At 63.3% G+C, this 227,282-nt stretch carries 218 protein-coding genes, 3 tRNA genes and 2 pseudogenes (2 of these 223 cut by a window edge); 134 read left to right on the top strand and 89 right to left on the bottom strand.

Translation table 11 applies throughout. The features are described from left to right. Positions 1-1,175, bottom strand: partial view of a YgiQ family radical SAM protein gene (locus AB7245_RS42740; protein ID WP_085400008.1) — the 5' portion only. 847 nt of this gene lie to the left of the window's left edge; the window shows 1,175 of its 2,022 coding nt (coding positions 1-1,175); the start codon lies at positions 1,173-1,175; the stop codon falls past the left edge of the window. A gap of 96 nt (positions 1,176-1,271) precedes the next feature. Then, positions 1,272-1,427 (bottom strand): 3-keto-5-aminohexanoate cleavage protein, encoded by a 156-nt coding sequence (locus tag AB7245_RS42735; protein WP_161495788.1) that lies wholly within the window; start codon positions 1,425-1,427, stop codon positions 1,272-1,274. 98 nt (positions 1,428-1,525) lie between these two features. On the opposite strand from AB7245_RS42735, the gene AB7245_RS42730 reads away from it, so the two are divergent. Both AB7245_RS42730 and AB7245_RS42725 read left to right on the top strand, forming a co-directional pair. Continuing rightward, positions 1,526-2,464, top strand: coding sequence for a DMT family transporter (locus tag AB7245_RS42730; protein ID WP_085400012.1), 939 nt, complete (start codon positions 1,526-1,528; stop codon positions 2,462-2,464). Positions 2,465-2,654: 190 nt separating this feature from the next. Then, entirely contained in the window at positions 2,655-2,795 is a 141-nt protein-coding gene (locus tag AB7245_RS42725) for a hypothetical protein (RefSeq protein ID WP_162131457.1), read from the top strand. Between the two features lie 6 nt (positions 2,796-2,801). On the opposite strand, the gene AB7245_RS42720 is transcribed toward AB7245_RS42725, so the two are convergent. Together AB7245_RS42720 and AB7245_RS42715 are read right to left on the bottom strand one after the other, a co-directional pair. After that, on the bottom strand, positions 2,802-3,497 hold the full coding sequence (locus AB7245_RS42720) for a GntR family transcriptional regulator (protein WP_085400014.1): 696 nt from the start codon (positions 3,495-3,497) through the stop codon (positions 2,802-2,804). A gap of 8 nt (positions 3,498-3,505) precedes the next feature. Beyond that, a complete protein-coding gene (locus AB7245_RS42715; protein WP_085400016.1) occupies positions 3,506-4,918 on the bottom strand; it encodes an FAD-binding oxidoreductase in 1,413 nt (470 codons plus the stop codon). 179 nt (positions 4,919-5,097) lie between these two features. Between AB7245_RS42715 and AB7245_RS42710 the strand changes: the two genes are divergently transcribed. The 9 genes from AB7245_RS42710 (at position 5,098) to AB7245_RS42670 (ending at position 17,741) form a co-directional block, all read left to right on the top strand. Further along, on the top strand, positions 5,098-5,982 hold the full coding sequence (locus tag AB7245_RS42710; protein ID WP_085400057.1) for a dihydrodipicolinate synthase family protein: 885 nt from the start codon (positions 5,098-5,100) through the stop codon (positions 5,980-5,982). A 202-nt stretch (positions 5,983-6,184) separates the two neighbouring features. Then, positions 6,185-8,521 carry a TonB-dependent siderophore receptor gene (locus tag AB7245_RS42705; RefSeq protein WP_439035664.1) on the top strand — a complete coding sequence of 779 codons (2,337 nt, stop codon included), beginning with the start codon at positions 6,185-6,187 and terminating at the stop codon, positions 8,519-8,521. 2 nt (positions 8,522-8,523) lie between these two features. After that, the gene (locus AB7245_RS42700; protein WP_085400019.1) at positions 8,524-9,549 is read left to right on the top strand and encodes an extracellular solute-binding protein; all 1,026 of its coding nucleotides are present in this window, start codon (positions 8,524-8,526) and stop codon (positions 9,547-9,549) included. Next, positions 9,542-10,723: a PepSY-associated TM helix domain-containing protein gene (locus tag AB7245_RS42695; protein ID WP_085400021.1), complete on the top strand. Its 1,182-nt coding sequence runs from the start codon at positions 9,542-9,544 to the stop codon at positions 10,721-10,723. Before AB7245_RS42700 ends, AB7245_RS42695 begins: the two co-directional genes overlap by 8 nt. A gap of 73 nt (positions 10,724-10,796) precedes the next feature. Next, on the top strand, positions 10,797-12,029 hold the full coding sequence (locus AB7245_RS42690; protein WP_085400023.1) for a rhodanese-like domain-containing protein: 1,233 nt from the start codon (positions 10,797-10,799) through the stop codon (positions 12,027-12,029). Positions 12,030-12,149: 120 nt separating this feature from the next. Then, positions 12,150-13,394, top strand: a complete 1,245-nt coding sequence (serA, locus tag AB7245_RS42685) for a phosphoglycerate dehydrogenase (protein WP_085400059.1) — start codon at positions 12,150-12,152, stop codon at positions 13,392-13,394. A 111-nt stretch (positions 13,395-13,505) separates the two neighbouring features. Further along, entirely contained in the window at positions 13,506-14,525 is a 1,020-nt protein-coding gene (locus tag AB7245_RS42680) for a patatin-like phospholipase family protein (protein ID WP_085400024.1), read from the top strand. Positions 14,526-14,528: 3 nt separating this feature from the next. Further along, a complete protein-coding gene (locus AB7245_RS42675; protein ID WP_085400026.1) occupies positions 14,529-15,983 on the top strand; it encodes a GntP family permease in 1,455 nt (484 codons plus the stop codon). Positions 15,984-16,079: 96 nt separating this feature from the next. Then, positions 16,080-17,741 (top strand): tannase/feruloyl esterase family alpha/beta hydrolase, encoded by a 1,662-nt coding sequence (locus AB7245_RS42670; RefSeq protein WP_085400028.1) that lies wholly within the window; start codon positions 16,080-16,082, stop codon positions 17,739-17,741. Positions 17,742-17,895: 154 nt separating this feature from the next. Here AB7245_RS42670 and AB7245_RS42665 read toward each other — a convergent pair whose 3' ends face one another. Next, the gene (locus AB7245_RS42665; protein WP_085400030.1) at positions 17,896-19,509 is read right to left on the bottom strand and encodes an MDR family MFS transporter; all 1,614 of its coding nucleotides are present in this window, start codon (positions 19,507-19,509) and stop codon (positions 17,896-17,898) included. Beyond that, on the bottom strand, positions 19,457-20,716 hold the full coding sequence (locus AB7245_RS42660) for an HlyD family secretion protein (protein ID WP_085400031.1): 1,260 nt from the start codon (positions 20,714-20,716) through the stop codon (positions 19,457-19,459). Before AB7245_RS42660 ends, AB7245_RS42665 begins: the two co-directional genes overlap by 53 nt. 91 nt (positions 20,717-20,807) lie before the next feature. Between AB7245_RS42660 and AB7245_RS42655 the strand changes: the two genes are divergently transcribed. The 7 genes from AB7245_RS42655 (at position 20,808) to AB7245_RS42625 (ending at position 28,383) form a co-directional block, all read left to right on the top strand. Next, positions 20,808-21,476 (top strand): TetR/AcrR family transcriptional regulator, encoded by a 669-nt coding sequence (locus tag AB7245_RS42655; protein ID WP_085400033.1) that lies wholly within the window; start codon positions 20,808-20,810, stop codon positions 21,474-21,476. A gap of 31 nt (positions 21,477-21,507) precedes the next feature. After that, a complete protein-coding gene (locus AB7245_RS42650; RefSeq protein WP_085400034.1) occupies positions 21,508-21,957 on the top strand; it encodes a MarR family winged helix-turn-helix transcriptional regulator in 450 nt (149 codons plus the stop codon). 11 nt (positions 21,958-21,968) lie between these two features. Continuing rightward, positions 21,969-22,739, top strand: a complete 771-nt coding sequence (locus AB7245_RS42645; protein ID WP_085400036.1) for an enoyl-CoA hydratase — start codon at positions 21,969-21,971, stop codon at positions 22,737-22,739. Positions 22,740-22,860: 121 nt separating this feature from the next. Beyond that, a complete protein-coding gene (locus tag AB7245_RS42640) occupies positions 22,861-24,942 on the top strand; it encodes a methyl-accepting chemotaxis protein (protein WP_085400038.1) in 2,082 nt (693 codons plus the stop codon). A gap of 117 nt (positions 24,943-25,059) precedes the next feature. Continuing rightward, positions 25,060-25,998 carry a dihydrodipicolinate synthase family protein gene (locus tag AB7245_RS42635; RefSeq protein WP_439035663.1) on the top strand — a complete coding sequence of 313 codons (939 nt, stop codon included), beginning with the start codon at positions 25,060-25,062 and terminating at the stop codon, positions 25,996-25,998. Positions 25,999-26,290: 292 nt separating this feature from the next. After that, positions 26,291-27,691, top strand: coding sequence for a selenium-binding protein SBP56-related protein (locus AB7245_RS42630; RefSeq protein ID WP_071909224.1), 1,401 nt, complete (start codon positions 26,291-26,293; stop codon positions 27,689-27,691). Between the two features lie 83 nt (positions 27,692-27,774). Further along, positions 27,775-28,383, top strand: a complete 609-nt coding sequence (locus AB7245_RS42625) for a hypothetical protein (RefSeq protein ID WP_085965313.1) — start codon at positions 27,775-27,777, stop codon at positions 28,381-28,383. A gap of 3 nt (positions 28,384-28,386) precedes the next feature. On the opposite strand, the gene AB7245_RS42620 is transcribed toward AB7245_RS42625, so the two are convergent. From AB7245_RS42620 to AB7245_RS42610, 3 genes are read right to left on the bottom strand one after another with little or no spacing between them, the layout of a single operon-like run. Next, positions 28,387-29,085: a DUF1045 domain-containing protein gene (locus AB7245_RS42620; RefSeq protein ID WP_085400041.1), complete on the bottom strand. Its 699-nt coding sequence runs from the start codon at positions 29,083-29,085 to the stop codon at positions 28,387-28,389. An 18-nt stretch (positions 29,086-29,103) separates the two neighbouring features. Further along, complete coding sequence (locus tag AB7245_RS42615; protein WP_085400043.1) at positions 29,104-30,297, bottom strand: alpha-D-ribose 1-methylphosphonate 5-triphosphate diphosphatase; 1,194 nt, start codon at positions 30,295-30,297, stop codon at positions 29,104-29,106. Beyond that, positions 30,294-30,965 (bottom strand): chloramphenicol acetyltransferase, encoded by a 672-nt coding sequence (locus AB7245_RS42610; protein ID WP_085400045.1) that lies wholly within the window; start codon positions 30,963-30,965, stop codon positions 30,294-30,296. Before AB7245_RS42610 ends, AB7245_RS42615 begins: the two co-directional genes overlap by 4 nt. Positions 30,966-31,139: 174 nt before the next feature. On the opposite strand from AB7245_RS42610, the gene phnC reads away from it, so the two are divergent. From phnC to AB7245_RS42585, 5 genes are all read left to right on the top strand, one after another. After that, complete coding sequence (phnC, locus tag AB7245_RS42605) at positions 31,140-31,949, top strand: phosphonate ABC transporter ATP-binding protein (protein ID WP_085400046.1); 810 nt, start codon at positions 31,140-31,142, stop codon at positions 31,947-31,949. A 59-nt stretch (positions 31,950-32,008) separates the two neighbouring features. Further along, the gene (phnD, locus tag AB7245_RS42600) at positions 32,009-32,944 is read left to right on the top strand and encodes a phosphonate ABC transporter substrate-binding protein (RefSeq protein ID WP_063979768.1); all 936 of its coding nucleotides are present in this window, start codon (positions 32,009-32,011) and stop codon (positions 32,942-32,944) included. A 76-nt stretch (positions 32,945-33,020) separates the two neighbouring features. Next, on the top strand, positions 33,021-33,905 hold the full coding sequence (gene phnE, locus AB7245_RS42595; RefSeq protein ID WP_085400048.1) for a phosphonate ABC transporter, permease protein PhnE: 885 nt from the start codon (positions 33,021-33,023) through the stop codon (positions 33,903-33,905). Then, positions 33,902-34,750, top strand: a complete 849-nt coding sequence (phnE, locus tag AB7245_RS42590; protein ID WP_439035662.1) for a phosphonate ABC transporter, permease protein PhnE — start codon at positions 33,902-33,904, stop codon at positions 34,748-34,750. Before phnE (AB7245_RS42595) ends, phnE (AB7245_RS42590) begins: the two co-directional genes overlap by 4 nt. A 201-nt stretch (positions 34,751-34,951) precedes the next feature. Further along, positions 34,952-35,911 carry an IS5 family transposase gene (locus AB7245_RS42585; protein ID WP_085398127.1) on the top strand — a complete coding sequence of 320 codons (960 nt, stop codon included), beginning with the start codon at positions 34,952-34,954 and terminating at the stop codon, positions 35,909-35,911. A 134-nt stretch (positions 35,912-36,045) separates the two neighbouring features. On the opposite strand, the gene phnF is transcribed toward AB7245_RS42585, so the two are convergent. Then, positions 36,046-36,777, bottom strand: coding sequence for a phosphonate metabolism transcriptional regulator PhnF (gene phnF, locus AB7245_RS42580; RefSeq protein WP_071909231.1), 732 nt, complete (start codon positions 36,775-36,777; stop codon positions 36,046-36,048). 120 nt (positions 36,778-36,897) lie between these two features. Here phnF and phnG point away from each other — a divergent pair, with 120 nt between their 5' ends. The 9 genes from phnG to AB7245_RS42535 are packed head-to-tail and all read left to right on the top strand — an operon-like array spanning position 36,898 to position 43,892. Next, on the top strand, positions 36,898-37,362 hold the full coding sequence (gene phnG, locus AB7245_RS42575; protein WP_085400868.1) for a phosphonate C-P lyase system protein PhnG: 465 nt from the start codon (positions 36,898-36,900) through the stop codon (positions 37,360-37,362). A 4-nt stretch (positions 37,363-37,366) separates the two neighbouring features. Next, positions 37,367-37,975 carry a phosphonate C-P lyase system protein PhnH gene (gene phnH, locus AB7245_RS42570; RefSeq protein WP_085400870.1) on the top strand — a complete coding sequence of 203 codons (609 nt, stop codon included), beginning with the start codon at positions 37,367-37,369 and terminating at the stop codon, positions 37,973-37,975. A 4-nt stretch (positions 37,976-37,979) separates the two neighbouring features. Next, on the top strand, positions 37,980-39,083 hold the full coding sequence (locus tag AB7245_RS42565) for a carbon-phosphorus lyase complex subunit PhnI (RefSeq protein ID WP_085400872.1): 1,104 nt from the start codon (positions 37,980-37,982) through the stop codon (positions 39,081-39,083). Then, positions 39,080-39,970, top strand: a complete 891-nt coding sequence (locus AB7245_RS42560; protein WP_085400873.1) for an alpha-D-ribose 1-methylphosphonate 5-phosphate C-P-lyase PhnJ — start codon at positions 39,080-39,082, stop codon at positions 39,968-39,970. Before AB7245_RS42565 ends, AB7245_RS42560 begins: the two co-directional genes overlap by 4 nt. Before the next feature lie 7 nt (positions 39,971-39,977). Beyond that, complete coding sequence (gene phnK, locus AB7245_RS42555; protein ID WP_085400875.1) at positions 39,978-40,775, top strand: phosphonate C-P lyase system protein PhnK; 798 nt, start codon at positions 39,978-39,980, stop codon at positions 40,773-40,775. Between the two features lie 22 nt (positions 40,776-40,797). Continuing rightward, positions 40,798-41,496 carry a phosphonate C-P lyase system protein PhnL gene (phnL, locus tag AB7245_RS42550; protein ID WP_085400877.1) on the top strand — a complete coding sequence of 233 codons (699 nt, stop codon included), beginning with the start codon at positions 40,798-40,800 and terminating at the stop codon, positions 41,494-41,496. Positions 41,497-41,507: 11 nt separating this feature from the next. Continuing rightward, complete coding sequence (locus AB7245_RS42545) at positions 41,508-42,665, top strand: alpha-D-ribose 1-methylphosphonate 5-triphosphate diphosphatase (RefSeq protein ID WP_085400972.1); 1,158 nt, start codon at positions 41,508-41,510, stop codon at positions 42,663-42,665. Continuing rightward, the gene (gene phnN, locus AB7245_RS42540) at positions 42,662-43,258 is read left to right on the top strand and encodes a phosphonate metabolism protein/1,5-bisphosphokinase (PRPP-forming) PhnN (protein ID WP_135216932.1); all 597 of its coding nucleotides are present in this window, start codon (positions 42,662-42,664) and stop codon (positions 43,256-43,258) included. The genes AB7245_RS42545 and phnN overlap by 4 nt, the downstream gene beginning before the upstream one ends. 22 nt (positions 43,259-43,280) lie before the next feature. Next, the gene (locus tag AB7245_RS42535; RefSeq protein ID WP_071909237.1) at positions 43,281-43,892 is read left to right on the top strand and encodes a pyridoxamine 5'-phosphate oxidase family protein; all 612 of its coding nucleotides are present in this window, start codon (positions 43,281-43,283) and stop codon (positions 43,890-43,892) included. Between the two features lie 285 nt (positions 43,893-44,177). Here AB7245_RS42535 and AB7245_RS42530 read toward each other — a convergent pair whose 3' ends face one another. Further along, positions 44,178-44,909 (bottom strand): SDR family NAD(P)-dependent oxidoreductase, encoded by a 732-nt coding sequence (locus tag AB7245_RS42530; protein ID WP_135216931.1) that lies wholly within the window; start codon positions 44,907-44,909, stop codon positions 44,178-44,180. A 392-nt stretch (positions 44,910-45,301) separates the two neighbouring features. Here AB7245_RS42530 and AB7245_RS42525 point away from each other — a divergent pair, with 392 nt between their 5' ends. Beyond that, positions 45,302-45,523 carry a hypothetical protein gene (locus AB7245_RS42525; RefSeq protein WP_085400880.1) on the top strand — a complete coding sequence of 74 codons (222 nt, stop codon included), beginning with the start codon at positions 45,302-45,304 and terminating at the stop codon, positions 45,521-45,523. Between the two features lie 22 nt (positions 45,524-45,545). After that, a complete protein-coding gene (locus AB7245_RS42520; protein WP_085400882.1) occupies positions 45,546-46,499 on the top strand; it encodes an aliphatic sulfonate ABC transporter substrate-binding protein in 954 nt (317 codons plus the stop codon). A gap of 134 nt (positions 46,500-46,633) precedes the next feature. On the opposite strand, the gene AB7245_RS42515 is transcribed toward AB7245_RS42520, so the two are convergent. From AB7245_RS42515 to AB7245_RS42505, 3 genes are all read right to left on the bottom strand, one after another. After that, positions 46,634-47,416 (bottom strand): alpha/beta fold hydrolase, encoded by a 783-nt coding sequence (locus AB7245_RS42515; RefSeq protein WP_085400883.1) that lies wholly within the window; start codon positions 47,414-47,416, stop codon positions 46,634-46,636. A 4-nt stretch (positions 47,417-47,420) separates the two neighbouring features. Continuing rightward, complete coding sequence (locus AB7245_RS42510) at positions 47,421-48,716, bottom strand: O-acetylhomoserine aminocarboxypropyltransferase (RefSeq protein ID WP_085400885.1); 1,296 nt, start codon at positions 48,714-48,716, stop codon at positions 47,421-47,423. Between the two features lie 81 nt (positions 48,717-48,797). Continuing rightward, complete coding sequence (locus AB7245_RS42505) at positions 48,798-49,598, bottom strand: IclR family transcriptional regulator (protein ID WP_085400886.1); 801 nt, start codon at positions 49,596-49,598, stop codon at positions 48,798-48,800. Positions 49,599-49,727: 129 nt separating this feature from the next. Between AB7245_RS42505 and AB7245_RS42500 the strand changes: the two genes are divergently transcribed. From AB7245_RS42500 to AB7245_RS42475, 6 genes are read left to right on the top strand one after another with little or no spacing between them, the layout of a single operon-like run. Further along, a complete protein-coding gene (locus AB7245_RS42500) occupies positions 49,728-50,693 on the top strand; it encodes a Bug family tripartite tricarboxylate transporter substrate binding protein (RefSeq protein ID WP_085400888.1) in 966 nt (321 codons plus the stop codon). A 3-nt stretch (positions 50,694-50,696) separates the two neighbouring features. Further along, complete coding sequence (locus AB7245_RS42495) at positions 50,697-51,314, top strand: flavin reductase family protein (RefSeq protein WP_135216929.1); 618 nt, start codon at positions 50,697-50,699, stop codon at positions 51,312-51,314. A gap of 55 nt (positions 51,315-51,369) precedes the next feature. Beyond that, positions 51,370-52,230, top strand: coding sequence for a fumarylacetoacetate hydrolase family protein (locus tag AB7245_RS42490; protein ID WP_354079055.1), 861 nt, complete (start codon positions 51,370-51,372; stop codon positions 52,228-52,230). A gap of 3 nt (positions 52,231-52,233) precedes the next feature. Further along, positions 52,234-53,037, top strand: coding sequence for a 2-oxo-hept-4-ene-1,7-dioate hydratase (gene hpaH / locus AB7245_RS42485; protein ID WP_085400894.1), 804 nt, complete (start codon positions 52,234-52,236; stop codon positions 53,035-53,037). Between the two features lie 25 nt (positions 53,038-53,062). Next, the gene (locus AB7245_RS42480) at positions 53,063-53,455 is read left to right on the top strand and encodes a RidA family protein (protein WP_028159133.1); all 393 of its coding nucleotides are present in this window, start codon (positions 53,063-53,065) and stop codon (positions 53,453-53,455) included. 12 nt (positions 53,456-53,467) lie between these two features. Then, a complete protein-coding gene (locus AB7245_RS42475) occupies positions 53,468-54,343 on the top strand; it encodes an amidohydrolase family protein (RefSeq protein ID WP_085400896.1) in 876 nt (291 codons plus the stop codon). A gap of 12 nt (positions 54,344-54,355) precedes the next feature. On the opposite strand, the gene AB7245_RS42470 is transcribed toward AB7245_RS42475, so the two are convergent. From AB7245_RS42470 to AB7245_RS42460, 3 genes are all read right to left on the bottom strand, one after another. Continuing rightward, positions 54,356-55,363, bottom strand: a complete 1,008-nt coding sequence (locus tag AB7245_RS42470; protein WP_085400898.1) for an LLM class flavin-dependent oxidoreductase — start codon at positions 55,361-55,363, stop codon at positions 54,356-54,358. A 308-nt stretch (positions 55,364-55,671) separates the two neighbouring features. Next, on the bottom strand, positions 55,672-55,890 hold the full coding sequence (locus tag AB7245_RS42465) for a hypothetical protein (RefSeq protein WP_028151408.1): 219 nt from the start codon (positions 55,888-55,890) through the stop codon (positions 55,672-55,674). A 58-nt stretch (positions 55,891-55,948) separates the two neighbouring features. Beyond that, positions 55,949-56,116: a hypothetical protein gene (locus AB7245_RS42460; protein ID WP_161495807.1), complete on the bottom strand. Its 168-nt coding sequence runs from the start codon at positions 56,114-56,116 to the stop codon at positions 55,949-55,951. A gap of 170 nt (positions 56,117-56,286) precedes the next feature. On the opposite strand from AB7245_RS42460, the gene AB7245_RS42455 reads away from it, so the two are divergent. Together AB7245_RS42455 and AB7245_RS42450 are read left to right on the top strand one after the other, a co-directional pair. After that, complete coding sequence (locus AB7245_RS42455; RefSeq protein ID WP_085400900.1) at positions 56,287-56,526, top strand: hypothetical protein; 240 nt, start codon at positions 56,287-56,289, stop codon at positions 56,524-56,526. Next, positions 56,523-56,972, top strand: a complete 450-nt coding sequence (locus AB7245_RS42450; RefSeq protein ID WP_071909249.1) for a DUF3085 domain-containing protein — start codon at positions 56,523-56,525, stop codon at positions 56,970-56,972. Before AB7245_RS42455 ends, AB7245_RS42450 begins: the two co-directional genes overlap by 4 nt. 13 nt (positions 56,973-56,985) lie before the next feature. Here AB7245_RS42450 and AB7245_RS42445 read toward each other — a convergent pair whose 3' ends face one another. Beyond that, a complete protein-coding gene (locus AB7245_RS42445; protein WP_085400902.1) occupies positions 56,986-58,740 on the bottom strand; it encodes a SulP family inorganic anion transporter in 1,755 nt (584 codons plus the stop codon). Positions 58,741-59,111: 371 nt separating this feature from the next. Between AB7245_RS42445 and AB7245_RS42440 the strand changes: the two genes are divergently transcribed. The 3 genes from AB7245_RS42440 to AB7245_RS42430 all read left to right on the top strand — a co-directional run bounded on the left by AB7245_RS42440 (position 59,112) and on the right by AB7245_RS42430 (position 60,935). Next, complete coding sequence (locus AB7245_RS42440; protein ID WP_085400903.1) at positions 59,112-59,600, top strand: Twin-arginine translocation pathway signal; 489 nt, start codon at positions 59,112-59,114, stop codon at positions 59,598-59,600. A gap of 11 nt (positions 59,601-59,611) precedes the next feature. After that, positions 59,612-60,250, top strand: coding sequence for a ferric reductase-like transmembrane domain-containing protein (locus AB7245_RS42435; protein ID WP_085400905.1), 639 nt, complete (start codon positions 59,612-59,614; stop codon positions 60,248-60,250). Positions 60,251-60,446: 196 nt separating this feature from the next. Beyond that, the gene (locus tag AB7245_RS42430) at positions 60,447-60,935 is read left to right on the top strand and encodes a cyclic nucleotide-binding domain-containing protein (RefSeq protein ID WP_071909253.1); all 489 of its coding nucleotides are present in this window, start codon (positions 60,447-60,449) and stop codon (positions 60,933-60,935) included. A gap of 96 nt (positions 60,936-61,031) precedes the next feature. Here the strand turns inward: AB7245_RS42430 and AB7245_RS42425 are convergent, their stop codons facing one another. Then, positions 61,032-61,523 carry a septal ring lytic transglycosylase RlpA family protein gene (locus AB7245_RS42425; protein WP_094184040.1) on the bottom strand — a complete coding sequence of 164 codons (492 nt, stop codon included), beginning with the start codon at positions 61,521-61,523 and terminating at the stop codon, positions 61,032-61,034. A gap of 1,101 nt (positions 61,524-62,624) precedes the next feature. On the opposite strand from AB7245_RS42425, the gene AB7245_RS42420 reads away from it, so the two are divergent. After that, complete coding sequence (locus AB7245_RS42420; RefSeq protein WP_245344060.1) at positions 62,625-63,644, top strand: outer membrane protein; 1,020 nt, start codon at positions 62,625-62,627, stop codon at positions 63,642-63,644. Positions 63,645-63,744: 100 nt separating this feature from the next. Here the strand turns inward: AB7245_RS42420 and AB7245_RS42415 are convergent. Continuing rightward, a tRNA-Thr gene (locus AB7245_RS42415) sits at positions 63,745-63,819 on the bottom strand. A 316-nt stretch (positions 63,820-64,135) separates the two neighbouring features. Here AB7245_RS42415 and AB7245_RS42410 point away from each other — a divergent pair. The 5 genes from AB7245_RS42410 (at position 64,136) to AB7245_RS42390 (ending at position 68,206) form a co-directional block, all read left to right on the top strand. After that, a complete protein-coding gene (locus tag AB7245_RS42410; protein WP_028159142.1) occupies positions 64,136-64,324 on the top strand; it encodes a hypothetical protein in 189 nt (62 codons plus the stop codon). A 40-nt stretch (positions 64,325-64,364) separates the two neighbouring features. Then, entirely contained in the window at positions 64,365-66,071 is a 1,707-nt protein-coding gene (locus tag AB7245_RS42405; RefSeq protein ID WP_085400907.1) for an FAD-dependent oxidoreductase, read from the top strand. Positions 66,072-66,197: 126 nt separating this feature from the next. Beyond that, positions 66,198-66,506 carry an EthD family reductase gene (locus AB7245_RS42400; RefSeq protein ID WP_063985878.1) on the top strand — a complete coding sequence of 103 codons (309 nt, stop codon included), beginning with the start codon at positions 66,198-66,200 and terminating at the stop codon, positions 66,504-66,506. A 251-nt stretch (positions 66,507-66,757) separates the two neighbouring features. After that, the gene (locus tag AB7245_RS42395) at positions 66,758-67,267 is read left to right on the top strand and encodes a hypothetical protein (RefSeq protein ID WP_085400910.1); all 510 of its coding nucleotides are present in this window, start codon (positions 66,758-66,760) and stop codon (positions 67,265-67,267) included. A 114-nt stretch (positions 67,268-67,381) separates the two neighbouring features. Further along, on the top strand, positions 67,382-68,206 hold the full coding sequence (locus tag AB7245_RS42390) for an alpha/beta fold hydrolase (protein WP_085400911.1): 825 nt from the start codon (positions 67,382-67,384) through the stop codon (positions 68,204-68,206). Between the two features lie 129 nt (positions 68,207-68,335). On the opposite strand, the gene AB7245_RS42385 is transcribed toward AB7245_RS42390, so the two are convergent. Further along, positions 68,336-69,295, bottom strand: coding sequence for an IS5 family transposase (locus AB7245_RS42385; protein ID WP_085398127.1), 960 nt, complete (start codon positions 69,293-69,295; stop codon positions 68,336-68,338). 263 nt (positions 69,296-69,558) lie between these two features. Then, positions 69,559-70,212: a TetR/AcrR family transcriptional regulator gene (locus tag AB7245_RS42380; RefSeq protein WP_085400912.1), complete on the bottom strand. Its 654-nt coding sequence runs from the start codon at positions 70,210-70,212 to the stop codon at positions 69,559-69,561. 84 nt (positions 70,213-70,296) lie between these two features. On the opposite strand from AB7245_RS42380, the gene AB7245_RS42375 reads away from it, so the two are divergent. The 11 genes from AB7245_RS42375 (at position 70,297) to AB7245_RS42325 (ending at position 77,218) form a co-directional block, all read left to right on the top strand. Next, entirely contained in the window at positions 70,297-71,235 is a 939-nt protein-coding gene (locus tag AB7245_RS42375; RefSeq protein ID WP_085400913.1) for an SDR family oxidoreductase, read from the top strand. A 26-nt stretch (positions 71,236-71,261) separates the two neighbouring features. After that, on the top strand, positions 71,262-71,921 hold the full coding sequence (locus AB7245_RS42370; protein WP_085400977.1) for an NAD(P)H-binding protein: 660 nt from the start codon (positions 71,262-71,264) through the stop codon (positions 71,919-71,921). A gap of 81 nt (positions 71,922-72,002) precedes the next feature. Continuing rightward, complete coding sequence (locus AB7245_RS42365) at positions 72,003-72,452, top strand: DUF2948 family protein (RefSeq protein WP_063986739.1); 450 nt, start codon at positions 72,003-72,005, stop codon at positions 72,450-72,452. 145 nt (positions 72,453-72,597) lie between these two features. Then, entirely contained in the window at positions 72,598-73,893 is a 1,296-nt protein-coding gene (gene hisD, locus AB7245_RS42360) for a histidinol dehydrogenase (protein ID WP_085400914.1), read from the top strand. Then, positions 73,890-74,387 (top strand): UPF0262 family protein, encoded by a 498-nt coding sequence (locus AB7245_RS42355; protein ID WP_071909262.1) that lies wholly within the window; start codon positions 73,890-73,892, stop codon positions 74,385-74,387. The genes hisD and AB7245_RS42355 overlap by 4 nt, the downstream gene beginning before the upstream one ends. Before the next feature lie 132 nt (positions 74,388-74,519). Next, positions 74,520-74,987 (top strand): arsenate-mycothiol transferase ArsC, encoded by a 468-nt coding sequence (locus AB7245_RS42350; RefSeq protein WP_085400915.1) that lies wholly within the window; start codon positions 74,520-74,522, stop codon positions 74,985-74,987. Between the two features lie 146 nt (positions 74,988-75,133). Next, a complete protein-coding gene (locus AB7245_RS42345; protein WP_085400916.1) occupies positions 75,134-75,763 on the top strand; it encodes a Maf-like protein in 630 nt (209 codons plus the stop codon). A gap of 145 nt (positions 75,764-75,908) precedes the next feature. Then, complete coding sequence (gene yacG / locus AB7245_RS42340; RefSeq protein ID WP_028151429.1) at positions 75,909-76,091, top strand: DNA gyrase inhibitor YacG; 183 nt, start codon at positions 75,909-75,911, stop codon at positions 76,089-76,091. A gap of 184 nt (positions 76,092-76,275) precedes the next feature. Continuing rightward, positions 76,276-76,351, top strand: a tRNA-Phe gene (locus tag AB7245_RS42335). 105 nt (positions 76,352-76,456) lie between these two features. Further along, positions 76,457-76,612, top strand: a complete 156-nt coding sequence (locus AB7245_RS42330) for a hypothetical protein (RefSeq protein WP_155794856.1) — start codon at positions 76,457-76,459, stop codon at positions 76,610-76,612. A gap of 114 nt (positions 76,613-76,726) precedes the next feature. Then, entirely contained in the window at positions 76,727-77,218 is a 492-nt protein-coding gene (locus AB7245_RS42325) for a hypothetical protein (RefSeq protein ID WP_085400979.1), read from the top strand. Positions 77,219-77,779: 561 nt separating this feature from the next. On the opposite strand, the gene AB7245_RS42320 is transcribed toward AB7245_RS42325, so the two are convergent. The 3 genes from AB7245_RS42320 to AB7245_RS42310 form a co-directional block, all read right to left on the bottom strand. Then, a complete protein-coding gene (locus AB7245_RS42320) occupies positions 77,780-78,163 on the bottom strand; it encodes a PLDc N-terminal domain-containing protein (RefSeq protein WP_028147401.1) in 384 nt (127 codons plus the stop codon). Positions 78,164-78,572: 409 nt separating this feature from the next. After that, positions 78,573-78,800: a DUF3551 domain-containing protein gene (locus AB7245_RS42315; protein WP_084795314.1), complete on the bottom strand. Its 228-nt coding sequence runs from the start codon at positions 78,798-78,800 to the stop codon at positions 78,573-78,575. Positions 78,801-79,700: 900 nt separating this feature from the next. Continuing rightward, positions 79,701-81,821, bottom strand: a complete 2,121-nt coding sequence (locus tag AB7245_RS42310; protein WP_085400919.1) for an ATP-binding protein — start codon at positions 81,819-81,821, stop codon at positions 79,701-79,703. A gap of 143 nt (positions 81,822-81,964) precedes the next feature. Between AB7245_RS42310 and AB7245_RS42305 the strand changes: the two genes are divergently transcribed. Genes AB7245_RS42305 through AB7245_RS42295 form a run of 3 tightly spaced genes read left to right on the top strand, consistent with a single transcriptional unit; the run spans position 81,965 to position 84,635 of the window. Beyond that, complete coding sequence (locus AB7245_RS42305; RefSeq protein ID WP_063985871.1) at positions 81,965-82,627, top strand: FABP family protein; 663 nt, start codon at positions 81,965-81,967, stop codon at positions 82,625-82,627. A 19-nt stretch (positions 82,628-82,646) separates the two neighbouring features. Further along, complete coding sequence (locus AB7245_RS42300) at positions 82,647-83,357, top strand: RibD family protein (protein WP_085400920.1); 711 nt, start codon at positions 82,647-82,649, stop codon at positions 83,355-83,357. Between the two features lie 9 nt (positions 83,358-83,366). After that, on the top strand, positions 83,367-84,635 hold the full coding sequence (locus AB7245_RS42295) for a flavin monoamine oxidase family protein (protein ID WP_135215754.1): 1,269 nt from the start codon (positions 83,367-83,369) through the stop codon (positions 84,633-84,635). 31 nt (positions 84,636-84,666) lie between these two features. Here AB7245_RS42295 and AB7245_RS42290 read toward each other — a convergent pair whose 3' ends face one another. The 7 genes from AB7245_RS42290 to AB7245_RS42260 form a co-directional block, all read right to left on the bottom strand. Next, positions 84,667-84,987 carry a hypothetical protein gene (locus AB7245_RS42290; RefSeq protein WP_085400922.1) on the bottom strand — a complete coding sequence of 107 codons (321 nt, stop codon included), beginning with the start codon at positions 84,985-84,987 and terminating at the stop codon, positions 84,667-84,669. Positions 84,988-85,108: 121 nt separating this feature from the next. Next, positions 85,109-85,684 carry a cysteine hydrolase family protein gene (locus AB7245_RS42285; protein WP_085400923.1) on the bottom strand — a complete coding sequence of 192 codons (576 nt, stop codon included), beginning with the start codon at positions 85,682-85,684 and terminating at the stop codon, positions 85,109-85,111. Positions 85,685-85,855: 171 nt separating this feature from the next. Then, the gene (locus AB7245_RS42280) at positions 85,856-86,203 is read right to left on the bottom strand and encodes a DUF3088 domain-containing protein (protein WP_085400925.1); all 348 of its coding nucleotides are present in this window, start codon (positions 86,201-86,203) and stop codon (positions 85,856-85,858) included. A 55-nt stretch (positions 86,204-86,258) separates the two neighbouring features. Then, on the bottom strand, positions 86,259-86,834 hold the full coding sequence (locus AB7245_RS42275; protein WP_071917092.1) for a hypothetical protein: 576 nt from the start codon (positions 86,832-86,834) through the stop codon (positions 86,259-86,261). A gap of 202 nt (positions 86,835-87,036) precedes the next feature. Then, complete coding sequence (locus tag AB7245_RS42270; RefSeq protein ID WP_085400926.1) at positions 87,037-88,353, bottom strand: tetratricopeptide repeat protein; 1,317 nt, start codon at positions 88,351-88,353, stop codon at positions 87,037-87,039. 12 nt (positions 88,354-88,365) lie between these two features. Next, on the bottom strand, positions 88,366-89,376 hold the full coding sequence (locus AB7245_RS42265; RefSeq protein ID WP_085400928.1) for an aldo/keto reductase: 1,011 nt from the start codon (positions 89,374-89,376) through the stop codon (positions 88,366-88,368). Between the two features lie 305 nt (positions 89,377-89,681). Further along, complete coding sequence (locus AB7245_RS42260) at positions 89,682-90,107, bottom strand: PaaI family thioesterase (protein WP_063986737.1); 426 nt, start codon at positions 90,105-90,107, stop codon at positions 89,682-89,684. A 71-nt stretch (positions 90,108-90,178) separates the two neighbouring features. Between AB7245_RS42260 and AB7245_RS42255 the strand changes: the two genes are divergently transcribed. Continuing rightward, complete coding sequence (locus tag AB7245_RS42255) at positions 90,179-90,805, top strand: NUDIX hydrolase (protein WP_085400930.1); 627 nt, start codon at positions 90,179-90,181, stop codon at positions 90,803-90,805. Between the two features lie 56 nt (positions 90,806-90,861). Next, positions 90,862-92,076, top strand: coding sequence for a hypothetical protein (locus tag AB7245_RS42250; RefSeq protein WP_085400931.1), 1,215 nt, complete (start codon positions 90,862-90,864; stop codon positions 92,074-92,076). A 172-nt stretch (positions 92,077-92,248) separates the two neighbouring features. Here AB7245_RS42250 and AB7245_RS42245 read toward each other — a convergent pair whose 3' ends face one another. Beyond that, positions 92,249-92,557, bottom strand: a complete 309-nt coding sequence (locus AB7245_RS42245; protein WP_085400981.1) for a hypothetical protein — start codon at positions 92,555-92,557, stop codon at positions 92,249-92,251. Positions 92,558-92,754: 197 nt separating this feature from the next. Between AB7245_RS42245 and AB7245_RS42240 the strand changes: the two genes are divergently transcribed. The 5 genes from AB7245_RS42240 (at position 92,755) to AB7245_RS42220 (ending at position 97,915) form a co-directional block, all read left to right on the top strand. Next, positions 92,755-93,234 (top strand): hypothetical protein, encoded by a 480-nt coding sequence (locus AB7245_RS42240; RefSeq protein ID WP_085400933.1) that lies wholly within the window; start codon positions 92,755-92,757, stop codon positions 93,232-93,234. A 210-nt stretch (positions 93,235-93,444) separates the two neighbouring features. Continuing rightward, positions 93,445-94,392: a TAXI family TRAP transporter solute-binding subunit gene (locus tag AB7245_RS42235; RefSeq protein WP_063985861.1), complete on the top strand. Its 948-nt coding sequence runs from the start codon at positions 93,445-93,447 to the stop codon at positions 94,390-94,392. A gap of 187 nt (positions 94,393-94,579) precedes the next feature. Then, a complete protein-coding gene (locus AB7245_RS42230) occupies positions 94,580-96,688 on the top strand; it encodes a TRAP transporter permease (RefSeq protein ID WP_085400935.1) in 2,109 nt (702 codons plus the stop codon). After that, entirely contained in the window at positions 96,685-97,062 is a 378-nt protein-coding gene (locus AB7245_RS42225; RefSeq protein ID WP_167768178.1) for a DUF1850 domain-containing protein, read from the top strand. Before AB7245_RS42230 ends, AB7245_RS42225 begins: the two co-directional genes overlap by 4 nt. A gap of 46 nt (positions 97,063-97,108) precedes the next feature. After that, positions 97,109-97,915, top strand: coding sequence for an SDR family NAD(P)-dependent oxidoreductase (locus AB7245_RS42220; protein ID WP_439035661.1), 807 nt, complete (start codon positions 97,109-97,111; stop codon positions 97,913-97,915). 166 nt (positions 97,916-98,081) lie between these two features. Here AB7245_RS42220 and AB7245_RS42215 read toward each other — a convergent pair whose 3' ends face one another. Beyond that, the gene (locus AB7245_RS42215; protein ID WP_085400939.1) at positions 98,082-98,852 is read right to left on the bottom strand and encodes a hypothetical protein; all 771 of its coding nucleotides are present in this window, start codon (positions 98,850-98,852) and stop codon (positions 98,082-98,084) included. Positions 98,853-98,938: 86 nt separating this feature from the next. Then, complete coding sequence (locus AB7245_RS42210) at positions 98,939-100,516, bottom strand: cation:proton antiporter (RefSeq protein WP_085400941.1); 1,578 nt, start codon at positions 100,514-100,516, stop codon at positions 98,939-98,941. Positions 100,517-100,634: 118 nt separating this feature from the next. Between AB7245_RS42210 and AB7245_RS42205 the strand changes: the two genes are divergently transcribed. The 5 genes from AB7245_RS42205 (at position 100,635) to AB7245_RS42185 (ending at position 106,616) form a co-directional block, all read left to right on the top strand. After that, entirely contained in the window at positions 100,635-101,399 is a 765-nt protein-coding gene (locus AB7245_RS42205) for a tetratricopeptide repeat protein (RefSeq protein WP_085400943.1), read from the top strand. A 133-nt stretch (positions 101,400-101,532) separates the two neighbouring features. Beyond that, the gene (locus tag AB7245_RS42200; protein WP_135215752.1) at positions 101,533-102,918 is read left to right on the top strand and encodes a tetratricopeptide repeat protein; all 1,386 of its coding nucleotides are present in this window, start codon (positions 101,533-101,535) and stop codon (positions 102,916-102,918) included. 329 nt (positions 102,919-103,247) lie between these two features. Next, positions 103,248-105,158, top strand: a complete 1,911-nt coding sequence (locus AB7245_RS42195; protein WP_085400945.1) for a propionyl-CoA synthetase — start codon at positions 103,248-103,250, stop codon at positions 105,156-105,158. Positions 105,159-105,418: 260 nt separating this feature from the next. After that, positions 105,419-105,688, top strand: coding sequence for a hypothetical protein (locus tag AB7245_RS42190; RefSeq protein ID WP_085400946.1), 270 nt, complete (start codon positions 105,419-105,421; stop codon positions 105,686-105,688). A gap of 181 nt (positions 105,689-105,869) precedes the next feature. Continuing rightward, the gene (locus AB7245_RS42185) at positions 105,870-106,616 is read left to right on the top strand and encodes an OmpW/AlkL family protein (protein ID WP_135215751.1); all 747 of its coding nucleotides are present in this window, start codon (positions 105,870-105,872) and stop codon (positions 106,614-106,616) included. A gap of 305 nt (positions 106,617-106,921) precedes the next feature. On the opposite strand, the gene AB7245_RS42180 is transcribed toward AB7245_RS42185, so the two are convergent. After that, complete coding sequence (locus AB7245_RS42180; RefSeq protein ID WP_085400950.1) at positions 106,922-107,617, bottom strand: DUF1013 domain-containing protein; 696 nt, start codon at positions 107,615-107,617, stop codon at positions 106,922-106,924. 265 nt (positions 107,618-107,882) lie between these two features. Here AB7245_RS42180 and ispH point away from each other — a divergent pair, with 265 nt between their 5' ends. The 3 genes from ispH to rnhA are packed head-to-tail and all read left to right on the top strand — an operon-like array spanning position 107,883 to position 110,302. Further along, positions 107,883-108,851 (top strand): 4-hydroxy-3-methylbut-2-enyl diphosphate reductase, encoded by a 969-nt coding sequence (ispH, locus tag AB7245_RS42175; protein ID WP_063985850.1) that lies wholly within the window; start codon positions 107,883-107,885, stop codon positions 108,849-108,851. A gap of 6 nt (positions 108,852-108,857) precedes the next feature. Further along, positions 108,858-109,841 (top strand): homoserine kinase, encoded by a 984-nt coding sequence (locus AB7245_RS42170; RefSeq protein WP_085400952.1) that lies wholly within the window; start codon positions 108,858-108,860, stop codon positions 109,839-109,841. Beyond that, positions 109,838-110,302, top strand: coding sequence for a ribonuclease HI (rnhA, locus tag AB7245_RS42165; protein WP_135215750.1), 465 nt, complete (start codon positions 109,838-109,840; stop codon positions 110,300-110,302). Before AB7245_RS42170 ends, rnhA begins: the two co-directional genes overlap by 4 nt. 159 nt (positions 110,303-110,461) lie before the next feature. Here rnhA and AB7245_RS42160 read toward each other — a convergent pair whose 3' ends face one another. The 6 genes from AB7245_RS42160 to AB7245_RS42135 form a co-directional block, all read right to left on the bottom strand. Next, positions 110,462-110,947, bottom strand: coding sequence for a peroxiredoxin (locus AB7245_RS42160; protein WP_007597501.1), 486 nt, complete (start codon positions 110,945-110,947; stop codon positions 110,462-110,464). Between the two features lie 96 nt (positions 110,948-111,043). After that, on the bottom strand, positions 111,044-111,598 hold the full coding sequence (locus AB7245_RS42155; RefSeq protein WP_085400955.1) for a DUF924 family protein: 555 nt from the start codon (positions 111,596-111,598) through the stop codon (positions 111,044-111,046). 16 nt (positions 111,599-111,614) lie between these two features. After that, complete coding sequence (locus AB7245_RS42150) at positions 111,615-113,300, bottom strand: long-chain fatty acid--CoA ligase (RefSeq protein WP_085400957.1); 1,686 nt, start codon at positions 113,298-113,300, stop codon at positions 111,615-111,617. 191 nt (positions 113,301-113,491) lie between these two features. Next, entirely contained in the window at positions 113,492-114,961 is a 1,470-nt protein-coding gene (locus AB7245_RS42145) for a D-alanyl-D-alanine carboxypeptidase family protein (protein ID WP_135215749.1), read from the bottom strand. Between the two features lie 176 nt (positions 114,962-115,137). Next, positions 115,138-116,934 carry a glucan ABC transporter ATP-binding protein/ permease gene (locus AB7245_RS42140; RefSeq protein WP_085400960.1) on the bottom strand — a complete coding sequence of 599 codons (1,797 nt, stop codon included), beginning with the start codon at positions 116,932-116,934 and terminating at the stop codon, positions 115,138-115,140. A 91-nt stretch (positions 116,935-117,025) separates the two neighbouring features. Beyond that, the gene (locus AB7245_RS42135; protein WP_085400962.1) at positions 117,026-118,075 is read right to left on the bottom strand and encodes an ABC transporter substrate-binding protein; all 1,050 of its coding nucleotides are present in this window, start codon (positions 118,073-118,075) and stop codon (positions 117,026-117,028) included. 227 nt (positions 118,076-118,302) lie between these two features. Between AB7245_RS42135 and AB7245_RS42130 the strand changes: the two genes are divergently transcribed. From AB7245_RS42130 to AB7245_RS42100, 7 genes are all read left to right on the top strand, one after another. After that, complete coding sequence (locus tag AB7245_RS42130) at positions 118,303-118,680, top strand: hypothetical protein (protein ID WP_071909294.1); 378 nt, start codon at positions 118,303-118,305, stop codon at positions 118,678-118,680. Between the two features lie 133 nt (positions 118,681-118,813). Next, positions 118,814-119,218 (top strand): phosphoribosyl-ATP diphosphatase, encoded by a 405-nt coding sequence (gene hisE, locus AB7245_RS42125; protein WP_439035660.1) that lies wholly within the window; start codon positions 118,814-118,816, stop codon positions 119,216-119,218. Positions 119,219-119,351: 133 nt separating this feature from the next. Continuing rightward, entirely contained in the window at positions 119,352-119,954 is a 603-nt protein-coding gene (locus AB7245_RS42120; protein ID WP_081369120.1) for a YqaA family protein, read from the top strand. 122 nt (positions 119,955-120,076) lie between these two features. Continuing rightward, positions 120,077-120,616 carry a hypothetical protein gene (locus tag AB7245_RS42115; RefSeq protein ID WP_085400964.1) on the top strand — a complete coding sequence of 180 codons (540 nt, stop codon included), beginning with the start codon at positions 120,077-120,079 and terminating at the stop codon, positions 120,614-120,616. Positions 120,617-120,643: 27 nt separating this feature from the next. Then, on the top strand, positions 120,644-122,044 hold the full coding sequence (locus AB7245_RS42110) for an aspartate ammonia-lyase (protein ID WP_014491544.1): 1,401 nt from the start codon (positions 120,644-120,646) through the stop codon (positions 122,042-122,044). Positions 122,045-122,199: 155 nt separating this feature from the next. Beyond that, a complete protein-coding gene (locus AB7245_RS42105) occupies positions 122,200-123,168 on the top strand; it encodes an NAD(P)H-dependent flavin oxidoreductase (protein WP_085400966.1) in 969 nt (322 codons plus the stop codon). 127 nt (positions 123,169-123,295) lie between these two features. Continuing rightward, the gene (locus tag AB7245_RS42100) at positions 123,296-124,069 is read left to right on the top strand and encodes a thioesterase family protein (RefSeq protein WP_439035659.1); all 774 of its coding nucleotides are present in this window, start codon (positions 123,296-123,298) and stop codon (positions 124,067-124,069) included. A 422-nt stretch (positions 124,070-124,491) separates the two neighbouring features. Here the strand turns inward: AB7245_RS42100 and AB7245_RS42095 are convergent, their stop codons facing one another. Further along, on the bottom strand, positions 124,492-126,054 hold the full coding sequence (locus tag AB7245_RS42095) for an AMP-binding protein (protein ID WP_085400969.1): 1,563 nt from the start codon (positions 126,052-126,054) through the stop codon (positions 124,492-124,494). 108 nt (positions 126,055-126,162) lie between these two features. Between AB7245_RS42095 and AB7245_RS42090 the strand changes: the two genes are divergently transcribed. The 7 genes from AB7245_RS42090 (at position 126,163) to AB7245_RS42060 (ending at position 131,879) form a co-directional block, all read left to right on the top strand. Next, positions 126,163-127,128, top strand: a complete 966-nt coding sequence (locus tag AB7245_RS42090) for an NAD(P)H-dependent flavin oxidoreductase (protein ID WP_085400971.1) — start codon at positions 126,163-126,165, stop codon at positions 127,126-127,128. A gap of 169 nt (positions 127,129-127,297) precedes the next feature. Next, positions 127,298-127,546 carry a hypothetical protein gene (locus AB7245_RS42085; protein WP_028147356.1) on the top strand — a complete coding sequence of 83 codons (249 nt, stop codon included), beginning with the start codon at positions 127,298-127,300 and terminating at the stop codon, positions 127,544-127,546. Between the two features lie 131 nt (positions 127,547-127,677). Next, positions 127,678-128,385 carry a hypothetical protein gene (locus AB7245_RS42080; protein WP_085399489.1) on the top strand — a complete coding sequence of 236 codons (708 nt, stop codon included), beginning with the start codon at positions 127,678-127,680 and terminating at the stop codon, positions 128,383-128,385. An 87-nt stretch (positions 128,386-128,472) separates the two neighbouring features. Beyond that, complete coding sequence (locus AB7245_RS42075; protein WP_085399483.1) at positions 128,473-129,156, top strand: hypothetical protein; 684 nt, start codon at positions 128,473-128,475, stop codon at positions 129,154-129,156. 130 nt (positions 129,157-129,286) lie between these two features. Beyond that, positions 129,287-129,508 carry a hypothetical protein gene (locus tag AB7245_RS42070; RefSeq protein ID WP_144030652.1) on the top strand — a complete coding sequence of 74 codons (222 nt, stop codon included), beginning with the start codon at positions 129,287-129,289 and terminating at the stop codon, positions 129,506-129,508. Between the two features lie 50 nt (positions 129,509-129,558). Then, complete coding sequence (locus AB7245_RS42065; protein WP_144030651.1) at positions 129,559-129,984, top strand: hypothetical protein; 426 nt, start codon at positions 129,559-129,561, stop codon at positions 129,982-129,984. Between the two features lie 2 nt (positions 129,985-129,986). Next, complete coding sequence (locus AB7245_RS42060) at positions 129,987-131,879, top strand: PQQ-binding-like beta-propeller repeat protein (protein ID WP_085399480.1); 1,893 nt, start codon at positions 129,987-129,989, stop codon at positions 131,877-131,879. 131 nt (positions 131,880-132,010) lie between these two features. Here the strand turns inward: AB7245_RS42060 and AB7245_RS42055 are convergent, their stop codons facing one another. Then, entirely contained in the window at positions 132,011-132,235 is a 225-nt protein-coding gene (locus AB7245_RS42055; protein ID WP_014491555.1) for a hypothetical protein, read from the bottom strand. A gap of 226 nt (positions 132,236-132,461) precedes the next feature. Here AB7245_RS42055 and AB7245_RS42050 point away from each other — a divergent pair, with 226 nt between their 5' ends. After that, a complete protein-coding gene (locus AB7245_RS42050; protein ID WP_439035658.1) occupies positions 132,462-132,743 on the top strand; it encodes a hypothetical protein in 282 nt (93 codons plus the stop codon). Between the two features lie 137 nt (positions 132,744-132,880). Here AB7245_RS42050 and AB7245_RS42045 read toward each other — a convergent pair whose 3' ends face one another. The 5 genes from AB7245_RS42045 to AB7245_RS42025 all read right to left on the bottom strand — a co-directional run bounded on the left by AB7245_RS42045 (position 132,881) and on the right by AB7245_RS42025 (position 139,159). After that, a complete protein-coding gene (locus AB7245_RS42045) occupies positions 132,881-134,818 on the bottom strand; it encodes a sensor histidine kinase (protein WP_085399479.1) in 1,938 nt (645 codons plus the stop codon). After that, positions 134,815-135,498 carry a response regulator gene (locus AB7245_RS42040; RefSeq protein WP_038933185.1) on the bottom strand — a complete coding sequence of 228 codons (684 nt, stop codon included), beginning with the start codon at positions 135,496-135,498 and terminating at the stop codon, positions 134,815-134,817. The genes AB7245_RS42045 and AB7245_RS42040 overlap by 4 nt, the downstream gene beginning before the upstream one ends. A 121-nt stretch (positions 135,499-135,619) precedes the next feature. Beyond that, positions 135,620-138,367, bottom strand: coding sequence for a DUF2235 domain-containing protein (locus AB7245_RS42035; RefSeq protein ID WP_135215747.1), 2,748 nt, complete (start codon positions 138,365-138,367; stop codon positions 135,620-135,622). A gap of 273 nt (positions 138,368-138,640) precedes the next feature. Continuing rightward, complete coding sequence (locus AB7245_RS42030; RefSeq protein WP_085399477.1) at positions 138,641-138,892, bottom strand: GCG_CRPN prefix-to-repeats domain-containing protein; 252 nt, start codon at positions 138,890-138,892, stop codon at positions 138,641-138,643. Positions 138,893-138,916: 24 nt separating this feature from the next. Further along, positions 138,917-139,159, bottom strand: a complete 243-nt coding sequence (locus AB7245_RS42025) for a hypothetical protein (RefSeq protein ID WP_063985829.1) — start codon at positions 139,157-139,159, stop codon at positions 138,917-138,919. 297 nt (positions 139,160-139,456) lie between these two features. Between AB7245_RS42025 and AB7245_RS42020 the strand changes: the two genes are divergently transcribed. Beyond that, complete coding sequence (locus tag AB7245_RS42020; protein WP_135215746.1) at positions 139,457-140,416, top strand: AraC family transcriptional regulator; 960 nt, start codon at positions 139,457-139,459, stop codon at positions 140,414-140,416. A 7-nt stretch (positions 140,417-140,423) separates the two neighbouring features. On the opposite strand, the gene AB7245_RS42015 is transcribed toward AB7245_RS42020, so the two are convergent. Next, complete coding sequence (locus tag AB7245_RS42015) at positions 140,424-140,654, bottom strand: hypothetical protein (protein ID WP_439035657.1); 231 nt, start codon at positions 140,652-140,654, stop codon at positions 140,424-140,426. Between the two features lie 125 nt (positions 140,655-140,779). Between AB7245_RS42015 and AB7245_RS42010 the strand changes: the two genes are divergently transcribed. Continuing rightward, positions 140,780-141,241, top strand: coding sequence for a DUF6314 family protein (locus AB7245_RS42010; protein WP_085399475.1), 462 nt, complete (start codon positions 140,780-140,782; stop codon positions 141,239-141,241). Positions 141,242-141,276: 35 nt separating this feature from the next. On the opposite strand, the gene AB7245_RS42005 is transcribed toward AB7245_RS42010, so the two are convergent. Beyond that, positions 141,277-141,579 (bottom strand): hypothetical protein, encoded by a 303-nt coding sequence (locus tag AB7245_RS42005; protein WP_085399474.1) that lies wholly within the window; start codon positions 141,577-141,579, stop codon positions 141,277-141,279. A gap of 192 nt (positions 141,580-141,771) precedes the next feature. Then, positions 141,772-141,856 (bottom strand) — tRNA-Leu (locus AB7245_RS42000). Between the two features lie 158 nt (positions 141,857-142,014). Here AB7245_RS42000 and AB7245_RS41995 point away from each other — a divergent pair. Further along, on the top strand, positions 142,015-142,554 hold the full coding sequence (locus tag AB7245_RS41995) for a disulfide bond formation protein B (protein WP_085401904.1): 540 nt from the start codon (positions 142,015-142,017) through the stop codon (positions 142,552-142,554). Between the two features lie 169 nt (positions 142,555-142,723). Here AB7245_RS41995 and AB7245_RS41990 read toward each other — a convergent pair whose 3' ends face one another. Together AB7245_RS41990 and AB7245_RS41985 are read right to left on the bottom strand one after the other, a co-directional pair. After that, complete coding sequence (locus AB7245_RS41990) at positions 142,724-143,809, bottom strand: AbrB family transcriptional regulator (protein WP_085401905.1); 1,086 nt, start codon at positions 143,807-143,809, stop codon at positions 142,724-142,726. Between the two features lie 101 nt (positions 143,810-143,910). Continuing rightward, the gene (locus AB7245_RS41985; RefSeq protein ID WP_085401906.1) at positions 143,911-144,198 is read right to left on the bottom strand and encodes a PsiF family protein; all 288 of its coding nucleotides are present in this window, start codon (positions 144,196-144,198) and stop codon (positions 143,911-143,913) included. Positions 144,199-144,397: 199 nt separating this feature from the next. On the opposite strand from AB7245_RS41985, the gene AB7245_RS41980 reads away from it, so the two are divergent. Next, positions 144,398-144,889 carry a hypothetical protein gene (locus AB7245_RS41980; protein ID WP_063985822.1) on the top strand — a complete coding sequence of 164 codons (492 nt, stop codon included), beginning with the start codon at positions 144,398-144,400 and terminating at the stop codon, positions 144,887-144,889. A gap of 40 nt (positions 144,890-144,929) precedes the next feature. Here the strand turns inward: AB7245_RS41980 and AB7245_RS41975 are convergent, their stop codons facing one another. Beyond that, positions 144,930-145,478 carry a TetR/AcrR family transcriptional regulator gene (locus tag AB7245_RS41975; protein WP_085401907.1) on the bottom strand — a complete coding sequence of 183 codons (549 nt, stop codon included), beginning with the start codon at positions 145,476-145,478 and terminating at the stop codon, positions 144,930-144,932. A gap of 111 nt (positions 145,479-145,589) precedes the next feature. Here AB7245_RS41975 and AB7245_RS41970 point away from each other — a divergent pair, with 111 nt between their 5' ends. The 3 genes from AB7245_RS41970 (at position 145,590) to AB7245_RS41960 (ending at position 147,253) form a co-directional block, all read left to right on the top strand. Continuing rightward, the gene (locus tag AB7245_RS41970) at positions 145,590-146,015 is read left to right on the top strand and encodes an acyl-CoA thioesterase (protein ID WP_014491606.1); all 426 of its coding nucleotides are present in this window, start codon (positions 145,590-145,592) and stop codon (positions 146,013-146,015) included. A gap of 3 nt (positions 146,016-146,018) precedes the next feature. Next, positions 146,019-146,495: a PaaI family thioesterase gene (locus AB7245_RS41965; protein WP_085401908.1), complete on the top strand. Its 477-nt coding sequence runs from the start codon at positions 146,019-146,021 to the stop codon at positions 146,493-146,495. A 98-nt stretch (positions 146,496-146,593) separates the two neighbouring features. Continuing rightward, positions 146,594-147,253 (top strand): DsbA family protein, encoded by a 660-nt coding sequence (locus AB7245_RS41960; protein WP_028147336.1) that lies wholly within the window; start codon positions 146,594-146,596, stop codon positions 147,251-147,253. 78 nt (positions 147,254-147,331) lie between these two features. Here AB7245_RS41960 and AB7245_RS41955 read toward each other — a convergent pair whose 3' ends face one another. The 3 genes from AB7245_RS41955 to AB7245_RS41945 all read right to left on the bottom strand — a co-directional run bounded on the left by AB7245_RS41955 (position 147,332) and on the right by AB7245_RS41945 (position 149,698). Continuing rightward, positions 147,332-147,538: a hypothetical protein gene (locus tag AB7245_RS41955; RefSeq protein WP_085401909.1), complete on the bottom strand. Its 207-nt coding sequence runs from the start codon at positions 147,536-147,538 to the stop codon at positions 147,332-147,334. Positions 147,539-147,620: 82 nt separating this feature from the next. After that, positions 147,621-148,691, bottom strand: a complete 1,071-nt coding sequence (locus tag AB7245_RS41950; protein ID WP_085401910.1) for a phospholipase — start codon at positions 148,689-148,691, stop codon at positions 147,621-147,623. 35 nt (positions 148,692-148,726) lie between these two features. Further along, complete coding sequence (locus AB7245_RS41945; RefSeq protein WP_085401911.1) at positions 148,727-149,698, bottom strand: S1C family serine protease; 972 nt, start codon at positions 149,696-149,698, stop codon at positions 148,727-148,729. Positions 149,699-149,982: 284 nt separating this feature from the next. Here AB7245_RS41945 and AB7245_RS41940 point away from each other — a divergent pair, with 284 nt between their 5' ends. The 6 genes from AB7245_RS41940 (at position 149,983) to AB7245_RS41915 (ending at position 157,285) form a co-directional block, all read left to right on the top strand. Then, positions 149,983-151,401 carry a M20 family metallopeptidase gene (locus AB7245_RS41940; protein WP_085401958.1) on the top strand — a complete coding sequence of 473 codons (1,419 nt, stop codon included), beginning with the start codon at positions 149,983-149,985 and terminating at the stop codon, positions 151,399-151,401. Between the two features lie 261 nt (positions 151,402-151,662). Continuing rightward, positions 151,663-153,453 carry a peptide ABC transporter substrate-binding protein gene (locus AB7245_RS41935; RefSeq protein WP_085401912.1) on the top strand — a complete coding sequence of 597 codons (1,791 nt, stop codon included), beginning with the start codon at positions 151,663-151,665 and terminating at the stop codon, positions 153,451-153,453. A 29-nt stretch (positions 153,454-153,482) separates the two neighbouring features. Next, a complete protein-coding gene (locus AB7245_RS41930; protein WP_063985816.1) occupies positions 153,483-154,442 on the top strand; it encodes an ABC transporter permease in 960 nt (319 codons plus the stop codon). Further along, positions 154,408-155,325: an ABC transporter permease gene (locus AB7245_RS41925; protein WP_014491615.1), complete on the top strand. Its 918-nt coding sequence runs from the start codon at positions 154,408-154,410 to the stop codon at positions 155,323-155,325. The genes AB7245_RS41930 and AB7245_RS41925 overlap by 35 nt, the downstream gene beginning before the upstream one ends. Continuing rightward, entirely contained in the window at positions 155,325-156,320 is a 996-nt protein-coding gene (locus tag AB7245_RS41920) for an ABC transporter ATP-binding protein (protein WP_014491616.1), read from the top strand. Before AB7245_RS41925 ends, AB7245_RS41920 begins: the two co-directional genes overlap by 1 nt. Then, entirely contained in the window at positions 156,317-157,285 is a 969-nt protein-coding gene (locus tag AB7245_RS41915) for an ABC transporter ATP-binding protein (RefSeq protein ID WP_071909320.1), read from the top strand. The genes AB7245_RS41920 and AB7245_RS41915 overlap by 4 nt, the downstream gene beginning before the upstream one ends. Before the next feature lie 24 nt (positions 157,286-157,309). Here AB7245_RS41915 and AB7245_RS41910 read toward each other — a convergent pair whose 3' ends face one another. From AB7245_RS41910 to AB7245_RS41895, 4 genes are all read right to left on the bottom strand, one after another. After that, positions 157,310-157,933 (bottom strand): HAD family hydrolase, encoded by a 624-nt coding sequence (locus AB7245_RS41910; RefSeq protein ID WP_244623344.1) that lies wholly within the window; start codon positions 157,931-157,933, stop codon positions 157,310-157,312. A 129-nt stretch (positions 157,934-158,062) separates the two neighbouring features. Further along, positions 158,063-159,088, bottom strand: coding sequence for a helix-turn-helix domain-containing protein (locus tag AB7245_RS41905; RefSeq protein ID WP_085401914.1), 1,026 nt, complete (start codon positions 159,086-159,088; stop codon positions 158,063-158,065). Between the two features lie 229 nt (positions 159,089-159,317). After that, positions 159,318-161,222: a sensor domain-containing diguanylate cyclase gene (locus tag AB7245_RS41900; RefSeq protein WP_085401915.1), complete on the bottom strand. Its 1,905-nt coding sequence runs from the start codon at positions 161,220-161,222 to the stop codon at positions 159,318-159,320. Between the two features lie 179 nt (positions 161,223-161,401). Next, on the bottom strand, positions 161,402-161,623 hold the full coding sequence (locus AB7245_RS41895; protein WP_085401916.1) for a dodecin: 222 nt from the start codon (positions 161,621-161,623) through the stop codon (positions 161,402-161,404). Between the two features lie 146 nt (positions 161,624-161,769). On the opposite strand from AB7245_RS41895, the gene AB7245_RS41890 reads away from it, so the two are divergent. Then, positions 161,770-162,651: a DMT family transporter gene (locus AB7245_RS41890; protein WP_085401917.1), complete on the top strand. Its 882-nt coding sequence runs from the start codon at positions 161,770-161,772 to the stop codon at positions 162,649-162,651. A 5-nt stretch (positions 162,652-162,656) separates the two neighbouring features. On the opposite strand, the gene AB7245_RS41885 is transcribed toward AB7245_RS41890, so the two are convergent. Then, positions 162,657-163,904: a glycosyltransferase family 87 protein gene (locus tag AB7245_RS41885; RefSeq protein ID WP_439035656.1), complete on the bottom strand. Its 1,248-nt coding sequence runs from the start codon at positions 163,902-163,904 to the stop codon at positions 162,657-162,659. 331 nt (positions 163,905-164,235) lie between these two features. Between AB7245_RS41885 and AB7245_RS41880 the strand changes: the two genes are divergently transcribed. Next, entirely contained in the window at positions 164,236-165,237 is a 1,002-nt protein-coding gene (locus AB7245_RS41880) for a glycoside hydrolase family 16 protein (RefSeq protein WP_085401919.1), read from the top strand. Between the two features lie 2 nt (positions 165,238-165,239). Continuing rightward, a complete protein-coding gene (locus AB7245_RS41875; RefSeq protein WP_085401920.1) occupies positions 165,240-166,733 on the top strand; it encodes a GH1 family beta-glucosidase in 1,494 nt (497 codons plus the stop codon). 42 nt (positions 166,734-166,775) lie between these two features. On the opposite strand, the gene AB7245_RS41870 is transcribed toward AB7245_RS41875, so the two are convergent. Next, positions 166,776-168,917 (bottom strand): WG repeat-containing protein, encoded by a 2,142-nt coding sequence (locus AB7245_RS41870; RefSeq protein WP_135216228.1) that lies wholly within the window; start codon positions 168,915-168,917, stop codon positions 166,776-166,778. Between the two features lie 56 nt (positions 168,918-168,973). Between AB7245_RS41870 and AB7245_RS41865 the strand changes: the two genes are divergently transcribed. After that, positions 168,974-170,365, top strand: coding sequence for an FAD-dependent oxidoreductase (locus AB7245_RS41865; RefSeq protein WP_439035655.1), 1,392 nt, complete (start codon positions 168,974-168,976; stop codon positions 170,363-170,365). 647 nt (positions 170,366-171,012) lie between these two features. Here AB7245_RS41865 and AB7245_RS41860 read toward each other — a convergent pair. The 5 genes from AB7245_RS41860 to AB7245_RS41840 form a co-directional block, all read right to left on the bottom strand. After that, a complete protein-coding gene (locus AB7245_RS41860) occupies positions 171,013-172,140 on the bottom strand; it encodes a hypothetical protein (RefSeq protein WP_439035654.1) in 1,128 nt (375 codons plus the stop codon). A gap of 850 nt (positions 172,141-172,990) precedes the next feature. Continuing rightward, positions 172,991-173,623, bottom strand: a complete 633-nt coding sequence (locus AB7245_RS41855; RefSeq protein ID WP_439035653.1) for a hypothetical protein — start codon at positions 173,621-173,623, stop codon at positions 172,991-172,993. An 82-nt stretch (positions 173,624-173,705) separates the two neighbouring features. Next, entirely contained in the window at positions 173,706-175,139 is a 1,434-nt protein-coding gene (locus tag AB7245_RS41850; protein WP_439035652.1) for an amidohydrolase family protein, read from the bottom strand. Positions 175,140-175,193: 54 nt separating this feature from the next. Further along, positions 175,194-177,950, bottom strand: a complete 2,757-nt coding sequence (locus AB7245_RS41845; RefSeq protein ID WP_439035651.1) for an ATP-binding domain-containing protein — start codon at positions 177,948-177,950, stop codon at positions 175,194-175,196. A gap of 178 nt (positions 177,951-178,128) precedes the next feature. Further along, positions 178,129-178,377: a hypothetical protein gene (locus tag AB7245_RS41840; RefSeq protein ID WP_439035650.1), complete on the bottom strand. Its 249-nt coding sequence runs from the start codon at positions 178,375-178,377 to the stop codon at positions 178,129-178,131. Positions 178,378-178,910: 533 nt separating this feature from the next. On the opposite strand from AB7245_RS41840, the pseudogene AB7245_RS41835 reads away from it, so the two are divergent. From AB7245_RS41835 to AB7245_RS41825, 3 genes and pseudogenes are all read left to right on the top strand, one after another. After that, positions 178,911-179,069 (top strand): annotated as a pseudogene (locus tag AB7245_RS41835) (Ku protein); the annotation flags it as partial. 138 nt (positions 179,070-179,207) lie between these two features. Next, positions 179,208-180,494 carry a M20 metallopeptidase family protein gene (locus tag AB7245_RS41830; RefSeq protein ID WP_439035649.1) on the top strand — a complete coding sequence of 429 codons (1,287 nt, stop codon included), beginning with the start codon at positions 179,208-179,210 and terminating at the stop codon, positions 180,492-180,494. 272 nt (positions 180,495-180,766) lie between these two features. Next, positions 180,767-181,306: a dihydrofolate reductase gene (locus AB7245_RS41825; protein WP_439035648.1), complete on the top strand. Its 540-nt coding sequence runs from the start codon at positions 180,767-180,769 to the stop codon at positions 181,304-181,306. Here the strand turns inward: AB7245_RS41825 and AB7245_RS41820 are convergent. Together AB7245_RS41820 and AB7245_RS41815 are read right to left on the bottom strand one after the other, a co-directional pair. Beyond that, entirely contained in the window at positions 181,274-182,041 is a 768-nt protein-coding gene (locus AB7245_RS41820; protein ID WP_439035647.1) for a hypothetical protein, read from the bottom strand. The genes AB7245_RS41825 and AB7245_RS41820 overlap by 33 nt on opposite strands. 20 nt (positions 182,042-182,061) lie before the next feature. Continuing rightward, on the bottom strand, positions 182,062-182,970 hold the full coding sequence (locus AB7245_RS41815) for a class I SAM-dependent methyltransferase (RefSeq protein WP_439035646.1): 909 nt from the start codon (positions 182,968-182,970) through the stop codon (positions 182,062-182,064). On the opposite strand from AB7245_RS41815, the gene AB7245_RS41810 reads away from it, so the two are divergent. The 10 genes from AB7245_RS41810 (at position 182,957) to AB7245_RS41765 (ending at position 198,460) form a co-directional block, all read left to right on the top strand. Further along, a complete protein-coding gene (locus AB7245_RS41810) occupies positions 182,957-183,601 on the top strand; it encodes a hypothetical protein (RefSeq protein WP_439035645.1) in 645 nt (214 codons plus the stop codon). The genes AB7245_RS41815 and AB7245_RS41810 overlap by 14 nt on opposite strands. 21 nt (positions 183,602-183,622) lie before the next feature. Next, positions 183,623-185,554, top strand: a complete 1,932-nt coding sequence (locus AB7245_RS41805) for a RiPP maturation radical SAM C-methyltransferase (RefSeq protein ID WP_439035644.1) — start codon at positions 183,623-183,625, stop codon at positions 185,552-185,554. Between the two features lie 2 nt (positions 185,555-185,556). Beyond that, positions 185,557-186,153, top strand: coding sequence for a formyltransferase family protein (locus tag AB7245_RS41800; RefSeq protein WP_439035643.1), 597 nt, complete (start codon positions 185,557-185,559; stop codon positions 186,151-186,153). A 780-nt stretch (positions 186,154-186,933) separates the two neighbouring features. Continuing rightward, on the top strand, positions 186,934-187,197 hold the full coding sequence (locus tag AB7245_RS41795; protein WP_439035642.1) for a hypothetical protein: 264 nt from the start codon (positions 186,934-186,936) through the stop codon (positions 187,195-187,197). 50 nt (positions 187,198-187,247) lie between these two features. Further along, positions 187,248-187,511, top strand: coding sequence for a hypothetical protein (locus tag AB7245_RS41790; RefSeq protein WP_439035641.1), 264 nt, complete (start codon positions 187,248-187,250; stop codon positions 187,509-187,511). Continuing rightward, the gene (locus AB7245_RS41785; RefSeq protein ID WP_439035640.1) at positions 187,495-188,664 is read left to right on the top strand and encodes an ATP-grasp domain-containing protein; all 1,170 of its coding nucleotides are present in this window, start codon (positions 187,495-187,497) and stop codon (positions 188,662-188,664) included. Before AB7245_RS41790 ends, AB7245_RS41785 begins: the two co-directional genes overlap by 17 nt. Before the next feature lie 382 nt (positions 188,665-189,046). Further along, positions 189,047-192,325 (top strand): hypothetical protein, encoded by a 3,279-nt coding sequence (locus AB7245_RS41780; RefSeq protein ID WP_439035639.1) that lies wholly within the window; start codon positions 189,047-189,049, stop codon positions 192,323-192,325. Positions 192,326-192,431: 106 nt separating this feature from the next. Next, complete coding sequence (locus AB7245_RS41775) at positions 192,432-195,938, top strand: hypothetical protein (RefSeq protein ID WP_439035638.1); 3,507 nt, start codon at positions 192,432-192,434, stop codon at positions 195,936-195,938. A gap of 20 nt (positions 195,939-195,958) precedes the next feature. After that, a complete protein-coding gene (locus AB7245_RS41770) occupies positions 195,959-196,318 on the top strand; it encodes a hypothetical protein (protein WP_439035637.1) in 360 nt (119 codons plus the stop codon). Positions 196,319-196,858: 540 nt separating this feature from the next. Further along, positions 196,859-198,460, top strand: a complete 1,602-nt coding sequence (locus AB7245_RS41765) for a DUF4403 family protein (protein ID WP_439035636.1) — start codon at positions 196,859-196,861, stop codon at positions 198,458-198,460. Here AB7245_RS41765 and AB7245_RS41760 read toward each other — a convergent pair. Beyond that, the gene (locus AB7245_RS41760) at positions 198,447-199,463 is read right to left on the bottom strand and encodes a hypothetical protein (RefSeq protein ID WP_439035635.1); all 1,017 of its coding nucleotides are present in this window, start codon (positions 199,461-199,463) and stop codon (positions 198,447-198,449) included. The genes AB7245_RS41765 and AB7245_RS41760 overlap by 14 nt on opposite strands. A gap of 85 nt (positions 199,464-199,548) precedes the next feature. On the opposite strand from AB7245_RS41760, the pseudogene AB7245_RS41755 reads away from it, so the two are divergent. Next, a pseudogene (locus tag AB7245_RS41755) lies at positions 199,549-201,105 on the top strand (ISL3 family transposase). Positions 201,106-201,602: 497 nt separating this feature from the next. On the opposite strand, the gene AB7245_RS41750 reads toward AB7245_RS41755, so the two are convergent. The 5 genes from AB7245_RS41750 to AB7245_RS41730 all read right to left on the bottom strand — a co-directional run bounded on the left by AB7245_RS41750 (position 201,603) and on the right by AB7245_RS41730 (position 204,999). After that, on the bottom strand, positions 201,603-201,923 hold the full coding sequence (locus AB7245_RS41750) for a hypothetical protein (RefSeq protein WP_439035634.1): 321 nt from the start codon (positions 201,921-201,923) through the stop codon (positions 201,603-201,605). A gap of 386 nt (positions 201,924-202,309) precedes the next feature. Continuing rightward, entirely contained in the window at positions 202,310-203,413 is a 1,104-nt protein-coding gene (gene dinB, locus AB7245_RS41745; RefSeq protein ID WP_439035633.1) for a DNA polymerase IV, read from the bottom strand. Beyond that, positions 203,410-204,135, bottom strand: a complete 726-nt coding sequence (locus AB7245_RS41740; RefSeq protein ID WP_439035632.1) for an SOS response-associated peptidase — start codon at positions 204,133-204,135, stop codon at positions 203,410-203,412. Before AB7245_RS41740 ends, dinB begins: the two co-directional genes overlap by 4 nt. Positions 204,136-204,141: 6 nt before the next feature. Next, on the bottom strand, positions 204,142-204,591 hold the full coding sequence (locus tag AB7245_RS41735; protein ID WP_439035631.1) for a hypothetical protein: 450 nt from the start codon (positions 204,589-204,591) through the stop codon (positions 204,142-204,144). A gap of 9 nt (positions 204,592-204,600) precedes the next feature. Next, a complete protein-coding gene (locus AB7245_RS41730) occupies positions 204,601-204,999 on the bottom strand; it encodes a hypothetical protein (RefSeq protein ID WP_439035630.1) in 399 nt (132 codons plus the stop codon). 165 nt (positions 205,000-205,164) lie between these two features. On the opposite strand from AB7245_RS41730, the gene AB7245_RS41725 reads away from it, so the two are divergent. Continuing rightward, positions 205,165-205,845, top strand: a complete 681-nt coding sequence (locus tag AB7245_RS41725) for a hypothetical protein (protein WP_439035629.1) — start codon at positions 205,165-205,167, stop codon at positions 205,843-205,845. Here the strand turns inward: AB7245_RS41725 and AB7245_RS41720 are convergent. Together AB7245_RS41720 and AB7245_RS41715 are read right to left on the bottom strand one after the other, a co-directional pair. Further along, positions 205,817-208,225 carry a ThiF family adenylyltransferase gene (locus tag AB7245_RS41720; protein WP_439035628.1) on the bottom strand — a complete coding sequence of 803 codons (2,409 nt, stop codon included), beginning with the start codon at positions 208,223-208,225 and terminating at the stop codon, positions 205,817-205,819. The genes AB7245_RS41725 and AB7245_RS41720 overlap by 29 nt on opposite strands. After that, positions 208,218-209,543 carry an MBL fold metallo-hydrolase gene (locus AB7245_RS41715; RefSeq protein ID WP_439035627.1) on the bottom strand — a complete coding sequence of 442 codons (1,326 nt, stop codon included), beginning with the start codon at positions 209,541-209,543 and terminating at the stop codon, positions 208,218-208,220. The genes AB7245_RS41720 and AB7245_RS41715 overlap by 8 nt, the downstream gene beginning before the upstream one ends. A gap of 81 nt (positions 209,544-209,624) precedes the next feature. Between AB7245_RS41715 and AB7245_RS41710 the strand changes: the two genes are divergently transcribed. Next, complete coding sequence (locus AB7245_RS41710; protein WP_439035626.1) at positions 209,625-210,758, top strand: DUF2235 domain-containing protein; 1,134 nt, start codon at positions 209,625-209,627, stop codon at positions 210,756-210,758. Positions 210,759-210,801: 43 nt separating this feature from the next. Here AB7245_RS41710 and AB7245_RS41705 read toward each other — a convergent pair whose 3' ends face one another. The 4 genes from AB7245_RS41705 to AB7245_RS41690 all read right to left on the bottom strand — a co-directional run bounded on the left by AB7245_RS41705 (position 210,802) and on the right by AB7245_RS41690 (position 215,089). After that, positions 210,802-211,560, bottom strand: coding sequence for a TIGR02391 family protein (locus AB7245_RS41705; RefSeq protein ID WP_439035625.1), 759 nt, complete (start codon positions 211,558-211,560; stop codon positions 210,802-210,804). A gap of 25 nt (positions 211,561-211,585) precedes the next feature. Then, positions 211,586-212,599 carry an agmatine deiminase family protein gene (locus AB7245_RS41700; RefSeq protein ID WP_439035624.1) on the bottom strand — a complete coding sequence of 338 codons (1,014 nt, stop codon included), beginning with the start codon at positions 212,597-212,599 and terminating at the stop codon, positions 211,586-211,588. Then, positions 212,560-213,231 carry a DNA-3-methyladenine glycosylase gene (locus AB7245_RS41695; protein WP_439035623.1) on the bottom strand — a complete coding sequence of 224 codons (672 nt, stop codon included), beginning with the start codon at positions 213,229-213,231 and terminating at the stop codon, positions 212,560-212,562. Before AB7245_RS41695 ends, AB7245_RS41700 begins: the two co-directional genes overlap by 40 nt. A 178-nt stretch (positions 213,232-213,409) precedes the next feature. Beyond that, entirely contained in the window at positions 213,410-215,089 is a 1,680-nt protein-coding gene (locus AB7245_RS41690) for a hypothetical protein (RefSeq protein ID WP_439035622.1), read from the bottom strand. Positions 215,090-215,891: 802 nt separating this feature from the next. Here AB7245_RS41690 and AB7245_RS41685 point away from each other — a divergent pair. Beyond that, the gene (locus AB7245_RS41685; RefSeq protein WP_439035621.1) at positions 215,892-216,536 is read left to right on the top strand and encodes a hypothetical protein; all 645 of its coding nucleotides are present in this window, start codon (positions 215,892-215,894) and stop codon (positions 216,534-216,536) included. 104 nt (positions 216,537-216,640) lie between these two features. On the opposite strand, the gene AB7245_RS41680 is transcribed toward AB7245_RS41685, so the two are convergent. Next, a complete protein-coding gene (locus AB7245_RS41680; protein WP_439035620.1) occupies positions 216,641-217,069 on the bottom strand; it encodes a hypothetical protein in 429 nt (142 codons plus the stop codon). Between the two features lie 597 nt (positions 217,070-217,666). On the opposite strand from AB7245_RS41680, the gene parS reads away from it, so the two are divergent. Further along, positions 217,667-218,152 carry a type II RES/Xre toxin-antitoxin system antitoxin gene (gene parS, locus AB7245_RS41675; RefSeq protein ID WP_439035780.1) on the top strand — a complete coding sequence of 162 codons (486 nt, stop codon included), beginning with the start codon at positions 217,667-217,669 and terminating at the stop codon, positions 218,150-218,152. After that, on the top strand, positions 218,149-218,655 hold the full coding sequence (locus AB7245_RS41670; protein WP_439035619.1) for an RES family NAD+ phosphorylase: 507 nt from the start codon (positions 218,149-218,151) through the stop codon (positions 218,653-218,655). Before parS ends, AB7245_RS41670 begins: the two co-directional genes overlap by 4 nt. A 322-nt stretch (positions 218,656-218,977) precedes the next feature. On the opposite strand, the gene AB7245_RS41665 is transcribed toward AB7245_RS41670, so the two are convergent. The 4 genes from AB7245_RS41665 to AB7245_RS41650 all read right to left on the bottom strand — a co-directional run bounded on the left by AB7245_RS41665 (position 218,978) and on the right by AB7245_RS41650 (position 221,606). Further along, positions 218,978-219,535: an HD domain-containing protein gene (locus AB7245_RS41665; RefSeq protein ID WP_439035618.1), complete on the bottom strand. Its 558-nt coding sequence runs from the start codon at positions 219,533-219,535 to the stop codon at positions 218,978-218,980. A 62-nt stretch (positions 219,536-219,597) separates the two neighbouring features. Then, positions 219,598-220,284 carry a hypothetical protein gene (locus AB7245_RS41660; RefSeq protein WP_439035617.1) on the bottom strand — a complete coding sequence of 229 codons (687 nt, stop codon included), beginning with the start codon at positions 220,282-220,284 and terminating at the stop codon, positions 219,598-219,600. 135 nt (positions 220,285-220,419) lie between these two features. Then, positions 220,420-220,719 (bottom strand): hypothetical protein, encoded by a 300-nt coding sequence (locus tag AB7245_RS41655; RefSeq protein ID WP_439035616.1) that lies wholly within the window; start codon positions 220,717-220,719, stop codon positions 220,420-220,422. Then, positions 220,716-221,606 (bottom strand): hypothetical protein, encoded by an 891-nt coding sequence (locus tag AB7245_RS41650; RefSeq protein ID WP_439035615.1) that lies wholly within the window; start codon positions 221,604-221,606, stop codon positions 220,716-220,718. The genes AB7245_RS41655 and AB7245_RS41650 overlap by 4 nt, the downstream gene beginning before the upstream one ends. 209 nt (positions 221,607-221,815) lie before the next feature. On the opposite strand from AB7245_RS41650, the gene AB7245_RS41645 reads away from it, so the two are divergent. Then, positions 221,816-222,715, top strand: coding sequence for a phage exclusion protein Lit family protein (locus tag AB7245_RS41645; RefSeq protein WP_439035614.1), 900 nt, complete (start codon positions 221,816-221,818; stop codon positions 222,713-222,715). Positions 222,716-222,966: 251 nt separating this feature from the next. Next, complete coding sequence (locus tag AB7245_RS41640) at positions 222,967-223,611, top strand: hypothetical protein (RefSeq protein WP_439035613.1); 645 nt, start codon at positions 222,967-222,969, stop codon at positions 223,609-223,611. A gap of 22 nt (positions 223,612-223,633) precedes the next feature. On the opposite strand, the gene AB7245_RS41635 is transcribed toward AB7245_RS41640, so the two are convergent. Beyond that, the gene (locus AB7245_RS41635; RefSeq protein WP_439035612.1) at positions 223,634-225,580 is read right to left on the bottom strand and encodes a hypothetical protein; all 1,947 of its coding nucleotides are present in this window, start codon (positions 225,578-225,580) and stop codon (positions 223,634-223,636) included. 317 nt (positions 225,581-225,897) lie between these two features. On the opposite strand from AB7245_RS41635, the gene AB7245_RS41630 reads away from it, so the two are divergent. After that, on the top strand, positions 225,898-227,282 hold the 5' portion of the coding sequence (locus AB7245_RS41630) for an ISL3 family transposase (protein WP_135217323.1). It continues 172 nt past the right edge of the window; 1,385 of the gene's 1,557 nt are visible here — the first part of the coding sequence; its start codon is at positions 225,898-225,900; its stop codon lies off the right edge, out of view.

Below are 227,282 nucleotides of genomic sequence, written 5' to 3'. Positions count from 1 at the left end.
ATGTCGGAGATCACGCCGGTGAAGCCCGGCGTCTTGTCGCGGATCTTCTCGATCTCACGCAGGATCGAGCCTTCCGAGCGGTTCTGGATGATGCGGCCCTCGTGCTCGGTGATCGAGCAGAAGGTGCAGCCGCCGAAGCAGCCGCGCATGATCGTGACCGAGAACTTGATCATGTCCCAGGCGGGGATTTTTGCTTCGCCATAGGACGGATGCGGCGCGCGCGCATAGGGCAGGTCGTAGACCGCGTCCATCTCGTCGCTGGTCAGCGGGATCGGCGGCGGGTTGAGCCAGAGATCGCGATCGCCGTGACGCTGCACCAGCGGGCGGGCATTGCCGGGATTGCTTTCACGATGCAGCACGCGCGAGGCGCGCGCATAGGCTTCCTTGTCCTGCTCGACTTGCTCCAGCGCCGGCAGCCGGATGACGGTCGCACCCTTCTGGCGCGTTGCGCCCTCGTCGGCGGAATCGAGATCGTCGGCGTGCAGTTCGCTGTAGTCCTCCGGGACGCGGCGGAACAGCGCGACGCCCCTGATGTCGCTGAGCTCGCGCGGTGCTTCGCCGGCGGCAAGACGGTTGGCCACCTCGACGACGGCACGCTCGGCATTGCCATAGAGCAGCAGGTCCGCCTTGGCGTCGGCCAGCACCGAGCGGCGCACCTTGTCGGACCAGTAATCGTAATGTGCGATCCGGCGCAGCGAGGCCTCGATGCCGCCGAGCACGATCGGGACATCCTTGAACGCCTCGCGGCAGCGCTGCGCGTAGACGACGGTGCAGCGGTCCGGCCGCTTGCCGCCTTCGCCGCCGGCCGTATAGGCGTCGTCGCTGCGGATGCGCCGGTCCGCGGTGTAGCGGTTCACCATGGAGTCCATGTTGCCGCCGGTGACGCCGAAAAACACTTTTGGCTTGCCGAGCGCCTTGAACGGATCGGCCGAATGCCAGTCGGGCTGGGAGATGATGCCGACCCGAAAGCCCTGCGCCTCCAGCAGCCGGCCGATGATGGCCATGCCAAAACTCGGATGGTCGACATAGGCATCGCCTGTCACCAGCACGATGTCGCAGGCATCCCAGCCGAGCGCGTCCATCTCGGCGCGGCTCATGGGAAGGAACGGCGCCGGCTTGCGCGGGCGCGCCTGCGCCATCAGGGGCTTTTCGGCGGTGATGATCTGGATGTCCATGGCGCCTACGCATAGGACTCCGGGCGTACGAATACAACCGACGGACGCGTGAAGATTTGCGGTTCCGCCAGGGGCTATCCGGCTTGCGGGAGTGCGTTAACCGTTCGCGAACCCTTGCCGGACCTCGGCAGTCGTGGCCGGCTCGCCGCCATGCTGGCGGACCATCCGCACGGCATTCCCGACGAGGCGGAGATTGGTCACCGTCGAGCCCGGCAGCGCCGCCTCGATCCAGACCTTGCGCAAGGCGAGCATCGCCTCGCCGCCCGGAACAGTGCGCGTGCCGCATATGCATATGAGCGATCCGTCTTCCGGGTTCTCACCGCGGCCGACATCGGATATCCGATTGCTCCATGGGCAAGGAAATTTCCGACGGCGGTGACGACGCCGGTGCGGCGCCGTCCACCGAGGCCTGGCTCGGTGCGGTTGCGCTGATCGGCTTCATCCTGGTGGCGACCGCGCAGGCCTCAAATCAGATTCTGGCGCGGGGCCTCGCGGGCTCCGTCCCGCCCTTCGCGCTCGCCTTCTTCCGCTGGAGCATCGTTGCCATCGGGCTCGCGCCGATCGCGTTCGCCGAAATCCGCGCCGGCCGCGTGCCACTTGGCAAGAACATCTGGCCGATCCTCGCCGCCGGCTTCATGGGCATGTTCCTCTGCGGCGGCCCGGTCTATGCCGCGGGCATCTCGACGACGGCGATCCACATCGCGTTGATCATGGCGCTGTCGCCGGTCACGGTGCTGATGATCTCTGCGGTGCTCGGCATCGAGCAGGTCGGCCCGCTGCAATGGCTCGGCACGGCGCTTGCGCTCGCCGGCGCCTTGCTCATCATCTCCGGCGGTCATCCGGAGACCTTGTTCGCACTGGAGACCGCAGCGGGCGACGGCCTGGTCGTGATCGCGATGCTCGGCTGGTCCGGCTACACGCTGCTGCAATCGCGCGCGGCGCCCAAGGCGTCGCTGCTGGCGCGCATGAGCCTGTTCGCAGGCGCCGGCGCGCTGTTCTCGCTGCCGCAGGCGCTGATCGAGATGTGGACCACGCCGGCGCAGGTCTTCAGCACGAAAGCGGTGTCGGCTTACGTCTTCGCCGGGATCGTTCCCGGGCTGCTCGCCTATGCCGGCTTTGCCTGGCTCGGCGGCAAATTCGGTTCGGTCCGAACCTCGCTTGTGCTTTATCTCGGACCGATCGCGAGCGCCCTTCTGTCGTTCGCAATTCTCGGTGAACCGCCAAAACTGATCCATCTGTTCGGCGGTGTGCTGATCCTCGGCGGGGTCTGGGCGAGCCTGCGCAAATAGTTCCATTGATCGGAGTTGTGGTTCATCCGCAGGAACCAACCGCCTCCGCGAACATTCTGATCAAGGGACCGGTGCGAGCCATGCTCGCGCGCGCCCCGACCATCCCGGCGCCAGTGCCGTAACCGGATTTTGCCTCGACGCTTCGTTTCGGGGCGATGGGGGACTTGTGAGTACGGTCATAGAGAACTTGTTGTCACGGAAGCAGAAGCTTGTGGAACAGCTCGAGAAGGCGCAGTCGGTCGACGATCGCGACAAGATCGAGCACCAGCTCGAACAGATCAACACCGCGCTGGATTTTCTGGACAGGCCGGGATCGAAGGACGCGGGGTAGTAGCGCTCAGTCCACCTTCAGCGCCTCCACTATCAAGGCCTCCACTTTCAAGGCCTTGGCATAGGCCAGGCCGGAATTGGTGATGTGCGTCGTCATCAGCGCTTCGAACGCCGCGAACTCGCCGCGCGCGAACAGATCGAGCAGCTTGCGATGCTCGTCGAAGGACGAGCGGGTGCGCACGTCGATCGGCGACGTCAGGTTGGTGCGCAGCGCGGCGACGCGGCCCGAGACGAGCTGGTAGGATTCGATGAGATAGCGGTTGCCGCAATGCGCGAACAACCCTTCGTGAAAGCTCGCATCGGCGCGGCCATAGGCGATGTTGTCCTTCGCCGCGATCGCCGGCTCCATCGCCGCGATTGCCTCGCTCATCGTCGCAATTGCGCCGTCGCGATCGTGACGAAACGCGAGCTCGGCGGCCTTGGGCTCGAGCGCGATCCGGAAGGTGCAGAGCGCAGTGATGTCCTCCGCGCTCGGCGTGAACACGAAGCTGCCGACCTGCGGCCGGATCACGACCAGCCCCTGCGCCTGCAACTGGCCCATCGCCTCGCGCACCGGCGTGCGGCTGACGCCGAAGGAATTCGCCACCATCTCCTCGGAGATGGCGGCGCCGAGCGCGAACTCGCCGTCGATGATGGCCTGGCGCAGCCGCAGCACCACCCGCTGCGACAGCGATTTCGGCGTATCGAGCTTGAGCGATCGCATCTGCTGTCTCAGATCACCTTGCCGGGATTGAGCAGGTGATCGGGGTCGAGCGCGGCCTTCAGCGTCCGCATCAACGCGATCTCGGCTTCGCTCCTGGCATGGCCCAGCCACTTCTTCTTCAGCGTGCCGATGCCGTGCTCGGCGGAGACGCTGCCGCCCAGCTCGCGCACCAGACCGTAGATGATCGCGTCCATCTCTTCCTTCGGCTGCTGCTCGACGGAAAGACCGGTGACCCAGGACACGAGATGCAGATTGCCGTCGCCGATATGGCCGTAATAGACGCTCTCGCACCCCTTGATGCCGGAGGCCAACGCGGCCTTGCAGCGCGTGACGAATTCGTCCATGCGCGCCACCGCAAGCCCGATGTCGTAGGAGATGTGCGGGCCCAGCACCTGGCCGAACTCGGCGCAGATGTCGCGCACGCGCCAGAACGCCTGCGTCTGCGCCAGCGATTGCGCCACGGCGGCATCTGCGAGCAGCCCGCGCTCCATCAGCTCTTCGAGCCAGGCCTGGAAACGCGGTGCATCCAGGCTCTCGTCGGTGCCTTGGGCCTCGACGAGCACGTAGAGACCGTGGCCTGCGGCGACCGGCGGCTTCACGCCGGCGCGATTCGTGATCACGTCCCAGTAATCCGGCCACATCACCTCGAAGGCCGACAGCAGCGGGCCGAGCCCGCTGCGCGCGGCACCGAGCAAGTCGATCACCGCGGCATAGTCCTTCAGCGCGCACAGCGCCGCCATGGTCGAGCGCGGTTTCGGGAACAGCCGCAACACCACGCGGGTGATGATGCCGAGCGTGCCTTCGGAGCCGATGAAGAGATGCTTGAGGTCATAGCCCGCGTTGTTCTTCATCAGCTTGTTGAGGCTGGTGATGATGGTGCCGTCGGGCAGCACCACCTCCAGGCCGAGCACCAGTTCGCGCGTCATGCCGTAGCGGATCACGCGGTTGCCGCCGGCATTGGTGGAGAGATTGCCGCCGATCGCGCAGGAGCCGCGCGAGCCGAGGTCGAGCGGAAAGAAGAAACCGGCTTCGTCCGCGGCCTTCTGGATCGTCTCCAGCGGCGTGCCCGATTTCACCGTCATCGTCATTGACGCCCGATCGATCTCCTCGATGCCGGTCATGCGCTCGAGCGAGATCGCGACCCAGCCTGCTTCGGGCGATGCGCCGCGGCACAGCCCGGTCAATCCACCCTGCGGCACGAAGGGCAGTCGCGCCTGCCGGCAGGTCCCAATCGCATCGGCAACGCCTTGCGCATCGACCGGTCGGATCACCGCAAGCGGCGCTTGTGGCAGGCTCGCGCTCCAGTCGTTGCAATTGCGCGCCGGCACGTCGGTGCCAACAAGCACGGCGGCCGCGCCGAGCTTGTCGCGCAAGGCGCCGAGCAACTGATCGGGACGCTCAATGGGGCTCACCATGTTCATGCGAGACCTCCTCGGAATCTGGCTGCGTCTCATGCGCGCCGTGATGGTGGAAAGGATTTGCGTCCGCCTTGTATGTAAGGTACAACATAAAAAGTAAAGCAAAAACAAGGCTCGGAAGGCTTCCTAAGATCGTTCGAGATCAGGGGTTTAGTCCGGGACCGCAGCTAATGGGTGGTGAGATGACGGAGGCAATTCGCGGGTTCTGGGTGGCGTCGGCGACGCCGCTGGCGACGGATGGCAGCGTGGACTCCGCCAAGCTCGCCGCCCACGCTAGGCAGCTCTTCAGTAAGGGCGTCGATGGCGTCGTGCTGTTCGGCACCACCGGCGAGGGCACCTCCTTCAATGTCACCGAGCGTGTCGCGACCATCGAGGCCGTGCTCAAGGCCGGCGTCGCGCCTGAGCGGATCGGCATCGGCGGCGGCTTTCCCGCCATCACCGACAGCATCGCGCTGACGCGCACCGTGCTCGGCCTCGGCCTGCGCCACGTGCTGTATCTGCCGCCCTATTTCGACCGTGGTGTCACGCCCGAAGGCATCGAGGATGCTTTTGCTGCGATCATCGACGGCGTCGCCGACGATCGCCTGCGCGCCTCGCTCTATCACATCCCGCAGGTCTCCGGCGTTGCGATCCCGACCGGTGTCGCGGCAAACTTGCGCAAGCGTTACGGCGAGGTGGTTGCGGGCCTGAAGGACTCCAGCGGCGACTTCAAGCAGTTCCAGGCGTTCCGTAGTGCTGCTCCCGATCTCGCCATCACCGTCGGCAACGAAGCCGACATCACCCGCGCGATCGCCGCCGGCGGCGCCGGCACCATCTGCGGCATGGCCAACGTCGTGCCCGAGCTGGTCAAGGGCATGGTTGATGGCAAGGACGTCGAGGCGCGCATGCAAGCCGCGACCGATGTCGTGCTGAACACGCCGTCGTTCCTTGCGACGCTGAAGGCAATCCTCGCCGCACAGACGGGCGACGCGGGCTGGCTGCGCGTGCGCCCGCCATTCCGTGCCTCGTCCGATGGCGCAGCGCTCAAGCGAAAGATTGACGAGCTGATTGCTCCTGCCATCGCGTGAGATGCGAAACTTTCGTGACACGTTGTCGCGAATTCGCGTGCAGCGTGTTGCGATCCCTGCGACGTCAATCGGTAATTGCCGCTTAGTGCGCTGATGCGCTTAGAACGATTCAACACTAGAGCGATTCAAGCTCGCCTACGGTTCTCTTCGATCCCGCCGACTGTTACAGGCGCACACTTCAATGTTCTTGACTTGAAGTGGAATGAAAGTGCGTGCCCCCGTGGATGGCCAACGCGTCAGCGGCCATCGTCATCATGCCGGCAAGAGCCGTGCAGGTCTTCTCCTCGGCGCAGCGGTGCTGCTCGTCGAATCCCCCTCGAACACGACGACCGCGCAGGCGCAGTCAGCGCTGCCGCCGGTGACAGTGGAAGCGCCGGTGCAGCGGCCGAAACCGGCCCGCGCATCCGAATCGCCCCAGCGCCGGACGCAAGCCGCCGCGCGCCAGCGCAGCCGGAATGCCGCCACACCAGCAGCACCGACAATATCGGAACGTGCAGCAGCGGCGGCCGCCGCGCAGCAGGCTGCCAAGCTCGGTTACCGCGCGATGCCGAGTTCGACCACGCTGCGCAGCGGCGCATCGCCCCTCGATACCTCGCAGGCGGTCAACGTCGTGCCTGAGCAGGTGTTGAAGGACCAGCTCCCGCGGAACATCGACGATGCGCTCATCAATGTCTCCGGCATCACCCAGACCAACACGCTCGCCGGCAGCCAGGACGCGGTGATCCGCCGCGGCTTCGGCGATAATCGTGATGGTTCGATCATGCGCAACGGCATGCCGCTGGTGCAGGGCCGCAGCTTCAATCCCGCGGTCGAAAGCGTCGAGGTGCTGAAGGGGCCGGCCTCGCTGCTCTACGGCATCATGGATCCCGGCGGCATCGTCAACACCATCAGCAAGCGGCCGGAGCTCTATCAGCACGGCTCGGTCACGCTGCTCGGCTCGACATTCAGTGCCTCGAAAACCGGCGCCGACGGCCTGCTCGATGTTACCGGTCCGATCGGCGATCAGGGCCTTACCTATCGCTTCATCGGCTACGGCGTCAGCGAGGATTACTGGCGCAATTTCGGCCGTCACCGCGAGATGCTGGTCGCACCGTCGCTGGCCTGGTACGGCCAGGACACCACGGTCCAGCTCAACTACGAGCATCGCGAGTTCATCTATCCGTTCGATCGCGGCACGGCGTTCAATCCGGTGACGAAAGCGCCGCTGGCGGTTCCCGCCGACCGCCGGCTCGACGAACCTTTCAACAACACATGGGGCACGTCGGACCTGTTGCAGGCCTCGGTCGAGCACCGCTTCAACCAGGACTGGAAGCTCTACGCTGGCTACAGCTACAACACCGAGACCTTCAGCGCCAACCAGCTCCGCATCACCGGCATCAACTTCACGACCGGTGCGGAGACGCGCAGCAATGACGGCACGCGCGGCTCGCTCAGCAATGTCAGCTACGGAACATCCTACGTCTCGGGCAGCTTCTGGCTCGGCAACATGCGCAACGAGGTGGTGTTCGGCGGCGACGGCCAGTATCGCACCATCTACCGCGATAGCCTGATCCGGCAAGCAACGCCCGCCATCAACATCTACAATCCGGTCTATGGGTTGGTCGGGCCGGGCACGACCGTGGTGCCCGGTGACAGCGCCCAGACCGACAAGCTCGGACAGTGGTCGCTGTTCGTCCAGGATACGCTGCATTTGACCGAGCGGTTCGCGCTGGTCGGCGGCGCGCGCTACATGGACTACGATCAGATCGCCGGGCGCGGGAAGGCACTGTTCTACACCAATACCAACGTGTCCCAGGACAAGGTGCTTCCCCTCGGCGGCGCCATCTTCAAGCTGACCGACGAGATCTCGCTGTATGTGAGCTACACCGAATCGCTGAAGCCCAACTCGACCATCGCGCCGATCGGCATCGTGATCGATTCCAATGTCGCGCCCGAAGAAGGCGTGTCATACGAGACCGGCGTGAAGTTCGATCTGAACAAGCGTATCTCCGGTACGCTGGCGCTCTACGATCTCGACAAGAAGAACGTGCAGACGACGAAGACGAACAGCGCTGGCGTGGTGGAACTCCATACCGTCGGCCGCGCCCGCTCGCGCGGCGTCGAGCTGGACGTGACCGGCAGGCTCACCGACAGTTGGGCCCTGATCGGCAGCTATGGCTATACCGACGCGCGGGTGACGGCATCCGAAGATCGGTCGCTCTACGGCATGAAGCTGCAGAACGTCGCGCTGAACACGGCCTCGCTCTATCTGGTCTACGACTTCGGCACGGCTCTGCCGGGACAGCTCCGCCTCGGCGGCGGCGCGCGCTATGTCGGCGATCGTCCCGGTGATGCGATCAACAGCTTCTTCTTGCCGTCCTATGTGGTCGCCGATATTTTCGCGACCTATGAGACGAAATACCAGAACACGCCGGTGATCTATCAGCTCAACGTCAAAAACCTGTTCGACACCGTCTATTATCCCTCCGCCGTCAACAATCTGAACGTCGCGATCGGCGATGCGCGCCGCGTGTCGCTGTCGGCAACGGTGAAGTTCTAGCGATGGCGGTGCGGCACAAAGCCATCGCGGTCCTGATCGCGGCGGCGTCTGCCTGCCTCGCTGCCACAGGTGCGAGCCGCGCCGAGGAAATCACGCTCTATTCGACCAGGGAGGCTGCCCTGGTCGAGCCTGTCGTTGCGGCCTTCACGGAAGCCAGCGGCGTCAAGGTGAAAATCGTCTTCGTCGAGGACGGCCTCGTCAAGCGACTTACGTCGGAAGGCGCCGCATCGCCCGCCGATGTCCTGTTGACGATCGGGCTGGACAAGACCACGCAGCCTGCCGTCAGCGGCCTGACGCAGGCGATGTCGTCGACGCGGATCGAGCAAGCTGTGCCGGCAAATCTGCGAGGCGGCGGACAGTGGATTGCGCTCGCCATACGCCCCCGCGTCGTGATGGCGCGCAGGGACGATGCCCTTGCGGCTGTCGACTACGAAGACCTCGCGAGTCCGCAATGGCGCGGCAAGCTCTGCATACGCTCGCCGCTGCATCAGAACAATGTCGCGCTGGTTGCGGCCTATCTCGTCCATCACGGCGAGGCCGCGACGGAGGCCTGGCTCGCCGGCCTGAAGGCCAATCTCGCCCACAAGCCTGATCGCAAGGACAACGACGTGATCCGCGAGATCGCACAAGGCGCGTGCAAGATCGGCATCGGCAACACCGTGGCATTGGCGCAATTGCGCGACGGACGCGAAGGGGCCGACTGGCGTGCCTGGGCGATGGAGGTCAAGGCGGTGCCATCGACATTCAAGGGCGGCGGCACGCATGTGAACCTCACCGGCGCGGCCATCGCGAAACAGGCGCCGCATCCGGCGTTGGCGCGACAATTCCTCGAATTCCTTGTCACGCCGGCAGCGCAGCGGATCTTTGCCGCTGCCGAGTTGGAATACCCCGTGCTTGCAGCAGCGGAGCGTGCACCGATCGTTGCCGAAATGGGCACGTTCATCGCCGATGCAATTTCGATCGACCAGATCGCCGCACGTCAGCAGGCCGCGATCTCGCTTATCAAGAAGGTTGGCTTCGATGAGTAGGGTGGGGCATTACATCAAGGCCGCTCTGCACCAGATTCACTCGATCGCGGGCCTCGTGCTTGCGCTGCTGCTGGCCTTGATCGCGCTGACCGGCGCGATCATGAGCTTCGAGGACGAGATCGGCGACTATCTGAATAGCGGTATCATGCAGGTCGCGCCGCGCCAGGTGCCGGCGTTGATGCCGGACGAACTGGTGGCCCGGCTCAAGGCGGGGCAGGACCTCGGCAAGGTCTCGGCCGTCACGCTGTCGAGCGATCCGGCCGCGGCGGTGCGTGTCCGCTTCGCGCGCGACGAGCAGGGCGCGCGGCCGACATCGCTCTATGTCGATCCCTACGACGCGCACGTGCTGGGTGCGCCGCGTGGCGAGGAGTTCTTCGCGACCGTCCGCAGGCTGCATCGCTGGCTGCTGATCCCCGGCGATGCCAAGGGCTGGGGACGCCAGATCACCGGCATTGCCGCGCTCGGTCTGATCGTCATGCTCATCTCGGGCCTCGTGCTGCGCTGGCCGCGCCGCGCCGGCAGCGTGAAGATGTGGCTGAAACCCAATCTCGGACTCAGCGGCCGCGGACTGCACCGTTCGCTGCACGCCGTCATCGGCACCTGGGTGCTGCCGGTCTATCTGGTGATGACGCTGACTGGGCTGTGGTACTCGTTCGACTGGTACAAGGACGGCGTCGTCTGGCTGTTGTCGCGCCCGCACGTTGCCGCCGCGAAGATGCAGCCGAAGCAGCCGCGTGCGGCAGGGCGTCCTGAGCCGGTTCAGGCGGTGGGATTTGATCGTGCCTGGTCGACGCTCCAGCACGAGGAGGGCGATCGTTTCTCCAAAGCGCTGCTGACGCTGCCCGCCGGACCCGGCACGGTCATCCGGATCCGGTCGTGGCCGAAGGATTCGACGCTCGATACCACGCGTGACGAATTCCGCGTGGATGCGGTCACGGGGCAGGTGATCTCGGCGGAGCGCTATGCCGACAAGACGTTTGGCGAGAAGATCATCGCGAGCGTGCTCGACATCCATCGCGGCGCGTTCCTGGGCTGGCCCGGCAAGCTCGCCTTCATGATTGCAGCAGCATTGATGCCGCTGTTCTCGGTCACCGGCATTTTGCTTTATCTGTCGCGCCGCAGGCTGCGGCGTCCCGCGCCGCCGCCGCTCGGGCGGCTGGTTCCGGGCGAGTGAACGGTCGCGAAGGCTAGCCAAGCGCGCGGCAATCGTTCAAAAGCCCTTGGCCGTACTTGCCAGGGTTCACGCCATGAAACTCCCCACCGTCACCCCCGCCGATATCCGCCGCGCGCTGCTGCTCCGCGAGGAGATCGCGCTGCTTGATCTCAGGTACGAGGCCGGCTTCGCCACCGGCCATCCGCTGTTTGCCGCCAACATGGCCGCGGACCGGATCGCGATCGAGGCCGAGCTGCGGTTGCCGCGCAAGGACGTCGCGATCGTGCTCTATGATGATGCCGAGGGACTTGTTGCAACCGGCGCCGAGCGGCTTGCCGCGCTCGGCTACAGCAATGTCCGTGCGCTTGACGGCGGGCTGAAGGGCTGGCGCGCGGCGGGCTATCAGGTGTTCGAGGACGTCAATTCCTATTCCAAGGCATTCGGCGAGCTGGTCGAGGCGCGGCGGCACACGCCGTCGTTCAGCGCCGACGAAGTGGCAAAGCTGATCGCGGACAGGGCCAACATCGCCATCCTCGACGTCCGCCGCTTCGACGAATATGCGACCATGAACATTCCGGGCTCGGTCAGCGTGCCCGGTGCTGAGCTGGTACTGCGGGCAGGGCAGGCCGCGCCCGACCCTGAGACCACCATCATCGTCAATTGCGCCGGGCGCACGCGCTCGATCATCGGCACGCAGTCGCTGATCAATGCCGGCGTGCCCAACAAAGTGCGGGCGCTGCGCAACGGTACCATCGGCTGGACGCTGGCGCGGCACACGCTCGATCACGGTGCCGACAGGCGTGGCGCGATCGGGCCGTTCGAGGGCGGCCCGGCCAATGCCCGCGACGTCGCCTATCGCGCCGGTGTTCGCCACATCGGCGCGAACGAGGCGAAGGCACTCGCAGCGCAGACCGATCGCACGCTCTATCGTTTCGACGTGCGCGACTCAGAGGAATTTGCGGCCGGCCATTTCCCCGGCTTCCGTCATTACCCCGGCGGCCAGCTCGTCCAGGAAACCGACATGGCCGCGCCCGTGCGCGGCGCGCGCATCCTCTTGACCGACGACCAGGGCGTGCGTGCCGACATGACGGCGTCATGGCTCGCGCAGATGGGCTGGGAGGTCTATGTGCTCGAAGGCGGTTACGGGGGTGAGCTCGAGGTCGGCCCGCCGCGCGTGCTGCCCAAGCCCGACCCGGCGCATCGCTACCGCCGGCCCTATGAGGGCACTGACGTCGCCGAGCGCGCGATGCAGGCCTATCTCGACTGGGAATACGGTCTCGTCGAGCAACTCCGGCTCGACGGTACGCACGGGTTTTACGTCATTTGACTGGGCGGCCACCGTAAACACTTACCGCCCCGCCATCTTCTCCCCATATCCAAACCCTATTGTGCTGCATCTCCCCCGCGGTCTATGAGCTGCGGCAAAGCTGTGACCTACGGAGATTCCATGCCAGCCCCAGGCCAAAGCCCCGAGCGGAACGCGAAGGCGCTGTTGCTCGAAGGCGTCAATGACAGCGCTGTCGACCTGTTCCGGAGCGCGGGCTTCACCAATGTCGAGCGGTTGACCAAGGCGCTGGACGGCGAAGACCTGCGGCGCGCGCTGAAGGGCGTGTCGCTGCTCGGCATCCGCTCGCGCACCCAGATAACCGATGAGGTGCTCGCGGCCGCGGACGGGCTTCTCGCGGTCGGCTGCTTCAGCGTCGGCACCAACCAGGTCGATCTCCTGGCGGCCCGCAAGCGCGGCATTCCCGTGTTCAACGCGCCGTTCTCCAACACGCGCAGCGTCGCCGAGCTCGTGATCGGCGAGATCGTGATGCTGCTGCGGCGCATCTTCCCGCGTTCGGTGTCGGCGCATGAGGGCGGCTGGGACAAGTCGGCGACCGGCAGCCGCGAGGTGCGCGGCCGCACGCTCGGCATCATCGGCTACGGCAATATCGGCTCGCAGCTGTCGACGCTGGCCGAAGCGATCGGCATGCGCGTGATCTATTTCGACCGCACCGACAAGCTGCGCCACGGCAACACCGAGCCGGTCGAGAAGCTGGAAGAGCTGCTGGCGCAGAGCGATGTCGTCAGCCTTCACGTGCCCGAGACGCCGGAGACCGCAGGCATGATCGGCGAGACGGAGCTGCGGGCGATGAAATCAGGCTCGTTCCTGATCAACAATAGCCGCGGCACCGTGGTCGATCTCGATGCGCTCGCCGGCGCCTTGCGCGACGGCCATCTCGCCGGCGCAGCCATTGACGTGTTTCCGGTCGAGCCGTCCTCGAACTCGGATCGCTTCACGAGCCCGGTGCAGGGCCTCGAGAACGTCATCCTCACCCCGCATATCGGCGGCTCGACCGAGGAAGCACAAGAGCGCATCGGCGGGGAAGTCGCGCGAAAACTGGTCGACTATTTCATCACGGGATCGACCATGGGCGCGGTGAACTTCCCGGAGGTGCAACTGCACTTACGTCCCGCCGGTGCGCGCTTCAGCCATGTCCATCGCAACGTGCCGGGCATGCTGAGGCGGCTGAACGAGGTCTTTCTCCAGCGCGACATCAACATTGTCGCGCAATACCTGGAGACTGCCGGCGACCTCGGCTACGTCGTGCTCGACGCCGACCTGGCAGGCCAGGATTCAGATGCATTGCTTCAGCAGATCCGCGCGCTCGACGGAACGGTCGGCGCGCGGCTGGTGTTCGAGCACTAGGCCGGCGTCACGTTCCAGTTGCATTACGCTGCCAAGGTTCTCTAAACTGTCGTTATTCTCGGCGTGTGACAAATCGCGTCGAATTTGAGCTTCAGTTGCGTGGGTGCCGCCATGGAACGGGACGCCGTACTGATCGATCTCGCGCTTCAAGGAGGCGGCTCGCACGGCGCCTTCACCTGGGGCGTGCTCGACCGTCTTCTGGAAGAGAAGTGGCTCACCATCGCCGCGATCTCCGGCACCTCCGCGGGCGCGATGAATGCGGCCGTGCTCGCAGACGGGTGGATCGCGGGTGGCGCCGAGGGCGCGCGCGACGCGCTCGAAAAATACTGGCGCCGCGTTTCGAAGGCTGCCGCCTTTAGTCCGCTCCAGCGCTCGCCGCTCGATCGACTGATGGGGCGCTGGACGCTCGATACGTCGCCCTTCTACATCCTCACCGATTTGATGTCGCGCGTGCTGTCGCCCTACGATCTCAATCCGACAGGCTACAATCCGCTGCGCGCGGTGCTGGCCGAGAGCATCGATTTCGAGCGGCTCGCGAGCTCGCCAATAAAGCTGTTCGTCACCGCGACGCGGGTGCGCACCGGCCGTGGCCGCATCTTCCGCAATGCCGAGATCACGGCGGACGTGCTGTTGGCATCGGCCTGCCTGCCGACCATGTTCCGCGCGATCGACATCGACGGCGAGCCCTATTGGGACGGCGGCTTCGCCGGCAACCCCACGATCACGCCGCTCATTCGCGAAAGCGATGCGCACGACACGATCCTGGTGCAGATCAATCCGACCGAAACGCTCGAAGAGCCGCGGACGGCTGCGGAGATTCTCAATCGATTGAACGAGATTTCGTTCAATTCACCCCTGATGAAGGAATTGCGCATGATCGCGCTGCTGCGCCAGGCGGCCGACCCCGGCAGCGGCGAGGGCGCGCGCTGGGCAAAGATGCGGACCCACCGCGTCAAGAGCGACATGCTGGCGAAGTTCGGCGCGTCATCCAAGCTCAACGCCGAATGGGAGTTCGTCTCGATGCTGCGCGCCGAGGGGCGCCTGGCCGCGGACGCGTTTCTCGCCGCGCACGGTGCCGACATCGGCCGGCAATCGACCGCCGATCTCGACGTCCTGCTGTCGGAGTGCTGAGACATGGGTCTTCTCGGCCTCCTCGTCGGGCTCGCCCTGCTCGTCCTGTTCGCTTTTCGCGGCTGGAGCGTGCTTCTGCTGGCGCCGTTTGCAGCGCTCGTTGCCGCGTTGTTCGGCGGCGAGCCGCTGCTTGCGAACCTGACCCAGGTGTTCATGGTGCATGCGGCGGGATTTCTGGCCCAGTTCTTCCCGATCTTCCTGCTTGGCGCGGTCTTCGGCAAGCTGATGGACGATAGCGGCGCGGTCACGTCGGTCGCCGCCTTCATGGCGGAGCGCCTCGGCGAGCGTCGCGTGATCCTGGCGGTGGTGCTCGCCGGTGCCGCGGTGACCTATGGCGGCGTCAGCCTGTTCGTTGCATTTTTCGTCATCGTCCCCATGGCCCGCTCGCTGTTTCACGCGGCTTCGATCCCGCGTCGCCTGATCCCGGCTGCGATTGTGCTGGGGACGTCGACCTTCACCATGTCGGCCTTGCCGGGCACGCCGTCGATCCAGAATGCGATCCCGATGCCGTTCTTCGGCACGACGCCGTTCGCAGCGCCAGGTCTCGGCATCATCGCCTCGCTCATCATGCTCGTGACAGGGTTGTGGTGGCTGCACCGCGCTGAAGCCGCAGCGCGCCGCGCCGGAGAAGGCTATGGCGACGACATCGAGGGCGCGACCGAGCGCGCCGCCGCCGACGAGCTCGTGCGCGAGCGCGCCACGACCGCGCGCGAGTTCGATCCGGCGGAACTCCAGCACGGTCAGCGCAGCGAGCGGCCGTCGCCCGTGTGGAGTGCGATCGCGCCGCTGATCGTGGTCGTCATCGTGAATTTGGTGATGTCGCTCGTGGTGCTGCCGCGGCTCGATGTCAGCTATCTCGCCGAGCAGCGTTTTGGTGAAACGACGCTCGCGGCCGTCGCAGGCGTGTGGTCGGTCGCGGTCGCGCTGACTGCGGCCATCGTCACGACCATCGTGCTGAACCGGGCCCGCCTGCCGGCGCTTCGCCGCACCATGGACGCCGGGGCCAATGCATCCGTCCTGCCCGCGTTCAGCGTCGCCAGCCTCGTCGGGTTCGGCGCGGTCGTCGCCTCGCTGCCGGCGTTCACGATCGTGCGCGACTGGGTGCTTGCGATCGAAGGCGGACCCCTGGTCTCGCTAGCGGTTGCGACCAACATCCTGGCCGCGCTGACCGGGTCGGCGTCAGGCGGCCTGACCATTGCGCTGGACGCGCTCGGCCAGACCTATGTCGAGCTCGCCGCGCGCACCGGCATCGCCCCTGCGTTGATGCACCGCGTCGCGGTGATCGGCTCGGGGACGCTCGACATCCTGCCGCACAATGGCGCAGTGGTCAGCCTGCTCGCGATCTGCGGCCTGACGCACCGCGACAGCTATTTCGACATCGTGATGGTCGGCATCGCGACGTCGCTGCTGGCGCTGGTGGCTGTGATCGCCCTGGGCAGCGCGCTGGGATCGTTCTGAAGGAAGGCCAGCGCAAGCGATTGACGGAAGGGCGAAGGTTGCATTGAATGCGGCCAACCGTCGGATACAAAAATAGGGAAAGCCAGGGTGGAAACGATGACGCGAAAGAACGCGAAGCGGTGTGCATTGCTCGTGGGTGCGGCGGTCGCGCTGAGTGCGAATGCCGTGTCGGCGGCGACGCTGGCGGAGGATGCGGAGATGGTCTGCAAAAGCCTCGCTGGCGGCGCCGATGCCGTGAAGATCGTTTCCGCGACATTGCTGGCGCCGTCGCAACTGGCTGTCGCCGAGCGCGGGCCGACGCCGTCTGGGCGCATCACGCCGGCCAATCCCGGTTTCTGCAAGGTGCTGGGTCACATCGACCCAACCGATCCCAAGGCGCCGCCGATTAAATTCCAGGTCAACCTTCCCGTCGAATGGAACGGGCGCTCCGTTCAGTATGGCGGTGGGGGCTTTAACGGCGTGCTGATCACCGGCCTTGGGCTGCCGCCGGCCTATCCGTTCGACAAGCCGTCGCCGCTGGCGCGCGGCTTCGTCACCTACGGCACCGATTCCGGCCATGAGTCCAAGCCAGGCGAGCCGCCGCAACTGTTCGCGCTGAATGACGAAGCCTTCGAGAATTTCGCCCACCGTGCCTACAAGAAGGTGCGCGACGCCGCGGTTGGGCTGATGGAGCGCACATACGGCAAGAAGCCGGAAAAAATGTACTTCATGGGCTCGTCCGAGGGCGGCCGCGAAGGCCTCACCATGGCGCAGCGTTACCCTGATGATTTCGATGGCATCTTCGCCCGCGTGCCCGTGATCAACTGGGTCGGCCTGCAGCATGCCGGCACGCGCTCGGGGCTCGCGACCATGGGCGAGGGCTGGATCAATCCGGCGCAGGTCAAGCTCGTGGCCGATTCCGTGCGGCAGGCTTGCGACAAGGCCGACGGCTCCGATAATGCGCTGGTGCAGGACCCCGTAGCCTGCAAGGCAGCGTTCAAGGTCGAGACGCTGCGTTGTGCGGCGGGCCAGAGCGGCGATCAGTGCCTCACCGATGCACAGATCAAGGCCGTGAACACGCTGCACGGGACCTACAAATTCCCGTTCGCGCTCGCCAACGGGCTCGACGATTATCCGGGCTGGGGCGTGTCGGGCGAGGATGCGGCGGCGATCGGACCGACCGGTGGCTGGGTGGCGTGGTGGCTTGGCACAGCGCCACCCGCGCAGCCGCCTGCCCCCAACAACGGCATCGCCTGGATCTACGGCGCCGGCGGCATTCAACATGTGTTCGCACGCGATCCCAAGCTCGACGTCACCACCTACAAGGTCGAGGAGCACAAGGCGCGGCTGCTAGAGGTCTCGAGCCTGATGGATTCGACCGATCCGGATCTCAGCCGTTTTCGCGGACGCGGCGGCCGGCTGATCATGCTCGAGCACATGGCCGACTATGCGCAGAGCCCCTATGCCGGCATCCGCTATTTCGAAAGCGTCGAGCGCAAGCTCGGCAAGGCCGAGACGGCGGAATTCGCGCGGCTCTACACCGCCCCCGGCGTCGACCATGTCGGCTCCGGCGCGCCGGCCAATGTCGACATGCTGAGCGCATTGGTCGACTGGGTCGAGAAGGGCAAGGCGCCCGGCGATCTCGAAGTTAGCGAGCAGAAGGTCGAGGCGCCGTCGTTTGCCGTGTTGCGCGCGATGCCGCTGTGCCGCTGGCCGTCCTGGCCGCGTTACAAGAGCGGCCCGGTCACGGAGGCGTCCAGCTTCACCTGCGCGCCGTGAGGCGGCTCTTCACCTCTCCCGCTTGCGGGGAGAGGTCGGATCGCTCTTGCGATCCGGGTGAGGGGGTACAGGTCCCTCGACGATCTCACGTGTGGAGAGAGGCCCCTCACCCCGACCTTCTCCCCGTAAGAACGGGGAGAGGGGGAAGAAGAGCCTAATGCACCGGCCCACCGGCCGCCTTCACGCGCCGCGTCAGCAGCACCGCGATCGCGGCGATCACCAGCACGATGCCGATCACGGCAAAGGCGTCGGAATAGCCCATCACCAGCGCCTGGCGCTTGACCGTCTTGCCGAGCGCGATGATGGCCTGCTCGCGCGCGGCGTGGGGGTCGGGCACGCCGTGGGCCATGAAGTAATCCGTCATCTGCGCGATGCGGGTGCGGACTTCCTCGCGGCCGAGCGTGACCGACTGGCCGATGATGTTGGAGTGGAACTGCTCGCGCTTGGTGATGATGGTCGCGAGCGTCGCCGTGCCGATCGCGCCGCCGAGATTGCGGAACATGTTGCTGATGCCGGAGGCCGCGGCCGCGTCCTGCGGCGCGATGCCGCCTGTCAGCACCGAGGTCAGCGGCGTCAGCACCATGGCCTGTCCCACGGCACGCACGATGTTCGGAATCCAGAGCTGGTCGCCGGCATAGTCCGGCGACATCGCCGTGTTCATGAAGCAGCTATAGGCGAAGATCAGAAGGCCGGTGATCGCGATATAGCGCGTGTCGAAGCGTTGCATCAGCTTCGGGATCAGCGGGATCAGCACGAGCTGCGGCAGGCCGGTCCAGGCCAGCACGTTGCCGATCTGCTCGGCGTTGTAGCCCTGCGCCTGGCCGAGATAGGCGGGCAGGATATAGACCGAGCCGAACAGCGCGAAGCCGACCATCGTCATCGCAATGGTGCCGAAGCCGAAATTACGCTGCGTCAGGAGACGCAGCCGGATCAGTGGCTTCTCGATCGTGAGCTCGATCGTGACGAACAGCGTGAGGCTGACGGCCGCGATGATCGCCAGCTTGACGATGAAGGGCGAGGAAAACCAGTCATCCTTGTTGCCCTCCTCCAGCACGGCCTGCAGTGCCGACAGCCCGATCGCCATGGTGAAGATGCCGGCCCAGTCGCCTTCCTTCAACAGGCTGAGCTGCATCTTCTGCTTCTCCAGCGTCAGATAGAGCGCGGCCACCATCACCGCGGTCGGAATCACGTTGACGAAGAAGATGGTACGCCAGCCGTAGTTCTCGGTGAGATAGCCGCCGATGGTCGGGCCGATCGCGGGGGCGAAGGTGACGGACAGTGCGAAGATCGCAAGACCGACGGGCTGCTGCGGCTTCGGCAGCTTGGTCAATACGAGCGTGAACGCCATCGGGATCAGCACGCCGCCGGCAAAGCCCTGCAGGCCGCGCATCGCGATCATCGACGGCAAATCATGGGTGAAGGCGCAGGCGACCGAGAACGCCGCGAACAGCGTCGCGCTCGCCAGCATGTAGCGGCGGAACGAGAACACGCGGCTCAAATAGTCGGTCAGGGGGATCACGATGATCTCGCCGATCAGATACGACGTCGAGATCCAGGAGCCGTTGTCGGCGCCGGTTCCGATGCCGCCCTCGATGTTGGCCAGCGAGGCGTTGGTGATCTGGATGTTCAGGATCGCCATGAACGAGCCGATCATGGCGGCGAGCACGGCGATCCAGATCGCGGCACTCGCGCGGTTCGGGTCGGCTATTGCCGGATCAGGCGTCGCGGCCGGTGTTGCTGGCGTCGAAAGTGAGAGGCTGTTTGACATGGCACGACCCTCCGGAAACGAGCTTCGCCTTTACGTTTGCCTTGGGCGCCGCGGCCGCATTGGCGGTCGGCGCGGTCGAACGTGTTGCAATGGTTGGGATCACGGACATGCCGGGGCGCAGCGCGATCGCGGGACCGTGCGCGGCATCGAGCGCGATCTTGACGGGGATGCGTTGCACCACCTTGGTGAAATTGCCGGTGGCGTTGTCGGGCGGCAGCAGCGCGAATTCCTGGCCGCTCGCCGGCGCGATGGAATCGACGTGGCCGTGCACGACCTGACCCGGGAAGGTGTCGACCTCGATATCGACGGCCTGGCCGGCCTGCACGTGGGTCAGCTGCGTCTCCTTGAAATTGGCGACGACATAGGCGCCCTCGGCCGGCACGATCGCCATCAGCTGGGTGCCCGCCTGCACGAACTGGCCGACGCGCAAGGAGCGGTTGCCGACCACGCCGTCGATCGGGGAGACGATCGTGGTGTAGCCCAGATTGAGCTCGGCCTGACGCTGGAGTGCGGCCGCGCGTGCGGCGGCGGCCCTGGCTTGCAATATCTCGGCGTTGAGGAGATCGACCTGCTTCAAGGCGGAGGTGAGATTGGCGATATCGCGCTGGATCGCCGCGTCTGCGCCGGCGTCGCGCGCTTGCGCCTGCTGCGCGTTCTGCACGCTGCCGAAACCCGTTGCCGCGAGATCGGTGTAGCGCTTGTTCTCCTGCTTCGCGAAAACCTTCGCGGCATTGTCGACATCGATGGTCGCTCTTGCCGCCGCGATCACGGCTTGCTGGACCTCGAGCTGCGCTTGCTTGCTCGTCACCGTCGCATTCGCGGCGGCGACATCGGCCTTGGCCTGGTCGAGCGCGACCCGGAAGTCGCGATCGTCGATCCTGGCGAGTACCTGGCCGGCCTTCACATGCTCGTTATCGCCGACCAGGACGCGGTCGAGGTAGCCGCTGACCTTTGGCGCGATGGTGGTGTTGTCGGCCTTCACATAGGCGTCATCGGTGGAGACGAGGTACTGCCCAACGGTCCAGTAGTCGTAGCCGTACCAGCTCGCGCCGGCCAGCGCGACGATCGTCGCACCCATCAGCAACAGCTTGCGGAGATTGAGTTTTTGCCGGCGGATGCCGGTCGGGGCGGTGGGCAGCACGCCCTCCGGCACGGTTGCTGGAATAGCGGTTTGGGTCGCAGCGGATGGGGTGGTGTGGACGGACATGGCCGGCTCCCCTGAATTAGGAAACTTGACGATTTCCAAAATGAGACTAGCTTTGGAATTGTCAATGGAATGACAGGCGTCATCTAAAAGCATGGCTCAGGCAAAACCTTCAGGTGAATGCCGCCCCCGCGGGCGGCCGCAACTGCGCAGCGACGAGGAGACGAGGCGGATCGTCTTCGATGCAGCGCGCAACGCCTTCGCCGTCGACGGCTATGCCGCGACCAGCACCGAAGAGCTGGCACGTCGCGCCGGCGTCTCGACCAAGACGCTCTATCGCCTGTTTCCGGGCAAGGCCGCACTGTTCGAGGCGATGTGCGCGGACAGGCTCGAGCGGCTGCTCTCCGCCGTGGATCTGCAAGGAAGCGACGAGGTCGATATCGCGACGGGCCTGCGTGCCGCGCTGCTGGCCTGCGCCGATCTCGCACTCGATCCGGAGGTCGTGGCGCTGCAGCGCATGGTGCTGCAGGAATCCGCCGCGTTCCCCGAGCTCGCCGCCAACTTCTACAACAACGGCATTTCCCGCACCGTCAGGACGCTCGCGGGCTGGCTGCGCGTCCAGGTCAAGCGCAAGCGCATCGCCATCGATGATGCGGAGGAAGTTGCCGGCATGCTGATCGGCATGGTCGCATCGGCGCCGCAGCGCGCGGCGATCTATGGCGACATGCCGCTGCCGTCACGCAAGCAGATCGAGCGCCGCGTGCAGACCTGCGCGGCCCTGTTCCTCGATGGCTGCCGCGCCCCCGTAGCCGTCTCCCTTTGACAATCCGGTTCGGCTCGGCTATCTATTTCGCATGCGAAATAAAGAAGCCGCAGCGAGGCATCATCGGCTTATTTACCTCCTGAACGTCGCGCAACGCCGTTTGCAGCGCTGGATGGCGGCGCAGCCGCAGAACGAGGTCACGCCGGCGCAGGCGGGGCTGTTGTTCATCCTCGGCAAGCAGGACGGCGTGCTGATGGGCGAGGCAGGCGCGGCGCTCGACATGGGGCCGGCCGGAATTTCAGGGCTCGTCGATCGCAGTGCTGCGGCGAGGCTGGTCGAGCGGCGGGCCGATCGCGAGGACGGCCGGGCCTGGCGCGTATGGCTGACGCCGAAGGGGCGCACCGTGCTGGCGCAGGCGAAGACTGACGCGGCGCAGATCAACGCCGCGTTGACGGACGGATTTACCAGCGCGGAGATCGACATCGTCGCGCGCTGGCTGACCAGCATTCAGGACAAGTTTCCAAGACCTTCAGACGACTAAAGGAGAGACCCATGACCGAGCACGTCCGGATCGAGAACAACAATGGAATTCTCACCATCACGCTGGCGCGCCCCGACAAGAAGAACGCGCTGACGGATGCGATGTACGGCAAGCTCGCCGACACCATCGAATCCGCCGAGTTCGATCCGTCCACCCGCGTGGTCCTGATCCGCGGCGAGGGTGACATGTTCACCGCCGGCAACGATGTCGGCGAATTCGCCGCCGTCGCAGCCGGCAAGTCCGAAGGCAGCCGCAACGTCGTGCGCTTCATCCAGTCGCTGGCGCGCTGCACCCGGCCGCTGGTCGCGGCCGTGCAGGGCCGCGCCGTCGGCGTCGGCACCACGATGCTGCTGCATTGCGACCTCGTCGTGCTCGCCGACAATGCGCAATTGTCGACGCCCTTCGTCAGCCTCGCGCTGGTGCCGGAGGCCGCCTCGAGCCTGCTGATGCCGGCACGCATCGGCTACGCCCGCGCCTACGAGATGTTCGCGCTGGGCGAGACCGTACCGGCCCGGTCGGCGCTGGAATGGGGCCTTGCCAATCGCGTGGTGCCGCTCGACAAGCTCGATGCCGAGGCGCTTGCGCTCGCGCAGCGGCTCGCTCGCCAGCCGGCCGGCGCGCTTACTGCGACCAAGAAGTTGATGCGCAACGGCGAGGCGCTGGTCGCACAGATGCAGGCCGAAGGCGAGCAATTCGCGCAGCGTTTGCGCACGGCGGAAGCACGCGAGGCCTTCACCGCCTTCGCCGAGCGCCGGCCGCCGGATTTCACCAAGGTTGCCTGATTTCGCTAGTCTTAAACCGCTTACAGACCGGGCACTTCCGGCAATTTGACTAAAACCTTAACCGATCCTTGGCATGTCGCGATGCAGGGTGGCCGGCAGTACAATGCAGGCCCCCTGACTCATGGCAATGTTTAAGAAATCGGTAAGCTCGCTTCTCCTGACCTTGATGGCCCTGCTGGCCGCCGGTGCGCTGGCCTCTACGGCGATCCAGATGTTCGGAGCGTTCGGTCGCTACAGCGACAGTCTCGAGACGGCGCGGCTCGCCGCTGCCGACAAGGCGATCTTCCATGGCGTGCTCGCGTTGCGCAACAATCGTGGCGATGCCCAGAGCGCCATCCTTGGCGAGGACGATCCCAAGGCAAAACTCGCTGAAGCCGAGAAGGCCGAGCAGGGCGGCTATGAAGGGATCAGCGCCGCGCTCTCGACCGTCGATTTCGCACGCCGCGACGAGCTCGCCAGCACGCTGAAGCAGCGCTGGAACGAAGCCGCGCCGCAATTCCAGCTGTTCTACGACGAGGCCAAGCTTCCGCGCGCCGAGCGCAAGATGGAGCGGACCAATTCCTGGTACGACGCCGTCACCAAGGTCATCGACACAGCGAACCTCGCCTCCACCGCGGTGTCGAACCGCGCCTGGATGAACGATCCCTACATCGCCCGCATGATCCAGGTCCGCCGCTTCGCCTGGCAGGTGCGCGACCGTTATGGGGTCCATTGTTCGTCGCTTCGCTCGAACATCAACAGCAGCAAGCCGCTCGACGACGTTCAGAAGCGGTCGGTGGCGCAATGGGATGGCACGATCACCTCCGGCTGGGCGGGCATGGCCGAGTTGCTGGCTGCGCCCGACGTGACGGCGGAGCTGGTGACGGCAGCGTCGGACGCGAAGACCAAGACCGATGGCGTCCTGAAGCAGATCGGCGATCTCACCAAGAATCTCGACGGCAGCGGCAAGCCCGCGATGCCTGCCTCGGAGTGGAATACGCTCTGCCAGTCGCCGTTCCCGCTCATTGTCGGGGTCGCGACCAAAGCGCTGGATCAGTCGATCGCGCGTGCCGAGGCCGTGCAGACCAAGGCGCTCACCAACCTCATCGTGCAGTCGCTCGCGTTTCTGCTCGCGCTCGCCGTGACCCTCGCCGGCGTCTACGTGGTGCGCAATCGCCTGATGCGCCCGGTCCGCGCCATCCTCGACGCCATCGCGCGAATCGGCGCCCGTGATTATGCGACGCCCGTGCCGCGATCCCGATATCCCGACGAGTTCGGCACCATGGCTGCCGCGCTCGAGAGCCTGCGCGAGAGCGCGGCGACCGCCGAGCGGCTGGGCCAGGAACGCGAATCGCAGCAGGCGTTGCAACTCGCCCGCTCCGGCACCGTGGACGACGCATGCCGCAGCTTCGACGACACCGTGCAGGCGGTGATCCACAGTGTCGCGGCGTCGGCGAGGGAGCTCGATGCCACCGCGACCGATGTGCGCACGCTGGTATCAGAGTCGACCAGCCAGACCGCGGCAGTCTCTTCCGCAGCCGAGCAGGCCACCAACAATCTCGAGACCATCGCGGCCGCGACCGAGGAACTCTCCGCATCCGTCGGCGAGATCTCCGCACAGGTGCAGTTGAGCGCCCGCGAGGCGCGCGAGGCGGTGTCGCAGGCCGAGCGGACCAACGCGACGGTCGAGATCCTCGATCAGACCGCGAGCCGGATCGGCGAGGTCGTGAAGATGATCAACGCCATCGCCGGCCAGACCAATCTCCTGGCGCTGAACGCGACCATCGAGGCGGCGCGTGCGGGCGAGGCCGGCCGCGGCTTTGCCGTGGTCGCCGGCGAGGTCAAGAGCCTCGCCGCGCAGACCGCAACCGCAACCGAAGAAATCTCGCGCCAGGTCGAGGAGATCCAGAGCGCGACGGGCCAGGCCGTGACCGCCATCCGCTCGATCGGGGGCGCCATCAGCGGCATCGACGAGAAGATGACGGCGATCGCAGCCGCCGTCGAGGAGCAGCGCGCGGCCACCACCGAGATCTCGCGCAACTTCCAGCAGGCCGCTCAGGGCACCCGCGAGGTCACCGACACCATCGGCAGCGTCGCGAGACTCAACCAGGAAACCGGCAACGCCGGCACGGTGCTGTCCGAATCCGTGAAGAAGATGTCGGGCGATGCCGATCGTCTTCGCGTCGCGGTCGAAGGCTTTTTGGGGGCCGTGAAGACCGCATAACTTCGATCGTCATCCGTCTGGGCGTCGCGCGAACGGCATTGCCGCCGCTTCACGCGGCGGGTACATCTGTGCCGCTGCGGGAGTGCAGCAACAGACGTATCAAGGATGGAGAGTTCGATGCCGGTCACCCCACACAAGGCCCAGCGCCCCTATCGCGGCGTGTTCCCGGTTGCGCCCACCGTCTTCGACGAGCGCGGCGAGCTCGACCTCGAGGGCCAGCGCCGCTGCATCGATTTCATGATCGATGCGGGCTCGAACGGTCTCTGTATCCTCGCCAATTTCTCCGAGCAGTTCGTGCTCACCGATGCCGAGCGCGAAACCGTGATGCATGCGGTGCTGGAGCATGTCGCGGGCCGGGTTCCCGTGATCGTCACCACCACGCATTTCAGCTCGGCCGTCTGCGCCGCACGCAGCCAGCAGGCGGAGGCGGCGGGGGCCGCCATGGTGATGGTGATGCCGCCCTATCACGGCGCGACCTTCCGCGTGCCCGAGAAGGGCATCGTCGAATTCTTCAAGGTGCTCTCGGGCGCGATCAACATTCCCGTCATGATCCAGGACGCGCCTGTCGCCGGAACGCCGCTGTCGGTCGAGCTGCTCGCGCGGCTGGCGCGCGACTTCGCCAACATCCGCTATTTCAAGATCGAGGTGCCGGGCGCGGCGGCAAAGCTGCGCAGCCTGATCGAGGCGGGCGGCAAGGATATCGAAGGCCCGTGGGATGGCGAGGAAGCCATCACGCTGCTCGCCGATCTCGACGCCGGCGCCACCGGCGCGATGACGGGCGGCGGCTATCCCGACGGCATCCGCCAGATCATCGATCCCTATTTCGCCGGCAAGCGCGAGGAGGCAAAGGCCGCCTATGAGCGCTGGCTGCCGCTGATCAACTACGAAAACCGCCAATGCGGCCTGATCGCCTGCAAGGCCATGATGCAGGCCGGCGGCGTGATCAAATCGGACACCGTGCGGCATCCGCTCCAGCCGCTGCACCCGGCGACGCGGGCAGGGCTGCTGGAGCTCGCCAAGGAGCGGGATGCGCTGGCGTTGCGGTGGGGGAAGTAGCGCCGTACCCACTCGGTAGTCGCCAGGTCTCTCGGCAGTCCCCGCCTACGCGGGGACGATGCCGAGTGTGAGGTGCGCGCTGGCCTGATCCCGCCGGTTTCCGTCTGGCTGAGGGCGTCGAATTAGCGCGGTTCGGGCGGTTTTCCGCACGCCGGCGATGACATATTGTACGCTCCTTGCACGCTCGCCAACCAGGTCCGCGGAGCTTCTCAAGACGTCGCTGAGCAGCTCTTCATTATGCCGCTATTCCGAGCCAGGTTGGAGCGAGCCGACGAAACAGGGAGGCAGTGCCATGACGATGAGGCCGGATCCCACCTTTCACGCATCGCCCAAGCTGGCGATGGAAGCACCAGCGGAGAACTTTGCATACACGTTGCTGCTCAGTCCGGATTTCTCAAAGCCGGATGCTCTCGCGGTCATCGACGTCAAGCCGGGATCGCCGACCTACAGCCAAATCGTCCACACGGTGACGATGCCCAACAAGGGCGATGAGTTTCATCACTTCGGCTGGAACGCCTGCTCCTCCGCCTTGTCGCCGCTCGCGGGACATGCCTTCATCGAGCGGCGCTATCTCATCATCCCCGGGATACGCTCGTCGCGGATCTACATCATCGATACCAAGCCCGATCCGACCAAAGCCAAAATCCACAAGATCATCGAGCCCGAGGAAATCTTCAAGAAGACCGGCTACTCGCGGCCGCATACCATCCATTGCGGGCCGGACGGCGTCTATGTGAGCACGCTGGGCGGCGGCGGCAAGGACGGCACCAACGGGCCTCCAGGCGTCTTCATCATGGATTGCGAGACGTTCGAGGTCCTTGGGCGGTGGGAGATCGACCGCGGTCCGCAGACGCTGCACTATGATTTCTGGTGGAACCTGCCGCGCGACTACATGGTGACGAGCGAATGGGCGTTGCCGCCGCAGTTCGAGAACGGGATCGTCGCGGAAGATCTGCTGGCGAACAAATATGGCCATCGTCTCCACTTCTGGGATCTCCGCGCCCGTCGCAACGTGCAGACCATCGACCTCGGCGCCAATCATCAGATGGCGTTGGAGGTGCGGCCCGCGCACGATCCGGTTCGCGAATACGGCTTCGTTGGCGTTGTGGTCGACACCACCAACCTCGAAGCATCGATCTGGACCTGGTGGCGCGAAGGCGGAAAATTCCACGCGGAGAAGACGGCGACGATTCCGCCCGAACCCGCGCCAAAGGAGCAGCTCCCGCCGCTGCTGCAGGGATTTGGCGCCGTGCCGCCGCTGGTGACCGACATCGACCTGTCGATGGATGACCGGTTTCTCTATGTCTCGTGCTGGGGCACGGGTGAAATGCGCCAGTACGATGTGAGTGATCCGCGAAAGCCGAAGCTTGCGGGCTCGGTTCACATCGGCGGCATCGCGCGCCGCACGCCCCATCCGAACGGCAAGGCATTTGCGGCCGGTCCGCAGATGGTCGAGATCAGCCGCGACGGCAAGCGCGTGTACTGGACCAATTCGCTGTATTCCACCTGGGATGACCAATTCTATCCCGATGGGGTTCCGGGCGTGGAAGTCATGGCCAATGTCGGTCGCGACGGCGGCCTCGAGCTCGCCAAGGACTATTTCGTGAGCTTCCCCGACGGATATCGCGCGCACCAGATCAGGCTGGAGGGCGGCGATTGTTCGACGGACTCCTTTTGCTACCCGTCGGCCTAGGCTGGCAGCACGGGAGTTGGCCGCTCGGCTGGCTGTGGCTCGCTCTTGTTGCGAGCGGTCTTTATCACGGGGTCAATCCGGGAATGGGATGGCCGCTCGCCGTGTCGGCCGGGCTCATGGACAAGAGCCCGCGCGCGCTGTTCCGCGCGTTGTGGGCTCTGGCGGCCGGACATCTCCTGGCAACACTTCTCGTGCTGCTGCCATTTGCGTTCCTGCTCGTGCTGGCCGAGTGGCAGCGTTCGATCCAGCTCGGCGCGAGCCTTCTCGTCATCGGCTTCGGCGTCTATCGGCTGATCGAGCGACGCCATCCGCGCACGCTGGCACGAATTCCGCCGACGCAATTGGCGCTCTGGTCATTCGCCGTTGCCATTGCTCACGGCGCGGCCTTGATGCTCGTGCCGATCTATCTCGGGCTCTGCCAGGCCTTCGAGCTCGATGCCGGCCATGAGGCGGCGGGCGCGCTGATGAAGGCAAGTCTTCTGAAGACAAGTCTCGGGATGGCGGTGCTGGTGTCCCTGGTGCACGTTGTCGCCATGGTCAGTGCCGGCGGGTGTCTGGCGTGGCTGGTCTACCGCTATCTGGGATTGAGGTTCGTCGCGCGAAGTTGGTTCAATCTGGATGCAATCTGGGCAACCAGCCTCATTCTGGTTGGCGCCGTGGCGCTCGCCTTCAATCTCGCGAGCTGGCGCTGAGGCCTACTTCGCCAACGCCCACTCGCCGACAAAGCGGAAGCGCGCCCTGGCATCATCCTGCTTGAACAGCGCGATCCGGTCGATCGCCAGCGTCTCGAGACCGAGCGCCGAAAACCTCGCGCGCAACATCTCCAGGATCGGCCCGCGCCGCTCCGCATCCAGCCGTCCCGTCAGCGTCATGTGGAAGCGGAATTCTTCCATCACGTACGGGTAACCCCAGCGGTCGAGATAGTCGCGTTGCCGCTCGGTGAGTTTGTCGGGCTTGCGCCGCGCGCGGTCTTCCGCCGTCATGGGCGCGCGGAAGTCGTCGAATTCGCGGACGCAATCGGCGGCAAGCTGCTGGAGCGTACCCACGGGCTCGGTCGGAATCACCGCAATGAAGCCGCTGATGGAGTCGACGACCGGACGGATTGACGGCATCGGCCGCGCCTTGCCGGCAAAGGCGGCGCAGACTGCGATGAGCTCGGCTTCAGTCCTGCCGGGCGCCAGCGCCATCGGCGCCTTCAGCGTGCCGTGGAAGCCGTATTTGCGGGGATCGGCCGTGACGTCGCGCCAGTCCGGCGCAACACGCGATGCGTCGGCTGGGAACGGCATCTCGTCGCCGGTGTAGACATCGTAGCCGAGCAACTCGGCGCCGAAGCGGGAGAGGGCGCTGTCGGCGCCGGCGGCAAAATAGATCGCGTAGCGGGGAAAATCTGTCATCGTCCGAGCATAACCGGTTCAGGCCGCAACGACAGCCTCGCGCGGCGTCGCCGCCGCAGCGAGCAGTCGCGTCGCATCGGTGAGATGCACGAGCTTTCCGCCTGATACCACCGCGATCAGCCGCGGCCGCAGCGGCACGCTGTCGTCGACCAGCAGCATGTCGGCGCGGCGTCCTTCCGCGAGCACGCCGCGATCGGCAAGGCCGGTCGCGCGCGCTGGTCCCGCAGAGACCAGATCCCAGGCCTTCGGCAGCGGCAGCACGCCGTCGGCGACAAGGCGGAACGCGGCGAGCAGCTGCGCGGGATAGTAATAGTCCGACGCCAGCACCGAGCAGAGCCCCTTCGCGATCATGTCGGATGCCCGGGTCCAGCCGGTATGGCTGCCGCCGCGCACGACGTTCGGCGCACCGTAGACGATGGCATCGCCCGCGGACGCGGCCGCCCGCGCGGTCTCCTCGTTGATCGGAAACTCCGCGATGTCAGCGCCCAACTCGCGAAACTCCTGCCGCATCGCCGGCGTCGCATCGTCATGCGAGAGCATCCGCACCTCGGCTGCGCGAGCAGTTGCGGCAAGCCGCGACACGGAAGCCGGCACTTCACTGGCCCGCGAAAGCACACGCTCGACCAGCCGGTCGAATTCCTCGCCCGAGAGGCCGGTGCGCTCGACCATGCGGTTGCGCTTGCGCGGCTTGGCCATGTCGGCAACGGTGCCGTCCATGTGGTCGTTGAAGGCGAACAGGTCGACGCGGCCCTCGGCGAGCCACTGGCCGATCTCGGCCTCTGCATCGAGATTGTAGGTCTCGTGCCGCAGGTGGAAACGGGTATCGGCGGCGAATTGCGGGCGCTGCCGCTCGATCGCCTCCATCAGGGTGCGCGCATTGCCGGCGCTGCGCAGGCCCGGCTCCCACGAACAGGTCGTGGCGTGAAACACCGTGGTGATGCCGTTGCTGATCGCCTGGCGGTCACTGTCGGCGAGCGCGACGTCGATCGGGAAGTCGACGCCGGCGCGCGGCATCATCTGCCGCTCGAAGGCATCGCCATGCAGATCGACGATGCCGGGCAGCACCAGCAGGTTGCGCGCATCGATCGCCAGCCGCGCACGGCCGCGAGAGGCATCGACCTGCGCAATGTCCGCGCCGGACACCAGAATGGAAGTTTCGACGAGCTCGGAGCCGATCAGGGCCCGGCCGCCCTCAAGGAAGATGTCTGTCAAGCGACCGCGCTTCGTTTGCTGGCAGGGGAACGGGTGAGGGAGCTTGCCCGTGCTTCATATGCCGAGAGGAAATCTTCAATCCCGAGCTTGCGGAAATCGGGCAGTGCTTCACGCAATTTGTCGTGATCCCAGTCCCACCAGGCGAGTCGGGCCAGCCGTCCGGCGACGTCTTCCGAGAACCGCCGCCGCACGATGCGCGCCGGATTGCCGGCGACGATGGTGTAGGCCGGCACGTCCTTGGTGACGATGGCGCCCGCCGCGATCACCGCGCCGGTGCCGATGTTGCGGCCGGGCAGCACGATCGCGCCATGGCCGATCCAGACGTCGTGGCCAATATGGACGTGATGCTGGCGCCGCCAGTCGAAGAACTCGGTGTCGTCGCTCTCGCCTTCGAAGTAGGCGCTGGAACGATAGGTGAAATGCGCCTGCGTCGCGCGATGCATCGGATGATTGCCGGGATTGATGCGGGTCATCGCCGCGATCGAGCAGAATTTTCCGATCGTGGTGTAGGTGATCTGGGCGTCGTTCACGACATAGGAGTAATCGCCCATCGCGACTTCAGTGAGGATCGTGCGCGCACCGACTTCGGTATAGGTGCCGAGCCTGGTCTCATGCAGCTTCGCCGAAGGGTCGATGGTCGGTTGAACCGAGAGCGTTTTGCCGGCCATGCTGCATCCGATAGGTCGAGGGCGGGCGTACCTCTTCGAGCGGCCTGATGACAATGTCATGACGATGCGATGACAGGGGAAGAGGTGTGTAGGATCGCCGCACCGCAACGCCGGTGTCACACAAGTGTCAAGTGCCAGCGCTAGCGGTGGCAGCCAGCTACTCTGGAGCCCTCTATGCTGGTGGTTGAAGGTCTGACGTGCCGCTTCGGCGCAAAAGCCGCGGTGGACGACGCTTCGTTTCAAATCTCCCCCGGCGGCTTCGTCGGTGTGATCGGGCGCTCCGGCGCCGGCAAGTCGACCATGCTGCGCATGATCAATCGCCTGGCGACGCCGACGCAGGGCCGCATCCTGTTCGACGGCCTCGACGTCACCGCGCTGCGCGGCAAGGAGCTGCGGCAGTGGCGGGCGCGCTCGGCGATGATTTTCCAGCAGTTCAACCTGGTCGGCCGGCTCGATGTGCTCACCAACGTGCTGATGGGGCGTCTTGCCACGATGCCGGCCTGGCGCTCGCTGACGCAGACCTGGCCCGAGCACGACAAGGCGCTGGCGATGTCGGCGCTCGAACAGTTCGATATCGCCTCACTCGCCGCCCAGCGCGCCGACCAGCTCTCCGGCGGCCAGCAGCAGCGTGTTGCGATCGCCCGCGCGCTGGTGCAGCAGCCCGACATCATCCTCGCCGACGAGCCGATCGCCTCGCTCGACCCGCGCAACACCAAGATCGTGATGGATGCGCTGCTGCGCATCAACAAGCATTTCGGCATCACCGTGCTCTGCAACCTGCATTCGCTCGATCTGGCGCGCAGCTATTGCGATCGCCTGATCGGCATGGCGCAGGGGCGCGTGGTGTTCGACGGCGCGCCGGCCGAATTGACCGACCACGTCGCGCGCGAGCTCTACGATCTCGAAGCCTCCGACGTCATGGGCGGAATGCCTGTGCCGGCGCCTGAAGGCGTGCCGGCGCTCGGAACGGCCGCGGCCGCCTGAGCTGCGCCTGTAACTGCCAATTTTTGCGTCAACCGACCCCAACCGATGAAGAGGGTATCATGATCACTCGCAGACTGGTTCTTGCCGGCGCCGCCGCGCTCGCGTTCACGACTTCGGCCTCCGCCGACGACTGGAAAGCCAAATATCCCGAACTGACCTTCGCGGTCATTCCGGCGGAAAACGCCTCGGGCGTGACCGAGCGCTGGGCGCCGTTCATGAACTATCTCTCCAAGGAATTGGGCGTGAAGGTCACGCTGCGCATCGCCAACGACTACGCCGCCGTCATCGAGGGCCAGCGCGCCGGCAACATCCATATCGCCAGCTACGGCTCGGCGTCGTTCGCCCGCGCCCGTCTGACCGGCGTCAAGACCGATGCCTTCGCCAACGACATCAACGCCGACGGTTCGACCGGCTACTACTCGGTGTTCTTCGTCAAGGCGAGCAGCCCCTACAAGAGCGTCGACCAGCTCAAGGGCAAGAACCTCGGCCTCGTCGACCCGAACTCGACCTCCGGCAACAATGTGCCGCGCTTCGAGCTCGACAAGATGGGCATCACGGATGCCGACACCTATTTCAGCAAGGTCGTCTTCACCGGTAGCCACGAGAACGCGATCCTGGCGCTGGCGCAGGGCACGGTCGACGTTGCGGCCAACCAGTGGACCAGCGATGACGATTCCACGCTGGCGCAGATGCTGACCAAGGGCATGCTGAAGAATGCCGACGGCTCGCCGATGAAGAAGGACGATTTCCGCATCATCCACAAGTCGGCGCCGATCATCAACGGCCCCTACGCCTACAATTCCGACCTGCCGGAAGATGCCAAGGCGGCGATCGCCAAGGCGTTCTTCGACGCGCCGGCCAAGGACAAGGCGGCCTTCGATCGCCTCCAGGACGGCCAGAAGAAGGGTTTCCATCCCGCCACCACCAAGGACTGGGATGGCACGATCGAGCTGATCAAGTTCGTCGATGCACTGCGTAAGAAGAAGGCGTCCTGAGTTTCGGGACGATAGCACTGGAGCCGGGTCGATGGACCCGGCTCTTTCTCTTTGATCGACCACCTTCCCTGGCCAGATGACCGTCGCGGTTTCGATCCTCCCCGAGCAGCAGCTCGCCGTGCTGAACGCGGCCTATCGCCAGGCGGTCGCGCGCAAGCGGCTCCGACTCCTGTTGGGGCTGGTGATCTTTGCCGCAGCGCTATTTCTTGCCGCGATCGGCGCGGAAGTGAACCTGCGCACCTTCTTCGCCCATTTCGGCAATTTCATCAGCTATTTCGACCGCATTCTCACGCTCGAGAGCGGCCAGCGGGTCTGGACCGATGCCGGCGAATGGCTGTGGGGCTGGCGCAAATGGCTGAAGATGCTGGGCGAGACGTTGCTGATCTCCTATGTCGGCACGCTGATCGGCGCGACCTTGGCCTTCGCCTTGAATTTCTTCGCGGCTGAGAACACCTCACCGTTGCCCTGGCTGCGCTTCGTGGTGCGCCGCCTGCTCGAATTCGCCCGCACCGTGCCGGGCATCGTCTTCGCGCTGATCTTCGTGATCGCCTTCGGCCTCGGGCCGATGGCCGGCGTGCTCGCGATCGCGATCCACTCCACCGGCGCGCTCGGCAAGTTGTTCTCCGAGATCGTTGAGAATGCCGACATGAAGCCGGTTGAAGGCATCCGCTCGACCGGCGCGAGCTGGCTCTCCTGCATGCGCTTCGCCGTGGTGCCGCAGGTGACCGCGGGCTATGCCAGCTATGCGCTGCTGCGCTTCGAGATCAACGTCCGCGAGGCCTCGGTCATGGGCTTCGTCGGTGCCGGCGGCATCGGCCAGGAGCTCGTCGTCGCCATCCGCAAGTTCTATTACTCCGACGTCAGTGCCATCCTGCTCACCATCATCATCACGGTCTTCATCATCGACATCAGCACGGGCTGGCTGCGCGGCCGTCTGTTCGGCAAGGAGGCGCGGACGTGACGAGACCGCAGGAGGTCGACACGCGAGAGCTTCGCGCACGCTACCCCGATGTGTTCGACCGCCCCGCCTCGGCGCGGCTCGCGATGCCGGCGATGATCGTCGCGGCGTTTGCGATTCTGGTCTACGGCCTCGTCGATCTCGACTTCTCGCCGTCGCGATTCTTTGCAGGGCTGAGCCAGCTCGGCTGGATCAGCCTGATGATGATCCCGCCCGATCCTGGTTCCTCGCTGCCGGTCTATCTGAAGGCGCTGGGCGAGACGCTGTCGATCGCGCTGCTCGGCACGACGCTGGCGGCGGTGTTCGCGCTTCCGGTCAGCCTGCTGGCCGCGCGCAACGTCATACCCTCGCAGATCCTGCGTTTTCCGGTTCGCCGCTTCCTGGATTCGATCCGCGGCGTGGACACCCTGATCTGGGCGCTGGTCTGGATCAATGTCGTCGGCCTCGGCCCGTTCGCCGGTGTGCTGGCGATTGCCGTGTCGGATTTCGGTGCGTTCGGAAAACTGTTCTCGGAGGCGATCGAAGGCGCCGACCAGAAGCAGGTCGAAGGCGTCCGCGCCTCCGGCGGCAGTGCTTTGCACGAAATCCGCTTCGGCCTGCTGCCGCAGGTGCTGCCCGTGATCACCGGCCAGGTGCTCTATTTCATCGAATCCAACACGCGCTCGGCAACGATCATCGGCATCGTCGGCGCCGGCGGCATCGGCCTCCAGCTCGCCGAGCAGATCCGCGTGCTGGAATGGCAGCGGGTGTCGTTCCTGATCCTGATGATTCTGGTCGCCGTCGCCGCGATCGATTTCATCTCGAGCAAGTTGCGGTTTGCGATCATTGGGCGCAGGGCGGTGGCGTAGCTTTCTTCCTTCTCCCCTTGTGGGAGAAGGTGGCGCGAAGCGCCGGATGAGGGGTCTGCCTCCTCAAACTCAGATCGGTGTTTGCAGAGACATACCCCTCACCCGTCTCGTCGCTTCGCGACGAGCCACCCTCTCCCACAAGGGGCCTGTTGCGTAATTCGTCAATTGTGATTCCCTAGGGCAAAGCCTTGGAGGGTAGCGATGGCGGTCAAGCGGACGGGACAGCCGAGCTTTGTGGAAGCGCTGATGCCGAAGGGAGCCGGCGCCAATGCGGCGCTGGATCGGCTGGCTGGCCTGGTCAAGTGGTACCGGTTCGAGAAGCTGATCGGCCATTTGCGGGATGAAGGGGGGCCCGGTCGACCAGGCTATCCGGTGCTGGTGCTGTTTCGTGCTGTGCTGTTGCAGTCGCTGTATGGTCTTTCGGAGCGCGAACTCGAGGAAGCGCTGGGCGACCGGTTGTCGTTCAAGCGCTTCGTCGGTTTGAGCCTTGAGGATGCGACGCCCGACCACACGGTCCTGAACCGCTTCCGGAACCAGCTCGTTGAACAAGGCCTGCTGGAGAAGCTGTTTGGCGAACTGGATCGTCAGCTTGAGAATGCCGGCGTGATCCTCAAGCGCGGCACGATGCTGGATGCGACCTTGATCCAGGCAGTCTCGGCTCCGCCCAAGGAGGATCGCCCCTCAAACGATCCTGATGCCCGGTTTGCCAAACGGCAGGGCAAAAGCGGCTCGACCTTCGGCTACAAGGCCCATGTCGGTGTCGACGAAGGATCCGGCTTGATCCGCGCGGTGTTGACCACACCCGCTAACGTCAACGATACGACACCGGCGGACGCTTTGATCCGCGGCGATGAAGCCGTGGTCTGGGCCGATGCGGCTTACGACACCCATGCCCGACGGGCCCGGCTGAAGGCGGAAGGCAAGAAGCCCCGCATCGCTCGTCGGCCCAACAGACATCACCCGGAACTGCCGCCCAGGCTCAAACGCTACAACCTCCTCATCGCGCGTCGACGAGCCCAGGTCGAGACCACCTTCGCTACTCTCAAACGCCGCATGCGGCTGACCTGCATCCGCTACGTCGGTCTGATCAAGGCGACCGGGCAAGTCCTGCTCGCCTCGATCGCCTTCAACATGAGGCGGTGGGCCACGATCGCCGCGTGAGCTGCCCGCTCAGGGCGACAACTACAGATCTTGCCAGGCAATTGCCGGGACCAGGGCACTCGCTCCTGACGTCTTCAGCCTCAAGAGCCGATAACGCAACAGGCCCACAAGGGGAGAGGGGAAGAGAGCGCCGCTCACCCGTTCTCCACCAGAAACTCCACCCGCTCCGCCGCGAACCGCGAATGCTTCGTCACCAGCGGCTTGCCGGCGAGATCGTGGTCGGTCGCGTCGACCACCAGGATCGGCCGTCCCAGCGGCAGATCGAGCCGCGCGGCATCGGTTGCGTCCACGATGCCGGCGGTGATCCGGGTCGCGCCGCGACTGTAGTCGCGGACGCCGTAGTGCTCGAGCAGTTTCGTCATCGAGCGCGTCGCGGCGAATACCTCACCCGCGCCCGGGAACAATTCCGCTGACAGCCAGGTGGTGGAGACGCAGATCGGCGTGCGGTCGGCGAGGCGGATCGCCTCGATTCGCACCAGCGGTGCGCCGGCCTTCAATCCCAGTTCGCGCGCGAGTTCGCGGGTTGCGACGTCGCCGGACGCTTCGATCAGCCGGCCATGCGGTTCGCGGCCATCGGCGCCGACGATCTCGGAGAAGCGGGTGCGCGAGCGCAAGGGATAAGCGAGGCGCTGCGCCTCGACATAGGTTCCGCTGCCGCGTTCGGCGCGCACGATGCCGCGCTCGGCAAGCGCGGCCAGCGCGCGCCGCACGGTGTGGCGGTTCACCCGATAGGTTTCGGCGATCTCCATCTCGCCCGGCAGCTTGTCGCCGGCGGCAAAGCGGCCGTCGGCGATGCCGCGCTCGATGCCGTCGGCAACGAGGCGCCACAGCGCGACGCCCGAAGAGGCTGTGTCCTGCATGCTCATGTCGCCGAGAAGCCTACTTCAGAAATCACACGTTTGTCACGAAACAGTCATGGCGCTTCCGTATCAAGTTGTCTATTATCATAGACAACTTGGATTCGGCAAGTTCTGCAGAAAAGTTCGGTGGATTTGGTGACCCAGCACAACAACCAGCAAGTCCAGCGCAAGGCCGCGATGGCCGTGCTGGCGCACGCGGAGGCGGGCGAGATCGCCGCTCGCCTCCGCGCTCTCGCCCTGCCGGCGCATCAGGAGCTACGCGCGCCGGAAAACGGTCTCGTCATGCTGCGCGGCCGGGTCGGCGGCGACGGCGCGCCGTTCAATGTCGGTGAAGCCACGGTGTCTCGCGCAGCGGTCCGGCTCGCGAGCGGCGAGGTCGGCTTCGGCTACACGCTGGGGCGCGATGGCGAAAAGGCGCGGCTGATCGCGCTGTGCGACGCACTGGCGCAGTCCAGTGATTTCGGCGAGGCGGTGGAGCGTGACGTTATCGCGCCGTTGCGCGAGCAGCTTATGATCCAGCGCAAGCAGGCGGCCGCCGAGACCGCTGCGACGAAGGTTGATTTCTACACCATGGTGCGCGGTGAGGGGTGAGGCCATGACCACGATTGCGGAACTACCGCCGGGTTTCGTCGACAAGGTTCTGTCGGCCCAATCGACCTTTCGTTCGGTGATGGACGCGATGGCGCGGCCGGGCACGGTCCAGCGCATTGTGCCGATGGCGGGATCGCCCGGCCCGATGATGCGCGGCACCGCCGCGATCGCGCTGACGCTGTTCGATCACGACACGCCGCTCTGGCTCGATGCAAGGATGGCGGAGAGATCGGACGTGGTGAAATGGCTCAAGTTCCACACCGGCGCGCCGGTGGTGCAGGACTCTTCGATTGCGAGTTTCGCGCTGATCAGCGACGGCGCCTTGCTTCCGGCGCTCGAACGCTTCGCGCTCGGCACCAACGAATATCCGGATCGCTCGACCACAGTGATCCTTCAGGTCGAGAGCCTGGATTCGGGGCGCAGCTTCGAATTGCGTGGCCCCGGCATCGACGGTGTCGCGACGCTTCAGGCCTCGATCAGGCCTTTCGACCTGTTCGAACGGCTGCAGTTCAACGAGGCGCTGTTTCCGCGCGGCATCGATTTGGTGCTGGTCGCCGATGATGCCGTGGTTGCGATCCCGCGCACCACGCGTGTCGTGAACAAGGGAAGCTAGTCGCATGTATGTCGCAGTCAAAGGCGGCGAGCGCGCCATCGAGAACGCCCATCGCCTGCTCGCCAATGCGCGGCGTGGCGACCAGAGCGTTTCCGAGGTCACGCTGGATCAGATCTCGGAGCAGCTTGGCCTCGCCGTGGACCGCGTCATGAGCGAAGGGTCGCTCTATGACCGCGAGCTCGCGGCGCTCGCGATCAAGCAGGCGCGCGGGGACCTGATCGAGGCGATCTTCCTGGTCCGCGCCTTCCGCGCCACCCTGCCGCGCTTCGGCGCCAGCGAGCCGGTCGAGACCGGCGCGATGCGGGTGCAGCGGCGGGTGTCGGCGACCTTCAAGGACATTCCCGGCGGCCAGATCCTCGGGCCGACCTTCGACTACACGCATCGTCTGCTCGATCCCTCGCTTGGCCAGGGCTTTGTGCCTGAAGTGCCGGCGACGGCCGAAGCTTCGACGGCGCCCACGCCGCGTGTGACCGACATTCTGGGCCGCGACGGGCTGATCGAGTCCTCTCCGCGGGCCGAAGACGGCGCCAGCGTCGGCGATCTCACGCGCGAACCGCTGAACTTCCCGGCCGATCGCGACCTGCGCCTGCAAAACCTCGCGCGCGGTGACGAAGGCTTTCTGCTGGCGATGGGTTATTCCACCCAGCGTGGTTACGGCCGTAACCATCCTTTCGTCGGCGAGATCCGCTTCGGCGAGGTCGAGGTCGAATTTTTCGCGGAAGACGTCGGCTTCGCGGTGCCGCTCGGCTCCATCGAGCTCACCGAGTGCCAGATGGTCAACCAGTTCAAGGGTTCGGCGACGGAAGCGCCGTGCTTCACCCGCGGCTATGGTCTTGCCTTCGGCCAGAGCGAGCGCAAGACCATGTCGATGGCGCTGGTCGACCGGGCGCTGCGTGCCCGCGAGCTCGGCGAAGAGGCCGTAGCCCCGGCGCAAGATGAAGAATTCGTGATGTCGCATTCGGACAACGTCCAGGCGACCGGCTTCGTCGAGCATCTGAAGCTGCCGCATTATGTCGACTTCCAGTCCGAGCTCGGCCTCCTTCGCAAGCTGCGCAAGGAATTTGCCGAGGCCAATGCGCCCGACGCCATGAAGGAGGCCGCGGAATGAACGCGCCCGCCTACAATTTCGCCTATCTCGACGAGCAGACCAAGCGGATGATCCGCCGCGCGATCCTCAAGGCGATTGCTATTCCGGGTTATCAGGTGCCGTTCGCCAGCCGTGAAATGCCGATGCCCTATGGCTGGGGCACCGGCGGCGTGCAGGTGACCGCGGCGATCCTGGGGCCGCAGGATGTGCTGAAGGTGATCGACCAGGGTTCCGACGACACGACGAATGCGATCTCGATCCGCAAATTCTTCGCCAAGACCGCCGGCGTCGCCACGACCACGGCAACAGAAGATGCGACCGTGATCCAGACCCGTCACCGCATCCCGGAGACCGCGCTGCACGCGAACCAGGTGCTGGTCTATCAGGTGCCGATCCCGGAGCCGTTGCGTTTCCTCGAACCGCGCGAGACCGAGACGCGGCGCATGCATGCGCTGGCCGAATACGGCCTGATGCATGTGAAGCTCTACGAGGACATCGCCCGCTTCGGCCACATCGCCACCGCCTACGCCTATCCGGTGAAGGTGAACGCGCGCTACGTGATGGACCCGTCGCCGACGCCGAAATTCGACAATCCCAAGATGGACAATTGCCCGGCGCTGCAATTGTTCGGCGCCGGTCGCGAGAAGCGCATCTATGCGATCCCGCCCTATACGCAGGTGGTGTCGCTCGATTTCGAGGATCACCCGTTCGAGCCGTACCGCTTCAACGCGCCCTGCGCGCTGTGCGCGGCCGAGAATTCCTATCTCGACGAGATCGTCACCGACGACAAGGGCGGGCGCATGTTCGTGTGCTCGGACACCGACTATTGCGAGGGCCGCCAGGCCGCCGGCCATCACGGCAGCCTCAGCGCCGCGCCGTACAAGGACAAGGCGGGCTCACATGGCTGATCAAGACATGGCTGATCTCGATAAGCTCGAAAACGACCAGCCGCTGCTGGTCGCAGAATCCCTCAGCAAATCCTATGGCCGCATCGCCGCGTGCCGCGACGTGTCGTTCTCGCTCTACCCCGGCGAGGTGCTGGCGATCGTCGGCGAGTCCGGCTCGGGCAAGTCGACGCTGCTGCAAATGCTGTCGGGCCAGCTCGCGCCGAGCGCCGGCCAGGTGTCGTACCGGATGCGTGACGGCGTCACCCGCGATCTCACGAGCCTTGGCGAAGCCGAGCGACGCTTCCTGTTCCGCACCGACTGGGGCTATGTCCACCAGGATCCCGCGCAGGGCCTGCGCATGGCGGTCTCGGCCGGCGCCAATGTCGGCGAGCGGCTGATGGCGGTGGGCTGGAATCACTACGGCCGCATTCGCGATACCGCCTCGGACTGGCTCACCCGCGTCGAGATCGACATCGCGCGCATCGACGATGCACCGCGCACCTATTCCGGCGGCATGCGCCAGCGTCTCCAGATCGCGCGCAACCTCGTCACCGAGCCGCGGCTGGTGTTCATGGACGAGCCGACCGGCGGTCTGGACGTGTCTGTCCAGGCGCGCCTGCTCGACCTCGTGCGCAGCCTCGTCGCGGAGCTGCACCTCGCCGTCATCATCGTCACCCACGATCTCGCGGTCGCGCGACTGCTGTCGCATCGCGTGATGGTGATGAAGGGCGGCCGTGTCATCGAGACCGGTCTCACCGACCAGGTGCTCGATGACCCCCGCGAGCCCTATACCCAGCTCCTCGTCTCCTCGATTTTGCCGCCATAAGCCTTCCAAGATGAGTTTTCCGATGACCGCCATGATCGACATCGCCGCCGCGAAAAAGACCTTTACGATGCACCTGCAGGGCGGCATCGAATTGCCTGTCGTCAGCGGCGTGACCTTCCACGTCAACCCGGGCGAATGCGTCGTGCTCTCAGGCCCGTCCGGGGCCGGCAAGTCGTCGATCCTGAAGATGATCTTTGGCAACTACCGCTGCGACTCCGGCCGCATCGGCATCCGCCACCGCGGCGCGGTGGTCGATCTCGCCACCGCCGAGCCGCGGCAGGTCCTCAACATCCGCCGCTCCACCATCGGCTACGTCAGCCAGTTTTTGCGGGCGGTGCCGCGTGTTGCGACCATCGACGTCGTCGCGGAGCCACTGATCGTGAACGGCACGGCCCGCGCCGACGCACAGGCCCGCGCCGGCGAGTTGCTGCACCGCCTCAACATTCCTGAAAGACTCTGGCAGTTGCCGCCCGCGACTTTCTCCGGCGGCGAGCAGCAGCGCGTCAACATCGCGCGCGGCTTCATCTCGGAGCTGCCGATCCTGCTGCTGGACGAGCCGACCGCCTCGCTCGATGCCGCCAACCGCGCCGTCGTGGTCGATCTGGTCGCGGAGAAGAAGTGCCAGGGCGTCGCCATGGTCGCCATTGTCCACGACGACGAAATCCGCCATTTGATTGCCGACCGTATTGTTGACGTCACCAGCTTTGCCGCCGCCGCCTGAAGGAAATGGAAATGAACGCCAAGCCGAAGGACACAGTGATCGCCAACGCCAGGATCGTGCTGGCTGACCGGGTGATCGAGCAGGGCTGGCTCGCTCTCGCGGATGGACGCATCGCCGAGATCGGCGAGGGCAGGGCGCCTGCGGGCGCCGAGGATGCCGGCGGCGACCTCATCATGCCCGGCCTGATCGAGCTCCACACCGACCACCTCGAAGCGCATTACGTGCCGCGCCCAAAGGTGTTCTGGAACCCGGTCGCTGCCGTCATCTCCTATGACGGCCAGCTCGCGACGTCAGGCATCACCACCGTGTTCGACTCGCTCCGGGTCTGGCGCGAGGACGGCGCCGAGGAAGTCGATGGCCGCGCCGGCGTGCTCGCCGCCGCCATCACGACCGCCCGCGATGCCGACCTGCTGCGCGCCGACCACTTCCTGCATCTGCGCTGCGAAATCCCGATGCCGAGCGTGGTGGAGGAGGCCAAGGAGCTGATCGATCGTCCCGACGTCAAGCTGATGTCGCTGATGGACCACACGCCCGGCCAGCGCCAGTTCCGCGACGAGGTCAAGCTGCGCGACTATTATCGCGGCAAGGGCGGCGGCAAGACCGATGCCGAGCTCGACGAGCTGTTCGCGAAGCGCTTCGAGTATCAGAAGCTCTATGCCGCGACCAACATGCGCGAGATCGTGTCGCTGGCGCACAAATACAACATTCCGCTGGCGAGCCACGACGACACCACCGAGGAGAACGTCGTGGACGCCGTGCGCGATCGCGTCTCGGTGGCGGAGTTCCCGACGACGCTGGAGGCCGCGCGCGGCCTGCATCAGGCCGGCATCGACATCCTGATGGGTGCGCCGAACGTCGTGCGCGGCGGCTCGCACTCCGGCAACATCGCCGCGGTCGATCTCGCCCGCGAGGGCCTGCTCGACATCCTGTCGTCGGACTACATCCCGTCCAGCCTCCTGATGGCCGCGCTGCAATTGCCGGAGCATGTGCCCGCGATCAGCCTGCCGGCGGCGGTTCGTACCGTGACGAAGGCGCCGGCCGAGGCGGTTGGCCTTTTGGATCGTGGCGAGGTCGCGATCGGCAAGCGCGCCGACCTGATCCGCGTGCATGTCGCAGGCGACGTTCCCGTGGTCCGCAGCGTCTGGCGCGAAGGAAACCGCGTCGCATGAGCGAGACCGCGACCATGGCACACGATGAGGCCAGCGGGATCGGACCCGGGCGGCTCGTGCTCGTGGTCGGTCCCAGCGGTGCCGGCAAGGACACGCTGTTGCGGCTCGCACAGGCGGCCTGCGTCGACGATCGCGACATCGTCTTTCCGCGCCGTGTCGTGACGCGCGAATCTTCCGAAACCGAAGACAACATGGCGATGAGCCAGGACGAATTCCGCCGCGCGCGCGAGCACGGCGATTTCGCCGTGCACTGGGAAGCACACGGTCATTCCTACGCTCTTCCGCTCGAAATCAATGATGACATCCTCGCCGGCCGGGCCGTCGTCGCCAATGTCTCGCGCACGGTGATCGGCGCGCTCCGCCAGGCCTATACCAACGTCGTCGTGGTCGCGATCACGGCGCCGCCTGACGTGCTGGCGCAGCGGCTTGCTGCCCGGGCCCGGCACAGCGACGGCAATATCGCGGATCGCCTCGCGCGCAGCGTCGACGACGCATCGGCCAATGCCGATGTCACCATCCTCAACGCGGGCAGCGCGGACTATCACAGCCGCCAGCTCGTGCGTGTGATCAGGAACGAAGGCTGGCACGAATAGCCGGCGCAACAAGGAGAACGGAATGTCGGTGATTGAAACGGTCGAACAGCTGGAGGCCATCTACGGTGCCGTTGGTGATGCCTCGACCGTGAAAGTCGCCGACCACGTTACCCCGCTCTACCGCATCTTCATCGAGAAGGCGCCGTTTGCCGCGCTCGCCACCATCGGGCCGGAAGGGATCGACTGCTCGCCGCGGGGCGATCTCCCCGGCTTCGTTCGCATCCATGATCCGAAGACGCTGATGCTGCCGGATCGCCGCGGCAACAACCGGGTCGACTCCTTGCGCAACATCGTGCGCGATCCCAGGGTGTCGCTGATGTTCCTGATCCCCGGTTCCGGCAATGCGGTGCGGGCCAACGGCCGCGCTTGTCTCTCCGTCGATCCCGAGCTGCTCGCCTCGTTCAAGGTCGAGGGCAAGGCGCCGCGCAGCGTCATGGTGATGAATGTGGACGAAATCTATTTCCAGTGCGCCCGCGCCATCGTCCGCTCCGACCTCTGGAATCCCGACAAGCGGATCGATCCGAAGACGCTGCCGACGCCCGGCCAGATTCTCGCCGAGATGAGCGAGAACAAGGTCGGCGGCGCGGAGTACGACCGCATCTGGCCGGAGCGCGCTGCGGCGACGATGTGGTAGCTCTCTCTTACCCTCTCCCCCTTGTGGGAGAGGGTGGATCGCCGCGAAGCGGCGAGACGGGTGAGGGGTATCTCTCCTCACGAAAAGGAGCCGTAGGGTGGGCAAAGGCGCACTTGCGCCGTGCCCACCACCCATCCAACACCGCGATAGAAATGGTGGGCACGCTCCGCTTTGCCCACCCTACGGCTCACGAAGAGCGGTGCGCGCCGAGAGATACCCCTCATCCGGCGCTTCGCGCCACCTTCTCCCGCAAGGGGAGAAGGAAAGGCGGCACCATCTTCGCTCCTAGTTAAACGCCATCCCGCCACTCAGCGCGATGGTCTGCCCGGTCATGTAGGCATTGTCGACCAGCAGCATCACGGTTTTCGCCACCTCATCGGCCGTGCCGAAGCGGCCGAGCGGGATGCGGCTGACGAGCTGGGGCTGGCCGCTCATCATGTCGGTCTCGATCAGTGACGGAGCTACCGCGTTGACGGTGATGCCTTCCTTCACCAACCGCGCCGCATAACCGCGCGTAAGGCCCTCCATGCCGGCCTTGGATGCATTGTAGTGCGGGCCGATCGAGCCGGCACCGCGCGCCGCGCCCGAGGAGATGTTGACGATGCGGCCCCATTTCCGTGCGCGCATCGACGGCAGCACCGCCTGCGTGCACAGGAAGACTGATTTCAGGTTGACCAGGATGGTACGGTCGAAATCGTCCTCGGTGAGATCGTCAACGCCGCGCGTGATGGCGATGCCGGCATTGTTGACGAGGATGTCGATCGGTCCGAGCCCGGCCGTGACGCGCTCGACCATTGTAGCCACGGCGTCGCGCTGCGAGACGTCGGCGGCAGCGACAATGGCGCGTCCGCCTTGCTTGCCGATTTCGCCTGCCAGCTTTTCGGCTTGCCCGATCTGCTCCCGGCAGTTGATCGCCACCGCCGCGCCTGATGCGGCCAGGGCGCGACAGACGGCTGCGCCAATCCCGCGCGAGCCACCGGTGACGAGCGCGGTGCGCCCCTTCAGATCATCCGCCATGTCCGGATCTCCCAAATTGTCTGTTTTGACGTCGCGCGAGCGTACCATGCCCGCCGCCCGCGCCTGTTGAACTCATTGCGAGATGAATCCGTCTGTCGGTGCTTGCACCGGGAGAAGCGCGCCAGCGCGCTCGTGCCAAATATGGATAGCCATTTCATTGACCGAACGCGCCAATCGCTCAATATTCGCAGCATCGAAACTGCTCCTCGGGCTTGATGTCGCGATATGAGAACCGATCACCAGCGTAATCCCAGCGACATGCACGCGTGCATGACGCGGCGCTGTTTCTCGGCGGCAACCGGCGCCTGTTGTTGTTGCTGATCGCCTCCTAGCAACCTCCCACAGCACAAATCCCACGACAGGAACGCCGAGATTCCGGCGAACGAGCAGTCATGTCCCAAATCCAGTCCAACGCCTACATCATTGAAATCCAAGACCGCGCCGCCGGCATCATCACAAGAGATGAGCGCGGCTTCCGCTTTTTCTCCTCCGAGCGCCTGTTCGACAGCCTCGAAGGCCGCCAGTTCCGCTCGGCGCGCGAGGCCGAACGAGCCGCGCGTGCGGTGTTTTCGGAGCGGAGCCGCCGTGCCAATTCCCCACTCTTCGCCAACTGAACCTGACGCAAAGGACCGCAACATGATTGCACGACGACATATCCTGACCGCAGCGCTTCTCCTCGCAACCGCCCTGGCCGCACCCGCACGCGCCGAGGAAAAGCCGGCGGAAATCCGCATCGGCACCCAGAAGGGCGGCTTCTTCCCGGCGGTGCGCCAGCGTCAAACGCTCGAAAACGCCTTCAGGCCGCTCGGCATCGAAGTCAGATGGATCGACTTCCAGTTCGGTCCGCCGCTGCTGGAGGCCATCAACGTCGGCAGCGTCGATTTCGGCTTCGTCGGCGACACGCCGCCGATCTTCGCGCAAGCCGGCGGCGCAAAAATAAAATATGTCGCGGCCGTGAAGTCCGAGGGCGACAACCAGGCGATCATCGTGCCGAAGGATTCAGCCATCAAGACGCTCGCCGATCTCAAAGGCAAGCGCGTCGCCTTCGGCAAGGGATCGAGCGCGCACAATCTCCTGGTCGCCTCGCTCGAAAAGGCCGGCCTGTCCTGGTCCGACATCACGCCCGCGCCGCTCGCGCCGGCCGATGCGACGGCGGCCTTCGTGAAAGGCTCGGTCGACGCCTGGTCGATCTGGGATCCCTATCTCGCGCTCGCTGAATTGAAGGAGAACGCCCGCGTTCTCGTCTTCGACAAGGACGTGCACAAGCCGAACGCCTACTACATCGCCAACACCGACTTCGTCGAGAAATATCCGTCGCTGGTCGCGAAGCTCAACACGACCTTCGCCTCCGAAGGCAAGTGGGCGGAGCAGCATCACGAGGAGGTCGCAAAGGCGCAGGCCGAGGCGACCGGCGTCGACATCGAAGCTGTCAGGCGCTTCGTCAACCGCTCCGTCTACAGCGTGGTGCCGCTCGACGCGGAGGTGATCAGGACGCAGCAGGCCGTCGCCGACCGTTTTGCAAAGCTCGGCCTGATCCCGAAGCCGGTCAACGTCTCCGACATCGTCTGGAAGTGGACGCCGGGTTCGTAAGATGAGGCTAGGAAGACGTCGTCATGCCCGGGCTTGTCCCGGGCATCCACGTTCTTCGTCCCGAATAGCTAGACGTGGATGGCCGGGACAAGCCCGGCCATGACGCCCGTGGAGGCTGTCTTCTATCTAAACCCTCAGCCCCTCAACGCCGTCAGCAATTCATCCGGGCGCTCTGCCATGATCATGTGGCCCGCGCCCGGCACCACGACGGTCTTCGCATGCGGGATCGCCGCGGCGAGCGCCTTGCCCGCCTTCGCCGGTGTCATCATGTCGCGTTCGCCGAGGATGAGCGTCGTCGCCACCTTGACGCTCGCGGCAGCAGTCAGCGCATTCGCGTAAGCATTGCAGGCCGACAAATCCCTGAACAGCACGCCCGGCTCGCAAGACTTCAGCACCGCCTGTGCGCCGCCATGCATCCACAGGCCCGGCGCGAGGCTGCCGCCGAGCTCGGCGTTGAAGCCGAGGCCCCAGATCGACACCATGTCGTTGGCATCCTGCGAGTTGGCCTCGGCCGCTTTCAGCAGATCCGGGCCGACTGACATGGTCGCGGCGGTGCCGATCAGGCTCAGCGCGGACACCTTGTCGGGGTGACGCGCCGCCGTCTCCAGCGAGATCAGCGATCCCATGGAATGGCCGATCAGGTGCGCCTTAGCCACGCCGGCCGCGGCGAGCAATGCCGCCGTCCAGTCCGCCATCTCGGCGATCGTTGACAGCGAAGGTCCGGCCGAGCGGCCGTGGCCGGGCAGGTCGGGCGCCAGCACGGAAAATCCGTGATGGGCGAACCAGCGCGTATGCAGCGCCCAGGTCGAGTGATCGAAGCCGGCGCCGTGGATGAACGCGACCGCGGGCAGGGACTTGTCGAACTCGCGGCCGCCGTTTGCGACAAACACCTCGGCGCCGTTGACAGTGAGCTTCATGGTGTCAGACCTTTTGCGAGATGCGCAGCGCCTGCGCAAGATCGTCGATGATGTCGCTTGCCGTCTCGATGCCGACCGACAGCCGCACCAGCTCTTCGCCGATGCCGGCGGCCTTGAGCTGTTCGGCATCCATCTGCTGATGCGTGGTCGAGGCCGGGTGGATCACCAGTGTCTTGGCGTCGCCGACATTGGCGAGGTGGCTGATCATGCGCAGCGACTCGATGAATTTTCGGCCGGCGGGTCGCCCGCCCTTGATGCCGAAGGAGACGATCGAGCCTGCGCCGCGCGGCAGCAATTGCTTTGCAAGCTGGTAGTCCGTGTGATCCTCCAGCGAAGGATGTAGCACCCAATCGACGGCCTTGTTCGACTTCAGCGCCTCCAGCACCAGATGTGTGTTCTGGATATGCCGGTCCATGCGCACGCCGAGCGTCTCCACGCCCTGCAAGAGCTGGAAGGCGTTGGTCGGGGACAAGCAGGCGCCGAAATCGCGCAGGCCCTCGGTGCGCGCGCGCATGATGAAGGCGCTCGTGCCGAACTGTTCGTCGAAAACGATGCCGTGATAACCGCCATAGGGCTCGGTCAGCACGCCGAACTTTCCGGAGCTACGCCAGTCGAACCGGCCGCCGTCGACGATGGCGCCGCCGATCGCGATGCCGTGGCCGCCGATCCATTTGGTTGCCGAATGCATTACGATGTCGGCGCCTAACTCGATGGGACGGCTGAGATAGGGCGTGGCAAACGTATTGTCGATCAGCAGCGGAATCTTTGCCTCATGCGCGATCGCCGCGACCTTCGGAATGTCCAGCACCTCGAGCCCGGGATTGCCGATGGTCTCGCCGATCACGAGCCGGGTGTTCGGCCTGATCGCCGCACGGAACGCGTCGAGATCGCGCGGCTTGACGAAGGTCGTGGTGATGCCGAAACGCGGCAGCGTGTGCGCCAGCAAATTGATGGTGCCGCCATAGAGCGAGCTCGACGCCACGATATGGTCGCCGGCATTCAAAAGCGTCGCGATGGCCAGATGCAGCGCGGCCATGCCGCTTGCGGTGCAGATCGCGCCGACGCCGCCTTCGAGCGCCGCGAGCCGCTCTTCCAGCACACCGGTGGTCGGATTGGAGATGCGCGTATAGATGTGGCCGGCGCGCTCCAGATTGAACAGCGCGGCGGCGTGGTCGGAATCCTGGAACACATAGGACGTGGTCTGGTAGATCGGCACCGCGCGGGCGCCGGTCGCGGGATCCGGATGCTGTCCCGCGTGCAGGCTCAGGGTCTCGAAGGCTGGCGGTTTCGGCGCGGGCATGCGTGGCCTCGTTGGTCGGTCGGCGGAGGCGGCCGTTGTGCCACAAAATGGTGCGCGAAGTCAGCCCATTGACAGCGCCGCCTAACCCCGGATCGCCTGCTCGATCGTGCGCGCCTCCCGCAGCAGGATCTCCACGACTTCCTGCTCGCGGCGGGGGCCGAGCCTCGTCCGAACGGCGGAGACCGTCATCGCTGCGGCCGGCTGTCCGTCCGGGGTCTTGATCCAGGTGGAGATCGATTTCGTGCCCTGCACGAGGCCGATCTCCCGCATGCCATACCCCAGCCGTCTCGCGGCGGTGACCTGGCCGAGCACCGTCGCGACGTCGGTCCGGTAGGCCCCGAATCGCTTCTCGTTGGCCGCGACGATTTTTCGCGCGTCCTGCGCCGGCATCGCGGCGAGGATGGCGACGCCTGCGCTAGAGACGCCGAGCGGCCGGCGCGCGCCGACCTCGATCGACAGCACCTGGATCGGATAGATGCCGATCCTGCGATCGACGCACAGCGTGTCGTTGCCGGTCCGCACCGTCAGGAACAGCGTGTCGCCGATCTCGGTGGAGGCACGCCGCAGCGACGGATTTGCCGCGACCAGCAGCCGCGACGGCCGCGGGCGCGCAAGTGCGAGCTCCGGCACCTGGTTGCCGATCGCGTAGCGGCCGGTTCGCTCGTAACGTTCGACGATGCCTTCCTCGATCAGCACGTGGACGATGCGATGCACCGTCGGGCGGGTGAGGCCGGTCGCGCGCACGACCTCGGCCAGTGGCACGCCGTCTTCGCGGCCTGCGGCAAGAATACGCAGCACCGCGAGGGCGCGCCGGATCGCCTGCGCGCCCTGTCGCGGCTCTGCCGTTCCGCGGGCGGATGTTGCGGAGTTTGTCTTGTCCATATTATGGACAAGAACGCCACAATTCACTCGACAGGTAAAGCGCTCATCTGGAGATTGCGCCGCGATCGAGCGCCATGCGCGACGTCACGGCATTCGATATGGAATTGGAAGCGCCGCCGGGAGGTTAACATGAGATTAATCTGGATTGCCATAGCTGCCGCAGCCGCGATGCTGGCGGGACCCGCATCGGGCCAGCAATGGCCGGCGCGCAGCGTCAAGCTGATCGTGCCCTATCCGGCCGGCGGTAATGTCGACAGCGCCGCGCGCATCGTCGCCGACAAGCTCCAGGAAAAGCTCGGCCAGCCCTTCATCATCGAGAACAAGGCCGGCGCCGGCGGCATGATCGCGGGCGAAGCCTTCGCGAAATCGGCGCCCGACGGTTACACGCTGTTCGTCGGTGCCAACGGTCCGGTGCTGTTCGCGACTGAGATCAACAAGCGCGAGGCCTATAACTGGAAGAAGGATTTTCTTCCGATCTCGACGATCTCGATGACGCCGCTGGTGCTCGAAGTGCACCCGTCCGTGCAGGCCACGACGTTCAAGGAATTCATCGAGCTCGCCAAGCGCGAGCCCGGCAAGCTGACCATGGCCTCGCCCGGCCCCGGCACCACCAACCATCTGCTCAGCGAGCTGATGCAGTCGAGCCTCGATCTGCAATGGGTCACCGCGCATTACCGCGGCAACGCGCCGGCGATCAACGATCTCCTGGGCGGACAGGTGCAGTTCGCATTCGACCAGCTCACGGTCAGCCTCCAGCACATCAAGGCCGGCCTGTTCCGCGCGCTCGCCGTCACCAGCCCGCATCGCCTGAAGTCGCTGCCTGACGTGCCGACCTTCGCCGAGCTCGGCTACAAGGATTTCGACGGCCAGACCTTTACGGGCCTGTTCGCGCCTGCCGGCACGCCGGCGCCGATCGTCGACAAACTTCACGAGACGCTGGTTGCGATCCTGAAAGATCCCGGTGTGATCGACAAGTTCGAGAAGCTTGGCGGCGAATCCACCCCGATGACGCCGGACGAGTTCAAGGCCTATCTCGCGCGCGAGGACGCCAAGTGGATTCCGGTCGTGCGCAAGGCCAACATCAAGGCTGACTGATCGATGCGGATCGACCCCACCGAGCTCGGCGCGGAGCGCATCTACCGGCTGATGACCGGCATCGTGGTGCCGCGCCCGATCGCGTGGGTCACGAGCCTGTCGCGCTCCGGCGTGCTCAACCTCGCCCCCTTCAGCGCCTTCACCTTCGTCTCGCAGAAGCCGCCGATGCTGGCCATCAGCGTCGGCCGCAAGGGCGCTGACTACAAGGACACCGCGCACAACATCCTCGACACCGAGGAATACGTGATCCACATAGCCGATACCCCGCTGATGTCTGCGGTGCACGACAGCTCCGTCGAGCATCCGCCTGAAATCAGCGAGGTCGAGCATCTCGGGCTGGAGACGCTGCCGTGCGAGCGGATCAAGGTGTCGCGGCTTGCGGCAGCACCGGTGGCGATGGAATGTCGCTTCCGGCAGTGCCTCGAATTCGGCGATGCCCGCAGCCGGCTGATCGTCGGCGAGGTCGTGATGTTCCACATCCGCGACGGCCTCGTGAACGACGGCAAGGTCGAGACCGCGGCGCTCGACCCGATCGCGCGCATCGGCGGCCCGCGCTACGCCCGCCTCGGCGAGATCGTGACGCTGAACACTGTCTTCCAGACGCCCAAATCCAAAGACTGAGCGCGCGGCCCATCGCGCGGGCCCTCGTGCCTGAAGACCATTGGAGAACACGACAATGCGACTCGTAAGCTATCTCTTGGACGGAGAGCCGCGCTATGGCGCGGCGGTGGATGGCGGCGTCGTCGATCTGACCAGGCGGATCGGCCGCGACTTCTCCGACGTGAAAGCGCTGATCGCGGCCAACGCGCTCGCGGACGCGAAGGAAGCGGTGGCCGGACAAAAACCCGACCACGCGCTGGAAAGCCTCGTCCTGCTTCCGCCGGTGCTGGCGCCGGAAAAGCTCTGGTGCATCGGCGTCAACTACGCCGAGCGCAATGCCGAGTATAAAGACAGTTCGGACCTGCCTAAATATCCCAGCCTGTTCGTGCGCAGCATGTCGTCGATGACGGGCTCCGGCCAGCCGATCGAGAAGCCGCATGTGTCCGACCAGCTCGACTATGAAGGCGAGCTCGTCATCGTGATCGGCCGGGGCGGCCGTCACATCCCGCGCGAACAGGCCTTCGCCCACATCTTCGGCATGACCCTGTGCAATGAGGGCACGATCCGCGACTGGCTGCGCCACGGCAAGTTCAACGTCACCCAGGGCAAGAATTTCGATCGCTCCGGCAGCATCGGGCCGTGGATCGTCACGTCTGACGAGCTCGATCCGCGCGGGCCTCATGACATCATCACGCGCGTCAACGGCGAGGTGCGGCAGCAGGACACGACCGAGCGGCTGATGTTCCCGTTCGATTTCCTAATCTCCTATCTCTCCACCTTTGCCACCCTGAAGCCCGGCGACATGATCGTAACAGGCACGCCGACGGGCGCGGGCGCGCGTTTCGATCCGCCGCGCTGGCTGAGGGTGGGCGACGTCGTCGAGGTCGAGTCTACTGGCATCGGCGTGCTGCGCAACACCGTCGCCGCGGAGCAGTAAGCCATGCTTGATACCGCCACGATCGAACGCCTGGCCGCGCGCCTGGATGAGGCCGAGCGCAGCAAGACGCTGATCCCGATGTTCTCGAAGGAATATCCCGACTTCGCCATCGAGGATGCCTACGCCATCCAGCGCGCCTGGACGAAACTTCAGCTCGGCCGCGGCCGCGTCATCAAGGGACACAAGATCGGCCTGACCTCGAAGGCGATGCAGAACGCGGTCGGCATCTCCGAGCCCGATTACGGCGTGCTGTTCGCCGACATGTTCTATGCCGACGCCACGCCCATTCCGTTCGACCGCTTTCACGCGCCGCGCATCGAGGTCGAGCTCGCCTTCGTGCTGAAGGCGCCGCTGCGCGGACCTGACTGCACCATCTTCGACGTGCTCAACGCCACCGACTACGTCACGCCTGCGCTCGAAATCCTGGAGACGCGCATGCATCGCGTCGATCCCGAGACCGGCAAAACGCGGAAGGTCATGGACACGATCTCGGACAACGCGGCCAATGCCGCGCTGGTGCTTGGCGGCCGCCCGTTCCGTCCCATGGACGCGGACCTGCGCTGGATCGGCGCGCTGCTGTTCCGCAATGGTGAGGTCGAGGAGACCGGGCTTGCCGCCGGCGTGCTCAATCATCCCGCCAATGGCATCGCCTGGCTCGCCAACCGCCTTGCGCCGCATGACGAATATCTTGCGGCCGGCGAGGTGGTGCTGGCGGGATCGTTCACCCGTCCCGTCGACATCCGCCGCGGCGACACGTTCCATGCCGACTATGGCGCGTTCGGCTCGGTGTCGTGCCAGTTCGTCTAAACCAATAAGAGAGAGGGAGCGCACCATGACGGGTCAAACGCGGCGCAAGAGCATCCACATCGGCGGCTTCAAGCACGCCAACCCGATTCCCAACGCCTGCCGCATCGGCAATCTCGTGATGTCCGGTGTCATCCTCGGCCGTGATGCGGCCGGCGTGATGCCTGCGAGCCTGGACGCGCAATGCGCCAACATGTTCGCGCATATGAAGGCGACGGTGGAAGCCGCCGGCGGCACCACGGACGACATCATCAAGATGACGGTGTGGCTGAAGGACCGTACGCAGCGCGGCCCGGTCAATGTCGAGTGGCTGAAAATGTTTCCGGACGAGCATTCGCGCCCGGCGCGCCACGCGCTGCCGATGGACAATATGGACGGCGGCGCACTGGTACAGTGCGACTTCACCGCCGTGATCGACTGAAGGAGCATTTGCATGCCGACCTATCTGCCGTTCGATCCGAACCCCCGCCGCCCGGTCAAGGCGCCGCCGCCGAAGACTGTCGACAGCCAGTTTCACGTGCTCGGACCCATCGACAAATATCCGGAGCGCCCCGGCGCGGCCTATCGGATGCCGAGCGCGACCTGGGAAGCAGCGCTGCGCGTGCACAAGACGCTCGGCATCGAGCGCGGCATCATCGTGCAGACCACGACCTATGGTGCGGATCATTCCGTCGTGCTCGACGGCCTCGCCGCGATGGGCCCGAATTATCGCGGCTGCGCCAACGCACTGGTGTTCGCGGAGGCGAACGACGCTTATCTCGCCAAGCTGCATGACGCGGGCGTGCGCGGCGCGCGCTTCAGTTTCCGCCAGGAGCTCGGCGCCGTGCTGTCGGACGCCGATTTCGCCCGCGCCATCGCGCGCATCCGCGAGCTCGGCTGGTACGTGAAGATCCAGCCCGAGAAGGACGGCATCGTCTCCAGCGTCGCCAAGTACGAGAATCTCGACGTTCCGGTGCTGATCGACCACATGGCGCGGCCCGATCCGGAAGCCGGCAAGGCCGACCCGAACCTGCGCAAGATGCTCGAGCTGCTCGCCAAGGGCAATTTCTGGGTGATGCTGTCGCTCGGCGAGAAGACCTCGAAGGCCGGCCCGCCTTACGACGACGTCATCCCGATCGCGCACGCCTATATCGAGGCCGCAATCGACCGCTGCGTCTGGGCCAGCGACTGGCCGCATCCCGTCTCCGTCAAGCAGCCGCCCAACGACGCCGACCTGCTCGAGCTGATGTATCGCTACGTGCCCGACCAGGCCGAGCTGGAGAAGATCCTGGTGCACAATCCGGCAAAGCTGTTCGGCTTTCCGGACTAGGGCGGACTTGATTCACACCGCCGGCTGCTTCGCCAACCTATCCCGCACCTCGGCTGCGATCTCGAACGAGCGCAGCCGCGCGGCGTGATCGTAGATCTGGCCTGTTGTCATCAGCTCGTCCGCGCCGGTCTCGGCGATTAGCGCCTTCAGCCTGTCCTCGACCACGGCAGGCGAGCCGACGGCGGAGCAGGACAGCGACTGGCCGACCATGGCCTTCTCGGCCGGCGACCACAGCGCATCCATGTCGTCGACCGGCGGCGGCAGCGGGCCGGGCGTGCCGCGGCGCAGATTGATGAACTGCTGCTGAAGCGAGGAGAACATCCGCTGCGCCTCCGCGTCGCTCTCGGCGGCGAACACGTTGACGCCGACCATCGCATAGGGTTTGTCGAGCTGCGCCGACGGCTCGAAGCGCGCCCGATATTCGCGCAGCGCCGGCATCATCATTTGAGGCGCGAAATGCGAGGCGAACGCGAAGGGCAGCCCGAGCATCGCGGCAAGCTGCGCGCCGAAGGTGCTCGATCCCAGGATCCAGAGCGGCACCTTCGTCCCAAAGCCGGGCACGGCGCGGATCGCCTGGTTCGGCTGGACATCACCGAGCAGCGCCTGCAACTCCAGCACGTCGTGTGGAAAGTTTTCGGAACTCGTCGCGAGGTCGCGCCGCAATGCCCGCGCCGTGAACTGATCGGTGCCCGGCGCGCGGCCGAGCCCGAGATCGATCCGCCCGGGATAGAGCGACTCCAGCGTGCCAAACTGCTCGGCGATGACCAGCGGCGAATGGTTCGGCAGCATGATCCCGCCGGACCCGACCCGGATCGTCCTGGTCCCGCCCGCGACATGTCCGATCACCACCGACGTTGCCGCGCTGGCGATGCCCGTCATGTTGTGATGCTCGGCCAGCCAGAACCGCTTAAAACCCCAGCGCTCGGCATGCTGGGCGAGATCGAGCGAATTGCGAAATGCCTGCGCCGCATCGCCACCTCTTCGGATGGGAGCGAGGTCGAGCACGGAGAAGGGGATCATGGTGGGTACCGGGTGGGTGTGCGATGTGCGCTGCGGCCTCACATGTAGTGGCTTAATATGGAAATGTTAGCGCGGCCGTAGCGCGCAAATGCAATCCAAACCTGCTGTGCTAACGTCAGAAACGACGTAGCGGGCCAGGATTTACCTTTTTGCTTCTCAAGAGCGAAATCGTCCTCCGTTTACTAGTTTTGGCTCCATCTCGTGAATTGTTCTGCCGTTCCTATTCCACGTCTCTGGGGTCGAGGGACGAACCTCCATGATTGTCGGTTCGGTCGAGATGTGGCCGGCACCTTTCCCGTTGGCAGCAGCTACAGCAAGCCGCGCTTGTGCTGGATGATGATGATAACGCGAATGATGCAGTCCGATACTGACTCGCCGGGCCGGCGTGCCTTGTGCAGCATTTGCCACGTCACCTCATCGATCTGTATCTGCCATTTGCCGCTTGCCAGGCGTTGTCCAGTATCGTCGGACGGGAACTCGGCCGCAATCAGAGCGCGGCACTCGTCGGTGATTTCAATTTCCGGCATAGTTGGTCGTTCTCGCGGACGGTGTGCTCGCGTGCAGCCCTCGCCCGATCCGGAGAGATCAGCCAGTTAAATCGCGGTAACAACCGATCCAGCCGAAGCCGATGCCGATCGTCCTGACCATGGACGATGAGCGCGACATCTGGACGCAGTCGCGGTAGGGCGCTGCGGCGCCACCAGTGGATGCTTGCTGAATATTGAGGGACGCGGCGCTGACAAGAAGGATCATTCAATGGCTTGGGTCTCGTTCGCGCAGCCGTGACGCTTGAGTCGTCGGGCTCCCGTCGTCGCCGGACATTGCCGATCCTTCACAACCTTAATGCGATTTAACGAGGTTTCCGTAAGCGGTGTGGGTAAACCGCGAGTTGCGGGGGCGTCCTCCAGACACGAGATGACGCCGTGAAGTTTGACGAACAGGAACGCACCGCGCTGACGGACGCTGGGTTTTCCGTCGCCGACAACAGCAAGGCTGCCTACGTCGAAGCCGTCGTGGTGATCGCCGCGTACGACGCCGAAACCTATTGGCTGACGTTCGCCCTGCCGAATGATGCCCAGATCGTGTGCGTTGTGCCACGCGACCAGATTGCCGACGCGATCGCAACTCGTAACTACGCAGCTCGGCGGAACCAACTTCAGTGAAGCTGACCTTCCCTCATGCGAGGCTGAAGGCGCTCTGGAACGAGGCCGTCCGGCAATGGCCGGTTTCGGTGCGAGCCATGAACGGTCGAGATTCGCCCGGTTTCTGGCTTGTCGGTGGCCAAGGCATCTATCTCGTGCATAACGGCGCCAGGCCTCGGGGCAGCGTGACTCTGGCCTACGCAAACGAATGCGACCCGGTCAGGGTGCCGGTCCAAAGTTGGTTGGGTATCAAGCGCGCCATCTTCGGCGATAACGATGGGAGGGAATTCGTCGATCTGGTGATGATCGGCACTGCCGTCGATGCCGGCGCCGACCTCGAGGTGACCTTCGAGCCCGACACGATGACGGTGGCTGTCGTCGAAAAAGGGACGGCGAGCATACGACTGCAATCGCTGCGCATCCGGGACAAAAATGATACCACGTCAGGACGCAGTTGTCGGGTTTGAGTCTGAATCTCGGCTAAGGACCAGACGCGGTATCTTGGCCCGCTACTCTCTCCAAGCCCTGCACATCGTCGTCCTCCCAGTCCTCCCATTCCACGTTGTTGGTTTCGAGATAGCGGGCGACGGCTACGCCGATTGTCGGGAAGAAGTAATTCTCTCCAAGCTGCGCGAAGAGGCCAAATCTTTTCAGCTTGTCCTTCACGGGATCTTTGAGTTCGGCAAAACAAAACTCTATGCCTTGCGCGTGCAACGATCGGTCCAGTTCGGCAACCACGTCGCAGGCGGTGACGTCTACGCTCGTGACCGGCTCCGCGGCAACAACTAGCCAACGCACGGGTGTTGGCGATGTCGCTACGGCATCCAGGACGCGTTCCCTGAAGAATTCGGCGTTGGCAAAAAACAGAGGTGCATCCCAGCGAAACAGGACCAGCCCGGGGACCCGGCGCGCATCCGGATATCGTGTGATGTCGTGATAGCCTTTGACGCCGTGGGCGCGCCCCAATACGGCGGAGTGTGGGCGCCAACCGTCCCACAGGAACTCGATGATAGCGATTGCGATCGCAAGACCAATTCCTGGAATGACTCCGAGCACTGCTACGCCGACAAAGCAGACGATCGCCAGCCAGAATTCCCACCGCTGAATGCGATAGATTCGTTTGAGGTCGGCAACTTCAATCAAGCCAATCGCCGATGCGATGACGACGGCGGCCAATGCGGCGGTGGGTAAATGTTGGAGCAGGCTCGGCGCGACCAGGAGGAGCAACGCGATGGCAAGCGCGCCTACGACGCTGGTGAGTTGAGTGCGGGCACCGGCGGCTTCCGCAACGGGTGTCCGTGAACTACTGCTGCTGATCGGGAAGCCCTGGAAAAATCCCGTCGCCAGATTGGCGGCACCGAGCCCGACCATCTCTTGGTTGGGATCGACCCGAGACCCCAATCGCGCAGCATAGGCACGTGAAAGTACGCTCGTATCGGCAAACGAAACCATCGCTACTGCACAACCGCCGATCAGCACCGGCACGAGGTCGCTGGAGGTGATCCATGGGACAACGAAACCCGGCAGGCCCTGGGGAAGGGGGCCCAGCACCTTGACGCCGTATTGCGTCCCGAGATCAAGCACCCCGACGACGAGCGTAGCCCCAACGACCGCAATCAGAAGGCCCGGTACCCGCTTGTTGTTCCTGAGAAGCAGGATCACGATCAACGTGGCGAGGCCAATCGCGAACGCGACCCAGTTTATCTGCCCCCCAAGGATCGCGCTGACAATCGCCCACAGGCTTCGCAGTGGCCCCTCGCTCTCGATGGAAAAGCCGAAGAGCTTGGGCAGCTGGCTGATCAATACGGTCAGGGCAATTCCGTTCATATACCCGTAGCGTATCGGCTTCGAGAGAAGCTCGGTGATAAAGCCAAGGCGCGCGACACCTGCCAGGATACAGACCGTCCCTGAGACAATCGCCATCATGCCCGCGAGTGTCACGGCCCGCAGGGGATCGCCCTGAGCCAAGGGAGCGATGACTCCAAGGAGTATTGCCGCCAGCGCCGAGTCCGGGCCAAGGACGAGAATGCGGCTTGGGCCGAACAGCGCGTAGGCCAGCAGCGGCACGATCGTTGCGTACAAACCGTAGATGCCCGGCAGGCCCGATGCAGCTGCATAGGCAATGCCGACCGGGACCAGCATTGTCGCCAGGACGATGCCGGCGAAGATATCGTGCGGAAGCCATGCTGCTTCATATTGACGGAGAGTGTCGAGTCCGGGCAACCAGCGCTTCATTGATGGTCTCTCCCAGCCCGCATTGAGCAAGTTTGCCCCGCATGATGTGTTGGACCGATCAGGCTATTACGCCCGCAGCAGGCTGAACAGTGGCCCGGCGCTATGGCCGAAGCAGCACAGCGGGCCATGGGTGCCAGCCGGCACCAAGTCTTCCCTGCACCCTCTTCACGGACGAGCGGGAAGGACCAAAACCGAACTCGGGCGTTTCATGCCGCGAGAATGGCGTTCGTTCGCGGCTGTTTGAGTGGCCGGCACCTCCGTTCACAACCCTGTTATTGCGACCCATGGCGCCCTTTGTCTCAACTGGGCGTTTTGCGCCTGTTGTTGTACCCTTGGTGAAACAACTGCTGGGGTCGCGAGGAGGAACTGACATGACCATGGTCGTACTCAACCGACGCTATCTCCTCGCCGCCGGCGGCTCGGTCCTGGCGGCCGGGGTGTCCGGGCTCCTGTTGCCGGCCCGTGCCGAAGGCCTCGCACCGACCGAGTCGATGTCGGGTGGCGCGAACAATTACCGGAAGGGCGCGGCGATCGTGGACCGGATCGGCAAGGGCGGCTTCTGGATGAGCGGCACCGTACGCCGCGCAGGCGACGGGGCGCCGCTCGCCGGGCAGCGCATCCAGATCTGGGCGCACACGACCGAAGGGCAGGAGCAGGAGCCGCAGAGTCATGGCGCCACGCTCACCGACAAGGACGGCAAGTTCCGGCTCGAGATGCCGCAGATCATTCCGATCTTCGGCCAGCCGCACGGTCACCTCGCCTATGACAGCGGCGAGTTCAAGACCGTCTTTCTGCGGCCGGTGATGCGGAGCGCGAAGGAGACGAGCCTGGAAGCGCACTTCGTCCTGCAGCCGGGCTGACCGGGTTGCGAATGAAGGGGTGGAGACTGGCCCGGGTGATCCTGATCTGGGTCGCCCTTGCTTTGGCAATTGGCGTGCCGATCGCCGCGGCAGCGGGAAGCGAGCAGCTCGCATGGCGCGGTTCGCTTTACATCCTGGCCGGGTTTGCGGGGATTGTTGCCCTCGGCCTCGTGCTCGTTCAGCCCCTGCTGATCGGCGGATATCTGCCGGGATTTCCGGCCTATCGCGGACGGCGCGCACATCACTGGATTGGCGGCGCGCTGGTCGCAGCGATCGTGATCCATGTCGTTGGCCTCTGGATCACCAGCCCGCCCGACATGATCGACGCGCTGACTTTCTCATCGCCGACGCCGTTCTCTCCCTTTGGCGTGACCGCGATGTGGGCCATCTTCGCGGTCGCGCTTTTGGCCGCCCTGCGCCGGCGATTGGGACTGCGACCACGAACCTGGCGCTTCATTCACATGCCGCTGGCGATCGTCATCGTCGCAGGCAGCGTGGTCCATTGCCTGCTAATCGAGGGGACGATGGAGACGATCTCTAAGGCGGCACTCTGCGCGCTCGTCCTCGCGGCAACCGTAAAAGTCATGATCGACCTGCAGGTGTGGCGAAAGCGAAGGACCTTGCGCGGCGAGAGCACTGCGCCGCGGTGACATGGCCGCGCGTAGCGCGTAGTAGAGCGAAGCGAAACCCATCGCACTTTGTCCGCGCGGAAGCATGATGGGTTTCGCAAGCGCTCTACCATCCTACGAAACTTTTGCTGACCGCCTTGTTCAAACACGTTCGGCGTCGTCAGCGCCGATCTCCGCTCCGCTTGTCGCAGATAGCGACGGGGCGTATCCTAGCGCGATGGTTGTCAGTGCCCCCGAGCTGAAAACGTTCCTGCTCGCGACGCCGTTCTTCGGCGGTCTTCCGGACCCGAGCCTCGACCTGCTGATTTCGATGCTGGTCGAGTGCCGCTTTGATGCCGGCGCGACCGTCGTGGCGGAAAGCGAGCCGGGACGCTCGCTGTTCATCGTCAAGTCCGGCCGGCTGGCGGTGAGCAAGCGGGCGAACTCGGGGAACGTCATCCCGATTTCCGTTCTGGAGGCTGGCGATTTCTTCGGTGAAATGACGCTGATTGAAATGCAGAATCGCTCCGCCACGGTGGTCGCGGAGAGTCCGACGGTGCTGTACGAGCTGACGGCGCAAAAGCTCTACGCTTGCTACAAGGCCGATATCCACGCCTATGTGATCGTCCTGCAGAACGTCAATCGAGAGCTATGCCGGCGGCTGCGCCGTGCCGACGATCGCCTCACCGGACACCAGGCGGACGAAGACGAAACCCCCGCGAGATGACTGTGCTTCTCTGCGCCGCCGCAAGTTCGCTCCGCGGCTGACGGTCCCGGATTACGCTCGCGCTCCATCCGGGCCACGCCACTTCGCGTGGGACGTTCAGCCCACCGGTCCCGGGATCCAATCGTCCCCTGAAAGTGGGATCACCCTTACGCCAACAATGACTCCGAGTTCCAGGCTTGGATCGAAATGGCGCATCGTCCGCTCGTTGAGGTCGATGATGCGGCCAGGCCTTAATGGCCCCACGTCATTTATCTTGACGATGACCTTCTTGCCGACGGCCTCGACGAGCGCATATTTCGGCCTCGCGCCAAATTGGACCCCACCAAATTTCCCGCGCAAATTCGTCTTGATGGCAGCCGCCCAGACAGAGGGATCATAGCGCTCGCCGGAGGCTGTGTTCGGACCGCCCTCTTCCTTGCCGGGCTTGAACGGATTGTACATGGATGCGGCGCCAACGATCGCCTCCCCGGAGGCGGCATCGACGACGGCGCTTGAGTGAACTTCACACGCTTCACTTCGATCAACGGGAACAGAAACGGCAAGCGCAACCAGGGCGCCGCAAATTGCGGCGCTCGAGCGGAACAGCATTATAACTCCTGTGATTTTTTCGATCGTCCGGTTCCGACACCGCAAACATGGTCAAGCGAACGCGGAAGCGTTCACGAACTTGCACCAGTGCTTTGCGGATTCGAGCCAACCCCTGGCTACGGAACCGATGTGCGAACCAGAGCGGTCCGCACGCAGTGTTTTAGGTTGTCCCCGACTAAGACAGAGAATGCGTCAGCAGCATGACCTGATGGAACCTGCGGCGAGTGACAAATGCGATGTCGCCAAAAGCCGACACGCTCGCGCTAATTGATGCGTCGGGCAAAACACCCGCCGCTCGCACAAACCCGTCAATCCTCTTCAGTAAAAATATTCCACTTTACCGAAATTCGGAATTGCGGCATTCTCTCCGCCATCCCGGCCCGAGAAGAGGGGCGATCGTACGTCGTCACGAACGTGGGCCGGGGTGCGGTGGACGCGGCAGTGCCGGGCACGCGAATGCGGGACCAGGGCGAGATGAACCTCGTGAGGGCCTTGACTGCGTGCGGGACGGACGGCGCCTGTGTCCGGCGAAGCCCTTGGGCGGAGCTGGATCGCTGCGTACGGCGAAAACGCGTGGTCCTGACCGTCGTTGCTACGGTCAAGCCTTGCGGAGATGGATCGGGGCTCTACCGGGTTTCGAGGCATCGCCAATTCGCGAGGTGACGGAGGCCAGAAGGAACTCGGCTCCGGGGAGAGCGCGCATAAGCCGTCAGACCATCGCGCAGGGAAGGCCGGGTGTTTTTCCGGCCCACCTGTTTCCCGCCTGCGCATTTGCGTGTGCAAATTCCTGGCGCAGCGGATCATGGGTGCCAGCCGGCACCCGGCCTTCCCTGCGCCCTCTTCACGGAAGAGAGCGAAAGAGGAGAGCAAAACTCGGGCGTTTCATGCCGCGAGAATGCCGCTTCATGCGTGAATTGAGAATCGTGTTGCCCGATGGGATTGATCGAGACGCGGGGTGCGTGTCGCTCAAAATCCACATGCGTTCGTAATCGCCAGCTTAGGTGCCTCAAACGGTCGCATCCGCGGACGCGATATCTTTGCGATGGCCTGACCAGGTTCCATAGTGTCAGCGATGATTTGCAACCGAGGGGCGGGTATCAAATGACAGCGCGTAAATGTTTCATCGTGGCCGCGGGATTGATGACGGCGAGCGCCGCCCATGCCGAGGACGTTCCCTCCAACGCCGAACTGTTTCGCATGCTGAAAGCGCAGCAGCAGACCATCTCCGAGCTGCGCGCCGAATTGAAGGAGGCCAAACAGGAGCGGCGCACGGTCACTCCGCGAGAGGCGACTGCACCGGCAGCCAAGCCAGCCGGACGCGACGCCGCGAGGGAGACGGTTGCGGTAGCACCGCCCGCGCAGGCTTATGCGATGTACAACAAGGGACCCGCAGTCGTGCCGGCGCGCACCGGCGGTGCCTATGTCGGTGTGTTCGGTGGCGGCGGCAGTCGCGGCGGCACTGACGTCAGCCAGCTCGGCACCGTCTTTTTCGTTGAGGCCGTCGGGGGCCCCTTGGCTGTCGACGCCACAGGGCGGACCAGCAGCGGCGGCGTCGGGTTCGGTGGCGCGCATCTCGGTTATGAATGGTCGTATGGTACGTATCTGCGGCCCGCTTTGGAGATCGAAGGTTTCTATCTGGCAGGTAACCAGCCGCGTGCGACGTTGGTGACCCCCACAGACCGATTTGCAGAGCACTCCTTCGACACGACTTTCCCGACGCGCACCACGGTGCTGCTGGCGAACATGGTTGTCGGTTTCAACACGCCCTATCAAGGCATCACGCCCTATATCGGTGGCGGGATCGGGGCCGCGAACGTCTCCATCAACGGCGCCACGTCCACACAGACCGACCCGGCCGAGCCTGGCATCAACCACTTCAACGCGCGTCCGGACTCCTCAGCCTGGACCTTTGCGGCACAGGCCAAGGCCGGTGCGCGCTTCGCCCTCGGCAACAGCGGCGCTTACCTGTTCGGCGAGTACCGCTATCTGTACGTCGGCGATGTGAATCAGGTTTTCGGCTCCACCGTGAATCCCGCTCATGCTGCGACCAGCCCGTGGACGGCCAGCTTCGGCGGCACATCGCACCATCTCGCAGCCGGCGGCATCGGCTTCGGCTTCTAGCTGAGCTCGATCACTGCGAGAATCGGAGGGGGCGGACGACACGTCCGGCCCCTCCCAGGAGGCAACCGGGCAACGGAAGAAGGCGATTTTCTGAGGAAACTGGTGCTGCCAGACAGGATTGAACTGTCGACCTCTCCATTACCAATGGAGTGCTCTACCACTGAGCTACGGCAGCATGTGCTGGGATGAGAATCGGCCGCCAAGGGGGCCTACCAAGCGGGCCGATATCTGCCACAAGCCCCCCTCCTGTGCAAGCTTGCTAGCTCCGCCAAAACGAGAAAATCGGGTCGATATCGGGGCCAAATGCCCGTTTTCAGGTGAAAGTACCGACTTTCCGCCGATTTCGGTTCCGATATCCCCGGCCAACTGGCCAGTTGGCCGCGGCATGGCATTCGGCCCATTTTGGATTTCGCACGAACAGTTCGTGAGGGGCCTCTTGAGCTGCCGCATTCTCCGGGCATGTTATCGCGGATCGCTGGTATGGACCGCTAATGGCTGACGAGAACGACAAGAGCACGAGACAGGCGAGGGGGGCGCGGGACGACCGGCTGAAATCGGCGCTGCGCGAAAACCTGAAGCGACGGAAAGTGCAGGCGCGCGAACGCGCCGCAATCACCGACCCCTCGCAGAACGACGATGCTTCCCTAGATGAGGGGACCGCCGGCAAGACCGGCGATTGAAGTCTGGCGATTAGATTTTTTGGAGTGCATGGACGTGGCAATGGGGCAGGACGAGCAGCAACGAGACGATGGTGACGCGCAGATGTCGCGGTTCACGCGCCCTGAGCAGACCTTTCCGGCGCTGACATCGGCCGAGATCGAGCGCATGCGGAATTTCGGCGAGGTCCGCACCTACGCTGACGGCGAATTCCTATTCGAGACCGGCAAGCCCGGACCGGGCATGTTCGTCGTGCTGAAGGGCCACGTCGCCATCACCCAGCGCGACGGGCTCGGCAATGTCACGCCGCTGATCGACCAGGGGCCGGGGCAATTTCTGGCCGAGCTCAGCCAGCTCTCGGGCCGGCCGGCGCTGGTCGACGGCCGCGCCGAAGGCGAGGTCGAGACGCTGCTGCTGCCGCCGCCCCGCCTGCGCGCGCTGCTGGTCGCCGAGGCCGAGCTCGGCGAGCGCATCATGCGCGCGCTGATCCTGCGCCGGGTCAATCTGCTTCAGGCCGGCGTCGGCGGTGTGGTGCTGATCGGTCCCTCGTATTCGGCCGGCGTGGTGCGCTTGCAGGGCTTCCTCACCCGCAACGGCCAGCCGCATCATCTGCTCGATCCCGAGCGTGACCGCGACGCCGCCGAGGTGATCGCGCGCTATTCGCCGAAGCCGGAAGACTGGCCGCTGGTCGTCGCGGCGAGCGGCGAGGTGCTGCGCAACCCCAGCGAAACCGAGGTTGCGCGCGCGATCGGCATGATCGGCGGCCCCCGCAACGACCGCATCTACGATGTCGCGATCGTCGGCTGCGGACCCGCGGGGCTGGCGACCGCGGTGTATGCCGCCTCCGAAGGGCTTTCGGTCGCCGTGCTCGACACCCGCGCCTTCGGCGGCCAGGCCGGCGCCAGCGCGCGCATCGAAAACTATCTGGGCTTTCCGACCGGCATTTCCGGCCAGGCCCTGACCGCGCGCGCGTTCAACCAGGCGCAGAAGTTCGGCGCCGACATCATGATCCCCGTCACGGTGAAGTCGCTCGACTGCACGCGCCGGGACGGCGCCTTTGCGGTGACGCTCGACGGCAGCGATCCCTTGCGTTCGCGCGCAGTCGTGGTTGCGAGCGGCGCGCGTTATCGCCGCCCCGAGATCGAGAACCTCGACAAGTTCGAGGGCCGCGGCGTCTGGTATTGGGCCTCTCCGGTCGAGGCGCGGCTCTGCGCCGGCGAGGAGGTGGCCCTGGTCGGCGCCGGCAATTCGGCGGGCCAGGCGGCCGTGTTCCTGTCGGGACACGCCAAGAAGGTGCTGATGATCATCCGCGGCGGCGGGCTTGGGGCCAGCATGTCGCGCTATCTCATCGAGCGCATCGAAGCGACACCCAACATCGAATTGATGTTCAACACCGAGATCACCGCGCTCGAGGGCGACGAGGCTTCGCTGCTGCGGCGCATCCGCTGGAAGAGCCGGCTGTCGAGCGATGAAGACTCCGCCGACATCAAGAATCTCTTTTTGTTCGTCGGTGCCGATCCCGCCACCAGCTGGCTCGACGGCTGCGGCGTCACGCTCGATCGCGGCGGCTTCGTCGTGACGGGCGCGCAGTCCGAGCTGAACCAGGGCAAGCTGGTGGCCCCACTGGAGACCTCGGTGCCCGGCGTCTACGCGGTCGGCGACGTCCGCTCCGGCTCGGTCAAGCGCGTCGGCGGCGCCATTGGCGAAGGCGCGCAGGTCGTGGCCTCCCTGCACGGCTATCTCGGCGACGCCGCAAAACCGGCGCTTTAGTCAAGGACAAGACAAGCAGACGGCAAGCGGAATCTCACTTGCCATCTTGCCGTGTCCCACGGACTATCGCCCCGTCGCGAGGCCAATCGCGCGTGGAAGAACAAAAGATTCACAAGGGAGGACTAAATGGCCGAACTCGTCGTGCTCTACAAGACGCCCAAGGACGCCGCCGCCTTCGACAAGCATTATGCCGAGACCCACATTCCGCTCGCGAAGAAACTTCCCGGCCTGAAGAAATACGCCGTCAGTACGGGCGCAGTCGGCTCGCCCGCCGGACCATCGGGCGTCCACCTCGTCGCCATTCTCAGCTTCGACAGCGTGGGCGACATCCAGAAGGCCTTCGGCAGCGAAGCTGGCAAGGCGGCCGCGGGCGACGTGCCGAAATTCGCCAGCGGCGGCGCCGATCTGCTGATCTTCGACACCAAGGAAGTCTGAGCGCGCGCGAAGCGTCTCGCCAAATTCGATTCAACTTTCGTCGAAGACCTGCAAGCTCGTAGCCCGGATTTAGCTTCGCCCCATCCGGGCTACAAACTGCTCTCGTTTGTGACAGCGGTGCAAAAAATTCAGTCATGCGTTTGTCGATTCGCACGACGGCGCATGGCTCCGCACGAGCCTGTGACATCGCGCATGTAGCCATTCAATGAGGGCCGTAATACCATCCAAAGCTTCCAAACGGAGAGAGTGAGATGATGCTTGGATTGAGCCTGCCCGCCTTCACGTTGGTCCATGTCATCATCAGCCTGATCGGCATCGTCGCCGGCCTGGTCGTGATGTTCGGCCTGCTCGGGTCGAAGCCGATGCCGGGCCTCACCGCGATCTTCCTGCTGTTCACGATCCTCACCAGCGTCACCGGCTTCCTGTTTCCGTTCAAGGAGCTGCTGCCCTCGTACATCATCGCCGGCATCTCGCTGGTGCTGCTCGCGATCGCCTGCCTCGCGCTCTACGGAATGAAGCTCAAAGGGGTCTGGCGTCCCGTCTACATCGTGACCGCGATGATCTCGCTCTATTTCAACGTCTTCGTGCTGGTGATCCAGTCGTTCCTGAAGGTGCCGGCGCTCGCCGCGCTCGCGCCTGCCGTGCCGCCGAATCCGCCGGGAGGCCCCGTGTTCGCCGTGGTGCAGGGCATCGTGCTGGTGTTCTTCGTGGTGCTGACCATCGGCGCCTGGCGCCGCTACAAGCCGATGACGTTTGCCTGATCGCACGTTCACGGTCGGTGCGCGGCATCGACCTCGTGACATCGCCCGACCATCTCCGGATCGCCGGCTCGCGTTTTGCGAGCCCCGGATTGATTTTCACTGAAGGAGCCATTCATGCCCACCATCACCACCAAGGACGGCGTCGAGATCTTTTTCAAGGATTGGGGCTCGGGCCAGCCGATCGTGTTCAGCCATGGCTGGCCGCTGTCGGCCGACGACTGGGACACGCAGATGATATTCTTCGCCAATCACGGCTACCGCGTCATCGCCCATGACCGCCGCGGCCACGGCCGCTCCTCGCAGGTCGCCGACGGCCACGACATGGATCACTATGCCGACGATCTCGCGGCGGTGACCGCGCATCTCGACCTCAAGAACGCCATCCATGTCGGCCACTCCACCGGCGGCGGCGAGGTCGTGCACTACATCGCGCGTCACGGCGAGAGCCGGGTGGCGAAGGCTGCGATCCTCTCCGCGGTGCCGCCGCTGATGGTGCAGACGGCGGCCAATCCCGGCGGCCTGCCGAAGAGCGTGTTCGACGATCTCCAGAAGCAGCTCGCCGCCAGCCGCACCGGCTTCTACCGCGACGTCGCTTCCGGTCCTTTCTACGGCTACAACCGTCCCGGCGCAAAGCCGTCGGAAGCGGTGATCCAGAACTGGTGGCGCCAGGGCATGATGGGCGGCGCGAAGGCGCATTACGATGGCATCGTCGCGTTCTCGCAGACCGATTTCACCGAGGACCTGAAGAAGATCAGCGTGCCCGTGCTGGTGATGCACGGCGACGACGACCAGATCGTTCCCTACGCCGATTCCGGCCCGCTGTCGGCCAAGCTGCTGAAGAACGGCACGCTCAAGACCTACAAGGGCTTCCCGCACGGCATGCCGACCACGCACGCCGAAACCATCAACGCGGACCTGCTCGCGTTCTTCAAGGGGTGAGGGAGTCTTCCTTCTCCCCTTGTGGGCCTGTTGCGTTATCGGCTCTTGAGGCTGAAGACGTCAGGAGCGAGTGCCCTGGTCCCGGCAATTGCCTGGCAAGATCTGTAGTTGTCGCCCTGAGCGGGCAGCTCACGCGGCGATCGTGGCCCACCGCCTCATGTTGAAGGCGATCGAGGCGAGCAGGACTTGCCCGGTCGCCTTGATCAGACCGACGTAGCGGATGCAGGTCAGCCGCATGCGGCGTTTGAGAGTAGCGAAGGTGGTCTCGACCTGGGCTCGTCGACGCGCGATGAGGAGGTTGTAGCGTTTGAGCCTGGGCGGCAGTTCCGGGTGATGTCTGTTGGGCCGACGAGCGATGCGGGGCTTCTTGCCTTCCGCCTTCAGCCGGGCCCGTCGGGCATGGGTGTCGTAAGCCGCATCGGCCCAGACCACGGCTTCATCGCCGCGGATCAAAGCGTCCGCCGGTGTCGTATCGTTGACGTTAGCGGGTGTGGTCAACACCGCGCGGATCAAGCCGGATCCTTCGTCGACACCGACATGGGCCTTGTAGCCGAAGGTCGAGCCGCTTTTGCCCTGCCGTTTGGCAAACCGGGCATCAGGATCGTTTGAGGGGCGATCCTCCTTGGGCGGAGCCGAGACTGCCTGGATCAAGGTCGCATCCAGCATCGTGCCGCGCTTGAGGATCACGCCGGCATTCTCAAGCTGACGATCCAGTTCGCCAAACAGCTTCTCCAGCAGGCCTTGTTCAACGAGCTGGTTCCGGAAGCGGTTCAGGACCGTGTGGTCGGGCGTCGCATCCTCAAGGCTCAAACCGACGAAGCGCTTGAACGACAACCGGTCGCCCAGCGCTTCCTCGAGTTCGCGCTCCGAAAGACCATACAGCGACTGCAACAGCACAGCACGAAACAGCACCAGCACCGGATAGCCTGGTCGACCGGGCCCCCCTTCATCCCGCAAATGGCCGATCAGCTTCTCGAACCGGTACCACTTGACCAGGCCAGCCAGCCGATCCAGCGCCGCATTGGCGCCGGCTCCCTTCGGCATCAGCGCTTCCACAAAGCTCGGCTGTCCCGTCCGCTTGACCGCCATCGCTACCCTCCAAGGCTTTGCCCTAGGGAATCACAATTGACGAATTACGCAACAGGCCCCTTGTGGGAGAAGGTGGCATAGGCGGCCTTCGGCCGCCGTTCTTAAGAACGCCGATGCTCTGCATCGGCTATGGCGCCGGATAAGGGGTCTGCTTCAACGAGTCGAACTGCAAGAGTTCACGCGCGGAGACAACCCCTCACCCGTCTCAATCGCGCGAAGCGCGATTGATCCACCCTCTCCCACAAGGGGAGAGGGGAAGAGCGTCACTTCAAGATCGCCCTGATCGCATCGAACGTGCGCTTCACGAAAACCTCCGGCTTCTCGCGCACACCTTCGCCGATCCAGCTTTCGCCGCCGACGCGCATCGCGCCGGTGGCGATCATGGCGACGAGCCGTGCCTTGAGCCTGTCCGATTTGGTTTTGGCACGCTGCGAAAGCCCTTCGGCCAGTGCGCGCTCGAGCTTCTCGTATTTGAGCTGGTCGCGCGCCTGCAGCGCGGGATTGTCGCGCTTGAGCCGCGACATCGCCGCCGCTTCCGCCGGGTCGATCCGCCTGACCGCCGCCGCGATCGCATTCTCCGCCGCCGTCAGCATGGTTTCGCCCGCTGGCCGCGCCACGACCTCTGCGACCAGCGCGCTTGCTGCGCCCTCCTGCCAGGCGGCGACCACGTCCTCCTTCGACGCGAAGTAGTGGAAGAAGCTGCGGCGTGACACGTCGGCCGCGGTCGCGATGTCGTCGATGGTCGTGGCCTCGAAGCCGCGCTCCAGGAACAGCGCCATCGCCGCACGGGTCAGCCGCTCGCGGGTCTCTTGCAATTTACGCTGGCGCAGGCCGGGGCCGTCAGGGGATTTTGCTCCTGCCGGCAATGGCTTGGCGCCTGTCCTGACCGATTTCCCGCCGGGCTTTGAAGCCTTCAAATTATTTCACCTCTTGCAAACTTGCACTCAGTGCACATTTAGACCGGTCGCGGGCCTCATTCCAGCCCCGAACGGAGATACGGCATGACCGACTGGAGCACGGCAGACATCCCCTCCCTCAGCGGCAAGACCGCCGTCGTGACCGGGGCGACGGGCGGCCTCGGCTACGAGACGGCGATGGCGCTGGCGGGCGCCGGTGCCATTGTCATACTCACCGGACGCAACGACGCAAAGGGCCTGCGGGCGATCGAGGGCATTTGCGAGCGGTTTCCCAACGCATTGATCGCCTACGAGCATCTCGATCTCGCCAGTCTCGCCTCCGTCGCCGATTTTACCAGGCGCTTTGCCGCCAGCAATGAGCAGCTCGATCTCCTCATCAACAATGCCGGCGTGATGGCGCTGCCGAAGCGGCAGCAGACAGAGGATGGTTTCGAGATGCAGCTCGGCACCAACTATCTCGGCCATTACGCGCTGACAGCACAGCTGTTGCCGCAGCTTCGCCGCGCGAAAGCGCCTCGCATCGTCAATCTGTCGAGCCTCGCGCACCGCTCCGGCGCGATCAATTTCGACGATCTGCAAGGCAAGCGTTCCTATCGTCCCTGGCGTGCCTATTGCCAGTCCAAGCTGGCGATGCTGATGTTTTCGCTGGAGCTGCAGCGCCGCAGCCTCGCCGCCGGCTGGGGCCTGACGAGCCTTGCTGCCCATCCCGGCTACGCGCGGACCGATCTCATTCCGAACGGGCCGGGCGCCAACAGCTTCCAGTGGCGTGTGAGCCGTTGGCTCCAGCCTTTCATAAGCCACTCCGCAGCCGAAGGCGCGCTGCCCACGCTGTTCGCGGCAACCTCTCCGGCTGCAGAGCCCGGTGGCTATTACGGTCCGAACTGGTTCTACGAATTGAAGGGGCCGCCCGCGCCGGCGAAGATCATGCCGCAGGCGAAGGATTTCGCCGCGGCCGCCATGCTGTGGGATGTCTCGGCGACGTTGACCGGTGTATCCTTCGACGAGATCGCGGTCGCCGCATGAGCCACGGGCCGGTTGGGGACGTCACGATGCAAGTCATCATCTTCGGCGCGACCGGCATGGTCGGGCAGGGCGTATTGCGCGAATGCCTGATCGACACCGGCATCGACCGCGTGCTCGTGGTCGGCCGCAGCCCGACCGGCGTCCGCAATGCCAAGCTCACCGAAATCACGCACGGCGATTTCACCGACTACTCGGCGATCGAAGCGCAGCTCACGGGCTTCGATGCCTGCTTCTTCTGCCTCGGCGTCTCCTCGATCGGCATGAGCGAGGATCGCTATCGCCATCTCACCTACGATCTCACGCTCGCGGCGGCGACGACGCTCGCGAAGCTCAATCCGCAGATGACGTTCGTCTACGTCACCGGCGCCGGCACCGATTCCACCGAGCAGGGATCGCGGATGTGGGCGCGGATCAAGGGCAAGACCGAAAACGATCTGCTCAAGCTGCCGTTCCGGGGCGCCTACATGTTCCGTCCAGGCGCGATCCAGCCCCTGCACGGCGCCCGCTCGAAGACCGCCTGGGTGCAGGCCGTGTATGCCACAACCGGGCCGCTCTGGTCGGCGCTGCGCCGGATCTCGCCGCGGCTCGTCACCTCGACCGAGCAGATGGGCCGCGCCATGATTCGTGTCGCCCGGGAGGGGTATCCGCGGAAGGTGCTGGAGATGGAGGATATCAATAGCCTCTAGCCGGCTGGCCCGTTAGTTTCACGGAAATTTCCGCGTCCGCGCGCGTTGAGCCTTATCGGCCCCCGAGGAGAAATGCCGGCGATGTCGCCCCAGCTCAAACTGATCGCGCTCGACGCCGACGATCTCGCCGTGATCTCGACCCATGTGCAGGACGCCCGCGTCCAGGCCGCCGACATCATCTGGCGGCAAAGCGAGAAGCGGCTGGTGGTCGGGATGAGCCGGCTGGACTGGGAGCAGTCACTGGACGGCGAGGCCGAACCCCGCCGGCTGGTCGCCGCGCTCCGCTTCGACCGCGTGCTCGCCTGCAAGTCGCGCAACATCGACCTCGGCGCGCCGGACGAGGTTCTGGACCTCGTCGGCATCGAGTTTCACTCCCAGGACGGCCGCGACGAGGAGCCCGGCGGCAGCGCCCTGCTGCTGTTCGCCCATGGCGGCGCCATCCGCCTCGACGTCGAATGTCTGGAATGCGAGTTGACCGATCTGGGGGCGGACGCGCTCGGGGCCGGACTGGGCCTCGAGGAGGAGGGGTGAGCTGGCCGGTATACCAGTCAAGCCAGGTCGGGCCGCTGCCGGAACGGCATCTCCCGAGGGTTGACGCAGCTTCCCCGCCGCGCCATTGAGCAGGGGGTCGGGTGAGCCAATCCGCCCCAAAGACCAGCCGGAAGCCAAGCCAAAAATGCCCGTTCGTCTCGACCGCAGCAGCGCCGATTTTGACCAGCGATTCGCGGCCTTCCTCGCCGCCAAGCGCGAGGTCTCGGCCGACGTCGAGGCCGTCGTGCGCACCATCGTCGACGACGTCGCCCGGCGGGGCGATGCGGCCCTGCTCGAGGCCACGGCAAAGTTCGACCGGCTGAAGCTGGATGCATCCGGCCTGCGCGTCACCGCCGCCGAAATCGAGACGGCCGTCAAGGCCTGCGATGCCGCGACACTGGATGCGCTCAAGCTCGCGCGCGACCGCATCGAGACCTATCACCGCCGCCAGCTTCCGAAGGACGAGCGCTTCACCGATCCGCTCGGTGTCGAGCTCGGCTGGCGCTATACCGCGATCGAATCCGCGGGCCTCTATGTGCCCGGCGGCACCGCGGCCTATCCGTCCTCGGTGCTAATGAACGCGGTCCCCGCGAAGGTCGCCGGCGTCGCGCGCCTCGTCATGGTGGTGCCGTCACCGGACGGCAAGCTCAACCCGCTGGTGCTGGCGGCCGCTTCGCTTGGCGGCGTCAGCGAGATCTACCGGGTCGGCGGCGCGCAGGCCGTGGCGGCGCTCGCGCACGGTACCGCCACGATCGCGCCGGTGGCCAAGATCGTCGGCCCCGGCAACGCCTATGTCGCCGCCGCAAAGCGCCTGGTGTTCGGCAAGGTCGGTATCGATATGATCGCGGGACCCTCCGAGGTGCTGGTGATTGCCGACGACACCGGCAATGCCGACTGGATCGCCGCTGATCTGCTGGCGCAGGCCGAGCATGATGCCAGCGCGCAATCGATCCTGATCACGGATTCCGCGCGTCTCGCCGCGGATGTCGAAAAGGCCGTCGAAGCGCAACTGAAGACATTGCCGCGCGCCGCGATCGCCGGCACGTCGTGGGCCGATTTCGGCGCCATCATCATGGTCAAGAATCTTGCCGACGCCATTCCGCTCGCGGATGCGATCGCGGCCGAGCATCTCGAGATCATGACTGATGATCCCGACGCGCTTGCCGGAAAGATCCGCAACGCCGGCGCGGTGTTCCTCGGGGCGCATACGCCGGAGGCGATCGGCGACTATGTCGGCGGCTCCAACCACGTGCTGCCGACGGCGCGCTCGGCGCGGTTCTCCTCAGGCCTCGGAGTTGCCGACTTCATGAAGCGCACCTCAATCCTGAAATGCGGTCCGGACCAGCTGCGTGCGCTCGGACCTGCCGCGATGACGCTCGGACAAGCGGAGGGGCTGGACGCTCATTCGCGCTCGATTGGATTGCGCCTCAATCTGTCATGACCCAGCCGCCCGAACAGGACGACTCGACCAATCGCATCGTCGCGGTCACCCTCGACGAGGACTCGATCGGCCGTTCCGGGCCGGACATCGAGCACGAGCGCGCGATCGCGATCTACGATCTGATCGAGCAGAATTTGTTCGCGCCCGATGGCGCCGACGGGAAGGGGCCGTTCACGCTGCATATCGGCATCACCGGCAGCCGGCTGATGTTCGACATTCGCCGCGAGGAAGGCACGCCCGTGGTCGCGCATCTGTTGTCGCTGACGCCGTTCCGGCGGATCGTGAAGGACTATTTCATGATCTGCGACAGCTACTATCAGGCGATCCGGACAGCTACGCCGGACAAGATCGAGGCCATCGACATGGGCCGCCGCGGCATCCATGACGAGGGATCGCGCACGCTCCAGGAGCGGCTGAAGGGCAAGGTGCGGGTCGACTTCGAGACCTCGCGCCGGCTGTTCACGCTCATCACCGTCCTGCACTGGAAGGGTTAGGCGCATGATCCCGAAAAGTGGGCACCGGTTTTCGGACCAGATCATGCGCGAGACAAACGGCTTAATGGCCCGGAAAAATGTGCAGCGGTTTTCCGACAAGGCCATGCCCTCTTTCAAAAGAGGCTAGGCGCGATGGCGGGTCCGCCACGCGCACGCGATCCGCAATCGGTGCTGTTCGCCTGCGCGATGAACAGCGTGCGCTCGCCGATGGCCGAGAGCCTGCTCCGGCACATGTTTCCGCAGGGCCTCTACGTGAAGTCGGCCGGCGCCAGGAAAGGCGAGCTCGATCCCTTCGTGGTCGCCGTGATGGACGAGCTGGGGCAGGACATCTCCACCCACAAGCCGCAGACCTTCGAGGAGCTGGAGGATTGGGAGGGGCTGAATTTCGACCTCATCATCACGCTCTCGCCCGAAGCGCACCACAAGGCGCTGGAGCTGACCCGCACGCTCGCCGCCGACGTCGAATACTGGCCGACGCAGGATCCCACCACCATCGAAGGCACCCGCGACCAGAAGCTCGCCGCCTACCGCGAGGTCTGCGACCAGCTCCTGATGCGCATCCGCAGGCGTTTTGCGAAGGTCGGCGCGGCGAGCGGTTAGCCGTAACACCCGCGTCACAGACCGAGGGCACACGCATGTTGGACGCCTCGAATCAGTAAAGTCCGGGTTCCCGGGTTGTGAAATCAGCCCCCTTCCGATAGGTTCCGCGCGCAATTCATCCCCTGCTTCATCCCCCAAATCACCTGATGCTCGGCCGCCCCAAATTCGTACTTGCCTCCGGTTCGCCGCGGCGCCTGTCGCTGCTCAACCAGGCCGGCATCGAGCCGGACGCGCTCCGGCCGGCCGACGTCGACGAGACGCCGAAGCGGGGCGAGCTGCCGCGCGCCTGCGCCAACCGTCTCGCAAGGGCCAAGGCCGATGCGGCGCTGAAATCGGTGCAGCTCGACGACGAGCTGCGCGGCGCCTTCATCCTCGCCGCCGACACGGTTGTGGCGGTCGGCCGCCGCATCCTGCCCAAGGCCAATCTGGTGGACGAGGCGGCGCAGTGCCTGCGGCTGCTGTCGGGCCGCAACCACCGCGTCTACACCGCGATCTGCCTGGTGACGCCGCGCGAGGCCTTCCGCCAGCGCCTGGTCGAGACCCGCGTCCGCTTCAAGCGCCTCTCCGAGGACGACATCCAAGCCTATATCGGCTCCGGCGAATGGCGCGGCAAAGCCGGCGGTTACGCCGTGCAGGGCATCGCCGGCTCCTTCGTGGTCAAGATGGTCGGGTCCTACAGCAACGTCGTCGGCCTGCCGCTCTACGAGACCACGACGCTGCTCGGCGGCGAAGGTTTTCCGATCCGCTTCGGCTGGCTCAACGCCACGGCCATCTAGCGCGCCGACAAAAATCTCGAAAACAACCCCATGCACAGTAGAATGGGCCCGCTTGACCCGGCCCGCGACGCCTGCGCGACCGCCCGAGGAACCGCTTTACCGACAGGCTCTTGAACGCCTTCACCCCGAGTAAGCTGCCGACATCATGGACGACCACGTCAAAAAGCCCGCCGGCCCGCTCAAAACCTGCCCGATCTGCGGCAAGCCGCAGTCGGAAGCCACCCGCCCGTTCTGCTCCTCGCGCTGCCGCGACGTCGACCTGAACCGCTGGCTGAAAGGCTCCTACGTCATCCCCGGCCGCGATGACGAGGCGGATGGCGAAGAATAGCCAATAATATCAGATGTTTATTTCGACTTCCGATTCGCCGCGCACCAGCCGCAGCAAGCCCGCCCCACCTTGTGCACAGCCGGGCCGCGCCCGGCGAAGCCACTTGGCGAAGCCGGGTGGACATGCCGCTCCGAGCCCACTATAAACCGCCCGCTCGATGGGCCTTGGCCCCTCTTTGGAGCACGCCCAGGTAGCTCAGTTGGTAGAGCATGCGACTGAAAATCGCAGTGTCGGTGGTTCGATTCCGCCCCTGGGCACCATCCTGGTGTTTGCCCTCGTTCTCCGGCATCCGCTGACGCCAATTTCTCCGGCCTATTCCAGGAACGCCACCGTGGCTGAGCGCGAACTTTGGTTTAGCGGGCGCGGTGCTGCTGACGATGCTCATTCATGGCTGCGCCCGCTTCAAGGCGGAATGCAACGATGATTTCCGCCCGCTCCAGGAGCCAAACCTCATCGTCGTCGCCATCGCGGTCGCCGTTCTGATGACGTTCTTCCAGTGGTTGATCACCACGGGCGGATGACGAGAGCGGCCGAATCAAGTTGCAGGGTTCGGCGATGCAACTTCAATCGGCGCGTGATATCCTCGTCTCGGGGGATGGAATGGACTGTCCCTCCGCATCTGGAAGGACATGGCCATGACGTTGTCGTCACGCTTCGTTGCGCGTCCCGCTGTCACATTCCCATCGATTGCACTGTTGCTGTGCGGCCTGAGCGGCACGGCAATGTCTCAACCGACGCCCACCGAGACTCAGCTTCCCAGCATCACGGTCGACGCGCCGAGACAGGTGGCGAGGCCGCACAAGCCAACGCATCACGTGGCCATCCGCAGCACCGGGTATCGGACATCGCCAGCCACATCGACGGCCGTGGCGGCGCCGATGTCGGATGCCGCGAGGCTCGCCAAGCTCGAACGCGAAACGAGCAGCTGTGCCGGCGGTTGCCAATCGAGCTTCAAGACGGGAAATCAGCCCTGGGTCGGCTGCAACGCTTCGGGCGGCGTGTACTCCTTCACGTGCCGGAACGTCGGCAACTTCAAGACTTACGACGAGTGCAAGGAAGCCGGACGGGTCACCGGCTGGCGATCGGGCGAGACCTCGGCGTATTGCAGCAGCCTGGCGTTGAAGTAGGGGCGGCTGGGGGTTGAGGAGGCTCGTCGGCTAGGCCAGCCTCCTCCGATCGGACTGGGCACAGTCGCCCGCGCACCTCGATGGTTGATGCGAGAGCGATCCGGTGGGCAACCTGCAAACCCGCAAGACGAAGTCTGCCTTCTAATTCCCTTTGGGCCCGGGCGGTCCGATCGGGCCCGCAGGTCCGGCCGGCCCTGGAGGACCCGCTGGCCCGGGGAGGCCGCAATTCTGTATCACCACGTCTCTCGTATCCGGTCCGGACGTGATCTTTACGATACAAGTCGATGGAAACTCCGGTCCAATCCACCGAAATCCTCCGGTCGAAGTGCTCTCGACTTTCACGGTTTTGCTCGGACTGATCTTGATTTCCACGCTGGACTCGCGGGGCCGTCTTACTCTTCCGACGATGACCAACTCGCCCTGCGATATGGTGGCGGTTGTTATGAATATTTCCGCATGCGCGCTTTCAGTCCACGCAATTGCAAAGCCAGCAATAAGAGCTCCAACGGTGCCAAAAGGCTTTGCGAACATCATGGGCCTCCCCGCTTCCCTCACCGATGGTTAGGAGACCAGCTTGGTGCGAAGGCGCCCGTACTCGGTATCGGTTATAGATCCCGATTTTTTGAGCTGATCGAGCTTGGAAAGCTCGTCGGCGACACTAAAGCCGACGATGTGCCGTAATTCCTCGCGCGCCCGCTGAGCCTGCTCAGCGCTGCGTTCCGCCATCCCCCTGCCTTGGGTGATGAGGTAAGCAAAGATGCCGAGGTAGGAGGTCAGAACAAGTGCAAGCACCCACAGTGCCTTACCCCATCCGGAAATGTCGTGGCGCCTGAACAGGTCGCCATAGATGACAATGAGCAGCCAGAACCAAACGACAAATGCGAATACAGCAATTATATCCATCAGAAAATTTCGATATGTGAATCCTTCCTGAGCGAAGAACATTGCGATCCCCTTATTGAGTTGCCGTTCTCGATCTTTCCTGTAGGCCAGTCGCACGGCCCGCTACGCGAAGGCTCAACGGCAGTACCGATGCGACACGCGGTGCGACCTTCCGCTGGTCGAGCGGTACCAGCAGTTGCCGTTCCTCCAATAATATCGATGCCAATGTTGATGTCGCCGGTGGGCGCCCGCGATGGCTCCGGCCGTCGCCCCTATGGCAGCGCCGCGGCGACCACCAACAGCACCACCGATGACGGCACCTCGAAGCGCACTCTGAGCAAATGATTCGCTGGAAGGGACCATTCCTGCGAACGAGAGCAGGATGACGAACAGTGCAAGCTTTCGCATCGGGGGCCTTCCCTTGATTGACTGCTTCTGCCATGCCGTGCCGCCGAATAGCTCCGAGCGGTGATTAGCGCCGCCGCGGAGCGGCATAGCGCGGGTTGATGCCGCAATATGCGTTCGTGCCAGAAGCAGCAGCCAGGCATTGCGAGCGGGTGGCGAACTGACAATTGCCCGGAAAGCCCCAATTGCGACCTCGCAGGCAGTATCGATCCGCCTCGGCAGCTCGGACTGGCTCCAAAAAAGCAAGGAATACAGCGGCAGTGAGTAACGTCAGCATCGGAGCGACACGATGCATATCGATCTCCGTGGATGGATGGAGGTGAATATACTGGCGGCGCGAGGGGAATACCGCCAGTAAAAGCCCTTGCCAGACGCTGGGGCGTTTATTGATGCTACCTGGCGCGAAAAGCGCTCATGCTATTCAGGCTCGGAACCGCTTGTAGGTAAACGTAACAATTGCCATTGCGTGTCCTTGAATGCGGACCGCTGGCCGGATGACGTACGGCTTTCGGATATCGAGCCCCGTTTCATCTGCGCCGCCTGCGGCAGGCGGGCGCCGATGTCGCGCCAGATGGAGCCGCAGAGACATGGTTCGGGGAGAACGATCCCGAGGGCGTGGCGTTTGAATATGAGGTTCTTGAATGAACCGGATCGGCCGCAGGACTATCTACGCCATGTCAGTAATCGTTGTGCTGCTGATCGTCTGGTAGATTCTCGCACCGCTTTGAAGGAGTGAGACGTCGTCGCGCAAGGCCAATGAACCTTGCATACTTGTAACGAGGCGGACACCGAAGCGCCTTCTGGGTGGCCAAATGCTGGCGGAATGTGAGGGCTTATAAAAGCCGACCCTGGCCCACGGGATTTACTCCGATGTTATTTCAAGCGGCGATTATTTGCCTGATCGTACTCAGCATCGGCGTTCTCGTCGCCCACGCGGTTGACGCTCTCAGAACGTAGCGAGCCCGCCAGCGTGAACCGGCGGGCCTCCACCTCGGTCTTCTCAGTTCACGCCCAGAGTCTGGCGTTGAAGTAGATGCGGCTGGGGTTGAGGAGGTTCGTCGGCTAGGCCAGGCTCCTCCGATCGGACTGGGGTACAGTCGCCCGCGCATCGATAATCACGGCGTGATCGCCGATACACATCATCGCACCGGCATGTCGCTTTCGCTCATGCGAGCTGCTCGCCCGCTTGCGTCGCCTACCGCCCCGCCTTCGCCAAGCCCGCCAGGCTCGCCGCCAGCTCATCGCTTCGGAACGGCTTCGTCAGCAGCGACAGGTCCGGCGTGATGCCCTCGTTGTTGGCGTAGCCTGACACGACGAGGATCTGGAGCTCGGGATATTGATTGCGCAGCGCGAGGCCGAGGTCTGTTCCGCTCATGCCGGGCATCAAATGGTCGGTGACGAGCAGGTTCGGCCGCAGGCCTTCCCTGACGCGCTGAAGCGCGTCCTCCGCCGAGGCGGCTTCGACGACGTTGTAGCCGAGCTCGCCCAGCATCTCGGCGGTGCTCATGCGCACCAGCGGTTCGTCATCCACCAGCAGAGCCGTGCCGACGGGCTGTGGCCGCAGTTTTGATTGCGGGACGGCATCAATGGCGCTCGCGACGGCGTGGCTGACCGGCAGCCACAGCTCGACCGTCGTCCCAGCCCCCATGGCGCTCCTGATCGTCAGCGCGCCGCCGAGCTGTGACGCAAGGCCGTGGACCATCGAGAGGCCAAGACCGGTGCCTCGCCCGACGCCCTTGGTCGAGAAGAACGGTTCGACGGCGTGGGCCAGTGTGAACTCGTCCATGCCGATGCCGGTATCGGCGACGGAGATGCAGACATAGGCGCCCGGTGCCAATTCCGAATTGTGAGAGTCTCCAATCGTCCGGGCCTTCGCCGAGATGCGCAGCTTGCCGCCGCCGGGCATGGCATCCCTGGCGTTCACGCTGAGGTTCAGGATCGCCATCTCGATCTGGTTGGGATCGGCCATGGCCGCGGGAAGGTCTTCCGGCGTGTCCACCGTCACCTGGATCTGCGGCCCGGTCGTGCTCGAGATCAGGTCGCCCATCTCGGCAACGAGGAGACCAATGTTGACGGGAATGGCCTGAAGCGGTTGCCGGCGCGCGAAAGCGAGCAGGCGCTGAACCAGCGTCTTGGCGCGCTCGGCCGCCTGTGCTGCGCCGGCGATGAGGCGATGCTCGCGCTCGCCGCCGATGCCCTTGCGCTGAAACAGGTCGAGCAGGCCGACGATCGGCGTGAGCAGATTGTTGAAGTCGTGCGCGACGCCGCCCGTGAGCTGGCCCATGGCCTCCATCTTCTGGGCCTGGCGGAGCGCTTCCTCGGCCTGCGCGAGCCGCGCCTGCTCCTCCAGGCGATCCGTCACGTCGACCCCGGTCAGGAACGCGCCGATCCGCGTGCCGTCCGGAGCGCGGAGCGCCTCGAACTTCATCTCGTAGACGCGGCGGTCGAACCGGGGATCGCCGAACTCATCGATGTTGGTGAAGGCTTCGCCGGCCAGCGCCCGGCTCCAGATCGCGGTTGCCGCCGCGAGATGCTCGGGCCGGTCGGCCAGGAACTGCTGCAGGGAATCGCCGATCTGCGGCCGCTTGCCGTAGATGCGCTGATAGGCATCGGCGCAGGACGTGTTGATCGCCAGCCAGCGATAATCGAGATCGAGCGCCTGGATCTGTCCGTCGGTGGTTTCCACGATCGTCGCCAGCAAATGACGCTCGGCGGTGCGTTCGGCGACGCGCTGCTCGAGGGTCGTGGTCAGCTCCCTGTATCGCGCTTCGCTCGCCCGCAGCCGCGTCTCGCCCAGCACGCGCTCCGTCGTCTCGGACACGATGCAAAGCACTCCGCCGACCGAGCCGTCATCGTCCCGCACGGCCGAGTAGGAGACGTCCCAGTAGCTGGTTTCGCCGTAGCCGTGGCGCTCGACGTAGAACGGTCGATCCTTGGCGGCGAATGTCTTTCTGGTTCGGCGCACGCCTGATAGCAGCGGTTCGAGATCGTCCCACAGCTCGCCCCAGTTTTCGATCGCGGGGCGACCGAGGGCGCGGGGATGATTGGCGCCGATGCCCGGGGCGTAGGCGTCATTGTAGAGCGCGACGAAGTCGGGCCCCCAGAACAGGACGATCTGGGCTTGCGCGGCCAGCAGCATGCTGACCGTCGTTTTCAGCGCCTGAGACCAATCGCGGGGATGACCGAGCGGTGAATCCGACCAGTCGCGGGCGCTCATCATCGCGCCCAGCTTGCCTCCGTCAGCGAGGAAGCCCAATTCAATCGACCGCCGAGCAGCCTTCTCAGACAGCACCGGATCCCCCGCTACGCGTGACACGGGCGTCCTTGCCCATTCGAGCCGGCTTTCGAGGGCTCGTGCTCAAGCGCAGATAACACCCGGCGCGCGCTCTGGTTCCATTCCAGTCGATTCCCGCCGTCCTTGTGCTATTGCTGCTCCCCGCAACTTGACGCGAGGTTCCCATGCTCCCCATTCCCGCCGACATCTTCACCGAGCCCGAGGACGTTTCGCCCGACGGCCTTGCCAATCTCGGCCCGCTCCGCCGTCTCGCAGGGAGCTGGCAGGCGGACAAGGGCATCGACATCAATCCGAAGGCGGAGGGGCCGGAGCGGCGGACCTTCATCGAGCGCATCCGCATGGACCCGATCGACCCGCAGGCCAACGGGCCGCAGCTGTTTTACGGGCTGCGCTATCACATCCACATCAACACGCCCGAGGAAGACATCACCTTCCACGACCAGGTCGGCTATTGGCTGTGGGAGCCCGCGACCGGGCTGATCATGCAGACGCTCGCGATTCCGCGCGGACAGGTCTTGCTCGCCTCGGGCAAGGCCGGGCCGGATGACAGGAAGATATCGGTCACGGCGAAGCGCGGCGACACGGCTTACGGAATCTGCTCGACCGATTTCCTGGAACAGGCCTTCCGCACCGATTCCTATCGCTGCGACATCACCTTCAACGATGACGGAAGCTGGAGCTATCTGATCCAGACCGAGTTGTTCGTGCGCGGCGCGCCGTTCAATCATCACGACAGCAACACGCTGAAGCTCGTCGCGCCGCCCAAGCTCAATCCGCTGGCGGTGATCGTGAAGGATCGCGCCGGGCGCGATGGATCAGCGGCCTGAAGCGTACCCGGAGAATTGCATGAAGCCCTACGTCATTTGCCTGATGCATTCCAGCCTGGACGGCCGCACGCATCCCAGCCGCTGGCGGCCGAAGGGGGCGGGCACAGACTGGTTCGAGAAGATCCATGACGAACTCGGCGGCGACGCCTGGGTGATCGGCCGCGTCACCGGCTCCGAGTTCGCCAAGGGCAAGCCCTATCCCGCAACGGCGGGCGAGACATTTCCCCGCCAAAGCTGGTTCGCGCGGCGCGATGCGAAAACCTATGGCGTCGTGCTCGACGCGCAGGGCAAGATCGGCTGGGGCCGGTCAGACATTGGCGGTGACCCGATCGTCGTGGTGCTGACCGAGGGCGTGCCGGATTCGCATCTGGCCGGGCTGCGCGGCGAGGGTGTGTCCTACATCTTCGCCGGCAAGTCCGAGATCGACCTGGCGCTGACGCTGGACATCCTCAATCGCGAGCTCGGCGTGAAGCGCTTGCTGGTCGAGGGCGGCGGCGTCGCCAATGGGGCCTTCCTGCGCGCCGGTCTCATCGACGAATTCAACCTGATCCTCAGCCCCGCGATCGATGGCGCCAGGGGCGCACCCTTCGTGTTCGATTCGACGGACGCGGACAGCGACAAGCGCGCGCCGCTCGCCGCGATGACGCTGGAGAGCACGCGCGACCTCGGCAGTGGCGTTCTGCTGCTGCGGTATCTGATCAAGAACGACCCGCAAGCGATGCCCAAGTAAGGCATCGGCATGGGACAATTGGAGCACATCGTCATCGTCGGTGCCGGCGCGGCCGGGCTGATGGCGGCGCGCGAGCTGGCACGCGTGGGCAGGACGGTCACGATCCTGGAGGCGCGCGAGCGCTGCGGCGGGCGCATCGATCCGCTGCCGGCGTCGGAGTTCGGCTACCCCGCCGATGGCGGCGCGGAATTCGTCCATGGCGAGGCGCCGGTCACGCGCAAGCTTGTGCGCGAGGCGGGGCTGTCGCTGCAGGAGATCGAAGGCACCCAGTGGAGCTTTGACGGCACGAGGCTCTCCCACGAAGACCGTCACGATCCGCACGAGGCAGAGCTGTACGCCGCGCTAGGGGCGTTGAAGGATGATCTCACGGTTGCCGATTTCCTCCGCGGCCACTTCGCCGGGCCTAGGTATGACCGGCTGCGCCATTCGATCGAGCGCATGGTCGAGGGCTACGACGCCGCCGACCCCGAGCGCGCCTCGACGCTGGCGCTGCGCGAGGAATGGATGGACGGCGGGCATCACACCCAAGCGCGCATCGTCGGCGGCTACGGCGCGCTGATCGATTTTCTGGCGAGCGAGTGCCGCGGGCTTGGCGTGACGTTTCGCTTCGGCCGCGCGGTGTCGGCGATCGAGGAGACGGGCGGCGCGCTGGCCGTCCGCTGTGCCGGCGGCGACGTGCATGGCTGTGATCGCGCGATCCTCACCGTCCCGCTGCCGTTGTTGCGCGAGATCGCGCTTCCGGAGCCCGCACGCGCGAAGGCTGCGGCAGCTGACGATATCGGCTTCGGCAGCGTGATAAAAATCCTGCTGCGGTTCGCGCGGCCGTGGTGGCGCGAGCGAAACGAAGACCTCGCGGACATGACCTTCCTGCTCTCGGACCAGTCGATTCCGGTGTGGTGGACGCGGCATCCGGACCAGCATCCCGTGCTCACCGGCTGGTTCGGCGGGCCGCGCACGGCCGAGCTTGCGAAGCTCGATCGGCAAGGGCTGATCGATGCCGGGGTCGATTCGCTTGCGGTCATCTTCGGCGTGTCGCGCGACGACATCGCGCGCGATCTCGTGGCGGCTGCGGCGACCAACTGGCTGCACGATCCCTTCGCCCGCGGCGCCTATTCCTGGGCGACGCCGCGGACGCGCGAGGCCCAGGCGATCCTTGCGCGCGCCGACGGTCCGGTACTGTTCTCCGGCGAAGCGCTCTATCGCGGCCGCGACATGGGGACAGTCGAGGCGGCGCTGGCGAGCGGGCTGGAGACCGCAGAGATGATTTTGCGGGGATGAAAAAAGGCCCGCACAAGGCGGGCCTTAACTCTCACCAGCGGCCGCCGCCGAAGCTGAACGTCACGCCGGGACCTCCGCCACCATAATAGCCGTACGGTCCGCCGCCGTAATAGCCGTGGTGCCGCGGGTAATAGCCATAGTTCCGGTAGTGCGGACGATAATAGCCGTGGTGGTGATGGCGCCATTGGTGATGGCGATGGCCGTGGTGGTGGTGCCTGTGCTGCGCGCTGATGTCGGTGGACTGGCCGGCTGGCGCGTTCTGCTTCGCGCTGGCCTTGCCCGCCGCGTTGGCCGTGGATCCGCCGGCGAGCGCCGCAGCACCTACAGCCATCGCGACAAAGAGATACTTCATGTCATCACTCCAGTTGAGAAGTCGCGTGATAACAGATGGCTGTCCGCTGCGTTCCGGCCAGTGCGGGCGTCGAAACGACGCAGACGTAGTTCCGATCGACGTGTGAATGATGTGGCGCGATCTATTGTCGCATCGCTTCGAGCGAAGCGATCACGTCGGCGGCGGCGACGATGCGCGCAAATTCGTCGTTGAGATTCGACAGCGTCATCGCATGAATTTCTTCAGCCGAATGCTTGTCGCCATCTGGTCCGATCCGGTCGAAGGTCCAGGTCGCATCGCGCACGAGGCTCGCGTCGAAGCCGAGATTGCCGGCCATCCGCGTCGTCGTCTCGACGCAATGATTGGTGGTGGCGCCGCAGATTACCAGCGTCGTGATGTTGCCTGCGCGCAGGCGTGTCTCGAGATCGGTGCCGATGAAGGCGCTGTTGACGCGCTTGACGACCACCGCCTCGCCCGGCGCTTCGCGCGCCTCGTCCTTGACCGCGTAGCCGGAGCTTTGCGGCAGGAACGACGAATTCGGCTTCGTGCCCTCGTGGCGGATGTGGAAGATCGGCGCGCCGCGCTTCCTGAATGCCTTCAGCAGATCGGCGATGCGCGCCACCGCGTCCGGATTGTTGCGCCGCTTGCCGGCCGCCTCCCATTCGTCGAATGCGCGCTGGACGTCGACGACGACGAGGGCGGGGAGGGAGTGGGACATAAGGAGCGGCTTCCAGACTTGCTTGCTGCGCGAAGTATGCGGGGCGACCGACGTGGCAGGCAATGTCGATTTTCCCTCGTTTCGCGACAGCTCTCGTGCCCCGGCTCTGCGGAGCGGCGCTACGCGCCGCACTGCGTCCGGGACACGGAGAGCTGCGCGCGTGCTCGGCCCTCACGGATGCGGATCGGGAAACCCGTGGCGTTCAGTGAGCGCGGCGAGGATCGCGTCCTTGTCGGCAATGAAGGTGCGGCCGTGGTGACTGCCGGTCTGATGCGGCGACGTCGTCCCGTCGGCCAGCACGAGCAGCGGCAGCGACTGGTTCTCCTCGCCGACCAGCGCGATCACCGGCAGCCTTGGCCGCGGCCATGCGATGCGCTCAACGTCGAGCTGTTCGGCGAGCTGCGGAAACGAGGCGAGCACGCCCTCGATCAGCGCGCAATGCCAGCAATAGAAGCGCTGACCCGGAAAGGCGGGGTCCTCGAAGCCAGGGCGCAGCAGAAACAGGCGGTCGCGCGTCATGAATCGCTCCAAAGCATGGCGCGATCATACATGCCGGCAGCAGCGGATGATGCCGTTACTTGAACGGATCCTGGATCGATGGCGACGATTGCCGGATGCGACGTACGCTCACCGGCTTGCCGTCGGAGACGAACAGCAGCTCGTATCGGCGGCCCTCGCTGTCGGTCGCCGTGCAGGTGACGTCCGTCACCTTCCTTGCGGCGAAATTGCCGGTCTGGCGGCAGACGCCGGTCGAGGTCTGCTCGGCCGGCACCGGCAGGCCGTCGACCTTGGGCCGGTCCTTGGAATTGAGCAGCATGCGGTCGATTCGCAGCTCGTAGGAATTGTCGTCCGCGCGCTGGCCGTTCTCGCCGGAGAACGACACGACATGGTTGGCGTCGGAGGGATCGTCGACGGCGACCGCGAAATTGACCCGGCCCTTGTCACCATGGGCGTAAGCCACCGTCTTGCACGCGAAGGTGCGCCCCGCGACCTTCAGCGTCTTGCAGTGGCCCGACATCAGCGCCAGCAGGTCGATGAAGGCGTTCTGCGCCGGCGGGTTGTTGACGGGGATGGGCGCGGAAGACTCGGCAAAACAAGGGCTTGCGAGAGTCGCGAGGGCCGCGGCGAGGACCGGTCGGCGGAGGCGCATCATCAGGCTCGTATGCCAGGGGGCCACGGCGGCGGAAAAGTTCCGCTCAACAACGAGCGAACCACAAATTGGTTGCGATCCCGTTTGTTCAGCTAAACCCGACTGGAATACCACCGCACCACCCATCGGCGATTCATCCGATCGCCCCATCCCGTCCTAGCAGGCCACTTGCTGCCAGACCGATGTTTTTTTCGTGGCAGAGCTAAACGGTCGCCGCCTGCCAGCGCGTATCGCGAAGCGAGGGCCGGCGGTGCAGGCGGGCGTCGAGCAGCGCGCGGGCGCGGGGCAGCTCGCCGCTGCGCATGAGCGCGACGATGTAGGTATCCTCGATCAGTTCGCGCTGGGCATGGCTGCCGCCGATGCGCACGACCTCGCCGAGGACGGGCCCGAGCGTTCGCACGCATGAGGTGTAATCCTCGCGGGCAAAGGCCACGAGCGCACGGCAGATTGCCGGCACCACGGGACCGGCCGGCAGCCTGCCGTCGCCGAGCCGCTGCTCGATCGCCGCGAGGCGCGCGGCGAGCGCCTCCTGGTTCTGCGTCGCCGCAGCGAACAGTGCCATGTGGACGTCGGCAAAGGGCAGGCTCGATTTTGGAAACAGTTTTTGCGCGGTGGCATCGGCCTCGAGCCAGAGCGCTTCCGGCACGGTGTGGCCGTAAGCCGACAGGCGCCAGAGCAGCGAGGCGCCGTCGGTGACGACGTTGAGCGGCGGCGCCTTCGTGGCGGAGGGCCGAAGTACGTCGGCATAGATCGCAAGCGCGCGCGCCGCATCGCCATGCTCGAGCGCGCCGAGCGCCTGGTGCCAGCGAATATGGCCGTGCAGGATGCCGGTACGGTCGTAAGAGGGGATCCATGCGTCGACGAGACGGTCAGCCGCGTCGATCGAGCCGTCCTCGAACATCGCATGCAGCACGGCGTGCGCGGCGTGGGCATTCTGGCGGCGCAGGTCAAAACCGCGCTCGGTGACGCCGCGGCCGCGCGCGACGTCGCCATTCTCCGTCATCGCCCAGCCGGACATGGTGAGAAACCACCAGTCCTCGCCATAATGCTGCGCGACGCGCTCGCACAGCTCGTGCCGGGCGCGGTCGTGATCGGGCATGCCGGAAAACGCGAACAGGCCGAACGCGCCGAGCGGCAGCGACAGCACCACAGCGTCGCGCGGCCAGCTCTCGACATGCTTCAGCGTCGATGCGATGGCCTCGGGCAGCCGGCCCTCGATCGCAAGCGCCAGCGTCTCGACATGCGAGCGCTCGCGCTCCGTGCCGCGTTTCGCTGTGAGCTCGCGCGCGCGTGCCGCCTTCTGCCGCGCGAGGTCGCCCTGCTGATAGAAGGCATGCACGCGGGCGCGGGCGATATGGGGAAGCGCGAAATCCGGATCGGCCGCAATCGCGCGTTCCAGCGCCTCCGCCGTACCGGTCCAACCGGCCAGCATGAGATCGACGCCTTCGCGATAGGCGCTTGCCGCCTCGTGCGAAGACGTCGAGAGTGAAAGGCCGTAGCGGTCTTCGTGCGCCGTCATCGTCTTCAGCTCTCAAGCCGTCCGCGCGCGGCGTCCCTCGATCGGATAGGCGGGGTCGTTGTAGCCCGGCGTCGAGGGATGGCCCGGCACGACCAGCCGGTCGATCAGCGCCTCGTCATTCGCCGTGAAGCGGTAGTCGAGCGCGCGGATGTAGCCGTCCCACTGCTCCTCGGTGCGTGGGCCGGCGACGATCGAGCTGACAAAGGCGGAGTTCAGCACCCAGGCGACCGCGAACTGGCCGGCGGTGATGCCTTTCTTCTCGGCGTGGGTCTTGATCTCCTGCGCGAGCTGGAGCGATTCCGGTCGCCATTCCGTCTGCATCATGCGGGTGTCGTTGCGGCCGGCGCGTGTCTCCTTGTCCGGCGCGGCGTCGGGCTTGTACTTGCCGGTGAGCACGCCGCGCGCCAGCGGGCTGTAGGGCACGATGCCGAGGCCGTAGTAGGAACAGGCCGGGAAGTGCTCGACCTCCGGCATGCGATTCATCGCGTTGTAATAGGGCTGGCTCACCGCGGGCCGGTCGATGCCGAGCCGGTCGCAGATGTTGCAGATCTCGGCGACGCGCCAGGCGCGGTAGTTCGAGACGCCGAAATAGCGCACCTTGCCGGCGCGGATCAGATCGCCCATCGCGCGCACCGTCTCCTCCAGCGGTGTCGCATGGTCTTCCTTGTGCAGATAGTAGATGTCGATGTGGTCGGTGCCGAGCCGCTTCAGGCTCTCATCGGCGGCCTGCAACACCCAGCGCCGCGACAGGCCGACACGGTTGGGATCGTCACCCATGGGGTTGGCGAGTTTTGTGGCGAGCACCCAGGCGTGCCGGTTGTTGCCGATGGCGCGGCCGACGACCTCCTCGGATGCGCCCTTCGAATAGGCATCCGCCGTGTCGATGAAATTGATCCCGGCCTCATGCGCTTTCGCGATGATCCGGTTTGATGCGGCTTCATCGGTCGGCCCGCCGAACATCATGGTGCCCAGACAGATCGGCGAGACTTTCAGGCCGGTGCGGCCGAGCTGGCGGTATTGCATGGGCTGTTTCCTCAACGCTATCGAAGCTGGCAGCATAGCCAGCTAATTCCGTCATTGCGAGCGCAGCGAAGCAATCCAGAGATGCATCCGCGGAGAGATACTGGATTGCTTCGCTGCGCTCGCAATGACGAGATTGGGGAGGCCGCTTGCCAAACTCTCAGCTGTCATCGCCCGACTTGATCGGGCGATCCAGTATTCCGAGGAGGCAAAGATTGAACCGATAGGCCGCGGCGTACTGGATTCCCCGCTTTCGCCGGGAATGACGGCGGTGGGTGTGGTTGGAGCGGCAGCCCGACCGCGCGCCGCTACCCCGGCCCCTTCAAGATCTTGAACACGCCATTCGCCATCACGATGCAGCGGCCGTCGACGGTGACTTCGGTGCTCATGAAGATGAGGCTGCGCGTCGAGCGCACCACGCGGGGGCGGGAGATCAGGATGTCGCCGATCTGCCCGGCCTCGACGAAATGGGTGTCGAGCTGCACCGTCGCCATGAATTCCTTGCCGGAAACGTAGCGGGCGGTCATGCCGCAGGTGCGGTCCGCGAACGTCATCATCACGCCGCCCTGGACCATGCCGCGGCGATTGTGGTGCTTGTCCTCGGTGGCGAGCGCGAATTCGTAATGGCCGTCGACCTTGCGCTCCCACAAGGGGCCGATCAGGTGCAGGAAGCCCGTGGTCTCCAGGATGCTCCAGCCGTCCGATTTGAGCCTTGCGGCGGCCTTGTTGGTCATGTCGTCGTCCATTGCTGCGCGGGCCTTGCGAGCTCATTTCATCGGGGCCTGACGTGGTGTAGTCAAGCATCATGAGACCGTTCGACGATGCCACACGGCGGAATATCGCGGCTGCCTGCGCGGCCTTCACGCGCCTGCCGGAGGATGATGCGCCCGCCGCATTGAAGCACGCCGCGGTGGCGGTCGCGCTGACCGCGGCGAGTGACGGCGATGACACCGCATTCCTGCTCACGCTGCGCGCGTCACACCTGCGCGCCCATCGCGGCCAATGGGCCTTGCCGGGCGGCCGCTGCGATGCCGGCGAGACGCCGGTCGAAGCGGCGCTGCGCGAGCTTGATGAGGAGCTTGGCCTCCGCCTTTCGCATGCGGAGGTGCTCGGCACGCTCGACGATTATCCGACTCGCTCCGGCTATCTGATCACGCCGGTGGTGGTCTGGACGGCCGACAGTGCCGCGATCCGGCCGAACCCGGATGAGGTCGCCTCGGTCCACCGCATCGCGCTCGCGACGATCGAGCGCGAAGACGCGTTCGACTTCATCGCGATTCCCGAAAGCTCCCGCCGCGTGATCCGCTTCCATCACGAGAAGAGCCTGATCCACGCGCCGACCGCGGCGCTGATCTACCAGTTCCGTGAGGTGCTGGCGGGACGTCACACCCGCGTCACCGAGCTGGAACAGCCGGTGTTCGCCTGGAAGTGACGATGGTAAACGGCGCGTTAACGTGACGGTTACCGGATGCCTGCTAAGAGGGCAGCATGCATCATTCGATTCGAAAACATCTCGCGCTAGTTCCATTCGCGCTCGTCCTGCTCGCGCCCACTGCGCGAGGCGGCGAGGCCGACGCGCTGCCGCCGGCCGTCCGCGATGCCAAGGCCCAGTTGCTGTCGCAGTTCTTTGCGCAGGGTGGCGCGTCGCCGGCCGTGCTCGAATATCGCCGCAAGCTGCAGGAATATCAGGCGGCGCGCGGGGCCTTCGACGAAGAGGCGGGTGCCTATTGGAGCCAGATCTCCGAGAAGCGGAAAGGCCGCAACGCCAAGCGGCGCAGCGGACAGCAGGTGACGCTTGACGATTATGTGCTGCAGCATCCGCCGCTCTATAACGGGCCGAAGCGGCCGGTGAATCCGGAGCCGGAAGAAACGCCGGATCGTCCGACCAGAAAGCCGATACCGGTGGTCGCCGATCTCCTGCAGGCGGCACGCGAGCTCTATCAGTTCACGCCGCAGCGGCCGTCCAGCGAGGTCGAGTTCAAGCGCGCCTATGCGCGCTACGCGCTCGCCTCGGGGCTGACGCGCGAGCAGGCGGTGCGGGTCTATTCGTTCGAGACCGGCGGCACCGGCAATTACGACGTGCAGGCGGGTATTGAGCATGGCGGCAAGCGCGCGATCTCGACCGCGATGGGCTACAACCAGCTCCTGACCACCAACAGCGTCGAGCTGCTGGCCGAGCAGGGCCATGAACTCATCCGCGCGCTTTCCGACAAGGTGGCGCGGACGTCCGGGCCGGCGCGCCAGCCGCTCGAGCACAAGCTTGCCGTGCTGAAGAAGATGGTGGCGCAGGCGAAATCGGTGCCGGACACCTGGTCGGAGCACGAGAAGATCGGCAACACCGCGCAGGGCTGGGCCATGCATGCCATGGTGCTGGACATCGATATCGGCCCGATGCTGCAAACCCATAAGCTTTTGACTTCGGTGCTGTTCGCGCGCACCAAGGGCTACACCCGGCCGCTCACCGCCGCCGAGCTCGAGATGATGAACCTCACCGGCGACGGCACCGGCCTCGACATGGTGACGATGCCGCAGGCGATGCGCGAGCAGGTGCCGACCTCGAACTTCTTCCAGCGCGGCGGCTACGAGCGCAACCCGGTCGCGATCCGCCACAACACGGTGGCCAAGCTGCTGGCGGTGACGGATACGCGGATGGACTCGAACAGCAACAATGCCGGCGCACGGGAGCTGGCGGGGGCGTTCTAGTCCTCGCTGCCACATCCTCCGCTGTCATGCCCCGGCTTGACCGGGGCATCCAGTACGCCGCAGCCTCTCGATTGAAGCACAACGGCCTCTGGAATACTGGATCACCCGCCCCAGTGCGCAAGCGCGCACAAGGCGGGTGATGACACCGAGTGCTTGGGTTGGCCGTCGCCCCTTACTGATCCGACCCGAACTTGAACTTGCCGTCGCCTTCGAGATACGGGCCGCTGCGCATGTAGAGCTGGCCGTTGTGGCCGATGAAGAACAGCGTGCCTTTCGGCACCTTCTTGGCGCCCTTCAGGAGTTCACCGGCATTGTTGGTGCCCATCTTGTAGGAGAAGGTCTTGCCGTCCTTGTCATAGGCATAGCCGGTGTCGGGCTTGAGCTCCCAGGGCGTTGCCGCGGTCTGCGCCAATGCGGGTGCGCTGAATGCGCCGAGCGTTGCTGTGAGTGCAAGTGCAAATGTCTTCGTTGAAAATGCCATCATCCCATCCTCCCCATCGTTGGGGTTGCCATCTTGAACAAATCACGAACGGCGTTTACAGGTCAATTTGCGAAAGCGCCGCAGCGCATCACGTCCTGCCCAGCAGTTTGTGATTTTCCCTTCGTCCCCGCGCGACTATGTTCCGCTTTCAGTCTAGAACGCAATTCGACAAAAATATTGGTAGGGGGATGATTCGGATGAACCAAGTCGTGAAAGCCTGCTCAGCCGCCGCGCTGTTGGTGACGGCGCTGGCGCCCGTCGCCCGGGCGGATGACTACCAACTCAGCCACAACCAGCGGATTTCGTGCAGCCGTGGCCTCGCCCCGGGCAAGCTGAACACCGCGACCTGCAAGTCTTACACCTACCTGTTCAACACCAAGACCTCGGAATATTTCCGCTGCCAGGTCTCGCTGGCGCTGACCCGCGACAACAAGGAAGTCATCAACGTCCAGACCGACGGCGGCTGCACCAAGAAGCCGCGCATCTTCGAGACCGACGGCAAATACGATTTCGACGCGACCGAGACCGAACCGCCGAACACCAACTCGTTCTTCGGCCCCGGCGGCTATTCGGTCTGGGCCGCCGACGTCACCGCGCAGAAGGTGCGCGGCTGCATCATCATCTCCTCCGGCCTCGGCTCCGACATCTCCAAGTGCCTGGACATGACCTTCCAATAAGGGCTTGCCAGCAAGAGCTTGCCAGTAAGGCTTGCCGGCGAGGGCGAGACACGCGCCAGACCCTGATTGCGCCACCTCGCCGCACCCGCGGGTTCCCCAAAAATCGAGCCGGGTCAGCCGTTTACCGCAGTCCTGTTGTGACTTTTGGATGGGTTGACCCGCTTCCCCCATCCGGCCAATTTCCCGGCCGGTTTGGGGAGTACAACAACCATGAAACGGACGATTTTCGGCGCGGCCGCGGCTCTTGCCCTGGCGGCGTCGGCACCTTGCGCGCATGCGCAATCCTTCATCAACGTGCTGACCGGCGGCACCTCCGGCGTCTACTATCCGCTCGGGGTCGCGATCGGAAAGATCTACGGCGACAAGATTCCGAATGTGAAGACGCAGGTGCAGGCCACCAAGGCGTCGGTCGAGAACCTGATCCTGCTCCAGCAGGGCCGCGGTGAAATTGCGTTCACGCTGGGTGACTCGCTCAAAGCCGCCTGGGAGGGCGACGAGGAAGCCGGCTTCAAGTCCAAGCTGGACAAGCTGCGCACCATCGGCGCGATCTATCCGAACTACATCCAGATTGTCGCGACCGCCGAATCGGGCATCAAGACGCTCGCAGACCTCAAGGGCAAGAGCCTCTCGGTCGGCGCGCCGAAGTCGGGCACCGAGCTCAATTCCCGTGCGATCCTCGCGGCCGCAGGTATGACCTATAAGGACCTCGGCAAGGTCGAATATCTGCCGTTCGCCGAATCCGTCGACCTCATGAAGAACCGCCAGTTGGGCGCGACGCTTCAATCGGCCGGCCTTGGCGTCGCCTCGCTGAAGGATCTCTCGAGTTCGGCCTCGATCACCGTGGTGTCGGTGCCGAAGGAGACCATCGACAAGATCGGCCCGCCCTTCATCTCGGCAATCATTCCGGCCAATACCTATACCGGCCAGGACAAGGACGTGCCGACCGCGGCCGTGGTCAACTATCTCGTGACGAGCTCCGCGGTGTCGGACGACCTCGCCTACCAGATGACCAAGCTGATCTTCGAGTCGCTGCCCGAATTGCAGAACGCCCATGCCGCGGGCAAGGAGATCAAGCTCGAGGCGGCCGCCACCGGCAGCCCGGTTCCGCTGCATCCCGGCGCGATCCGCTATTACAAGGAAAAAGGGCTGATCAAGTAAGATCAGCTCCATTGGTGTCGTCATGCCCGGGCAAAAGCGCGAAGCGCGTCTTCGCGCAGATGTCCCGGGCATCCACGTTCTTGGCGACACCGTAGGCCGTGGATGGCCGGGACAAGCCCGGCCATGACGCGTGCGGTGGCACTGCCAATGTTATAATGACGCACCATAAGGGCTCGGGGACATATCGATGTTGCAGGCAGAGGGCTCCGCAGGGCCTATCAAGGTTGAATTCGACAATTTCGAGCACGGTTTTCCGGAAGGTTTTGGTCCGGGCTGGTGGGGCACTCTCGCCTACTGGATCGGCATTGCCTTCGCCACCTTCCAGCTCTATGTCGCCGCCTTCAACTATCTGCCGAGCCAGGTGGTGCGCGGGGTACATGTCGGTTTCCTCGTTCTCCTCACTTTCGGCCTGATCGCCAACTTCACCGCGAAGAGCGATGTCGGTCGCGCGCTTGGCTGGGTGATCGGCGGCGCCGGCTTCTTCTGCGGCCTCTATCAATGGATCTTCTATGCCGACCTGATTGCGCGCGACGGCGATCCGACGCGGCTCGATCTCGCGGTCGGCACGCTGCTCGCGGTGCTGATCTTCGAGGGCACGCGGCGCCTGATGGGCGCGGCGCTACCGCTGATGTGCGGCGCGTGTCTCGTCTACTGGTTCTTCGGGCAATATCTGCCGTCGCCGCTCAACCATCGCGGCTACGACTTCGACCAGATCGTCACGCATCTGTCGTTCGGCACCGAAGGTTTTTACGGCGTGCCGATCTACGTCTCGGCGACCTACATCTTCCTGTTCATCCTGTTCGGCTCGTTCCTGGAACGCGCCGGCATGATCCAGCTCTTCACCGATGTCTCGCTCGGCCTGTTCGGCAGGACGCGCGGCGGACCTGCGAAGGTTGCGGTGTTCGCCTCGGGCATGATGGGCACCATCTCCGGCTCCGGCGTCGCCAACGTCGTCACCGTCGGCCAGTTCACGATTCCGCTGATGATCAGGTTCGGCTATCGCCGCGCCTTTGCCGCCGGTGTCGAGGCGACGGCCTCGATGGGCGGGCAGATCATGCCGCCGGTGATGGGCGCGGTCGCCTTCATCATGGCGGAGACGCTCGGCGTCCAGTACTCGGAAATCGTCAAGGCGGCGGCGATCCCCGCCATCCTCTATTTCGCGTCCGCCTTCTGGATGGTGCATCTGGAAGCCGGCAAGCACGGCCTCGTCGGCATGAAGCGCTCGGAGATTCCGAGCGCCTGGAAGGCGCTGGTGACGCGTTGGTATCTCGTGCTGCCGCTCGCGGCGCTCGTCTACATGCTGTTCGAGGGCTTTACGCCGCTCTATGCTGGCAGCATGGGCCTTGCGCTCACGGTGACACTGATCCTCGGCGCCAGCATCACGGCCGGCGCCTCCTCGATGGTCGTCCGCTCCATCTTCTGGATCGGACTTGCGCTCGTCGTCGGCGCGCTGTCGCGCGACGGTCTCCAGATCGTGCCGGTCGCGAGCGTCGTCGTCGGGCTGATCGTGATCACGGCGTTCGTGCGCGGCGGGTTCGCGGCCTTGCGCGAATGCCGCAATGCGCTGGCCGAGAGTGCGAAGTCGGCGATCACGGTGGGTATGGCCTGCGCCATCGTCGGCGTCATCATCGGCATGATGTCGCAGACCGGCGTCGGCACCATTTTTGGCAGCTGGGTGATCGGTCTCGGCGAGAAGAGCCTGTTCCTGGCGTTGATCATGACCATGCTGCTGTCGATCCTGCTCGGCACCGGCATTCCGACCATCCCGACCTACATCATCACCGCCGCGCTCGCCGCGCCGGCGCTGGCGAAGCTCGGCGTGCCCCTGATCGCGAGCCACATGTTCGCGTTCTATTACGGCATCATGGCCGACCTCTCGCCGCCGGTGGCACTCGCCGCATTGGCGGCGGCGCCGATCGCGAAGGAGAATCCGGACAAGATCGGCTGGGAGGCGATGCGTATCGCGCTAGCCGGCTACGTCATTCCGTTCATCTTCGTCTATTCGCCGGCGCTGATGCTGCAGGCCGGCGATCCCATGGCGGCCAAGCTCGGCTTCTATGGTGCGGTGGCGCTCGCGACCTTCAAGGCGCTGGTGGCGATCGGCCTGTTCGGCATGGTCGCGATCGGTTTTCTGTTCACGCGCATGACGCTGCTCGAACGCGTGCTCGCGCTCGGAGCCGCGCTCTGCCTGCTCGGTGACTTCGCCTTCAGCGACACCGCCGGCTTCGTGCTCTCCGCCGCGCTCTTGCTGTGGCAGTGGCGGCAGCGTCCGCCCGCCGTCGTCGAAGCCGCGTGAGCCTCTGCTTCGCAACAGCGGGTGGCGTGAAAGCGCTGGCGCTTTCCGCCTTCACGCTGGTGTGGACGCATTCGATCGCGAAGGTCGACTGGCAGGAGGACTGGCGCGTCACGCCTGCCGGCCTCGACCTGGTGCAGGCGCGGGTCAAAGGCACCGGGCCCGGCATGGAGCCGCCGCCCGAGGCGCGCCTCGTCGACGGCTGGTTTCAATGGCAGCCGCAGCGTGCACCGATGCAGGAGGTCGTGCTTGGCAATTCCGGCGCGGCCGGGGAATGGCGGTTATGCCATGATGGAAGCTGCCGGACTCTTTCGGAGATTGTCGGGCATCCCATCGGTGCTAACGTCACCACGATGAAGGTCTGTAACGATCCGTAGCTCGCCACGCCCGGGCTACAATTAACAACAACACGGGAGACACGCGATGGATCGGCTCAAGGGCAAGGTTGCGATGGTGGTGGGCGCCGGCTCGATCGGGCCCGGCTGGGGCAACGGCAAGGCGACCGCGGTGACCTTTGCGCGCGAGGGCGCGCAGGTGTTTTGCGTCGATCGCAACGGTGCCGCAGCCGAGGAGACCGCGAAGATCATCACGGGTGAGGGCGGCAATGCGACTGCCTTCACCGCGGACGTCTCGCGCGCGCGCGAGATCGAGGCGATGGTGGCGGCGTGCCTGAAAGCCTATGGCCGCATCGATGTGCTCGACAACAATGTCGGCATCGCCGAGATGGGCAGCGTGGTCGAGGTCGCCGAGGAGAGCTGGGACCGCGTCTTCACTGTCAACCTCAAGAGCGCCTATCTCGCCATGAAGCACATCGTCCCCGTGATGGTGAAGCAGGGCGGCGGCTCGATCATCAACATCTCCTCGATCGCCTCGATCCGGCATGTCGGGATTTCCTATGTCAGCTACAACGCCAGCAAGGCGGCAATGAACCAGCTGACGCGCTCCACCGCGATCGAGTTCGCGAAGAACCATGTGCGGGTGAATGCAATCCTGCCCGGCCTGATGAAGACGCCGATGGTGGAGCATTCCGCGGGTCTCGCGAACAGCTACGCCAAGGGCGACGTCGAAGCGATGTGGCGCGCGCGCGATGCGCAGGTGCCGATGGGGCACATGGGCGAGGCCTGGGACGTCGCCAATGCCGCGCTGTTCCTGGCGTCGGACGAGTCGAAATATGTGACGGGGATCGAGCTGGTGGTCGACGGCGGGATCACGTGCAAGGCGGGGGCGTAGCTCCAATTTCCTTCGTCGTCCCGGGACGCGCAAAGCGCGAACCCGGGACCCATAGCCACAGGACGAAGTTGCCGCGCGAGCTAGCAACTCCGAGTCTTCGCCAAACCACGTCCTGTGGCTATGGATCCCGGATCTGCGCTGCGCTTGTCCGGGACGACAGCGGTGACTACTGCGCCAGCGCCAGGATGCCTCCGGCAAACGAATGCCACGCCGCACTCTCGCTGATCGGCCAGTTCAGCACCTTCACCGCCAGCAGCGCGAGCGTACCGTAGATGTAGACCGGGTGCACGCGGCCATCGGTGCGCCAGTCGCGCACCATAGCGACGACGAGCAGGAGCGAAGCGACCACGGCCGGGGCGATCGTGACGGGCACCGGCGGCGGGCCGGGCGGTCCGGGAGGCGCGAGGAAGGTAATGAACCAGCGCGCGATCGCGGCGTCGAGGATCGAGACCGCGGCAAGCAGCATAAGGCGCTTGTGAATCTCGGGCTTTCGCGTGTTGATGATCGCGAGCACGAACACCACCGCGAAGAACGCGATGCCGCTCATCGGCACGATCGAGAAGCCGATGCCGGCATCCTTCTGCCCAAGTGCGGCGGCGTGCTGCATCACGTGCACCGAGGCGAGGAAGCCGAAGATCGTCATCGCGGTCGCAAGCGACACGCCGGCAATCCCGAGCGCGCGGTGATTGACCACGCGGCCCGACGCCGCGAGCCAGGTCTGGATCACGAAATAGAGAGACCAGGTGAAGAACAGGAGTCCGTGAAAATGAATCACCGGGCTCGCGGAAAACGTCCGCTGCGCGAGCGGTACGAAATAGGTCGGCGCGAAGCCGAGAAACGCGGTGGCCGCGCAGGCCAGTGCCATATTGAGATAAAAATATCGTGCAGGCGACGCATCACGCGCGCGTACACGACGGTCGTCGATCAAGGTCGTCATCTGGAATGAGTCTGGAGAGGCGGTGTTTGGTTCAAGCTCCTGACCACCTGGATAGGCCGGGACGCCGCTCAACGCTCGAGCGGAGTTTAACCGCCCGCGCTCAACTCTGCGCGATCGAGCTCTTCCTCGATCCGGTGAAACGCGTCGTCGCCGATCACTTCGGTATCGCGAAGGCCGAGGATCGATTTGCGCGCGGCCTCGATGGCGCGGCGGCGCAGCGGATCGGCGGGCAATTCGCCGCTGGCGATGCCGCCGTGCGGATCGTCGTCGGCCTGCATCAGGATGGCGCGGTATTCGAGCCGCAGGATTTCCGCCTCCTCCGACGGATCGTCCTCGATCGCATCGAGCGCGGCGCGATAGGCGACTGCGCGGGCGCGCGCGACCTCGATACCGACGGGATCGTCGTCCTTGAGGCCGAAGGCGAGAATCAGCGGCCGCAGCGTCAGGCCCTGGATGACCAGCGAGCCCAGCACCACCGCAAAGGCGATGAAGACGATGAAGTCGCGATAGGGGAAGCTTTCCGGCAGGGCGAAGGCGGTGGCGAGCGTGACGAGACCGCGCATGCCGCACCAGGAGATGATGAGGCCACCCTTCGGCGAGGCAACCTGCTTGGGATCCTTCGGATGATAGAGCCCGTGCGCGATCAGGACGCGCAGCGTCGCGCGGTAGAACGTGATCCAGGCAAGCCGCACCAGGACCACTGTGAGCAGGATCCAGGCGGCCGCCACGCAATATTCCCAGCGGACCTCCGCGTCGAGCCGCGTCCAGATCGGCCGCATCTGCATGCCGATCAGCATGAAGGCGAGCACGTTGAGCACGAACACCATCGTCTCCCAGACCGCATAGGACGGCACCCGCAACCGCGCCGGCATGCGCGCCCCCGCGGTGCGCGCGACGGTGATGGCGTAGACGACGATGGTGAGGATGCCGGAGAGGCCGAGATGCTCGGCTGCGATCCAGACCATGAAGGTGGTGGCGAACTGCACGATGATCGCGCTCGGCGCTTCCTTCACGCGTTCCAGGAACAGCGGGATGATGCGCCCGGCCAAAAGACCGGCGAGGACGCTGCCGACCAGCCCGAGTGCAATCGTCGGCGCGACCTCGCTCCATTTCAGATGCTCCATGACGACAGCGCCGACCGCGATGCGATAGATCAGAAGCGCGCTGGCGTCGTTGAGCAGGCTCTCGCCTTCCAGCACCTTCACCATGCGATAGGGCAGCTTGACCTGGCTCAGGATCGCGACCGCGGCCGCCGCATCCGGCGGGGCCACGATGGCGCCGAGCGCAATGGCGGCGGCCCAGGGCATGTCAGGCATCAGCCGGTGCGCGACGAAGGCCACGCCGACCGTGGTCAGGCCGACCGCGGCGACCACCAGGGTCGAGACCGGAACCCAGTTGTTGCGGAGATCGCGCAGCGAGGTGTCGAAGGCGGCATCCATCAGCACCGGTGCGACAAAAAGCGCCAATGCCAGGTCGGGTTCGAGCGTCCAGGACGGGCTGTTCGGCACGAACGCGATCAGCGCGCCGCCGATGGCGAGAAAGGTCGGGTAGGGGACCTTGATCCGCCGCGCCAGCGCCGATAATGCAACGGCGCCGAGCAGAAGCACGATGATCCATTCGAATGTCGACACGTTGATCCCCGAAACCGATTTTGGCTGTGCCACAAGCTAGCACCAATCCGGCCGTATGATGGATAGTGCACCCTCAAGGCAAGGCTCAAGCCAAGACCCAAGCCAAGACCCAGGCCAAGATTCAAGCCAAGACTTTCCGACTGCAGCTAGCATGCGTTCTCAAAATCTCATTCGATTGTCCGGTGCGGTGGCGCTCTTTGCGCTTTCGCTCGGGGCGGCCCGTGCCGCGACCGGCGGCGAGCCCGCCGCCGTCGTGCAGGTCGATGTCGCGCCGTGCCTCGCTGCTGCTGCCGCCGACGACATGGACAAGGCCGGCTCCGCCTGCGCCTCCGTCATCGACAACGAGAAGACGGCCAAGGCGGACCTGGTCAAGGCGCTGGTCGCGCGCGGCGCGCTTTATGCGCGGCATGACCAGGTCGACCGTGCGATCGCCGACGACAGCCGCGCTCTTCAACTCGATCCGACCCTGGCCGACCTCTTCAACGCCCGCGGCGAGCTCTGGCTGAAGAAGGGCGACAAGCCGAAGGCGGTGCAGGATTTCGGCGCCGCACTGAAGATTGATCCGAACCACGAGAAGGCCAAGGCCAATCACAAGGCGATGGCGCGCGAGCTCGAGCGGATCGGCGCGCAGATGGCTGTGGCCGGCAAGCCAAGCTTCAATTGCAAGAGTGCGGCCCGGGCGGTCGAGAAGGCGATCTGCGCCAACCGCGAGCTCGCCGATCTCGATCGGGAGATTTTTGCATCGAATGCCCGCGTGGTCCGGGAGGCGCGCAATCCTGCGGAAGCCAAGGCACTTCAGCGCGAGCAGGACGAATTCATTGCCCGCCGCAATGCTGGTTATGGGCGGGCCGGGTACGATCTGAAGAAGGCGATGCAGGAGCGGCTGCAGCGGATCAACGGGGTGGACGGGTATTGAGGGCTTCCTTCGCCTCTCCCCGCAAACCGGGCGAGGGAGTGCAGGCGCCCGTGCGTCCCTAACAGGCCCGAATTGAACCCATTCCTCGCCCGCCGCGACAATGGTGAACACCTGATGTCACGGAGTCTTCCCGATGTGCGGCACGCGTTCTTCCGCGCAAATGTTCCCGTTTGCCAAAATCCCGCTTCGCGCCTTCCTGCTCAGCGCCGCGATGAGCCTTATCCTCGCCGCCCCGGCCTCTGCTACCGTCGATTGCGTGATGGGCAGCAAGACTGCGCCCGCCGAACTGATCACGGCGTGCGGCGCCATCATCGACCAAACCACCAATTCGAGCTCCGACCGCGCCGCCGCGCTGCTGGTGCGCGCCGACGCCAATGCGCGAACCTCAGGCGGCCTCACGCAGGCGCTGCGGGATATCGACCGCGCCATCGCGTTGGACGGCAAGAACGCAAAGGCCTGGCGCCTGCGCGGCGACCTGCTGCGCGAGGCCGGCGGCGATCTCAACCGTGCCGCGGCTGATCTCAGCAAGGCCATCGAACTCGATCCGCAGGACGCGGAAGCCTACGAGCTGCGCGGCGTCGTCTACACCAATCAGCGCCGGCTCGACCGCGCGCTCGCCGATTACGATCAGGCGATCAAGCTGAAGCCGGATGATGCGCAGGCCTGGTCCGACCGCGGCGTGAACTATTATCTCGGTGGCGACAACGAGAAGGCGATCCGCGATCTCAGCGAGGCGCTGCGGCTCGATCCGAACCGGCCGCGCGCCTACACCAATCGCGGCGCGGCCTACAAGAAGCTCGGTCAGCTCGACAAGGCGGTCGCCGACGACGGCGAGGCGATCAAGCTCGATCCGAAGGTCCCCGAATATTACGACAATCGTGGCCTGGTGCTGGCCGCGATGGGTGAGTACGACAAGGCGATCGCCGACTACGACCAGGCGCTGCGGCTGGCGCCGCGGCCGAACTTCTTCACCAACCGCGGCGACTCTTACCAGCTCAAGGGCGAGCTTGGCGCGGCGCTCAGCGACTACGAGGCTGCGCTCAAGATCGATCCGAATTTCGCGCAGACCTTCAACAACCGCGCGGTGCTTTACAAGAAGATGGGCGAGCGCAAGAAGGCGCTGGCCGATTACGAGACGGCGCTGAAGCTCGATCCCGGCAACGAGAACGCGGCCAACGGCCGCCGCACCATGATGGCGGAGATCGCGAAGTTCGGCGCCGAGCCGCTGCGTCCGCTCGCGGCGAATTCCGGCAACGGCCCGTCGTTCGATTGCGCCACGGCGAAGCGCGAGGTCGAGAAGGTGATCTGCGCCGATCCGCAACTCGGCGTGCTCGATCGCCAGATCGCCGAGACCTATGAGCGCGTGCTGAAGGCCACGAAAGGCCGTTCGGCCGGCGACCTGCGCAAGACCCAGCGCGATTTCCTCGCCACGCGGAATACGAGCTTCGGCCGGCCCGGCTATGATCTGAGGAAGGTCATGCAGGAACGGTTGCAGCGGCTGAATGCGATGGAGAGTTGAGGCGCCTCTACGCGCACACTGCGTTCCCTCCCCCCTTGCGGGGGAGGGTTAGGGAGAGGGGTGGCCACAAACTCCAGACAGAGTTCGTGGCCACCCCTCTCTCCCGCTCTCCCCCGCAAGGGGGGAGAGGGCTCACCTTTGTCGTGGCTCCAGCTTGCTGCGATGGCCTTTCTTCCCTCCCTCCCAAAGACCCATCCTTTTCAGCTTGAACCGCGGCCCGTTCCCGGGAAAATACCTCTCAAACAACGCCGGCACTTGATCCCTGTCATGGCGGGACGCTCGTCCTGTCGGTCAAGTCAAGGCTAGGCGAAAGGGATGGGAGCGCGGGAATGAACGTCAAGGGAACGAGCCTCTATCACGAGGTCCATGCGCGCTCGCTGGCTGATCCCCAGGGCTTCTGGGCCGAGGCGGCCACGGAGATCGACTGGATCGAGCCGCCGAAGACGATCTTCGATGCCTCGCAGGGCGTCTACGGCCGCTGGTTCATGGGAGGCGTCGTCAACACCTGCTACAACGCGCTCGACCGCCATGTCGAACGCGGCCGCGCCGACCAGGTCGCGCTGATCCATGATTCGCCGCTGACGGGCTCGGTCACCAGGTTCACCTATGCCGAGCTATTGGGGGAGGTGCAGGCGCTCGCCGCCATCATGCAGGATTTTGGCGTCGCCAAGGGCGATCGCGTCATCCTCTATATGCCGATGGTGCCGGAGGCCGTCGTCGCGATGCTCGCCTGCGCGCGCATCGGCGCGGTGCACTCGGTGGTGTTCGGCGGCTTTGCCGCCAAGGAACTCGCCACCCGCATCGACGACGCTCAGCCGAAGCTCATTCTCTCCGCAAGCTGCGGCATCGAGCCCGGCCGGATCGTGCAGTACAAGCCGCTGCTCGACGAGGCGATCAAGCTTGCGAGCACGAAGCCGAAGGCCTGCATCGTACTGCAACGTTCCCAGCATATCTGCGACCTCACACCGGGCCGCGACTACGATTGGGAGAGCCTTCGCCGCAAGGCGATGAACGACGGCAAGAAGGCCCCTTGCGTGCCTGTCGCCGCCACCGATCCGCTCTACATCCTCTACACCTCAGGCACGACCGGCATCCCCAAGGGCGTGGTGCGCGACAATGGCGGCCATCTCGTCGCGGTCAAATGGTCGATGTTCAATCTCTATGGCGTCAAGCCGGGCGAGGTCTGGTGGTGTGGCTCCGACATCGGCTGGGTGGTCGGCCACAGCTACATCATCTATGGCCCGCTGCTGCATGGTGCGACGTCGATCATGTACGAGGGCAAGCCAATCGGCACGCCCGATGCCGGCGCGTTCTGGCGCGTCATCAGCGAGCACAAGGCGGTCGCCTTCTTCACCGCACCGACGGCGTTCCGCGCGATCCGCAAGGAGGATCCGGAAGGCAAGTTCATCCGGCAATACGACCTGTCGCAATTCCGCACGCTGTTCCTCGCCGGCGAGCGCGCCGATCCGCCGACGGTGGAATGGGCGGAGCAGCAGTTGAAGGTGCCGGTGATCGACCATTGGTGGCAGACCGAGACGGGCTGGTGCATCGCCGGCAATCCGGTCGGTCTCGGCATGCTGCCGGTGAAGCATGGCTCGCCGACGGTGCCGATGCCGGGCTACCAGGTCGACGTCGTCGACGAAGCCGCAAAGCCCGTCGGCCCCAACACCATGGGCTCGATCGTCATCAAGCTGCCGATGCCGCCGGGTTGCCTGCCGACGTTGTGGAATCAGGACGCGCGCTTCAAGGACGCCTACCTCACTGAATTCCCCGGCTACTACAAAACCTCGGACGCCGGCTACAAGGATGAGGACGGCTATGTCTTCGTGATGGGCCGCACCGACGACATCATCAACGTCGCCGGCCACAGGCTCTCCACCGGCGGCATGGAGGAGATTTTGGCCTCGCATCCGGACGTCGCCGAATGCGCCGTGCTCGGCGTCAAGGACGCGATCAAGGGCGAGGTGCCCTGCGGCTTCCTGGTGCTCAAGGCCGGCGTGAAGCGCGCGCCTGCGGAGATCGAAAAGGAGATCGTCGCGCTGGTGCGCGACAGGCTCGGCCCCGTCGCCGCCTTCAAGCTCGCCATCACCGTCGGCCGCCTGCCGAAGACGCGCTCGGGGAAGATCCTGCGCGGCACCATCAAGAAGATCGCCGATGGCGAAGCCTGGACCATGCCGGCCACGATCGAGGATCCCAAGGTGCTGGACGAGATCGGCGAGGCGCTGAAGGGCAGGGTGTGAGGCGATCTCCGCTGTCATCACCCGCGAAAGCGGGTGATCCAGTACGCCGCGGCCGGAGTTGTGTGACCCAATGACCGCCGCGGAGTACTGGATTCCCCGCCTGCCGCCTACGCTAAAGCTTCGGCGCCCCTGGACCTCAACCCCGGCGAAGCCTTGGCGTAGCCGGGTCGCGGGGAATGACAGCGCGTGGAGAACGACGCCCAGGGACTTACAATCTCCTCATTCCGGGCTAAACAGGGCCGGCCAACAGGGGACCTCGTATGCCACTCGCCACCGCGCCGCGCCTGCTTGTCGCCGTGCTGCTCGCCATCGCTGTCTCCGCCTGCTCCGCGCGCTACCAGACGCCGGTGGCGGTGGGCGGTGACGATGACGACGCGGTCTGTCAGAGTCGCGGCTATGCGCAGGGCTCGCCCGAATACGTGGCATGCCGCAAGGACCGCGACGTCCAGCGCAACGCTGCCACCGCCCGGTCCGACCGCCGTCAGCGCGATCTCGGCGAGTACATGCTGAACCATCCCGAGCGGCCGTGACATCGGCTACGGAATTATCCTGCGCATTCATTCGCGTTTCTCGTGACACATCGGCAACGCCACAACCAAATCGTGTCGCGTCAGTCCTGATTTGATCGGCGTCAAATCCATCACCATCCCCTTTCTGCTCTGACGCTGATGTCGCGCAACGACGCGCGAGAGATGGCTGAAGGGGAATGCAATGAACGGAACGACAAAAAACCTGGCGCGGCTTGCGACGGTTGGCGCGATGCTCGTGGGGACTTTTGGCTCGGTGCAGGCGGCCGATCTGCCTGTCTATAAGAAGGCACCGCCGCCGGTAGAAGCGTTCAATCCGTGGATGGTGCGTCTGCGCGTGCTCGGCGTGTTGCCGGATGCCGGTGGCTCAACCGTCAATGTCGCAGGCGTGCCGTCGCTGTCGTCGCCGAATTCCGGGCTCTCGATCAGCGACCAGGTCGTGCCCGAGCTCGACATCAGCTATTTCTTCACCAAGAACATCGCGGCCGAGCTGATCCTCGGCGTGACCAGGCACTCGATCAGCGGCAACGGCTCGCTCGCGAACCTGCCGATCGGCAAGACCACGCTGCTGCCGCCGACGCTGACCTTGCAATATCACTTCGACAATTTCGGCGCGTTCAAGCCGTATATCGGCGCCGGCGTGAACTACACCGTGTTCTTCAACAATTCGGCTGCCAATGCGCCAGCCGCCATCGTCGGTCCGCCCGCGATCGTTGCCACCACCACCAGCGTGCACGTCAGCAACGCCTGGGGCGGCGCCGTGCAGTTCGGCTTTGACTACATGCTCGACCGGCACTGGGGTCTCAACGTCGACGTCAAGAAGCTCTGGCTGCGGCCGGATTACTCAGCGACCGTCAGCGGCCTGCCGGTCACAGGCACCGCGCATATCGATCCGTGGCTGGTCGGTGGTGGTGTGACGTACAAGTTTTGACGCGTTGTTTGAAGACGAGCTGTGGCCGCGGTTGACCCTGCGCTCCCTCCCCCCTTGCGGGGGAGGGCGGGGGAGAGGGGCAGCCCAGCAAAAGGCGCGAGAGAGCTTCGCCAGACGCTTTGAATTGATGGAGGAAGTCCCCGTGGGGCAACCCCTCTCCCTAACCCTCCCCCGCAAGGGGGGAGGGGACTGCAGCTTGCGTGTGGCTGCATCTGTGCCGATCGCGAGGGTCTCCGCAAAACAAAAACGCGGCAGGTTTCCCTGCCGCGTTCGAATTGCGTTCGATCGTAACCGGGAGCGGAGCCTTACTCCTCCTCCTCGTCCTGCTTCTTGCCGCCGAGCGTCTTCAGCTTGGCGAACACGGCGTCGACGTTGAGATCGTCGTTCGATCGCTCCGCCGGCTCGAACTCGTCCTTCTTGGTGGTCTCGGAGGCCGGCAGCAGGGTGGCGCCGCCATAGGCTGTGTCGATCGGCTTTTCCTTCGCCGCGCGCGCCACTTCGAAATCGAGCTCGATCTGCGAGCAAAGGCCAAGGGTCACCGGGTCGATCGGGGTCAGCTGGGAGGTGTTCCAGTGGGTGCGGTCGCGAACGCTGGCGATGGTGCTCTTGGTGGTGCCGACCAGGCGCATGATCTGGGCGTCCTTGAGCTCTGGATGGCTGCGCAGCAGCCAGAGGATGGCGCTCGGGCGCTCGTGGCGGCGGGAGACCGGGGTGTAGCGCGGGCCCTTGCGCTTGGGCTGGGGCGGCAGCACGACCTTGCTCTCCTGAAGGCGGAGCCGGTAATCCGGGTTCTTCTCGCCCTTTTCGATCTCCTCGCGGGTCAGCTGGCCGTTGGAGAGGGGGTCCATGCCCTTGATGCCCTGGGCAGCGTCGCCGTCGGCGATCGCGCGCACCTCGAGGGGATGCATCTTGGTGAAATCGGCGACCTGGTCGAAGGTCAGCGCGGTGTTGTCGAGCAGCCAGACGGCGGTCGCCTTGGGCATCAGAGGTGCGTTGCTCATGGCAAATCTCCTTTGTGCTTCGCCCACCCCTCTGGAGGCGAAACCGGTGGTCATCAGCGATGACAGGGAATTCGCGCTATATAAGCCCGGAGGGGCTAGCCACGCAATGGTTCTGCTATAGATAGTGCCTTGACAGAGCCCGAAAGGGGGCCCAATTCCCTTGGAAGCGCCTGTAAAGTCCTAGCAGACCCATTAAAGCCCAATTCCATCCATTGACCGCCCCCGCCAGAAGGCGAAACGGGTGATTCGGTCCCGAGATCGCTCAATGTCAGCCAAACCAGACCTCAAGATCGTGCTTTGTTCTCCCCGCGGCTTCTGCGCCGGGGTGGTCCGGGCGATCGACACCGTGGAACGGGCGCTCGATAAATACGGCGCCCCCGTCTATGTTCGCCATGAGATTGTGCACAACAAATACGTCGTCGACGGGTTGAAGAAGAAGGGCGCGATCTTCGTCGAAGAGCTCGCCGAAATCCCGGAAAACACCACCGCGCCGGTGGTGTTCTCGGCCCATGGCGTGCCGAAATCGGTGCCGGCCGACGCCACCTCCCGCAATTTGTTCTCGCTGGATGCGACCTGCCCGCTGGTGACCAAGGTGCACCGCGAGGCCGCGATCCACTTCAAGCGTGGCCGCGAGATCTTCCTGATCGGCCACTCCCACCACCCCGAAGTGGTCGGCACGCTCGGCCAGCTTCCGGTCGGCGCCGTAACCCTGATCGAGACCGCCGAGGACGCCAAGACCATCGTCCCGAAGAACCCCGACAACATCGCCTTCGTGACGCAGACCACGCTGTCGATCGACGACACCGCGGAGATCGTGGCGCTGCTCAAGGAGCGTTTCCCGAACATCAACGGCCCGCACAAGGAAGACATCTGCTACGCCACCACCAACCGCCAGCTCGCGGTGAAGAAGGTGGCGCCGGTGGTCGACGCCCTGATCGTGGTCGGTGCGCCGAACTCGTCGAATTCGCAGCGCCTGCGTGAGGTCGCTGAGCGCGAAGGCTGCGGGATCGCGGTACTGGCGCAGCGCGCCACCGACATCGACTGGACCAGGTTTGGCAACATCAAGAGCCTCGGCATCACCGCGGGCGCGTCCGCGCCGGAAGTGATCGTCGAGGAGATCATGGATGCGTTCGCCGAGCGCTACACGCTGCATGTGGAGACGGTCTCGGCCGCGGAAGAGAACGAGTTCTTCCCGCTGCCGCGCCAGGTGCGCCCCGAAGCCGCCGCCGAGTAGACTTTTATGGCGGTCTACACCGACGTTGCCGCCGACGAGCTTGCGGATTTCCTGAAGCAATACGATCTCGGCGAATTGCTCTCCTACAAGGGCATCGCCGAGGGCGTCGAAAACACCAACTTCCTGCTGCACACCAGCAAGGGCTCGTTCATCCTCACGCTCTATGAGAAGCGCGTGGCGAAGACCGACCTGCCGTTCTTTCTCGCGCTGATGACGCATCTCGCTGAGCACGGCGTCACCTGCCCGCTGCCGGTGAAGGCCGGGGACGGCGAGGCGTTGCGCGAGCTGTCGGGCCGGCCGGCCGCGATCATCACCTTTCTCGAAGGCGTCTGGCCGCGCAAGCCGAACGTGGCCCATTGCGCCGGCGTCGGCGAGGGGCTGGCCAGGATGCATCTGGCCGGCGCCAATTTTGCGATCAAGCGTGGCAATGCGCTGTCGGTCTCCGGCTGGCGGCCGCTGTTCGACGCGGCGGCAAGCCGCGCCGACGAGGTCCAGCCGGGCCTGCATGCGTTTCTCGCCGCCGAGCTCGACTATCTCTCGAGCGGGGTCTGGCCGAGCAATCTGCCGGAGGGCGTGATCCACGCCGATCTCTTCAACGACAACGTCTTCTTCCTCGGCGACAAGCTCTCCGGCATCATCGACTTCACCTTCGCCTGCAACGACATGCTGGCCTATGACGTCGCGATCTGCCTGAATGCCTGGTGTTTCGAGCCGGACCATTCGTTCAACGTCACCAAGGCGCGCGCCTTCCTCAATGCCTATCGCCGGGTGCGAAAACTCTCCGAGGCGGAAGAAGCCGCGCTGCCGCTGCTCGCGCGCGGCGCCGCGATCCGCTTCCTGCTGACGCGGCTGGTCGACTGGCTCAACGTGCCTCCGGGGGCGCTGGTCAAGCCCAAGGATCCGCTGGAATATTTTCGCAAGCTGCGCTTCCACCAGAGCGTTTCCAGCGTGCGCGACTACGGGCTGATGCCGTCAGGACTGGTCGCGTGAGCGAGCTTCCCCTCGTCACGATCTATACCGACGGCGCCTGCTCGGGAAATCCCGGGCCCGGCGGCTGGGGCGCGATCCTGAAGTTCGGCGACAAGGAAAAAGAGCTGAACGGCGGCGAACGCCACACCACCAACAACCAGATGGAATTGATGGCGGCGATCTCCGCGCTCGAAGCGCTGAAGAAGCCGTGCACCGTCGATCTCTACACCGACAGCCAGTATGTGCGGCAGGGCATCACCGGCTGGATCCACGGCTGGAAGCGCAACGGCTGGCGCACCGCCGACAAGAAGCCGGTGAAGAATGTCGAGCTATGGCAGCGCCTCGATGCGGCGCTGAAGCAGCACGAGGTCCGCTGGCACTGGGTCAAGGGCCACGCCGGGCACCCGGAGAACGAGCGCGCGGATCAACTGGCGCGCGACGGGATCGTGAAGGCGCGGTTGCAGCAGCGGGTGGCGGAGTAGGCGACGCGCTGTCGGCGGCGTCGCCCGGTTTCGTAGGGTGGGCAAAGCGAAGCGTGCCCACGGCTTTTTCTCAATCGAGGAAAGATGGTGGGCACGGCGCTGACGCGCCTTTGCCCACCCTACGGGACTTCCTGCTTGGAAGGAGCCGGGGCCTAAAGCTTACAGCTGCCCCAGCAGCGTATCGCCACCGGAGACCTCGACCTTGCCGGGCATCGCTTCGAGGTTCAGCTTCTTCACCACGCCGTCCTCGACCAGCATCGAATAGCGCTTGGAGCGGATGCCGAGGCCGTTGCCGGAGGCGTCCAGCTCCATGCCGATCGCCTTGGCGAAGTCGGCATTGCCGTCGGCGAGGAAGATGGCCTCGTCGCGCTGGTCAGTATCGCGCTTCCAGGCGTTCATGACGAAAGCGTCGTTGACGGAGACGATGGCGATGGTGTCGACGCCCTTGTCCTTCATGGCATAGGCGTTGAGGAAGATGCTCGGCAGATGCATCTTGTGGCAGGTGCCGGTGTAGGCGCCGGGCACTGCGAACAGCGCCACTTTCTTGCCCTTGAAGATGTCGTCGGTGGTCTTCACCTGCGGACCCTCGGCCGTCATCACGCGGAATTTCGCCTCGGGCAGCTTGTCGCCAGTCTGGATCGCCATCGTCAGTCTCCCTGAAAATCGGTCCCGCTTTTTAGACCGTGCGGCGGCGCTGCACAACATTGGCGGCGAGGGTCGTGGTCCTTCACCGTTATGTCATCAGCCGGCAAAACCGCCGGCGTCGAGGAAGGCCTGTTCTTCCTCGGTGGTGGCGCGGTCGAGCAGGCGGTTGCGGTGGGGAAAGCGGCCGAACCGCTGGATGATGTCGGCGTGCTCCCGCGCGTATTTCAGGTTCTCGGCATTGTCTGTGTTCTGAAACAGCGCGACGCAATGTAACTGGTCGGGCAGGTGCTCGGAATGCATGAAGGGCAGATAGAGGAATTCGAGCAGGATGGGATCGATCCTGCGATCGACGCCCCGATCGATTGCGCGGCGGGCGACGTCGCGCGCCGGCGCGTCGCTGGCAAAGGCTTCCGGCGTGCCGCGAAACATGTTGCGGGGAAACTGGTCGAGCGCGATGATGAGCGCGAGCGCGCCCTCGTCGCTTTCTTCCCAGGAGGCCAGCTCGCCGGCGGTCGCCCGCTTCCATAGCGGAAGAAAGCGACGCCCGACCTCCGCGTCGAAAGCGTCGCTGCGCTTGTACCAGCGCTCGCGGCCGGCCTCGCGCCAGAAGGCGAGAATGCCTGATGGCGTGATGTCGCCGACGTCAGTCATGAACCCAAGGCGCGGCTTACGCCGCCTCCGCCTTCTTCTCGTCGCGGAGCTGCCGGCGCAGGATCTTGCCGACATTGGTCTTCGGCAGGTCGGTGCGGAATTCGATGTGCTTGGGCACCTTGTAGCCGGTGAGCTGCTCCTGACAGAACTTGATCACGGCTTCCGCGGTGAGGTTGGGATCCTTCTTCACCACGAACGCCTTCACCGCCTCGCCCGACTTGGAATCGGGGATGCCGATCACGGCGCATTCGAGCACGCCCGGATTGCTCGCGATCACTTCCTCGATCTCGTTCGGATAGACGTTGAAGCCCGAGACCAGGATCATGTCCTTCTTGCGGTCGACGATCTTGGTGTAGCCCTTCTCGTCCATCACGCCGATGTCGCCGGTGCGGAAATAGCCGTCGGCGGTCATCACCTTGTCGGTCTCTTCCGGCCTGTTCCAGTAGCCCGACATCACCTGCGGGCCCTTGGCGCAGATCTCGCCGGGCTGGCCGAGCGGGACTTCGTTGCCGTCGTCGTCGCGGATCGAGATCCAGGTCGAAGGCACGGGGATGCCGATCGATCCCGAGAACTCGGTCGTGGTCGCGGGATTGCAGGTCAGTGTCGGCGAGGTCTCCGAGAGGCCGTAGCCTTCGGCGATGAAGCAGCCGGTCACGGCCTTCCACTGCTCGGCGACGGGGCGCTGCACCGCCATGCCGCCGCCGTTCGAGATCTTCAGCTTGGAGAAGTCGAGCTTCTTGAAGTCGGGATGGTGCATCAACCCGTTGTAGAGCGTGTTCACGGCCGGGAAGCTGTTGACCTGGTACTTCGCCAGCTCCTTGACGAAGCCCGCGATGTCGCGCGGATTGGGGATCAGCAGATTGCAGCCGCCGGCGCGCACCGCGAGCAGGTAGCAGGCCGTCAGCGCGAAGATGTGATAGAGCGGCAGCGCGCAGACGATCATCAGCTGATCGACATGCGGCGGCGCGGCGAGTGCCGGCTGGAGCCAGGCGTCGTTCTGCAGCACGTTGGCGACGATGTTGCGGTGGAGCAGGGTGGCGCCCTTGGAGACGCCGGTGGTGCCGCCGGTATATTGCAGGAAGGCGACGTCGCCCGGCGACAGCTTCGGCTTGTTGAACGTCAGGCTGCGGCCGGCCGATACCGCGTCGTTGAAGGACACCGCGCCTGGCAGCGACCAGGCCGGCACCATCTTCTTGACGCGGCGGACGACGACGTTGACGATCATGCCCTTGAAGCCGAGCAGGTCGCCCATGCTGCCGACGATGACATGCTTGACTTGCGTCTTCGCGATCACCTGCTCGACCGTGTGGGCGAAATTCTCCAGCACGATGATGGCTTCGGCGCCGGAATCCTTGAGCTGATGCTCGAGCTCGCGCGGCGTGTAGAGCGGGTTGACGTTGACCACCGCGAAACCGGCGCGCAGCACGGCAGCGGTCGCGACCGGATATTGCAGCACGTTCGGCATCATGATCGCGACGCGGGCGCCACGTTGCAGGCCACGGCCCTGTAAATAGGAGGCGAGCGCCAGCGACATCTGGTCGAGGTCGCGATAGCTGATCGCCTTGTCCATGCAGATGAATGCCTTGCGGTCGGCGAACTTGGCGAAGCTCTCCTCCAGAAGGTCGACCAGCGATGCGTATTGGGTCGGCTCGATATCAGCAGGGACGCCGGGCGGATATTGCTTGAGCCAGATGCGCTCCATGGAAAACTCCCCTCAATTTACCAGAGCCCGTTGTGTCTCGGGCTTGCCTCATTGCGGCCAGTATCGAGCCTGCCGGAACGGGTGGCAAGCCGGTCGAGGCTTAGGACAAAGGTCAGGGAGTGGCTACTGGAATTGTCGCAAGCCGCTCTGCCGCAGGTGCGAAGCGCGGGCGCGGCTTGCGATGGGTGCCGTTAACTGTTGTTGGCCGGCTTGGCGGCGGGCTTGGTCGCGGCCTTGGGCTTGGCGGGCTTGGCCGCCTGATCGCCGCCTGCCGCAGGCTTCTCGGCGGGTTTCGCCGCCGCATCGTGCTTGGCCGCGGCATGCTTGGTCCCGGCCGGCTTCGCAGCGGACTTGGTATCGCTCTTGGCGTCAGGCTTGGCGGCAGCCGGCTTTGCCGCCGCCGTCTTGGCATCCTTCGGCTTGTCGGCTGGCTTGTCGGTCGCGTCGGGCTTCCTGGCGACGCGCGACTTCTTGCCACGCGGCTTTGGCGTGGCCTGCTGGTCGGCATCGGCCGCGACCGCCGCGATCAGGGCAGTGCCGGTGCGGGTCGGGCCGGTATAGACCAGCACGGGCTCGGCCGCCGCGGGCGCCGTGGCCATCAGCTCGGAGGCCTTCATCAGGGGCGGCTGAAGGCCCGCGGTGAAGAAGGTCACCTGGGCTTCGCCGCCGGTGGCGGAGGCCGATCCGGACGTGCCGCCATTGGTGGCGATCAGCGCGTCGTCATCGTCGCTGGCCGGCCGCTTGCGATGACCGCCGCACATGTCCTCGCGCAGGTTCGGCGGCGAGGCGTCGACCGGCACCAGCCTGTCGACGGTGCCGAGCGAGGGGCGGAGCCAGGTAAGATTGTCCTGGCTGAAGCCGCGCTCGAGCAGCTGCGCCGCCTTCACCGCACGCGCAGTGCCGGAGTTGGCGCCGAGCACGACGGCGATCAGCCGGCGGCCGTTGCGCGTGGCCGACGCCACGAGATTGTAGCCGGAGGCGCAGATGAAGCCGGTCTTGAAACCGTCGGCCCCGGGGTAGCGGCCGATCAGCTTGTTGAAATTGCCGGTGACGCGCTTGCCGAAGCGGATTGCCGGGATGTGTACGAAATATTCGTATTCCGGCAGGTCGCGCAGGAACGAGCGCGCGAGAATGCCGAGGTCGCGCGCGGACGTGATCTGGCCGTCAGCGGGCAGGCCGTTCGGATTGACGTAGCTCGTCTGCGTCATGCCGAGCTTCTGCGCGGTGTCGTTCATCATCGCCGAGAAGCCGTCGATCGAGCCGCCGACGCCTTCGGCGAGCACCACGGCCATGTCGTTCGCCGACTTCACCATCATCATCTTCAGCGCGTTGTCGACGGTGAGCTGCGTTCCCGGACGGAACCCCATCTTCGACGGCGATTGCGAAGCCGCCGTCGGCGACACCGTGATCAGCGTGTCGAGCGTGAGCCTGCCGTCCTTCACCGCCTTCAGCGTCACGTAGGCCGTCATGATTTTGGTGACGGAGGCCGGATACCACGGGATGGTCGCGTTCTCGGCCTGCAGCACCTTGCCGCTGTCGGCTTCGATCAGCAGCAGTGCTTCGGCGCTGGCCGTGCGCGGCGCAAGCAGCACCGCGGATGCGAGGGCCGCGGCGAACAGGTTGAACAGGGACTTGCGAAGCAGCGGGCGAAGGGCGTGCACTATCCGATTCCGGTCCTTGGAGACCCGCCGGTTCCGGTCGGCTCTCGTGATCTGATGTTCGGTTCTGAAATCCGGCGCCGCCGCTTGCGGCGTCGCAAACCTATACCGGCTTGTGCGTCGAGAATAGGGGCTTCGGCCGGGTATTCCGTGATGAAATAGGCCGAATTTCGACGATGCTATGGGGACTTGACCGCAGTCGCCGCAGCCTCAGCGGCCGTCACGCTGGCCCGTGCATTTTCCTGAACCATGAACTGGGCCCTGGCGAGCTCGGCAAAATGGCCGCCTTTGGCCACGAGTTCATCGAAAGTTCCGCTTTCGATCACGCGGCCGTTCTCGAACACCAGGATCCGCGTGGCGTTGCGGATGGTGGAGAGACGGTGGGCGATCACGAACGTGGTACGTCCCTTCATCACTTCGTCGAGAGCGGCGTTCACCTTGGCCTCGGTGACGGCGTCGAGCGCGCTGGTGGCCTCGTCCAGGATCAGGATCGGCGGATCCTTCAGCAGCGCGCGGGCGATCGACAGCCGCTGGCGCTCGCCGCCGGAGAGCATGCGGCCGCGCTCGCCGGCGTTGGTCTCGAAGCCGCCGCTGCGCTCGATGAATTCGAGCGCCTGCGCGCGCTCCGCGGCCTTGCGCATCTCCGCTTCGGTCGCATCCGGCTTGCCGACGTGCAAATTCTCCGCGATCGAGCGGTTGAACAGCAGCGCCTCCTGGAACACCACGCCGATGTTCCGGCGCAGCGACGTCAGCGTCACGCCGCGGACGTCCATGCCGTCGATCCTGATGAAGCCGGACTGCGGATCGAAGGCGCGATGCAGAAGCGCGATCGCGGTCGACTTGCCGGCGCCGGTCGCACCGACCAGCGCGATGGTCTGGCCGGGCAGCGCGGTGAAGGAGAGGTCCTCGACCGCCGGCCGCTTGCCGTCATAGGAGAAGGTGACGTCGTTGAATTCGACGAGGCCGGAGAGCCGCCCCGCATCGATCGCGTCGGGGCGGTCGTGGACTGTGGGCACGGCGTCGAGCACGTTGAAGAACTCGCGCAGCCGCGGGGCTTCCATGAACACGTTGTTGATGAAGCTCACGACCTGCTCGAGCTTCTGGATCAGCATCGTCGCGAAGCTCACGAACATCACGATCTCGCCGACGGAGGTCAGCCCCTGGTCGTGCAGCGCGATGCCGAGCGTGAAGATCGCGAGCACCGTGATGGTGGTGGAGGCGCGCGTGATGACGGTGACGAGCGCCCACCACGACAGCACCGGCATCTGCGCCGCGAGCAGGTCATCAGCGACGGAGCGCAAGCCCTTCACCTCGGATTCGACGCGCACAAAACTCTGCACCAGCGCGACGTTGCCGAGCGCGTCGGAGGCGCGCGCGGAGAGCTCGCTGTAGTGCTCCTCGACCTGCATCTGCATGCCGAAGGTTCGGCGCACGACGAAGGTCGTCAGCGCGGTGAAGACGACGCAGAGCACGAACAGCAGGACCGCGAGCCGCCAGTTCAGGTAGAGCGACAATGGCAGCAGCACCACGACCGACAGGATCGCGGCAAAGTGCTCGCGGAAGAAGCCGAGCCACAACCGCCACAGCGCATCGGTGCCGTTGAGCATCACCTTCATGAGCCGGCCCGAATGGGTGCCTGAGTGGAAGGTCAGCGGCAGTTGCAGAATATGCTCGAAATAGTCGGTCAGCACCGCTTGGCGCTGGCGGTGGGAGAGCCGGTCGGCTTGCAAAGCCACGATCGCGCTGCAGCCGATGGTGAACAGCCCGAACGCCACCCAGGCCAGCAGGAACGGCCAGGCCGAATTCGACCCGGCGACCGACTTGCCGGAGAGCACGTCGACGATCCGGCCGAACAGCACGGGTTCCGCGAACTGCGAGGCGGCGAGCAGCAGATTGGCGAACGCCAGCAGCCAGCCCAGCCGCGCCTCCTTGCCGAGCAGCTCGAGAACGCGGGTGTAGAGGCTGAAAATGGACATGCGGGCGAGGAACTCAGGCGGATCGAACGAGGTGAGTCCACATTCTAATCAGGGATCGCCCGCGAGATACAGCGGAAGCTGCGGGTTTTGCTCAGTTGATCAGTCGTCCCGCGACCGGCGGCAGGAACCGGTCGTCGAAGATATCGCCGGCCGCCGGCCGTTTGCGAAATTTGAAATCCTGCGCGATCTGGTCGATCGAGCGGTCCAGGCGCGCCGGGTCGATGCCGCCGAGGCCGTTGCGCTTGACCTCGTCCGTCAGGATGTTGTCGATGAGCACGCTGCGCAGGCGTTCCCGCTCGAGGTCGCGGTCGCCGTCGTCGATCCGGCTCGTGGCTTCGTCCGCCGCACGGGCCGGCTCTTTGATGGTCGCGTTGACGCCGGCGATCAATGCGCGGACGAAGCCCTTCACGGCGTCGGGCTTCGCGGCGGCGAAAGCGGGGTTGGCCACAACGGCGAAGCCGTAGGCCTCGCAGCCATAGTCGGCATAGCGGAGTACCACGAGATCGCCACCGGGCACGCCGCGGTCGCGCAGGTTCACCGCCGAGAGATAGCTGAAGCCGGCGACGGCATCGACCTGGCCCGCGGAGAGGAGCGGCTCGCGGACCGCGGCGCTGATCTTGTGGAATTTCACTTGCGACGCGTTGATGCCGTTCTGCTGCGCCAGCGCCGGCCACAGCCGCATCGACAGATCGCCGTCGGCGACGCCGACGGTCTTGCCGTCGAGGTCGGGCAGCAAGTGAATGCCGCGGCTCCTGCGCGCGACGATCGCGTAAGGCGCGCGATTGAACAACACGAACACGGCTTTGACCGGCGCCGCATCGTCCTTGTCGCGAAAGCGGATCAGCTCGTTGATGTCGACGAGCGCGAGCTCGCTGTCGCCCTTGGCGACGCGCGCGAGCGCCTCCGGCGATCCGGTGGCGCTCTTGAAGGACACGTTGAGACGCTCGGCGCCGAAATTGCCGTCCTTCGCGGCAAGGAAGAACGGCGCCATGCTCGCATCGACAGGACGATCGAATGTGAAGTGGATCGCGGTGGACGGCGCAGCAGTCTCGGCCGCGCTGACGTCGCGCGCAGCCAGCGCGGCGAGCGAGATTGCAATGGCCAGCAGGCCGCGAAGGGCGATCGTCTTGAATGCAAACATCAGTGGCGCCGGTCCCGCATTGTTGTGGTTTCGTGACGCTCGCAGCGCCGGCCAGCGACGAGCCTGCGCGCGCCAACATGAACGGCGGATGAGCGGGGGTTGCGTGATCATGACGCAACCCCGTTCAGCTTCTGTTGGGGTTCCGGAACCCAACATGGGCTGCGGGTGTTTGAAAGACATGAGCCTGTCGTCAGGCACCATTCGAGGTCCCAAGGAGGGTCCAGGACATGTTTGACCGATTTTCGAGATTTGCCGGCCGCAAGGCCGTCTTTGCCACCGCCGCGGTGCTGGCGCTGACCGCGGTCGCCCCGACCGCCTCATACGCAGGCGGCCGCCACTGGCATGGCGGTGGCGGCGGTGCTGCGGCTGCCGCGGCCTTTGCCGGCATCATCGGCACCGGCCTTGCGATCGCTGCGACCCGTGACGCCTACGCTTATGATTACGGTCCGGGTCCGGGTTATGGCTATTACGGCGGCCCTGCCTATTACAGTGGCCCCGCCTACGGTCCTTACTACGGCCCGGGCCCGAACTACCAATATCAGCGCTATGGCGGCACGGCTCCGTCGGAGCTCTGTGGCCAGGGCTACATGCAGAACTGCTACTAGCCTTGGCTACCAAGTCCTTGGCTACCAAGTCTTGACCACAACGGGCCGTCGCGCTTGCCGCGGCGGCCTGTTTTTCGCTTTTAACCCTGCGCGTTAACGCGCTCGCCATTGGTTTAGGGTAGTTTTGAGTACCATGAGTGATTCGCTTGAGCGGCTATATCTGGCTGTGCTCGCGGCCAAGGATCTTGATCCGGCAACATCGCGTACCGCCCGGCTGTTTCAGCGTGGGCCATCCAAAATGGCGAAGAAACTGGCCGAAGAAGCCATTGAGGTCGTCATCGACGCGGTCAATGGCGATAGCGAGGCCGTGATCCGGGAAAGCGCCGACCTGCTCTACAATCTCACGGTGCTCTGGGCCTCGGCCGGCGTGCGCCCGGAGGATGTCTGGCGCGAGATGGCGCGGCGGGAAGACATGCTCGGCATTGCCGAGAAGCTGCCGAAGTCGCCGATGAAGCTGCCCAAACTCGCGTCACCGCGCGTTGCCGCCAGGCGGCCAATTGTCGCGCTGGAAGGGCGCGTCTCGCGCAAGCGCCACTAAAGCGCGGTGAAACCGGAGCAAAGCGTCATCGCGCTTTAGGTTGTTGTTTGCGCGCGATCTTTCGGAAAACCGCGACACACTGTTCCGGATCACGCCAAATCGTCACAAAACTCGCGATGGACAAATCCGTCCCATGGTGCTTCATCGCGGCGCCATGCTGAAACGTATCTACGACTGGTGCATCGACGCCGCCCACAAGCCCTACGCGCTCTGGATCATGGGAGCCGTGGCTTTCGCAGAAAGCTCCTTCTTTCCGGTCCCGCCGGATGTGATGCTGATCCCGATGTCGCTGGCGCGCCCGCAGCGCGCCTGGCTCTACGCCGCGGTCTGCACCGCGACCTCGGTGGTGGGCGGTCTGCTGGGCTACGCCATCGGTGCGCTGCTGTTTGACTCGGTCGGCCATTGGCTGATCCAGGTCTATGGTCTCGGCGACAAGGTCGATGCCTTCCGCGCCTCCTATGCGGAATGGGGCGCGGTGATCATCCTGCTCAAGGGCCTGACACCGATCCCCTACAAGCTCGTCACCATCACCTCGGGCTTTGCCGGTTACAATATCGGCCTGTTCATCCTGTGCTCGATCGTCGCGCGCGGCGGCCGTTTCTTCATCGTCGCGATCCTGCTCAACCGCTATGGCGACTGGATCCGCGTCAGGATCGAGAAGCATCTCGGTCTCTGGGTGGCGCTCGGCGCCGCCGTGCTGGTGCTCGGCTTCGTCGTAGCGGTCAAGCTGATCTAGGGAATGATCCGGACCCGAAGGGCCGCCTCAGCGCAACGTGTGAAGCCGTTCTCCGCAAAGATCATGTTCGCTCAATAACCCCGCGCTTTGCCGCTGCGCCGGGTTCGGCTACGGTTGCCGTCATGATGGTTCGATCCGGCAATCCGGTCCTCCGACCGGGGACGCTGATATTCGCAGTGCTTTCGCTCCTGCTCGGTGCCGGCAGCACCAGCTGGCCGCAATCCGCGCCGCCGGCGCTCGGCTTGCAGGAGCAGGGACCGCAGACCGCGCCGCCGCCCTCGACATCAGCTCCTTCGTCGCCGCCGGCGCGCGAGGAAAATCCCGGACTGATCAACGAAATGGGCAAGCTGTTCGACAAGCTGCCCTCGATCCTGCCACCGATCAAAAGCCCGAGCGAGACCATGAACGACCTGTCGCGGCTGGCGACGCCGTCGGCCATGGTGTCGGGGCGCATGGCCTGCCCCGCCTCGTCGAATGGCGCGCCCGACTGCAAGCAGGCCGCCGACCAGCTCTGCCAGAGCAAGGGCTACAAGGAAGGCAAGAGCCTGAACGCCGATTCCGCGGAAAAATGCTCGGCCAAGGTTCTGATCCCGGGCCGGCAACGCAAACCGGATGACTGCCGCACCGATACCTTCGTCACCAGCGCGCTGTGCCAGAACTGAGGACGTAGCGCCAGCAAAGGAGCGCCCATGAGCCGCACGGAGCAGGACTTCCTCGGACAGCGCGAGATCGCCGACGACATCTACTACGGCGTCCAGACCATCCGCGGGAAGGAGAACTTCCACATCACCGGCATTCCGATGAACCAGGAGCCTTACTTCGTGAAGGCGCTCGGTTACGTCAAGAAGGCTGCCGCGATGGCCAACCGCGACCTCGGCGCGGTCGATGCGAAAGTTGCGGACGCGATCATCCAGGGCTGCGACCGCGTCATCGCCGGCGACATGATGGATCAGTTCGTCACCGACTTCATCCAGGGCGGCGCCGGCACCTCCACCAACATGAACGCCAACGAGGTGATCGCCAATCTCGCGCTGGAATCGCTCGGCTTCAGCAAGGGCGACTACCAGCATGTCAGCCCGAACGACCATGTCAATTACGGCCAGTCGACCAACGACACCTATCCGACCGCGTTCCGGCTGGCGCTGATCCTGCGGCTCGAGAGCTACATGACGGCGCTGCGCCAGCTCCAGGAGGCCTTCTTCACCAAGGGCCGCGAGTTCGAGCGCGTGCTGAAGATGGGGCGCACGCATCTTCAGGACGCCGTGCCGATGTCGCTCGGCGCCGAATTCCGCGGTTGGGGCACCACGATCGGCGAGGAGGTCGACCGCATCTCCGAGGCGCGCGCGCTGCTGCGCGAGATCAATCTCGGCGCCACCGCGATCGGCACCTCCGTCACTGCGGCTGTCGGCTATCCAAAACTCGCGGTCCGGCATTTGAGCGCGCTGACCGGCGTCGACTTCATCCTCGCCGGCGATCTCGTCGAGGCGACCTCGGACACCGGCGCCTATGTGCAGCTCTCCGGCGTGCTCAAGCGCACGGCGAGCAAGCTGACGAAGATCTGCAACGACATCCGCCTGCTGGCCTCGGGCCCGCGCGCCGGCTTCAACGAGATCAACCTGCCGCAGCTCCAGCCGGGCTCGTCGATCATGCCGGGCAAGGTCAACCCTGTCATCCCCGAGGTCGTCAACCAGACCAGCTTCCTCGTCATCGGCCTCGACACCACGGTGACGCTGGCCGCAAGTGCCGGCCAGCTTCAGCTCAACGTGATGGAGCCGGTGATCTCGTTCGCGCTGTTCTTCTCGATCCGCACCATGGAGCGCGCGGTCAACAGCCTGCGCGAGAACTGTGTTGTCGGCATCACCGCCAACGAGGAGCACACCCGCAACATGGTGCTGAACTCGCTCGGCATCGTTACGGTGCTGAAGCCGCTGCTCGGCTACAAGCAATGCGCCGAGATCGCGCGCGAGGGCTACAAGAGCGGCAAGTCGCTGCACCAGATCGTGGTGGTCGAACGCAAGCTGCTGACGCAGGAGAAATGGGACGAGATGTTCTCGTTCGAGCGGCTGATCAATCCGGATTTGATCGGGTGATGCCGCCCGCGTTTGCGTAGCGAATTCCGCATGTTGGAATTGCGGTAACGGCATCCGCCACGGCGTCAAAACGCAATACTTGACAGTGGAAAGATTGCCTTGTTGGTATGGCCTCCAGCTTTCGATTTGCTCGCCACCAAAGGATCGTTTCGCCTATGTCCATGCCTGCCTTGTTCAAGGGGCGCTTGTCGATCCCCGTGATCGGTTCGCCGCTCTTCATCATCTCGGTGCCCGATCTCGTGATCGCGCAGTGCAAGGCCGGCGTGGTCGGCTCGTTTCCGTCGCTGAACGCACGGCCGCCGGAGCTGCTCGACGAATGGCTGGCGCGGATCACCGAAGAGCTCGCGGCCCATGACCGTGCCCATCCCGACAAGCCGTCGGCGCCGTTCGCGGTGAACCAGATCGTGCACAAGTCGAACAACCGGCTCGATCACGACATGCAGCTCTGCGCCAAGTACAAGGTGCCGATGATCATCTCGTCGCTCGGCGCGCGCGAGGAGCTCAATCAAGCGGTGCACGGCTGGGGCGGCATCGTCTTCCACGACGTGATCAACCAGAAGTTCGCCCACAAGGCGATCGAGAAGGGCGCCGATGGCCTGATCCTGGTTGCGGCCGGCGCCGGCGGCCATGCCGGCACCATCTCGCCGCTGGCCTTCGTTGCAGAAACGCGAAAATGGTTCGATGGCCCGATCGCGCTGTCGGGTGCGATCGGCAACGGCAAGGCGATCCGCGCCGCGCGCATCCTCGGCGCCGACTTCGCCTATATCGGCTCGGCCTTCATTGCGACCAAGGAAGCCAACGCGGTCGAGAAATACAAGGAGATGATCGCGGGCTCGACGGCCGACGACATCGTCTACTCCAACCTCTTCACCGGCGTGCACGGCAACTATCTGAAGCCGTCGATCCTCGCGGCCGGCATGGATCCGGAAAACCTGCCGACGTCCGATCCGTCCAAGATGAACTTCGGCACGGATGCCTCCGGCGAGCGCGCCAAGCCGAAAGCCTGGAAGGAGATCTGGGGTTCGGGCCAGGGCATCGGCAGCGTCGACGGCATCATCCCCGCCGCCGATCTGATCGCGCGCTTCAAGAAGGAATATGACGAGGCGATCGATCCGCCGCTCTAACCGCTCTCGTGTCCCGGACGCGCTGCAGCGCGCAACGCTGCTGCGCAGAGCCGGGACCCATCGCTGCAGCACATGACCCCGGCGCTGCGCTGCGTCCGGGGGACGCCAGCCGAGATACCGTGCAAACATGACCGCCATCTACCGCGTCGACGGCAACAACGTCGTCACCAGCCCTAATGCTGCCGGTCCGTGGGACCGGCGCATGCAGCACGGCTCAGCGCCGTCCGCGCTGGTGACGTGGGCGGCGGAACGCATTCCGACGCCGGTGCCGATGAATGTTGCGCGCGTCACCATCGAATTGATGCGCCCGGTGCCGGTGGCGCCGCTCACGATCGAGAGCGAGGTTTTGCGCGAGGGGCGCAAGATCCAGCTCTGCGAGATCAAGTTGTTCGCCGACGGTATTCAGGTCGTCGATGCCACCGTGCTCAAGATCAAGCGGCAATCACAGCCTTTGCCGGACGACGTCAAGGAGTTGCCGGTCACGCTGCCGTCGCTCGAGGACTCGCTGGTCGAGGACGGCCATGGCGCGACCAGTCCGTTCGCAGGCATGGTCTCGATGCGCGCCGCGCGCGGCCGGTTCGGCCAGGCCGGGGCCGGCGCGATCTGGTTTCGCCTCGACCATCCGCTGGTCGAAGGCGAAGCGGTCTCGCAGGCGATGCGCGCCGTGGTCGCTGCCGATTTCTCCAACGGCACCGCCTCGACGCTCGACTTCCGCGCCTGGACCTACATCAATGCCGACCTTACTGTGAACCTATCGCGCCAGCCGGTCGGCGAGTGGATCTTGCTCGACGGCGAATCCTGGATCGGTCCCGACGGCGCCGGCCTCGCGATGTCGCGGCTCGCGGATCGTCGCGGCTATTTCGGCCGGGCGGTGCAGAGTCTGGTGATCGAAAAGCGGTAAGCGTGTCGGCAAGCGCCGTGATCGCTCCTTGCGCCGATGGAACGGCAGACTTCCGCCGCCGCGGAAGGGATGCCCTGGTCGCGAACCTCTTCTTGTCCGGAGGTCTCTGTTCGACGCCAGCGTCCTGCCAGTTCAGCTGCCGTAGACGATCTTGATCTCCCACAGCAGGACGATGATAGCCGTGATCAACGTGATCGCGGCCAACGCACTTTCCAAGGAAGCGACTCTCATTTGATACTCCGCTTCCCAGCCCCGTCAGCGGTCTAATTGATTCGTTGATTCGCCTGCAATTGCGCGGACGGCGTGCCTGAAAAGTCCCTTCCGAGCTGTTGTTCGCGGGTCACAGCGACCCGTAGAACCCCGGAGTGCGGCCGCGGGAATACGTGCGGTGCTACCTGCCACAAGTTGCAGATCGGGGATGACTACCCCACCATCCGGTCCCGTCCACTCCAGAAGCCCGCGCGCAGCACCTTCTTGTCGACCTTGCCGACGCCGGTCATCGGCAGCTGCTTGACGAACTGGATCTGCTTCGGTGCATGTGCCGAGCCTTTTCGCGTCCTCACCAGATTGATCAGCTCGTCCGGATCGGGCTGTGCCCCCTCACGCGGCACGACGATGGCGGTAACGGCTTCGCCCCATTTCTCGTCGGGAATGCCGACGACCGCGACCATCGCGACATCCGCATGCTGCGACAGCACGTCCTCGACCTCGCGCGGAAAAATGTTGAAGCCGCCGGAGACGATCATGTCCTTCTTGCGGTCGAGGATGAACATGTAGCCGCGCTCGTCCTTGCGCGCGACGTCGCCGGTGTGGACCCAACCATGCTTCAGCGTCTCGGCCGTGATGTCGGGCCGCTTCCAGTATTCGGCCATGACATGCGGCGCGCGCACGCAGATCTCGCCGGCTTCGCCCGTCTTTACTTCCTGGTCGTTGTCGTCGAGAATCCTGACCTCGCAGGTCGAGATCGGGAAGCCGCAGGACAGGAACAGCTCCGGCGTCCTGGGATCGTGATCAGCCTTTCGCAGCACCGAAATCGGATAGCATTCGGTCTGCCCGTAAAGCTGCGAGAACACCGGCCCAATGCGTTCGATGCCCTCGACCAGCCGGCTCGGCGACATCGCGGAGGCGCCGTAGAGCACGAGCTCGAGTGAGGACAGATCGGTCCTGCTCAGCGCGGGATGATCGAGCAGCACATAGATCATGGTCGGCACGAACAGCGTGAAATTGATGCGCTCGCGCGCGATCGTCGCCAGCACCGCCTCGGGATCGAAGCCTTTCAGCATGTGCACGGTGCCCCCGCGCATCAGGGTCGGCACTACTTTCGTGCCGGCGACATGGCTGATCGGGGCAACCGCGAGGTAGTGCGGGGTGTCAGGGATCTCGAAGTCGGCGAGGATCGCGGCAGCACCACCGGCGTTCTCGCGGTGATAGCGCAGTGCGCCCTTGGATTTTCCGGTCGTGCCACCGGTGTAATTCAGCGTTGAGAGATCGTCGGGGCCGGCGAAGCAATGCGCGCCGGCGTAGCCTTCGATCTCGATCGCCTGCAACAGGTCGACGCCATAGTCGGCCGGTCCCGTGGTGAAGACCGCCTTGAGCCGGCTCGCACTCGCGGCAAGCTCGCCGCCGCGATCGCGGAAGGTGGCGGCATCGACCACCAGCATCTCGGCCTCGGAATCCTCGAGCTGGAAGAGCTGGTCTGCCCTCGATCCCAGCGGATGCAGCCAGGTGACGCAGAGCCTGGATAATTGCGCGGCGACACCGGCGCACCAGGTGTCGGCACGGTTCGCGGTGAGGAACGCGACGCGCGCGCCGGGCTGCAAGCCCAGCCGCATGAACACGGCCTGGATGCGTCCGATCAGGTCGATGGTGCCCTGATAGCTCAGCGATCCACCGGGCCAGGCGAAAGCGGTGCGGCCGGGATAGCGCGACAGTGCCCGCAGCGTCTGCGCGCAAGTCGGGGACGATGCGTGGAGCGGATCGGACATATGTTTCCCCGTTGTTTTGTCATCGGCTTTTGACGTGCCAATGTTTGTGCGCAACGCTAGCACAGAGAATGCGGGATGGAACGACAAAGCCCGTGCAAGGAGGCGTGAGTGACATCCGATCGACTGCAACACTTCCGTGATCGTCTCGCTCTGCCCTTGATCGCGGCGCCGATGTTTCTGGTGTCGGGCGTCGAGCTCATGGTCGCGGCCTGTCGCAATGGCGTGATCGGCAGCTTCCCCACCGTGAATTGCCGCGGCACGGAACAGCTCGAGGCGTGGCTCACCGAGATCGAAACGCGACTGCGGCAACACGAAGATCACACAGGTCGTAAGGCCGCGCCGCTTTGCCCGAACCTGATCGTGCATCGCTCCAACGCGCGGCTGGAGCAGGATCTCGCGGTGCTGCTGCGACACAAGCCGGAGATCGTCATCACCTCTGTTGGATCGCCCGCGCCGGTGTTGAAGCCGCTGCACGATGCCGGCGCGCTGGTGCTGGCGGACGTGGCCTCGATCCGCCACGCCCAGCGTGCGGCGGAAGCCGGCGCCGACGGGCTGGTGCTGCTCACCGCGGGCGCAGGCGGGCAGACCGGCTGGCTCAATCCGTTCGCTTTCGTCCGCGCGGTGCGCGCATTCTTTGACGGCATCATCGTGCTCGCCGGAGGCATCAGCGACGGCCGCGCGCTGCGTGCGGCTGAAGTCCTCGGCTGCGATCTCGGCTACATGGGCACGAAATTCATCGCGACGCGCGAGAGCATGGCGGACGAGCGCCACAAGGAGATGCTGGTCGACAGCAGCGCCGACGACATCCTGCTGACCACCGCGTTCACGGGGTTGCAGACCAGCATGCTGAAGCCGTCGATCTTGGCTGCGGGCCTCGATCCCGACGATCTGCCGGCACGTGGCGCGATCGATATAGGCAAGGACATTGACGTCGACGCGCGCGAAAACCGCCCGAAACGCTGGCGCGATATCTGGAGCGGGGGACACGCGACATCGGGCGTGACCGACGTGATGGCGGTCGACGATCTCGTGGCGCGGACCCTCGCCGAATATCGCGATGCGGGCGGGCGGTAGGCGGCGTCCTTCCCCTCGCCCAGCTTGCGGGGGAGGGAGAGGAGGGGCCGTCGCTCCCGATCACAGTTAATCGAGCGCTCCTCCGCGGCCCCGTACTTAACGGCAGATTAACCAACGCCCGCCAAGAATCCCCCTCACGGCCGCCAATCAGGACCGAGAGGGACAGGCGATGGACTTCGATTTTCTCAATAGCAAGACAGCCGCGACGCTGGACGAAATCCGGGTCCGCGTGGCCCATGCTCTGGCCCGTCATCCGCTGTGCCGCAACGTGCGCTTCGACATCCTCAGCGTCCCCCGCACCCGCCGGGGCGGCAATTGGACGGTGACGCTGCAATCGGTCGAGCCGCGCGCGGTCTGGGAGGCCTCCGAGATCGTCGCCGACATCCAGGATGCCTACGACCTGGCGCTAGCTGCCTGATTTCCTTGAGATTTCGGGGCATGTCGCCACAGTCCGCGCGATTGCCGTCGCGATGGCTCGGTTAAGCCTTATTTACCGCCCAGTTTCCGGGCACTCGTCACGTGGACTTGAAGCTGGGCCTGGAGAGACGTTTGTCCAAAGCCATCACCATCGTCGTGCTGACCTGTTTCCTCGTCCTCGGCGCCGCCACCACCGCCATCCTCGGCCGTGACAGCGTGCCCAGCGTCAGCGCGGAGATGATCACGCAGGCCCCGCCGCCCAAGCAGCTTTCGACAAATCGCGCCGCCAAGGCCGACCGCCTGGTCCCGACGCTGGCACTGGCCTCGGCCGCGATCGATCCGGTCCAGGTCTCCGCCGACAAGCTTTCGCAGGCGCCGGTGCTGACCGAGCCGCTGCGCCAGGCGTTTGCCGCCGCAACGCCCGCCGATTTCCCGATGCCCAAGGCGAGTGTGCATGAAGCGCCCGCTGCCGCAGAGGCTCCCGTCGAAGCTCCGGCCAAGCCGAAAGCCGCCGCCAAGCCGCAGCCGCAGAAAAACTATTCGTTGCTGTCCGACGTGCAGATCGCGGGCATCAGAGATCGCCTGAAACTGTCGTCGTCGCAGGAATATTACTGGCCCTCGGTCGAGACCGCGCTGCGCAATGTCGTCCGCAAGATCTCCGCGAACAAGCTCTCCAATCCGAACGCGCCGGGCGTGCCGATCGATCCGAACTGCGACGAGGTCCAGCAGTTGAAGTCGGCCGCAATGCCGCTGCTGTTCCAGCTGCGCGAGGATCAGAAGGAAGAAGTTCGCAAGCTCGCCCGAATCATCGGGCTTGAAAAAGTCGCGCAGCAGATCTGACGCGCAAGTTCCTCCGGGAACTGCGTCCCGCATCGGGAACATCCGGCAATCGACAAACGTTGCCCGCTCCAAAGAGGGAGTGGACCAATGCGCGCCTCGACAGCTTATTTCGTCGGTGCCGGAACGATCGTCGCGGCCATCGCCATTGGTCTCGGTGGCGGCATCGTCGCCGGCAATATCATGAATCCGGTCGCGCCCAAGCAGGGGCCGGACACGAGCAAGATGGCGCAGCGCGCTGAAGCTGCCAAACCCGCGATGACGGACGCGCCTTCCGAGCGCTTGCAATATCTCACCGGCTCGCAAGCCTTCGGCGCCATGATCGCCGCGCCGGCGCAGGCCGAAGCCAAATCCGAACCCGCAAAGCCCGACACGCAGGCAAGGCAAGCGAACGCCGAGCCGCCAGCGCCGCAGCCTTCCCAGGCGGCCGCGGCCGAGCCGCCCAAGCCGGCACCGGCATTGCCTCCGCAAGTCGCAAAGCCTGCCGAGCAGCAGGCATCGACAGAGCCGCCATCCTCACCCGACAACGCCTATGCCAAGGCCAGAGATTCCGACATGAAGCGCGCCGCGTCCGAACGGCGCCGCATGGAGCGCCGCGAGCGCTGGGCCGAGCGCCGGCACTACGATCCCCGCGAGCCGCGCGGCATGCGCGACCGCACCGATTGGGATGACGTCGCGCGCAACATCCGCGAAGATTCCGATGCGCGCGATGTCGCGAGCCGGCCGCGCAGCGGCTTGCCGCAGATCAGGCTGTTCGGGCCCGACGACGACTAGCGCCCATCCTCGCCGTCGTGCACGCGATCGTGAGCGACGGTTCGTTCTGCGGACGCGCTTGCCTCGAATTTCAACTTCCAGACGATCTCCGTTCAATGCATGATTGGCGTGGCTAGCCAAAGGCCTCGTCATGGGCGTAGCGCTGTTAGCTCGGGGTCGCTTCTTCGCGCCGTACCGCGAAGGCGTCACCGTGCCGACGCCGGTTGATAGAGCCGGCATTGCCTGGCTGCTCCACTTTCTCGCGCGACACGCGCGGAATCGCGGTTTCACCGCGCTGCAATTGCCCTCGAAGGCGGACGACGGGGCGGCCTTCTCGACTGACCTCACTTATCTCGCATTGCAAACCTTTTAGAGGTTTCCATGTCGATACATCTGTTGTGGACGTCCGCGGACAGTCTCATCGTGGCCTTTGCGCTCGCACTCATCGTTCCGCAACCGCATGTGCTGCCGCTCATTCTGATGTTCGGCGCTTGCGATGCGCTGGGTTCCGCGCTCGGCGTCACGATGCCGGTCGCGGGCGGGCTCGCAGCGATCCTGTTGATCGCGTGCGGCGCATCGCTGGTGGTGCGCCACCCCATCGCGCAACGTCTTTTGAATGCGCCGGGGTGGTTCTATGTGCTGCCACCGCTGCTGGCGATCGACAATCTCGTGTCGCGCACGCCTGATGCGCCGGCCGTTGCCGCACTGTCGAGCGCGATGATGGCCGGGCTCGGCTTTGCCTGCGGAGCCGTCGTGTCGCGCGGGTGGCGCGCAGGCTTGCGCGACGTACGACCGCTTGCAGCGGCTTGCCTGATTGCGGCCGGAAGCCTCCTCGCCTACGGAGCCTGAGCATGGTCGCCTCCGTCACGACCCGCAGCTACGACCGTGCCCGTACCGGTACGAACAATTCCGAGACGGTGCTGACGGCGACCGCCGTCCGCAGCAGGGGCATCGTCAAACTCTTCAGCCTTCCGATTCCCGACGATCCCAGGCTCGAGGCGCAGCCGCTGGCGGTCGGCGGCCTGCACACAGCCGACGGCAAGATCCGCGACCTGATCTTCCAGGCCAGCATGGGCAATTGGGTCTATGCATTCGACGCTGTGACCGGCGAGAAGATCTGGGCGACCAACTTGGGGCGTCCCATCGTCGGAACGAGGGCGATCGACGGCCACATGACCAACGTCCATTGGGGCATTCTCTCGACCCCGGTGATCGACGAGGGGGCGGGCATTCTCTATGCCTGCGCCTGGATCAGCGACGACGGCAGCGTCGCCAAGGGGCAGCATTTCCTCGCGGCGCTGCGGATCCGCGACGGCTCGAAGGTGCACGGGCTGCTGAACCTGGAGGGCGCGGTCTACACGCCGCCGAGCGGCCTGCCGGTGCAGAAATTCGTCTCGGCCCAGCGCAAGCAGCGCAGCGCCCTGACGCTGACGCGGAACCACGTGCTGATCCCCTTCGGCACGATCGCCGAGACCTCGAAGACGGCGCGCGGCTGGCTGCTCGCGGTCGACGTCCATGCCTGGCGGCTCGCTGCGTCGTGGTGCTCCACCGTCACCGGCTCCGGCGGCGGGCTGTGGCAGAGCGGGGCCGGCCCGGCCCTCGCTCCCGACGGTTCAATCTACGTCATCACCGGCAACGGAGCGTTCTCGCCGCAGCATGGCGATTTCGGCGAGAGCATCGTGCGGCTCGCCTTGCACACCGGAAGCCATGCGCATTTCGAAGTCATGTCGTGGTGGGCGCCATGGACCGACGCCAACCGGGTCGGCGCGGCTGCGGACGCAGCAACCGCCGACGATGACGACAATGACGAACTGCCGCTGCCGTCGAACGTTTCCCTGCCCTCCGTGATCGCGCATGCAAGGCGTATGGGAATGACGCTGAAGCCTCGGTATGCGCGCGAGATGCCGCATGTCGCGGTCACCTCGGGTCGCAGTGCAACCGATGCGCAGATCGCGCCGGTCGTGGCGCATCACATGGAGGCGATGAACGAGTCGATGTGGGGCGACCAGGATTTCGGTTCCGGCGGTCCGGTCTATGTCGCCTCCGCCCATGCCATTCTGGCCGCGGGCAAGGACGGCATCCTCTACACCGGCAATGCCAATGCGCTCGGCAAGACGCAGCCGGGCGAACTTGCGGCCGGCCATTTCGCGGCGAACTACAACAGGCTTCTCATGCCACCGATCCTGTACACGTATTTCGATCCCGCCGTGCCGCCTGCGCCGGCGTCACCGATGGAGCTGAACGTGTTTCCCGGCGGCGCGACGCGGCATCTGCATGGCACGCCGCTGCTGTTCCAGTCCGCCACCCACGGCACCATGCATTTCGTCGGCGGCGAGAACAGCGCCTTGCGGGCATGGTCGATTGCGGCCGACGGGAGAACGACCTATCTCGCCGGGGGCAACGAGATCGCCTCGCCGCAATCGCCGCGTCCGCCGGGCGGCATGCCCGGCTGGAGCATCACGCTTGCCGCCAACAACGGCACTGATGGCATCATCGTGGCGATGGTGCCCTATCAGGACAGCAACATGATTCTCAGTCCGGGCCGCTTCCTGGTCTACGATGCGCAGAATTTCGCCACCAATCCGGATGGTTCCAAACGGCTCCAGGTGATCTGGGACAGCGAGGACTGGGGCCCGGAGCACGCCTTCATGCATCCCAAGTTCAACCGTCCGATCGTCTGGAAAGGCCGCATCTATCGCCCGACTTATGACGGCCGCATCGACGTCTATGGCCTGACGAATTAGCTGCTGTCCCTCTCCCTTCTTCGCGGGAGAGGGTGGCTCGCGGCAGAGAGTCTCTGCTCTTGGTGCGTCGAGGCAGCTCTCATCCGCCTTGCCATCGGCAAGGCACCTCCCACAGGAGGGAAGGAAGAAGATCACCCGCCGTGCGACTCCACCACCTTGCGGCAGGCGTCCGAGAGCTTTGTCTTGTTCTCGCGCAGGCAGGCATTCATCTGCGGCGGCTTGCCGATATGTTCGGCGCAGAATTTGCCGGCGTCGCCGCGGCAGGCCATCTGCTCCTGCGGCGTCGGACCGGATTGGGCAGCGGCGGGCAGGATGGCCGCAGCGAGCAGCAGCGCGGCAAGAACTGAAGTCTTCATGAAACACCTCTTTGGGATTGTGAAGGGTCCCGCTGGGATCGGGTGAGCCGGACCATCTCGCGGAGGGCCGTTGCCGGTCCATGCCATGTTCATGGCATCGGCTCGCTCGGCGCACCCCCATCTTCATGGCATGTATCCGCGCGCCGTCTTTTGCCATTCAGGCTGCACGTCGGCTGCGAAACCCGGTGATTGCATCGGGGCGCCGAACGGGAAGCAGGAGAGCAAGATGTCGAAAAACGTGGGAGCGCTGAGCGCCGGGCTGACGGTCATGATGCTCGCGGGCGCGGCGATGGTGTCGCTGGGCACGAGCCCGGCGCAGGCGGTGGTCTATTGCAAGACGGTCGGCGTGCCCAAGGGCTGCGTGGTGCGGCCGGCCGGGGCGGTGGTGGTCGCGCCGGCCGCCGCGGTCGCGGTGGCGACGCCCGGAGTCGGCGAGCCCGGCGTCGGCGTTCGTGCGGGAACGCCGATGAATCGCGGAGGCCCGGTCAATCGCGTCGGCGTGCGCTGACGATCTCGTTTGATTGAGTTGATTGCATTGCTTCGGGCGAAAGGATGATCTGCGGACGACCCCCCCGTCCTCCGCATGACGATAATCCGGCCCGTCCCCTCTCTCCGTGCGTCCCACACGTTCGGGGAGGGGGCTTTTCAGCCCGCGGCGGCGGCGTCGCTATCGGGAAAGATTTTCGGCAGTTGCAGCCGCACGCGCGTCCCCGAGGAATCCGAGGCCAGATCCAGCACCGCGCCGCAGCGCGCGGCGCGGCTTCGCATGTTGCGCAGACCCCGCGCGGTCTGGCCCGCACTGCCGGCTTCGCCGTTGCCGGACAGGGCAAAGCCCTTGCCGTCGTCCGCGACGCTGATCATGCCACACGGCCGGTCACCATCTCCTTGGCCATCGTCGAGCGTCTCGATGGTAACAACGATATGGCGCGCCTGCGCGTGCTTGACCGCGTTGGTCACGGCCTCGTCGAGGATGCGCACGATCTGGATGACGTGCCATGGCCGCAGTTCGGGATGGAGCGGCAGGCCCTGCGGCGTCGCCACGTGCCATTCGAGTGCGACGTCGTGTGGCCGCAATTGTGCCGCCGCACGCTCGCGCCAGGAGCCGAGCGCAAGCATCAGGTCGCCGCCGATGTCGTCCATGGAATCGATGACCAGGCGCAGATCCTTCAGCGCGGCGCGCGCAGCGTCCGTGATGGTCGCGCCCTCGTGTCCACGCTCGGAGAGCGCGACGATGCTGACGAGCTGACCGCCGAGGCCGTCATGCAGGTCGCGCATCAAGCGCGTGCGCTCGTTGGCGAGTGCGGCGGCACGGGCGCGCTCTTCTTCGCGGGCGAAGCTTGCCTTCAGCCGCTCCTCCGCCTCGCGCACGCGTGCGATGAGCTGGCCGGCGAAGCTGTCGACCTCGTTGAGCGCGCGGGCGAAGCGCCAGGTCAGTCCGGCGCCTATCGCCACCAGCATCGCGGAATAGGACAGCCGCGTGACGAAGGTGCGATCGTCCGGCACGAACTCGAACGCCGAGAGCATGTCGTGAAACCAGCAGGTCAGCACGATGGTCACGGCGCAGCCGAAGGTAAAGCTCGCCGCGTCCTGCCGCCTGATCACCGCCCACGTCAGGATGACGACCAGCAGCATCAGGCACAGGCCCACGGTCGGCACGCCGAGGAACAGGAAGGTGATGCGCGGGATCGGCTGGCCCGCAAAGAGCCCGACCAGCAGGATGACGAGCCCCGGCGCGAACAACAGCAGCCCGTAGCGCGGCCAGCGCCAGCCGAAGAACAGCACCGCGAACGTCACGACCAGCGCGCTCTCGATCGGCGCGGACGCCAGCAGGATGGCGGCCAGCCGCGGATAAGGCGCGGGCGGCAGCGGCGCCGGCGCGAAGGCCTGCATCGCGCCGACGAGCATTCCTGCCGCCAGCACGCCATAGACCGGCTCGCGGCGTCGCATCAGCCACATGATGGCGAGGATCACCGCCAGCAACGATTGCCAGGCCGAGAACACCACGGGCAGCGTCACGAACAGCAGCGTGCGCGTCTCGTAGGCTCCCCGCAGGCTTTCGTCCGGCCCGACATAGACGGTGTCGAGGAAGCCTCGCAGCGGACCCCACACCAATAGCCGCACGGTGATGGCGTTGCTGCCGTCGCGCAGCAGCGACGACGGGATCACTGTGATCTCCGGCGTGTTGCGGTCGGGCCGGTTGGCGGTGGGATCGCGCCGGGAGTCCAGGATCGCGACGCCGTTGACCGCGACCTCCACGCCATTGCTGAAGCGCGGCAGAAAGACCGACCAGGCCGTGTTTGCCGCATCGGGCTTGAAGACGAACGTGCCCGAATAGAGCGGCGGGTCCTGGAGCGCGTAGCGCGACGACGTGAAATGCGGCAACGTCACCGCCCGGGTCGTGCCGTCCTCCCGCAGCGAAAATTCGCTCACGGCAAAATCGTCGGGGTCGCTGGGCTGGAGCAGCCGCAGCCCCTGGATGGTGACGATCACGATCAGCGCCTGGAGCAGCAGATAGGGCACGAGGCGCGCCGCGATCAGCCGGCGCCGCGGTCGCGCAGGTGCTTTCGCTGCAATCTCGCTCACAGCTTGATCAGGCCCTGCTGCACCGCCTCGAACACCGCTTCGCTGCGCGTGTGCACTTCGAGCTTGCGATAGATGTTCTTGATGTGGCCGGGCACGGTCTGCCTGGACAGGCCGAGATGGCTAGCGATCTCGGCGTAGCTGAAACCCTTTGCGATGCCCCAGAGGATATCGATCTCGCGCGGGGTGAGTCGTGCGGTGTTGAGCACGGGCCCGCGCGGCGGCTCGGCCGAACTCGGCGCGGCGCCTTGCGTTCTGCGCACGATGAAACGGGCGATCGAGGCCGAGATCGGCGAATGGCCGGCGACCAGATCGCGCACGGTGGTGGCGATGTCGGTCGGGAAGGCGTCCTTCAGGAGATAGCCGGTGGCGCCGACGGTGATCGCCGAGATCACGCTCTCCTCGTCGCCGAGCGCCGAGATCACCATGATCTCGGTGTCGGGAAAGCGCTGCCGGGTCTCGCGGATCAGCTCGATGCCATGGCCGTCGGGCAGCCGCAGATCGGTCAGCAGCACGCGCGGTGCGCCGCCGTTCAGGGCCTGGCGCGCCTCGCCGAGCGTTCCTGCGCTGCGCACCTTGTAGCCGGCCTTGACCAGCGCATCCTGGAGCCGCCAGCAGGTCGGCGCGTCGTCCTCGACGAGGAGGATGGTGATGGCCTCACCCGTCTCGCCCTGTTCGCTCATGTTCATCGTCCCGCACCGCGTGTCCCCCGCGGCGCGAGGCCAAGTTTAGCCGCGGCGCGGACGCCGCGACACCCATAATCATGGGGGCGTTGTCACTCTTCCGCTCCGGTGTGGCCGGCGCCTACTGCTTTGCCGCAGCCGATGGCGTCGGCGGCGCGGGCAGACGCTGTACCGTGATCCGCGCCGTGCCGCTGTTGTTCTTGTAGTATTGTTCGTCCGGCCCGAAATAGTCGACGTATTTTGCCGGGGCCAGCCATCGCAGGAAGCCCGGGACGATCTGCACGGCGTCGTTGACGTAGAAGAACAGCTCGCCGGAATCAGGTGCGGTGAATTCGGCCACCATCCGGTCTGCAAGTTTCTGCGTGTCCCAGACCTTGCGTGCCGACTCGTCTGGCGGAAGCGCATCGAATGTGCCCATCTTCGCGATGTCAGCCTTGAGTGTCGTCAGCTTCGCCGCATCGTCCGTGCTCGATTCCTCAGCGTTTTCGATGCGGACGGGATATCTGTTTTTTGGCTCATCCTGAGCATTTTCCTCGGGAAGGGTCGGGTCAATGCGGCGCGGCAGTTCATCTGCCGACATCACGTTCATGGCCTGCAGCGGCTGATCGTTCAGGCCCTTCTCGCCGACGCGTACGACCGGCTGGAACCAGTCCGCGCCGAACAGTCGCCGGGTCGGGAGAGCGAGGTAATGGTGGTTTTCGTAGGTCTGGAATCCGGTGACGCCGGTCATGATCGTGCGGTCGAACCAGCGTTGGTCGATATCGATCCAGACCCGGTATTTGCGGCCCTTCTCCACGGCGAGCCTGCTTGCCCAACAGAACTGGTTGACGTTGAAAAGCTCGACCGCAGGAAGCGCGTTGTCGCCCACCGGCTTGGCAGGCGGAATGTCTACCGCGACGTTCGCTCCCTTTCTCTTCGCCTCTGCGGCTTTTGTTTCCGGGGTTTCACAAACCTGTCCGGTCGCGACGCGCCAGGTGAAGAAGCTGCTCGAGGCGATCAGCAAGGCCGCGGCGTAGATGACGACGATGGAGACGATGGGAAAGATGATCTTGGTGAACGGAAAGCTCATCCACCGCGCATTTCGCTGCATCAAACCGCCAAACCTGAACAACAAACTCATCCGGCTGAGGTTTTTTGCGCTCGCCTTCCGTTCCGGCCGGTACCAGGCGAGTCGCGCCCGCTCCTGGATGCCATCACGCAGCGAGGCGTTGATGCTCCAGACCCACCACGTGACCAGCACGACGAGTGCGGTCGCGACAGGATAATAGAGTGCGATATTGAGCCATGGCCCCGCATAGGAGGGCAACACGTTCTTGAGCAGGTTCGCGACGGAGCCGAGTATGGCGCTGAAACCCCAGTCGATGTTGCTGACAAAATCGCGCAGGCTCTTGCCGGATGTATCTATGATCTTGCGGGCGATCCACGGCCAGGCGGCGATGATGCCCGTCATGATCAGGAGCGAGAAATAGGCCACGCGTCGCCACCACACGGCGCCGCGCGCCAGATTCGCCATGTCCGCGTCTGGCGCTTTCATTCCAGTGAAGGCGTCGGATTCCTCCTTGCTTATCGGGCGCCTCGCTTTCTTCGCGTAGGCGTCATGCATGGCTTGGTGCGCGCCGTCATTGGTGAGCTCCCTGATGCTTCCGTCGGGCATCAGCACCCGCGCGTTCGCCGGCAGCATGATCGGCGCATAATCGTCGCATCCGAACAGCATTCGTTCGACCACGGCGAAGTGAACGACCGGTTTGCCGCCGTTCACATCGCCTTCGAGGATCGGCCGCGGACCGTAGCGGTAAAGCACGGCGGCGCCGCTGCGTGAATCGTGCTTTGGCCCGATCGCCGATTGATACTCGCGGAAGCGCTCGATCGTGCCGTTCTGGAAGCGCAATTGGCCACCGAGCTGCTCGGTCATCCAGACCAGCGGAACGAAGGAGAGGGTGGATTCCGGGTAACCGCCGCCAATGTCGGAATGGACGCCCGCGAACCACACCTCCTTGACAGTCTGGTCATTCGCTAGACGGCTCTGGTCGATCCGCAGCGGATGAAAGGTGGTGCGCTCGTCGTCGAGCGCGAGCGCGTGACAGATGTGCTTCGCCTTGCGCGAGGGCCGGTGATTGCGGAACGAAATCGGCCAAATTGCCCAGTCGATCGCGACGCGCAGCTCCTCGATCGGTACGCCGAAAGCCTCGACGGTGTCGAACAGCCCGAGGAATTCGATCTTGACGTTCTTGCGGCCGGCCATGGCCTTGCGGACCGTGCAATAGGAGCGGTGCCCGCAGACGAAATGGTAGATGATGAGCAGCAGGTCGCGAATCCAGCGCGTAATCCAGATCGTCGGCAGGCTGCGATAGCCCACCGATTCCTTGCGGTATTCCCGCCATGCGGACATGGCGTTGCGCTCCATCTCGGCATGCGAGACCGGCTCGCCCTTGATTTCCGCCGGCACTAACCCCTGACTCGCGATCAGCGCCGCCAGCGTGCGCGCAGTGAAGGCGCCGCGGCTGAAGCCGAAGATGTAGATCTCGTCGCCCTCGCGCCAGTTCCAGCACAGGAAGCGGTAGAGCTTGCGGACGTTGGAGGGAACGCCGATGCCGGTGGCGCCGTCGATGGCTGCGAGCGGCGCCCAGCCGGCGGTGCCGACACCCTTGATGTAGTGGGCGATCTGGTCCGGCTGGGTGTGGTCGAGCGCTTCATAGAGCCGCCAGACGCTGGATTCCTGGGCGGTGAACGCGTTGCCCGTGCCGTCGGCGAACAGCACCAGCTTGCGCTTCGACAGGGTGGTGGCGGTCGTCCCGCCGGCGCTTGCATCGTCATGCGTGTGCTTGGGTCTGGCAGAATCACCATTCTGCGCGCCATCATGCTGGGTCATGGGGCCCCTCTGGCAATCGACGGTGAAGCACTTCGGGCTGGAGCCGTTCAGCACTCCACGATTTCAATCAATGGTTGTGTTATGAAAAACAGGTGCATTCTGTGCATAGTCCCGTTGAGGTAGCAAGCGGGATCGCGCCGCCGCCCTGCCGCGGTCGGACGCCGCGGCATGACGGTTACGAAAACGTTTGGTCTTGCTGGTGCCGGTGGCGAGAGGCGTGATGTCGGCGGACGCCTCTCCCCTGCGAGCGGGGAGAGGCGGAGTGTTCAGCTCCTACCTGCCATTGCCGCGGCAAGCGCCGCCGGGGCCGATATGGTAGCCGCGCGGGCAGGCATGCGCGGCGGGGTTGGCGTAGTTCCTGAGGCAGCCGCCATAGGGGCCGCGGTGCCAGCCGGGGCCGCAGCCGCCGGCGACCGCGATGACGTCGCCGTTCGCGCCTGCGTTGAGCAGGGTGAGCGGCATGGCCTGGGCAACGCCCGTGATCACGCCGAGCGTGAGAGCCGTGGCAAACAGGGTGCGTATCATGTCTTCCTCCCGAATGCCCTTGCTTCAATGGCCGGCGGCGAACGCGATGCCGGCGCGTACTTCGGCGATCGCCTGGTCGATCATCCCGATCGCCTTCTCGCGATGACCGCCCTTGTTCGGCTCTGCCTTGCCGAGCTCGGCGCGGGCCGATTGCAGGATCGCGATGGCTTCGTCCATGTGCGGCTGCGCGCCAAGCGCGTAACCGATGCAGAGGCTGGTCGCGATGGCGCCGCCGAGCACGAGGCTGCGGGGTAGAGAGGTTCGCATGTCGTTGTCTCCTCCAGCGGGCGTCAGGCTGGGGCCGCCCGTTTGCCCGGATGCAGTCCTTGTGTGGCGTGCCGCATCCGCTGCCTGAATAGGGCCCGCTTGTGTGGGGCGTCTTGGACTGTCCGGCGCCAGCGCCGTCGCAGCTTGGACTGACCGGCGCGGCTTGATTCACGTTGGCGTGCTGATAGCTTGCGGTATGCTGGTCTTCTGCGGGCGTCTGTTTGGCGTGCGAGGTTCGGCGAGCGCCAAGCCTTTTTTTAAGAACTTAGAAAAGCCATTCTCGAAAAGTCGTTCTCGATGTCCGTCATCAGGAAGTCGCTCTCGACCGAGATGCTGCCACAGGACTTGTCCGACCGGCAGCGCTTCATCCGCTTCGCGGAGCTGTTCGAGCATTTCTCCAACACCGGCGAGCTCGATCCGGCGTCCGACGTGCCGTTTCGCGCCACGATGAACTCGATCCATATCGGCACCACCATGCTCGGCCGTTGCGACGGCAGCTTCGTCACGGTCCGGCGCGAGAAGCGCCAGGTGATCGAGACCGGCGACGACCGCTTTTGCCTCGCGCGCAACACCGGAGATCTTCCGTCTCAGGTGATCCATCGTGGCCGCGAATTCACCATGCGGCCGGGAGCGATGGTGCTGCTCAAGCTGGACGAGCCGTTCTTCGCGGCCGACGGCGCGAGCCAAAAGCGTTTCACCAACGTGCATCTGCCGGTCGATACGCTGCGCGCGATGGTCGCCGACATCGACGATCTCGTCGGCTGCGAGCTCGAGCCCGGCGGCGCGCTGTTGCTGGCGATGGATTACAGCGATCTCCTCCTCCGCAATCCCACGGCCGCCGACGAGGCCGGCATGGCGATCGCCGGCCATCTGCTCGACCTTGCCGCGATCGGTCTCGGTGCCCGCAGCGATATCGCCACTGCCGCGCGACGCGGGGGCCTGCGCGCCGTGCGGCTCAAGGCCGTGCTGTCGATTCTTGAGGCGCGCTTCCACGAGCCGGGTTTTTCCGCCCAGAAGCTTGCCGCCGCCGGCGGCCTTTCCGAGCGCTACGTCAACGAGCTGCTGTTCGAGGCCGGCGCCAGCTTCACCACCCGCCTCACTGAGCTGCGTCTGCGCAAGGCCGCCGACCTCCTGGCACATCGCGAGGGCCGCATCAGCGACATCGCCTTTGCCTGCGGCTTCAACGATCTCTCTTATTTCAACCGCTGCTTCCGCAGGCGGTTTGGGTTGACGCCGACCGCGGCGAGGGGGAAGTGAGAGAGCGCTAGGTCTCCACCCTCGGTGGCGGATAGCGGCGCGCCAGCGCTGACAGCGGCAGGAGCCGTTCGCCTTCCGGCAGCTCGAGAAAGGCCAGCACTTGCGGCCGCTTCCAGTCACCGATGCCGAAATCCATCGCCATCCATTTCTGCGGCTCGGGGCCTTCGAGGCCCCGGACCCAGACGAAATAGCGGGGGAGGTCGTCGGCGTCCGCTTCCGTCGTGCGTCTCCTGGCCATCGAAGCTGCTCACTGCATCACCATTTCGTTGCGATAGGATATAGGTATCGGCTCGCTGAAGTCGAACTCCCGGCTGCGGGTCCTGAGAGGCTGGGCCGGCTGGTTAATTGCGCAGGTCTGAAGATATGAATGAAGTGATGATCGACGGCTGGGGTGACGCCTCGGACGTCACGAAAAGGCTGATCGGCTCGTGGTCCTTCAACCGTGTCATCGAAGGCCAGGCTACGATGCAGGGTATCGCGATCTTCACGCCACTGGACGGGGGGCGGTTGGCCTATCGCGAGCAGGGACATCTGAAGCTCGCGAACGGCGCCATTGTGCAGGCCGAACGCGAATACGTCTTCAGCAACAGCGAGGGCGGATTCAAGGTCTTCTTCAGGGAAGATCCGCCGCGGCTGTTTCACGAGATTTCATTGTCCGCATCTTCCGGGGGAGAGCTGAGCGGACGTGCGCGCCATCTTTGCAAGCACGACGACTATCAGTCGGCCTACATGTTTCGGCCGGATGGAACGTTCGTCGTCCGTCATGTCGTATCGGGTCCACGCAAGGACTACACGATGAACACGACCTACACGCGTCTCGCGTGATCAAGCCGGGGCGATGGCGACGGCCGTGCCGCCTCTCACCGCCAGAGCTCACTCTCCGCCACGCGGTTGATGTCGGCGAGCCGGCGGTCGGCGTCGCCGTGAATATCGATGCTCTCGACCAGCGTTAGCAGACGCTGATATGCGCCATCGGCGATTTCGACCGGCAGCGGCTCCTCGTCAAAGGCCTCGACATAGCTGCCGACGAGGCCGCTCAACAGGCGGCAAAGACCGCGCTGGGCGGGATCGTCCCGGCCGAGCGTCTCGAGCTTTTGCTGAAATGTCCGGAAGGTGCGCAGGCCGTGGTGCTGCTGCGAAAGCCACGTATGCAGGTCGTTCATGTGAGCTCCTTCGAGTTACAGAAGAAGCTACCGGTTTATACAGGTAGGATGTGACGATTGGAAGGGGAGGGAAATACCGGACTCGTTGATCTAGTCCGCCTTCGCCAAGGCTTCGGCGGGACAGCCTTCCCTGCTTCGCATGGATAGACCTCCGCCCGGCTCGCCCAGCCGTAGCTGCGAAGCAGCGAAGGCTGGTGCCCCTGGCCGGAATCGAACCAGCACTCCTTGCGGAACTCGATTTTGAGTCGAGCGCGTCTACCAATTCCGCCACAGGGGCTCCCGGTCGGCCCCTGGAAAAGGGCCTCGCAAAGCGGGCGGACTATAGCCATGGACAGGGCAGGGTCAACCCGCGCCAAAGTGATCCCGGCCGTTCTCGACAGCCGCCTGGGCCGGGGTTAGAGCCTTAAGAAAGCGACCCATCCGGAAGAGGCTGCCGTGACGACCCAGAGTGCCGCAATACCTGCATTCAGGCCGGCTGGGACCGGTCCCGCGCTGACCGCCTCGGTGCTCGTCACGCTGATTGCCGCCGCGACCATCGCCGGCGCCTGGTTCTTCCAGCTCGTGCTGGAGATCCTGCCCTGTCCGCTGTGCCTGGAGCAGCGCTACGCCTATTATCTCGCGATCCCGGTCGGTGTGCTCACGGCGCTTGCGGCGCGGAGCGGGGCGCCGCGGCCGCTGCTGCTCGCGGGCCTTGCGATCCTCGCGCTGGCGACACTCGCCAATGCCGGCCTCGGCACCTACCACTCCGGCGTCGAATGGGGTTTCTGGAAGGGCCCGACCGATTGCTCCGGTCCCGTCATCAATCTCGGCAATGCCGCCGACCTTCTGTCCAAGCTCGATACCGTGAAGGTGGTGCGCTGCGACGAGGTGCAGTGGCGGTTTCTCGGCCTTTCGCTCGCCGGCTACAACGTGCTGATCTCGCTGTTGATGGCCGCGATCGCGGCGTGGGGATTTTTGCGGACGGCGAGGCGTTAGGTAAGCTGCCGTAGGGTGGGCAAAGCGACTTGTCCGCCGTAGCTCGAAGAGCGAAGGCGGAAGCGTGCCCACCATTTTTAGCGATATTGCGGGAGCATAGTGGGCACGGCGCTAGCGCGCCTTTGCCCATCCTACGAGACCGGAGCTCCGCTACGACTGCGGCGCTTCGCTAATCATCCACATCGTCCTGCGTGCGGCCGAACAGGTGCACGATGCCCGGGGTCGCGATCGTCACGAACACGAAGCGCGACAAATGATGGGCGCCGACGAAGATCGGGTCGATGTGCAGCGTGAGCGCGAGCGCCAGCATCGCATCCATCGCGCCCGGCGCGAAGGCGACGACGACATCCGATAATTTCACCTGCGCGGTGAGCGCGACGATGCCGACGAAGATGGCCGAGACGGCGATGGCCACGGCAAACGAGCCCAGCGCCGCATGGATGTGGCCGGCGAGCGTCTTGATCCGCATCCGCGCGAAACGGCTGCCGATCAGCGCGCCGATGCCGATCAGCGCCACGCCGCGCACCCAGTTCGGCAGGCCGCCCTCGACCCAGCCTGCGCCATGCAGCACGCTGGAGGCGATCATCGCGCCGAACATCCAGCTCGCCGGAAACTTGATCAGCCGCAGCAGGAGCGCCGCGGCCAGCGAGGCCGCGACCAGCTCCACGAGCTCGAGCGGCGAGGCGATCGTCGTCGTCAGCGACGGCGCGACGGAGGGCGCCACGCCCGCGAACGCGAGCACCATCGGCAGCGCCGCGGTGAGGATGATCACGCGCAGGGTCTGCACCACCGCGATGCCGGGCAGGTCGGCGCCGCGCTCGACCGCCAGGATCGTGATCTGCGACAGCGCGCCGGGGCTGCCGGCGAGGAAGGCCGAGGTGCGGTCCCAGCCATGAATGCGCTGGAGGTAATAGCTCGAGCCGAAGGTCGAGCAGAAGGTCGCGAGCGCAAGCAGGCCGATGGTGAGGGGATAGGCGCTGACCTGTTGCAGCAGGTGGCGCGAGACGACCGAGCCCAGTGAAATGCCGAGCAGCACCAGCACGGTCTGGGTCAGGATCGGCGGCAGTGCCAGCTGGCGGCCGGCGATCGCGGCGATCCCGACCGCGATCATCGAGCCCGAGATCAGTCCCCCGGGAAGTCCGGCGACCAGAAACACGAGGCCGCCGGCGGTGCCGATGACGAGCGTCTCCACCGTGCTCAAGATCTTGGCACGGCTTGGCCATTCGAACGGCAGGGAGGCGGTGATTTGCTTCACGCCACCTTATCGCAAATCAACGAGAGGCGCACAATTGCAGCCTCGTCATGCCGCAATGCGCGCGCCTCTCACGGATGCTCGCGAGCCGTAGTGTGACGGATTTACTTCTTGTCGGCGGCGGGGGCGGCGGTGCCGGCCTTCGCTTCCTTCATGCACTCACGGCGGAATTTTTTGCGCTCCTTGCCCTTCAGTGCCTTGGCGTCCGCTTGCTTGGAGCATTCGAGCGACTCCGCCGAGCGCTCCTTCGACGCCTTCTTGTCGGCGGGGGCGGCGGCAGTTGTGGTCTTGGCGTCGGTCTTGGCAGCCGGCGCGGCGGTCTGCGCGAAGGCGGTGCCGGTGGCGAGCAGGGAGGTCAGGGCGACGATGGCGAGGCGAGACGTGAAGGTCATGGTGGTGCACTCTTGCGAGATTGCGGAGGGTTGGGAACGTCGGCTCGCCTTGCTGAACGCGACATGAATAATCCGAACCGGGGGGATCACTATATTTTGGCGGCAGGCGCCATCGCTTCCTTGTCGCGGCCGGGCGGCACGCTAGGATAGCAATCCTCGTTTCGCTTCCGTCGGGGAAGACCAAGGAGGAGGACCAAGGATGACCATTCAATCAAAATTGCTGTGTGCGGTTGCATTGACGGGCTTTGCCGCGCTGGTCGCGAGCGCGCCGGCGCAGGCGCTGACCTCGCAGGAGTGCAGTGCGAAATACCAGGCCGCCAAGAAGGACGGCTCGCTTGGCACAACGAAGTGGAATGACTTCCGCAAGGCCCAGTGCGGAGCGGATGCGACGCCTGCCGCCGCGCCGGCCGCCGCTGCTCCGGCTGCGCCCGCCGCTCCCGCCGAGCCGAAGCAGGCGAAGAAGGAGGCGGCCCCCGCTGCCGCGCCAACCCTGCCGGCCGGACCTGCGATCTATCCGAACGCCGTCGATCCGAAATACGCCAAGGAGACCGCCGGCAAGGCGCGCCTCCACACCTGCGTCGACCAGTACAACGCCAACAAGACCACCAACGGCAATGGCGGCATGAAGTGGATCGAGAAGGGCGGCGGCTATTACAGCGAGTGCAACAAGAAGCTGAAGGGCGCCGCCTGAGCTTCGACATGATGCGATGGCCGGAGCAAAGCTCCGGCCATTAGCCCAACAGCTTCTCGGCCGACTTCGCCACGAGCTGCGAGCGTTTGCGCGGACCGCGCTCGACGAACAGCAAGCTCTGGCCGAAGATGAAGCAATAGAAAAGGAAGGCCTGCGCCTCGGCCGCCTCGGCCTCGAGGCCGGTGGCGCGGTAGAGCTCGGCGACGTGCTTGAGCCGCGCCGCGTCCACGCTCGCGACTGCCGTGGCGGCGTTTTCGTCCGAGCGGGCCCATTGCCGGATCGCGAGCTCGATCGCCATACCCTCCGGATTGAGCCGCTCGGAATAGAGCTGGATCACCGCCTTCAGCCGCTCGCGGGGCTCTTGTCCATCGAGGCTTGTCTGCTGCGCGATCGACGCCGCGCGTCCCTCGCGCCAGCGTTCCAGCATGGCATCGAGCAGCGTGGCACGGTCGGCGAAGCGGCGGTAGAAGCCGCCCTTGGTGACGCCGAGATTCTTGGCGAGCACCTCGACCCTGACACCCTCGACCCCCGAGCGGGCAAGCTCGGTAAACCCTGCCTCGACCCAGACATCGCCCTTGCCGTCGTTCATGAAGGAAGCCTCACCGGTTCTTGATACGGTGCCGTATTGCTAACGCGAGGAGGCGCTGATACGCTACCGTATCAATGATCAGAGGATGGAAAAACAGCAGGAGGAATTGCGATGCAGGAGGCGACCTATCGCGGCACGGTCTATCCGTGGCAGTGCGATCATGTCGGTCACATGAACATCATGTGGTATGTCGGCAAGTTCGACGAGGCCAACTGGAATCTGTTCGCCCGCCTCGGGCTGACGCCGAGCTATCTGCGCTCTTCCGGCCGCGGCATGGCCGCCGTGCAGCAGAACATCACCTACAGGCGGGAGCTGCTTGCCGGCGACATCGTCGAGATCCGCAGCCATTTGCTGGAGGTCCGCGACAAGTCGATCCGCTTCCGGCACGACATGACCAATGCCGAGACCGGCGAGATCGCCGCGTTCTGCGACATCACCGGCGTGCACATGGACCGCAGCCAGCGGAAGTCGGCGCCATTCACGGATGCGATCCGCGCGGTCGCTCTGCAGCATCTTGCCGAGCCGGCCGAGGCCTGAGCCATGGCCGCGTTCGAGCCGAAAAATCCGGGCTATCGCGCTGCTACCATTGCCATGTTCGACGGCCAGCCGGCGATGCGCACGCTCGGCATCGTGATCGTCCGCCTCGCGCCGGGCGAGGTCGAACTGGCCATGCTGCATTCGGCGGCCTTCACGCAGCAGAACGGTTTTGTCCATGCCGGCATCATCACGGCAGGCCTCGACAATGCCTGCGGCGTCGCCGCCTTCACCCTGATGCCGCGCGAGGCCGACATCCTGACCGTCGAGTTCAAGACCACGCTGCTGGCACCCGCCCGCGGCACGCGCTTCGTCTTCAAGGCCGAGGTGGTCAAGCCCGGCCGCACGCTCACCTTCTGCGAGGCCCGGGCCTTTGCCGAGCACGAGGGTAACACCACGCTGATCGCCACCATGACCGGGACGCTGATGGCGATGCTGCCCCGCGCGGCGGCTTCGCCAGCGCCGGCGGCGATCCGCGCATAGCATGGCGATGACATCGCGCCCGCAACGCTCTATATGACGCGTAACAGGTCCCGGTCGCGAACCGTATTTGCAGCGATGGGACCGAAACGGGACGAGATATGGCTGGATTCAGGAACAAGGGCCTCGTGGCGACGCGGCGTGCGGCGCTGACGCTGATCGGGGCTGGTGCCCTTGCGGCAGGTCGGATCACCTCTGCGCGCGCGGCCGCCGCCGATGACGAGGTGCTGACCGAAGCCAAGGTGTTGCGCGACCCCGATGTTCCCGTCGCCGGTAATCCCGACGGCAACATCAGCATTATCGAATGGTCCGACTACAATTGTCCCTATTGCCGCAAGCTCGAACCGGAGCTGCGCCAGGTGGTCCAGGACGACGGCAAGGTGAGGCTGGTGATGAAGGATTGGCCGATCCTCGGGCCGGTCTCGGTCACCGCGGCGCGGATCGCGCTCGCGGCAAAATTCCAGGACAAATACCATCAGGCGCATGATGCCATGATGGGTGTCAGCTCGCGCCTGACAGAGCCGCGCATCAACGAGCTGCTCGCTGCCGCCGGCGTCGACATGGACCGCCTGAAGCGCGATCTCACCGACCGTGCCAAGGACATCGACGCCGTCCTCAAGCGCAACAACGAGCAGGCCGAAGCCTTCGGCTTTAGCGGTACCCCCTCCTTCATCGTCGGCAAGTATCGCGTGCCGGGCGTGCTCAGCATGACCGAGTTCGAGCAGGTCATCGCCGATGCCCGCAAGGCCAAGATGAACTGACGCGACCGCATCGATCGCCGTCAATACAAAGGCGCCGCCGCGGACCCGCGACGGCGCCTTGTTCGTGATACGGCGTCGTTACTTCGACGAGATGCGGACCCAGTCCTTGTGCGCGCGATCGCGCAGCGCATCCCAATCGGCCTTGGCGACGTCCCAGTTCACGATGGTGCGATTGGACGTCGCGACCTCGCCATTGGCGACCGACGACGTCTGCATGGAGTCATAGACGTACACGCCGCAACCGAGCAGCAGCGCGCCCAAAATCATTCCGAAAAACGTCTGCATCTGCGAACCTCCGGTGACGGGCGATAACGTCGGCCCGGAGTGATGGTTCCGCGGCAGTACGGCGCAGATAAGGACGACCCGTTCATCCGCGGTTCAGCCACTCCAGCAGCTCTGCGTTGATCTCGCGCGGATAGGTGTGGCTGAGGTCGTCGATCTCGCGATAGGTGACATCGGCGCCGGTGGCGGAGAGGGCCGCCTGCGTCTGGCGCGCGGTCTGTACCGGAAACATCCAGTCGAGCTTGCCGTGGGTGATGAAGATCGGCAGCCCCTGCAGGCGCACGGCGTCCGCCATCTCCGCCATCAGCGGATGGAAGGTCGCCGACACCGGCGCGAGATGCGTGAAGGGCGAGGCGCCGTCGAGCCCGGTGACGTAGCAGAAGGTGCCGCCGTCACTCATGCCGGTCAGCAGCAGGCGCGAGCCGTCGATGGTCCAGCGGCTGCGCACCGTATCGAGAATGCGCATGAGGTTCGGCGTGTCGCTATCGTCGCCCATCAGCGCCCATGTCGGGCCGGTCGCGGTCGGCGCCACCAGGATCGCGCCAAGGCTGCGGGCATCGCGCAGCCAGCTCCAGAGAAAACCGCGGCCGTTGCCGCTGCCGCCATGCAGCGCCATCACCAGCGGCATGGCGCGCTCCGGCGAATAATATTCTGGCACATAGACCGAGAAGCCGCCGCGGCTGCCGGGCTCGTTGTGGTCGTGGAAGATGCCGGTGTGTTCGCCCGCGCCGGCTTCCAGCCGCGCCAGCAGATCGTCATTCTCGCGATTGGCGGCATTGAGGAAGAAGCTGCTCACCGGCGGAAACTGGGTCGACAGCGGATACAGCGCCTCCTGCGCACGAGGCAGATGGCGTAGCGCGCGGAAGACCGCGACGAGATCGCCATTGCCGCGCTCGACCTCGCGTATGCCGGCAAAGGCGGCGAGCGTCTCGTTGCAGGCGCGGTCGAGCCGCTCGCGCAGCCCCGTGAACTGCTCGGGCCAGGCGCCGATCGCAGCGTGCGCCGCCTGCAGCGCCGCGTCGGGCGCGCCGATCGCATTCATCACCGAGGCAAAGGCCGGCGGATGCAGATTCCGGGTGAAGAAGCCGAGTGCTTCCAGCGCGTTGAGCAGCGGCGGCAGCACGGTCACGATGTCGTCAACGACGGCCTCGCTCATCGCCGCTTTCCTTGCCTGATGTCGGTTCGATCTCGTCAGTGCAGCTTCGGCGCCTTCAAGAGCTTGAAGCGGTCGGTCGACGTCACCGTGACGTCGAAGGTGACACCTTCATGATGCACGGTCAGCGGCACGTCGACGCCGGCGGCGCCGAGCGCCCACATCGTCTTGTAGAAGGCGGTCTGGCTCGTCACCTCCTGGCCGTCCACCGCAAGGATGACATCGCCGGTCTTCAGCTCCGCGCGCGCGGCCGGGCCGTTGGTGGAAATCCCGATCACCACCAGGCGGTTGTCGATTTCGGTCGAATAGAGCCCGAGCCAGGGGCGCGACGGCTTGTTGACGCGGCCGAATTTGCGCAGATCGTCGAGCACCGGCTTCAACAGGTCGATCGGCACGATCATGTTGACGTGCTCGGCCTTGCCTTCGCGTTCGCGTTCGAGCTGCAGCGAGCCGATGCCGATCAGCTCCCCGCGCTCGTTGAGCAGCGCCGTGCCGCCCCAGTTCGGATGTGCGGGATAGGTGAACACGGCCTCGTCCAGCAGATATTCCCAATAGCCGGCGAATTCCTGCTTGGCCACGATCTGGCTCGCGACCGATCGGGTGCGCCCGCCGGCGCCGCCGACCACGACGCGGTCGCCGACCCTTGTTTTCGCCGAGTTGCCGAGCGGCAAGGGTTCGACGTCGAGCTGACCGAGCGCCTGCACGAGGCCGAAGCCGGTGACGGAATCGAAACCGAGCGCATGCCCTTCGACGACGCGCCCGTCGGCGAGATGCAGCCACACCGATTCCGCCTCGGTAATGAGGTAGCCGATGGTGAGCACCAGCCCGTTGTCGATCACGACGCCGTTGCCGGCGCGTTCGGTGCCCAGCGTTTCGGCACTGAAGGCGTCGGGCGGGATGATGGCGTGCAGGCCGACGACGGACGCGAGCGAGCGGTCGAGATCGAAACCGTAGTCGCTCGCGCGCGGCTGATTGGCCGGCGGCACTCTCCATTCGGTCAGGGCGGGCATGGAGTTCTCCTGGCTGAGAGCATTGCTCCGCCTTGGCCGGCGGAACGACGCGCGAAGCACTCATAATTTAGGCTGGAGGAGGCCGTCTTGAAAGCCTCGTTCCCAACTATTCCGGAGATCGCCGCGTGAAATCTTCGACAGGCACAGGACGCCCGCACAGGTGGCAAGCGGCCGCGCGATCCAGCACCGGCCGCATGGCTGCTGTCCCGCGACGTGCTAGGCGGGGTGCAATGAAGCTGCTAACCATTGCCGCTTCGTTTGACCAAGAGATCACGGACCGAAGCATGGATAACCGCAGCGACATCTGGCGTGGCGTCGACACGATCAAGGCGCGTTTCATCGACCTCAGCGACAGGGTCTGGGGCATGCCCGAGGTGTGCTACACCGAGGCGCGGTCCGCCGCCGAGCATCTCGCCGAGCTGCGCCACCAGGGTTTCCGCGTCACCGAGAACGTCGCGGGCATCCCGACCGCGGTGATGGGCGAGTGGGGTGAGGGCGGTCCGGTCATTGCCTTCATGGGTGAATATGACGCGTTGCCGGGCCTTAGCCAGGAGGCCGGCGTCGCCGAGCACCGTCCGGTCGAGACCGGCGGCCATGGCCATGGTTGCGGCCACAACCTGCTTGGTTCCGCGGCCCTGCTCGCCGCGACCGCGATGAAGGACTGGCTCGCCGAGAACAAGGTGCCCGGCCGCGTTCGCTATTACGGCTGCCCGGCGGAAGAGGGCGGCGCAGCCAAGGCCTTCATGGTGCGCTCGGGCGTGTTTGAAGACGCCGACATCGCCATCACCTGGCATCCGCATAGCTTCTGGGAAGTCGCGGTAACGCCGTCGCTCGCCAACACGCGTGCGGATTTCATCTTCACCGGTCGTACGTCGCACGCGGCGGCCTCGCCGCATCTCGGCCGCTCCGCGCTCGACGCGGTGGAGCTGATGAATGTCGGCGTGAACTACATGCGCGAGCATATGCCGAGCGACGCCCGCGTGCATTACGCCGTGCTCGACACCGGCGGCATCGCTCCCAACGTGGTGCAGGCACATGCGCGCGTGCGCTATTCGATCCGCGCCCGCGATCTGCCCGGCATGAACGAGCTGGTCGGACGCGTCAGCAAGATCGCAGAAGGCGCAGCGTTGATGACCGAGACCAAGGTCGAGATGAAGATCATCTCCGCGGTCTCCAACATCCTGCCGAATACGCCGCTGGAGCAGGCCTTGCACCGGGTGATGGAAGAGCTGGGGCCGCCGCATTTCGACGACGCCGACAAGGGGTTTGCCAGCCAGATCCGCGCGACGCTCAGCGACAAGGACATCGCGTCGGTCTATTACGCGATCGGCATGGAGCCGACCGATCGGCCGCTGGCCGACTTCCTGGTGCCGCTCGATGCCAAGCGCAACCCGCTGGTCGGCTCGACCGACGTCGGCGACGTGAGCTGGGTGGTGCCGACCGTGCAGGTTCACGCACCGACGGTTGCAATCGGCACGCCGTTCCACACCTGGCAGGTGGTGGCGCAGGGCAAGAGCGGACACGCTCATAAGGCCATGGTGCAGGCGGCCAAGGCGATGGCCGGGATCGGCATCAAGGCGTTGACCGATCCGGAGCTGATCAAGGCCGCGAAAGCGGACTTGCAGAAGCGGACCGCCAAGACACCTTATGTCTGCCCGCTGCCGGACCACGTCGCGCCGCCGCTGACCATGTCCGTGGCGTAGAATTTCGCCTCGATACTTCGTCTGATGCCGCGAACAAATTTTCCGCAGTGCAACGTGGATTCCGGCGCGATTTAGCGCCGGATTGCCGAACGCTTGGGCTGCGGAACAGAGTTTTGCCCAACAGACAGCCAGAACACCGTTTGCATACACATGGTCGCAGTTGACGCGCGGCCTATTCGGTGTGCCATCTACCGCCAGCAAAAACCCGGCGGCCGCGGTGCGGCTGCCTGCATCCATACGGGAACCAGACGGGGGACAACCATGCTGGATAAAGAACTGCGTTCGATGATCGGTGACGTGAAGGACGGCCGGATGGACCGCCGTGCCTTCATCATGCGTATGGCCGCGGTCGGCCTCACCGCCCCCCTCGCCAACCAGATCCTCGCGCTCGGCGGCGTCGCCATGGCGGAAGGTGCCCAGACCTACAAGCCGACCAAGCGCGGCGGCGGCGGTGCGCTGAAGCTGCTGTGGTGGCAGGGGCCGACCCTGCTCAATCCGCATTTCGCCACCGGCACCAAGGACCAGGACGGCGCGCGCCTGTTCTACGAGCCCCTCGCCTGCTGGGATCCCGACGGCAACATGAAGCTGGTTCTGGCGGCCGAAATTCCCTCGATCGAGAACGGCGGCCTCGCCGCCGACGGCAAGTCGGTGACCTGGAAGCTCAAACCAGGCGTCAAATGGCATGACGGCAAGCCGTTCACCGCCGATGACGTCGTGTTCAACTGGGAATATGCCAGGGATCCGGCGACCTCCGCCCTGACCATCGCGACGCTCCGCGACATCACGGTCGAGAAGGTGGATGACCTCACGGTTCGCATCCTCTTTAACAAGCCGACGCCGTTCTGGGCCGACGCCTTTGTCGGGGCTCCCAACACCATCATCCCCAAACATTTGTTCGCCGACTACAAGGGGTCCAAATCGCGGGAAGCGCCCACCAACCTCTCGCCGGTCGGCACTGGCCCCTACAAGTTCGTCGAGTTCAAGCCGGGCGATCTCGTCCGCGGCCAGCTCAATCCCGATTACCACATGCCGAACCGGCCTTATTTCGACACGGTCGAGATGAAGGGCGGCGGCGACGCCGTCTCTGCGGCGCGCGCGGTGATCCAGACCGGCGAATATGATTTCGGATGGAACATCCAGGTCGAGGACGACGTGCTGCTGCGCCTCGAAAAGGGCGGCAAGGGCAAGACCGTTTATGCCGTGGGCGGCGACACCGAATTCATCGCGCTCAACTTCACCGATCCGAACACCGAGGTCGATGGCGAGCGCTCCTCGATGAAGACCAAGCATCCGCTGTTCTCCGATCCGGCGGTACGCAAGGCGCTGTCGATGCTGGTCGACCGCGAGTCCATCAAGAAGGCGATCTACGGCCGCGCCGGCCGCACCACCGCCAACTTCCTCAACGGTCCCGAGAAGTTCGTCTCCAAGAACACGACCTGGGAATTCAGCATCGAGAAGGCCTCGAAGCTGCTCGACGACGCCGGCTGGAAGCCCGGCGCGGATGGCATCCGCGAGAAGGACGGCAAGAAGCTGAAGCTTCTGTACCAGACCTCGATCAACGGACCGCGTCAGAAGACCCAGGCGATCGTCAAGCAGGCCTGTCAGAAGGCCGGCATCGACGTCGAGCTGAAGTCGGTGGTGGCGTCCGTGTTCTTCTCCTCCGATGTCGCCAACCCCGACACCTACGCGCATTTCTACGCCGATCTCCAGATGTTCCAGATCCCGCTGAGCCAGCCGGATCCGTCTCAGCATATGCGCCGCTATCTGTCGACCAACGTCGCCACGAAGGAGAACAAGTGGCAGGGCACGAACTTCCCGCGCTGGGTCAACAAGGACTATGACGCAGCGATCGAAGCAGCCGAAGGCGAAATGGATCCGGTCAAGCGCGCGGCGCACTATATCAAGGCCAACGACCTCATGTTCCAGGACACCGTGTTCATCCCGGCGCAGCATCGCCTAAAGGTGGAAGCGGCAGCCAACAATCTGCGCCCGATCATCAGCGGCTGGGCCAACGAAACCGACAATCTGCACGATTGGTACCGCGAGGAATGATCCCCCAGCTCTAGACGGGGTCTTTCCCTATGAGTCAGTACGTCCTGCGTCGCCTCCTGATCGCGATTCCGAGTCTTCTCGGAATCTCGGTTGTGCTGTTCGTCGTGCTGGCGCTTGCGCCAGGCGATCCGTTCTCGGAACTGGCGACGAACCCGAACGTCCCGCCCGAGGTGCAGGCCGCACTTCGGGCCAAGTTCGGCCTCGACGATCCGATCCACCTCCGTTACCTGCACTGGCTCAACGCGATGCTGCACGGCGACTGGGGTTTCTCCTTCGTCAGCCGGATGAATGTCGACACGCTGATCCTCCAGCGTCTGCCGGCGACGCTCTACGTGATCGGCTCGGCGCAGATCCTGGCGCTGCTGATCGCGATCCCCGTCGGTGTCTATGCGGCAACAAAGCCCTATTCGCTGTTCGACCAGATCGCCAATACGCTCGCCTTCGTCGGCTTCTCGCTGCCGACCTTCTTCACCGGCATTCTGTTCATCCTGATCTTCTCGGTTACGCTGGACTGGCTGCCTTTCGTCTATACGACCGACATCAAGGGCACCGGCATCCATTGGGTGCTGGAGATGATCCGGCAGGCGATCATGCCGGTGGCGGTGCTCGGTCTGTTTCAGGCGGCGTCGATGACGCGTTTCGTTCGCTCGGCGATGCTCGACGTGATCCGGCTCGACTACGTCACCACGGCGCGCGCGAAGGGCCTCGGACAGGCCACGGTCATCGTGAAGCACGTGATGCGAAACGCGATGATCCCGGTCGTCACCCTGATTGCGCTGCAGATGCCGGCCGTGTTCGGCGGCGCCATCGTCACCGAGCAGATCTTCCGCATCCCCGGCATCGGCTCGCTGCTGATCTCCTCCATCCTTTCCAACGACACGCCGGTGGTGATGGCCGTTACCTTCGTCTTCGCGTGCCTCGTCGTGCTGTTCAATCTCATCGCGGACGTCCTTTATGGCTGGCTTGACCCTCGCATCTCCCTCCGCTGAGCGGCGCGTCTACTCGCCCTGGCGCGAGATGTGGCGGCGCTACAGCCGCCACAAGCTCGCCGTGGTCAGTGCGTTTCTGCTCCTCATTCTGATCCTGGCGGTGGTGGCCGGCCCCTTCGTCTGGCGGGTCAAGATCGACGACATCGATATCGTGGCGGGCATGCAGGGGCCGTCGCTTGCCCATCCGTTCGGCACCGACGATCTCGGGCAAGACATCCTGGCCCGCATGATCTATGGCGGCCGCATCTCGCTCGCGGTCGGCCTTGCCGCGATGCTGGTCTCGGTCTTTATCGGTGTCCTGATCGGTGCGCTCGCCGGCATGTCGCGCGGCGCGCTCGGCCACGGCCTGATGTGGCTCACCGATCTCTTCCTGTCCCTGCCGCAACTTCCGCTGCTGCTGCTGCTGATCTATCTCTTCCGCGACGGGCTGAAGCAGATGTTCGGTCCCGAGGGCGGCATCTTCATCCTGATCGTGCTCGTGATCGGCGGCTTGCGCTGGATGCCGGTCGCGCGGCTGGTGCGCGCACAGTTCCTGTCGATCCGCGAGAAGGAGTTCGTCGAGGCCGCCCGTGCGCTCGGCGCAAGTCCGGTGCGCCAGGTGGTGCGGCACATCCTGCCCAATGCGCTCGGTCCCGTGATCATCGCCGGCACCATCGACGTCGCTGCCGCCATCATCGCGGAATCGACGCTGTCCTTCCTCGGCCTCGGCTTCCCGCCGGATACGCCGACCTGGGGCCGGCTCTTGTACGATGCCAAGGATTTCCTCGACATCGGCCCGCACTGGGCGCTGTTTCCGGGCGGCGCGATCTTCATCGCGGTGGTCGCCATCAACTTCATCGGCGACGGCCTGCGTGACGCGCTCGATGCGCGACGGGTGATCTGATGGCGCCGCTGCTGGAAATCAAAGGGCTGAAAACCCACTTCTCGACCGACGACGGCATCCTGCAGGCCGTCGACGGTGTCGACATCTCCATCAACAAGGGCGAGACGCTCTGTGTCGTCGGCGAATCCGGCTGCGGCAAGACCGTGACCGCGATGTCGATCCTGAAGCTGATCGCCATGCCGCCGGGCCGCATCGCGGCGGGCCAGATCATCTTCGAGGGCCGCGATCTCGTGCCGCTGACGAGCCGTCAGCTCGACGAGATCAGGGCCAAGGAGATCGGCTTCATCTTCCAGGAGCCGATGACCTCGCTCAATCCGGTGCTCACCATCGGCGAGCAGATCGCCGAGAGCCTGCGCCGCCATGAAGCGGTGACGAAGAAGCAGGCGCTCGAGCGCACCATCGAGATGCTGAAGCTGGTGCAGATCCCCAACGCCGAAGGCCGCGTGCACAACTATCCGCATCAGTTCTCAGGCGGCATGCGCCAGCGCGTGATGATCGCGATGGCGCTTGCCTGCAGGCCGAAGCTGATCATCGCCGACGAGCCCACCACCGCGCTCGACGTCACCATCCAGGCGCAGATCCTCGACCTCCTGCAGGATATGAAGGAGCGCTTCGGCATGGCGGTGATGCTGATCACCCACGCCATGGGCGTCGTCGCCGAGACCGCGCAGCGCGTCGTCGTGATGTATGCCGGCAAGGTGGTGGAGGAAGCGCTCGTCGACGACCTCTTCGGCAATCCCGGTCATCCGTATACACAGGGCCTGATCCGCTCGATCCCGCGCATCGATCTCGACAGCGAGCACAAGACAAGGCTCGAAGCGATCGGCGGCTCGGTCCCGATCCTGATCAATCCGCCGGTCGGTTGCCGCTTCGCCCCGCGCTGCAAGTTTGCCATGAACGTCTGCACCGAGAAGGAGCCGCTGCTGCGCGAGATCGCGCCCGGCCACCGCATGGCCTGTCATTTGGGAGATACGCAGTTGGGAGGCACGGCATGACCGAGCCCTTGCTCCGCGTCAGCGGCCTGAAGAAATATTTCCCCGTGCACGGCGGCCTGTTGTCGCGCCAGGTCGGCAGCGTCTATGCGGTCGACGGGGTCTCGTTCTCGGTCAACCGCGGCGAGACGCTCGGCCTCGTCGGCGAATCCGGGTGCGGCAAGTCCACCACCGGCCGCTGCGTGCTGCGCCTGATCGAGCCGACCGACGGCGAGGTCGTGTTCGACGGCCAGGACGTGCGCCAGCTCAGCGGCAATGATTTGCGCGCGATGCGGCGGAACATGCAGCTGGTGTTCCAGGATCCGTTCGCCTCGCTCAATCCGCGCATGACGGTCGGCGCCATCCTCGGTGAGGCCCTGATCATCCATAAGCTCGGGTCGTCGGCCAAGGAGCGCGAGGAGCGCGTCGCCAGCCTGCTCGTGAAGGTCGGCCTCAAGGCCGAGCACATGCGCCGCTACCCGCACGAATTCTCGGGCGGCCAACGCCAGCGCATCGTGATCGCGCGGGCGCTCGCGGTCGAGCCGAAGCTGATCGTCTGCGACGAGCCGGTGTCCGCGCTCGACGTGTCGATCCAGGCGCAGGTGATCAATCTGCTGGAGGATCTCCAGGCGGAGCTGAACCTCACCTATCTGTTCGTCGCGCACGACCTGTCGGTGGTCGAGCACATCTCCGACCGCGTCGCCGTGATGTATCTCGGCCGGATCGTCGAGCTGGCGAAAGCGAGCGATCTCTACCGCAATCCGCAGCATCCCTACACCAGGGCGCTGTTGTCGGCGGTGCCGGTGCCCGATCCCAAGCTGAAGCGTGAACGCATTCGCCTCAAGGGCGACGTGCCGAGCCCGATGAAGCCGCCATCCGGCTGCCACTTCCACACCCGCTGCCCGATCGCCCAGCCGCGCTGCGCGGAAAGCGCACCCGAGCTGAAGGAAGGGGCGGGCGGGCACTTCGTGGCGTGCCACCTCGCCTGACGTCGCGCGAGGCGGTGCGCCCGTTCATCCGTCCCTGAGCAGGCCGTGCGCCGAAAGGGCCTGCCGGAAAGCCTCCACCGACGTGTGATGATGCGCGGAGAGGCCCGCTTCCCGCGCGCCGGCGACATTTGCCGCGAGGTCGTCGACGAACAGAACGGTCTGCGGCGTCCTCTGTAGCTCCGACAGGCAGAGGCGATAGCAGCGCGGGTCCGGCTTGGCCGCCTTGAACCGGGCCGACGTGTAGATGCGGGAGCCGAACAGCGGACGCAGTTCCGGCAGCAGCGTGTCGATATGGTCGGCGACCAGCGTGGTATTGTTGGTCAGGACGGCAACATCGACGGTTTCATGCAGGCGGCGGGCAATCTCCAGCACCGCGCGATCGGCCTTCATCGAACGGCGGCGTGCCTCCACCCACTCATCGAGCGACAGGGGATAGCCGATGCGCTCGCCAAATCCCCGCAAATAGTCGGCGGCATCGAGGGTGCCGGAGTCGCCTAGAAGCTCGAATCCGCTCTCCCAGATCGCCTTGTAGACGAACTCACTGGTGGTCCCCGCAAGCTCCGCCAGAAACGCGACGCGCCTTCCTCTGTCGTATTCGCAGAGGACATTGTCCATATCAAAGAGGACAAGCTTGATCTCGTCAGGCACGGGAACGCTCCCGGCCGGACCGAAACATCCGGCCGTGCTCAAAGTCATATCCCACTGGAACGCGGGCGACAAATCCGGGCACAAAGGCCGGACGTTGCGATACTGGTGTCGAGCGTAGCAGCTTCATGGCTACGAGGTGCGGCGGCGGGCCAGTTGATGCAGCACCGTGTCGATGGTCGGGACCGCACCGGTCTCGCGGAGCCAATTGTCGGCCAGCTCCCTCAGTTCGCCCGGCGTCAAGCCGAACTTGCGGCGGAATGCGCGAATGAATGTGGAATCGCTGCTGAAGCGCATGCCGACGGCGAGGTCGATCAGCCGCGTGTCCTCCGCGGACGGCGATATCAGCTGGCGGAAAGCGAGATTGAGGCGCTGCTCCCTCACATAGTGCGAGAGCCCGCCATCCGCCTCGAACAGCCGATAGAGGGTCGCGCGCGAGATCTGGAAGTGGCGGCACAATTCGTCTGCGGTGAGCGCGTCGGTCTCGAGATTATCCGCGATGCGGCGCTTGATCACCGCAAGATAAAGATGCCGCTCGGCGCGTTCGACTCCGGCCGCAATGTCGGCGGTCCCGCCGGCGGCCGCGGCAACGATGTCGGCGATCGCGTCGATCGTAGCCTCGGCGCTGCCCGCCTCGGGCTCGGGTGGCAGCGTAAGCGCCGCGTAATGGCTGGCAAGCAGGCGCGTATGAGGATGGTTTGACGGCAGCAAGGTAGCCGTCGCCGAATCCGGATGAGCAAGCCGTGGTGCCAGCATGGCGCGTTGCAGGATGATCGCCATCAGGCGGGTACGACTGCCGCCGCCGCGCAACACCGTCCGGTTCGGCTGCGCCATGTCGATCAGGCAGATGGCGCCGGGCCCCATCGTCACCTCGCGCCGGCCCGAGCTGAACCGCATCTCGCCTTCGACACACAAGGTGATCTGAAAGTGGTCCATCGCACCGCGGGCGACGTGCGCGGGCGTCCGGTCGTATTCCTGATCGGTCGCGCGGGTATCGACCAGCAACGCATTGCGGGTCATCATCGTCACGGTGGTGACATGGAAGTCGTCCTCCGTGGTGAGCGGAACGACATCGCAGATGTCGGCTGTCATGGCGCGCAACTGTCTCAGCGCGTCCACCCCGCGCCCCGGGATGTCCGCCGGCATGGTCTCGTTCACGGCCGTCTCGTCTGCATTGCCCCACGATGAGGCCGTGCCGCATGGACCCGATCGTCGAAGTCCGGCGGCCCCCCAACATCGCCTCGGGATGTAGCCATTCAGAAATCAGTGCGCAAGCGATGGTGGGCAGGAATTGGCGCGCGCCGACGTGCCGCATGTGCACACCGCGTTAGCCGCGCTTGCCAGCTACGCAGGAAAGGGCGGCGTTCGCTACGCCTGGCAGGATTCGTCACGCGCTCTTCGCGGGCCAGGGCACGACCTGTCCCGACATCACCATACGGTCGCGGCCGCTGTCCTTGGCGGCGTAGAGTGCGCGGTCGGCGCCGGCGACCAGCGTGTTGCAGTCCAGCGCGGTCTGAGATGGAAGGCTTGTCGCAGCGCCGATGCTTGCCGTAACCAGCCGGGAGGGCGGATTCTGCGCATGCAGCATGGCGAGGTCGTGCAGTGCCTCGCGAATCCCTTCGCCGACTTCGGCGCAACCATCCGGGCCGGTGTTCGGCAACAGAACGGCGAATTCCTCGCCGCCGTAGCGCGCCGCGAGGTCAGCCGGGCGCCTGGCCTGAGCGGACAGGATCCGGCCGAGCGCGCGCAGGCAGCCGTCGCCCGCCTGATGTCCGTAATGATCGTTGAATTTCTTGAACTGATCGACGTCGATCAACAGGAGCGAGATCTGCGTGCCGTCGCGCCGGGCGCGCGCCCATTCCTCCGCGAGGCGTTCGTCGAACGCGCGGCGGTTGGCAAGGCCGGTCAGGCCATCGGTGGTCGCGAGCGATGCCAGTTTGTCCTGCAAGTCCTTCTGCTCGGTCATGTCGCGCACGACCGCGACGACACCGTCGACCTCGCCGCTGTCGGAGGCTCGGGTCACGTGCAAGGCCGCCTCGGCCCAGATATCGCCCTTGTCGCGATGGCGCTGGCGATAGACGAACCGCGCTTCCTCGGCCTCGCCGTTCTTCAGCGCTGCGATAGCCTGCTCGACCCGCTCCATGTCGTCCGCGTGGATACCGGCCACCGCCGACGTGCCGAGCAGCTCCTCGGGAGACCAGCCGGTGATGCGCGCGCACGAGGGAGAGACGTAGAGCAGCCGGTTATCCAGCCCGATCCGGGATACCATGTCGCTGGATTGCTCGGCGAGCAGGCGGAAATGGGCTTCATTCGCGACTAGGGCCTGCGCCATTCGCTGCCGCTGCCAGAGCTGGCGGACCAGGTAGAAGCCGATCACCGCGATCAGCGCGACGAGGCCGAGCACGAAGGCCGTGCGTGCGGCTGCCGCGCGTCGCCAGGGCGCCAGCACGTCGTCCTGCGACTTGCTCGCCAGCACCATCAGCGGATAGCGGCTGCTGCGCTGATAGTAGCTCAGCCGCTGCACGCCATCGAGCGGCGACTTGAAATAGTAGACCGCAGCCGCCGGGCGACTTTTCCATTCCCTGAACAGCGGCGCATTGGAGAGGTCGCGCCCGATGAAGGCGCCGCTCTCGTCGTGGCTGCGCGCCAGCATGATACCGGCGTCGTTGAGCAGCGATGCCGAGCCGTTCGACCCGACGTCGAAGCGCTCGTAGAATTTCGCGAAATAGGCGACGTCGATCGTGAGCAGCGCGACACCGGCAAAGCTGCCGTCGGGGTGGTTGATCCGGCGTGACGCGGTGATGATCCACTGGCCGCCGGCGCGGCTCTTGATGGGCCGCCCGATCAGCGTGTCCTTCGCCGGGGAATCACGGTGCTGCCGGAAATATTCGCGATCGCTGTTGTTGAGCTTGGAGAAGTCGACATGCTCGGTCGTGGCAAGCCATCGGCCGGTTTCGTCATAGACGAAGATGCCGCGGATGCGCTCCGATGATTTGCGGGTCGGCAGGTAAGTCTGGAGCTTCGCGATCGTGTCCGGGCCGGTTCCGTCGAGTTCGAGCCGATGGACCAGTCCGACCAGGATCGTATCGGCGAGCTCGAACGTGTCGTCCGCGTGCTGGACCAGCGAATGCGCGAGGTTGGCGACGTCGATCTCGGCGTTCCTGAGATCGGCGTTGTGCGTTTCCCATTCGCGCCAGACGCTCAAGCCGAGGATCGCCACGCAGATCAGCACGACGAATCCCGCCGCCCAGAGCGGAAGGCGCGTCTTGCCGAGTTCGCGGTCCGTGACCATCGGCTTGCTCCAAATCGGAGCAAACCTCTCACTTTGGTCTTAACGGCCTGTTGCAACTTCCGCGATGATTTTGCGCGTCCGTAGTCAGCCTGAGGAGATCGTCGATATTTTGATCGACTCTCATCGTCGGATGTTAACTACGCCGCCGCGGCGTGATGTTTCGTGCGGCGTCTGCCGCGTCAGTCCATCAGCGTGAAGCCGACGCGCAGCGTCACCTGGTAGTGGCGGACGGCGCCATTCTCGATGTGACCGCGTGTCTGCACCACCTCGAACCATTTCATCTCGCGAACGGTCTTGGCGGCGCGGCTGATCGCGTTCTTGATCGCATCCTCGATCGAGGTCTCGGATGATCCGACCAGCTCCAGGATCTTGTAGACGTGATCCGACTCGGCTGTGGGCATGGTACGTCTCCCTCGTTTGCGTTGCGGCACCACCGCCACCCGCTCCCATTTGAACGGGTACCGGCGTTCCGGGTTCCATCGTCCGCCATGGCCCGCATGCGCCAGCCGAGGTGGAGTGCGCCGCACCCGCCTGCTAAGCGCTGTCCATGGATACGGCGCGGCGCGACAGGACGATCGGCTCTCTCTGCCTCGGCGTGACGGCGTTCGGCTGGGCGCTGAACTGGCCATTGATGAAGCTGCTGCTCCAGCAATGGCCGCCGCTGTTCGCGCGCGGGCTGGCCGGCGTCTGCGCCTCGCTCATTCTCGGCGCGCTGGCACTGAGCCGGAAGGAATCCTTCGCCGTTCCGCGCGAGGCGATTCCGCGGCTGTTGTTTGCGACCCTCACCAACGTCCTTGCCTGGATGGGGCTCGGCACGGTCGCGATGAAATATGTGACCGTGAGCGAGGGGGCTCTGCTCGCCTATACGATGCCGATCTGGGCCATGCTGTTCGCCTGGCCGGTGCTGGGTACGCGGCCGACCATGCGGGATATTTTGGGTCTCGTCCTCGGTGTCGCCGGCGTCGCGCTGCTGCTCGGCGGCAACGGCTTTGCGTTCGGCGCCGACAAGCTGCTCGGCATTGCGCTCGCACTGCTCTGCGCCATCCTGTTCGCGCTCGGCAATGTGCTCAACCGCAAGCCGCTGCCGATGCCGCCGCTCGTGGTCGTCGCCTGGCAGGTTGGGCTCGGCTGCGCCACGATGCTGATCCTCGGTATCCTGTTCGAGCATCCCGACATCACCGCGATCACCCCGCTGGGACTCGGCTGCTTCGTCTATATGACGCTGGTGCCGATGGGCGTCTGTTACGTCACCTGGTTCGAGACGCTGCGCCGCCTGCCGCCAACCTCCGCCTCGACCGGCATGCTGATCGTCCCCGTGATCGGCGTCGTCTCCGCCGCGGTCATCCTGGGCGAGCCGCTGGGCCTGCGCGAATGGGCGGCGATGGCGCTCACGCTCGGCGGCGTGACGCTGGCGTTGCAGCGGGCGTAGAGGCGTTATTCCGCGGCCTGCGACAGGATGGGCGCCGACTGCGTCCCGCGCCACAGCAGCCGCAGCAGCAGGACCAGGAGCGCCATCAGGGCGAAGCCGCCCAGGGCGGGCGCGAAATGTTGGTCGGGATCGGCCTTCTGCCCGAATTGCACTGCGAGCCGCCCCGATTGCAACAGCCCATAGGCTCCGGCGAACAGGATCAGCCCGTATATGACGCTCCGCTCGCGCGGGCTCGCCATCCTGGCGAGATCGGGCAGCATCAGGGCCAGGCCGATCCCGACCATCGGCAGATCGTAATCATACGCATAGGGGCTGATCATCACGGATACCATTACGGCGGCACCGAGCGTGAAGGCCGGTGAAGCGCCCCGCGCCGCACCGAGAAGGACGGCGAACAAGGCCAGCCCGGCAACGGCCGTCTGTCCCCAGAAGGCGGCGCTTGCGGGAAGGCCGGCCTTGTACAGCGCCGCATAGGTCGAGATCATGCGGAAGAGTGGGTAGAAGCCCTGCTCGAGATAGCCCGCCGATTCCCTGATCGCTCCGAGCAACGCGAACCAGATCTGCCACCCGAAGAGGAGCGTGCAGAGCAGTGAGCTCGTCAATACGACGGCCGCGGCCGTTCCGAGCGCAATCCAGCGCCGCGTCACCAGCAGATAGACGCCGGCGGCAATCGCCAGGTGCGGCTTGATCACCATGGCGCCGAGCGCGAGGCCGGCCAACAGCTGACGACGCTCAACGTTGAGGCAGACGAGCCCGATCAGCGCCCCCGTCAGAAAGCCGTTCTGCCCGCAGCCGATGGTGATCGCCATCGCCGGAAACAGGATCACCAGCACCTGCGCGAAATTCCGGTCGGCGATCGCCCGGAGCGTCACGAGATAGAGCGCAAGTGTCGCGGCGGTGAAGAGGAGATAACCGACGCCGACCGGCAGGAATGCGAACGGCGCGAGCAGGAGGTCGTATTGCGGCGGATAGGTCCAGGGCATGAAACCGGTGGCGCCGCCGGCGGCCTCCATCTGCATCTTCAGCAGGGCATCGAAATGATAGACTTGGTCGAGATCGCCGCGCCAGACGTGCTGCGCGACGATGTGAAAGGCATCGAAATCGGCGAGCTCGCGATCCGTCCAGCCGCCGAAACGTGCGAACCAGAAGGTCTTGAAGACGGCGATCGACGCCAGCGCCGCCAGCACGTAGCGGATATAGGCAGTCCGCTTCGACGGCGAGGACTGAACCGCTTCCAGCGTCTCGGCAAACATGAGCGACGACCTTGGACCTGATGGATCGGCGGTTGGGCGGGCAGGGCCGCGGATCCCGCCCAAACTGCCATCGGAGGCTTAAGGGACGGTAACGAATGCGGAAGGATTTGGCGCCGGCGCCCCTCTGGCGGAGCCGGGCGCGCGGAACTGGCCCGGTTAACCGCCGATCTTGCGCCGGGGTGACGCGATTCCCGGCCGGCCCGAATGCGATGTCGAGATGACCATTTCGAAATCGCCCGCCGGCACAGATGGCCGTGCTTGCCCGCTCGAAGACAGGCGAGCTAACCTGCGCATATCCTGCGAAGCTTTCTGCCAAGTTCGATGTGCGGTGATGATCGACAGTTGGACGAAGGGCGCTCTGGTTGCGATCGGCCTGTCTGCCGTGCCTGCGCCGGGCGTCGCGCAGGACGATCTCGATGCTGCGCCCGGCACGATGACGCTGCAAGTGACCACCGATCCCTCCATGATCGAGTGCCGCAAGCTTGAGACGGTCAATCCCGCCTTGCTCGCGTTCCTGCCGCTGCGCCGGACTTTCAACGATGACTTTGACGAGCATCCGCTTGCGACAGGTCGCTGGGTGCCGCATTACGCCGGCGGTGCGGCGTGGCCGGAAGCGCGCTATTGGGGCGGTGACGGCTCCGACTTCAAGCGCAAGACCAGCGCCAATGGCGAGCAGCAGATCTACGTCGATCCGCGCTATTCGGGGCGTGCGGGGATGCCGCTTGGGCTCGATCCGTTCAAGGTGAAAGACGGTGTGCTCTCGATCGTCGCCAGCCGCACGCCGCCGGAACTGAAGTCCGTTCTGTTCAACAACGAGTACATCTCGGGAATCCTGACCACGCAGGGCACGTTCGCGCAGAAGCACGGCTATTTCGAAATCCGCGCCAAGGTGCCGGTCGGTCACGCCGTGTGGCCGGCGTTCTGGATGCTGGCGGACGACGGCGGCTGGCCGCCGGAGGTCGACGTGCTGGAAGGCCGGGGCGAACGGCCCGGCGATCTCGTGATGACGACGCATTGGCGGATTCCGTCGACCCAGAAGATTCAGTCCTGCGGCTTTGACTATGCGGTCGGCGATGCCTCCAGCGTGTTCCACAATTACGGTGTGCTGTGGGAGGAGGATCGCCTGGTCTATTTCATCGACCGCAAGCCGGTCTCCGACATCAAGGTGCCGATCGGCTTCGACGATCCCATGTACATGATCGTCAATCTCGCGATCGGATCGAAATTCTTTCTCGGTGTCGGTCCGGTCGATGCGGAATCACCGCCCACCGTCGCATTCGAGATCGACCGGATTTCCGCCTATCAGATCGACATGGAGCAGGCTCGGAGATAGCGATGTCAGCTGATGTCTCGCGGCGCGATCTTGCGAAGCTCGCGGGGCTCGCCGCGCTTGGTGCAGCGGCGGGTGCCAAAGCTGCAGATAACAAGGCTGCGGATAACAAGGCTGCAGATAATGAGACGCCCGCATCGGCCGATCGCCACGCGCCCTTTCCCAAGGACTTTTTGTGGGGCACAGCGACCTCGTCCTACCAGATCGAAGGCGCCGTCGATGAGGACGGCCGCGGCCAATCGATCTGGGATGTCTTCAGCCACACGCCCGGCAAGATCGAGGACGGCTCGACTGGCGACCGCGCCAACGAGCATTATCACCGCTACAAGGACGACGTCGCGCTGATTAAGGCGCTCGGCGTCAAGGCCTACCGCTTCTCGATTGCGTGGCCGCGGGTGTTTCCGGATGGATCGGGCCAGCCCAATCCGAAGGGGCTCGATTTCTACAACCGGCTCGTTGACGAGCTGCTCGCGAACGGCATCGAGCCCTATGCGACGCTCTATCATTGGGACCTGCCACAGGTGCTCCAGGATCGCGTCGGCGGCTGGCAGTCGAGCGACACGTCGAAGGCTTTTGCAGATTACGCCGCCTATGTCGCCGCGCGCCTGACCGATCGCGTCAAAACCATCTTCACCGTGAATGAGGTCGGGCGCTTCGTAAATTTCGGCTATGGCTGGGGCATCGACGCGCCCGGCCTCAAGCTGCCGGCGGCGCAGCTCAACCAGGCGCGCCATCACGTCGCGCTGGCGCATGGGCTTGCCGTGCAGGCGATCCGCGCGTCGGGCCGCGCCGGCACCCGCGTCGGTGCCGCCGAAAACATCGCGGCCTGCGTGCCCGCGATCGCAACGCCGGAAAATATCCGCGCCGCCGAGATCGCGACGCGTGAGCTCAACGCCGGCTTTCTTGGCGTGGTGCTGGAGGGCAAGTACACCGACGGCTTCCTCGCCTATGCCGGCGCGGATGCGCCGAAATTCACCCCTGAGGAATTGAAGATCATCGGCACGCCCAACGATTTCGTCGGGCTCAACATCTACGCGCCGCAATACTACGTCACGGCCTCTGATCGCGCGCCGGGCGTCCGCGTGCTGCCGTTCCCAACCTCGTTCCCGCACATGAACTCGGAATGGCTGCGGGTCGGCCCTGAGGTGATCTACTGGGCCCCGCGTCTCGCCGCAAAAATCTGGAACATCGAGACCATCTATATCAGCGAGAACGGCACCTCGTCCGAGGACAAGATTTCCGCCGACGGCCAGGTCTACGATCTCGACCGCATCATGTTCCTGCGCAATTACCTGACCCAGATGCAGCGTGCGATCGCCGAGGGCGTGCCGATTCGCGGCTATTTCCTGTGGAGCCTGATGGACAATTTCGAGTGGATCTACGGCTACGGCAAGCGCTTCGGCCTCTACCGGGTCGACTTCGAGACCCAAGCGCGCGTGCCGAAGCTGAGCGCGGCGTTCTATCGCGACGTGGTGATGCGGAATGCGATCGGGGTGTGAGCCGAAGGCGACGCTTCTATCGTCGTCTTGCGCACATCGAACTTACGGCTCGATCTTGCATTCGAACGGGGGCGCCAGGGATGGCGCGGGATTGACATCGGAGCATGCGATCCCCGGGACCGAATGGTTGCGCCGGTCGATCGGGCACCATCTACCTTCTTGCCTGGCCCAGGCGATGCCACGATTGCGTGGCGCGAAATAGACGGGTTCGTCATATTGCGGCTCGACCATCACGTGTCCTGCCGTGTCGACCAGCCCCCATTTGCCGTTTCTCAAGAACGTCAGAAGTCCGAAGTCGAGATTGGCGCCGACGCGCTCGGCATCGGCGTCGATCCAAACCTCGCCGGCGGGAGACAGGATCACGCGCTTTCCGCCAGCCTGCGACATGAGCGCGCTGCTGATATCGCACATGACGCCCGGGCGAGGTTGCATGACCCAGGATTGATCCTTGAGCCGCATGATGCCTGTCGCTCCGTCGGTCGAAGCAAAGACGGTGCCGTCTTGTCGGATTCGAACGGCGTCGAATTTGGGCTCGATCAGCCATGTCCCATCCGATTTCATGACGCCGCGCTTACCGTCAATGGACGCGACAAAGGGATCGGGATTGGTCGAAAGGTAGTCGAATCGGGGCTCGACGAGCCAACTCCCGTCGGACCTGATGCGTCCCCATTTGCCATCGACTTTGGCATTCCTGGCATCCCGTCCAATTCGCACGACTGCCTCGAACTGCATCGGCGCGATAGGCTGCAAGCGTGCGTCAACAAGCTGGAACGTGTCTCCGGTTTGCAGGGTGTACGGCGGTGCGGCGCCGCATGTCGCATCGATCAACCGGCTTCCAGGAGGTTGCAGAGGATTTCCGCCTTCCGTGAAATACAGCCATTGCTTGTTCTTGTAGGCGATCAGCCGCTTGTCTTCACAATGCTGGACGGGTTGATCGAACGCTGCGTCGAGCACAGTACGGCCGTCGAGGTCCAGAAGACCCCAGTGGTCCGCCTGCTTGAAGTGCCATCCGTACGGCACCTCGGAGGAGCCTTCGTTACGGGCAATCGCCAGATAAATTTGCTGGTGACTGGTTTGGAATATCCAGGATCCGGACTTGTCAATCACGCCGAAGCTGCCGTCTCGTTCTGCCGATGTGCGCCCAACGCCGAGCCTGAACGGCCAGGCCGTGTCGAAGACGGGCTCGATGGCGAATTTCCCTGTGCCATCAATGAAGCCAACCTTGCTGCTGAGAGTCACGCGCGCCAGGCCGTCACTTAGGGCTTCCGCCCGCTGAAACTTCGGCTCGACCAGCCAGCTTCCATCGGCTTGCAACAACCCCCACAATCCGCCTCTTTCGACCCAGCGAACTGATGGACTTGTCTTGTCGAATTCGCGCGATGGCGGCGCCGCCGGTTCTATCCATTGTCCGGAGAGATCGATCACGCCATTCGTCTTGAATTCGAAGGGGGCGGAGACACTGACGCTGTTTGAGGTGTAGGTGGTCCTTATCCCCGAGAAATCCTCGGCGCCAATGGTTCCGCCGCGTCGCGGAAAATCCGACACGCGGAAGCGGTCGGGACCGATCGCCTCGATGAAGCCGTATGTCGGCGCGAAGATCATCTTGCCGTCACGATCGATCAGGCCCGACTTGCCCCCGACCTCGACTTGCGCAAAGCCAAACTTGTAGTCGTCCACGAGGCCGTATTGCGGTGCGGCGACCTCGTGCCCCTCGTCGTCGACGAAGCCGTACAGTCCTCCGCTGCGAACTGCGGCGCGTTTGTCCGAGAAGTCGCCGACCCAATCGTATCGCGGCGGCACGGCCACCGAACCGTCAGGCCGAACCGCGCCGCACAGGCCGCCCGGGAAGGTGCACACGGCCAACGGAGAGTCCACCGGCTTGCCGGATCCCGAGCGGTCCTTGGCCGCGATCTCGGCTTGAAGGACGGCCTTGCCGACAGGCGTAAGCTCCGACGGCATGTCCTGTGCAGTCGCGCCATTCGTGAACGCGAGAACAAACAATGCGACTCTGAACCAGCTGCATGCACCCATCGCGACTTTCCCGGTATTCCGATTTTGGTCGAATACCGATGATCCGTGGCGAGAACGTGTCAGAACATGGTGTTGCAACCTAAGAGATTGCGCCGCATCGAGTCTGGCGAGTACCGCAGCTGAACGCGGCGTTCTGTCGTAACGCTTGGGCATCGCGGCCGCTCCGTTGCAATCGAAACAAAGATCCCGCGATTGGAAACATTCCCGTAGTGCGGTCCACGCACAGAAAGGTGGTGAATCGAACCAAAGGAATAAGTATGAGCCGTCATTTTGGGCAACGCGCGGTTGTCATCGGAGCGGGGATTGGAGGATTGTCTGCCGCCGGTGCGCTTTCTTCCGCCTTCCAGGAAGTCGTCATTCTCGAACGCGATGTCCTGCCGGCTTCGATCATGTCCCGCGCCGGCGTTCCCCAGGATCGGCATCCGCATCTTCTTCTGGCCGGTGGGCTGCAGGCCCTCGACTCCCTTTTCCCGGGTTTCGCGCAGGATCTTGCCGCCGCCGGTGCAGTTCCCGTGAATGTCTTCAAGGACGTCCAGTACGAGCGGCCAGATGTCGGCGCGCTGCCAAGGCGCGACTGCGGGACGTCGCTGCTGTGCGGCTCGCGGCCGCTGATCGAGCATACGCTGCGCCGAAAGGTGACTGCGATCGCCAATGTCAAAGTGCAATCGCAGAGCCGCGTGATGGAGATTGTGCCGGCTGCAACCCGGCCGATGGTGAAGTTCGAGAACGACGCAGGCGTTGGTGCGGCGATCGAGGCGGATCTCGTGGTGGACGCATCCGGCCGCGGCGCGCCGACGCTCGGCCTGCTCGATGTGCTTGGCTGGGAGCGGCCGCAGGAGACCGTCGTGGGCGTCGACATCAGCTACACCACCGCGGTTCTGCGGCCGGGGCGAACCTCGTTCGACTGGCAAAATCTGGTCACGTTGCCCGATCCCGCCGCGTCGGCGACAGCCGGCTTGATCATTCCTCTCGAAGGCGGGCGCTGGTTTACATCGATCTCCCATCACGGCGCGACGAATTGCCCCGGCACGTGGGAGGACTATCTTGCGGCTGCGCGCCAATTGAAGACGCCGGCGATCTACAACGCAGTCTACAAGCTCTTGCCACCCGGAGGCCTCCGGCATTTCGTGTTTGACACGAGCCGCTGGCGGCATTTTGAACGGCTCAAGCGGCTGCCGCGCGGGATTCTCCCCGTGGCGGACTCGCTGTGCCGGTTCAATCCGGTCTACGGGCAGGGCATGACGGTCGCCGCGCGAGAGGCAAAGTTGCTGCGCGAGATCCTGGATCGCGTCGCCGGGGAGGCGGACCCGATCGAGGCCCTCCAGGCTGGGTTCATGTCCGAAGTGGGCGCGCTGCTTCAGGCACCCTGGAACATGGGCGTGAACGCTGACTTCGCCTATCCAACCACGCGCGGCGAGCGCCCGGAGCGGTACGAGGAAAGCCGGCAGTTCGAAGCCGCTCTATTCCGGGCTGTCGTGGCCGATCCGGTGGTCCAGCGCGCGTTCTCGGATGTCGTGCAACTCATGGAGCCGTTCGACCTGATCAATTCGCCCGATATCCGCCAACGAATCGAGGCTCATTCGCTGGCGCAGAATGCGTGACGTTCGATAAAACGAACCGAGGACCCGACGGGTCCTCGATCTTTCGATTTCAGCAGGTCGCACGAACGGCCGAGCGCGATGTGATGCGACTTATAAGAGTGTCAAATTAACCAAAAAACTCCAATGATTTCGGAGCGCGTGCGACACATAAGATTGTTGCCCGCGACTCATAAGATCGTATCGGACGGGGGTTTGCGACCCAAAAGAGTGTATCGGAATCGCCAACACGGCGGCGGCACAACATCTGGTTGCGCCTTCAATCCACGGAAACGAGCGATTTCGACACAATTTCAGCTGTGACTTGGCTGCCCGGCGGCCGCCGGTCCCGCGGCGCGCCTCCACCGGCGCGGACCTGGCCGCGTATTTCTCCCGAAATGCCCGCACAATCTGGTCGGCCAGCGGCTTGGTCAGGTACGAAAGGATGCTGCGCTCGGAGGACTGCCTGCTCGACGAAACAGCCGAGATAAACGTCACACCGCGAGACATCGACCATGTGCACCCGACATGCTCTCGGGGACGGCGAGCCGGACTACGTAGTTGGATATGCCGATCTTCCGGGTTCCGCGCCGCAGCGCACAATGCGCACGCAGGGTCTGCTTCGACTTGAGACAGGGGCGGCAATGGGCCGTACATCAGTGTCGGGCAGTTTAGCTGCTTCTTCTTGCGCGCCCAGCGATCATCAGCAAGAGGCCGCCGAGCTGCGGCAACAGAGCCAAAAGCACCACGCGCAGCATGTTGAAATCGTCGGCAGCCGGTTTCAAGTTGCCGGCAGAGAGCCAAGCCACGATCTTGATGGCCGCGTCGGTCTGGGGGTCGGCGGCGTGTTCAACCGAACTCATCGCGGCTTCCAGCGCGCGGTGACGCTCGGTCACAACTTGGTCGCGTGCGCGACAGATTCGGCCCTCCCCGCTCGCACACTCCCGGTCGCGTGCCGTCACGGCGTCAATCAACGCAGCTCGCGCTGCCGTCACCGCAGGAGTGATGCGGGACGCGCGCGCGAGCGTCGCGTCGGCGATGTTGGCGGAAGCGAACCCGATGCCACCGGTCAAGGCGAACACCGAGACAATCGACCATATCGCCCAAGCCGCCGCAGCCGTGGCCCGCTTGCCTGCCTGCCAAAGCTGGGTGGCAGTCTCGGGCACGGCGAGGAGAACGAGATCGGCGGCGACACCAACAGCGAAAAACAACCAGCCGGCGAGATCAGTCGAGCCCAGCGAGCGAGCAAACCAACCATTCGTCGTGATGGCAACGCCACAGAGGGCGAGAGCAGCTGCGGTCAGTCCGAGCGAGCTGATACGTCGCCCGACCGTCACGTGACTGCGTGACTTCGTGTAGGTCGTGACGTTCGCCGTGACTGGTGATGCGGCTTCGGGAGTGGCCGGCGTGACGTTGGCGGTAACCGGCAACGTCACGCCGGCAGTCACGGGGGTGACGCATGCTGTGGCTGGTAAAGCGGCGGCGGAGGTGACGAGCGTGACATTGGCCGTGACTGGCAACGCGGCGACGTCAGTCACGGGGGCGACGTTTGGCGTGACTGCCAAAGCGGCGGCAGGGGTGACGAGCGTGACATCCGCCGTGACTGGTGACGCGGATTCGGGAATGACAGATAGATCCTCGCGCAGGACTTCGGCCGGAACATCGGACGAGACAGCAAGCAGGGCAATCTGGCGCTGTAGCCGCTTGCGCTGCCGACAGGCGCGTTGCCGTTCGGCCGCCGTTTTGGGCCGGCGGGTTTGATGCAGGGGGACAATTGATGCAGTGCTATCGTCAAGCATTTGATGCCGCTCCAATCGGCTTTGATGATCAGGCAATCAAGTGTTCGCTGAGCGATCTTCGAAACTGTGCGGACGATCCCGCTTTGCGTCTCGTAGATGCGTTCGAGCACCACTGACCCGACACACACTTGTCCATGAATTATTCTTGGTGAGTTCGCAACGCGCCTCGATCGCGGTCTCCCGCAATTAAATGCGCCGGAGTATCCGCAATCGAATCCTTGGAAGGCGCCGATGGCCTCGCTGTCCATCCATCGCGGGAAGCCCTTGTTTTTAAGGCTCCGCAAGTATTGGCGCCAACGATTTTGGACGCCCTAAGCCCGCACGTGACGACGCGCGTTTACCATGATTATTGCCTCAAAACTTGGCTCACGAAGGTGTGGACGAGCAGTGGAAAGTACCGGAGAATCCGGTTAACGGCGGAGATTCTCCTGTCCGAGACGGGACAGGCGTGGACGATGGGGGACTACGTTTCTCACCCCATGGTCAGCTTCCAACTAAGGGACGTGATACCCTTCGCGGAGCCTCCGGCCCTGGTCGCTCTCGTGCGCGCTTTGCCGCAGGACGTCGAGGCGTCGGAGCGAGCACCCTGCGATCAGTTCCTGCAGGCGGCAGAAAAACATCTCGCTGATGCCGCCAGTGCCGCTGATGTGGTCGAGAGGCCGCCGGCGTCTGATGCCCGCAGTGACGGGACTAGCGCGGAGCCCGCCGTTGGCTCGAAAACGCCGTCGTCTCAGTCGTGCCCGATCGAAAGCGAAAGTGGATCAGCCACTCTCGGAGGAAGACGCGCACCTGATTAGTACCGAACTGCGGTTCGTGTAACTTTCAATCCGGTTCGGCTTCGTTGAAGGAATTAACGCCCCAACGCCTGATCCAGTGCGACGTCGATGTCCAGCAAGACATAGCCGCGATGGTCGACGCGCTCAACCGAGACGATGCGTTCCACAGCGATCGGCGCCCGGACGAGGAACGCCGACGAAAAGCGGGTGCGATAGCGGCCGCCGATCACCAGCTCGTTGGCCGCGTGCGCCGCGATGACGTTGTCATCTTGCCGTGCCAGATCGCAACAGGCGATCCGCTCGTTGTCGATCGAGCTCGACCAGGCACGGTCGGCATAGCGCAGGGCCGCTGGCCCGAACAGCTTGCCGAGCACCGCCCGGCTTGCAGTCGGATTTCCAAACTGAAAGACCGTTGTGAGGAAATCTCGACCGTCGATGACGACGTCGGCTTCATCGACCTCAAGGGTTATGAGGATGGAGGCCGTATCCTCGCCATTCCGATTGTGGTTGCAGGCGTAGTACAGGGCGTCCCTCTCCCGGGCGCAGGCACAGATGCGCCAGACCGGCGGCTCGTCCTTTGGCCTGGTCAGGTCCGTCGTAAGATCGGATGAGAGCCATATCTGCTGCAATCGTGGTTTGAGGTCAGAATCGCCCAACTGCCAGCGGCCAGCGTCGGCCAGCAACCCGGTCTTGAGAATCGCCTCCATCGTAGCGTCGGCCGACGCTTCCGGAACGGCTATGCCACGGTAAAGACGCACCTTCAGCTCCCGACGATCTTCGTCACAAAAGCTACTCGCACTCGATGTCCGGCAGCTTCGATCCGTACTTCACGAGGAGCGAATTGATGTCATTCTGGATCTGGTCGAACGACGAATTCTTCAGCGCCGGCGCATCGCTCTCGCCGAGGTATAGCTTCTTCGAAGCCCCGCACACCGTCATGTCCTCGAGCTTTGCTGCCGGCCGGAGCTGCGTCATTATGGCGGGGTCGCCGTACAGCGGCTCTCCACCGACCACGACCAGCATGATGTCGGCCGGCGTGGCCTTCACCACGGGGTCCAGATCGGGATTGCGCGCCTTCGGATCCCGCTTCGCCCTGACCGCCACGAAATCCGCCTTCTTGTCCTTCGTGAGATTGCCGATACTACCGTCGAGCCTCGCGATCTGCGCAGGCACCGAAGTCGCCATTTTGATGAGGTCTTCGGAGGAAATCGCGCGATAGCGCCGCGCGACGTATCCGATCTCCTGGAGCATACCGGCGCTGCCCGACGGGCTCCAATCCGGGGCGATGGCGATCGGGATGTGAGCGAGACTGGCGGCGCCGACGTTCGTGGTCGCTCCGTACAGCTCATCATTGCTGCGCGGCGACCACACGAGCCCGACGCCGTTCTTCGCCATCTGCCCGAAATCCGCGTCGCGCAACGCCGTGCCGTGCACGATGACCATGCCCGGCTTCAACAGCCCAGCCCTATCCAGCATCGTGAACTCTCGATGGGCGCTGGAGTCGGTCGGCGCACCTTCGGAGAGATGGATGATCAGGCTGCGCAGCGAGCCCTGGTTCAGCTCGCATAGGAAGTAATCCATGCGGCCATGTGTCTCCTCCAGCGGAAATACGTCGTTGAAGACCACATCGCCGATCGGCTGCGGCGACTTGCATGGGTCTGTGTCATCTGGCTTTTTGAAGTCCAGCCCGGACGCAAGATCCAGGTTGCGCACCAGCCCCTTTGCACAATCGACGTATTCGGGGTGGTCCTTGTCGTAGATAGAGCCGACGCTCGACGTCGCACCGCCGACGAGCGCCTTGACCTCCGCGTAGATTTCGACCTCGCAAGGGGCTCCATTCTTATCCATGACGGCGTTGTGTGGCGCCACGAGCAACCGATCGTACTCCGGAGAGTCCTGCCATTCGTACCGGCTGGCGAATTTCCGGCCGGGCACCCAGCGCGGCAACACGTTCCAGGTGAGATGGTTATGCAGATCGATGAAACCCGGAAGGATGACGATGTCCGCCGGCTTGATCGCCGATCCGGCGCCTGGGACGGCTGCCGCCGGTCCGACCGCTCCGATAGTCTGCCCGGTCACGGCGAGCGCGCCGTCGGTTATCACGCCCGAAGGTGTGAGTACCCTCCCTGCGATCGTGAAATCAAGTGCCGCGGCCTCGCCGGCGAATATCATGCCGGCCGCCGCGGCCAGTACGCGTCGAGTGATTCCCGTAGAGCGCCCCATCTGCATCTCCTCAGATCCGATTTCGTCCCGTGACTCGAACACCCCGTACAGCACTTAAGCAGCCGACCAGCCGTCTCTTCCGAAGTGTGGCCGCAACGAGTCCAGTCCGGACGGCAGAGATCCTTCGCAGGTGATGCCCAGATACGTAGCGGCGCGTGTCATGCCGACGTAGACGAAGCGCCGGTAGAGATCTGGGATGCGCCCGGCGAGTCGGTCAACACCGATGAAGAACACCGCCTCGAACTCGAGACCCTTGATGTGCTGGACGTCGAAGACGCGCACCTCGCGCTCGTCGCCGACTACCTTGCCTTCTTTGCATCCGGCGACAGGGATATTCCGCTCCGCCAGCAATGGCCGAATGTCATCGACCAGAGTGTCGATAAGGCCGTCACCGTCTACGAAAATCGCGATTGAAGGCAACCGTCCGACCGCATCCTCCACTTCGCCGATGCGGGTAGCCAGCCATTGAGCCAAGAGTGCGCCCGAAAGCCCTTCACCCAGGAGAGGCCAAGCGTTTGCTTCTTCGCTGCCCTTCGAAGGCTCTGTCTCGGGACGCTCGCTGCCGTCAAGAAGAAAGGCTAGGGCGTCCGACAGCTCGCGAAGCTTCTTGCTCTGCCTGTAACCTACGTTGATGTTGCGAACGTCGATGTTGATCTCGGTCGTCCGTGTAAGCCAACCGATTTCGGCCTCGTTACTGATGCCATGAGCGGTGATCCTCTGACGGAGATCGCCGCATGCGAACCACGAACGAAGCCCGGGGTCGGCTAACTCGATCGTGCAGGCGAGCTGGACAGCCGAAAGGTCGGTCGCCTCGTCAACGAACACCTGCGTCAGGTACAGGCTCCGGATCGTCGCTAGCCAATCTTGCTGTGCGGTCAAGTCTAGTCGTCTCCCGTCAACATAAGTAACCAGGTGTCTGGCATTCCGCAGCATGACGAGCAGCAATGCGTCGACCTCGTCCTCGGATATGAGATTCCGATTGACGAATTGCACGGTTTCCTCGCCCGAGCGGAAATGTCGCCCCTCCCTCGCAACCTGCCGTCTGAAGCGAGCGTATAGGGCCGGTAAACCCATCACCGAGATCCGTGGCGCTTGCACGAACGTTCTCATCCGGGCACGCAAGGCGATCTTTTCGCCTACTCCGATCAAGGTTTCAGCGGCCGGCATCCTGTCGCCGATCAGCGCGATGACGCGCCCGGACCGGCCCCCGATCGAACGACGCCCCTCGGCGGCCACGCGCGCCCAATTGCGCATCGTCGCCATAACTAGCTCGAGCGCCTCGCGTTTCGGGTTGCTCGACGATGCGGGTTGCCCCTGCTCCTCAGCGTCGTCATCGACATCCTCCTCATCCTCCCCACGCAGGGCCGACAGAGAGCCGGCGATTTCGTCGAGCAACGAGCGATTCACGTTCAGCAGCAGGTTGACCGCCTTGTTGAGCTCCGAGGAAATCGCATCGGAAAGCATCCTGATTTCGGCTTGCCAGCCGTCAGCGCCATCGAGGAAGTGAAGAATGTCGCTTGACGAAAACGTCCGGTCCGGCCCCAGCGTATTGGTCAGTGCGAGCACTTGGCGTCTTATTCCATCGCCATTCGCTGACCTCAATGCAGTCAACGCCTCGTCACATCGCCGATTCAGGAAGGTATTCGCATAGGACGCGAAGTCGTCATGAAGCGCCGCGATACCACGGCTTGACATGTCAGCGAGTACCCCGCGATCCACAAGTTGAAAGCGCCCCGAACTTCCAGTTCGAAGAATGCCTAAAACGTTGCGCGCCAGGTCGTGACGCTCCTTCTCCCAGGTACGTACGTTGCCAGCGTCCGGAACGCCTTCCTTGCTGAACGCGTCGCCTAGGTATTCCTTGAGGAGTTCGGTCGGGGAAAACATCGCCCAACTATCCGGCCCCACGAAGCGTTCGCGGTCGTAAGCCGACACGAGCCGCATCTCGCTTTCCGTCAGCGCGTCGGCGGTCCTCTTCTGGGCCAGACGTTTAATGAGGGTCGTTGTCTTGCCTGACCCCGGCGGTCCGAACAGCATGACTTGACGGTCGAGCGGCAGACGGAAGATCTCACCTTGAAACCTGTCCAACACCGGACGATCCCGCAACGCGATCCGCTCAACAACTTTGCGCCGAAGTCGGCCACGTTCGGCGTCGGCTTCGGCTGCTTCCGCGAGCAGCCGCCCCACGATGTCTTCGACTTCAGTCGGCCCGGAGAGACGCCGCTTCAGTGCTTCGAGGCCTGTCCGCAGCGACTCGGCGCGCAAAAGCTCCAGGATCTCGCCCCATTCGCTTAGCTCGAAATTGTCGAGGATAGCGTCCCAGAGACCTTCTCGCTTTTGCGGTGAAAGCACCACGCGCTTGAGCACACGCGCTTCGCGCTCGATGCCGTTGATCTCGATGGTCACGACTTCCCCGGCTTCGTATTCGGCCAGAGCACCCAGTTTGCCGCCCGAAGGGACGAGAGCCGCATTCTTGATGGCCGTGATCAGTCCGGCAGCAGAACGGCGCGCGAAGTAGTAGGTCCTTTGTGGAGGGCCGCCTTCCAGCCATTCGACCTCAACTCTGGCCACGAACGGATCGAGCAGCAGGCGAGTAAGATCGGCCCGCTGTTCCCTATTCCTGGCGATCATGAACCGCTCTGGTTTGGCTTCGCCGGTCATCCTGTTGGAGGGCATAGCCAATGCAGTTATGGGCGCGACTTCTTGATGCGATGACAACGCTTCTCCCGCCGCTTTCGAGACCGTCGCCATCGCGGTCAAGATCTCATCGCCAAGCTCCGTCAGGACCTGGTCGTGATCGTTCTGTCCTGACAAGATATCCCTCCCCATTGGAATCATCTCATCTTAGCGTTGTCGCTGGGACAAACTACAGCGATTTCGGGAATGGGCCCAAGGGGCCCAGAGGCCGATGGAAGTCAGCGCTTCGCCTCACCGTGTCGGCCGACGTAAATCTCAATGGTGGCCGAGCGAAAGCCTCCAACGATGGCGTCTACTACAAAGCACTCAGATCGTCGGGCACGTCGCCGAATTTCCGGATCACCTTAGCGTCGCTGAAGTCGCCGGACGACGGGTCTCCCGTCCGACTAAAGGCGACGGCCCCGACATGCCCCGGCTTGCGTGAAAGCGTCTCGGCACGCATGGCGGCGGCGTTGGCGCTCAAGCACTCCGTCGCCTCACCTGGCGCAATGCCATCATCGGCGGCAACGAAGGGCAGCGCGACGTAGTAGGTCACCTCGGACATTCAACGACCTCCTTAAAGCACTTCCAGTACCTCGCGGATCTAGTCCTGCTTACCGTCCTCGAGGAGGCTGAACAGATCGCCTTCCATTCCGATCGGTCGGTCACCAATCCCATCGCATCTATCCTGGTCGTCGCACCGGCACTTTCGTGCATCGGTCCTTGCGGTCGGCGGCGTAGCGCCCGCGCGAATATCCAGTCGACACCGAGGCCCTGAGTTCGTCGACCTGCGCCTCAAGGAAGTCGACGGCTACAAGCAGCGCCTTCACAGCCTCGCGGGCATCCCCTCCGCAGGCCGCAATCGCCAGAGGTCGGTGGCGACCTCAAGATCGCCCTCAGAGGGCGCGGCAGCTTCGGGAGCGGCGGGCATGTCGAATGTTCCCTTTTTGTTCACGGAAAGTCAAGGGCCAACCCGGATTCCGCTGGCGCGAAGTTGGGGCGGCGATGAATCTACCGAAGACTAGGCGGGCCTTGTCGGAACCAGACGATCTCATTCGTCTTGAATCCAAGCCGCCCCCGAATGGAGTTCTGCGTAACATGGCCCCGAGAGCCAAATGGAAAGGCTTCTTGCGTCTGTCGCTCGTCACCTGTCCGGTGGCTCTCTACCCGGCGACTTCGGAATCCGAAAAAATCTCGTTCAATCAGCGCAATCGAGCGACCGGTCACCGGATCAAGTACGTGAAGGTCGACGCCGATAATCACCTGAGCGCCGATTAGGGGTTCTGAGCCCCGTTCGACACCGGGGCGTAGCATAAGCCCTAGATTGCAAGATCAATTCTAGTCGCCTATCGTCTGCAAGGCTGCGCCGCGGCCGCGACTTGGGGAGGGTTTGTCGTGCGAGGCATCTTCATCGCCGCTTTCGGAGCGCTCGTGTTTTCGTACGCCGAAGCGGGAGCGATGGATCTTGCAGAGGCAGTCCGTTCGGCTTCCGAACCCGTTGAGCGCGCCTACACCTTTTTGCATGAGCATCCCGAACTCGGTAAACACGAACTCCAAGCCCATACCTATCTCACGGACGCTCTCAAGTCCCTCGGTCTAATTGAATTCGTTGCGTCAACCGAGGCGCCCACCGCGGTCATTGCGATACTCGACAGCGGGAAGCCGGGGCCTTTCATCGCGCTCCGCGCGGAAATGGATGCGCGGCCACTCGAGGCCGGAATGGTCGAACCAACGAGCCACGCGCCGCGTTCGCAGATCGACGGTCTCATGCACAACTGTGGCCATGACGTCCATGCAGCGATCTTGCTCGGGACCGCCGCAATCTTAAACGCCAACAAGGATCGCTTTTCAGGCAAAATCGCCTTCCTCTTCCAACCAGCTGAGGAAACGGCCGGCGGAGCGGACGATATCGTTCGAGAAGGAATTCTCGGTCGTCTCGGCGTCCAAAAGATGCTTGCTGAGCACGTTGCCCCGGGTCTGCCAGTCGGCACAATCGCCATTGCTCCCGGCTTTGCCCTCGCCGGAAGCAATACGTTTCATCTCAAACTTAAGGGCAAAGGATCCCATGCTGCAGCACCGAGCGAAGGGACCGACACTCCCTTGGTGGCTGCCCGAATGGCGTTGGCATTGGCGGAATATCCGGCCCGACATCTGGATGTCGCCAACAAGCCCGTTGTGATCTCGGTCACCCGCCTGCTTGCGGATGGCAATGCGACCAATGTAATTCCTGCCGATGCCGAGCTCCGCGGCACAATAAGGAGCTTCGAAGATATCGATAAAGGCGATGACGGGCAAATTTCGCTGAATGAAAGACTGGGACAATTCGTCTCCCGCATGGCGGCCGAAGCTGGGGTCAATCATGAATGGGAGATAAGGTCCGGCGCTCCTCCCACACGCAACGACGTAGCCCTATTTGATCAGGTGGTTAGGCCTCTGTCACAATCCTGGCACGGAACTCTCAACACGAATCTTGGGCGCGGTATGTTTGCTGAGGATTTTGCCTATTACACGCAATCGATACCATCATTGTACTTCGCCTTGGGCGTGGCCAAGGAGGGCCTCGGAAAAGCCGGCGTTCACACCAAGGAATTCGACGTACATCCCGAAACTTTTGTTCAGGGGTTATACCTCATGACGTCCCTTGCAGTGATCGCCACCACTGGCAGCATGGACTGGCACTGAAGGCGTGAGGCGCGTCGTATGCAGATCTCCCCGAGGACTAGCTTAATTTGGACGTCCGTTTTGCGGCGACACCGTTGAAAATCGAAAATCGTCGCCAAAATTAGCCTCTTCGAGAGGACGCGATCCCGGACCAAAACTATCGAGGGTCGCGTTGATCGTGGCGTGCAGCTCAGAACAGGGCTGTCGGGTGGAGATGAGGTTGGGCTCGTCTTGCTCTAGTTGCCCTTTTACAAATTTGTCCCGCGTCAACGTTCTCATGGTACACTATCAGTATGGATCCTATTAGACATTCAAGACCAATTTGTCTTATCGCCGCCATGGATGAAACGCGCGCGATTGGGCGCAACAACGATATACCATGGCGCGTTCCCGGAGAGCAAAGCCGCTTTAAAAAGCTCACTCTGGGCAAACCCATAATCATGGGCCGCAATACCTATGACTCGATCGGACGAGCTCTTCCAGGACGAACAACAATTGTTGTCTCGCGTATCTCACCGACTCCGATCCCTGATGCCATCGTAGTATCTTCAATACCGCAAGCAATTGAGGTCGCGGAGAGCCAGAGTGGCGACGAGATACTCATCGCAGGTGGAGAGCAGATTTATCGCGCATTTATGCCAGTTGCAGACAAAATATACCTCACGTGTATTCATCACAGCTTCGGCGGCGACAGATATTTTCCAGACATTAGTGAAGCGGATTTTGTATTGGCCGAGTCGCAACGAGTGGAAGCGCCAATATCGTATACTTATCTCACCTATCAACGATGCCGCGGCGATTCAGGCTTGATCGACAAAGTCGTATTTTCTTAGGAGCGCTGACCATTCGGCAGGGAACAGCGCCGGATTGTTAAGGATCGAACCGGGATAGAGATTCTCATTCGGACGTCCAAATGCCTTCAGCGCCCGTCGGTTTCGAGCGGCACTATTTCGTATAGCCGCTTCTTCGGCCGGCGTTTGTGGTATCGCGTAGTAGAAAATTGATCCAAAGGAACGGCTCGACCCATCGTTCTGGACGAAATGCCAAGTTCGTAGGTCCATCGCAAGCACGTCTCCGGGCGCCACATCCCATGCTTCCGTCCTCATCAGATGCCCTAAAGACTTGTCGCCGCGGAGCCTATCGTGAATTTCCCGATGATGAGAGTTCAAGAGTAGCGACAGAGCGCCTTGATGCCTGGCCAGCGGTTCGACATACCAATTGAAGCGAACTCCAACCAAGTCAAACCATTCAGCGTCTGCGTGCAAACCAGCGTCACCTACTGATCTATAGCCATCTACCATTACCCCAAAAACCGGCCGGCCCAGCAGACTCTCAGAAAACGATCGAAACCACGAATTCACCAATAATGATCGAGCAGACCGAAATTCCTCCCCTAGTAGTGGCGTCCACTGACGACAGCGGTGAAATGCAGAAAGAGCATCGGCCCGAGCAAGCCCCTCAAGCAACTCTCGCTTCAAAGCAACCACGAGATCAACATCCAGCGCGCCCCGAAGCAAGACTGTGCCGTCCCTCTGTGCTTTCCGAATTGCGTACTTTTGGTTATCCATGACGCCTCGGCGAGAACTCGTTATCTCTTTCGCATCTCGATCAGGTAATATGCACCACGGCGCGCGGCAAAAGTTGGACAGACTCTCTCCAACAGACTGACAGATGCCAGGACGAGTCGGCCCTTCCAGTCATCCGGCACTAGCCGATGCAGATCCGTAACGAAGAGAAAGCGATAAGGACGAAGTGTTACGTTAGCTTGGGAAGTGAAACGCGACCACCAGCGCACCTGTGGCGCGTGGAAGTAAAGATCTTGGCGCGCTCTTGCCAATGGCTCTGATGTGTTTTCATTTGGCGTATCTGAATTGTTACTCAGGCGCTTCGATGGCCTTCTTCTGGAAAGTCTAATTCGGTCCGGATTATAGCTGACGAATACTAGCTTTGCGCCTGGTTTTGCTATCCTCAAAAGCTCGGTGACAGCTTGCTCCTGAATATCCGCAGAAACGTGGTTGACCGCGTTCACACACATAACTGCATCGACACATTCATTCTTGATAGGAAGCTCTGTCATCGAGCCGACTACGCGATGATATCTACCCGCCCTCGTGACTAGGCTCAGGGCAATTTTTGACAGATCGAGGAGAATCGTTTGCGAAAAGCGTTTGTGCGCTTCGTGAAACTCGTCATGCTGTACGGGCCCCGATCCTGCATCAATAAGCAATCCGTGTTCAGTGCACTCAAGAGCACGGATTATTCGCTGCCGGCAATGCGCTTGATAAGCCTTCGCTATCGGTCGTTGGTCCTCCCAAAGAGTATTATCCAGGGGCGGACCGCCGTCGATAGTCGACCAGCCCCGTACATCGTAGAATTGTTTGACGTTGAGTTTCGCGTCCAACTGGGCTACAATGTTTAGTTGTTGATGGTCCTGAGGATATATAACCGCATAGATATAGCCGAATTTTTCGTGGGAGAAAACAATGCTGTCTTTCACCCGAAGCCAAGCAATGGCCGCTCTAAGTCGGTACAACAGATCTGCCGTACTAGCGCTCGATGCGCAAGCAGTTGCGATTTTTTCTACCGGCCTTGGAGCCAGCCCTTCGGAAATTTGTCATCAATTAGAATTCGTCCTCCACCGTTACGGAGGATTGGCTCTTGATCCCCAGCGTGGGAGCCCTGCAACAGAGATCGCTCAATCAGTTCATCAACACCGAGACGCTTGGATTGATCTTCTTGTTGGAGCCAATGCGTTTCATCTGGAACTTGCTGAATGGAATTTCGCGGTTCCGGCGCCGGTTCACTTCGAATGTTTTGGGCTGCTGCGAAGGATAGGCAGCGCGGCTCAAATTAGATGTTTGACAAAATTCATTCATTTGCTTCGCCCTGATGCATTTCCAGTCGTAGATAGCTGGGTTGGCGCCGCACTGGATGTCGGCGTAGACCACAACAGCGGCAAGAACGATTACAGCGACTTCGCCCAACGTTTTTTAGACTTTGTAACGAATCACAGAGAAATTCTGCTCTCGCTAAAATCGAGCGAGACACCTCCAAGCTGGAGCGACATCAAGCTTGTTGACAAGGTCCTGCTATGTCGCAGGGCGGCAGAGTTGCGTGTTGCTGCGTAGTCCCGGGCGGGGCAGCTCGCCATGGACATTGTTCTCGTCAACATGCCTTTGGTAGGGATTGCGCGGCCATCGCTTGGGCTCGGCCTCCTCAAGGCCCTGTTGAAGGAGAGAGGCCTCGACGTTCTAGTGATAAATGCTCACCTTCATTTCGCTGAACAAATCGGATTGAACAGCTACCGCACATTGGTCCGGAACTATAGTCGCTTTCTTGGAGAGTGGATTTTTACTCGCGCGGCCTTTCCATCTGAGAACGAGATCAGCGCGACCGAAGACTACCATCGCTGGCTTCAATCAAATTTCGATGGAGCTTCAACGAATGAGCGCAACCTTGACAAGGCTAGCCTGTCTTCGTTTCGCGAAGCTGCCTGTAAATTCGTTGAGGCGTTGGCGCTTGAAGTATGCGACATCAATCCACGCATCGTCGGGTGCTCATCTGTTTTTCAGCAGCATGTGGCGAGCCTCGCGTTGCTGCGGCACGTTCGCCTGTTCGATCCGACCATTGTTACATTGCTGGGTGGCGCGAATTGCGAGAGCGTTATGGGGGAGGCAACAAAAAGAGTGGCCCCGTGGGTCGACTACATTGTTTCCGGCGAAGCCGATGACGTTATCGTCCAACTATGCGAAGCGATTCTCGACAGTCGGGAACCGCCTAACCTGGCGGCCGCAGGAATAATTGCTCGTGTCGAGCAAACGCGACAAGCGGGGCCGCAAGTCAGGACAGTGCGGGCAACATGTCGAAATATAGATCGCTTGCCGCCGCCGGATTTTGACGAATACTTTGACGATCTTTCTCGTAGCCCACTTAAACAAAATATACACCCGGCCATCTTGTCCGAGACCTCGCGCGGCTGCTGGTGGGGCGAAACCAAGCACTGCACTTTCTGCGGTCTGAACGGCGAGCAAATGCTGTTTCGTACAAAAGCGCCCGCACGGATACTTAGTGAGTTCTCTCATCTGACAAAAACATACGGAGTTCGTCGGATCGGACTAGTTGACAACATATTTGCCCACAAATGGTTTGAGACCCTACTGCCTAGGCTCGAAGAACAAAGCGACAAGCCGGAATTGTTCTATGAAATTAAGACGAATCTGACGCGCAAACAGGTGGCACAGCTACGCCGAGCGGGTGTCCTGTCGATCCAACCGGGAATCGAATCGCTTTCGACCGAGTTGCTTCGGCTCATGGGTAAGGGGAGCCTAACCACTCATGCCATACAGCTCCTGAAATGGTGCTCTGAATACGGAGTTCAGGCACGCTGGTCCATACTGCATGGTTTTCCGACCGAGTCTGACGCTTGCTACGCAGAAGTCGCCAACTGGTTGCCCGCGATTTTCCACCTAGAGCCGCCGCTTGGAGTCTTCCCCGTCGAGTTTCACAGGTTCAGCGTCTACCACGATAAGGCCGAAGAATTCGCTCTAAGACTGAGGCCGCACAGTGCGTATGCGCACGTTTATCCGTTCGATTCAGAGACGCTGACGGATATCGCATATATGTTCGAAGCAGACGGTAGGGTGAGAGAACGCTCACCAAATGTCGAGAGGTTACGAAAGCTGACAATTCAGTGGCGCGAGGAATTCGACTACAATCGTCAAGCACTTGTCATGCATGACGACATGGACAAGATTACAATCGACGACAAACGAATCTGCCGCACAGCATCTACCCATGTGCTAACGGATCTTGACGCGGTGGTCTATCGTATGAGCGATGCCGCGCCTCCGAGATGGCAACTCATTGCGAGCGCGGTTCGCGAAGCGAATTGCGATCCGTCAAAGGTTGAACAGGCAATAGCGGCGCTTGAGACAGCTGGGCTTGTCCTTAGCATGGACGATCGCTTGATCGGCTTGGCCGTCAGGCCTGGACGCGCCTACAAGTACAAAGGCGATTACGATCCATATGGTTCAGTCGACTGGACGGACACCGTTGACAGGTCGATGCGAGAGGCGAATTAGGTATGGGCGTCAAGGTCATAGTCGCCTATTCGGACCAAGGTGTGCTTGCAGCAAGCCTATTGCAGAGATTTGCGGCAAAGAACGGCGCTGTGCGTGTTGTAGGAGTGATTAAGCCTGAAACGGAACACTGCCCGGAGGGGGCACGTGTATCGGGCGCTCCGGTGGCTCTGCTAAAGCAACCGAAATCAGCGTCCGTTGCGGACCGCAGCGACGAATTCTTTCGTGTTTGCGAGTCCTTCGGGGGGGGCATCGTCATCCTAGCACATTTCCTGCGGCTACTTAGGATCCCGCAGTCCTACAACGGCCGGGTCATAAATGTTCACGGCTCACTCCTTCCAAGGTTTGCTGGCCGCGGTCGGTTTGGACGCAAGCTGCAAAGAGAAATCTTATCGTCTCGTCCGAACGAGACAGGGTGCACGATACATGTTGTCACTGATAGCTACGATCAAGGCAGGGTTCTAGCCCACGCGCGATGCAAAATACTCGATGATGATACGGTCGATTCGCTTCACCGACGCGTGTTGGCTCTTGAACTGGACTGTCTTGCGCGGGTGGTCGAGGAGGAGGGAGCGCGCTTGTTGGCGCAGTCCGCAGCATGACCCAATCGTATTCCAGTTTTCGATCGACTGAGCGTCTTCACCTACGCAAGCGTTGCGCTGCGGAAATTCCGGAGGCGCTTTTGCTCGAAGGCGATCTACTAGCAAACGATTCGTCCTTCGTGACGTGCGGTAGCGGATTAGAGATCCTAAGAGGGCATCGCCCAGTTATCGTTATAGCGCCGCATGCGACCGTTCATCCCAGGGCCGGCCGGCTGAAGTACGCGGAGATCGGTACGGCCTCCTTAGCGCGGTTGATTCACAGGCTGTCGGGAGCGCATGCCATATATCCAACAAGACGAAGTCTCGTTGATCCCGCCTTTACGGAAAAAAGCGTCTTAAAAAGCACCTTAGACACGCTGCTTCCAGAGATACGGCCCTCTATTCTCATTGATCTCCATGCGCTGTCGCCACTCAGGATCCAGGACATCGATCTTGGTTCCATGTGGGGAGCATCTGTCGGAGCACAACAAAAATTTGTCGCCGCTCTCTTAAATGAACTTCATCGTGCAGGGCTTACTCATATTAGTATGAATCGACTACCAGCGACCCGTCCAAGTACAATTACGCGCTGGGCAACAAGCGTCGGAGTGCCCTGTATTCAGTGCGAGGTGCACTCAAGATGGTTGCTTCAGCCGCAGTGTGATGATCTGCAGAAGCAGCGTTTCATCCAATTGGCGTCCGCCATAGTAAGTTGCATCTCAACCTGGATACCAAGGGTAGCGCAGCCATTAAGTGAACGCCACCTACGATCGAAAGAGCTCATCAGGGAGGAGTCTTTACATGTCACCGTTATTAGCGACCTATATCAAAATCAACAGTCTAACGAGCATGTTGGCAGAAGATAAGGCCTTGCTGAAGGAGGCCAAGCTTAACCCTCATGCAGCGTTTGCTAAACGCGGAATCGATCTGACACCTGAAGAATCGAAAGTTATTGTTGATATTATACACGACACTCGGAAATCAGCTCTGTCGAAACGACCGAAGAAGCCGCGTGATTGGGTCAATATGTTGCATCGTCAACTAGGTCACGCTGTTCGCGAATAGTGGTTAGGAGAATCGAACCTAGGGCCACACAGCAAATTTGGGAGATCAGCATGTCGCCTCACCTCGCGACAATGATAAAGATCAACAGCCTCGTAAAGATGATGGCTGAGGACGAAAAAATATTGGCGGAAGCAGAGAAGGATCCGCGGCAGGCATTTTCCAAACTTGGAATCGAATTGTCCCAGGACGAAGTGCTTGCCATAACAGACGTAGTGCAAAATACCCGGACTTCTAACCTTTCTAAACGTCCAGCCGAGCCGACTGATTGGATCGAATCTCTAAACCGCCAGTTGGGAAATGCACAAAAGCGGTAGCTGGTTGGCGACAATAGTCGGCATCGACCTGATATACGCGGCCGATGGTAGTTGGCGAATACTCGAAGCAAACGACAGTCCCTTTGGGCTGGCGCTCGCCGACAGTATGAATGCTGGCGTTCGCGACGCAGCGTTTGTCGGCAGGTCGACCCCCGCGCTAGCAGCCGAACTCGCTTTTGCCGGCGGAGCTGACGGCGTCCTTGCGCTCTTGCCTGAAGGCTATCGGTACATTCCGGACGCGGCTAGGGAGAACGATGCATCCTCTAACCGAGAACGCTTCGAGCTGACTGAGTTCCTTCGTCAGTTCAACATCCTCGGCTGTCCATTCGAATTTCGAGGGTTGGACGAAATCGAAGTTGTCGGATCGGAGGTACGGACCCCAACCCTGGGTCGTCCCGGATGTGTGTATGTGAACCTAATTTTCAAAAGGTTTCCAGAATGCCGTATCGATCAGCTCTGCGTAAACGACCTCAGGGTTCGACAAATTTGCCGTGACAAGTGGGTCACTCATAAAATCGGAGCCAGCGCCTTCAACGGCCGACATTCGGTCAAGACTGCGGTCCTCGCTGATCGTCATGGATGCTCTAAGCTGTTAGACGAAGTCCGTCACGACAACGGTTATGTGCTACTGAAGCCACGATTTGGCTCCGGCGGAATGGGCATCATTCGCTTGAGGGCTCGCGAATTTGAGTTTGATGAGCCGCTTGAGTCGTACATGAACTCGATCTTACCTCTTTCCACTTCATCGCACTGGCTGCTCCAAGAATGGATCCCATCGCGGGTGACAAACAGCAGTTATCGACAGTATCAGTTTGATGTGCGCGTCTATCTTGTTAACGGCGTTCCTCTTTCCGGATTGGTCTGCTCTGCGGCCGCACCGGCCGATGCCGGAGATTCCGGCCCGTTAACGTGGTTAACGACCCTCGGGAAAAAATCTCCTCTTTTGCTCACCGATTCCCAGGCGTCTACCAATCCGTCAGATGTTGCAATTCGGACCTCCGTGCGCGACGAGCTTGTAAGTCTTGTAAGGCGGTTCGCTCAGGCTATCGAAGGTGCCGCGGCAACGTTAGACTACGAAGAAGTTGTTTCTGAAATCCAAAATCGCTTTCCTTCAGTATTTGATCTTTCGGATGGCTCGACATCAAGCAGCTAAATTGAGAATTCCTATGCTGAGGAAATCTGGCGCTGTGAGTCGGCGACACTGCTATCGACCCCCGTCATTGTGGTCGTCAACATTCACGGTGAACTTTCGCGACGACCAACTGCTCTTCCTCGCCGAGGAGGTCCGAACGTGCCGGCCGCCTGGCTAACACGCTCGAGCTCGACGTCGATGTTTGTCGGCAAGACTGCAGAAGTTGGAAATGGAATACGACGGGGTCGTGCTGCTCATTCGGCTCGCGCACCATCCAGGGCATGCTCATGGGTCGCCGGACTTCTAAGTACGTCCTCCAGTATGGTTGCGCGACCGGCACTATTGCAACCGCCCGATTTCTGGGTAAGCTCTACTTTTACTTGCAAGTTGTACCGGAGCTCAGATGCGCAGCTTGTTCTGCTATGCCGCTCTTTTCACCACCTTGATTTCAACGCCCGTACTATCTGACGCAGGCCTGCCACCGGTAGGGCCGTCGCCTCTATTATCAATCTCAAGCGATAGATTGGCCTTTGAACTTGCTTACACCCGCAAGCTCCTAGCGGATGAATACTTTATTCGTGGTGACGCCGGTTCGGCGAATGCGGAATACCGATCGGCACGAATGCAACTCGACAAAGTTGCTCCCGATGCACAAGACGTAGACGGCAATGAGCGAGGTTTACTCGCGGACGATATATCCTATCGGCAGCTCTTGATTGAACACGGCAAGAGTTTCTGGGGCGGATCTTATTTCCGGCAACCTATTAATCCCACATTCGAATTCCTACGATTCTCAGAAACCGTGAGCCAGCTCAGCGATGTAAAGAAAAAGCTAGACGAGCTGCTCAGTGCGGCGATGGCGAAACAGGAGCAGAACGTGTCGTTCGAGATAGGTACGATCGAACAGCAAAAGAACGGTGATGTCGCCGCCTTAAACAACGCTAAATCTCTTGTTCAGCAGCGCTTTAATGGTCGGCAAGTTAAGATCTTATCGGACCGAAAGCAGGACATTCGAACTCGACAAGCCGAGATCGCGCAGATTAGCGACGGACTTCGGAAGCAGATTGCGTCTGTCAATGCACAAATGAGCGCAAGCATTGCCAGCGGCATTACGAGTGCCGTTGGCTTACCGGACGTGCAGTCGGCCAAAGGACTTATCGAAGGCCAATCCTTGGATAAGTCGCTCTTGGCGATCGCCGACGCGACGCTCGCGTCAAGAACGTCAACTCTGGCTCGATCGATTGAGGCGTATTCGAAGACGGCGCAGGAATTTGCATCTTACTACCAGTCCGTGAAGGGCATCGCAGATGATGTAGCGTTGCTTCAACGGCAGGTGGCTACGCTTCGCTCTCGTAGTATTGATGAACTGATCCAGGTAGGGATATCCGCGTACGCTCAAATGAATCCGAGTGATCAGTCAAAATTGCTGAAGATCGCCGCAGACCCAAATGTGAAAACCGTCGTCAATTTGGCGAGAAAGGGCGGAGATATCCGGCAGGTAGTTTCCGATTACATTACCAAGAACGCCGATGCCGATAAGTTGGGCCGTCAAGTCATCAATACAATGATTGCTAGTCAGTTTTCCGACTTCGCTGACTATTATGCCGAATTCCTGACGCGTTCCCTTCCCTTAATTGACTCGGCCGAAAGATCGCGAGCACTTTACGAATCCCTCTTTCAGGGATGGTCCCAAGTAATAGCCAATGAGCTATTTGACTCGCAAACTGCCGAGGCGATCGCAAATAGCATCGGCGCCAACTGCAAAGGAAATCCGAGCGACTGCCGAAAGAAAGTTGCTGAGACGCTTGCTCGATCGGGCGCAGCTTCGCTCCCGACAATCAAGGTCGATATTGATCGCATCCGCGTTGTTACCTCAAGTAACAGTCAGATCACTCTGTTTGAAATGAAGACGGTCGACTTTGTTTCACGGGTGCTGAAGCGAGAAATGGATCTCACGCAGTCAGAGGCGCAACGTGACGCAAACGAGTTGTTGACGCGGATGTTAAGCATCGACCCGAACTTCAGCAAATCTCTTGTTTCATTGCTCCCAAACATATCTTTTGATGAACAGATCGAAAGTCTAATACAAGCAGCGAACCTGGCGAGCCCCGACAATGGTGATAAAACTCGTAATTTGGGGCGTAAGATACTCTCCGAAGCGAACTCAGCAGATAGGAAGAAAGCCGAAACAGAAATCGCCTCGTTTGCGGCGGGAAGTGCTCTCGCCGCCAAGCCCGAGGTTATTAGCCGAGCACTGGACATCACCTCTCGCCCGCCACCGAACACTAATCGAGCTTCGCCACAAGATCCAAATCAGCAGCTCGCACTGAAGGCGCTGTCGATGACTGGGCCTTATGGCGCAGCAATCGCTTTCGCGGTTCAAATCGTATCTTCGATGGGTCAGATGAATGATCTGGTAGCGCAAGCAAATCGGTTGCATGATGAGGACCTTCAGCTGACAATCGAGGCATTGCACATCGAGGATTTGATACAAGAAGCTCGGCTCTCCGACGCTCTGGCGGAACTCGACTCCCGAATAGCTGAGCGTCAGGCAACTGCGGCACTAGCGCAGAGAGATGTTCTCCAAGCCGCCTTCTTGAACACTGCGGCGGACCGACAGTCTTTCATCCGTAAAGCTAAGCTCCTGATGCCTCGCTTTTGGCTACTCGCCGAGCTCTGTCGCTCGCAATTTGAAGCTCTTGATCGCTCCCTTTCCACGTGGGTGGGAAACCCGACGGAGAAGGATGGCGAAATCGAATCTACTTTTCGAAACGCCGCGTGGGCTCGGTATTCTCTGGACGGAGACATCAAGCTGTACCAATGGCTTGATCGCTCTATCGAGGGCGAGCGATCTGACCTAGATCAGCTTGTAGAGCACTGGAAGCGGCTATTGGAGTTGGCGCGTCAATACTGCTCAAGGCAAGGATGCGATGGGCACGGCGCGCTGATCAACCAGTACAACGTGACCGATGAACTTTCCCTTTCGGCACTCCTGACCGCGAGCGACCTTCAACGATTGAGGAACTGGCAGTCCCAAGCAGATGGGCCGCAATCTATCGAGCTTCCATTCTTCTTGAGTGAGAAGTCTAGCCGCCTCCCTGCTAATCTTGAGGCCGTGCGATTCGCGGACGCCGCGATTTCGGCGTTTGATGGCCAAAGAGGGTATCGTCCTTTACCGAGCGCTCAATTGGCGCACAGCGGCGCTGGATATTTGAAGATCAATCATCGCATTGTTCGGGAAAGCTTTATCCCGCAAACCAAAGCGAACCTAAGCTATATTGTAGACGCGGAGCGAATAAGTGATTTCGTTTCGGACCTCCCTCAAAGATGGACCCCTAACGGGGTGTCACTCGGAAAGCTTGAGGGGTATCCACTGTTCTCACTTTACGTTTTGACAATCTTTAGAAGCGAGGCCACCAGTCGGGAAAACATGGCCGATGTTCGGCTGAGGCTGTTCTATTCATTCCGCTCTCAGAATGATGGAGTCAAGGATCTCGTCGAGGTGATGAATGCTCAACATTTTTGGATCGAATGCGAAGGAAGTGACGGTTCCGCGCTGATGATCCCAATCGATCAAGTGGAAGCAATAGTGCCTGCCAAGGCAGTATATGACGCGGGAGATCGCTTTCGCTCGTTGTCCATAGCCGGCGGCAACAACTGCAAGCCCCAAGCCAGACAATAACAACAATTGCGTGGTCACTACGATGCGATCGACATATTTCTTAGTCTTGATCTCACTTGTTCCGACGCTAGCTTTTGCTCAGACCGATGAACCAATAAGAGGCGACGTGTCTGCTAGCTGGCACGATCCTACTCTTGTCGCGCTTAAGGATAAGGCCCAATTTCTTCCAGGCCAAAAGCTTACAATATCGCTGACCGGCAGTATCGATGTTAATCCCGAGGAGCATAGCGACTGCAACAAAGACTGGCTCGGTCAATGCCATCGCACCTACTGGACGGAACACCACTATCGCAATCCCGGCCAGACGCCTGCAACTTTCCATCTCGCGCGGACCGACGGTCAAGGGCAGCCAATTTCTTTTGTCGTTGGAGGGTCCTCTGTTCAGATCGATATACCCGTCACAGGCAAAGAGTTTGACAAGCCGTTTGAATTGAGGGGTTACATTGCCGCACCAGGAAGTGGTGTTGACGCAGCTCGCAGTTTGCTCAGCTACTCAGTATCAATCACGGTCGATGCCAGACAGAGGGTGGATGCGCTTACAAGCTTCTTCGCTGCGCGGAGCCCCACGGCTGCCGAAATTGTAGACAATTCCAAAGTTGTTGATGCAATCAGCGCGAACCAGTTTGGCTCGCTCTGCGCTCAGAAGATCAGAACCTTTGCTGCGACCAACTTCCCTATTAGCTCAGGCAAGTCAGCGCAGGAGAGCCAATTGATGATTCTCCAGTATGCAAAGCGCCTTGCGCCACAGGATTCGGCAAACACTCAGGCGTTGGCGGATTTCTACAACGCGGTCGGACTAGCGAGTCTCGCCGAAGCAGAATATAATAAGACGATCGCCCAGCAGGAACAGCAGGCCAAGCTCTCCCAGTCTGTGAAGGACAAGGTCGTCCTTGCGGAGTTAACTGGAAATATGGGAGCCATGATAGCCCAGAATGCAGGCAGCTTTGACCCTGGGGCGCTACAGCGCGCCGATACTTTCTTTGACAGGGCTGCGAGTATCTATCAATCGGTGAATTTCTCCGATCGCAGAGGCGGCGCTCTTGCTGCCAGAGCGAGCGTACTCCGCCGTCTTAGGACGATTGGAGCGCTCCAGAGCTCCATTGATTTATATCAGCGAGCCAGCACCTCGATGGCGCGGACTGTTGTAGGAGACGTGGCAGTTCGCAGCAGTGATGGTAGGACGTTGCTAACAGGGGCTTCTTACTCGGGCTATCGGATCGTAGATATCGGGACTGGTAGAACGCATTCTGACTACTGGAAGACGGGACAAGATTTCAATCCAGTAGCTTGGGATGCTGCCAATCAAAGGATTTTGTTGCGATCGGCGGACACGCTGGTTTGGCGCGATCCCTTCGACCCTACGGCGAACGTCGTACCCGCCACTGCAGCACTGGCAGATCGCTTTGTGGCGTCCTCGAGCACAATCATAGGTATCTCCAACGCAGACGGGACTGCACGAGCGATTACCAAGGGCGGATCTGATTTAAGACTCCGTGTGGAAAATGAAGATGTCTGCGAATATCGCTCAGTATACACACAGGTGCCGTCTCCGAATCCAGCGGCTCCTATGTTTAAGACCTACGGGCCCACGGTACTGTCTTTCGATGGAAAGATCGTTGCTATTACATGCGGCGCGCGCGTGGGCGTTTTCGCTATCGAGGACGAAAAGCTGAGGAGCTTAGGAGTTTTCGATGCCGCAAAGTTCACCGGCAGAATAACGGATATTATATCGGTCGCACTCTCGCCTGACGGTACCAAGTTGGCGTTAATCGCCCGAAGCGCCCCAAATCCGTCGATGCCTGCTGCACCGGGACGGCCACCAGCTTGGGACGATCGCGCTATCGTTTCCGACGTTTTAAATCCACCTCAGTCTCCCAAGGAAATTCCCTTGGCCGCCGAACTCAAGACACCGAGGATGCCGGTACTCAATCCGTTGCTGGCGATTGCATTTGGGCCGGACGGACAATCGCTAGCGATCTCTAGTGGTCTCTTCCTCCAATTGGCCAGCCTGACTGATGGATCATCGGTTATCAAGGCATTGTCCTATGATCGAGACGCTTCAGTGCGCCCCCGTATTCTGAGCCCCTACGAGCCCTACTTATCCATTGAACGTTCATCGGCGACGGAATTCTTTATCAAAGATTGGATGTCTGGAGGAATAAGCTTAGTGGATTGGCCTTCACGGACTGTTCGCTCCGTCGCGATCGATCAGAGTGCTGCTAGCGAACTGGCTGTTGGCACAATCGTAACAAGGAACAATTCGGACGGCCCTCACACATTCTGGATCGGTCAGCGGCAATTCTTAGAGCTTACTCACTCGATAGCGTCAAAGGATGCGAGCGTCGAAAGCCTTCCATCATCGATCAAGGGCGAAATCAGCAGCGTCGGACAGCCCCCGTTGCTTCTAACCGGCTCTAGCTATCTTGTTGGTCGCGAACCGTTCAGTAGAAGCACCACCGTAATTCAAATTGGAAAAAGCCAGCAAGCAATTCCACTTCCGAAGGGCAACGACGTGGGATTTGTGCTGGCGCTCGGTTCACCTGATTCCTGGGCGCGCGTCTCTCTAGACCGGCAGGCTTTCCAAGCAACCGTCGAATTTATGCGCGGCTTTGACAAGGTCGGGGAGACCTCACTCCCGCCCGTGCCGAATTCTTATAAAGATCATCTCTTGGCGAACTGGCGGGCCATCGTAGACACCTGGGGAAAGAACGGTCGGCCTCAATTTGTAGATCCAAACGAACGCTTCCTACTCACGCAGCCTAGAGATGTAGAAGAGGCCATTGGGCATACAGAAAGACTTTTAGTAGGATGGCGTCCTGCCCTGACCGTCGGCAACGCGATTCTCCCGAACGGCAATGACAATCTTGGCCCTGTCGTGTTCCAGCCGTTCGTTCGTTATACGACGCTCGATGGACGACCTCTAGAAGTCCTCCCAACACAAACCATGTATGCTGTCGTCGATCCGAAGGCGATGTCTACTTCAGACACAATCGCTCTGGTGGATTTTCACGATACGATTCCACTTGCAATCTTGAATGAAACATCAGCCATTGTCGTCCAAGTAAAGCCAGGCCCAAATGGGCAGATGAGCAGTTCGTTTTTCACCCGCTCGCTCAAGAGCGAAATACTCTCGCCGATACAGACCCGCTTGTCGGATATAGGTGCAGCTGGAGCTGCACCTAGCCTGCAGAGTTATCAAGTTGCAAGCGACGGAATATTGTTTGACCTTGTTGGCTTCACGCCGAAATCGCCAACCTTCTTTGAGCCTTGGCTCGAGTCATTCTCGCTCAAAGGCTCAGTGGCACAGCCAATGCCTTGTCGATCGTGTGTGGATCTTGATGCTAGCGAACTTCCTCGCTTGTTAGGCTCAATAAACAGATCGGTCGTGGCATCTTTCGGCAATCTGTCTCCGCTCATGCTGTCCAGCTCGCTTCGCACGAGCGTAGATCTCAAAAGGCAGATGAGTTTGGCTGGCAAGCTTCTCGAAGTTATCGACATACCTTCTAACTCAGTTCTGCTAAGTACTGGCGCCGCGCTCCCACGAGCCATCGAGGGGAATGTCGCAGTTATCCAAGAATCCCCTCATTTGTTGAAGGTCTACTCGCTCAACTGAAGCGTACACGGAGCATGCCGATGTTGAAAGAGTTTCGAGCGGCACTCTATTCACTGTGCCTGTTGGGTATATCCTCTGCTATGGCGGACGAGGTGATAATGCGAAGCCTTGACCTGCCAGGAGCGTCAATGGAGCAAGAAATCACTTACTCGCCAACTCGCATAGAATACGAGCGAGTACGGGATGATACGCTGACGCGCTTAAAGCAGGGCGATAAGACGGCAATGGTGAATCCAGGCAATGGACCGTGGATGCGAGTTGAAACGACGGCAAAGATTGGATTTGCCTATAAGGGAATAGGAGTATCAGAAGGGCGGAAACACCTTCGCCAGATTTCGGCCGCCGAAGAGGCGTTGTATCGCTATGAGCAAAAGGATTGAATTTAGTTCACTCTTGCACGTTGGACGGCGGTCCATCAACTCAGGGAGCTTTCCGCCAAGCCCTTTGCGAGGCACGACGGGCTTATGCCGAACGGAGTTCGTCCGGATCGCGTTGATCTGTGCAAAAGCACTCTCGCCCGCTAGGGACGGCAATCGCCGGCGCCGCTGTCGACTACAGCCTGTCGTGCCTCACGCTCGGAACGAAAACCGGTCGAATGCCGTCAGGACCTGCAAGCGTGGTTCCACTTCCCTGAGGTAAATCTCGGTATTGAGGAACGCGACTTCGTCACCCAGCTTGCTTTCGTCCAGCGAGCTGATGGGATCCTGGAGCCCGGAAGCATCCTTATTCGCTCGCCGCTTGGAGGTCAGCTCCGGGCATCGAGCTGATGGATCATGGGGAGCCGGAGCCGCACCGTCTGCTCGGCGGGAGCATAATGGCTTCCCCGATGAGGGCGGAAAGAGTCGGCTGGCGGTGCTTGATCCTGCGAACTCTCGAAATCGCTGATTGCAAACCAAGATTGTCTCACCGGGGTAATTGCGATGAAGCTGAGATATTTCGTTCTGTTCTTGATGTGTGGCCTTCTATCGGCCTGCGACGACAGGGTTCTATTTACCCCGCCCGAGCGGGGTGCGGCGAGTGCGCCGGCGCCGGCCGTCGCCGACAGCATCGTGACATTGGTCGGCTCGCTGCCATACGCTACCTTAGCCCGCATCGCAGGAGAAAAGCTGCCCCAATCGTCGCCAATCGGCGGCAACGGCCATATCGCTTGCGTCGGCGTACCATACGTCAATGGGGGCCACACCGAGTGGAATCAGAAATGCGTCTTGGGTGTCTGTACTAAAGTCCCAGAAGTCTTCGGCCCGAGCATCGGCACGCACGATAAATGCGCCGACTATGATTGGCATGCAAACATCGACAAGGACGGCTCTGCTCAGATATCCCGTGACGGCCGCGCTCTGCGTCTATCCCAAGGCATTCACGTCACGGGGCAAGCCGGTGTCGGCGGCGATCTGGCGGGCCTCCTTTCGCTTCACGGGAAGAACATCGACATCCATGCGACGCCCCGGATGAACCTAGGTGCGACGCTGGATAAGAAATGGTGTCCGGTCGTTACCGCCCAGCCGGTCGGCTCCTGGGTCGACGACGCTTCAGTCGAGGTCGTCGGAAAAAACTGCCTTGGATTTGATTTCGGTCTTTTGGGTCATCCCGAAATCTGCGCCGGTCCGATTAACCTCGGGATCGCCAACGAATTGAATCATGAATTCGACAAGCATCGGGACGACCTTCAGAAAGGAGCGCAAAACGCCATCCCGTGCGACAGCGTCAAACCCAAGATCGCGGGCCAGTGGCATCCGTTCTCGATCAAGATCGAACGCGACAAGCTTCCGCCCCTCTACCTGAACATTCAGCCCAAATCGGCCGCATTCTCCGGCATTATCCCAGAGGACGATCGAGTACGGGTCGCCGTGCTCGTCGGCGCCCAGACGATCCTCGAGACCACTCCCATCGACACGGCCGTGCTGCCGTTGCCGCCTCTCGATCCGTTGACCGCGGACAAGGGAAACCTGAAGATCAACGTACAGGTCGTCGCCCCCTACAGCATGCTCAAGCAACAGCTTCGCCAGGCTCTCGCGGACAAAACGTTCCAAAAGGACCTTCCCGAGGGAAAAGTCGAAGTCCGCGTTCTTGACGTCGACGTCTACCCAAGCAAGGACTCGCTGGCTCTCGGGCTCAAGATCGACGCAAAGACGCCCGCAAGCTGGTTCGATACGGGCGGCTGGGTCTACCTGTCCGGCAAGCCGACCCTGGTGAAAAACGGCAAGGCCATCAAAGTTGAGAATATTCGTTTCGCAAGCGTAGTCGACAGCGCCTTCTGGTCGACCGCCGAGGCTGTATTCCAAGACGAGATCCTGAAGGCAATCGATGCGCATGCCACGGTCGACCTCAGTGCGGAATTCGACAAGGTCGCGAAAGAGATCACGCAGGCGATCGCGAAGGCCGACGTTCATGGCCTGCAGATCAAGGCAGGCACACCCGATATCAGCCTTGACGGCATCTACGTCGCCGCTTCCGACCTCTTCGTCATCGCCAAGCTTGCGGTGCCGGTGGATGCCGAAGTCACGGAAACTATCCTGAAATAGCCAGATCGTCCGGCTCGACGTCTGCTCCTCCCGACTCCGGCTTCGGTTTGCGGAAAGGTCTGAGCAGTATAGTCCCGAGCGCCGCGAGCGCCATGCAAAAGCTCAGAGACGGTAAGCCGTACACAAGGAATGGTGTCCAAAATATTGGAAGGATCTCGATGCCGGTCTTCTTGCATTCTTCTGTTCCGGCGCCTCCGCGGCGAAGCCGCATCTGGTTGTTGCGGTCGATCGCCCTGGGAGGCGATAGAAGCGTAGTCTCCGAACCTTTGTAGAAATGAGTGGTGTCCTGTTCGCAGAAATCTCCAAGTTCGGCTTCCTGTATGCAGAGGACGATGCCTGCCGCAGGAATTCCGAGAAACAACAACAGGACGATGATCTGAAACAGCTTCCCGTCCCAGGCATCCGTGTTGAGCCCTTCGAGCCAAACGATCGGGACTCGGCTATGCCATCGATTGCCGTGGCGGTAGGCGTGCAGATAGAGCACGAACGAAGCAATCAGAAACAGAGCGCCCCCGACGATCGCACCGAAATATCCGATCGCAGGCTTGTTGTCGGGAAGCGAACCGGCCTTGTCCCCGAAGAGCTTTCCGACGAACTCTGATCCGCCTTGTATCGAGACGACGCTCGTGACGAGGAACAGCACGCAAGCGATCGACATCCATTGCCACATTTGCGTCAGATGCTTCTGATTCATTTCTCCCCTCGCCGCCTCGAGCATTCGCTTACACATACCAATATCACGGCATCGCGCCGCCTGGCGATCGCAGGCGGACGGGGGACGACCGTGTCCGTCGATTGAGGAGGGACGGCTGATCACCGGCCGCTGGTCGCGAGATCCGTTCTCAATTAGCCCGATCCACCGATTTGCGCCATAGCGGCGGCGCGCCTTCCGGAAGCGATTGACTGACCCAAAAAGACGACCACCCAATGCAGGGTAGAAAACACCTCCGGCTGAATTGCACTGTAAGTAAGTGCCGAACTTTGACCAATCGGCTTCCAACATTGGCTCTGACTCACTTTTGGTGCAGCGATCGGCGTGCCGCGGGTGGCACAGTGGCTGATTCAACCTCATGGGGGAATCACCGCAGATGTGCCTTAAGACCTATACCGCGACGCTGACACCAGCGGGCCTTGCTGTCGATGGCGTCGAGATCAAGGCCGAAGATCATCGTAATGGCAAGACCGAGCACGGAGACGGCGACGTGTCCTGAATGCGGCGTCGTTTCGGGTCGGATCCATAGCCGCTACAGGCGACGCCTCATCGATTTGCCTGCCCACGATCGCATCGTCGAGATCAATGTTGAGACACGCCGGTTTCGATGCGTCGGAACAGGCTGCCGGCGGCGCATTTTCGTCCAGCGCCTCGGTGATGCGGTCGCATTGCCGTCAGCCCGCCGAACAATGCGGATGGATGGCATCGTGCATCGCCTCGGGCTCGCATTGGGCGGGCGGCCCGGACATAACTTGGCAAGCCGCCTGGCAATCCCGGTCAGCAAAGATACCTTGCTTAGAACGGTTCGCCGGCGCGCGGCACGCCCTCGCGACTCCTTGCACGCGGTCGGCATTGACGACTGGGCCTGGCGAAAGGGATGCCAGTACGGTACCGTCATCTGTGACCTTGAGCGTCGCCGCATCGTTGCACTCCTGCCGGATCGCGCGAGTGGCACCATTGCCGCCTGGCCGCGCGATCACCCCAGCATCGAGTTCATCGCCCGGGATCGTGGCGCGAGCTACGGCGACGCCGCGTCCAAGGGTGCGCCCAGGCCATACAAGTCGCCGATCGTTGGCACCTCTTCGAAAACGCCAGCGCGAGCTTTCTTGATGTCGTGCGCCAGAACATGCACGCCATCCGCAAATCGTCGGCCAATGACCAGATCGACCCCGCACTACTCAGTTGTGCGGAACGCAAGCGGTGGGAGAATTTCCAACACCGCAAGAAGACGGTCGATGCGGTGTTGCAGCTGCTCGAACAGGGAACTCCACTCAAACAGATTACCCGCCGGCTCAGCCTTGCACACCAGACGGTTCGACGTATTGCCCGAGGCGGCGGACGGGAGATCTTCCGCAGCCGCGTGAGCATCATCGAGCCGTACGCCGAGACGCTCGACGCCCTCTGGACGGGCGGCTGCCGGAATGGCGCCGAACTCTGGCGCCGCCTGCGGATACAGGGATTCCAAGGATCCCTTCGGGTCGTCGCCGAATGGGCCACCCGCCGCCGTCTCGATGAATCATCGAATCCGGCCGGGCGGGTGAGGAAGACCCCGTCGGCACGCAAGATTGCGCGGCTTATGACAATCGAACGCGATCAAGTACCGAGGGATCAGGCGTCGATCATGGCCAAGATCGCGCTCGATGTCCCATCGTTGCTCGAGGCCCGCGACTTGGTCGATCGTTTCCACGAAATCATGCGCCAGCAAAAGGCCCCCGACCTCGATCCATGGATCGCCGCTGCGATCGACAGTCCACTCGGCTCGTTCGCCAAGGGCATCATCGCAGATCGCGACGCCGTTCAAGCCGCGATCATCCAACCTTGGTCGAACGGTCAGACCGAAGGTCAAATCATAAAGCTCAAGCTGATGAAGCGTCAGATGTATGGGCGTGCAAAAATCGATCTGCTCGAGGCACGCGTCATCGGCGCCGCGTAAACAACTGCACAAAGTGAGTCAGGGCCAAATTTTGCAAGCCGATCGACACTCTGGCATAGCGAGAGGCGGCCCGAATGAAGCGCCGGCGCCGATCGCACTGTGAGCGCAACCGCCAGCGGCTGGCGACACATGCTAGGAGGCTGAGGACGGCAACGGGATCACAACTGAGCCCGTAGTAACCTGTAACGCCTACCGAACGAAAAGCTCGACGCTTGTTACCCCGCCGACGTGAGAGCGCCGGCCTATCTTTTCCCAAGCCTTACGGATTGCTGCAGGGCAGGTCCCTCGCTCGCTCGGCGAGGAAGCGTAAATAGCAGTCCCGGCCATCTCCCTAGACCTCAATCGTGCCGTCGGCGGCTCCTTGCTCGGAGATGTGCGCAGCAAGCAAGAACTCGCCCAAACGTCGGTCCATGTTCCGACCAGAGTTTTCTCCGAGCGCGAGCAGCTTGCGACAGAGCTGGAGTCACCTCGAAGTCGACATTCGAAACTCGAGCAAATCAGAACCCGAGCTTCAAGGTCGGATCGACGCGGCCCTTCATCTTAAGGAATTTCTCGCCGAAATCATCACGCATGCCGTCCGCCTCTGGACTGGTCAGAGCGTCAATCGTCTTCATGTACTCGACGCCGGCGAGGGTCGCATGTAGTTTCGGTCTCTCATCCACGTTACGGACAGTGGCATATCCCGCCTCGATAAGCTCAGCGGCGGGCACGATGTCCGCGGCGCCGACCCACAGACCGATCTCGGAGTCGGCACGACCTATTACCTTCCGCAACATCAGGAAGGCGGCGTCGGTCAATTGGATGGGTTTGGTAGCCATGGTCGTTTAGAGTGTAGCACGTTCAAGAAGTGCCTGACAGGGCTTATCCGCTGAACCTTCAGAGCGCCGTGCGGCATTGGGTCATGATTGCGGTAGGCTCGAATGAAGCGCGAAAGACTCAGATCCAACCAGAAACTACAGAGGACCGACAAGCCGCCGACCTGGACTCGCGTAACAGGGCTTCTGCGAAAGTTGAATCAGGCACTGTGCCACCCGCGGCACGCCGATAGCTGCACCAAAAGTGAGTCAGAGCCCAGCATTGACCCCACACGTGACGAGCATTCCGGTGAGGAATTGGGCAGTGTTGGCCGGGGTCAACCTTCGGCGCCGATCGGGGGTCAAACCATCGCCGAATAACACTGGATACACTGAACATGCGTACCGCTCTAGATCGGGAGGTCGAGTTGCGGCTCTTCCGGATCACCGCCTTGCAGCGAGGACAGAGAAACTCCCAATAGGCGAACCGGCTTAGGGACCGGCATCTCATTCCGCAGCAGGGAGATCGACGCTTGTTCGAGATCGTCCCGGTTCGAGATCGCGGCCGGAACGGATCTGCTGCGCGTGATGATCTCGAAGTCGTTAAACTTCACCTTCAGCGTCACGGTTCGGCCCCGCGAGCGCTTGTCTTCGCAGTGCTGCCATACCTTGTCGATCAGCGGCCGGAGTTCGCCGGCCATGGCTTCGAACTCGACGAGGTCGCTGGAGAACGTGGTCTCGGCGCCGACCGATTTCCGGATCCGGTTTGCGCGGACCTCGCGGTTATCGACACCTCGCGAGATCCAATAGTAGTACGCGCCGGCCTTGCCGAAGTTGGCCTGCATGAACTCTAGCGTCTGATTCCGCATGTCGAGGCCGGTGTAAAGACCGAACGAGTTCATCTTCGCGCTGGTCGCAGGCCCGATGCCGTGGAATTTGCCGACCGGCAACGCTTCCACGAATGCCGGCCCCATCTCGGGCGTGATGACGTACTGGCCGTTCGGCTTGCGGTGGTCGGAGGCGAGCTTGGCCAGGAACTTGTTGTAGGAGATGCCGGCCGAGGCGTTGAGGCCGGTCACTTCCTTGATCTTCGCGCGGATCGCGAGCGCGACGTCGCGCGCCAGCGGGATGTTCTGCAGGTTCTCGGTGACGTCGAGGTAGGCCTCGTCCAGCGACAGCGGTTCGATGATCGGCGTGTGTTCGGCGAAGATCTCGCGGATCTGCTGCGAGACCGCCTTATAGACCTCGAAGCGCGGCTTCACGAAGATCAAGTCCGGGCACTGTCGTTTCGCGGTCACAGACGGCATGGCCGACCGGACACCGAATTTTCTGGCTTCGTAGCTGGCGGCCGCAACGACGCCGCGCTCGCGGGATCCGCCGACGGCGACCGGTTTGCCGCGGAGGTCTGGATTGTCCCGCTGTTCGACGGATGCGTAAAACGCGTCCATGTCGACGTGGATGATCTTCCGTTGCCGGGACGGCGGTACGATATGGCTGTCGTCCTCGTCGGTCACGCCGTCGGTCCGGCCGCGTCTTCCTTGACGCCGCGAGCGACGATCCGCAGCGTCCCGTCCGGCAGAGGCCACTGCAGTTTCAAGGCTTCGCCTGGAGGCGCGGTCATCCAGGTCTCGACCTCATCGGGTGTCGTCAGGATCACGGGCATCGCCTTCGGATGGATGGCGCCGACCTCTGCGTTCGGCTCGGTTGTCAGGAACGCGTAGAGATCGTTGGTGGTCTCGCCCTCCTTCACCTTCCGGACCGACGTCCAGTTAGTCCAGATGCCGGCGAAGCAGGCGAGCGGGCGGGTCTCGTCGAGCGCGAACCAGATGTCGCCGCCTTCGGCCTTGTTGAACTCGCTGAACGAGTTGAACGGCACCACGCAGCGATGCTCCGGACCCAGCCATCGCGTCCAGTGCTTCGACTTCACGTTGCGGATGTTGGTCGTGCCGCCGTCCGGCTCCATCCGGAGCAATTCCTTGAAATCGACTTGCTTACCCTTGGCTTGCAGCTTCTCGGCGCGCTTCTTCGTGGCGTCCATCATAGCTTTCCACGACGATGGCATGCCCCACCGCGCGGTGACGAGCTCGCGACCGTCGGCACCGGTGCGGACGATCGGCGCCTTGTAGTCCGGAAATACGCCGGGCATCGGCGCGAGGTTGCCGACGTACCGGTTGACGACGCGGAACAGCGCGCAGATGGCGGCCTGGTTGGTGGTGATCGAATACAGGTTGCACACGGTTGGTCAGTCCTCCGGATCCGGATGCCGGGCCCGCTGCGCCAGCTGCAGCAGGGTGGCAGCCGGTCGCTTGCCGGCTTTGGCGCACTTCCGGCACCGCAAGCGGCTCGCCAAGTCGTGCACGAAAGTCGTCGATGGATGGGTAAGCGCGGCCAGATCGACGTCGCGGGCGGCCTTGCACCGCGAGCATTCGATCTGCAACCAGCTATAACCCCCGCTCACCGCCTGGTCGATCGTGGGAGACGGGTCGATCGGCCCGCCATCGGACCACATGCGCTCGTTCCACGACTCGCACAGGAGCCGGTCGGCCTGCTTGATGAGGGCCTCCCCCTTAGCCCGAGCCGCTGCAGATTGAGCGGCCAGGATCGTCGTCATGGCGCGGGCCTTGCCGAGTTCCTTGGCGAGGGCCTTGCGGTCGCCTCCGGAGAGAGGCGTCGGGTGGTGCTTCGACGCCATCACTGGCGCCTACTCGAATTGCGGCCAGCAGCCGTCCTCCTCGAGCCTACCTGTCCGCGCCTGGCAGGTCTTGTCGAGCAGCCTCTGCCCGACGTCCTTCCAGAGCGCCTGCGGGCCGTACAAGCGCGTCGCGTCGGCCTTCTGGATCTCGACGATCCGCTTGCAGCGGCGGCAGGACACCCTAAGCACGTGCTGCGGGATGTCGGCGAGCCGCCGCATCCGTATGCCGGGGCCGGACCGTCTGTCGTCGGCAGGAGCGTCCCGTAAGAGGGCCTCCCAGTATTCGGCGGTTAAATCGTCGGCTGGGCCGATCGGCCGCACTGGTGCGACGTTTTTGCCGACGGCGGTGGCCAGCTTTTCCAGCTGCTTCGGGGGCGGCATGCGCCAGCTCGCGGATCGGTCGTTCATGACGCATTAGAACATATCATGAACATAAGTGTCTAGTCCGACTTGCGCGGCAGGGACTGGGGGATTTCGCGCACAAGGTCCATTCCAATGCGCGCCTGTTGCGTGCATCTGCGGCCCACGCCACTACAGTGGTCGATCGAAACGTTCGTTAGGGACGGGCAATTCATGGCGAAGCAGGGTGGATCGCAGAAACTGAAGGAGCAGAACCGAAGGCAGCTTTGGCTTATCATCGCGGCGAACGCGGTCGTGTTCTACGGGGCGTGTCAGTGGGCGACATTCGAGCTGTCGGGGATTAAGGCGACTCTCACGGGTGCCGCGAACCTGCTGCCCGTCGGCCTCGCCGTCGTGGTCACCACGATCGCGAACGGACTGCTCACTTCGGCGGCTAAGGAGCGGCTGGTGTTCTTGCGGTGGAACGATGTCCTGCCGGGCCATCGTGCCTTCAGCGTCCACGCGAAGGCCGATCCCCGAACAGATTTCACGCGGTTGCAGCGGGCGTGCGGCAACAAGGTGCCGGGCGACCCTAAGGATCAGAATAGCCTATGGTACCGGTTCTATCTCGAGGTGCAGGACCTCCCAGCCGTACAGCAGGTACATCGCGATTATCTGCTGCTGCGCGATTACACGGGTCTGGCGGCGCTATTCCTGATCGGGTTCGGCATCGCGGCGTTGTTTCTCGTCGCCCCGTGGAACGCCTGCGGCGTCTACTTCGGCATTCTGCTTTTTCAGCTGATCGTCGTCCGGCACGCCGCGGCGATCTACGGCGTTCGGTTCGTCTGTACGGTGTTGGCCCAGAAGGCCGGAAAGCCGACGGCCTCTAGCGCCGCCAAAAAATCACCCGCATGAAGCCTGGCCGACGTCGCGGTTGATCGACCACGACCGGCGGGCTCGTCGGCTCGAAGAGGTGAGGCCGGATCTCCTCCGGCGTCACGATGGTCACCAGAGTGGGCTGGCCGACGCGATCGAGGATCGACCGCAGGCTGATGACCGCGGTCTTGTCCGTGTCGCTGAGATCAGACCCGCCCGCCGGATGCGTGTGCCACTCGCCGACGTAGGTGAGCAGACCGCCGGTCCGGCGTTCGACCTGAGCGAGAGCCTCCGGCAGTTTCTCGGTGCCACGCGTAAACACCCAGGGAGTGCCCCCACTGTCGGGGGGAGCGGGGACCAGACGCGTCACGTAGATCGTCTTCCTCGTCGCGGCTAGGCGACCGACCAGGATCCCGCCGGTCTCGCTCGGACTGTGCCGCCGCATCAGTTCCGACATTTCCTTCGCGGCGGTCGCCGCGATTCGGATTTGCCATCCGTAGTCGGCGCCGAGCACCACGGTCGGGCCGATAGTCCGCGCGCTCGCGCGACTGTCGCCTCCTTCGTTCAGGAAGCTCAGATTGACGAGCCCCTCGGTCCGCGCCGGGCCGTCCTTGGCCAGATAAGGCCGCAGCCGGTGGGTGGCTGCCGCGGCGTGGAAAGACACGACCTCGTCGGCCAGCTGCATCGTCGCTGAACTGCAACTCAATCCGACTTGAATATCTTCCAACCCGCCAGATCCGACGCGATCGTCGCGCGTCGACCTGACCTCTTCCAGCCAGGCGGCGACCGCATCGTCCTCGATCGCGGAATCGTAGATCAGCGTTTGGAGGTCGTCGATCCGGGGATTGCGTCCGGCTCCCTCGATCGACAGCAGGCCGAGCTTGCCACGATGGGCGATCTCGGCGCGGTGGACGCGGACCGTGTCGGGAAGGGCAGCGTCGCGGAGCGCGTTGAACACGATGTTCGACGCCGTCATGTCGACCAGATTGGCATAGCCTTCGAAGAAGGCGGGCCTGCGTAACCGGTCAAGTGCGGATGCGTTCTTACCCTCGATGGGAAGGTCGCCTTGGCCCGGATATAGTTTGAGCAGTTCGTCCTTGAGGGCTTCCGCCTTCGACAGGCCGACGGCACGGCCGCCCAGCGCGTGTCGGACGAGGTTGTGAGGCGAGATCTTCGCGTTATCGACGATCTTGAGCGCGACGCTGCCGCTCCGGGCGAGGTGGCTCGCAACCTTCGAGCCCAGCGCGCCGGCGCCGAAGATGACTGTAGGTTCCGCTGCTCCATCGGCGGGAAGGGCCGAGATCTCGCGGGCGAACGCCGGCGTCAGCGGCGTGCGGTGGTCGGCGAACCAGACGCGAGCCGCCGGATCCCATGCGCCGTCCTTCGGCCAGTGATCTCCGCCGGCGGAGACGAGGAAGTTTAGTAGTTCGACATCGGACGCTCTGCCTAGAACCTGTTGGGGGCGTCTAACGGCAAGCACGATCGGTACACCGCCGAAGAGGTGGAGTTCATTGGCGAGATACGAAGCCAGCGCGGCCCGCAGCGGAAACCCAAGCGCTTCGGCCCAGATTTCCAGGTCGCCGAGCGTTTCCGGCAATTCGCCGAAATGCTGCCCGCAGATGTTGGCCTCCGGCGTCCAGAGCAGCAGGCCGAAAAGGCGGCGCTGGAATTGTCCCTTGTATTCGGGTTTTTCGGCCATCTCGTTCAACACGTTCGCGACGATCTTGTGCTGCTCGAGCTTGTCGTCGTCGGCGAAGGCCGCCTGTCTGACGGTGTATTCGTTCTCGCCGATCTCGGCCTTGCCCTCGGTGTCGAGCAGTTCGTAGGTGACGAAGGCGCTGCCGGCGGTCCTGTCCTGCGCCGCGCGGAGCTCGGCCGCTTTTGCGATGAACGCCTCGGGCGAGTAGACGAAGGTGCCGAACGTGTCAGGCGAACGGGTCGGCTCGAAGCCGTCTCCTTCCGGGACCAGGCGGTTGCGAGCGGCGTCGCGCAGCCAGCCCCGCGCCCGCTCAACCAGGTCGGTCACCGTGTGCTCGGCGAACCAGGTATCGATCGAACCGCGGTGCAGGCAGAGCGACGCCGGCACGTTGGGCGGCGTCGGGTTGAGGTGAGGAAACGCGGTCTTGGAGAAGTCGCGGCGGTCCGAATAGACCCGCGGCGCCAGGTAGGGGAAAGACTTCTTGGAGAACAGCAGCACCAGCGGTTCGCGCTTGTGGATGTCAACTCCGTTGACAGGGCCGCGCCCTGGCAGTTCGACGTCGACAGAGACCGCTACGGCGACATAAGTGTCGTTCCACTTCAGTACCGGAATGGCCTGAGCGGGGTACTCGGCGCGCAACTCCGCCACCGCCGAGCGGATCGTCGGCGACAGACTGTCTTCGTCTTCCTTTTCCTGTGGCGTGGAGTGCAGTTCACCCATAGGTCTGCGGCGTACTCGCGACCTTTTTGACGGCATCGTCGACGTGATCGACGTCCTCCGGATCCAGCAGCACCGGCCCGTTCTCGCTCATTTCGAACGTGGTCGGCAGCGCGCGCTTTTGGTCTCCAACCTCAGCGAGGCTGATGAAATTCCCCTCGCCGACGACATCTTCGTACTCCTCCTTGGCCGCGAAATGTGGAGGATTGTCGTCGTCGTCCTTGATCGGCTTGCACGACGCGATCACGCGCGCGCCGTCGAGACCCTTGCCGAGGATGGCGAGCGAGTCCTCGGCCGGCACCTTATTGTACTTGTACTCTTCCTCGCTAAAGAACGTCCACGAACAGTGGTGCGGCGCGAGGAAGAGATCGAATGCCAGCTTGTCGTCGTCGCTGAGTTCCAGAATCTTCGACCAGATTGCCGCGCCGGCGTCGCCGCCGAACATCGCAAGGCCGGCGTTCTTGGTTCCGCCCACGTCGAAGCAGGCCTGCAGCACCACGCTGGTGTCGTTGCGGTCGGCCAGCTTATCGTCGACCTCCTTGCGGAACGGCGCATGGACGAAGAAGCGGAAGTCCTTCTTCGTCTTGCGGTCGATGACGTCGATGTAGTTGCCCGGGGTAATTACCAGATCGCCGAGCCCCTTATAGGCCGGGTTGTTGCTGTGACCGACGACGCGAATGCGGTTGCCGGCGTCGTTGCGCAATAACGACTTCGCGAGATGGAGATCGATGCGGCGTTGCGCTTCCTTCTTGAACGCGTTGGCCCACTTCGACAGCTCGCCCTCGTGGTTGGCGAAGATGCGGTGGGTGAACCAGAGCTCGTCGATGAGGGTCAGGTCTTCCTTGGAGTGCTTCACCGTGTATTTGGACGGGTCGCCCGTGTAGAACATCGTGTCGAAGCCGCGGCAGTGATCCTGATCAGCATGGGTCAGGATGAACACGTCGACATGGGGAATCTTGCCGCCGAGCTTCTTGCCGAAATCGAGCAAGTGCTGATGGACGTCGTAGCGGCTGGGGTCGTCTTCGTCACTGGCTTCCTGGGTGGTGTTGCAGTCGATGATGATCTGGGTGTTGTCGCTCAGGGTGATCAGCGAGCAATCGCCGTTGCCGACGGGGAAATAGGTGATACGCGGGTCCATTGCATCTTCTCGAATCTTGTAGGAATAAATAAAACTGGCGGTTGAGCACGTGGTGGCGACGCGGCGGTTCGGCAAGGTTCGGTGGGCGCACTTTCCTTCGGGAAATCGACGTTTTTTTCGTTGACTCCCGGTCCGCTCGACCGCCCGGGCTGATTTGATTCGGCGGCCGGTGGCTGTCGGCATCGATCGACGCGCTCGACGGCACGGGCGATGATGAAGCCGTACTGGGGCGCGATTTCAGCAGGACATTATCGGAGAGATCTCATGAAGCGTCTCGCGATCTTCCTCGACGGTACTTGGAACACGCTGAACAACAACACGAACGTCTGGAGGTTGAAGTCCCTGACCGCCGAGACCGCCGACCAACGCGTCTACTATTCGCAGGGGGTCGGCACCCGGCGCGGTGAATCTGCGCGAGGCGGCGTCACCGGGTGGGGCATCGACGACGAGATTATCGAAGCCTATACGTGGCTGATCCAGAATTTCGACGACGGCGACGAGATCTTCATCTTCGGTTTCAGTCGCGGCGCGTATACGGCGCGCAGCTTGTCGGGCTTGATCTGCAAATGCGGTGTCCTCAGGCTCGGCGCGCCGTTGTCGATCGAGCAGCTTTACGCGCGATATCGCATCTACGATGCCCCGACGATCAGGACGCTGCTGGGCAGGCCGCTGCCGGACGGTGTCTCGCTCGAGGAACGCTGGCTGACCGCCTATTCGCGGCCCACCAAGGTCAAGTTCGTCGGCGTGTGGGACACCGTTGGTTCGCTCGGCCTTCCGGTGTGGAGCATGGCGGCCGAGGTCCGCAAATATCGGTTTCTCGACACGCATCTGCGGCTCGACAACGAGCACGCCTTCCATGCGCTGGCGCTTGACGAACACCGGAAGAATTTCGAACCCACATTCTGGACCAGGACGGATAGGGTTGGACACGAAGGAGCCGCCGAACGTCAGATCGAGAAGGTCGAGCAGCGTTGGTTCGTCGGTGCGCATGCCAACATCGGCGGCGGCTACGCGAGTGACCCGTTGGCGCAGCGGCCCCTGAAGTGGCTAATGGAGAAAGCGGCTGGCTTGGGGCTCGGCTTCCGCAGCGAGGTCTCGCTCGACCTCTCGCAAGTCGCGCCGCCGGTCACGGATTCCTATCGCGAGTTCGCTTGGGGCCTCTACCGCTTCGTCTCGCGGCCTTTCTACCGGCCCGTCGGCCTGCCGCCCGACAAGGGCACGGACGCCACGACGTCGCGCATCAACGAGACCGTCGACGGTTCGGTCTTCGACCGCTGGCGGGCCGATGCGTCCTATCGCCCGGTGAACTTGGCATCGTGGGCGGCGGCGAAGGACGTCGATCCCGCGAAGCTCGTCGGCGCCGTCATGACTACCGATCCCAAGGTCGCCGCCTTTTGACCGACGCCTAGCCTATCGAGCCGGACAAGCGCGCGAGGCATCCTCACTGCGGCCGACGCGCGTCGACGATGCGCAACAGATGGCTTGCGAGCATAACCTGCTCTCGCGCTTCGGCCGGGTCACTAAGGTTCACCGTCCGATGAGAATGAGGGTTCTTGTACGATCCGATCGCGCCGGCGAACAGATGGGCCAAGGCTTCTCGCTCGCCCGTGGGATGCGCTAAGTTCGTCAGTCGTCCGCGATTGTCCTTCGGCGCATCGCTGGGATCGAAGGCCTTTCGCATCAAGTCCGCGCCAAGGTCCGTAGCTTCGTATCCGCCAGCTTGGCGCACAGCCACCTCCACGGCCTTGAACGCGGCGAACACGGCTTCGTCCAGATCGCCCCGTGCCAGCGCTCCCCAGACTTTGTCGCGGATCGCAGGATGGATCAGTTCTTTGGGAAAGAGCATCGCCGCGCGAGTAGCCTCGAAGTCCTGACCGTTGGCGACGGCCAGACCAGCATCTGTGAATGTCTTCCAGCCGTGGTCGCCGTTGATGCCCGGAGAGGCCTCGATGAAACCTTCGCGCTCAAGCAGGCGCCATGCCTTGTTCAGGTGTTCGTCGATCAGCGCTTTCTTATGGAAAGGGTAGCTGCTGCCGCGCTCGGTCGCCATTCCCGTGCCGAACGGCTCGGTCGTTATCGCCTCGAAGGTGAAGCCGGCGCCTTGCCGCACTTTCTTGGCGATCATGAGCATGCTGCGCCCGACGTCAGCGGGTGCCATCGCAAGCAGTTGGTCGGCGTCCTTGATGTAGGTCGAGATCATTGAGTTCCTCGGACTGGGTGACGCATCAAATCGGCACCGGTTGCGTCAGGCATCGGATGCCGCCGCCGCCATTAAGAATCGTCCTTAAGTCGAGCATGCGTATGTCCCGCCCTGGGAAAAGGCGCTCCAGCTCCAGCTTCGCGCGCAAGTCGTTGTGAGTGTCGCCGAATCGCGCCGTCAGGACCGCACCGTCGGTGACGAAAAGGTTCACATACGTGGCAGCCATCATCGCGCTGCCGGACAGGCCATCCGGGACGACCTCGAACGGTTCGACACCCCTTATTTTTCTGTTGTTGACCGATTGCCGCAGTATTGCAACATCGCACTGGCGTCGTCGGGCTCCCGGTCCAGATGCGATGACCTCGACCAGCAGCCTGCCGTCGGGCAGGAAGGCCATGTACCCGTCCGGATGACCTGTGGTGATCGGTTCGGTCGGATCGCCGTCGAGCCAGATCAGATCCCGAATCCCAACGCAGCCGAAGGCCGCAGTGATGGCCGTCTCGTCCATCTGCTGGTTGCGCGAGAGCAGGCAGCTTCGCGTTGCGATCGCGAGTCCCTGACCGTCCGTGATAAACGCTCCGCCCTCGGCAACGAACGGCATGCCGATCACCGGAACGCCGAAATCGTGCGTGCGCGCCAGGCGGTCGCCGGCGCGGCCACGCCGGGAATTGTCCCAGGCGTTGAAGTTGAAGTCGATCGCGATCGTATCGGCCCAGCGCTTTGCGAACACCGGCGCGATATCACGCATCCAGATATCGTCGACCGGCGCCGGTACGATCTCGACTTCGGGCCCGAATTTTCGGGCCCGCGCCGCCGGCACCATTTCCGCCGGTGTCAGCAGCTTTATCGGATCGTATTCCGCGATAGCCCGGACCACAGCCTCGAGCTCGCGCTCCACCTGCTCTTTCTCGGCTCCCCATTCCCGGTGCACCGCCCATGCCATAATCGTGCAGGCGTGAGCCTCGTGATCGGCGGGAATGCGGATCTCACGATTTCCGCTCACGCGTCCACCACCGACGGAAATGGCGCGCTGAGCCATTCGCGATAGCCGGGATGGCCCCAGCGCCACGGACGATCGGCGTCCTTGGAGATGTTGATGCGAGGTCCATTGAGCAGGTTGATCACCGGCTCAACCGGGCGCAAAACGCGCAAAGGAGGCTTGAAGAGCGAGGCTCCATCGAGGAGTGGGTAAAGCCCGAGTGCCTCGCCAAGCTTTGCAGGTCCATTGCAAAGCTTTCGTTCAAACCCGGACGCACCACAGCGGATCGTGCGATCCGCTGACGGATGGGCGGAGCGTCGCTCTGCCATCGCATCGATTCCGATCACCGGCACTCCCGACCGGATCAAGATCGCGCTGCCAAATCCCTCTTCCCCGCAGACCAGGTTCAGACACGGCATTCCCCTGTCGTGGTGAATGTAGACATGTCCATGCGGGAGCAGCATCGAGGAGCTGCGGTTGCGGCGCTGCGCGGCGGCGCCTGGATGACAATGTGAGGCCATGTCGGTCTCGTCGTAGGCCTCAGCTTCCGCGATGATGATCCCGCTGTCGGTCTCGCGGCGGAGATCGGTGACGATCACTAGGCATCCGACAGCATTCTGGGCCGCCTCGACAGCAGAGCCCGCAAAAAAGTCGGGCTTAACAGGAATGTAATTGTTCAAATCGAAATTCATTTTGATTACTCCTCAGTGTTCGCAAAATGCGGCGATGCGGGGCCGCGAGAAACACACTAGAGAAGCTCGAATATCTGTCAAATAACTCTATGAAATTATTGTATTATCTAATTCGTCAGCGATCTCGTTGATCTTGCAGCCTGACGTGGCGCTTGGCTGGTCGGGAGAAACTCAGGTCTTATTCGGCCAGCTTCGCGACATCATCCACGGCATCCTGCACGTTGTCTCCGAGAGCCTCGACGCGGCTCTTATAGCCAAACTCCGCAACCACCGCATCGAGATCTTCCGGACCGCGGACTTTGTCGTGGCAGATGCGCAGATATCGAGCGATCAAGCCGCTATTATACTTGAACACCCCGTCCGACGAGATCGACAGCCGCATCCGTTGCCAGCGATTGCCATCCCTGTACGCGATACTTGGAAACTTCGTGCTGCAGAAGGCTGCGTACTGCGCCTTCGAAGTCTCGGCGTCCCGGCATGAGTAGTGATCTGGATAGTCGTCCTCATACCTGGCGTCGCATTCGCGCAAGAGCGCCTCGACAAGGTTTCCGTTCGGCAGCTGTTTAACGACCTTCTTTTCCGCCAGGGCGGACCAGATGCACTCGCCCATTTGGCATTCTACGCGCATGAATTGGTCCGCCCTGGCGTTCGAGCTGGAGGACTGCTTCAGGAACTCGTCAATTTGCGGCGTAAATTGCGAATAGAAGTTGATGACGAAGAAGTTGGGATTTCCGATCTGGATCGGTCTTCCTCCGTCCGCCGCGCCAGTCAGCACTAGCGCGTCGACGCCGCCCTGGATCGGTGAATCGACCGCCACGTCGATCTTGCGATCCGGCAAGTAGCGACGCCGCGCAAACGTCAGGATGACAGACGCGACTTTGACTTCAACGAGATCTCGCTGCCCAAGTCGGACGGACACGTTCTTTGTCGTTAGGGCCGGGCCACAAAGAAAGTAGGTCAAGGAGACGCCTGCAAGGCCGTCGACCACGACGGCGTCACGCAACTCCTGAGGCACTGCGACTTTTGATACCACGCCGGCACAGGCAGTATCGGTTAACTGGCTGCCGATCTCGCCCAGCCTGCCGTCTATCGCACTGATGTAGCTGTTCTGATCCTGGAATGTGAGGGACGGAAGACGATAGTGATTATCGGAGCGCAGATACTGCAATTGCCGGACGGTCTCCTGCGTTGCCGGCATCTCGCGAACTTTCCGGATCAGCTCCGATAGCTGCGTGGCGGACGTCTGAGCCTTACGGGCCTCCGTATTTTCCTGATCCGCGATGGCCAAGCGAGCCAGCTTGGCTTTGCACGCGACCACCACGTCGACGCGAGTGGTCTCCGGAAGCTGGGACTTCCACGTTTCCGAGCAGAATGATCTGAGTTCGGTCGCCGCCGTGAAGCCTTCCACCTTGGTTATAAGGCCCCTTTCGATCTCCTTCTCGGCTTCACTAGCTGTCTGCCGATCCCTCTGCGCCTGTTCCATGGACTCGTTCAGGGTCTGACTTCGCCTATGAGCCTCATCGACGCTGGCATGGCGCCCCGCGCGGTCGGCCGCCGAGTTCTGAAGACGCGCCATGCCTTCGAGGCGTTGCAGAAAGGCAATGAGGCCGCGGGGGTCGGTGCCGGACTGCTTGGCGCATTCGGCGATACGGCTGCGGAGCAGAGCAAATTCATCCTGGCGCCATTCCAGCATGGGCACGCCATACGGCGTGCCATTTGCCGACCACGATTGTCTGGCGACCGCTGATTGCGCCACATCGGAGCAGGATAGTTTCGATATCGTCTCCAGACCGGAGGCGTTGGCTGAAATGACTTGGAGGACCAGGAGAGCGAAGCTAGTCAGCGCGTAACGTTTCATGGATTCCAGTTCTTTGAAAAGTCGCAATGAGAATGATTCGCATCGCATGATACTGCAGCTGGTCCGAGAAGCCCGCCTACGATGTGGTGCCATTCGCCTGGCGTCTCTGTTGCTCCACCTGCTCGCTCGCTAATTCGATGTCCTGCAAAGCGCAGCAGTGCAGGACCTTCGGGCGGGGGGCTCAGTCTAGGAGCTCGGCGTGCTGGAACCAAACGGGCGAATGGCCGGGAAACGTCAGCTGGCCTCGCACTTGAAACATCGCCACACTGGCGGCCCTTTAGCCCTTTTAGGCGACGCCAAGGTCATTGCCTTCTTGCACCTTGGGCAGGTTGGGATGGGTTCTAGGCGAGCCTCAGTCGCAGTTCGGCGCATTTCCAATCCGAATATCAGGATACCGTAGACTTATCGGGAAAGGTAATTACATCGGCTGCGCGATCGTTTGATCTTAAAGAGGCGCTTGCAGCTGTCTCTCCTGCAAACCGCTCCGCCAATTCGATGATCGAGAGCCGCTGAGATGGATCCTCAATGCGGAGAAAGGCGCGAATTAGCCTGAGCCCCTGCAGCTGAACGAGGGGTGACGGTTCTTCGTCCATGTTCATGTCCCGTGCAAGCACACCACTATTCGATCAGAAGCATAATTGCAACGTTGTCGCCGATCAGCTCATAGTTGAATTGCGGGCGCCTCGGAAGGAGCAACTGCTGCCGGTGTCCGTACAGGCTGCATCGGTCACGCCGTTGCGATTGACTACCGAAACCCCTCGTTCGACAGGAGGAGCGGAGCCGCAATACGGAGCAGTGACAAATGATCGTAAGAGTGGATATCCCGGAGATCACGAACTACCCGGATGGATTTCCGTCCCACTGGATGAACATCATTTTCTTGGGAAACCGTCCTGACGCTTATAAAGTTCATGCGATCGTGACGACCTACGTTCGATTGGTCGAGGGCGCCCTTGTCCACTACCGGCAGGCGCGAGGTCAGGTGCTCAAGCTTTGGAACACGCATACGGCAATCGCCATCGGCAGCCACAATCTAGCGTCCACCTATTTCGAGGACTGTATCAACTCGATGCACCGGGCTACGCTCTGCATGAACCGGATGCGCGGCAACCGAGATGTCCCGGATGACCTAAAGGCGCTCTTTCGGAAGCGGCCGCGATTTGCCGCTGATACCGTCGCGAAGAGACTACGCGATACGCGCGATACAATTCAGCACATGGACGAGAAGGTGTTCAACGCCGAAATTCCGGACGGCACACCCTTCATGCTGCTCGCGACGGGGCTGGAAACCCCCGTTCTCGATTCCGATCAGCCCAATCAGACGTTGAAGGTGATCGACCGCCTAATCATCGGCGATCAGGAGATCTCCTTCGTCGAGCTGGCGACATGGCTAACTGAGATGGGCGAGTGCGCGGAGGTGATTTCGAAATATGAGCGCCCGAAATGATGGCCACGCAACCTACCTCCTTAGCACAAGAATCGGACCGGCGTTGATCCGGTCCGATTCTTGGCGAGCCCACTCTATGGAATGTTCGGGCAGACGTCGCCCGCCTAGCTCTTCTTCTCGTCTTCCGCGGCCTTGCGGTTCTGGTCTTCGGCTGGAGCGCCGGTGCCGTAATAGGTCACTGCCGTTGCCGGCACGATGGTCCAGACGTTCGTGACTGGATCGAAATTCATGGAATAAGAAACGTGGTCGTGCAGCATCGCCATCGCGTTCATGCCGGGAAACTTCGAGACAGTGATCATGAACTTGCTTGTCTCCTGCGTCCCGATGATCGGCGCTTCGCCAGGCTTGGCCCATTTTCCCACGTGAGGCCTCATCGGCTCCGACTTCATAGGCTCCGGGTTTATGGGCTCGGTCTTGCGAACATCGACCTTTGGCAAGCCATCCTCTCCAACGCTTGCTTTCCCGTCTGGGCCGATTTTTTCGTAAGCCTCTCGCGGAGGCGCGCATGGAACCGAAGGATCGACGGCCGCCATGCAGTATGCAACTCCTCTTCGCCCTCTTCGTCTTCGTCATCGTTCTCTTCATCAGGATCTCTGGGCGGTAACGAGTTGCCCATGATCGCGAAGAGACACCCACCGATGCGATCTGACCGTTCCTCGGGATTGTTCGCGGTCATGACTTGCTCCTTTGCCCTTGGAGATGATTCCTTCCGCTCCTCGGGCTCGCTTGATGGACCGTGTGTATTGCGATGCGCATCCAGACCTATCTGGATCGCGGAGTTTTAAGAAGATTCCGTCCGAATGTGCTCGCAAAGAAGAATCGAGTCGATTTAAGCGAACCTTGAGTCTGGCTGGCGACGCCCACCCACCAGGTGGCTACGCAGCATAGCCGACATCCCGCACCGCGAAGCCCAATGGTGCGCGCTCGATCGCTTGTCTGAATGCCCCGGATCTTGGTCATAAGGGTGCGACCCAACCATATTCAGTGAGGTGGCTCGACCCGCTTCGAGGCCTTTGAGCATGCGTCCTGCCGGAGGATCCCGCGGGCACCGGCCGGAACACCGATCCGCCTGTCTTGAACGTTTGCGCCAACTGTCATAGATGGAACGACACATGACTGGACGACTTCAAATGCGTAACCGAGAGACCGACCGGCCACAACCGATTGAGAAGACGCGGCTGGCTGCAGTCGCCAGTCTGCTTGGCGCTCCGTCTACTTTTCGAAAGGTTCCCCAAAGCCCGTTGGAGGCGCATGAGATGCTTCTGAACGGGCTGCCGTCCAGAGCACTGTTACATCTGGTTGAGAACCTGGCGTTTCTTCGCTGGGATGACTCTTTCGCCAAAGCGATTGGAATGAGCCATCGCACCTACCAACGCCATGCCTCCGCGGGAGCCAAGCCACTCAGCCCAGAGCAAAGTGGGCGAACATGGAAGCTTGCGGAAGTCTTGGCGAAAGCAACCTCCATTTTCGGTTCCATGCAGGAAGCTGAGCAATGGTTGGAACGGCCGGCTATCGGCTTGAACCAGCATAAGCCAATCGATCTGTTGGCCACACCGGCTGGTGTTGAGTTGGTGGAAGATTTTCTCGTTCGACTTGAGCACGGTGTCTACGCGTGACGCCATTGCCTGGGGCGCTCGGCGGTACCGAGCTTGTCGCTTGGCGATTGGACCAAGCGGCATACGCGGCCACATGGGACAGCGGCAAAGGAGCTTTTCTGGTCGGCGGTCGCTGGAACAGCAGAGGACTTCGGGCCGTGTACTACTCGGTAGATCCCGCTACTGCAATTCTGGAAGTTGCAGTCCACAAGGGCTTCAGGGCGCTTGACACGGTCCCCCACGTACTCACCGCTATCACGGTGGACCCGACCCGCGTGTTCGTGGTCGACCCGACAATGATTCCAAATCCGAACTGGCTTCGGCCCGGCATCCCCAGCGCTGGACAGCAAGCATTCGGCGACGATCTTCTCGGCAGACATCCGGTCGTGCTGATTCCGAGTGTCGTGTCGACCGCGAGCTGGAATCTGATGTTTGTCGCGTCAGACGCAGGCGGCTCCTACAAGGTGAAGTCGCAGGAGTCGTTCGCCCTCGATCCTCGCCTGCACCCGCCGGCCAGGTCGTAGCCATACATGGGGGCTATACTGGCCGTCGGATGGATGGTTGCCATGCCAAACTTGGTCATGACCCTGTCGACAGCCTGGTTCAAGGAATCTAGCGCCTGAAAGCCGTCTTGGCTTACCGATGGGACTCGGATTTTGATAGTCTTAGATGTCCGGGACTCGCAATTGACTTGAATCTGACTCCAAATCTGCTTTGCCAACTACATTGGAAAGATGGAGCTTTCCGTTCGTTCAGACTCGCAATTCGCTTTGGAGAACACCGAACTCGGACTTTATGAGCTCAAACGGACCACCGCCGGAACAGCCGATCGCGGAGCTGAGTTGGTCAGTCCGGAAAGTGAGAAACTGTGGCCGCGAGTTGCCGAGCCAGGACCCCAGGCAGGACTGCATCAAAGATCTCGCTGAGCTTGCGGTAGTACCAAATGGTCCCTGTGCGGCCACCCGTAAAGCGGTCCCACAGCTCGTCGCCGATGTTGCGGTAATCGTTCAGGATCGCCTCGGCGTTGTCCACCTTGTCGGCAAGAGAGACGAGGAGCGACGAAGCCGGCTTGCTTGGTAAGATCGACAGGTAGGCCTCCTTTCTCGGGCGCCAAGCAGGCTTCGGCTCGACCCAGGAATCGGTGCAATCGGCGACAATTTTGGCCACGTCGCCGCCGAAACATCCCCTAATGTGATCGAGCGTTGCTTGGCCGCCCTGATCCTCCGCGGCGTCGTGCAGCAGGCCGCCGATGGCTTGAACCTCGGTTCCGCCAGCGGACAATACGCGGCTTGAAACGCTCAACAGGTGAGCAATGTAGGGCGTGCCGCTACCTTTCCTGACCTGCGTCCGGTGAAGATCGGACGCGTAGACAAGGGCTTCGTCGTACAATTTGGAAAGTGCCATCGCTTCGTTTCTCCTTCATGGTATCCGACAGGCAAATACACGGCGCTTCCTGCAAGAGTAGCTCACAACGCGACAGAGCGCGCAGCCGCAGCTATCCGGTCACGCATGTTCGCCGAAGCGGCAACAAGCGCCTTCGCCCTAAGCAGAACGGGATCGCGTTCCTTAAGCTCTTCGACTTTCTTTTCGCCGAGATAGATCGAAACCTGACTGCCGCCACTCGTCGACGGATGCGCAAGCCAGCCCAGGATCCTGCTGCGATCGATCAAGCCTTTGTCTGCAGCAAAGGAGAGCGCTGCAGCCGGGGTCGGGCCGAGCCCGATGAAATAGGAATCGCGCCTAAGATGATGCAGCGTCGGGAGGAAGTCGCGCTCGAAGCTGCGGCGCAGCACGTCGACACGCTGGATTTCCTCGAACGAGCCTGCAAATGGTTTGCCTTTGACGAAAGCCGCATGCGGCACGACAGACGTTGCATGAAGAAGGTGAGCCCGTCCTCCCCAAAGTTCAGACGCGCGGCCGCCTCCGAGCAGTGCCATGATGTCCAGAGCATCGATCATGCGCTCAAGGTTGGGACGCATTGCCTGCCCGCCGAACGCCGCGAGCTTCTTGACCTGGCGAAGGATCTCACCGTCCGGCAAACCCCGCCGCAATAGCCGGCCCGCCGCCTCGCAGGCCTCGTCGCGCTGGGTCGCACCGGGCGTGATACCCACGATCACAAGTCTGGCGTCAACGTTGACATGCTCGAACGGCACATATTCGAGCGAGTACCTGCCGTCGCTGTCGATGGTCAGCGGCGCGGCTCCCTTGCGATAGTTTACGAGTGCGTCCCTGAACGTGCTCGCGATGGCTAAGTTGTCCATTTCAGTTCCTTTCTCGTTCGTAGACCGTCATTGGCGCCGAAAGCGCTCGCGCTTATGCGCGGCAGTGACCACAAAGCCGTTGTCGCCGACGACCGCATAGACATTGAGCCAGCGCTCCACGACCTTCAGTCCGCGATCGCCGCCAAGGTGGTGGCGGAGCCGCTTGATCGCCGACTTGTCGAACGTCAGCCGCTCCGCCCCGTTGGCGCGTGACGACGATCCGAACTGCATCAGCAGATCGACAACCAGCGGTGGGATTGCACGCTGCTGCAGGCGCGCCCTCGAGTGTGCCGTAAGAGGCATATCGGCCGTTGCCAATGCGCTCACGAACGGCCTCCCTCGGCGGAACGCAGCGTGACCTCAAGCGCCTTGCCGACGAACATCGGAACGTCGAGCTGCAAGATTTTGGCGACCTGGCCGGCGCGGTCGGCGTCGAAGGCGAATGTTCCGTCGAGCCATGGCTGTACGTCCGCAGTGCTCCAACCCAGCTTCCCGGCGATCTTCTCGGCCGGCTCGAATCCGGCGACCTGATGAATGAGCCGAGCGAGCACCTTTGGCGTCTCGGCGTCCCGGATCGCGCGGGTGAGGAAGCGGTCGTCGGCGGCGCGCTCCGGCCACGGAATGAAGCCCCGGCGACCCGACAGCCACCGCTTGGCTTCATCGAACTCGACCGCAACTGGTTTCGAACCAGGCATTGCCTTCAGGCGACTCTCGCTCTTGTCGGAGATCGCCATGCGGACGGCGCCCTCGCTCATATTTGCGAGCAGCGCCAGCTCGCGCGTGGTGAAGGTGGCCGAATCGTCGCCAGCCCACTCGAGCTTCCACCTAGCGAGGGCCGCGTCCGCGACCATCCGGCAATAGCCATCGGGGGTCATAAAGCGGTGCTGCTCGCCGGCGGAGGAAATCCCGCCGATCCGCGGCGTCCCCTCCATGAATGCCTGCAGATCCTGGACTTCCTCCTCGCCGAATGTGTTCAGCCGGCTGCGATTGAACGCAAATTCGTAGGCCCGCTCGAACGACGCCGCGATGTCCGCAAACAGCGAAAGGTCGACCTTGGAGGGAGCTTCATGGACGTACTCGCCCTTTTCGCCCGGCGGGAAGCCAATGAAGGTTTCGGCCTTCTTCGGTCCGGAGCTGATCAGGACGTGGTCAGCTTCGAAGAGGAAGATCGTCCGCAGCTCATCGAGCATCTGTTCTTTCGAGAAGCCAGCCATCCCATTCTCCATGCAAATATGCAAGTTAGTTTGCATGTCGAGAAATAGCCGATGTCAACGCCGTGCGCAAGCTTAAATATGCATTTCTATTTTCTATTTCGCATGTACGTCTTTGTTCCAAGGAGGCGACGAGGATAAATAAGCAGAGGAGGCCGTCTACTTCCCAACCGGCTCAAATGCCCCGAAACTCGAAAACATAAGGAATATCAATGAATAATGCTCAGTCGATACCGCAACCCGCAGCAGATGCGGAAACCCTCATTAGCGGCTTCCTTCCGTCAGTCCGGGCGGCCCACTTCAATATCGCGCCTGAAAGGGCCGACGATCTGAAGACCGTACTCGGCGGCCCTCCCTGGATCATGGACTTCACCGCAGGAACGGCGAATTTCGTGGCGCACGTGACCGAACCTTCGATCGAAGTGCGCTATTCCGCCTTGCTGAGCCTGTGGGCGGTCGCCAAGGCTGCTCTGCAGATCAGTCAGGCAATGGCTGACGCGGCCCGGCGCAAGGAGAAGTCGCTGATTTTCAGGCAGGGCACGCCAGAACATGAGGGGCGCTATCTGCTGGATCTCGCGAGGAAATTGGTCCGGGATGCGAATTTCTCCTGGCCTGCCGATGTGCCCCGCCCAGACCCGACTGCGTCGGCTGGCAGTCGCGAAGACATCATCAACAACGTGTTTCTGGGGGCATCCGGGTGGTGCGTGCTGCACGAGGTCGCTCATGTGCACCTGAAGCATCAAGGCGCGAATTCCCCAGACCTGATGCTTCAGCAAGAATTCGATGCGGACGACTGGGCCACACGTTGGGTTCTGGAGAAATGTCCGAACGATACTTTGCGACAGTTCAGGGTCGTCTGCTGCGCCGTCGGACTGACGTGGATCGGAATCGTGGACTCGATCCGTCGTGGAAGCGTGGATCATCCGCACGCCTCGGAACGTCTGATGAGGTGTGCGGACCACTTCCGCCTGAGCGAACTCAGTCCGGCGCTCGAGATCGCCAATCACATCCTCAAGGCGTTTTTCAATCCCGACGACGAACTACCCATTGCCGACGATCCTGGTTCGGCGTTCCGGGAAACCATGTTCGCCTATCTGCGAAATCCTCGGTAATCGGCCCAAGGCGCTAGAGCTGATCATACAATTTCGCGCCAATACCCGCGGATGGCACCGGCGAGTGGATACCGCGGCTCGGAAGAACTGTTCCTAGCGGGTTGGGCAAATCTGCTCAGCCCCATTCGTCTGTGGAGGCTTTACGGGCGACCCGACGAGGCGTATCCACCGTGTTCACCATTTAAAAAGCGGCAGAGGCAAGGAACGTGGGAATACCAGCTCATTTCAGTCTCGAACTTCCCCGTCGATGCATGACGCTCATCAACGAGCTTTTGCCGACAACCGCTAACATATTTGCCGATCGAGATGACCGAGCGCTTGGTGGGTTGAGCAGCACTTTTCTTCTTTCAATGGCCGGGCCAATGCTGACCTTGCCGATCGAACGAATAGAGCGTCAGCTACAAAGGAAGGAGCGCGAAGGCTATGCCGATGATCGGCAGCTAAACCCGACGCTCCGTGATGCCTTGAAGAACGAGCTTGGAGGGGGCAGATTTCAGCGAACGCCATTCTTTGCGCCGGGCCAATGGAGCTTCAAAGAGTGGCCCGCAGACATCAACATTGCGAATGGAATGCCCATCGAGCTTTGTACGGCATTGGGGGCCGACGAGGCGTTTGCTCAGGCTGCCGCTTTGGAAACTTCGCGTTGGTGCAGCTGTCTGAGGAATGCTCTGGCTCATGGGGGCATCGCATATCTGAATGAAAATGGTCATTCATCGTACGATGGCGGGCCTGTTCAAATGTTCTGCTTCGTCAGCGGAAAATATGCCGAACGTGGTGATGAGACGCCCGTGGCCCTCAATTGCTTGCGCATTCGGGAGGAACACTTCCTCGATTTTCTGCAGCGGTGGGTCAATTGGTTGGAAGAATCGAGCGTGATGCAACAACTCGCAGCTTGACCGGGCATAGCGCCGCAACTGCTCATGCCGCGGCAGCAACCTTTTTCGGAAGGTATCTCGCAGGGGCCCAGGCTCGCGACGAATCCCAATACCCCTTACCGTGGAAGCGCACGATTTCGGGCCTCCTGATCGCCATACGGCGCAAATAGACGATCGAATCGGACGATGCGATGGCGACTCGTCTCTTCGCGAGGCTAGCCACGATGTCGTCCGGCATCATTGGGCATTTGGCCTGTCGGACGATCGCTACGATCTCCTCGTCGACCAGATTGTGATAGCTCGGGGTCTCACGATCTGCAGGAAAGGTGTGGCCCATGAACGCTCGCTGGCGCAGCCACCAACCAGCACCGACCAGGTACACGAACTCGTTCTTCTCCTCGTTCATGGTTGCGTAAAAGAATTGGTCCTTGTCCGAAGGCCCGAGCCGCACCTCCTTCTTGCGCAGCATCGAGAGGACTTCCTTGGTCTCGATCGGACGATCGGCATTCTCGAGAATCCGACGCGTTTCCTGGATGACGGCGTCCCGAGCTGGCGGCGGCATGTCCAGCGAGACCGCGCCTTGCTTAAGCTTGTTTAGAAACGGCTCGACCTCAGCGCGCAAATAACCGGAGTTGAGACACTTTGCGAGTTGTTTGTCGGGCTTGAAGCCGGCGCGTTCGATCTGGTCCTTTAGCGTTGGGAAATAGCCACCAACGTGCTCCTTGATCTCACCCATCATGATAAATTCTCTCGCGAACGCTTCGACGTGCTTCGGCGGCAGCGCGCTCGCACCCTTCTCCACGCCAGAAAACAAGCCAATCTCGATGGCCCGGCGCAATCCACGCGCATTTAGGCGCATAATCCTGGCAGCGGCGGAGAACGGCACCAACTCTCCTGCTTCCATGAGTTGTTCAGTGGCCGCTTGGCGCATTTTATGATGGGTGGGATCCACCGCTGCGAGCGCCTCATTCTCATCAATGAACAAGGTGTTCAGGCCAAGGTCGCGGCCCTGCATTCGCTCCCGAACGAGCACCTTCCCATCCAGCACTAATCGCACACCGTGAGCGATCGTCACCGACCGGTTCTTACCCAAGCGCGAAATGGCCAACAATGTTGGTGAAGGCTTGGAAACCACGGGTGCGGTGCCCGCAAGTTTCCTCAGCAGACCATCCACGTCCGTCGGCCGGAAGACGTAAGCATGGCGCTTGCCGCCACCCTCGAGAGCCGGCACCAACGAGCCGTTCTCCATCATTTCACGCAATGGACGCCTGCCGATGCCAAGACGCTGCATGGTTTCTTCGAAAGAGAGTGCTCTCTTCAGATCGTGGGCAATCCGGTCCACGTCCTCCACCGAAAACGAGAGCTGGCTGCCCGATAGCTTTTCTGTCCGGATCAAACCCAGCGCCAAGCCGATGTTTTTCATGGCGAACACTGACGTCTCTGCCTTGGCTGCGGCCGCCTTCAGCGAGAGCTTACGGCGCGCATTTTCCGGTATCTTGGCCAGATGGGCCTTGGGCGTCACCGGAAAACGCGCAGCACCGTGCAGATGAATGGCTTCCGCCAGAAGTGGCGAGAATTTCACGCCGCGTTTGTGGTTGAACCAGTGATATAGCCAGCCATAGCATTTGCTGAACCCGTGTTCCGGCTTTCCGCCCTGATCGATATATTCGTCAAAAATGCGGGTCAGCAGCTCGTCCAGTTTGCCGTCGGCAAGCACCTCGAAGCCGCGCGCCTGCACAACGCTTAACGAGATGCCGAGCGACTTTGCGGAACGCCACTCGCGACTATAACCCTCGCAGGCCGAGCCGATGCGTTCCAGCATCTTGAATACGTCGGCCATAGGAAGCGTATCGAGGACCTGGACTGTCTCGGCCGATCCGACTCCGAAACGCGACAGAATGTAGGCGTCCGACCGCAGCACTTTCGCATCGGCCGGCCGACGCTCGAACCGATAGCGGTCCTGCGCACCGCAATCCGAACAGATCGACACGCCGCCATCTCGCCAACTCAGCCCGGTCCCGCACGGACACTCCCCAACTAATTCCAACCGGTGCCGCGGACATGTGGACAATGGGACAAGGTCCCACCAGAAACGATGGTGATCGGATTCCGCGACACATCCAGGACACAGCCTGCGGTCCCCGAAATGCAGGTACTTGTCGACCGCGTGATCGCGCAGGACGAGCTTGCCGTCTGTCAATCGGCCTGTAAATTTGACCCCTCATCGGCGTCCAATTTTGGCTCTGACTCACTTTTGATGCAGTTCGAGGGATGTCTGGCGCTTTGATTTGGGGGAGAATCAGCGCCATGCAGCAGGCACTCCAGCGCTCCAGTCTGGTGCCGAGTGGATTTGTTGTAGAGAGTGCGTACTACGAAGGTGATAAGGCTGTTATTGCGGTCCGGGCGTCGGGAAGCATTGGTCTGTGCCCATCTTGCGGAACGGTTTCCCGACGCGTCCATAGCCGATACCGGCGTCGTGTGACTGATCTTCCCCTTTCGGGGCGGATCGTACAGCTTCTGGTGATTGCTCGTCGCTTCCGTTGCGGCGCCGTCCTATGCGGGCGCCAAATCTTCACCGAGCGCTTCGCCGAAGGGGTGCTGGCACCGTCGGCGCGACGCACGGCAAGGCTGGACTCTATCGTCCATCACCTCGGTCTGGCACTTGGCGGTCGACCGGCAGCAGGCTTCGCAAAACGGCTAATGCTGCCGGTGAGCAAGGATACGCTCCTTCGCGTGGTCCGACGCCGTAGCCGTCCGCCAGCTGATCCGCTCAGGGTTATCGGCATTGATGATTGGGCCTGGCGGCGCAACCACAGATACGCCAGCATCATCTGCAACCTGGAGCGGCGCCGAGTAGTCACCCTGCTCCCGGATCGGGAGCCCGCAACTGCCCAAGCCTGGCTCGCTGCTCATCCCACGATCGCGATCGTTGCCCGTGACCGTGGTGGGGGATATGGCGAAGCGACAGCAAGAGCCTTACCGCATGCGGTACAGGTTGCAGATCGTTGGCATCTGATGGAGAACGCCAGTCGGGCCTTCCTCGATGCCGTTCGCAAATCGATGCGCCAGATACGCACAGTGATCGGCGCGACCACGATTGATCCCAAGCTGCTAACAGCCGCAGAGCGGATCCAGTATGAGGGTTATCTGCGCCGCGAGGAGACCAATGCGGCTATCCTGGCTCTGTCGAAGAATGGCATACCTATCAAGCAGATCGTGCGTCAGACTGGTCACAGCAGGCAGCTGGTACGGCAGGCGATTCGCGGCGAACGACACGATGTCTTCCGGACCCGGCAAAGTTCGTTGGACTTACACTTGCCGTGGCTCGACGATCAGTGGGCGTCCGGCTGCCGAAACGGGGCTGAACTTTGGCGTCGTTTAACGGCGCGTGGCTTCAGAGGCTCGCTCCGCGTCATCAGCGAGTGGGCGACCCGCAGACGAAGGGCTGAAAAGCCCGACGCACGAAACCTTCAGCGGATTCCATCGGCCAGAACGATCGCGCGCCTCATGACAATCGGCGGAGATCTGCTCACGAAAGCAGAGACCGTCACGGTCGCGGCAATCGAAGCTGGCGTACCATCCTTGGTCGAGGCTCGCGAGATCATCGCCGAATTCCACTTGATGATCCGACGCAGAGCCGAAGCAGGGCTCACGCCGTGGATCGACCGCGCCCGCGCCAGTCTCGTGACTTC

This window comes from Bradyrhizobium sp. 604_D8_N2_3 (genome assembly GCF_051810765.1).
GTDB classification, from domain to species: domain Bacteria; phylum Pseudomonadota; class Alphaproteobacteria; order Rhizobiales; family Xanthobacteraceae; genus Bradyrhizobium; species Bradyrhizobium barranii.
The sequence above is the reverse complement of the archived record's forward strand: the minus strand, read 5'-3'. Positions and strand labels throughout refer to the sequence as shown.

Bases quoted from the DNA above. Each gene is read 5' to 3' on its own strand.
- AB7245_RS42735 (WP_161495788.1), bottom strand. From the start codon at position 1,427: ATGCTCGCCTTGCGCAAGGTCTGGATCGAGGCGGCGCTGCCGGGCTCG.
- AB7245_RS42730 (WP_085400012.1), top strand. From the start codon at position 1,526: ATGGGCAAGGAAATTTCCGACGGCGGTGACGACGCCGGTGCGGCGCCG.
- AB7245_RS42720 (WP_085400014.1), bottom strand. From the start codon at position 3,497: ATGCGATCGCTCAAGCTCGATACGCCGAAATCGCTGTCGCAGCGGGTG.
- AB7245_RS42715 (WP_085400016.1), bottom strand. From the start codon at position 4,918: ATGAACATGGTGAGCCCCATTGAGCGTCCCGATCAGTTGCTCGGCGCC.
- AB7245_RS42710 (WP_085400057.1), top strand. From the start codon at position 5,098: ATGACGGAGGCAATTCGCGGGTTCTGGGTGGCGTCGGCGACGCCGCTG.
- AB7245_RS42705 (WP_439035664.1), top strand. From the start codon at position 6,185: ATGAAAGTGCGTGCCCCCGTGGATGGCCAACGCGTCAGCGGCCATCGT.
- AB7245_RS42700 (WP_085400019.1), top strand. From the start codon at position 8,524: ATGGCGGTGCGGCACAAAGCCATCGCGGTCCTGATCGCGGCGGCGTCT.
- AB7245_RS42695 (WP_085400021.1), top strand. From the start codon at position 9,542: ATGAGTAGGGTGGGGCATTACATCAAGGCCGCTCTGCACCAGATTCAC.
- AB7245_RS42690 (WP_085400023.1), top strand. From the start codon at position 10,797: ATGAAACTCCCCACCGTCACCCCCGCCGATATCCGCCGCGCGCTGCTG.
- serA (WP_085400059.1), top strand. From the start codon at position 12,150: ATGCCAGCCCCAGGCCAAAGCCCCGAGCGGAACGCGAAGGCGCTGTTG.
- AB7245_RS42680 (WP_085400024.1), top strand. From the start codon at position 13,506: ATGGAACGGGACGCCGTACTGATCGATCTCGCGCTTCAAGGAGGCGGC.
- AB7245_RS42675 (WP_085400026.1), top strand. From the start codon at position 14,529: ATGGGTCTTCTCGGCCTCCTCGTCGGGCTCGCCCTGCTCGTCCTGTTC.
- AB7245_RS42670 (WP_085400028.1), top strand. From the start codon at position 16,080: ATGACGCGAAAGAACGCGAAGCGGTGTGCATTGCTCGTGGGTGCGGCG.
- AB7245_RS42665 (WP_085400030.1), bottom strand. From the start codon at position 19,509: ATGTCAAACAGCCTCTCACTTTCGACGCCAGCAACACCGGCCGCGACG.
- AB7245_RS42660 (WP_085400031.1), bottom strand. From the start codon at position 20,716: ATGTCCGTCCACACCACCCCATCCGCTGCGACCCAAACCGCTATTCCA.
- AB7245_RS42655 (WP_085400033.1), top strand. From the start codon at position 20,808: ATGGCTCAGGCAAAACCTTCAGGTGAATGCCGCCCCCGCGGGCGGCCG.
- AB7245_RS42650 (WP_085400034.1), top strand. From the start codon at position 21,508: ATGCGAAATAAAGAAGCCGCAGCGAGGCATCATCGGCTTATTTACCTC.
- AB7245_RS42645 (WP_085400036.1), top strand. From the start codon at position 21,969: ATGACCGAGCACGTCCGGATCGAGAACAACAATGGAATTCTCACCATC.
- AB7245_RS42640 (WP_085400038.1), top strand. From the start codon at position 22,861: ATGGCAATGTTTAAGAAATCGGTAAGCTCGCTTCTCCTGACCTTGATG.
- AB7245_RS42635 (WP_439035663.1), top strand. From the start codon at position 25,060: ATGCCGGTCACCCCACACAAGGCCCAGCGCCCCTATCGCGGCGTGTTC.
- AB7245_RS42630 (WP_071909224.1), top strand. From the start codon at position 26,291: ATGACGATGAGGCCGGATCCCACCTTTCACGCATCGCCCAAGCTGGCG.
- AB7245_RS42625 (WP_085965313.1), top strand. From the start codon at position 27,775: ATGGGATGGCCGCTCGCCGTGTCGGCCGGGCTCATGGACAAGAGCCCG.
- AB7245_RS42620 (WP_085400041.1), bottom strand. From the start codon at position 29,085: ATGACAGATTTTCCCCGCTACGCGATCTATTTTGCCGCCGGCGCCGAC.
- AB7245_RS42610 (WP_085400045.1), bottom strand. From the start codon at position 30,965: ATGGCCGGCAAAACGCTCTCGGTTCAACCGACCATCGACCCTTCGGCG.
- phnC (WP_085400046.1), top strand. From the start codon at position 31,140: ATGCTGGTGGTTGAAGGTCTGACGTGCCGCTTCGGCGCAAAAGCCGCG.
- phnD (WP_063979768.1), top strand. From the start codon at position 32,009: ATGATCACTCGCAGACTGGTTCTTGCCGGCGCCGCCGCGCTCGCGTTC.
- phnE (WP_085400048.1), top strand. From the start codon at position 33,021: ATGACCGTCGCGGTTTCGATCCTCCCCGAGCAGCAGCTCGCCGTGCTG.
- AB7245_RS42585 (WP_085398127.1), top strand. From the start codon at position 34,952: ATGGCGGTCAAGCGGACGGGACAGCCGAGCTTTGTGGAAGCGCTGATG.
- phnF (WP_071909231.1), bottom strand. From the start codon at position 36,777: ATGAGCATGCAGGACACAGCCTCTTCGGGCGTCGCGCTGTGGCGCCTC.
- phnH (WP_085400870.1), top strand. From the start codon at position 37,367: ATGACCACGATTGCGGAACTACCGCCGGGTTTCGTCGACAAGGTTCTG.
- AB7245_RS42565 (WP_085400872.1), top strand. From the start codon at position 37,980: ATGTATGTCGCAGTCAAAGGCGGCGAGCGCGCCATCGAGAACGCCCAT.
- AB7245_RS42560 (WP_085400873.1), top strand. From the start codon at position 39,080: ATGAACGCGCCCGCCTACAATTTCGCCTATCTCGACGAGCAGACCAAG.
- phnK (WP_085400875.1), top strand. From the start codon at position 39,978: ATGGCTGATCTCGATAAGCTCGAAAACGACCAGCCGCTGCTGGTCGCA.
- phnL (WP_085400877.1), top strand. From the start codon at position 40,798: ATGACCGCCATGATCGACATCGCCGCCGCGAAAAAGACCTTTACGATG.
- AB7245_RS42545 (WP_085400972.1), top strand. From the start codon at position 41,508: ATGAACGCCAAGCCGAAGGACACAGTGATCGCCAACGCCAGGATCGTG.
- phnN (WP_135216932.1), top strand. From the start codon at position 42,662: ATGAGCGAGACCGCGACCATGGCACACGATGAGGCCAGCGGGATCGGA.
- AB7245_RS42535 (WP_071909237.1), top strand. From the start codon at position 43,281: ATGTCGGTGATTGAAACGGTCGAACAGCTGGAGGCCATCTACGGTGCC.
- AB7245_RS42530 (WP_135216931.1), bottom strand. From the start codon at position 44,909: ATGGCGGATGATCTGAAGGGGCGCACCGCGCTCGTCACCGGTGGCTCG.
- AB7245_RS42525 (WP_085400880.1), top strand. From the start codon at position 45,302: ATGTCCCAAATCCAGTCCAACGCCTACATCATTGAAATCCAAGACCGC.
- AB7245_RS42520 (WP_085400882.1), top strand. From the start codon at position 45,546: ATGATTGCACGACGACATATCCTGACCGCAGCGCTTCTCCTCGCAACC.
- AB7245_RS42515 (WP_085400883.1), bottom strand. From the start codon at position 47,416: ATGAAGCTCACTGTCAACGGCGCCGAGGTGTTTGTCGCAAACGGCGGC.
- AB7245_RS42510 (WP_085400885.1), bottom strand. From the start codon at position 48,716: ATGCCCGCGCCGAAACCGCCAGCCTTCGAGACCCTGAGCCTGCACGCG.
- AB7245_RS42505 (WP_085400886.1), bottom strand. From the start codon at position 49,598: ATGGACAAGACAAACTCCGCAACATCCGCCCGCGGAACGGCAGAGCCG.
- AB7245_RS42500 (WP_085400888.1), top strand. From the start codon at position 49,728: ATGAGATTAATCTGGATTGCCATAGCTGCCGCAGCCGCGATGCTGGCG.
- AB7245_RS42495 (WP_135216929.1), top strand. From the start codon at position 50,697: ATGCGGATCGACCCCACCGAGCTCGGCGCGGAGCGCATCTACCGGCTG.
- AB7245_RS42490 (WP_354079055.1), top strand. From the start codon at position 51,370: ATGCGACTCGTAAGCTATCTCTTGGACGGAGAGCCGCGCTATGGCGCG.
- hpaH (WP_085400894.1), top strand. From the start codon at position 52,234: ATGCTTGATACCGCCACGATCGAACGCCTGGCCGCGCGCCTGGATGAG.
- AB7245_RS42480 (WP_028159133.1), top strand. From the start codon at position 53,063: ATGACGGGTCAAACGCGGCGCAAGAGCATCCACATCGGCGGCTTCAAG.
- AB7245_RS42475 (WP_085400896.1), top strand. From the start codon at position 53,468: ATGCCGACCTATCTGCCGTTCGATCCGAACCCCCGCCGCCCGGTCAAG.
- AB7245_RS42470 (WP_085400898.1), bottom strand. From the start codon at position 55,363: ATGATCCCCTTCTCCGTGCTCGACCTCGCTCCCATCCGAAGAGGTGGC.
- AB7245_RS42465 (WP_028151408.1), bottom strand. From the start codon at position 55,890: ATGCCGGAAATTGAAATCACCGACGAGTGCCGCGCTCTGATTGCGGCC.
- AB7245_RS42460 (WP_161495807.1), bottom strand. From the start codon at position 56,116: ATGATCCTTCTTGTCAGCGCCGCGTCCCTCAATATTCAGCAAGCATCC.
- AB7245_RS42445 (WP_085400902.1), bottom strand. From the start codon at position 58,740: ATGAAGCGCTGGTTGCCCGGACTCGACACTCTCCGTCAATATGAAGCA.
- AB7245_RS42440 (WP_085400903.1), top strand. From the start codon at position 59,112: ATGACCATGGTCGTACTCAACCGACGCTATCTCCTCGCCGCCGGCGGC.
- AB7245_RS42435 (WP_085400905.1), top strand. From the start codon at position 59,612: ATGAAGGGGTGGAGACTGGCCCGGGTGATCCTGATCTGGGTCGCCCTT.
- AB7245_RS42430 (WP_071909253.1), top strand. From the start codon at position 60,447: ATGGTTGTCAGTGCCCCCGAGCTGAAAACGTTCCTGCTCGCGACGCCG.
- AB7245_RS42425 (WP_094184040.1), bottom strand. From the start codon at position 61,523: ATGCTGTTCCGCTCGAGCGCCGCAATTTGCGGCGCCCTGGTTGCGCTT.
- AB7245_RS42420 (WP_245344060.1), top strand. From the start codon at position 62,625: ATGACAGCGCGTAAATGTTTCATCGTGGCCGCGGGATTGATGACGGCG.
- AB7245_RS42410 (WP_028159142.1), top strand. From the start codon at position 64,136: ATGGCTGACGAGAACGACAAGAGCACGAGACAGGCGAGGGGGGCGCGG.
- AB7245_RS42405 (WP_085400907.1), top strand. From the start codon at position 64,365: ATGGGGCAGGACGAGCAGCAACGAGACGATGGTGACGCGCAGATGTCG.
- AB7245_RS42400 (WP_063985878.1), top strand. From the start codon at position 66,198: ATGGCCGAACTCGTCGTGCTCTACAAGACGCCCAAGGACGCCGCCGCC.
- AB7245_RS42395 (WP_085400910.1), top strand. From the start codon at position 66,758: ATGATGCTTGGATTGAGCCTGCCCGCCTTCACGTTGGTCCATGTCATC.
- AB7245_RS42390 (WP_085400911.1), top strand. From the start codon at position 67,382: ATGCCCACCATCACCACCAAGGACGGCGTCGAGATCTTTTTCAAGGAT.
- AB7245_RS42385 (WP_085398127.1), bottom strand. From the start codon at position 69,295: ATGGCGGTCAAGCGGACGGGACAGCCGAGCTTTGTGGAAGCGCTGATG.
- AB7245_RS42375 (WP_085400913.1), top strand. From the start codon at position 70,297: ATGACCGACTGGAGCACGGCAGACATCCCCTCCCTCAGCGGCAAGACC.
- AB7245_RS42370 (WP_085400977.1), top strand. From the start codon at position 71,262: ATGCAAGTCATCATCTTCGGCGCGACCGGCATGGTCGGGCAGGGCGTA.
- AB7245_RS42365 (WP_063986739.1), top strand. From the start codon at position 72,003: ATGTCGCCCCAGCTCAAACTGATCGCGCTCGACGCCGACGATCTCGCC.
- hisD (WP_085400914.1), top strand. From the start codon at position 72,598: ATGCCCGTTCGTCTCGACCGCAGCAGCGCCGATTTTGACCAGCGATTC.
- AB7245_RS42355 (WP_071909262.1), top strand. From the start codon at position 73,890: ATGACCCAGCCGCCCGAACAGGACGACTCGACCAATCGCATCGTCGCG.
- AB7245_RS42350 (WP_085400915.1), top strand. From the start codon at position 74,520: ATGGCGGGTCCGCCACGCGCACGCGATCCGCAATCGGTGCTGTTCGCC.
- AB7245_RS42345 (WP_085400916.1), top strand. From the start codon at position 75,134: ATGCTCGGCCGCCCCAAATTCGTACTTGCCTCCGGTTCGCCGCGGCGC.
- yacG (WP_028151429.1), top strand. From the start codon at position 75,909: ATGGACGACCACGTCAAAAAGCCCGCCGGCCCGCTCAAAACCTGCCCG.
- AB7245_RS42325 (WP_085400979.1), top strand. From the start codon at position 76,727: ATGACGTTGTCGTCACGCTTCGTTGCGCGTCCCGCTGTCACATTCCCA.
- AB7245_RS42320 (WP_028147401.1), bottom strand. From the start codon at position 78,163: ATGTTCTTCGCTCAGGAAGGATTCACATATCGAAATTTTCTGATGGAT.
- AB7245_RS42315 (WP_084795314.1), bottom strand. From the start codon at position 78,800: ATGCATCGTGTCGCTCCGATGCTGACGTTACTCACTGCCGCTGTATTC.
- AB7245_RS42305 (WP_063985871.1), top strand. From the start codon at position 81,965: ATGCTCCCCATTCCCGCCGACATCTTCACCGAGCCCGAGGACGTTTCG.
- AB7245_RS42300 (WP_085400920.1), top strand. From the start codon at position 82,647: ATGAAGCCCTACGTCATTTGCCTGATGCATTCCAGCCTGGACGGCCGC.
- AB7245_RS42295 (WP_135215754.1), top strand. From the start codon at position 83,367: ATGGGACAATTGGAGCACATCGTCATCGTCGGTGCCGGCGCGGCCGGG.
- AB7245_RS42290 (WP_085400922.1), bottom strand. From the start codon at position 84,987: ATGAAGTATCTCTTTGTCGCGATGGCTGTAGGTGCTGCGGCGCTCGCC.
- AB7245_RS42285 (WP_085400923.1), bottom strand. From the start codon at position 85,684: ATGTCCCACTCCCTCCCCGCCCTCGTCGTCGTCGACGTCCAGCGCGCA.
- AB7245_RS42280 (WP_085400925.1), bottom strand. From the start codon at position 86,203: ATGACGCGCGACCGCCTGTTTCTGCTGCGCCCTGGCTTCGAGGACCCC.
- AB7245_RS42275 (WP_071917092.1), bottom strand. From the start codon at position 86,834: ATGCGCCTCCGCCGACCGGTCCTCGCCGCGGCCCTCGCGACTCTCGCA.
- AB7245_RS42270 (WP_085400926.1), bottom strand. From the start codon at position 88,353: ATGACGGCGCACGAAGACCGCTACGGCCTTTCACTCTCGACGTCTTCG.
- AB7245_RS42265 (WP_085400928.1), bottom strand. From the start codon at position 89,376: ATGCAATACCGCCAGCTCGGCCGCACCGGCCTGAAAGTCTCGCCGATC.
- AB7245_RS42260 (WP_063986737.1), bottom strand. From the start codon at position 90,107: ATGACCAACAAGGCCGCCGCAAGGCTCAAATCGGACGGCTGGAGCATC.
- AB7245_RS42255 (WP_085400930.1), top strand. From the start codon at position 90,179: ATGAGACCGTTCGACGATGCCACACGGCGGAATATCGCGGCTGCCTGC.
- AB7245_RS42250 (WP_085400931.1), top strand. From the start codon at position 90,862: ATGCATCATTCGATTCGAAAACATCTCGCGCTAGTTCCATTCGCGCTC.
- AB7245_RS42245 (WP_085400981.1), bottom strand. From the start codon at position 92,557: ATGGCATTTTCAACGAAGACATTTGCACTTGCACTCACAGCAACGCTC.
- AB7245_RS42240 (WP_085400933.1), top strand. From the start codon at position 92,755: ATGAACCAAGTCGTGAAAGCCTGCTCAGCCGCCGCGCTGTTGGTGACG.
- AB7245_RS42235 (WP_063985861.1), top strand. From the start codon at position 93,445: ATGAAACGGACGATTTTCGGCGCGGCCGCGGCTCTTGCCCTGGCGGCG.
- AB7245_RS42230 (WP_085400935.1), top strand. From the start codon at position 94,580: ATGTTGCAGGCAGAGGGCTCCGCAGGGCCTATCAAGGTTGAATTCGAC.
- AB7245_RS42220 (WP_439035661.1), top strand. From the start codon at position 97,109: ATGGATCGGCTCAAGGGCAAGGTTGCGATGGTGGTGGGCGCCGGCTCG.
- AB7245_RS42215 (WP_085400939.1), bottom strand. From the start codon at position 98,852: ATGACGACCTTGATCGACGACCGTCGTGTACGCGCGCGTGATGCGTCG.
- AB7245_RS42205 (WP_085400943.1), top strand. From the start codon at position 100,635: ATGCGTTCTCAAAATCTCATTCGATTGTCCGGTGCGGTGGCGCTCTTT.
- AB7245_RS42200 (WP_135215752.1), top strand. From the start codon at position 101,533: ATGTGCGGCACGCGTTCTTCCGCGCAAATGTTCCCGTTTGCCAAAATC.
- AB7245_RS42195 (WP_085400945.1), top strand. From the start codon at position 103,248: ATGAACGTCAAGGGAACGAGCCTCTATCACGAGGTCCATGCGCGCTCG.
- AB7245_RS42190 (WP_085400946.1), top strand. From the start codon at position 105,419: ATGCCACTCGCCACCGCGCCGCGCCTGCTTGTCGCCGTGCTGCTCGCC.
- AB7245_RS42185 (WP_135215751.1), top strand. From the start codon at position 105,870: ATGAACGGAACGACAAAAAACCTGGCGCGGCTTGCGACGGTTGGCGCG.
- AB7245_RS42180 (WP_085400950.1), bottom strand. From the start codon at position 107,617: ATGAGCAACGCACCTCTGATGCCCAAGGCGACCGCCGTCTGGCTGCTC.
- ispH (WP_063985850.1), top strand. From the start codon at position 107,883: ATGTCAGCCAAACCAGACCTCAAGATCGTGCTTTGTTCTCCCCGCGGC.
- AB7245_RS42170 (WP_085400952.1), top strand. From the start codon at position 108,858: ATGGCGGTCTACACCGACGTTGCCGCCGACGAGCTTGCGGATTTCCTG.
- AB7245_RS42160 (WP_007597501.1), bottom strand. From the start codon at position 110,947: ATGGCGATCCAGACTGGCGACAAGCTGCCCGAGGCGAAATTCCGCGTG.
- AB7245_RS42155 (WP_085400955.1), bottom strand. From the start codon at position 111,598: ATGACTGACGTCGGCGACATCACGCCATCAGGCATTCTCGCCTTCTGG.
- AB7245_RS42150 (WP_085400957.1), bottom strand. From the start codon at position 113,300: ATGGAGCGCATCTGGCTCAAGCAATATCCGCCCGGCGTCCCTGCTGAT.
- AB7245_RS42140 (WP_085400960.1), bottom strand. From the start codon at position 116,934: ATGTCCATTTTCAGCCTCTACACCCGCGTTCTCGAGCTGCTCGGCAAG.
- AB7245_RS42135 (WP_085400962.1), bottom strand. From the start codon at position 118,075: ATGTTTGCATTCAAGACGATCGCCCTTCGCGGCCTGCTGGCCATTGCA.
- AB7245_RS42130 (WP_071909294.1), top strand. From the start codon at position 118,303: ATGTTTGACCGATTTTCGAGATTTGCCGGCCGCAAGGCCGTCTTTGCC.
- hisE (WP_439035660.1), top strand. From the start codon at position 118,814: ATGAGTGATTCGCTTGAGCGGCTATATCTGGCTGTGCTCGCGGCCAAG.
- AB7245_RS42120 (WP_081369120.1), top strand. From the start codon at position 119,352: ATGGTGCTTCATCGCGGCGCCATGCTGAAACGTATCTACGACTGGTGC.
- AB7245_RS42115 (WP_085400964.1), top strand. From the start codon at position 120,077: ATGATGGTTCGATCCGGCAATCCGGTCCTCCGACCGGGGACGCTGATA.
- AB7245_RS42110 (WP_014491544.1), top strand. From the start codon at position 120,644: ATGAGCCGCACGGAGCAGGACTTCCTCGGACAGCGCGAGATCGCCGAC.
- AB7245_RS42105 (WP_085400966.1), top strand. From the start codon at position 122,200: ATGTCCATGCCTGCCTTGTTCAAGGGGCGCTTGTCGATCCCCGTGATC.
- AB7245_RS42100 (WP_439035659.1), top strand. From the start codon at position 123,296: ATGACCGCCATCTACCGCGTCGACGGCAACAACGTCGTCACCAGCCCT.
- AB7245_RS42095 (WP_085400969.1), bottom strand. From the start codon at position 126,054: ATGTCCGATCCGCTCCACGCATCGTCCCCGACTTGCGCGCAGACGCTG.
- AB7245_RS42085 (WP_028147356.1), top strand. From the start codon at position 127,298: ATGGACTTCGATTTTCTCAATAGCAAGACAGCCGCGACGCTGGACGAA.
- AB7245_RS42075 (WP_085399483.1), top strand. From the start codon at position 128,473: ATGCGCGCCTCGACAGCTTATTTCGTCGGTGCCGGAACGATCGTCGCG.
- AB7245_RS42070 (WP_144030652.1), top strand. From the start codon at position 129,287: ATGGGCGTAGCGCTGTTAGCTCGGGGTCGCTTCTTCGCGCCGTACCGC.
- AB7245_RS42060 (WP_085399480.1), top strand. From the start codon at position 129,987: ATGGTCGCCTCCGTCACGACCCGCAGCTACGACCGTGCCCGTACCGGT.
- AB7245_RS42055 (WP_014491555.1), bottom strand. From the start codon at position 132,235: ATGAAGACTTCAGTTCTTGCCGCGCTGCTGCTCGCTGCGGCCATCCTG.
- AB7245_RS42050 (WP_439035658.1), top strand. From the start codon at position 132,462: ATGTCGAAAAACGTGGGAGCGCTGAGCGCCGGGCTGACGGTCATGATG.
- AB7245_RS42040 (WP_038933185.1), bottom strand. From the start codon at position 135,498: ATGAGCGAACAGGGCGAGACGGGTGAGGCCATCACCATCCTCCTCGTC.
- AB7245_RS42035 (WP_135215747.1), bottom strand. From the start codon at position 138,367: ATGACCCAGCATGATGGCGCGCAGAATGGTGATTCTGCCAGACCCAAG.
- AB7245_RS42030 (WP_085399477.1), bottom strand. From the start codon at position 138,892: ATGATACGCACCCTGTTTGCCACGGCTCTCACGCTCGGCGTGATCACG.
- AB7245_RS42025 (WP_063985829.1), bottom strand. From the start codon at position 139,159: ATGCGAACCTCTCTACCCCGCAGCCTCGTGCTCGGCGGCGCCATCGCG.
- AB7245_RS42020 (WP_135215746.1), top strand. From the start codon at position 139,457: ATGTCCGTCATCAGGAAGTCGCTCTCGACCGAGATGCTGCCACAGGAC.
- AB7245_RS42015 (WP_439035657.1), bottom strand. From the start codon at position 140,654: ATGGCCAGGAGACGCACGACGGAAGCGGACGCCGACGACCTCCCCCGC.
- AB7245_RS42010 (WP_085399475.1), top strand. From the start codon at position 140,780: ATGAATGAAGTGATGATCGACGGCTGGGGTGACGCCTCGGACGTCACG.
- AB7245_RS42005 (WP_085399474.1), bottom strand. From the start codon at position 141,579: ATGAACGACCTGCATACGTGGCTTTCGCAGCAGCACCACGGCCTGCGC.
- AB7245_RS41985 (WP_085401906.1), bottom strand. From the start codon at position 144,198: ATGACCTTCACGTCTCGCCTCGCCATCGTCGCCCTGACCTCCCTGCTC.
- AB7245_RS41980 (WP_063985822.1), top strand. From the start codon at position 144,398: ATGACCATTCAATCAAAATTGCTGTGTGCGGTTGCATTGACGGGCTTT.
- AB7245_RS41975 (WP_085401907.1), bottom strand. From the start codon at position 145,478: ATGAACGACGGCAAGGGCGATGTCTGGGTCGAGGCAGGGTTTACCGAG.
- AB7245_RS41970 (WP_014491606.1), top strand. From the start codon at position 145,590: ATGCAGGAGGCGACCTATCGCGGCACGGTCTATCCGTGGCAGTGCGAT.
- AB7245_RS41965 (WP_085401908.1), top strand. From the start codon at position 146,019: ATGGCCGCGTTCGAGCCGAAAAATCCGGGCTATCGCGCTGCTACCATT.
- AB7245_RS41960 (WP_028147336.1), top strand. From the start codon at position 146,594: ATGGCTGGATTCAGGAACAAGGGCCTCGTGGCGACGCGGCGTGCGGCG.
- AB7245_RS41955 (WP_085401909.1), bottom strand. From the start codon at position 147,538: ATGCAGACGTTTTTCGGAATGATTTTGGGCGCGCTGCTGCTCGGTTGC.
- AB7245_RS41950 (WP_085401910.1), bottom strand. From the start codon at position 148,691: ATGAGCGAGGCCGTCGTTGACGACATCGTGACCGTGCTGCCGCCGCTG.
- AB7245_RS41945 (WP_085401911.1), bottom strand. From the start codon at position 149,698: ATGCCCGCCCTGACCGAATGGAGAGTGCCGCCGGCCAATCAGCCGCGC.
- AB7245_RS41940 (WP_085401958.1), top strand. From the start codon at position 149,983: ATGGATAACCGCAGCGACATCTGGCGTGGCGTCGACACGATCAAGGCG.
- AB7245_RS41935 (WP_085401912.1), top strand. From the start codon at position 151,663: ATGCTGGATAAAGAACTGCGTTCGATGATCGGTGACGTGAAGGACGGC.
- AB7245_RS41930 (WP_063985816.1), top strand. From the start codon at position 153,483: ATGAGTCAGTACGTCCTGCGTCGCCTCCTGATCGCGATTCCGAGTCTT.
- AB7245_RS41925 (WP_014491615.1), top strand. From the start codon at position 154,408: ATGGCTGGCTTGACCCTCGCATCTCCCTCCGCTGAGCGGCGCGTCTAC.
- AB7245_RS41920 (WP_014491616.1), top strand. From the start codon at position 155,325: ATGGCGCCGCTGCTGGAAATCAAAGGGCTGAAAACCCACTTCTCGACC.
- AB7245_RS41915 (WP_071909320.1), top strand. From the start codon at position 156,317: ATGACCGAGCCCTTGCTCCGCGTCAGCGGCCTGAAGAAATATTTCCCC.
- AB7245_RS41900 (WP_085401915.1), bottom strand. From the start codon at position 161,222: ATGGTCACGGACCGCGAACTCGGCAAGACGCGCCTTCCGCTCTGGGCG.
- AB7245_RS41895 (WP_085401916.1), bottom strand. From the start codon at position 161,623: ATGCCCACAGCCGAGTCGGATCACGTCTACAAGATCCTGGAGCTGGTC.
- AB7245_RS41890 (WP_085401917.1), top strand. From the start codon at position 161,770: ATGGATACGGCGCGGCGCGACAGGACGATCGGCTCTCTCTGCCTCGGC.
- AB7245_RS41885 (WP_439035656.1), bottom strand. From the start codon at position 163,904: ATGTTTGCCGAGACGCTGGAAGCGGTTCAGTCCTCGCCGTCGAAGCGG.
- AB7245_RS41880 (WP_085401919.1), top strand. From the start codon at position 164,236: ATGATCGACAGTTGGACGAAGGGCGCTCTGGTTGCGATCGGCCTGTCT.
- AB7245_RS41875 (WP_085401920.1), top strand. From the start codon at position 165,240: ATGTCAGCTGATGTCTCGCGGCGCGATCTTGCGAAGCTCGCGGGGCTC.
- AB7245_RS41870 (WP_135216228.1), bottom strand. From the start codon at position 168,917: ATGCCCAAGCGTTACGACAGAACGCCGCGTTCAGCTGCGGTACTCGCC.
- AB7245_RS41860 (WP_439035654.1), bottom strand. From the start codon at position 172,140: ATGCTTGACGATAGCACTGCATCAATTGTCCCCCTGCATCAAACCCGC.
- AB7245_RS41855 (WP_439035653.1), bottom strand. From the start codon at position 173,623: ATGGAGGCGATTCTCAAGACCGGGTTGCTGGCCGACGCTGGCCGCTGG.
- AB7245_RS41850 (WP_439035652.1), bottom strand. From the start codon at position 175,139: ATGGGGCGCTCTACGGGAATCACTCGACGCGTACTGGCCGCGGCGGCC.
- AB7245_RS41840 (WP_439035650.1), bottom strand. From the start codon at position 178,377: ATGTCCGAGGTGACCTACTACGTCGCGCTGCCCTTCGTTGCCGCCGAT.
- AB7245_RS41825 (WP_439035648.1), top strand. From the start codon at position 180,767: ATGGATCCTATTAGACATTCAAGACCAATTTGTCTTATCGCCGCCATG.
- AB7245_RS41820 (WP_439035647.1), bottom strand. From the start codon at position 182,041: ATGGATAACCAAAAGTACGCAATTCGGAAAGCACAGAGGGACGGCACA.
- AB7245_RS41810 (WP_439035645.1), top strand. From the start codon at position 182,957: ATGCTGTCTTTCACCCGAAGCCAAGCAATGGCCGCTCTAAGTCGGTAC.
- AB7245_RS41805 (WP_439035644.1), top strand. From the start codon at position 183,623: ATGGACATTGTTCTCGTCAACATGCCTTTGGTAGGGATTGCGCGGCCA.
- AB7245_RS41800 (WP_439035643.1), top strand. From the start codon at position 185,557: ATGGGCGTCAAGGTCATAGTCGCCTATTCGGACCAAGGTGTGCTTGCA.
- AB7245_RS41795 (WP_439035642.1), top strand. From the start codon at position 186,934: ATGTCACCGTTATTAGCGACCTATATCAAAATCAACAGTCTAACGAGC.
- AB7245_RS41790 (WP_439035641.1), top strand. From the start codon at position 187,248: ATGTCGCCTCACCTCGCGACAATGATAAAGATCAACAGCCTCGTAAAG.
- AB7245_RS41785 (WP_439035640.1), top strand. From the start codon at position 187,495: ATGCACAAAAGCGGTAGCTGGTTGGCGACAATAGTCGGCATCGACCTG.
- AB7245_RS41780 (WP_439035639.1), top strand. From the start codon at position 189,047: ATGCGCAGCTTGTTCTGCTATGCCGCTCTTTTCACCACCTTGATTTCA.
- AB7245_RS41770 (WP_439035637.1), top strand. From the start codon at position 195,959: ATGTTGAAAGAGTTTCGAGCGGCACTCTATTCACTGTGCCTGTTGGGT.
- AB7245_RS41765 (WP_439035636.1), top strand. From the start codon at position 196,859: ATGAAGCTGAGATATTTCGTTCTGTTCTTGATGTGTGGCCTTCTATCG.
- AB7245_RS41760 (WP_439035635.1), bottom strand. From the start codon at position 199,463: ATGTTGGAAGCCGATTGGTCAAAGTTCGGCACTTACTTACAGTGCAAT.
- AB7245_RS41750 (WP_439035634.1), bottom strand. From the start codon at position 201,923: ATGGCTACCAAACCCATCCAATTGACCGACGCCGCCTTCCTGATGTTG.
- AB7245_RS41735 (WP_439035631.1), bottom strand. From the start codon at position 204,591: ATGGCGTCGAAGCACCACCCGACGCCTCTCTCCGGAGGCGACCGCAAG.
- AB7245_RS41730 (WP_439035630.1), bottom strand. From the start codon at position 204,999: ATGAACGACCGATCCGCGAGCTGGCGCATGCCGCCCCCGAAGCAGCTG.
- AB7245_RS41725 (WP_439035629.1), top strand. From the start codon at position 205,165: ATGGCGAAGCAGGGTGGATCGCAGAAACTGAAGGAGCAGAACCGAAGG.
- AB7245_RS41720 (WP_439035628.1), bottom strand. From the start codon at position 208,225: ATGGGTGAACTGCACTCCACGCCACAGGAAAAGGAAGACGAAGACAGT.
- AB7245_RS41715 (WP_439035627.1), bottom strand. From the start codon at position 209,543: ATGCCGACAGCCACCGGCCGCCGAATCAAATCAGCCCGGGCGGTCGAG.
- AB7245_RS41710 (WP_439035626.1), top strand. From the start codon at position 209,625: ATGAAGCGTCTCGCGATCTTCCTCGACGGTACTTGGAACACGCTGAAC.
- AB7245_RS41705 (WP_439035625.1), bottom strand. From the start codon at position 211,560: ATGATCTCGACCTACATCAAGGACGCCGACCAACTGCTTGCGATGGCA.
- AB7245_RS41700 (WP_439035624.1), bottom strand. From the start codon at position 212,599: ATGGCTCAGCGCGCCATTTCCGTCGGTGGTGGACGCGTGAGCGGAAAT.
- AB7245_RS41695 (WP_439035623.1), bottom strand. From the start codon at position 213,231: ATGAATTTCGATTTGAACAATTACATTCCTGTTAAGCCCGACTTTTTT.
- AB7245_RS41690 (WP_439035622.1), bottom strand. From the start codon at position 215,089: ATGAAACGTTACGCGCTGACTAGCTTCGCTCTCCTGGTCCTCCAAGTC.
- AB7245_RS41685 (WP_439035621.1), top strand. From the start codon at position 215,892: ATGATCGTAAGAGTGGATATCCCGGAGATCACGAACTACCCGGATGGA.
- AB7245_RS41680 (WP_439035620.1), bottom strand. From the start codon at position 217,069: ATGGCGGCCGTCGATCCTTCGGTTCCATGCGCGCCTCCGCGAGAGGCT.
- parS (WP_439035780.1), top strand. From the start codon at position 217,667: ATGCGTAACCGAGAGACCGACCGGCCACAACCGATTGAGAAGACGCGG.
- AB7245_RS41665 (WP_439035618.1), bottom strand. From the start codon at position 219,535: ATGGCACTTTCCAAATTGTACGACGAAGCCCTTGTCTACGCGTCCGAT.
- AB7245_RS41650 (WP_439035615.1), bottom strand. From the start codon at position 221,606: ATGGCTGGCTTCTCGAAAGAACAGATGCTCGATGAGCTGCGGACGATC.
- AB7245_RS41645 (WP_439035614.1), top strand. From the start codon at position 221,816: ATGAATAATGCTCAGTCGATACCGCAACCCGCAGCAGATGCGGAAACC.
- AB7245_RS41640 (WP_439035613.1), top strand. From the start codon at position 222,967: ATGACGCTCATCAACGAGCTTTTGCCGACAACCGCTAACATATTTGCC.